This is a genomic window from Defluviicoccus vanus, from assembly GCF_014672695.1.
Classification (GTDB): domain Bacteria; phylum Pseudomonadota; class Alphaproteobacteria; order Rhodospirillales; family Defluviicoccaceae; genus Defluviicoccus; species Defluviicoccus vanus.
Window position 1 is genome coordinate 1,666,887 of record NZ_CP053923.1, and the last position, 230,686, is coordinate 1,897,572.

Below are 230,686 nucleotides of genomic sequence, written 5' to 3' on the forward strand. Positions count from 1 at the left end.
TCAGCACCATCTCCGCCATCAAGGATGCCGGAGAGGAGTTCGATCTGCCGGGCGATGCGGCTGAGCGCCTCCACTTCCGGCGACGCCAGCGGTCGTTCGCCCACCGGGCGGGCGTCGCAGAGAGCGGCGAATGCTGTTCTCATCCAGCCTCGCCAAGCCCGCCATGTCTCTGCCGGCAGCGCCGCGTGCGACGTCTTGTCGTGTTGCAGCACCGACAGGCGACCGCCGAGACGGCGCAGCGTTGCATCGACAACCATTGCTTGTTCAAGCTGCCGACGGCTCCGCTGACGCGGTTCCTGCAGGGCGCGGGAGATCGACGCTTCGAGATTGTTGATGGCGACACCGGCGCGACGCCGACTGTCCTCCACCACTGCCGATGCCGTCTCACCGAGTGCCGCACCGAAAACGGCATCGCCGAATTGACCGATGGCACCAATGGCGGCAGCCAGTTGCTGGCGTAGCCGGTTGTGCTCCCAGCTCGGCCAAAGCAGCAGGCAGCCCATTACCGCGATCAGCCCGCCGGCGACCGAAAACAGCACGCGCATCTCGACGATGTACCAGGTACTGGTGCCGGGCAGCAGCAGCTCCACCAAGACGACGAGCTGTGGCATCAGGCAGGCGATGAAGGTGCCGTAGCTCACCTGCCGGGCGGAAAAGCCGATGATACAGAGCGGGAACATCAGCGCGGCGAGAGCGAGCGGCGTCGTCACCGCATGGACGAGTAGCGCGCCGACGATGCCACCGATGACCGTCCCGCCGATCCGTTCCAGCGCCCGTTGCCACGTCGCGGCGAAGAACGGTTGCATCGTCAGCACGACGGTGATCGCCAACCAGTGGGAGAACGCTCCCTGCCAGGCGAGAACGATGGCGATCGTTGGTGCGGCAACGACAGCGGCACGCACAGCGTGCCGGAGGCTCGCCGAGTCCCAGGTCAGGTTGGCGCGCACCGGTTCGAGGACGACTTGGCGGAACGACCAGGATCGTTCTTTCGCCACCGCCGCCTCCGAGGGCAGATCGTCGCTGGCGAACAGCTTGAGAGCGATGCGGATGCGATCGGCGATCACCGATGCGACGGCGTGGAGCGCCGGATCCGCCGCCGTATCGGACAGCATGCGGTCGACCCNCCGCTCGATCGCTGCCGCGCGAGGCGCCTCGTCGGAGGCCATCGATCGGGCAAACGCCTCGATCATCGGCGCGATCCGTCGCGTCAGCCGAGAGCCGGCGGCGCGGCGGTTCCGCCCGCTGTCGTCCTCCATCAGGTCGTCGCTGAGCGCGATCAGGGCGCCGAAGAGCTGCTCGCCGGTTTCGAGGCGGAGCAGCGCCTGCGAATTGCGCGGTGACGCGCCGCCGCGGAACCGGACGAGGTCGCCGAGACTCGTTCGCGCCTGTTCGACCGCCATCCGCACGGCGCGCCGATAAGCGCGGGCGTGCGCGTCCCATTCCGGACCGCTCACCGCATCGCTACGTCCTAACGCCCGCAGATCGGCGGTCAGCGCCGCCAATTGCCGCCACACATCGGCGACCATGGCGCGTGCCGGAGTATACGGATCGAGCCGCCAGAACAGCAATGCGAGCAGGGTCGCCCAGACGCCGCCAGCCAGGAACATGCCGCCGATGACCGGTGCCTCGGCAAGGGTGAGCGGCCGGTCGAGCGAAAACACGAGGGCAACGGTCATGACGTTGCCGGCGGCCAATGCCGGCTGGCCGAGGACGCGGGCGAAGCTGGTACAGAAGACGACCAGCGAGGCGCCGGCGATGATGATCCAGGTCGGACCAACCCCACGCAGCAGGCCGAATGTACTCCAGAGCGCGGCGCCGAGTACGGTAAAGGCAAGAAGACCGGCGATCCGTGGCCGGAGCGGGCCTCCGGCATCACTGAAACAGGTCAGATTGGCGGCGAGTGCCATATAGAGGAGCGGCGGCCAGCCGACGGCCTCCTCGATCAGGATGACAAGCGCGCAGGCGAGCGCGGCGCGGATGCCGTCGATGACGCTGATCGCCCGCAGGTCGAGACCGAGTGGCAGTTGCGACAGATCAGCACCAGGATTGCGCGCCGTTGGGCGAAGCGAAGCCGCAGACAGGGCTCCGCCGGCGATCGTGCCCGTCAGCGCCCGCAGCCGGGTCGGAAGCCGCATGTGTGTGCCCGCACAGAAAGAACTCGCAATACGCTGCCGCTGGCGCAGCCGCGCCATAGCCTAGCCGACCACCGGGCAGCGTCCGCGCGGCGGCATCAGGCGCCGCAGTCTAGCGTGAGTTTGCCGGGCGAGGAACCAGCCAGCGGAAGGTGTCGCGGCGCGCGCGCCATGGCAAGGTCGCAACCGGCCAGGAGCCGGCAGGAAACCGGCGCGTGATTACGCTTGCCGAGCGTTCACACCGGTCTTTACGGTGGTTGCCTGCGTCTGTTGAGGGCGCCCAAACGCACGCACGGATACCCCCCCCAGCGCCGTCGTTATGCAAGGTACCGAACACCAATGAAGGTTGCGATTGCAATCGCGTTACGATTGCAGCAAGAAGGACGGCAATCGAAGTTAGCCGACCAACCCACACCGAAATGCGTGCAACGGGGCTCCCCATGGCAGCAAGGACGCGGTATTCTTCGCTTCGCCTGCGCGCAATCGCCGGATTAGCTCAGCTGGTAGAGCGGCTGATTTGTAATCAGTAGGTCGGGGGTTCGAGTCCCTCATCCGGCACCAATCATTTCAGTACGTTACAAGAGATCGCACGGTCAGCCCCAAAAGTCGGGTAAGCGTGGGGCAAGCTCTAGGCTGTGAGCTTCATAACCAGGAGTTGATGACAGCGGCGATGGTGACGGCGGCGAGGAGGTTGGTGGCGAGTTTGTCGTAGCGGGTGGCGATGCGTCGCCATTCCTTGAGGCGGAAGATGGTTCGCTCGATCATGTTTCGCAGTTCGTAGAGCCGGCGATCGAAGGGGTGGAGACGTTTTCTGGTTGGATTATTGGGGATAACCGGCCGGGTACCGCGGGCGAGTAGCGACCGCCGCAGGTGTGCCCGCGGCTTCGGCAAGCGCCCGGAAAAGCCGTTCCCACACCCCTTTGCGCGCCCAGCGGACGAACCGGTTGTATAGCGTCTTGTCGGGTCCATAGACCGCCGGTGCGTCCCGCCAGCGGCAGCCGGACTGCAGCACATGGATGATCCCGCTGATCACCCGTCGGTCATCGACCCGCGGCACGCCGCACGTATCGTTGGGCAGCAGCGGCGCAAGCCGCACCCATTGCCCGTCGCCCAGCCAAAACACTTGCATCATCCCCAGCCCCCCGTTTGGGAGCTTGGAGCAGATTCGCATGCCTTTGCGAATCCCATTTATGGGTCCGCGGCCTAGTACTACAGTTGCATTTTATCCTCTAATATGGTTCCGTTGCCTGCGGCTGTGGGAGGGCGACGGATGGGTGTGGCGGAATGGGCGGGCACGCTTGTTGATTGGAAGGCGGAGCTCGAGGGGTTGAGGCGGGTGATCGCGCCGGCGCTGGGGCGGGCGGAGACGCGCCGTTCGGCCGGGATGTTCATCGACGGGCTGTTCTCGGCGGCATCGCGCAAGACCGGCTGGATGCTGGCCGAACAGGCGGGCCTCGAGGCACCCTATCGCCTCCAGTCACTGCTCGGACGCAGTTCATGGTCGGCAGACCAGCTTCGCGATCTGGTGCGCGGGTACGTGACGAACGCGCTGGGTGATCCGGGCGGCGTGCTCGTTGTCGATGAGACCGGTTTCCTGAAGAAGGGCCGGCACTCGGTGGGTGTCGGCCGTCAGTACTCGGGCACCGCCGGCCGGATCGAGAACTGCCAGGTCGGCGTTTTCGTCGCCTACGCCAGCCGCTGGGGCCACGCGCTCATCGACCGGCAGCTGTACCTGCCGAAAGACTGGGCGGACGATGCGACGCGCCGCCGGACGGCCGCCGTGCCGGACGACGTCGAATTCAAGACCAAGCCGGCGATGGCGCGGGAGATGATCGAGCGGACGCTCGACGCCGGCCCGCCTTGCGCCTGGGTTCTCGCCGATGCGCTCTACGGCTCGGACAGTCAACTCCGGCACCTGCTCGAGGGCCGCGGCCAGCCTTATGTCCTTGCCGTATCGCTCCAACCACACCCTTCGCTTCCTCGAGGACGGGACCCTCGTNNCCAGACCGACCCTGCCACCATGCTGGACACGCTGGCGGACGATGCGTGGTCGTCGCTGACCGCCGGCGAGGGGGCGAAGGGTCCAAGGCTCTACGACTGGGCAAGGCTGCCGCTCGGATGGTCGACGGATGACGGTTTCGAGCGCTGGCTGCTCATCCGCCGCAGCCGGCGTGATGCGCAAGCACTCGCCTATTACCTTGCCTATGCCCGGCAAGGCACGTCCCTGCCCGAGCTTGCCGCTGCCGCAGGCCTCCGCTGGACGATCGAGGAGTGCTTCCTGCGGGCGAAGGACGACCTCGGCCTCGATCACTGCGAGGCGCGCTCCTGGCACGGATGGCATCGCCACATGAGCCTGGTCCTCGCTGCCGCCGCCTTCCTCGCCAAATTGTCGGCCGACCAGCGCCGGATCGCCTTCGATAAACGGGACAAAACGAGTCCGGCCGCCGCGGCCGCATGACCGTCCCGCTCGCCACGCCGGAAATCCGCCACATGCTCGAAAGGATCCTGTTCCGGGCGAAAACCCATCCCGCCTTCGTCTGGGCCTGCTCACGATGGCGCCGCAGCCACCAAACGACAGCCGCCAGCAGTCACCGCAAGAAACGACTAGAAACGCAACTGTAGTACTAGAGCGAACCGGACGGGCGGGTCAGATCCACCACCATCCCTTCGGAGGCGACGAAGGTGCCGGCCCATTCCCGCTTTGCTTCCCGGGCGATGGCATCCATCCTGTCGTCTTCGTGATCCGGTTCGTGGTGAAAAATCGCCAGACGCTTGACGTTCGCCTGCCGACAAAGGCGCACCCCCTCCTGCCAGGTGGAATGCCCCCAACCGACCCGCCTGGGAAATTCATCATCGGTGTAGGAACTGTCGTAGATGACGAGGTCGGCGCCCTCGATCAGCCCCAGGATGCTCTGGTCCGGCTGCCCGGGTACGTGCTCCGTATCCGTGACATAGCAGGCCGACGCACCGCCATATTCGATCCGGTAGCCTGTCGCGCCGTTCGGATGATTCAGGGGTGCGGTGCGGACGCGCACCTGGCCATTGAGCGAAAACGAATCACCGGCAGTGAAATCTTCGCACTCGACGATCGCCCGCATCGCCTGTAGTGGCACCGGAAACACCGGCTCATGCATCTGCTGCGACAGCACCTGCTCGACACCGCCCTGGTCCTTCAGGTGGCCGGCGAAGATATGCATCCGCCGGTTCGGGTCATAGGCGGGACGAAAGAAGGGAAAACCGTTGATATGATCCCAGTGGGTGTGGGTGAGCAGGAGCGTAATGGTGCGGACGTCTTCCTGCAGAAACTCCTTGCCCAGCGGGCGAATGCCGGTTCCGGCATCGAGGATGAACCGGTTATCTCCGGCACAGACCTCCACGCAGCTGGTATTGCCACCGTACTTCATGTGTTTGGGGGACGGGCAGGCGATGCTTCCCCTGACGCCCCAGAACCTGATGGTGAACATGGGCCCTACCTATCTCTTCCGTGGGCAGCATGTGCCGGTACCGTCCCCCTTTTCCCCCGCTGACTCACCGTCCGCCGAGGAGCTATCACTTCTAACCGCCTGCCGAAGTATTTCCGCTCACATTCGGATCGAGAATAAACGAAGAGCCAACCGAGAGGCCAAGCACGGTGTCGGCTCGGCCCTGATTGACCGCAAACTCCAGCAGACCGTTGGCGTTTTCGTAGCAGAAGACTTGCCCCTTCTGAACAGCCGAAAAGGTTCGCGCAAAGAATATTCTTTGCCCTCCTGCAATAATAGACGTATGACGAGGAATTGACGCAGCTCGACAACCAGTGATTGCGTTGCCAAAGTGGTCCACGTAGACTATCTCGGTCAAATCATCGGGCCAGTCCGCAAAACGTCCCAGACCTTCGAACTCACGTTCTCCCGGCACAGACAGTCCCTGCGCCAGCCGTGCCGCAACCGGGGCAAAGACGTCCCGGCCATGGAAGGTCGCCGACACCCGATCCGGCCGATAGGCAATCCGCGTCCAAATTGGCCGACTCGACGCCCGGCGCACCACATGCTCGAAGATCCCGTTGTCCGGGCCGACGAACCAACGTCCATCGACGACACCCGCGACCGGAGCGCGATCGCCGCCGACGCCCGGATCGACCACGCAGAGAAATACCGTGCCCGCAGGGAAGCCGGCTGCATAGGCAACAAGCAGATAGGCTGCCCGCTTCGCATCAAACGGCGGCAGATCGGCAAACAGATCGATGACGGCCTCTCCCGGGGCGTCGCGATGGAGGACGGCCCGCACCTGCCCGGTGTAAGGACCGGCAAGGCCATAATCGGTAAAGAGAACGATCATCTGCCGCCTAGTGAAGGAAAGCGATACCCACGAAAATGGCCCTATGCTTGCATATAGTTTACCGTTCATCTGGTGTTAAGCCTTGACGGCTTAGCATCGTCAGAACCGGTGGCGAAGGTCGTGCACCATCGCCACCTTGGCAAAGGAACGCGTTGGAGGCCTACTTAATCGGGAGATTAGCAGTATGTCTGTCCGAGTGCGCTTACTGGGGTATCACCTGACCACCGCCGAGATCACCTATCACCTGCCCGACTATCCCGACTTGCTGCAAAACTTCATTTGGCAGGACCTGGACATGATCCCGCACCTCCCGGCGCTTCGGAAGTTCCTCGCCTACTGGCAAAAAAATCTCGATGGCCGACTGCATTCGGTCAAGGTCGCCGCGTCGTCATTGATCAAGCCGGCGGAATTTCGCTTCGCCAAAGGCGAGTTCTTGTTGCAATAGCCGGCACCGCCCGCCATCGCACACTGTCATGCCATGGCGTCGCGCCGGTCCCTGTTGCCACCTAAACAAACCGGGCGGGACCACGTGGGTCCCGCCCGGAGCAACTTCAGATCGGCGGCGTCGCGGTTACGCCGCGTCGTAAGACTGCATCAAGCGAGGGCGGGCACCGGTGTTCCCGACGCGGCAGCAAGGCCAATAATGGTCTTCTTCAACCGATCGAGGGCACGCGCCTCCAACTGACGCACGCGCTCCCGACTGATCCCGTAAACGACCCCCAACTGTTCCAGCGTCATCGGATCCTCGCGCAACTGTCGCTGCGTCAGGATGTCACGCTCGCGTTCGGGCAAGGTCGCCAGCGCCTGATCCAACAGGCCACGGCGGAAATCACCCTCCTCGCTCGCCGCCACCTGCGCCTCGGGGCTCGGCGACTCGTCCACGAGGGTGTCCATGAACTCCGCCCCCTCGGCATCCTCACGGCTGCGCGGCGCATTCAGCGACACGTCGGGCGAGGAAAGACGTCGGTCCATGTCGATCACGTCCTGCGTCGCGACGTCAAGGCTACGGGCGACGGTCTCGGCGTTCTCCCCTTCCAGGCTGCCGAAGGCATCAAGGCTCAGCTTGCGCTTGATCCGGCCGAGGCTGAAGAACAGCTTCTTCTGCGCCGCCAGCGTACCCATTTTCACCATCGACCACGACCGCAGGATGTATTCGGTGATCGAGGCGCGAATCCACCACATCGCGTAGGTCGCCAAGCGGAACCCGCGCTGCGGCTCGAACTTCTTGACCGCCTTCATCAGCCCGATGTTGCCCTCGGCGATGAGGTCGGCAACCGGCAGGCCGTAGCCGCGATAGCCAGAGGCGATCTTCGCCACGAGGCGCAAATGACTCGTTACCAAGCGATGGGCAGCTTCCACGTCGCCGTGTTCCTGCCAGCGCACAGCAAGCATGTATTCCTCTTCCGGCTTAAGGACCGGAAATTGCCAGATCTCCCGATAGTAACGGGTCAAGCTGCGTTCGTTCTGCAGATTAGGCAGCGTCAAACTCGCCATTGGTTATCTCCTTATTGCATGCGAGCGCATACAGCGGTGCGGCCGAAGTACGGCACCGCAAACTCATCCAAAACGTGGGGAACTGCCGTCAGACACTCTCATACAGAGAGGGCCGCCCCTTGTGTCGTGGCGGGATACGCGCTACGCATCGGCATCATCCTCCATTTGAAGCAATATGCCGTTTTAACCTCCGCTTCCTTCGGCACTGGCCCACTTCGGCACCAAGCCGCGAAGCACCAAGTTCCGTAGATTAGCAGTTTTCCACATAATTTCAAGTCACAGACAGTTGATGTCGCATTTGGCGCCAATTCGCCCGGCTGAGGATGAAACATCCAAGCGCCGCAAAGGTTGCTAAGATCTTGCGAACAGCCTAGCTTCGCGGACGCGAGCATCTCTCCCAACGTCGGCCTGTCGAACATGCGTCCGATCTTTCAGCTTTTTGCCCTCGTCATGATTCTGCTTGTGCCCAGCGGCGCTGCGTTCGCTGCCGCGCCTAAGGACAGCATCGAAAGCCTCCACGCCGTCCTGCTGCAGGCGATGAAGGCCGGGCCTTCCGCCACTGTCGAAGCCCGCTACGCACTGCTGAAGCCGAAGCTGGACGCGATTTACGACTTTCGCCGGATGATTGAGGTGGCGGCGGGGTCCACCTGGGCAAACACCGACGCTGCGACGCAGAGCAAGCTCGCCGACGCCTTTGCCCGGTTTAGCGTCATGACCTATGCCAGCCGTTTCAGCAGCTATGCCGGCGAGGAGTTCCGTATCACCGGCGAACGCCCCGGCCCGCGCGACACGGTGCTCGTCGATACGGAAATCGACCGCGGCGCCAACGCGCAACTCGCTCCCGGGGAAAACCGCACGGTGGCGATTTCCTACGTCATGGCTAAAACCGATGACGGCTGGCGGATCATCGACGTGATTCTTGATCAATCGATCAGCGAACTGGCGCTTCGACGCTCTGAATACAGCCGTACCCTGCGCAGTGGTGGCGCCGATGAGCTGATCGAGGTGCTCAACAAGAAATCGGACGAGCTCGCCGCGGCGAAATAAATAAAGCGCCAAGCCAGCAAGCCTACGCCGCGCCCGCGCAGCGTAGGCGACATAGCCATTGGGTTACTTCGGCTCCAGAATCTGCCGACCGCGATACATTCCCGTCACCAGATCGATATGGTGGGGGCGTCGCAGTTCGCCGGAGGTCTTATCCTCGACGTACGTCGGCGCTTTGAGGGCGAGGTGCGAACGGCGCATACCCTTCTTGGCGCGGGACGTTTTTTTTTGGGTACAGCCATGGGTCTCGTTCCTTCGGCGCTGTTCAGTCGTAGAATGATGTCGATTGGAATACACTGCGCCCGGCCAACCGCCCGTAGCGTCAGCGGGCCATGTTTATACGCATCCAGAAGCGATCGGAAAAGCAAAAACCGCTGCCGGCGCCCTTGCTGTCGCCGCGTGGCGTGAGATATCAGCGTTCATGGATTGCCTACGATTGGAACGAGGAATGACAAGCGCAGACGAAAATCTGGAGTCCGGTGACCGGCGCTTTGCGTCGCGCGTCAGCGTCGAGCAGGTGGAAGAGGGCTCGGACCTGGCCCCCGGTTCGATGCCAACGGCCTGATCCCGGTGGTGACCAGCGATGCCGAGTCGGGCGAGGTGCTGATGCTCGGGTATATGAACGCTGAAGCCATGGCGAAGACGATCGAGACCGGCGAAGCCCATTACTGGAGCCGCAGCCGGCGCTGCCTGTGGCACAAGGGCGCCACCAGTGGCCTGATCCAGAAGGTGGTGGAGATGCGCATCGACGACGATCAGGACGCCGTCTGGCTGCGTGTCGCGGTTGAAGGTGGCGCCAGCTGTCACGTGGGCTATCGGTCGTGCTTCTACCGCCTGGTACCAGTTGGGGATGCCGCAGGCGGCGCACTCGCCTTTGTGGAAACAAGCAAGCAATTCGACCCGAAGCAGGTGTATGGCGACGCCCCCAATCCGACGCAACTATAACGCGCATTCGCCACGACTGTCCTGGGATGCCTTGCCATCGCGTCAATGCGCTTTTTCTGCAACACGGTCGCAACAATTACAGGAAGCATAATATTTTCAATGAGTAATAGAGCTTTTCAAAGCCAAGAAGGCTCCCTATCCTCTCGCAGTGTTTTAGTAACTGATCCGCTGAAGGAGGTCCGTTGACCCGTACCGCGACCGACAACGCGATTCGTGTGCTTCTGGCGAAGCCTCGCGGCTTTTGTGCCGGCGTCGAACGGGCGATCGAGATCGTCGAGCGAGCCATCTCACTCTACGGACCGCCGGTCTATGTTCGCCATGAGATCGTGCACAACAAGCACGTGGTGGAATCGCTGCGCGCCAAGGGTGCCATCTTTGTCGAGGAACTCGACGAAGTTCCGCTGGGCGCGGTGACAATTTTCAGCGCGCACGGTGTCTCCACCGCGGTGGAGGAGGAAGCCAAGCGTCGTCACCTGCCGGTCATCGACGCCACCTGTCCGCTGGTGACCAAGGTGCACAAGGAAGGGCGCAACCACAGCCGCAAGGGACGCGAGGTCATTCTCATCGGCCACGCCGGCCACCCGGAGGTGGAGGGCACCCAGGGTCGCATTCCTGGCGGTGTCCATCTGGTCTCAGCACCGGACGAAGTGGCAAATCTGAACGTGCGTGATCCGGCCCAACTGGCGTACGTGACGCAAACAACGCTCAGTGTTGACGATACCCGCGATATCATCGAATCCTTGAAGCAGCGCTTTCCGACCATTAGCGGCCCCGACGTCAAGGATATCTGTTACGCGACGCAAAATCGGCAACAGGCGGTACGCGAACTGGCGGCACAGGTGGAAGTGCTGCTCGTCGTGGGCGCGCAGAACAGCTCCAATTCAAATCGCCTGCGCGAAATCGGCGCGGAGATCGGTGTCCCCAGCTACCTGATAGATGACGCACGCGGCCTTGTGCCGGCCTGGCTTGACGATGTGCACACCGTCGGGGTAACCGCAGGCGCTTCGGCTCCGGAGGAACTGGTTCAGGATTTGATTGCTCGCCTCGGTGAGTTTGGACGGGTCACTGTCGAGGAACTCGCCGGCGCTGAGGAACACATGCAGTTCAAGTTGCCGCGGGCCTTAAACGCCCCCGCGACGGCCTGACGAAACGANAAGAGGGATATACCGTTGGCTGTCCCGATAATACAGCAGGTTCGTGTTGGCTCCTACATTATCAGCAAGACCATCAAGGGCGTTGAAAAGTATCCGCTTGTTCTAATGCTGGAGCCGCTGTTTCGCTGTAACTTGGCATGTCCAGGATGTGGTAAGATCGACTATGAGGATTCTATCCTCAACAAGCGGATGAGTGTCGACGAGTGCCTGCAGGCGGTTGATGAGTGCGGGGCGCCGATCGTTTCCATTCCCGGTGGCGAGCCGCTGCTGCACAAGGAAATGGACAAGATCGTCGCCGGGATCGTCGCCCGCAAAAAGTTCGTCTATCTATGCACCAATGGTTTGCTGCTGGAAAAGAAGATTCATCTCTTTACCCCCAGCAAGTATCTGACCTTCTCGGTTCACCTCGATGGACTCGAGGAACACCACGACAAGGCCGTCAATCAGCCGGGAACCTTCCGCCGCGCCGTTGCCGCCATCCACAAGGCGCGCGACCTGGGCTTTCGCGTGAACGTCAATTGCACCTTGTTCAACACCATGAAGGCAGAAGACGCGGCCGCCTTCTTTGATTATTGCATGACCGACCTGAAGGTGGAGGGCATCACCGTTTCGCCCGGTTATGCCTATGAGCGTGCGCCGGACAAGACACACTTCCTCAACCGCACGCGGACCAAGCAGCTGTTCCGCGACATCTTCAAGCAGCGCGCCCAGAGCCCGGGCAGGACCAAATGGCGTTTCAGCCAGTCCACCCTGTTCATGGATTTTCTCGCCGGCAACCAGACGTACAAGTGCACCCCCTGGGGCAACCCGACGCGCAACATCTTTGGTTGGCAGAAACCCTGCTACCTGCTCGGTGAAGGCTACGCCACGTCGTTTCGTGAGCTGATGGATACGACCGAATGGGACCGCTACGGCACCGGCAACTATGAAAAGTGCGCCGACTGCATGGTCCATTGCGGTTACGAGCCGACAGCGGTCACCGATACCATCCGCCACCCTTTCAAGGCGCTGATGGCGGCGTTGCGCGGTCCACGCACCGACGGTCCGATGGCGCCGGACATCGCCCTCGACACCCAGCGGCCGGCCGAGTATGTGTTTGAAGGCTTGGTAAAGCAGCTATCCGTCAAAGTGGAAGAGCGGACCCGCAACGAGCGCAGCGCCGCGTAAGGATCGCATCGCCGCGCGCGAATCCCGTCCCAGCCGAAGCAGCAAGCCCAGGTCATGCGGGTGGCGAAGCAGCCCCCGCAAGACGGCTGCGATCGGCGTGCGGCCGTCAGCGGTGACCAGCTCGCTGATCCACGCCGGGAGCGACCGCTCGGCCGGATCGACGATTGCCCGCACCACGAGGAACGGGAGGCCGCGCATGGCGGCCACCCGTGCCACTTCGCCACTTTCCATATCAACGGCGACAGCGCCCGAGGCGTGATGGCAGAAGCGCTTCACCTGCGCCCCCAACAGCGGCTCGTGCGCGGCAGCAAGTAAACCGGACACGTAGCCGACCGTACCGTCAAGGCGGGATCGCAGGCGGTCAGCCCACGCCGCGTCGGCGGTGATCGTTTGCCCATCCGGCGTGCGGACGGCCTCGCCAACCACAAGAACACCCGGTGCCAGCGACGGATCGAGGCCGCCCGCGGTGCCAAAGCTCACCAGGCCGGTACATCCCGCATCGACCAGTTCCGCCGCCATCGCCGCCGCCGCTTCCGGGCGGGCGCCGCTGCAGCGGACCAGCTGCTGGTCGGGATGGCGGGGCAGACAGGCAGCCTCCGAGCGCAGCCCGACGATGACGCCAACAGAGACGCGCCGCCGCCCGCTTACCATCCGCGGTAGGGGATCTTCGAGGTCCAGAGATCGCACGACTGAAGATCGTGGTGGTCTAGGAGCATGCGCGTCGCGTAGGTGCGTTCTCGTGCATCGGGAGACGGTCCAATAATAACCTCAGCGATCGGGAGCCGATCGTCGGGCGCTGCAAGGGGAATTCGCTGGAATGGAATCACGACGCCACGAGAAATGCGAAACTCTATCGGATGATTGTCCACGTTGGGCGGACTACGGACAATGCGCCACTCAGCCTCTTCGCGAAATCCCTGATGTTTGAGAAGTGGGAACAGCGTAAGAAAAGCCGCGATAAGGCTTGACAACTCGGGGTCATTTTGTTCCCGGAGTTGGTCGAGGGACACATTAGGGTCTAGCATTCCGGGGTGGTCTCGAAGAATTGACTCGATGGCGTCCTGCTGATTTGCACAGTCATATTCACATTTACCGAGGAGCAAGTCATCTCCGATTGAAGGAATATCGGAGGCCCGGATTCCGATCGCGTAGCCGCCCGTCGATGGTGTGTAGGCACGCCATTGGCTGAGCAAGTCACCGTGTACCGAGAAACAGGCGACATACGAAGTCATCTCTGCGCAGCGCTCGCTGAGGAGCAAGGCCGGCAATTCTTCAGAGATGTCGGAATCGGGTGAAGCATCTTGCGCCAGGGAAAGAACCGAACGGGTCAAGTCGGCCGCAAAGAGTGGCTCGCTAGTATCGTTAACGTGGAACATCGATGTTGCCCAGATCTGCCGTGAATGGAGTATGCCGAGAAGCCCGTCTGGTGCACAATAGTGGTATATTATATCCGGCACATTGCTGGTTAGTCTTCCGAAGACCTCACTCGTATGCGTGAACATAGGAACTTCTTGACCGATCTTCACGGCGTCTCGGTTTGTACAAAGGGCAGCCGCCGGCATGATTGGCTACTTACATCGTTGGAGCGCAGCTTCGCCCCAACCCACGACCTGACCGTTTTTGATGACTACTGGAGTCGTCAGCGACTTACGTACCGGCGTAAATGGCTGGTTTTTCCGAGTCAAGTAGTACAATGCCTCGCACTGGACGCCGTCATTACCCATTGCTGTCTCGACAGTCCATGGGTTATTGACGATTCCATCGCGCGTTGTTGCGGTTTCGCTTCCCATCACGGAAAGAACATCGCTCTTGGTCATCCCAACCGAAAGCTGCATCAACTTGGATTGGTTTGAAGCTGCCATTTCCGCAAGACTAGTTTGACCTTGCTGATTGGAGTGGGCACAAGCCGAAATAAATAGAACAGCAGCCACGATAACGACTGCTCTCATGGAGCTTCCCCGTGACAGTTTAGCGGAATTACCGCCATCCACTTATAATCCTCACTTATAATGCCACCCATAAGCTAAGCAAAGAGCGCTTCCAAGTCGCCCGCGCTCTCGCTCAGATGCCAACGCTCGGCCGCTTGCTGTTGCTTCGCTTGAGATTGCGATAGCGTGCGAGCGCCCACAGCGGAAAATAGGCGCTGTAGCCATAATAGCGGAGATAGAAGACGCGAGGGAAACCCACCGCGTTGTAATGCTTTTCCTGCCATTGACCGCCGTCGCGGGGTGCCGTGATCAGGTAGTTCACACCGCGCCCTACGGCTGGACTTTCCACCTCGCCCGCAGCCATCAGCGCCAGCAAGGCCCACGCGGTCTGTGATGGGGTGCTCGCCATTGCATTCAAGCCNNGCCGCTCCGCCCAGTAGGACGCACAGTCCTCACCCCAACCGCCGTCGGCGCGCTGCCGGCTTTTCAGCCACGTCACCGCTTTGCGGATATAAGGGGAGTTCATGTCTTCGCCGACGGCATTGAGCGCACAGAGTACCGACCATGTGCCGTAGATGTAGTTGGTGCCCCAGCGGCCGAACCAGGAACCGTCCGCCTCCTGCTCGCCGCGCAGGAAGTCAAGCGCTCGGGCCACGGCCGGATGGTCCGTGCCATGACCGAGCTGCGCCAGCATCCCCAGACAGCGGGCGGTGACGTCGGACGTCGGCGGATCGAGCAGCGCCCCGTGATCGGCAAAGGGGATGTGATTGAGGGCGTAATGCTCGTTCTCAGCGTCAAACGCTCCCCAGCCGCCGTTACTGCTCTGCATGCCGATGACCCACTCGGCACCACGGGCCACCGCCTCGGCGTTCGCGTCCGGGTCGCTGCGATGCAGCGCCATGACCACAACCGCCGTATCGTCCACATCCGGATAGTGCGCGTTGTGATACTGGAAGGCCCAACCGCCCGGCCGCACGTTGGGCCGGTTGACCGTCCAGTCGCCCTTGACGTCAAGCACCTGATGCGCACAAAGCCAGCCGGCGCCATCTTTCACCGCCGGCGCCTGCGGACCACCGACCCCCTGCCCTCGCGTCTCCATGATCGCATGCATCGCCAGGGAGGTATCCCACACCGGCGAGACGCACGGCTGCAGATACGCCTCGTTCTCGCGGTTGACCACCAGCTTATTGATCGCCCTGCGCACCGCCTGCCGCTCCGGGTGATCGATGGGATAATCGAGCACATTCATTGCCATGATCGTATTCGCCATCGCCGGATAGATGGCGCCTAGGCCGTCCTCACCGTTGAGCCGCTCGCGGATGAACTCCATCGCCCGCTCGATCGCCGCCTTTTCCAGGGCCGGCGCGTAGAGCGGCTTGGCCAGGCGCCCCAGATGATCGGCGGCGAGAAACATGGCNNCGAGCCAGTGGCCGGTGGGATTGGAGAGGTATTTGCGCTGCTTTTCCGGTGGCACGACGAAAAGCTCGCGCACGTCGGCACCACGGGGATTGCGCGCGAGCGGTTTCAGCGCCGCGACAACGAACATCGGCACCATCGTGGCGCGGGACCAATAGGACACCTTGTCGAGGTGGAAGGGTGCCCAACTCGGCAGCAATACCGCTTCGGGGCGGATCAGCGGGACGGCACGCCACGGCACCTGGCCGAACAGGGCAAGCCAATAGCGGGTAAAGACATTCGCGCGTGCCGCACCACCCATGTTGAGGATGAGTTCGCGGGCCTTGCGCATATGCGGTGCGTCCGGATCATCACCGATAATCTTCAAGGCGTAGTAGGCCTTGACCGTCGCACTCAGATCAGGATCACCGTCATAAAACAACGGCCAGCCACCGTGTGCGCCCTGAATGCGCCGCAGGTAATTGCCCATCCGCTGCTCGAGCGGATCCTCGATCTCGTCAAGAAAATGGTTGAGCAGGACGAACTCGGACGCCATCGTCGCGTCCGCCTCCAGCTCAAACACCCAATGGCCGTCGTCATGCTGCTGCTGGACGAGCCACGAAGCAGCTTCGTCGATGGTCACATCGAGTTCGTCGCGAATGGGAGCTATTCGCAAAGCCAGAGCCGACATCATCGACTTTCCGCCATCCATGGCTACTCCCCCTTCACAAGTTTAAATGAGCCGGCAACACGCTTTAGCCCGGTGTCACTCGTTTGTCACACTTAGTTGATTTTGTGCACTCGTTGCGGGCGTATTGTCAAGCACGGTGGACAACCNGACAGTGCTTTTGCCGCGGCCGTGTTGCCTGAGCGCACGCTACCTTCGAGAGTCGCCGGCAGGCCGGTGTCGGTCCAATCGCCGGCCAGGAGCAGATTGGACCATGTCGTCTCACAGCCGGGACGCCGCGCGACCTCGGCCGGCGTCTGCAGAAATGTCGCGCGTTTCTCGCGGATAATGCGAAAAACCGGCCGTGGCGCGTCGCCAAGATTGAGGATGCGGACGATGTCCTGCCACATAGCCTGGGCGAGNCGAATCAGCGCTGCGATCGAGATAGGCATCGGCGGCACTGATGGTAATCGAAGCCACGTCGCCACGCAGGAACAGCCAGTGACAGATGCCGCCGACGATGCCCACCAGAGCCGGCCCGGGGAGCGCCTGCGACAGGCGAAAATGGCCGTTGACGATCGCCCGGTGCGCCTGCGGCACGATGAGATCGGGCACAAGATCGGCTGCAAACTGTGGCGGAATGGCCACAACGACCGCATCGCCGGGTTGTACGTCCTGCTCTTCACCCCCTGCCAGCAGCAAGCGTTCGACCCGCTCGGACGTCAGCTTGAGGGCGCGGACCCGTGCATGCATCCGCACCTCGCTGCCGCGGCGGCGCAGATACGCCAGCGCCGGATCGACGAAGCAGTCGCTCAAACCATCGCGGGCGATCCGCGGCCGACAGGCTGCCTCGCCGCGACCAAAGGTCTCTCGCAGCACCGGCCAAAGGAGGTGCGCCGCCCCTTCCTCCGCCGAAGCATTGAGTACCGCTTCCGTCAACGGCTGCCAGAATCGGCGAAACAGGGCGCCATTGCCGACGCATGCGGCGACCGTCGCCTCCTTGCCGGCAAACGCGAGCCTGAGACCCGCCAGATAATCGACGATGCGCGTGCCCGGAATCCGCCGCTCCGGATTCAGGATCCACCATGGCATCACGCCGGGGTCGGGACGCACGCACCAGCGTTCGTTCGTGGCCAGATCGACGAAAGGGAACTCGGCGGCATCCGGACCTGCGAGGCGCGACGTGGCGCCCAATGTTTCCAGGTAGTTATGGATTGCGTAATTGCCGCTGAGTACCAGATGGTTGCCGTTGTCGATCGTCCGGTCCAAGGTAGCGTCATGAAAGGAGCGGCAGCGACCGCCCGCATGGCCGGCGGCCTCGTAGACGATTGCCCGCAGTCCGGCTCGGGCNNCTACGTCAACCGCGGTGGCGAGGCCGGAAAGCCCGGCACCAATGACATGCACAGTTGCGGTCACAGACTCACAGGACCCCGTGCCGTAACGCCACCCACAGCTTTTCTATCGACGGCACCGCTACAGGCTCGCTCCGCCGCTCCCAGCCGCGCTGGATCAACCGCTGCAGCGTACGTCGGTAGACCTCCATCATGACCACCGCCGGGCGCACCTGCCGCCGATCGCAGGCAGTAATCAGCTCGCCCGCTTCAGCGAAGCGGCGCTGTGCCAGATTCGCCAGCCGTTCACAGACCGGAATAATCCGGGCATCGGCGATGACGCGTTGCGGATCGGCGTTTTCCGCCAAACCGGCATCCCGCAGCAGGTCGGCCGGAAGATAAAGCCGGTCGCGCTGGGCGTCTTCAGCCAAGTCGCGCAGAATGTTGGTGAGTTGCAACGCCTCGCCCTGCGCCTTGGCCAGACGATCGCCATTTGGCTGCGGCACGCCGAAAATGCGGACCGAAAGGCGACCGACGGCACAAGCGACCCGGTCGCAATAGAGCGCAAGTTCGCTCATGTCGCTGAGGCGTAACCGGTCGGCAGCGTCCATCTCCATGCCGTCGATGATGGCGATAAAGTCGACCTTTTCGAGGCGGAAGGTGGACAGCAACGGTAGGAGCTGCCGGGTGATCGGCCGCTGAGGCCGGCCGGCAAAGAGCCTGTCCACCTCGTCGCGCCAGTCGGCGAGGCCCAGCCGCTTGGCGGTTAGGGTGTCACCATCGTCGGCAATGTCATCGACTTCACGGCAGAAGGCATAAACAGCGAACATCGCCCGTCGCTTTTGCGCCGGCAGCAGCCGCATCGCCCAAAAAAGGAGGTTCCGGACCGACGAACGATTCGCTCCACCGCCTCAGCATCGTGGTCTGCCGACATGGGCCCGGCGTCAAGACGCAAACCCTCGGAGGAAACAAGGCGATCCTGCATCCACTTACACTCGCAGGCCCGCAGCCACTGCGCCGCGGATACAGCACCAAGCGAACGCCGGCTTGCTCAACTGCACCCGTTCGGCCAAGGGGTCTTCGCGCCGCAACCGGGCGGTAAGCCGGCGGGCTATGGCCAGAATGGCCGCCGATTCCATCGCCAAGCGACGGCTGCGCAGCGCCGACGGCAACGCCGCAGCCACCGTCAGGAGCCGCTCGGTACCGGCGAGGCATTGCTCGAGCACCCGTCTGAGCGCCGGCGTCGTTGCACCGAGATCAAGATCACTGACCGTTGCCCCAGCCTCGTCAAGCCACGTCAACGGCAGGTAGACGCGATCGATCTGGCGATAATCCGCCTGACAATCCTGCAGATGATTGATCACCTGCAGGGCATTGCAAAGCGCATCCGAGGCGGCATAGCCGTCGCGGGATCCCCCGTGCAGATCGAGCAGGTAGCGACCCACCGGCGCGGCCGATCGATTGCAATAGTCGATCAGTTCCTCCCAGCTGGCGTAGCGGGTCTTGACCGCGTCTTGCTTGAAAGCCGAAATCAGGTCGAGACAGTGCTGCGGCGTAATCGCCGTCAGGCGCAGGCTTTCCCGCATGGCATGCGCCTTGGCAAAGGCAGGATCGCTGTTGAGACCGCGAATGGCGGCGGCAAAACCATCAAGGCGGGCAATCTTCACCTCTGGGCTAAGCGCCGGATCATCGGCGATATCGTCAATGGCGCGCGCATAGGCATAGAATCGAGCGATATGTGGCCGCAGCGCCGCCGGCAGCAGCCAGGAGCCCACGGGAAAGTTCTCATACGCCGCATCTTTGCCGGATGGCGCCTCCACTCCGCTCGTCATCAGCGTCAGCGCCATGCTCTCTTCGTTGCCCGCCATGCCTGTGCGCCGCCGTCAGCCGGCAGAATCAGTGCGCTTGCGCATCTGATCAATGAGGCCGGAAACGGTACCGCCGTTGTTGCGGATGACCGAGGCGAAATCGGAGCGTTGGGTAACGCCCATGCTCACGCCCTCGATGATAACGTCAACGATGCGCAGCCCTTCGGGCATCTGGCGCACCCGCCAAGCAACCTGCACCGGCGCGCCGCCGGTCCGCTCGATTTGCGACTTGACGATGGCATCCCCGGTCTCTGGCTCAGTGGTAGCGTCATTCACATCCAGCCTTTGGCCAGCGTAACGACTGAACCGGTCGGCATAGGTGCCGACGATGAAGTTCTCGAATAGCGTCATAAAGTCCTGGCGTTCCTCCGGCGTCGCCGATCGCCAGTAGCGGCCGAGGACAAACTGGCCGATCGTTTCCACCGCGAAGTTGGCGCGCAAAAGTTCCCGGCATCGCTGTTCGCGCACCTCGCGCGTGATATTGGTAGGCGTCAGCGCAGCGATGGCGCGATCGGCCAGAGCAATTATGAACGTGCGGGCCTCCGTCGGATCCGTTGCCGCTTGGCCGGCAACCGGCAGCAGCAACAACACAACTAGGCTCAGTCCGAGCGCCAGACGGTGAATGATCGGCCCAACTGAGCGCAATCGCTGCATACGGATCTCCTTCTTTACGTTCAACAACTCGCAACGGAGGTGTGCACCCATGCGGCTGAAGTCACCCAATCCTGGCGGAAAAAGCAAGAAAAACGCGCAAGAGCCCGATCGCTCCGCGCGTTATCCTCGCAAGTTGTACCAAATGCGCCCGCTGCTGCGGACTGGCGCCCGCCCGTCACCCCAGCCCTAATACGCGCCGCTCACCGCGGGAAGCTTGGCGTCGGCTGTCGTCGTCTTCTCGCCTGTCCGCTTGTGCGGCGGCGACGCCTCGCTTTTTGTCTTTAGCGTGGTGGTGAGCCATCCGAGGATGCGATCGGCCACCTGCTGCCAGTTGTGTTCCAGCATCATGGCATGCGCCATGCCGGGAANGACCTCGGCCGCGGTCCGATAGGTGTCCGCGGTGGCATCCAGTCCGCCCCGGAAGATGAACGTGTCCTGTTCTGCCCCCAGCACCAGCACCGGCAGATCGAGACAGGGGGTCGATGGCGGCAGGTCGAGCCCCATCAGATCAAGGATCACCAGCGTTGATTCGGCCTGAAACCGTCGCATGTAGCGCGACACTTCCGCATCCGTCGTTGCATCGGCAAACAGCGCCCGGCGAAGACTGAGACCGTTGACGGTATCCGGACCGAACGCCTGCACCATCGCCAGATCGCGAAACAGCCCTGGATTGGTGAACGACGTGCCGAACATGCTAGGGATCATCCCGTGCGGCGGCGACGATGCCATCAACACCGCTGCCGGCAATTCACACCGGTGCATGACCTTCTGCACCACCATGCCACCCAGGGAATGACCGATAAGGACTGGTGGCGTCGGCAGTGTTGCGATCACCTCTTCCACGTCGGCGACGTAATCCCGCAGCCGGGCGAAGGTCAACCCCTCGCGCCCGGGGCTTTCGCCATGGCCGCGCAACGACAGCGCGTGCGCCTGATAGCCATTCTTGGCAAAGAATGGCAAAAAATGCTCGTCCCACACCCACGCTCCGCTGAACGCACCATGAACAAAGAGCAAAGGCGTCGGCTGCGCGCGCCCGACCGGGAGGTGGCTGATGACCTCAAGGTTCATTGAACTTTCCCGAAGCAATGATTGTGTGCGCGGACCATAGCCCATTTCGCGACCGCACAAAATGCCGCGCTGCAAAATTGCTGAACAAATCCGCGGGAGGTGTTCGCCCGCCAGTCGGCCACTCAGCCCGCCGCTGCCAACAACGCCAGAGCTTCTTCCGCCTCCGCAGGCGATAGCTTCGCCAGCGCGACACCGACCTGGACGATGACAAAATCACCCACGGCCACGTCGTCGTCCACCAGGGCAAGACTGGCCTCCTCGACGAGGCCGCCGCGGTCGATCTGCGCCCGATTATCAGGCAACAGCGCGATAATCTGCGCCGGAACCGCAAGACACATTAAAGGTTATCCCTCCTATGGAAAGGTTACCCCTAGCGGCGCCTACTTGCGGCGGCGACAGGCCGGCACGCCCTTGGCGACCGGCCTGTCATCCGGCGGCTAGACTGACGCCTCGGCCTGATGTTCGAGGATGACAACGGCAAAGGGCGGCAACTCGAGCGAGATTGAATACGGCCGGCCGTGTGCTGGTTCCGCATCAGCAACCACCCCGCCAGCGTTGCCGCTGTTGGAACCACCATAGCTTTCGGCATCGGTGTTAAGGCGCTCGACATAGTTTCCCGGTTCGGGGACGCCGATGCGGTATCCCTTCCGCACCACCGGGGTAAAGTGGCAGACGACGACGACATTCCCTTCACCTTCGGTCCCCGAACGCATGAATGCGAGCACACCTTGGTCCGCATCACTGCAATCGATCCAGGAGAACCCATCTGCCTCGCAATCGCGCTGGTACAACGCCGGCGTTGAGCGATAGAGCGCGTTGAGATCGCGCACGAGGCGCTGCATCGCCTGGTGCGGTCCGTCGCCACCCGCCAGATGCCAGTCGAGGCTGATTTCCGGGTTCCACTCCCGCTCCTGAGCAAATTCGTCGCCCATAAAGAGCAGCTTCTTGCCGGGGTGGGTGTAAAGAAAGGCATAGAACGTGCGAAGGTTGGCAAACTTCTGCCAAGTATCACCCGGCATCCGCCGCAACAAAGACCCTTGGCCAGCGGCGACGTTTTCGTGCGATGCCGTCAGGATATAGTTTTCATTAAAGGCCGTCGCCGGACCCTGCGTCAATTCGTCGAAGTAATATTTGCGGTGAACCGGATTGCGTGCCAAGTGGCGTAAAACGTCCCGCGACCAGCCTGTCTGCCACTTGAAGCCGAAGCCGAGGCCACCGAGGAAGCCCGGATGCGACACCCGCGGCCACAGCGAGTTTTCCTCGCACATCGTAAACGTCCCAGGAAACCTAGCGTACACCTCGGCGTTGAACCGGCGCAGGAAGTCGACTGCCTCGAGATACTCGTGCCCGCCGAAGCGGTTGGGCTGCCATTCGCCGCGCGCGCGGCCATAGTCGAGATAGAGCATCCGGCTAACACCGTCGATGTGCAGCGCATCGACGTGAAACTTGTCGAGCCAGTAGAGTGCGTTGCTGATCAGGTAATTGGCCACCTCGCGGCGACTGTAGTCATAGGTGAACAGCGTTGAGCCGGGAAGGTGCTGGCGAGAGTCGGCGGGTTCGTAGAGGTGGGTCCCATCGAACTCGCGCAGGCTGTGCTGATCGTCGGTAAACTGCGTCGGCACCCAGTTGAGGATGACGCCGATCCCGGCCTGATGCGCGCGGTCAATCAGCAGGCGAAGGTGATCGGGGTTGCCCCAGCGATTGGATGGTGCGAATGGCGCAAACGTCTGATAGCCCAGGCTGGCGTCGGCATCGAATTCGGCCAGCGGCAACAGCGCGCGCGATGTGGGTGAACTGCATATACTTGACATAGTTCACCAGCTCTTTGGCCAGCTCGGTATAGGTGAGCGGGCGATGCCCTTCCTCGGGTCGCCGCCGCCACGACGGAAGGTGCACCTCATAGATCGACAACGGCGTTTCGCGCGCAGGGGCGGCCGCTCGTGCCTTCATCCAGGCCTGATCGCCCCACCGATAGCCATCCAGATCGCAGATGATCGTGGCGGCCCCGGGTCGCGATTCGACGAGGAAGGCATAGGGATCACACTTGTCCGGCAGGCGGGTGCCGCTCGCGGACTTGATCTCGTACTTGTACAATTGCCCGGGCGCTATGCCGGGAAGAAAGATCTCCCAGACGCCACAGTCGTGCCTTAGCCGCATGCCGTGGCAGCGACCATCCCAGTTGTTGAACTCACCAACCACCGAGACCCGGCCGGCGTTGGGTGCCCATACGGCAAAAGCGACGCCGGTCACGCCCTGCGAGGAGCAGACGTGCGACCCCAGCGTCTCGTAGCTGGTCAGGTGATCACCGGCGGCAAGTAGCCGAATGTCGTCCTCACTCAGCACCGGCGGAAACCGATAGGGATCGTCGATCTCGATCGATGCCGCCGCGGTTTGAACCCGTAGGCGATAGGCAAACGGCTCGTCACGCGCGGCAACGCTGCCGGCAAACAGACCGTCTTCGTGCACGCGCTCCAGCGCCACCAACGGATCGCCGGTGGACGCCTCGATCAGCGTCACCGCCTTGGCTTCCGGGATGAAGCAGCGGACGACGAGGGCCTCTTCCGGGTGCAACGTGTGCATGCCGAGAAAGCCGAAGGGATCGCGGTGGCTCGCGGTGACAATCCCCTCCACGTCGCCGTAGGGCGCGAGGCGGTCGCGCGAAACCGGTGCCGGTGCAGGCTTCGGCTTCGCCGGTGCTGCCACGGGCGCGATCGGGGGCGACGCGACCGGTGTGACCGTGGGTGCCGCCGGTCGCGGGGTGGGGACCGCGACTGCCTCGCGCGGCAGCTTGGCCACGGGGGCCACCGCACCTGAAGCGACTGCGGGAGCCGGCGCAGCTGCGGCGGTCGGCAGGTCGGTTGCGACGGAAGCCGTGGGCGAGGCCGGCTTTGTCACAGAACGTCCTGCGGTCGAAGCCGGTGAAGCTGCGGCAGGGGCCGATGCGGTAGTCGTCGGAGCAGATCCCGCCTTTGATTCGCTTACTGGCGATGCCGGACCTTCCATCCGCGCCTTCGACCGCAATGCCTCGGCGTCAATGGCGGCAGCAACGGCCGGCGCATCGACCTCCGTTCGCTTCGAGGCGCTGGCATCTGATGTTGCCGGACCTGCCGAGGCCGCAAGGACTGGCGACGCGCCAGACGGCAGCGATGCCGACTTGCTGGGAGCGGCGTCTGCGGCTAGCGGCGGCGGCGTCAGCTCATTCGGTGCTTTCGGCGTCGGCAACACTGGCGATGTCGCCGCCTTGCTCGCCGCGGCGGCGGTTGCAACCACCGTCGCCTGTGATGGCTCGACAGCCTCTGCCTTTGTTAGCGGCGGGGGACAAGTGCCGCTTTGCCCAGCGAATTTGCCGTCGGTGCTGGTGCTGCCGAGGCCGCGGCAGCCTGCGGCTGCTTGCCCGAATCGGCAGGCGAAACAGGATTTGTCGGCGTTGACACAATACCGGACACCGCCTGATCCACCGCAGGTGGAGTAGCGGACACGCTGGCAGACTTAGCGGCAGGACGTCCGATCGGCGCGTCCTTCCCTGCGTTTCCCTTGGCGCTCATCAGTAACCGCCCTCCTTCTCTCGCTCGGATCATCGGTCGGCTTCGCGTGCTAATCTGGACCGGCCTTCCGGCTCTCGGCACCCCGACCACACTGCATTCGGCACCCGGATCGCCGTGACCTACCTGCTACCGTCTGCAGTGCCCCCTTTTATAACGACGGCCGGACGGCTCACAATGGTGGCATAAGTCGGCGGCAGCAGCAGAGCTGGGTGCCATACGCTATTTCGCGTTTCGGCCCTTTGCCGGGGCGCAAAACAGCGGCTATGCTAGCGCCAATCGGCGCGCACCGGTCCGCTTTCATGTGGGCCTTTAGCATCATTGTGGTCAACGATCCTCAGCCACTGGCCCTGTCGGGCTCGACTTACGGTAACGGATGTTAGGCCCAAGGCAGCGGGGAGACAGGGGAATAGCGTCGCGGTTGGCCACAAGCCACCGAAGGCAACTATCAAGAGATCCGCAAAACTACATAGTCGCGAAAACCGAGCAATGTTGGCACCGTATCTGCTGTCACCGGACAAGCCCTGATGAGCGCGTCTTCGGCATGTTGTTCGCGGGTGATGGATGGCAACAGCTCGACGCGGAAAACAATCTGACAAGATTAAGTGCAGGGAGAATGCGCAGATGAGGATTGAGAAGACATCCGCAACAAGCAGCTTGTGGGAGATGGAAAAGGCTGCGGTTGTGGACCAGATCGGCATGGACGAGGAAAGCCTCATTCGGAGCTTCTTGTTCCACCTGACCTGTACCCTCGCCAAGGATAAATACACTGCCACTGACCAGGACCGTTACCAGGCGCTGGCACTGGCAGTTCGCGACCGCCTCGTTGAAAGGTGGATCCAGACGCAGCAGGGCTACCATCACCAGAACGTCAAGCGTATCTGCTATCTTTCGCTCGAGTTCCTCATTGGCCGCGCCATGGGCAACAACGTCATCAATCTGTTGCTCGAGGACACCTGCCGTAAGGCGATGAGTCAGATTGGCCTCGACTGGGACGTGCTGCGCGACGTGGAATCAGATGCAGCGCTCGGCAACGGCGGCCTCGGACGACTCGCCGCCTGCTTCCTCGATTCGATGGCGACCCTGAAGCTGCCGGCGATCGGCTACGGCATCCGCTACGACTACGGCATCTTCAAGCAGAGCATCGACAACGGCTACCAGGTGGAAGAGCCGGACAACTGGTTGCGCTGGGGCAATCCCTGGGAAGTGGCGCATCCTGAGCTGTCGTTCGTCGTTCCTTTCGAGGGCCGCGCCGAACCGCGCCGGGTCAACGGCGTCACCCACTGGGACTGGGTCGGCACCCGCCCGATCGTCGGCATGGCCTACGATACGCCAATCGTCGGCTACGGCTGCTTTAACGTCAATAACTTGCGGCTCTGGACGGCGCGTGCCACCTCCGAGTTCCACTTCCAGGACTTCAGCCGCGGCTCGTACGTCGAAGCGGTGGAAGACAAGCTGATGGCGGAGAACCTCACCAAGGTTCTTTACCCCAGCGACGCCGTCTACGCCGGCCGCGAGCTCCGACTGCGCCAGGAATACTTCTTCGTCTCCTGCTCGGTTCAGGACATCGTCCGCCGCTTCAAGGCCGATGCCAACGACTGGTCGTCCTTCCCAGACAAGGTCTTCGTCCAGATGAACGATACGCATCCGGCGCTTGTTGTGCCGGAGTTGATGCATATCTTCGTCGATAAGGAAGACATGGACTGGGACAAAGCCTGGGAATTGACGGTCAATTCCTGTGGCTATACCAACCATACGCTTTTGCCGGAGGCGCTTGAGCGCTGGCCGGTCAGCATGTTTGAACGTCTGCTGCCGCGCCACCTGCAGATCATATATGAAATCAACAGCCGCTTCATGCGCAAGGTTGCCACCCGCTACCCTGGGGATTTCGACCGCTTGCGCCGCATGAGCCTGATCCAGGAAGACCCGGAGAAGTCGGTGCGGATGGCGAACATCGCCGTCGTCGGCAGCTGCTCCACCAATGGCGTCGCTGCGATCCACTCGCGGCTGCTGAAGGACGGCCTGATGAAGGACTTCAGCGATTTCTATCCGGAACGCTTCAATAACAAGACCAATGGTGTCACTCCCCGCCGCTGGCTACTGAAGGCCAATCCGCGCTTGGCGACCTTGATTCGCGAAACCATTGGCGATGGTTGGATTACCGACCTGGACAAGATTCGCGGCATCGAGCGGCTAGCGAAGGACAAGGCATTCCAGAAGAGCATTCAGGACGTAAAATACGCGAACAAAGTTGCGCTGACTGACTACATCAAGCGGACGCTGAACATCTCAGTACCGCCGAATTCGATGTTTCAGGTTCAGGTCAAGCGTATTCACGAATATAAGCGCCAGCTGCTCCTCGCGCTTTACATCATCGTCCTCTTCAACCGGATCAAGGCCAATCCGTCGCTCGACGTCGTCCCGCAGACGTTCATCTTCGGCGGCAAGGCGGCGCCGGGCTATCATATGGCGAAGCTGATCATCAAGCTGATCCACCAGATCGCCGGCGTCATCGACTACGACCCACAGCTGAAGGACAAGCTCAAGGTCGTCTTCATCCCTGATTATCGCGTCTCCCTGGCCGAGCGAATCATTCCGGCGGCAGACGTGAGCGTGCAGATTTCCACCGCCGGGATGGAAGCGTCGGGCACCGGCAACATGAAGTTCCAGATGAACGGAGCGCTGACCATCGGCACCCTCGACGGCGCCAATATCGAGATCAAAGAAGAAGTTGGCGACGAGAATATCTTTATCTTCGGGCTCACCGCAGACGAGGTAGAAGCACGTCGCTCCAGCTACAATCCCTACCATTACTACGAAACGGACGACGAGATTCGCGCCGCCGTTGATCTGATTCGCAACGATTTCTTCAGCCTGACCGAGCCTGGTATCTTCCGGCCGATCATCGCCAACCTGCTGGAGCACGGCGACTATTATATGCACATGGCCGACTTCCGCAGCTTCATCGACAGCCAGCTCAAGATGGAAGCGGCGTACCGCGATCAGAGCAGCTGGACGGAAATGGCGATCTACAATATCGCCCGCTCCGGCAAGTTCACGTCCGACCGCACCATCGCCGAATACAACAACGAAATCTGGCACTGCAAACCAACCGACGTCGCCCCGAAGAAGTCCTCGTAGGCGTCCGTCGACAGCAAAACCGCAGCGGTATCCCCCGCCGGCCACGGCCGGCGGGGGATACTACCGCCGGCCCCTGTGAGCGCCAGCGCCTCAGCCGGCGACCGCCTCTCTCAACGGCGGAAATCGATCTCGCTCTTGGCCGGCAATCGATTCCGTCGGCAGCATCGCAACCGTTGCCCCCACCCCGGTTGCCCTCTACAAGGACGGAGTCCCTCCTGCAAACGCTACCTCTCACTGGGCACTCCGCATCAACGCGATGGACTTTGGCCGCGGTGCGTAACCATACTGGAGGCCGCCGTCGAATTCAGGGACAGGGCCTATTGTCTCCCGTCCAGGATGCAAGGTGGTGGCGCTTGCCCTGCTCGGGTCCGGGTCGTCCCGTTTTAAGTCGAGAAGGCGCGATTAAGGACGCTGACCGATGCACATCGTAATGATTTCGGCGGAGCTGGCTCCTGTAGCGAAAGTCGGTGGACTGGCCGACGTCGTCTTCGGCCTCAGCCGTGAGCTGGAAATCCGCGGCAACGCCGTAGAGATCATCCTGCCCAAATACGACTGTATGTGGTATGATGAGATTTGGGGTCTCCACAAAATATGGGAAAACCTGTGGGTGCCCTGGTACGGCTCCGGCGTCAACTGCTCAGTCTGGTTCGGCTTTGTCCACGGGCGTAAGTGCTTCTTCATTGAACCGCACTCCCCGGACAATTTCTTTGACCGTGGTTCATTCTACGGCTTTCATGATGATCCGTTGCGCTTTGCGTTTTTCTGCAAGGCGGCAATGGAGTTCATGCACAAAGGTAACAAGCGACCGGACATCATTCACTGCCACGACTGGCAGACCGGCCTCATTCCGGTTCTCCTGTTCGAAATCTATGAACGACTGGGGATGAACCGGCAGCGCGTCGTCTACACGATCCACAACTTCAAACATCAGGGGATTACCGGCGAGGCGGTCCTCTGGGCGACTGGCCTGTGCCGTCCAGAGTATTATTTCCACCACGACCGGTTGCGCGACAACTTCAATAACACCGCGATCAACCTGATGAAGGGTGGGATCGTCTACTCGAATTATGTGAACACGGTCTCGCCGCATCATAGCTGGGAAGCCCGTTTCACCGACCAGGGTTACGGCCTTGGGCAAACACTGGCGATCCATCATTACAAGTTTGGCGGCATCCTCAACGGTGTCGACTACGACGTGTGGAATCCGGAAACTGACCGGTTTATTCCATCGCACTACAACGTCTGGAACGTTGAGAGCAAATACGGCAACAAGGACGCCCTGCGCGAGCGGCTGTGGCTGCGCAAGGAGTTCAAACCGATCGTCGCCTATGTGGGCCGGTTGGACGCACAGAAGGGCGTCCACCTGATCCAGCACGCACTCTTCTACACCCTGGAACGTGGTGGACAGTTCGTCATGCTCGGTGCCGGTGGCGACCGCGGCATCAACAACCACTTCTGGCATCTGAAGCACTATCTGAACGAAAATGCCGATTGCCACCTTGAAATCGGCTTCAACGAGCAGTTGGCGCATCTGATTTACGCTGGTGCCGATATCTGCATCGTTCCCAGTCTGTTCGAGCCCTGCGGCTTGGCACAGCTGATTGCCATGCGCTACGGCAGCGTTCCCGTCGTCCGCGCGGTGGGTGGGCTGGTTGATACCGTCTTCGACCGTGATAATTCCGACAAACTGCCGGAAGATCGCAACGGCTACGTCTTCAAGGACGCCGACTTCAAAGGCCTGGAATCAGCGCTGTCGCGCGCTTTGGGTTTGTGGTTCGGCTACCCCAAGGAGTTCCGCCGCCTGATCACCAACGCCTTGTCCTTTGACAGCTCTTGGGCGCAATCCGGACAACGCTACATCGAAGTCTACGACCACATCCGCTGCAAGTAGCGGTGACTGGGTGCGTGGGGTCACCTCTTGTGGCCCCACGCTGCCCTGCTCAGGTTGACGCCAGATTTGTTGCATCAACCGCTGTTGTTTCGTCAACCGGACTCGTCGCATCGACCGCAGCTTGCTCGCCAGGGAGCGGCTCAGTTGCCAGATCGCCGAGGAGATGCCGTGCCTCCTGCAGATGGTAGGCAACTCCATCCAGGTCCTGGTGCGCCTTGTAGACCCAGGCATCACCCCAATAGAGGTTGCAACTTGTCTCTGCCCGCAGCAGGTGCCAATGTGCCTCCGCCAGTTGCGCCTGTGCGTCGCCCGCGTGATCGGGGACGCGATCGGCGGTGCCTTTCAGGTGATGGAACTCNNACCTGAAAAGGCGATGGATGCGAGCCATCGCATCGCGCTGCGCCTGGCCGCCCTGCCACTGATGAAAATTCCAACCGTGATGTTCGTCGGTGTTCCAGGCCCCGCGACGAACGGTCACGTAGCCGTGGGCGCCGAAACGGTTGAGGTAATCATCGATAAAGGTCGGGCGCATCGCCGAATTGCCGGCACGGATCTGCTCCATCGCTTCCCGATAGAAGTAGGTCCAGAAATTTGCCAGCGGATTAACATTGCGGAACCAGCCACCATTGTCGCCGTCCGATGCGGTGGCAACCAACGGTGGGAAATCGCACCAGCGGGTCCGTTCCTGCAGTTCATTGTAGAACCAGCCATATTCCATGCCGGAGAGTTGGGCGTTGGACAGGTCACGGTCGCGGGAGATGATGACGATCTCTGAATCTTCATAGCGGCAGAGATGCGGCCGATAGCGCAACTCCTGCCACGACATGTTGTCCACCGGGTCGATGTATTCGCAATCGACCATAACGTAACGATACCCCGCCTTGACCAGGTGCGGGATCAGCTTCATGTCGAAACCCATCTCTGGCGGCCAAAAGCCAGGAAAGCGGTTGCGCCAAAAGACATGGCGGGCAAGCGCCTGCCAGCGGTAAATCTGTTCGTCCCAGTCCGCTTCGGGGATCAGCGCCAGCACCGGGTGGTAATAGCCCGTGCCAAGGATCTCGAAGATCTGGCTGTTCTGCAGCGCCCACAGCAGCGTGCCGCAATCGACACTGCCGTAGACGCGGCGCTGAAACTCGGGGTGGGACAGCGTTTCAAGCAGGCTGCCAGACATCGAAAGGTGCACGCGGGCCAAATCGGCGTAAGGCCAAAGCGTCCGCGGCATTCTATCGTAGGCGAAAAGGATCTCTTTGACTTCCCATTCGTTGGTGTGAAGCAGATCGTCCAGATTGCTGGGCGGCTGATGCAGGTTGAGCACCAGTGCATGATAGATCTCGTTCATCGATCCCCTCTCCCGGTTCGGTTCCTTTTTGCGCCTGCGCAAACGCTAGCCTCTGCGGCACGCTGGGGCAACCGTATCGAGGCCGGCGGCCTCATCGCAGGCGATACCATGTCGGTGTATAGCGGCAGGCCGCAGACACTGCCGGGTGCAGCGCCTGGATTTGGCAGCATGATTTGCCTCTGGCGATGGGCGCTGCTTTGCGCCAGGCCCCAGCGTCCGCCGCTCGCATCGTGCGGGGAGACGAGCGCCGAAACGATGGGGATCGGCCCCCTGCCGGGCCGCCCGCTGCCGGCCTATGGCGTAAACCAGATATCGGGGTTGACGAAGCTTCCTCGCCCTTTTATCAGCCTATTAAGGGACAATGCTCAGCGCGTGATATTTCTATTCCGGTCCGGCGTACGGCTGCTGGCGAACCACTTGACAAGCGGAGCGCCCAGCAAATCGCCAGAAGCGCAGCCGCTACCGGCGGGATGGTGTCCCGCGGCCATCGACAACGCAGATGAATAGTCCTCAGTCGCCCTGGCATCTGCCGGGGTTTTGGCTAAACTGAGCCTAGCAAACTGTCCTCTTTGGGGGAAACAGGGAATGACGCAGCACAACCACGACGACATCGTAAAGCGCGCGCATGCGATCTGGGAGCGCGAAGGATGCCCCGACGGCATGGCTGGTGAACATTGGGCCCGTGCTATTGCTGAACTCGAAGAAGCCGCTGCTGCCGCAGAAGCAGCAGAAGCAGCAGAGGCTAGGGCAGAAGAAGCGGCGAAAGCCAAGGCAGCAGCGGAAGCTGCCGTAGCCAAGGCAGCCGAAGAAGCGGCAAAGGCCAAGGCAGCGGCGGAAGCCGCGGCAGCCAAGGCGGCCGAAGAAGCGGCGCAGGCCAAGGCAGCAGCAGAAGCCGCCAAAGTGATAGTTGTGGAGGAGACTGCCAAGGTCAAACCCGCGGCAGCGAAGGCGAAGTCGGATACGGCAAAGCCGAAAGCGACACCAAAAACGAAGACAGACGGCGCTAGCAAACGTACGCCGGCCAGCAAGAAGAAGAAGGCATAAAAACCTCCGCCGGTCGTTGCGGCAGCACCCAAGATCCGCGAAGAGCGCCCACGGCGTCTTGGGCAGCCAGCCGTCAACGAGTCATCTCGCGGCTCCTGTCCAAAGGGGGAGGTCAACCGCGGTGTCTTCAGCGTCTAGCTGGAAACGCCGTCAATTGCAAAACGCCAAAGGGGCACTCGCCACGGGATTGGGTCAAGCCATGATAAAACAGTCAGCTGACAGTGAGCTCGAACGGATCGTTCACGGCGACCACAACGATCCCTTTTCGGTCCTCGGCATGCACACGGAGACGCTCGGCGGCAGCGACACGATCGTTGTCCGGACGTTCCAACCGCAGGCCCGACAGGTCGCCGTCGTCGACCGTGCCACCGGGAAGGTTGTCGCCAATCTGCCGTTGATCCGCGAACAGGGGTTGTTCGCCGGCCCGGTGGAAGGCAAGCGCCAGCACTTTGATTACAGCCTACGCATCCTGCCGCACGGCAACGACGATGCCTACGACATCGAAGATCCCTATCGCTTTGGGCCGGTGCTGGGCGAACTCGACATCCATCTGCTCGTCGAGGGAACGCACTTGCGCGTGTTCGAAAAGCTGGGCGCGCATCCGACCACGCTGGAAGGAGTCGCGGGTACGGCATTTGCCCTGTGGGCGCCGAATGCCCGCCGGGTCAGCGTCGTTGGCGATTTCAACGGCTGGGATGGCCGCCGCAACCCGATGCGCTGCCGCTACGAATGCGGTGTGTGGGAGATCTTCCTGCCGAACGTCGGCGCGGGTGACATCTACAAGTACGAGATCAAGGACCGCTTCGGCAACCTCATGGCGCAAAAGGCCGATCCTTTCGCCACCGAGGCCGAGCAGCCGCCGAGAACCGGCTCGGTGGTTCCTGACCCGACCGCATATACCTGGAATGACGGTGATTGGATGCGCAGCCGCGCCCATCACAACGATCGCGACGCCCCGGTCACAATCTACGAGGTGCATCTCGGCTCCTGGCGTCGGGTGCCGGAGGAAGGCGACCGCTACCTGACCTATCGCGAGATCGCTGACCAGTTGATCCCCTATGTCAAGGACTTGGGGTTCACCCACATCGAGCTGATGCCGGTGCACGAGTATCCCTTCGATGGCTCCTGGGGATACCAGCCGACCGGCCTGTTCGCCCCCACCAGCCGCTTCGGCAAGCCAAACGATTTCAAGTACTTCATCGACTGTTGCCATGAGGCCGGTATTGGCGTCCTGATCGACTGGGTCGCCGGTCACTTCCCGAGCGATCCGCACGGCCTGGACTATTTCGATGGTACCCATCTCTATGAGCATTCCGACCCGCGCAAGGGTAAGCACATGGACTGGGACACCATGATTTATAACTACGGTCGGCGTGAGGTCTCCAACTACCTGCTGTCGAACGCGCTCTACTGGATGGAGGAATTCCACATCGACGGCCTGCGCGTCGATGCCGTCGCCTCGATGCTGTACCTCGACTACAGCCGCNNAAAGGAAGGCGAGTGGATACCAAACATGTTCGGCGGTCGCGAAAACCTCGAAGCGATCGATTTCCTGAAGCGGATGAACGAACTCGTCTACGGCAACCACGAAGGCGTGATGACCGTGGCAGAGGAATCAACGGCTTGGCCGATGGTGTCCCGCCCCACCTACCTCGGCGGACTCGGCTTCGGCTACAAATGGAACATGGGCTGGATGAACGACACCTTGCGCTACATCAGCAAGGAGCCGATCCACCGCCGCTACCACCACAACTTGCTCACCTTCGGCCTACTCTACGCCTTCACCGAAAACTTCATCCTGCCGATCTCCCACGATGAAGTCGTGCATGGCAAAGGCTCGCTGTTGAACAAGATGCCGGGCGACTCTTGGCAGAAGTTCGCCAACCTGCGCTGCTACCTTTCCTTCATGTGGACGATGTCAGGTAAAAAGCTGCTGTTCATGGGCTGTGAGTTCGGCCAGGGCGAAGAGTGGCAGTACGCCAAGAGCCTCGACTGGCACCTGATGGAATACCCGTTGCAAAACGGCGTGCACAGCTTGGTGCGTGATCTGAATAACCTCTACCGCTCGCAGCCGGCGCTTTACGAGACCGATTGCTTCCCCGAAGGGTTTTCCTGGATCGATTGCCACGACTCCGATAACAGCGTGATCTCCTATATCCGCAAGGCGGCCAATGCGGACGATTTCGTGGTGGTCATCTGCAACTTTACCCCCGTCGTGCGTAAGAGCTACCGTATCGGTGTGCCGCAGGATGGTCCATACGCCGAACTGCTGAACACCGATGCCGCCTGCTATGCTGGCTCCGGCGTTGGCAATTCTGGTCGTGTTGACGCCGATATCATCGGCGCGCACGGGTTCATGTACTCTTTGGTGCTCGACCTGCCGCCGCTCGCAACGCTGGTCCTCAAACCATATCCGCGTGAGAAAGAAGAAGAGATCGCGGAAGAAGAAATCGTCGAAGAGATCGTGCCGGCAATTGAGCCGGAACTGAAGGTGCTTGCGGTGACTACAGACGATGTTACGATTGCAAAAGAAAAGACAGTGTCGATAACGACAACAGGGGTGACGGGCAACGATGGANNAGCGCAAAGCCGACTACAACCCGGTAGTCCTTCCCCTCTTGGCGCAACCTGGGACGGGCGAGGTGTAAACTTCGCCCTGTTTTCAGAGAACGCCGAGAAGGTCGAGCTATGCTTGTTCGATTCCACCGGACGGCGCGAGACCGAACGTCTCGTGCTGCCCGAGTTCACCAATCTTATCTGGCACGGATATGTCACTGGTCTGCATCCGGGACAGCTCTACGGTTATCGCGTCCATGGTCCGTACGAGCCGCGGCTTGGTCATCGCTTCAACCCGAACAAGCTGCTGATCGATCCGTATGCCACCGCGATCGAAGGTCAGGTGCTGCTGACCGATGTCCACTTCGGTTATCGCCGCGACAGCTCGCGCGGCGATATGTCCTTCGACAAGCGAGACAGCGCCCGTGCCATGCCCAAGTGCCGCGTGGTTGAACCTGCGTTCACCTGGGGACCCGAGCGCCTGCCGAATACCCCCTGGTCGCAGACCGTCATCTACGAACTGCACGTCAAAGGGTTCACCAAGCAGAACCTCCAAGTCCCCGAGATCGAACGCGGCACCTTCTCCGGTCTCGGCTCGCCGCCGGTCATCGATTACCTGGTCAAGCTGGGAATCACTGCGGTCGAGTTGCTGCCCATCCATTCAATCACCGACGAACAGCACCTTATCACCAAGCAGTTGCGCAATTACTGGGGCTACAGTTCGATCAACTATTTTGCCCCTGATCCACGGTTTCTCAGCCGTGGCCAGATCCGCGAATTCAAGATCATGGTGGCGAACCTGCATGCCGCCGGGATCGAGGTGATCTTGGATGTGGTTTACAACCACACCGCTGAGGGCAACGAGCTTGGCCCGACCCTGAGCTTTCGCGGCATCGACAATGCCTCCTACTACGTTCTCGCCAGCGACAAGCGCAAATACGCCGACTTCACCGGCTGCGGCAACTCCGTCAACATCCGCCATCCGCGCGTGTTGCAAATGGTCATCGATTCCCTGCGTTACTGGGTCGAAGAAATGCACGTCGACGGCTTTCGCTTCGATTTAACCTCGACGCTGGGACGGGAGCAGCACGGATTCGATCCCCACGCGGGCTTTTTCGATGTGGTGATCCAGGATCCGGTGCTGTCGCGGGTGAAGATGATCGCCGAGCCGTGGGACATCGGCCTCGGTGGCTACCAGCTCGGCAACTACACACCCGGCTGGGCGGAGTGGAACGATCGCTATCGGGACACGGCGCGCCGCTTCTGGCGGGGCGACGCCGGGGTGGTCGGTGAGGTGGCAGGGCGGTTGACTGGCTCGGCCGATCTGTTTCAGCGGCGTGGCCGGCGTCCGTGGGCCAGCATCAACTTCATTACCGCCCACGACGGTTTCACCCTGCACGATCTCGTCAGCTATAACCAAAAGCATAACGAGGCCAACGCCGAACACAATCGCGACGGCACCGACAACAATCTCAGCTGGAATTGCGGTGTCGAAGGCGAGACGAACGACGAAGGGATTCGCCGCCGCCGCGAACAGGACAAACGCAATCTCCTGGCGACGCTGTTGCTGTCACAGGGAACGCCGATGCTCACAGCCGGTGATGAGTTCGGCCGCTCCCAGGGAGGCAACAACAATGCCTACTGCCAGGATAACGAGGTCAGTTGGGTCAAGTGGGAGGGACTGCGCCCCGACGATGAATCCCTGCGCGAGTTTACCCGGCTGCTGCTGCAGCTCAGGCGGGACTACCGGATTTTCCGCCGCAGCAAGTTCCTGACTGGAGAAGCGGCCAACAAAGGCGAGCAAAAAGATGTAACCTGGCTCACCACCGAAGGTCGGGAATTTACCGTTGCCGATTGGACGGCCACTAATGCCCGCTTTCTCGGCGCATATCTATTTGCTCCAGCCGCCACTTCCGATAGCGGTGAGTTTGAGTCTTTTATTTTGCTGTTGAATGCCGGCGACGGCGATGTTTCTTTTAAGATACCGGCTCCGAAACTTGCGCCACACTGGCGACTGATCTTCGACACCGCGCGCTGGGACGGCAACAGCGACGGCGGCGCGACCTATAGCGCCGGCCACTCTTATTCCCTACGGGGTCGATCATCCGTGCTACTGCAAGACAAATAAACGTTTACGAAAATGGAAGGACGATCATGACGAATGCCCGTGGCCTCGACCGCTTGGCGGAACTGGCCGGTGTCGAGTCCGATTATTGGGACATCTGGGGCAATCATCATCGCGTCGACGACGCGGCAAAGGGGAATATTCTTGCCGCGCTAGGCATCGCTGCCGATTCGGCGGCGGCCATCGCCGCCAGCCTGACACAGCTCGAAGACGCCCCCTGGCAGCGTTTCCTCCCCCGTCGTTGTCGCGTACGAGAACAACCCGGTCGAGGTCTCGCTGTGCATCCCTGCCTCCCGTCTGTCCTTGCCGATCACCGGTGAGTTGATCGAGGAATCCGGCCTCCGCCACGAACTGATTGTCCAACCGGACGACGCCCCACTCACTGACCGGCGGGTCGTCGACGGTGAGGAGCGAGTCTTGCTCAGCGTCGTGCTGCCGTTGGACTTGCCGCCCGGTTACCACTCCCTGCGGTTGGCCGAAACCTTCGATGGCTCGACGCAGATCATCGTCGCCCCGCAGCAGGCCTATCTACCGCCAGTGCTGGCGGAGGGGGCGTGTTTGGGGCTTGGCAGCTCAGCTCTATACCCTGCGACGTCCGGGCAACTGGGGCGTCGGTGACTTCACCGACCTGCTTGCCGCGCTGGACGTCAGCGCCGCGGTGGGTGCCGACGTCCTCGGCCTCAATCCGCTGCACGCGCTGTTCCCGCAGCAACCCCACTGGGCCAGCCCCTATTCGCCGGCCAGTCGCCTGTTCCTCAATCCTATCTACATCGACGTCGAAGCCATTCCCGAGTTTGCCACCTGCATCGAAGCGCAAACGCTGGTACGCCACAATGCCGATCTACTCGATAGTTGGCGGAGCAGTCCATATGTCGACTACCCGCAGGTTACCCGATTCAAACTGAAGGTACTGTACGCCCTTTATGAATGGTTCCGCCGCCCCGGCAAGCCGGAACAGGGTAAGCCGGAGACGCGGAAGTCGGAACGCACGCTCCGCCACGAAGATTTCAATCGCTTCTGCGCCGCAGAGGGTGAACCGCTGCATCGCTTCGCCCTGTTCAATGCCCTCGCCGAAGCCTACCCTGGCCTGTCCTGGCAGCAGTGGCCGGAAGAGCTGCGCAGACCGGATTCGCCACAGGCAAAAGCGTTCGCGAACGAGCATGCGAACCGCGTCGAGTTCTACATGTACGTCCAGTGGAACGCCGGCAACCAGCTCACTGCGGCACACGAAAAGGCGCGCGCCGATGGCATGGCGATCGGCCTTTATGCCGATCTCGCCGTCGGGGGTGCCCGCGAGAGTGCCGATTGCTGGGGTAATCCAGAAGTGATGGTTCAGGGTGCCAAGATTGGCTGCCCACCCGATCCCTTCAATATGCTGGGCCAGGACTGGCAAATCCCACCTTTGCACCCGCTCACCCTGCGCGAGCGTGCGTACGCGCCCTTCATCGCCATCCTCCGCGCCAACATGCGCTATGCAGGGGCACTGCGCATTGACCACGTCATGGCGCTGCTACACCTGTTTTGGATGCCGGCCGACGGTACCCCGGCCGGTGGCGCCTACGTCAAGTATCCCTTCGAGGAAATGCTGGCGGTACTGACGCTCGAAAGTCAGCGACATCGCTGCCTTGTCGTCGGCGAGGACCTGGGCACCGTTCCCGATGGCTTCCGCGAGCGGATGACGAAAGCGAGGATCCTTTCCTATCGCGTGCTCTACTTCGAAAAGGCGGGTGACCGCTACCGGCGGCCAAGTGAGTATCCAGCCAACGCCCTGGCCTGCATCTCGACCCACGACCTGGCCACGCTGTGGGGCTACTGGGACGGCGTCGACATCGACCTCAAGGAGGAACTTGGGCAGTATCCCAACGCCACGGCGGCAGAGGAAGAGCGCACGGCCCGCATTCACGACCGTTATCTGCTGCTGAAGGCGCTGGCAGCGGAGGGCCTGCTGCCGGCGGGACGCGATCCGAACAACGTCGACGGAATGGCCATGGACGCGCCGCTAGCGGCAGCGTTGCATACCTATCTCGCCCGCTCGCCAGCGCAGATCCTGCTGGTACAGATTGACGACCTGATGCAGGAAAACGAGCAAATCAATCTGCCCGGCACTGTTGACGAACGTCCCAACTGGCGACGCAAGCTATCGAAGCAGGTCGAAGACCTGCCATCGCTGGCGACGCTTGCAGCGATGAAACCTGCGCTCGAGGCGCGACGTCAGCCACCGAAAAGTCCGTCAATACGGTAGGACGCTCAGCGCCCTATTCGCGAGGGCCCACCGGGTCGTTGGCATTTGCAGCCGGCCGACGACCCGTCTCACGTGCACAACAAAGGCCCTACGCCTGCCTACAGGTCACACCAGCAGCGAATGCCGCTGGTGTGACCTGCCGGCTCAGTAGCACGGGTTCTGGTAGTCCACCTGCTGCCAACTGCCGATACGATAGATCTCCACCGGATTGACCTCGGGATCGAGGCGGACGCCCTGTTTAGCGTTGCGCCAGAGGTGGCGGCGGGCGGTCAGCAATTCATCCACCTGGAAGGTCTGTCCCGGTAGCAGCCCCATTGCTTCGAGCGGAAACTCGATTTCGGCGACGTGCGGATCGAATGGATCGAGATTGACAACGAAGAACACCATGTTAGTGCGATCGTCGGTCATCTTGCCGTAGAAGAGAATGTTGTCATCGTCGGACGGGTAGAAGCGCAGATTCTCGAACTCATGCAATGCCGGGTTGTCTCGGCGGATGCGGTTAATCTTGGTGATGAAGTCCTTGATGTTGCCCGGCCGATCCCAGTCCCAAACCTTGTACTCGTACTTCTCCGAGTTAAAGAACTCTTCCTTGCCCGGAACAGGCGTCGCTTCACACAGTTCGTAACCGTTGTACATGCCGTACACGCTTGACAGGCTTGCGGCGAGGGCGAGGCGGATCATGTGCGCCGGCCGGCCTCCCGTCTGCAGGTAGGGTGGGTTGATGTCGGGCGTGCTCGGGAAGAAGTTGGGGCGCATGTACTCCTTGGCATGCCCCTGGGTCAGTTCGATCAGGTAATCGGTGATTTCCTGCTTGAAATTGCGCCAGGTAAAGTAGGAATACGATTGCTGGAAGCCCACCTTCGCCAGCATCTTCATCATTGGCGGCCGGGTAAACGCTTCCGCGAGGAACATGACTTCCGGGTCTACCTTTCGCACCTCGCCAATCATCCATTCCCAGAATGGGACCGGCTTGGTATGCGGATTATCGACGCGGAAGATTTTTACCCNCTGCTCCACCCAGTACAGGACCACCGACAGCAGTTCCTGCCACAGCGCTTCCTGGTGATCACCGTAGAAGTTGAGGTTGACGATGTCCTGGTACTTTTTCGGCGGATTCTCCGCGTACTTGATCGAGCCGTCCGGTCGGAACAGGAACCATTCCGGATGCTCCTTCACCCACGGGTGATCCGGCGAGCACTGAATGGCGAAGTCGAGCGCGACTTCCATCCCCTGGGCATGGCAGGCGCGGACGAAGCGACGAAAGTCGGCGAGGGTGCCGAGGTCCGGGTGAATCGCCTTATGTCCACCTTCCGCCGCGCCAATCGCGTAGGGGCTGCCCGGTTCGCCGGGAAGTGCCACCAGTGCATTGTTCTTGCCCTTACGGTGCAGCCGGCCAATCGGGTGAATGGGGACGAAGTAGATCACGTCGAAGCCCATTGCCCGGATCTCCGGCAGGCGATCTTCGCAATCCGCGAGGGTGGCGCTTTTGCCCGCCACCCGTCCCTGCGAACGGTGGAACATCTCGTACCAGGCAGCGAACCGTGCCTCCACCCGGTCGACGGTGACCATCAACTCGCGGTCGTAGCGGACCGCCAGGGAACGATCGACGGCCCGCGTCATCGCCGCGCGAAGACCGGCATCAAGCAGCAGCGTCGCGCGCACACTGTCCTGGTGGGTATCGAACGCCGAAAGCGCCTGCTGCATGCGCGCGAGGTCGGCGGCGGACGTCGCCCGCGCCTGCGCGTCGGTCACCAACGAGCGTCCCTCGATCAGTTCCAGCGCCACCGTTTGCCCGGCGCCGATCTTCTTCTCAAGCTCGAGGCACCAGGATTCGTAGGCATCCGTCCATGCCTCGACGGTATAGACATAGGTGGCATTGTCCGGCAGGGCGAAACTGCCGGTCCAGCGGTCGAGCCCCGGATTGATCAGGGACAGCGGCGTTTCCTGCCACTCCGTCGCGTCCAGCCGGCGATAGAGGACAACTGCGGCCAGCTTGTCGTGGCCGTCGCGAAAGATCGTCGCCGCGACTTCCAAGCGATCGCCGACCCCGCGCTTCACCGGATAGCGGCCACCGTCCACCTGCGGCTCCACATCCTGAACGACGATCGGTCGGCTGTGTAGTTCCGCGCGCAGACGAAGGCTGATCCGGCTGTCGCCGGGACGACACGTCCGCGCCGGCACCTGTTGTTGTGTGATCACCGTGGTCATCGATCCCTACCCCTTCCGCCGCCGGCCGCTCGATGGCGGCCGTTGCTGGTTTATGTCTCAGGCGCGGGTGAAGACGCGAACCTCACCCGGTGCCATTGTCACTTCCATGCCCCGCCGCANTCGTTTCGCTGCGGCCACCGGGGTGATCTCCCTGCCTTCGCCGATATCATTGTCAAGGCCGTCGAGCGGCGCGCTGACGGTGGCCCCGTACTCGGTGTTAAGCAGCGTCAGTACCCAGCCGGGGCCACGCATCGCCCGCCGCAGCAAGGCACAGATGCGCCCATCGCGCAGCACGAATGCACGCTGTGACCCTTCTTCATTAAGCACTGGCACCGCCGCCTTCATCTTGTTAACGTCGGCAATATAGGCGCTGATATCGAATTGCGGTGTTTCCCAAAAGCTCGGACGGGTATCAACCACGTGCAACTTGCGCCGGAATCCGTATTCGAAGCCGATCGGGATCATGACGCCGGATGAGAATATTGCCGAGAACAGATAGGCGTTGCGATAGCGCCGCTCCACATCGCGCGGCGCCGTCAGCCCTTGCTGGGCCAGATCGCTGGTGAGGCGTTCGGTGTCGTGTGACTCCGGAAAGGCGATCGACGGCGCGATACTGCGAAAGCGCTCGTACTGCTCCAGCAGCCAACCCTGGCGGAAGTCCCACCACTTGGCGCTGTTGAACAGGTAATCGAAGCCAGCCCCGCGCATGGCGTCCACCTGCTCCATCATCGCGCCGAGGTTCTCAGCAACAAACAGAACATCGGGGTTGACGCTTTGCGCGGCGTTGAGCAGCTGGCGCCAAACATCCTTCGGCACCTTGTAGGCAGCATCGCAGCGGAAACCGCCGACGCCAAGCCTAGTGTAGTGGCGAACAAGTTCGGCGAAGTAATCGATTATCGCCTGGCGCTCCGGGCGATCCTGGTAGTTTATTTCGGCCAGATCCGCCCACACCGTCTTGTTGTTTGGGTTGCCTGGATCAAGCGCGAAGGGCGAGCGCAGCGACCCGTCGGGTTCGCGTTCGAACCACTCGGGGTGCTCGGCGGCGATCAGCGAATCCTTGGCGGTGTGATTGACCACCAGATCCATCATCACCTTGATACCCTGGCGGGAGGCCGCTTCCAGATAACCGGAGATCAGCCGATCCGGCGTCTCGCTGGAATTACCGCGAAACATCGGGTTCAGCGTGTAGTAGTCCTTAACCGCGTAGAGACTGCCGGAGAAACCCGGATAGTGGATGGGGTTAAGGAAAATCCAGTTGAACCCCATCTGCGCAATGCGTTCCAGATGGGTCTTCCAGGCATCGACGGGTCCGACCAGCGGCGGGAAAANATTATATATACGGGCGCCTTCGGCCACGTCCCACTCCCTTGTTTCTTGTGTTCTTGTCGTTCGCGATACGTCTACTGTGGCGGATCCGCTGCCGCGGCGCTCCTAGGAGCGACCACCCTCGACGAGCGCGTTGTAAAGTTCGAGTGTCTGCTTGGCAATGCTCTGCCAGCTATAGTGGTTGACCACCCGCTGACGTCCAGCGTCACCCATGCGTCGCGACAGGTCTGGGGTGGCGACAAACCGATTGATCGCTTCCGCCAGCCCGGCGCTGAACCGGTCAGGGTCCATAGGATCGTGCGGCGGCTCCGCCGACAAGGTGGCATCGACAATGAAGCCGGTCTCCCCGTCCACCACCACTTCGGGAATGCCGCCGACGTTGCTGCCGACGACGGGCGTCCCACAGGCCATGGCTTCCAGGTTGATGATGCCGAAGGGTTCGTAGATGGAGGGGCAGCAGAACACGGTCGCTTGCGAGTACAGCGCAATCGCCGAGGCGCGCTCGACCATCTCCGGGATCCAGACGATGCCCGGCCTGCGGCGCCTNNTCAGCTCCGCTACAATTTGCTCCAGTTCGGCCTGCAGTTCAGGCGTGTCGGATTCGCCGGCGCAAAGAACGATCTGAAGTTGCGGGTCGATGCGCTCGATCGCGCGCAGGAGATAACCAAGCCCTTTCTGGCGAGTCATCCGGCCAACGAACAGGACATACGGCCCGCTGTAGTCGATGCCATAGCGGGAGAGAATGTCCGGGCGATGCACTGGCTTGTATTCTTCGGTGTCGATGCCGTTGGCGATCACGTGGACACGCTCCGGCGCCACATCGAACAATCGCAGAACATCGTCACGGGTGCTGGTCGAGACAGCAATGATGGCGTCGGCCATCTCGACTGCCGTTTTTTCCAACCATGCGGAGAAATCGTAGCCGCGGCCGATCTGCTCCCGCTTCCAGGGACGCAGTGGCTCAAGCGAGTGCGCGGTAATCACCAGCGGCACACCGTACATGAGCTTGGCGAGAACGCCACCGAAGTGGGTATACCACGTGTGGCAATGGACCACATCGGTGTCGATACCCTGACCGTTGAAGGCCAGACAGGTCGCCAATGCCCGCAACGGCGAGATCAGTGGCACCGGACAGCCGGCAAACTGTGAGCCTTCGATCTTGGTACCGCGTACCGTCAGCCCGCCGTTGACGAGCGACTGATCGTGGAAACTTCGCACCTCGACCGAAACCAGCTTCGCCAGTTCGCGGGACAGGTACTCCACGTGCACTCCTGCACCGCCGTAAATGTGAGGAGGATATTCGTTTGTAAGGAAAAGAATACGCATCGGCGATGCTCCAGCGCGGCGGGAGATTGCGCTGTATCTACCCTAAGACGGACGATCGTCAATCGCTTATCCGCCTATAATGCATGCGGCGGCATCGAGCCTGCCACAAACACGATCTGCTGCCTCATACGGGGAAGTCGGGGACAGCAAATCCGCTCGATGGTCGGGCAGCCGTGGCAGTTAGAAACCGCTTCTGCTGCCCCTCGAGCACCAAGCAGGTGAGCCGGTTGCCGTAGCAGGCGCCGGTATCGATGCCGATCCGATTGCTGCGGACATCGGGCTCCCGGGTCGTGGTGTGGCCGTGCACGACGACGGCGCCGAAGTGGTTATCCGACTCGAGAAATTCGTCGCGAATCCAGAGCAAGTCGCGTTCGGTCTGTTCGGCGAGCGGCTTTTCCGGATCGATACCGGCGTGAACGAAGAGGTAGTCGCCCACCTGATGCATCAGCGGCAACTGCTGGAGAAACCTGACATGCTGTTGCGGCACGGTCCGGACCAGTTCGTCGCGCATGACCGTCAGCCGCTTTGCCGCGCCGCCACCATCCGTCATCCGGACGCCGTAACTGCAAATGGTCGCGTCGCCGCCATAGCGCAGCCACTGCGGTCCGCCCGTGCCGTGCTGGAGAAACTCCAGCAGTTGTCGGTCATGGTTGCCGAGCAAGTGGACGGCGAAAAAGCCACGCAGCGGCTGCTCGATGAGCAGGTCGATCACTTCGCGGCTTTGCCAGCCGCGGTCGACGTAGTCGCCCAGATAGACGACCTGCAATGTGGTCAGCGGCGACACGTCGGCACAATCGGCGCGGATCGCCTGGTGCAACTGCCGAAGCAGATCGAAACGTCCGTGAATGTCGCCGATGGCATAAATACGCATCCCAGGCGGCACCGACGCCGTGCCAACCCCGATCTGGGGCGACCGCTGCCATAGCCGCTTCAAGAGATGGAGGGGCATAAGCCAGCGATTGGCAGGAGGCGAATCAGCAGCTTGGTCGGAACCCTCAACCGACCGCGGCGCTCCGGCGCAAGTGCGTCAATGCAGCGCCACGATCTCGGCAAGACGCCTTCGGCACACTCGGTCAAGTGTTCGTCATCCTTTTCGTCGCCTCGTGTTGTCGCCGATCCGGCTTTTTCGACGCACAGCCTCTTCGTCACCCTGGGCCAGGGTCGCCAGGAACCCAAGAGTAGGACCGTTTCGCCGGCAGACGGCGTGATACACGTCATAGTTGAAGCTATGATTCCATCATAAGCTTTCTATCGAAGTGGCGCTATCGCCGTCATCCACTGACTGCAACCGGGGCCGCAACCGGACATGAATTCCGAACACGCATTTTTCCTGCCGTGCCTCCGCCAGGCCCTGATCGCCATGCTCATCGGCAGCATCGGCTGGAGCCATGTCAGCCAGGCAGTCGAACCACCACCACTCCCGGCCGGGGGACGGCCTCGTCTCACTGCCTTGCTCGAAACGGCAAAGGCGCCCAAGGCTGTTTGCGTCAATACCGAGGAACTGGCCAATCTGCTGCTCACAGCACCGGACTACACCACCGAAATCCTCACCCTCGTCGCGCACGCCATTGCCCCGAAGGCGCCCCCGCGCCAAGCAGCCCGCAGCCGATTCGCAGCCAGCCCGGCCTCAGCATGCCACAGGCCAACGATGAATCGCAGTGCAACTGCCTTGCCGAGGCCGCCGGCACAGTGATAGCCGTCATTCCCAATCGCAGCGCGCAAATTTACCAGGCGCTTAGCGAAATCACACCGCAATGCAGTGTTGTCGTCGGTAACCGGATGCGTCAGGTGCTGCTATACGGGCAACCGGTCTTTACCATGGCCGCATCGTCCGGCAATGCGCCGCCGTCCTCAGCGCAAACAGGGCCCTTCAACTTCTGTGCGTACGGCGGCCTGTGTAGTGCACCGTTGCAGAGCGGCGACAATCACGCAGAAAGTCCCACGAGATTACGAGGTAAGGGTTGAAACCGACGGGTGTATACGATTGCTTTTCCGCATTCGGAGGGGTAGTTACTCAGGATGTAAAAGCTGTCGTGAAGACATGCCATAGCGTGTGTCGGTAGCCTGGCGGAAGGGGTGAACAATATGATCTTGCAACGGGTCGGCTTGGCTTTGACGGTATCGGTGCTGTCAATCGGAACCTTCGTTCCTGCAGGTGCGCAGGAGGAACCAAGGTCAGCGCCGTTTACGGTGCGGCCTGCACCGCGCGGACCGGAAGAGCAAAGCAGTGAGCCCTATCGCGGGGAAACGGTGGTCACTCGTAGCCGACCGGAATATGATCCGCTTGGCATTCGTCTTGGTGGCTTCTACCTTTTTCCGCAGATGAATGTGTTTCAAAGCTGGAACGATAACATTTTTGCGTCAAAGAACGACGAAAAAAGTGACTTTATTACCAACGTCGCACCGGCGATGTCCCTGCAGTCCGACTGGGGACGGCATGCATTGAACTTTTCTGCCGGATCGAATAGTGCAATGTACTCGACATATACACGGCAGGACTATACGGAATATTTTGCTAACGCCAATGGTCGCGCCGATATCAGCAACGACTCGGCTTTGTTCGCTGGCGGCGGCTACGCTCATCGCTTCCTGTTCCCAGGCACCCCCGACTTCCAAGGCGCCGCTCGCGAACCCACTCCCTACAACACCGCCAACGGCTTCCTGCAGTTCAATCAGAACTTCGGTCGTATCCGCACGGTAACGGGCGGCCAGATCGAGCGCATTGTCTATGACGACGACACACTGCAGGATGGATCGAAAGTCTCGAATGCGGACGATGATCGGACGAATTACATCGGCTCAGTGCGCGTCGGCTACGAGTTGTTTCCCAATTATGAGGTTTTCGTCCAAGGCTCCGGCAATCGCCGCGAATACGACGATCATGACAATGTCGGCACGTTGAACAGGTCATCAACGGGCTATAATGCGATCACCGGTGTCGCTCTCGATCTGGGCGGTGTTGTCTTTGGTGAAATCTATGTCGGTTACTTGCAGCAGTTCTACGACGAAAGCGCGTACACGAATACCGGCGGTGTTGACGCGGGTGGTTCGCTGACCTGGAACGTGACCACACTGACGACCATCACCGCGCGCGCATCCAGGCAGATCAGCGAAACAACCCAGGACAACGTCTCGGGTATTTTCACGACGACGACCAGCCTTGACGTAGATCACGAACTACTGCGTAATCTCATCCTTAATGCCAACTTTGCCTTTGTTTCTGATAAGTACGAGAACATCAATCGAGATGATGAATATTATATAACTGGTGTTGGCGCACGCTACTTGATAAATCGGAATTTCTCCGCCAATCTTGGTTACCGCTTTGTCCAGCGGGACTCCAATCTGTCTAACGAAGAATATACACGTAACCTGGTCAGAATTGGTCTGCAGGCGCAGCTTTAAAGGTCGCTACAAGTTCACGTCTATCTCGTCTAGAATGCTGTCAAGAGGATTGCTTGATGAACGCGCGTCGCGGCATTGATGCATACCTGCTCCCGAGTATGCTGAGCTCATTTGTAGGCGTTGCCATCCTGCTCCTGGCAACGTTTCTTTCAGTTGCCCCGGCCTTCAGTGCGGACCCAGCCTATGTCCTGGGCCCCGGCGATAAAGTTCGGATAACCGTTTTCGGTCAGGAGGACCTCTCGGGCGAGTTCGACGTTGACGCCGCCGGGATGCTGTCGTTGCCATTGATCCAGGCCGTACCAGCGCAGGGACTGACGCCGCAGCAAGTGGAGAAGGAAATCGCCACCAAGCTCGAGCCGGATTTCCTGCGTAATCCGCGAGTCAACGTCGAAGTTTTGACCTATCGGCCGTTTTACATTTACGGCGAGGTGCTCAAGCCCGGTGGCTATCCGTACGTCAATGAAATGACCGTTCACAATGCCATCGCTTTGGCGGGCGGCTTCACTTACCGGGCGCGGACCAGTTACGTCATCATCCGTCGGACGAAGGATGGCAAAGTGACCGAGGAAGAAGCCAAACTTGACGCCAAGGTCGCGCCTGGCGACGTCATTGAGGTCCGCGAGCGGTACTTCTAGGGCTTGGCTCCTCTGGACGCGTGCTTGCGGTCATGAAAGCATCCATCTCGCTCTCCCGACGTTGGGTTGTCGCCCCGGCCCTGGCTGCCGCCCTCGCTATTCTATTGACCGCGATCCCGCGCACCATTGCCGCGTTCGTCTCCGGCGGTGGTGAGCCAGTCATCCGGACTATTCAGAATCAGCAGAAAGTATCGATCGAAGACCTCAAAACCGTCATTGATGCACAAAAGCGGGGACTGTTCTGGGTTAACGATGCTGAAATGGAGGCTAAACTTGGCTTGGCGCACCTGCTGATAGCCGAGCAGTTGGGCGCTGGCGATCCATCGGCAGTCATGCATCTTGAAAATGCGCGTCATGCCCTGCGGTCCAGTCTCGGACGATCGCCAGCGAACCCTTACGCATGGACCTTGCTTGCTTATGCCGAGTTCCTCCAACTCGGCACATGGCAAGAACCCGCCATCGCCGCGTTGCGCATGGCGGTTCTGACCGGGGCGCACGAGCCCCCATCCTTTGGTCACGATTGCGGCTGGCGTTTCTCGCCTGGAATACTTTCGGCAGCGCCGACCGGGAGTTGTTTGCCGAGCAGGCGCGCTATGCCTGGGACCTGGACCCGAAACAGCTTGCAACGTTGGCCATTGGCCTCAACGCCACCAATGCCGTCCGGGCGGCCCTTGTCGGCGATACGGCGGCAACGAGCGCCTTCGAGAGGCTCGTCGAGCAGCTGAAGGCTGGATCCTGAGGCGTTGAATGTCCGCAGATCAACGCCCCCAGTGCGCCATATCAACGCCTGAACACCGTCACGCTCGCGTGATACTTCCCTGGAAAAGTGGAGGCTGTGTTATGCGGCGTGAATCTCGGCTTGCTCGGGAGTACAGGACCCGAGTGCGGCTGGAGCCGTTGATGGTTGTCGTAGGTTTTGATGTAAACGGACAGATCGCGGCGGGCGGCGTTGCGACTGACATAGTGGGTGTGGTGGACGAGTTCGGTCTTCAGGATGTGGAACCAACTCTCCATCGGCGGCCAGCTTTCCATCGGCGCGTTGTCGCTGCAGCGTTCCGGTCGCGAACTGATCCATCACTACGACCGCGGCAGCCAATACGCCGCCGGCGATTACCGCGCATTGCTGGGAGCGAATGGCATCGTGCCGTCGATGAGCCAGAAGGGCAATTGCTGCAACAATGCGCCGATGGAAAGCTGGTTCCATACCATCAAGATAGATCTGGTTCAGCACACCACCTATCCGACCGACGAGACCGCCAAGCCGAACCTGTTCGCCTACATCTGTCAACGGCGGAGCAATTCTGGGCCACTGTAGCGGAGTAAAAGCAGGCCATTTGGGCGAGAGCGGTGCAATCACGGCAAGGGGCCCGATCGGGCCCCTTGCCGTGCGTCGGCTTTGCCTCGGGGATCAGGGCTTGCTGGTTTTGCCGGTCTCGGGATCGACGGTCTCGGCGGTGGTCTGGTTTTGCTCCGCCCGATCGGCTGCGGTGGGGGGACGACGACGTCCGGCGGATTGCTTCAACCGGTAGCTGTCGCCGTTCATGGTGAGGATATGGACGTGGTGGGTCAGGCGGTCGAGCAGCGCGCCGGTGAGCCGTTCCGATCCCAGCACCGAGGTCCAGTCCTCGAACGGCAGATTGGAGGTGACGAGGGTCGAGCCGCGCTCGTAGCGCTGGAGAACACCTCGAACAGAAGTTCCGCCCCGGTCGGCGACAGCGGCAGGTAACCGAGTTCGTCGACGATGAGCAACATCACCGACTGGAGATCGCGTTGCAGCTTCAGCAAGCGGCGCTCGTCACGCGCCTCCATCAACTGGTGCACGAGGGCGGCTGCGGTGGTGAAGGCGACGGTGAACCCCTTCTGGCAGGCGGCAAGAGCGAGGGCGAGCCCGACATGGGTCTTGCCGGTGCCACTGTTGCCGAGCGCGATGACGTTCTCCCGGCGCAGGATGAACTCGCAGCGGGCCAGCTCGAGCACCAGCATCTTGTTGAGGCTGGGAATCGCGGTGAAGTCGAAGGTGTCGAGGCTTTTGACCGCCGGGAAGCGTGCTGCCTTGATCCGCCGCTCGACCATTCGGCGTTCTCGGTCGATCAGTTCGAGTTCCACCAGGCGCAGCAGATAGCGGGGATGATCGACGCCGTCGCGTGCGCATTCGCGGGCGATCTTGTCGTATTCCCGCCGCAGAACGGTCGGCAGCTTCAACTGCTTGAGGTGATGCGCCAGCAGAACCTGCGGTGTGCCGCTTGTCGTTCCCGCCGGCATCGCATCAGCGCCCGCCTTGCCGGTCATGCCGTTGTCCCGGGAACGAGAACGGCGTAGTCAGCCGCCGCCGTCATCCTGACGTCCATTTTCGGCAGATGTGGATAGGCCGTCAGGTCGAGCCGGGCCGGCCGCCGCTCGACGCGCGCCAGAGCAATCTGCTTGACCGCATCAAAGCCGATGACGCCGAGCCGGATCGCTTCGCTGACCGCGCTCGCCACCATCTCCATCGGGATCGCCTCCATCAGCCGCAGCACCTGGATGAACTCCCGCCTGCCGCGGTTGCCCATGCGCGCCTCGAGGAGATGGCGCAGGTGCTGGAACGCCTCCGGCAGATCCCAGTCTTTCAGCGCCGCCGCCTGGTCGAGGGCATTCGGCTTCGTCTCGATCAGCGCCAGATAGTGCAGCGGCTCGAATACGAAGGTGCCCGTGCCATAGCAGCGACGATGCCGGGCGATCGCCTCGCCGGCACAAAGGATCACCACCTCGTCGACGAAGCCCTTCACCACAACATCCCGGAAGCCGTATGCCGTCGGTACCGAGTAGTCGTTGCCGCGGTAGCGGACCAGGGCGGTCGATGAGACACGGGCCGCCCGCTTCTCGCTCGGCTCCAATGGCACCGCCGGCAAATCCCGGAAGGCTTCGAGGTCGGCGACGAGACGCTCGCCGATGGTTTCGCCGTGGCGACCGGCGCGTTCGCCTCGTCGCTGCCGGCAGCGCTCTTCCAGCATCGCATTGAGATCGTCGAAGCTTGCCGCCTGGGGGATCGGCGTCAGGAAGTTCGATCGAGCATACTTCACCAGCCCCTCGACCTTGCCCTTGTCGTTGCCCTTGCCGGGACGGCCGAAGCGATCCTGGAACAGGTAATGGCTCTGCAGTTCCGTAAAGGCCCGGGTGCGCTCCCGCCTGCCGTCGCCGCAGATCTTCGCCACCGCGAGCGTCGTGTTGTCGTAAAGCACCGACAACGGCACGCCGCCAAAGAAGGCGAATGCCGACACATGCCCGTCGAGGAAGGCTTCCGTCGTCTCCGCCGGATAGGCCTTCACGAAAGGAGTATCCGATTGCGGCAGGTCCATGCAGAAGAAGTGGATCTTCTGCCGGACGCCGCCGATCACGCCGATCGCCTCGCCAAAGTCGACCTGCGCATGACCGGACGGATGAGCCAGCGGCACGAAGGTCTCCCGCAATCTCCCCGAGCAACCCGGACGTAGTCCCTCACCACCGTCAGACCGCCGGCATAACCGTGCTCGTCGCGCAGTCGCTCGAAGATCCGCTTGGCCGAATGCCGCTGCTTCGAAGGCGCCGTCCTGTCGGCCTCGAGGATGGCGTCGATCACCGGCAGCAGCACCCCGAGCTTCGGCTTCTTCACCGGCTTCGTTCGCGTGTAGCCGGGCGGCAACGAGAACCGGCACATCTTCGAAACCGTCTCACGGCTCAGCCCGAACACCCGGGCCGCCTCACGCCGGCTGTTGCCCTCGATGAAAACGAAATGCCGAACGGCGGCGTAGACTTCCACGGCAAACATCCCCGGCCGCCCCCCACAAAAAAGAGACAGCCTAACCACTGGCCGGATTTTACTCCGGCGCGGCAGCACCAATCGCCGCCGCTACCTGGCCTAATTTGTCACCGCCATACACATACATCGAAGGATACTACAGTCGACAGCGGCGTCACTCCACGCTCGGCGACATCGCACCCGAACAGGCAGAGCTTCAAGCTGCAAAACCAAGCGTCCACATTTCCGGGGAAAGATCACAAAATCATTCCCACTCGATGGTCAATAGGCTTGAGTTCGCATTGTAAGTATTCGGCTTTCCGCTCAGGCTCCGAATCCATACCAACTGCGATACCACCAGGGTAAGGGCGCTGGATTCGCGGATTCTATATGGCGATCCGTCCCGCCATAAACGCGCCCGCATCATAAACGAGCGCCGGGAAAATGCAGACCAAAAGAGACGGAACTTCGAGAGCAGATGCCCCTCGCCCGCCTCGCTAGACCACGACCGATAGTAGTGAGGATTACGTTTCCGTTATAGCGACCAACCACCGGGCCGCTCAGTCGATACCGAGCTTGTTGAAAAATATCTTGTTCCGCATTTCTGCGTCGCGGAGCAGCTTCGTCCAGCTAACCACCTCCATGTAGAGGCTGATGTTGCCGAACCAGTTGAACCATCCCAGGCCATCAGGCATCGGCGTAAAGTTCTTCTCTTTTTGGAGCCAGTCTTTGACCTTTTGGGTTAGGTCGCAGACGACATAACCGTAGAATGGCGTCGTGTCGTTCACGAGAATATCACGGCCGGTTGGGGTCTTGAACTTGCCTTCCCGGATTTGATTGACATAGCGGATGATCTGTTGAATTGGGTCTTCCTTGGAGGACGGGTTGGCGAAATCGTCCCGTTGAGGCTTCTTGAACTCAAAAATCGTTATGGGATTGCTGGCTTCATTATCGCCACGATAGGCCACGCGGCGGTTATAAATGGTTATGTCCGTGCGATCTCCCGACGATTTTAGGGGTTTGTCGGACGACATATAGGACGTGAAATTCAGCCGCTCGTCCAAAATCCAGAGATTGTGCGCCTCGTAGTTCAGTTCCTCGGAATCCTTCTTGCGGGGCATGATGATGTCATGCACCTCACCTTCGGATTGGTGTTTCCCATCGGCTTTGATTTCCAGCGATTTCGAGAACAACTCAAGGACGCATTTACGCATCGAGACGTAGTGGATCAGGTCATTCTTGCTATTGTCCGAAATTTTCTGAATCAACTGCGCGATTTTTTCTCCAAGCTCATCCGGGTTCTTAGAGTTCAGCAGCGCCGTGACCTGCGTTCGCGTCGCTATCTCCTGCTCATATTTCTTCTTTTGGAGATGAAGTTCGATGTCCTGATTTGACGGCCGCATAGGCAGGGCGCTGAAATCTACCTCTGTTGCAAGGACGCGATGCCAAGGTGCGTCATTGGTCACATACTCGGCGATGCGCACCTCCTTGCGCCTCTTCCGTTCGGCGATCTCCGTGCCCACCGCCGACTGCGCGATATCGGCGGCCTTCTGCTCGATGTCGGTCTGGGATATGCCGTTCAATAGATCAGTGTCGGTCTGAAAACGAAACTCGCCTCTTTCGAGGGACACGTTGTCGTTTAGGTAGTCGCCGAACACATAGGCTTTGATGACAAAGTTGCGCCCCTTGGCCAAATCCTGATCCGGCCCTAGCTCGAAGAACTCCTCCCCAAATTCAGGAATGTATGTTTGGAGCGGATTGTCCGTCACCTCCCGCCGATGCGCAACAAGACTGACCTTGCTCTTCGCCATTCGCGGCGCGAAGAATTTGAATACGCGAACCTGAAAGGATTTTTCATCTTTGTTCGCTGATAGCGAAAACGTCCCTTCGTCCACCTTTATTTCGACGATCTGGCTGTTCTCCTTGCCTAGATAGTCATTGAGGGAGAGGGTATCGGATGGATTCTTGGCTTCCCAGATCACCACGCGCGGACAGGAGCGATCTTGGTCCACGAAATAGGGCAGCAACCGTTCCACTACGACACGGCCGATAGTTTCCAGCTTCTTGTCGGGAAATCTGACCGACTTGATACCGGAAATCTCGATGGTAGCGCCGGCCGCCTGCGCCTGAGACGGACCTTCCTTTTCATCGACGATGATGTCCTTGTCCAAGCCCATTCTGAAAGAACGGTCATGGAAGGCGTCGCCTTCGGCGAAGGTGCTGGATACCTTCACCCGGTCAAAATATTTCAGGCAGGTGAAGCGGCCAAATCCTTTGCCGCCATCCGCGATTTTCTGCTCGGTGTAGAGGGTGTCGAAAGCGTCGCGGTTGGTCTTCGTGAAGCCTATGCCGTTGTCCTTGACCCTAAAGCCGTCAACGTCCTCAAGGCGGTCGACCATGTCGGCTTGTCCGTTTCGGAGCACTTCGATTTCGACCAAGCCGTTCTGTATGCCCTTTGCGTCGATGGCCTGAATTGCATTTACGACTAGCTCGACCAGCGGTGTGTATATATTGGTGCCGGAACGGATGTTCTCGACCAGCCGCTTGACGTTGACATTGCTCATGCCAAGCCCCCGGCGACGGCGACGCGCTGTGCTTTACAAGACTGGCGCTCTTCGGATCGTAGACATATCCTGTAATCGTGCCGTCCTTGATCTTCTCCACCGCGTCGTCGACCACGAACAACGGCACAAGGAACCATTCACGCGGGATGACCGGGTTGCCGAACCTGTCCTTGATCTCGATGTCGAGCCGGGCCGGGTCGAAGATGCGGTGGATCAGGTTTTCGAGCTTGATGCGGCTAATGTTGAACAGCTTGTAGGTCGCCACGATCTCCACGTCCGCCAGCAGGAAGGTCGGGTCCAGCTTGGCATTGGCGATGCGCTTGGCGACATCGCCGCCGGTGACGCCGATCTTGTGAACGAGGTCGCGGTTGGCGGCGACAATGGCATTGTCCGACTGGCTGCGCAGAACATAGATGGCGCCGCTGGCGAGGTCGTCGGCTTCACTTTCGCTGGCGAACAGCGGCCCGGCGCTCGGTTCCGACACGCGGCGGCTCACCTCGTCCTTGTAGAGGGCGCGTTGCAGAGAGCGGAGCAACAGGTCGCTCTCGGTGCCATTGGAATAGATGACGCGAAGGCGGGCGTCGCTTTCGCCGTTGGGCGCTTTGAAGGGCTCACCGACTTCGGCGACGTAGGCGACCTGGCCGCCAAGGATGAAAAACTCCCCGGCCCTGATGTCGGTTTTCAGGAAGCCAGCGTCCTTGCGGATCGGTTGGGTGATGCGCACGCGGCTATCGAGGTCGTTCTGAACAGTCGTGAATAGGGGCTTGAAGCGGTCGAAATCCTCGCATCGTTCGCGGTTGGCGATTTCCTCGGCGGCGCGCTTTTCAGCGGTGGTGCGGACGTGGCGAAGATCGGTGATGTCCGTCGCGCCTGCCGCGCCCTCTAGCTCGGCGAGCAACTCATCGTCGTCCATTTCCTCCGCCAGAGCGGCAACCGCGTCCTCTGCAACCGCAAGTAAGCCTTGGTGATCGAGCGGTGCAAGAAGAGAACGGCACTCCTCCAGCGCGCGCAGGCGGTCGAGGCGCGTGGCGTAAAGCCGCTCGAAGATGTCACGCCCCTCTCCATGTTGCGGGAGGCGGCCATGCTGATGGGCGAAACGCTGAATTTCCTCGAAGCCCGCAATGATGTGTTCCTCGCGCGCGGAGCGTTCGCCTTTCTTTTCAGGCTGGACGAAATCCGCGAGTTCGTCGCGCAGTTCATCAAGGTCAAGGTCACTCATAGCGGCCCTCATCCTTGAAGCGTACGAAGGCGGCTGCGCCTTCGGCCAGCAGCTTTTCCCAGGCATCGGTCGAGTTGATCGAAGGCAGCCGTCCGCGCTCCTTCTTAAACTTGACCGCGCGTACGGCGTAGTCCTTCGCCTCCTCCGGCGTCAGCGTGGTGCGCTTCGCGGCAATCGCGGCCTTCACCTGTTGGAGGCGTTCCTCGTTCATCGTCTTGGCGAGGATCGAATAGGCTTCCTTGAACGGGTTAATGCGGTCGATCAGGTCGATGTCGAGTTCGCGCACGTCCATTGCAAACTTGCGCACGCCGTCGATCAGGGCCGTGTTGGCTGTGGGTTCGCCGCTCACGCGATCAAGCATGGATTGCTTGGCCTGCTGAGTGATGTTGAGCGCGGCAATAGCGTGCTGGCGCACCGCTTCCTGGTCTTCGTCGCTCAACTCGGGATACTTGTCCTTCACGATCTTACCCATGCGAACCTGTGTCAGTTCCTCGGGCACCAGTTCGTCGTCGAACAGACCGCGCTCGATAGTCGTCTTGTCCTGCACGAAAGCTGCGATCACCTCGTTCAAATCCTGCTGGCAAATTCGCGCAGCCTCGTGACTCTTGGGCTCGACAAGGCCCTTGATCTCGAACTGGAAGACACCGCGCTCCTCGTTGAAGCCAACATTGCACTTGTTTGGATCGTAGCCGCCTTCACCATAGTCGAAGCCTGGGGTCGGTCCGCTCTGCGGATTCTTCGGCTTGAACTCGAAGCGCGGGGCAAGCACCTGCTCCATGAGCAGGCTGGCGGCGATGGCCTTCAACGTGTCGTTGACGGCCTCGGTCACGGCGTCCTCGGCGGCGTCTGGTTCGGCGATCAGATTGGTGAAGCGAGCGCGGGTCTTGTTCGGCGCGTCGCGGGTCGCGCGCCCGATGATCTGCACGATCTCGGTCAAGCTGGAGCGATAGCCCACCGTCAGAGCGTGTTCGCACCAAATCCAGTCGAAGCCTTCCTTGGCCATGCCCAGCGCGACGATGATGTCCACATGATCGCGATTGTTCTTCTGCGTGGGGTCTTTCAGCGCCAGGGAAACACGGTCGCGCTTGTTCGCGTCGTCATCGACAAGATCGGCGATGCGGAGGGTCCGGCCACCCGGCGTTTTNNTGACAAGCTGGAATCCCGTGGCAGCGTCGATGCCCTGCCAGTCACCGAGCGCGCCGATGATGTGTTCGACTTCCTTGATCTTGTCCTTCGTGCTTTCACGCGAATTGACGTTCGGAATATGGATAATGGTTTTCTCGGCGGGGTCGAGGGCGGCGAGAATGTCGTCAGCATAGGAGCCGGAATAGAAGAAATAGCCGATGTCGAGATGCTTCAGATATTCGTAGCCGTTAAGCTGCTCGTAATAGGTGTAGGTGACGGACTCGAATTTTGCTTCGTCCTGTGGGGCCAGCACGGGCACGGCATCGCCCCGGAAATACGACCCCGTCATCGCCACAATATGCGTCTTCTCGCGGGCGATGAGCTGGCCGAGATGCTGGCCTAGCTTGCTGTCGGGATCGGCCGAGACGTGATGGAACTCATCCACGGCGATGAGCCGGTTGTCGAACGCCTCCACGCCGAACCTGTCCACGGCGAAACGGAAGGTGGCGTGGGTGCAAACCAGCACCTTGTCATCGCTGCCTAAGAACACCTCGACAGAATTGACCTTGCCGCCATTGTCGCCGCCCGGCGCGTTGCAGAGATTCCACCTCGGCTCGACATGCCAATCCGCCCAAAAGCCGTATCGAGTCAGTGGTTCGTCGTTGAAGCTCGCGCCGATGCTCTTCTCCGGCACGACGATAATGGCTTGCTTGAGCCCCTGGTTGGCGAGCTTGTCGAGCGCGACGAACATGAGCGCGCGGCTCTTGCCCGACGCCGGCGGCGACTTGATGAGCAGATATTCCTCGCCGCGCTTTTCATAGACGCGCTCCTGCATGGGCCGCATCCCGAGGGCGTTGGCCTTGGTCGACGAACCGTTGCGGGCATAAGAAACGGAGACGGAGGGGATGGTTGGGGGCAAGGTCATTCAATGTTACTCACTTGATATAGCCGTATCGTCTTCCACTTCCCATCAATCGAACTGCTCCTAGCCGGTGGCCAAATGCGGCTTCGAACTCTGCGGCTTCCAATGCCCATATTCGGAAGCGACCATCCTCCGGAGAGAAGACAAGTACCTTTCCGTCGCACATGTCGAAACCATGCGTCTCAGGTATTGGAAGGGAGATTTTTTCCATCTTGTTGTTGCCAAGTCTGAGATTATTGGAAACCAATTCACCAGACGGAGGCTCGAACGTCACATTCCCTATAATAGAATTTACGGGAAGGTTGTCAGGCGCGTTGAAGCCGAAGTATCTGTTCATACCGCGCGGCATATCAATCTGATTTCCCGGCTTATCGGCCCCTCTGTTTCGAGTTACATATCCCGCTTCAATCCAGAATGCTTCAACATCGGCATAGTTTGGTGCGGGCTCATCAATTCCTCCAGCTTCAATAAATTCAGATGATTTCCACCTGTTTTCATATAAATCAATGATGTCCTGTGCCGGCGTTGCAGCATTCCAGAGGGTTTCCGCAGCCTTGAACGCCGAATAAAACGTCTTTTTGAATTCTGTCTTTATGCTTGTGTGGAAACTCGCTCCGCATTCAGCAGCGTGGCGAAATCCGTTTGACGAGAAATTTCCTGAGCCAACAACCATGCCAAACCGTGTCTTGTTTTTGTTGATTAGGAAGCCCGCCTTCATGTGAAAGTCATGCCTTGGAAGGAAGCCATCCCGCTCCACCACCCAGGCCCCATCATAGATTCGCACCTCAGTATTTGGCTTTTCAATCATAAATCGGAGGGCTTGTGGCTGCGTCCGGCCACAGTCGATTCCAAATAACCACCTCGATGGAACGTCATCCCAGAAGTCACTGCCCAAAACTAAATCGAATGCGACCGCACCTGACTGCGTCGCGTAAGCGTAGAGCCCCAAAAAATCTTCCGTCTCCGCCCACTTATGTACGCGAAGAAGCTCTGACAGGGTTGTTGGCTGATCCTCGATAGATTGGATAAACGCCTGTGCCTTCATCCCCGTGCCTCCCTCCCCCGTGGCATGGCCGGTTCACTCACCGTCGTCATACGTGTNNGGTATAGATCAAACAGCTTTTCCAGCCGCTCAGTGTCGTTGCGGAAGCGGCGGCCGATATAGATGCGCTCCAGCACCTCGTCGTTGCGTTCATGCGCTTCCTGCAGGTCGGCAGGAATCTTTTCTGGGTCGTAGAGATCGGCGATGGTCGCCGGGAAATGCGCCTCACGCGTCAACAGGATGTCCTCCGCGCAGCGGGTCAGGTCGGCCTTCATCTTGTCGGTCAGCGTCGGGACAGGGAAGGTGTTCCAGCCAAGAGTATTTGAATAGCGGAAATCGGTTTTCAATTTCCCGCAGACAGTGCCTATCCAGACCAGGTGAAGGCGTGACGCCACGATCGACATGTTCCACAACGGCGCATCGTAGAGAGCGAACAACAGGTCGCTCACGATCGTCTCTCGATCAAAGAGGTGTACCGGCAGGTATGGCCTTCTTTCGGAGGAGACCTTCGCCACGGCCAATGTGTGGTTATTGGCTGTGCCTGCAATCTGGACGAAGCGGTAGGGCTTGGAAGCAAAATCCCGAGTAGATGCGGCTGCACTACCGGCACGGAACTCGCGCACGCGGCCCAACAGGGCGCGCAAATATGGGTGCGCATTCGCGAATTCGGAGTCCTTGGCTTCAATCCAGATGCACCAGCGAGGCTTTCCCTGGATCATCTGCTCAGACCCAAGATAGGGTCGGATAAACCGAGCGAGTTCAGGACATGATGTTAAAAGTTTCGCTCTCTCATCCGCCGATAGAATAAAATGTCCGCCGTCTCGCGGCATGTTTCCAAATAGCATCGGAGACAAGTTTGCGATCGGGCTCCGCGCAACGTTGATGGCCTTATTCGCTCCAGCTACAAGGTAGGCGTTAATGTTGCTGACCTGCCTCTCGATTACAGAACCGTCATCAGCGATGGAGAACAGGCGTTTGGGCGGCGATAGGTCACGCGATATTGCAACGATGGCTACAATGACACCAGCATTGTGGCTCGCGAGGTTTGCCCATTTGAATGAAGTATGGGCGAAGGAAATCTGGTGACCCGTTTCAAAAATGAGCGGCCATAAAATCGGGACCTGTTGCCCTTGGCAAATAGAGTTTGTTGACACAAATGCGGCGGACGCCTTCGATCTCAGACCGTAGTCGGCCGCCTTCATGAACCAGCCGGCCACATAGTCGAGAGACTTCCATGCTGGAGTTCGGCTATCGAAGATCGCTTTTAGGTCTTCCTTGTGATCATTCTTTTGCCATTTGCTGCCCAAATATGGTGGATTCCCGCAAATATACGTCTCACCGCCTTCGTTCTCAAAGTCGATCTGCGCCTGATCGAGAGGCGTGTGAAACAGGTCATCGGCATGATGCTTCACCCCGGTTCCCGTGGGCGGGCAGATGCTCAGCCAATCCAGCCGTAGCGCATTGCCGCAAGTGATCCAGTTCATTGCGTCGAGGGGCAGGAAATCCCGCAAGGCTTCCTTCTGGCCGCGGTAGAGCACATCGCACTGGTACTCGGCGATGACGAGGGCGAGGCGCGCGATCTCGGCCGGGAAGCTGCGCAGCTCGATCCNCCGGAAGTTGGTCAGCGGGATTTCGCTCCGCCTGTCCGGCTCGCCGCGCCGCTTGTTGATCGTGGCCTCGATCTCCCGCATCTGCTTGTAGGCGATGACGAGGAAGTTGCCGGAGCCGCAGGCCGGGTCGAAGACCCTGATCCGCGACATGCGCTTGCGCAGGTTCAGCAACATGCGGGGATTGTCCCCGGCCTCGTCGAGCCGCGCGCGCAGGTCGTCGAGGAAAAGCGGATTGAGCACCTTCAGGATGTTCGGGACGCTCGTGTAGTGCATCCCGAGCGCGCCGCGCTCCTCATCGTCCGCCACAGCCTGGATCATCGACCCGAAAATGTCCGGGTTGATCTTCCTCCAATCGAGGCCGCCGATATGGAGAAGGTAGGAGCGCGCGATCCTGCTGAAACGCGGCACCGCGGGGCTGCCGGAGAACAGCCCGCCGTTCACATAGGGAAATATGTCTGCCCAGCGCGGCAGCTTGGCGGTCGCCCGTTGAGCGATGGGCGTGTTCATGGCGCGGAACAATTCGCCGATCACCTCATGGGTGTTGGACGAGTCCCGCGCGCTCATTTGCTCGATGGTGGCAGTGAACAGGCCCTCGCCGTTGAAGATGTCGGTGTCCTCCGCGAAGAAGCAGAAGATCAGCCGGGCCATGAAATGGTTCATGTCGGGGCGGCGGTCGGCCGCGCCCCAGTCAGGGTTGTCCTTCAACAACTCCACATACAGCCGGTTCAAGCGGCCGGTCGCCCGAATGTCGAACGAGCTTTCACGGATTTGCTTGACCGTGGTGATGCCGGCCAGGGGCAGGAAGAAGCCGAAATGATTGGGGAAGTCGGCATAGGCGCAGGCGACCGTCTCGCCGGACTCCAACTCCTCGGCCTCGAAGCCGTCGCCATCGGTGGCGAGGATGAACCTCGCCTTGGCCTTCCCCGTGGCTGGGCTGGCTCGCAGCGCAGCAAGGGTCTGCGTCACCGAGCCGGGCGCGGCGACGGCGATGTGGATGTTGTTCCGCTGGAGAACGCCGCCGGGCAGGTCGGATGCGTTGGTCGATCCGGTGCGCAGCCGCCTGATCGTGGTGTCCTTGTTCCCGAAGGCTTGCAGGAAGGCAAACGGGAACTCGCTGCCGTCGAACGGCAGCTCGGCAAGCGCCGATATGGCTTCCTCGATCTCGACGGCGTTCATACGTCCCCTGCACCGGCCTTCATGCCGGTCGTCCTTTCTGTTGCTCCTCGACCTTGCGCTTGATCCAGCTTGCGATTGCCTGCCGCTCGAAGCGCCACGACCCGCCGACCTTGAAGCCGGGAATCTCACCCGCGAGGGCGAGCTTGTAGGCGGTCTTCTCATTGAGCTTGAGAAGCTCGGCCACCTCCCGGATCGTCAGTATTTCGTCGGCCATGCGCCCGCCGTGAGTCGCGCCCCGTGAAGCATATTGAGGATCAGAGAAAATTCGAGAAGATAGTGGTGGTCCACGGTCCTCGCGGCAAATTACGGCAGGAAACGAAGCCGCCATAGCATCATATTGGAAAATCCGCCCTGAAAGCGGATTTTTAAGAACGATCCGATTATAGTGTCATATTGAAAAATCCGCGCTAAGAGCGGATAGTGAGATATGATCCGAGTCGAACGATCAGCCCTATCCTCCTACGCCTCCGGTCTGCTGGCTAGGGGCCGGGGGTCTTTTCTGCGGATGAGGCGCAGAAGGAGATCGGCGTCAGCCGGGGCGCGTTCCTCGACGCCGCCGAGCGTTTGCAGCGGCGCGGCCAGCTTATCCGGCCTAGGCGCGGTTTCTACGTGGTCGTACCGCCACAACACGCTACGACGGGCGCGCCACCGCCCGAGTGGTACATCGACGCCCTAATGCGCCACGAAAACGGCCCTACTATGTGGGGCTGCTGGCCGCGGCGGCGGCCCACGGCGCTTCCCATCAGGCCGTCATGGAGTTTCAGGTCGTCACGGACAAACTCCTGCCCGACATTGAGGCCGGACGGACGCGGATCGTCTTTTCCTACCGCAAGGACATGGCGGCGGTGGCGGCGGGGATCGAGGATCGCAAGACGCAATCGGGCTATATGAAGCTGTCCTCGCCGGAACTCACGGCACTCGATCTGGTGCGCTACCCGCAATCTGGCGCGGGCCTGGACAACATCGCGACGGTGCTTTCCGAGCTTGCCGAACGGCTGCAACCGGAAAGGCTCGCCTCCCTGTCGGGCGCCTTCGAGAAAGCAGTGGTGCAACGCCTTGGGCATCTGCTCGGAAGGCTGGAGCATCCGCAGGTTGCGGAGCCGATGTTCGCGGCGCTGTCGGCGCGCGGGCCGCTGCCGTGGGTCGAACTCGATCCCAAACAGGCGCGCGATCCCGATTTGTCACCGCCGCCATCCGAACGCGATGACCGCTGGCGCGTGATCGTCCGCCGACCGCCGGAGATCGACGAATGATCCCGCAGGATTACATCACCGCTTGGAGCCGCGTCGCGCCGTGGGCAAGCCAGCGGCAAGTCGAGCAAGACCTCATCATCAGCCGCGCGCTTGTCGCCATCTTCTCCGATCCGTTCCTGCGCGGCGAACTGCGCTTCCGTGGCGGCACGGCGCTCAACAAGCTGCATTTCCCTGCCCCGCTGCGCTATTCAGAGGACATCGACCTTGTCCGGACGACCGCCGGTCCCATCAGCCCGCTATTGGACCACCTGCATGACGTTCTTGATCGGTGGCTGGGCAAGCCGCGCTTCGATCAAAGCCCCGTTGCGCCCAAACTCAAATACACGGTCGAAGCCGAAGACAGAGATTCGCCGAGCCCGATAAGGCTCAAGATCGAAATCAACACACGCGAGCGGGAAGCCTACGATCCGCCCATCGAGATTCCGTTCGGTGTCGAAAATCCGTGGTTCGCCGGCGAGGCCGCGATCCCAACCTTCTCGCGGGAGGAAATGCTGGCGACCAAGTTGCGGGCTTTGCTTCAACGCAACAAGGGGCGTGATCTGTTCGATCTCGATCACGCGCTCACTGTGTTCGAGGGGCTGAACACGGCCCGGATCGTCGAATGTTTCCGGCTCTATCTCGAAAAGGCAGAGGTGACGGTTTCCAGGGCCGAGGCGCAGCAGCGAATGTTCCAGAAACTCGCCAATCCGACCTTCTTCACCGACATGCGGCCGCTGCTTCAGACAGATCGCGCCAAGGCCCTGACCGACGAAACGCTCAAGACCACGTTTGTCCGGGTGATGAAGGAACTGATCGACCGGATACCCGGCGACGAATGGGCAAAGGCCAAGGAAATGCGGGAGCGGTTTGGAGTCTAATCATCGTCGAATGCCTGCTTCCCCCTCGCGGTCCAGAGCGCCCGCGCGTGTTCGCCCTGATCGCTTCGGAGCCTGTCGGCCGTCCAAAGCAGTGCGCCGTAGATCATTGCACGATCATCGCCAGTCAGGTCCACGATCCCGGCCTTGATGACCATGCCGCCGAGTTCGATCAGATGGCGTGTGCGCTTGCGGCGTTCGACCTGCCAGGTGCGCATGTCATGTCGCGCCCGCGCCGCCAGGTGCCGGTTGCGCATCGCCCGATTGCGTCGCAGCGCCGCCAGTGTCGCGGTCAGGCGATGGCGCAGATCGTCGTGCCCGCCCTCGAAAGAACGCGGCGCCGCGCTTCGCCCAGGCCTCCCGCTTTCCTGCATCTTTCGTTTCCGTCACCACCATCAGCGCGCCGGCCAGTTCGTCGGCGGTGAGCGCATCGGCGCCGGTGGCGATCACCAGTTCGCCGAGCTGCTGCACCTTGCGGCTCTTGAGGTCTCGCGCCTTGTCTTCGAGCGACTTCAGCTCCGCATCGAAGTCCCGCGGCTTGCGCATCATGTTCTCCAGGAACTGTTGATGGCGCGATGATAGTTGAGCGTCTGCCGGAATGCTGTAGGGTTGCCGGGACGGCTTGGAACGGCTCGGGCATTCCCGAGAAATTTGTTTCGAGGGCGCGCTTATACGTCGTTCCGACGTGCGCTTCGCCGTGCTGATGATCGGGTCGCGATGGCGATCTATCATCTTCACGTCAAGGTCATTGGCCGCAAATCCGGCTCCAGCGCGGTGGCGTCGGCCGCCTACCGCTCGGCCTCGCGCCTGCGCGACGACCGGCTTGAGCGCAGCCACGACTTCTCCGCCAAGCGCGGCATCCTCCATTCCGAGGTCATGCTGCCGGAGGATGCGCCCGAGGCGTGGCGCGACCGCGAGCGGCTGTGGAATGACGTCGAAGCCTTCGAGGTGCGGCGCGACGCGCAGCTGACCCGCGAAGTCGAGTTCGCCCTGCCGCGCGAGATGAGTGAGCGCCAGGGCATCGAACTCGCTCGCGACTTCGTGCAGGCCGAATTCGTCGACCAGGGCATGATCGCCGACCTCAATGTGCATTGGGATATCGGCACCGATGGCCTGCCGAAGCCCCATGCCCATGTCATGCTGACCATGCGCGCGGTCGACGAGAATGGCTTCGGCCAAAAGGTGCGGGAGTGGAACCGCACCGGGATGGTCGAGCGGTGGCGGGAACGCTGGGCCGAGCTGGCCAACGAGCGGCTGGCTGAGCTCGACATCGACGCGCGCATCGACCATCGTAGCCTGGAGGTGCAGGGCATCGCGCTGGAGCCGCAAAGCCAGATCGGCGCGCCGGCGCAGCGCATCGAGGATCAGGGGCTTGAAGCCGACCGTGCCGACATGCACCGCGAGATCGCGCGCGGCAATGGCGCGCGAATCATCGCCGATCCAACTCTGGCACTCGACGCCATCACGCATCAGCAATCGACCTTCACGCGCCGCGACATGGCGATGTTCGCGCATCGGCACAGCGACGGCATCGACCAGTTCAACGCTGTGATGGGCGCGATGCGCAGTGCGCCCGATCTGGTTGAACTCGGCCAGGACGGACGGGGCGAGGATCGCTTCACCACCCGTGCGATGATCGAGACCGAACAGCGCCTGCACCGCGCCGCCGAACTGATGGCGGACCGGCAACGCCATGAGGTGAATGACGCCGACAGAAAGGCGGCGCTGGCGCGTGCGGAAGCGCGCGGCCTCGTTCTTTCCGGCGAGCAGGCCGACGCGTTGGCGCATGTCACGGGCGGGCGCGGTCTTGGCGTCGTCGTCGGCTTTGCCGGAACGGGAAAGAGCGCAATGCTGGGCGTGGCGCGGGAGGCCTGGGAGGCGGCGGGCTATGAGGTCCGGGGCGCGGCGCTGTCCGGCATCGCCGCCGAGAATCTGGAAAGTGGATCGGGCATTGCCTCGCGCACCATCGCCAGCCTGGAACATGGCTGGGGACAGGGCCGCGACGCGCTCACCGCGCGCGATGTCCTGGTGATCGACGAGGCGGGCATGGTCGGCACGCGCCAGCTGGAGCACGTGCTTTGCCATGCCGCCGAGGCCGGCGCCAAGGTGGTGCTGGTCGGCGATCCGCAGCAGTTGCAATCGATCGAGACCGGCGCGGCATTCCGCTCGATCGTTGAGCGCCACGGTGGCGCGGAAATCGGCGAGGTGCGCCGCCAGCGCGAGGGCTGGCAGCGCGACGCCACCCGCGATCTGGCGACCGGTCGCACCCGCGATGCGATCCAGGCCTATGACACCCATGGCATGGTGCATGAGGCAGCGTCCCGCGAGCAGGCGCGCGAAAATCTGATCGACCGCTGGGATCGCGACCGGCAGGCGTCACCGGACTTGAGCCGCATCATCCTCACCCACACCAATGACGAGGTTCGCACCTTGAACGACGCCGCGCGCGAGCGGATGCGGGCCGCCGGCGATCTCGGCGATGACGTGCGCGTCACGGTCGAGCGCGGCGCGCGCAGCTTCGCCCGCGGCGACCGCATCATGTTCCTGCAAAACGAACGCAGTCTCGGCGTGAAGAACGGCACGCTCGGCACCATCGAGCACGTCAGCCCGCAATCCATCACCGTGCGCACCGACGACGGGCTCAGCGTCTCGTTCGACCTCAAGGATTATGACCGCCTCGACCACGGCTATGCCGCCACCATCCACAAGGCGCAAGGCATGACGGTGGACCGCACCCACGTGCTGGCGACGCCGGGCCTGGACGCCCATTCGAGCTATGTCGCGCTGTCGCGCCACCGGGCCAGTCTGGATCTGCATTACGGCCGCGACGACTTCATCAGCGAGGACCGGCTCGTCCGCACGCTGTCGCGCGACCGGGCCAAGGACATGGCGTCGGATTACGCGCGGCTTGACCCGGCGCAAGGCTATGCCGAGCGGCGCGGCATCACCGTCCGCGAGCGCGTTGCCGAGATCGTGCGTGCCATCGTGCCGGACAAGGTGCGCGGCATGTTCGACGGCCTGCGCTTGCCCGTCGATGGCGGACAGGCGTCGGAAAGGGAAAGACAAGGGGTGGAGCCCGAGCGGCGCGGCGCTTTTGCCGGATTCCGGCCCGATCGCGCCGTNGCCCGCGCGGGACACAACGACCGAAAAATGCTGGCGCGGGACCAGGCCGTGCAACGCCACGCCCGCGCTCTGACTCGCATCTGGGACATGCAGGACAAGGAACTGCCTGTCCTGCCCCACCAGAAGGTCGAACTTCAGAAGACCCGTCAGACCCTCGACGACTACGGCAAGCATGTCGCGCACGACATGGAAGCCGCCTATCGCCGCGATCCGGCCCTGGCCCGCGAGACAGCGGCCGGCGGCGCGACTGGCCGCGCCATCCAGGCCATGCATGGCGAGCGGGAAATCCGCCTCGGCCATGAGCGCCGCGCCGAAGAGTGGATCGAGACGTTCAAGGTCCTCGACCAAAAGAGCGTCCGCCAGTTCGACGCCGGAAACTACGGCGGCCACCGGGACACCCGCGCGCTCATGTCCGACATGGCCAAACAACTCGAACGCGATCCGCAGCTCGAATCCATGATCGCCATCCGCAAGCAGGAACTCGGCCTCCAGATCGAGAGCGCCCGGAAGAGCGGCGGCGGCATCGGCCGGGAACTGGCCCGCCTCTACCGCCTCGAATGGGAACTCAACCGGGGGCTCGGACTCTAGCCGTCACCCCAAACCGCAGGAGACGTGAAAATGAACGCCTGTCAACGGCGGAGCAATTCTGGGCCACTGTAGCGGAGTCAAAGCAGGCCATTTGGGCGAGAGCGGTGCAATCACGGCAAGGGGCCCGATCGGGCCCCTTGCCGTGCGTCGGCTTTGCCTCGGGGATCAGGGCTTGCTGGTTTTGCCGGTCTCGGGATCGACGGTCTCGGCGGTGGTCTGGTTTTGCTCCGCCCGATCGGCTGCGGTGGGGGGACGGCGACGNTCCGGCGGATTGCTTCAACCGGTAGCTGTCGCCGTTCATGGTGAGGATATGGACGTGGTGGGTCAGGCGGTCGAGCAGCGCGCCGGTGAGCCGTTCCGATCCCAGCACCGAGGTCCAGTCCTCGAACGGCAGATTGGAGGTGACGAGGGTCGAGCCGCGCTCGTAGCGCTGGGAGAACACCTCGAACAGAAGTTCCGCCCCGGTCGGCGACAGCGGCAGGTAACCGAGTTCGTCGACGATGAGCAACATCACCGACTGGAGATCGCGTTGCAGCTTCAGCAAGCGGCGCTCGTCACGCGCCTCCATCAACTGGTGCACGAGGGCGGCTGCGGTGGTGAAGGCGACGGTGAACCCCTTCTGGCAGGCGGCAAGAGCGAGGGCGAGCCCGACATGGGTCTTGCCGGTGCCACTGTTGCCGAGCGCGATGACGTTCTCCCGGCGCAGGATGAACTCGCAGCGGGCCAGCTCGAGCACCAGCATCTTGTTGAGGCTGGGAATCGCGGTGAAGTCGAAGGTGTCGAGGCTTTTGACCGCCGGGAAGCGTGCTGCCTTGATCCGCCGCTCGACCATTCGGCGTTCTCGGTCGATCAGTTCGAGTTCCACCAGGCGCAGCAGATAGCGGGGATGATCGACGCCGTCGCGTGCGCATTCGCGGGCGATCTTGTCGTATTCCCGCAGAACGGTCGGCAGCTTCAACTGCTTGAGGTGATGCGCCAGCAGAACCTGCGGTGTGCCGCTTGTCGTTCCCGCCGGCATCGCATCAGCGCCCGCCTTGCCGGTCATGCCGTTGTCCCGGGAACGAGAACGGCGTAGTCAGCCGCCGCCGTCATCCTGACGTCCATTTTCGGCAGATGTGGATAGGCCGTCAGGTCGAGCCGGGCCGGCCGCCGCTCGACGCGCGCCAGAGCAATCTGCTTGACCGCATCAAAGCCGATGACGCCGAGCCGGATCGCTTCGCTGACCGCGCTCGCCACCATCTCCATCGGGATCGCCTCCATCAGCCGCAGCACCTGGATGAACTCCCGCCTGCCGCGGTTGCCCATGCGCGCCTCGAGGAGATGGCGCAGGTGCTGGAACGCCTCCGGCAGATCCCAGTCTTTCAGCGCCGCCGCCTGGTCGAGGGCATTCGGCTTCGTCTCGATCAGCGCCAGATAGTGCAGCGGCTCGAATACGAAGGTGCCCGTGCCATAGCAGCGACGACGATGCCGGGCGATCGCCTCGCCGGCACAAAGGATCACCACCTCGTCGACGAAGCCCTTCACCACAACATCCCGGAAGCCGTATGCCGTCGGTACCGAGTAGTCGTTGCCGCGGTAGCGGACCAGGGCGGTCGATGAGACACGGGCCGCCCGCTTCTCGCTCGGCTCCAATGGCACCGCCGGCAAATCCCGGAAGGCTTCGAGGTCGGCGACGAGACGCTCGCCGATGGTTTCGCCGTGGCGACCGGCGCGTTCGCCTCGTCGCTGCCGGCAGCGCTCTTCCAGCATGGCATTGAGATCGTCGAAGCTTGCCGCCTGGGGGATCGGCGTCAGGAAGTTCGATCGAGCATACTTCACCAGCCCCTCGACCTTGCCCTTGTCGTTGCCCTTGCCGGGACGGCCGAAGCGATCCTGGAACAGGTAATGGCTCTGCAGTTCCGTAAAGGCCCGGGGTGCGCTCCCGCCTGCCGTCGCCGCAGATCTTCGCCACCGCGAGCGTCGTGTTGTCGTAAAGCACCGACAACGGCACGCCGCCGAAGAATGCGAATGCCGACACATGCCCGTCGAGGAAGGCTTCCGTCGTCTCCGCCGGATAGGCCTTCACGAAAGGAGTATCCGATTGCGGCAGGTCCATGCAGAAGAAGTGGATCTTCTGCCGGACGCCGCCGATCACGCCGATCGCCTCGCCAAAGTCGACCTGCGCATGACCGGACGGATGAGCCAACGGCACGAAGGTCTCCCGCAATCTCCCCGAGCAACCCGGACGTAGTCCCTCACCACCGTCAGACCGCCGGCATAACCGTGCTCGTCGCGCAGTCGCTCGAAGATCCGCTTGGCCGAATGCCGCTGCTTCGAAGGCGCCGTCCTGTCGGCCTCGAGGATGGCGTCGATCACCGGCAGCAGCACCCCGAGCTTCGGCTTCTTCACCGGCTTCGTTCGCGTGTAGCCGGGCGGCAACGAGAACCGGCACATCTTCGAAACCGTCTCACGGCTCAGCCCGAACACCCGGGCCGCCTCACGCCGGCTGTTGCCCTCGATGAAAACGAAATGCCGAACGGCGGCGTAGACTTCCACGGCAAACATCCCCGGCCGCCCCCACAAAAAAGAGACAGCCTAACCACTGGCCAGATTTTACTCCGGCGCGGCAGCACCAATCACCGCCGCTACGTGGCCTAATTTGTCACCGCCATACACAGTTCCGGAAGTACTCGGTCAGATACGTCCCCGAGGAGGAGAAAGCCAGGGCCGCTAAGCGTGGCGTGTGGCAAGGGACGTTCATCGAGCCCTGGGAATGGCGCGAAGCGAAAAGAAAATGAGCCATAATCTCTTTTTCAGGCCCGAGGCCTATCCGTGGCGCTATGCCGTCTCTCTACTCCCCTCATCCGCCGGCAGGATACCGCGATAAACAGGATGGCGTATAAGGCCCTCGGAGCCACGTCCGAAGTGTCGCACACGGGCAATGAACTCCGGCCTGACCCACGTCGGCTTTGCCCTGGTGATGTCCTTGGTGCGGTCACCGCCGGCTGATCACTAGCGATCACCCGCAGCGAGCTGGAGAAGCTGGTGCTCTACATGGGCCCGGTGCCGGCCGGCAAACATCAGGGCGCCGTTTCTGTCTTCAGCCAGCAGCAGCGCTGCCAGCCCTCCGGGTCGTTCAACACGTCCATCGGATCGCGTGCCTTACCGTAGCCTCCCGTCTTACGGATCGTCGGCAGGACTTCCTCGAAGACCCAACGCTCGAACTGCTCGGCCGCCGGAAGGTTGCTATGCACGATCAGCCGAAGCACGTCGGCCTCCGCTAGGATACGAGCTTCCTGCATCCGACCCAGGGCATCTACGATGGGGTAGCGTTTTGCGACCCCACGGCAATGCCTGTTCATCGCATCGGTGGCATTGGCATAGCCAAGCCCGCTCGGCAGCGTCGTTTGTTGCGCATCAGCCGCCGGGCGCGGTAGGGCTTTTGACAGTTTTGGCAGTTTTGGCAGTTCTGTTGTCAAGGTGTTCGCATACCTTTTGGCAGTTTTGGCAGTGCCCATCCCCTAGGATTTGAAAGATTTTCGTCTGTCGGTGCAGAACGCCGCCCAGTCCTCCATCATCTTCTGGCGCTTCTCGAACAGGTCGCCCCGCAGGTAGGCAGCCTCAACCTTGTCCTTGTTGACGTGCGCCAAGGCCAGTTCGGCGACCTCGCGGGGGTAGCCGGTGGCCTCCGCCGCCCAATCGCGAAAAGCACTGCGAAAACCATGCGTGGTCAGATCGGCGTGCCCCATGCGGCGCAACAGCATGAGCATCGCCATCGACGACAATGGCTTGCCCTTCTTACCGCCGGGAAAGACGAATTCCCCGCNCACCCCCTGTGCCGGCGCCATTTCCTCCAGCACGCCAAGTGCTGCGGCTGAAAGCGGCACCCGGTGCTCGCGGCCGGCCTTCATCCGCTCCGCCGGGACCGTCCACACCGCCGCATCGAGGTCGATTTCAGCCCAGCGAGCGCCAATCGCTTCGCCCGTGCGCGCCGCAGTCAAGATGGCAAATTCCAGGGCGCGCGCGGCAATGCCAGCTTCGTTGTGAAGGGCCGCCATGAACTTGGCCATCTCTCGCCACGGCAGCGCCGGATGATGCTCGACCCGCCGTACCTTCGCTCGCGCCGGCAACAGGTTGTCGAGATGCCCGCGCCAGCGCGCCGGGTTATCGCCCGTTCGCCAGCCACGGGCGGTGGCGTAGTCAAGGACTGCCTCCATGCGCCCACGCAGCCGGGAGGCAGTCTCCGTCTTGTCCCGCCACAACGGTTCGATCACCTGCATCACATGCCCGACGTCCACCGCGGAAACGGCAAGGCCGCCGATCACCGGGAAAGCGTAAGTCTTGAGGGTATTGTTCCACTGCTGGCGGTGCTTGGCGTTGCGCCAGGACGCTTCGTGCGCCGCGATGTAGCGTTCGGCCGTCTCGCGAAAGGTAAGTGCGTTCGCCGCCGCCTTCGCTTCCTGCCCAGCTCGCCGGTGGTCGATCGGGTCGATCCCCTGGCGGACCAGCTTGCGCGCCTCTCTGGCGGCCTCACGGGCTGCCGCGAGCGAGACGGCCTCGACCGTACCGAGCCCCATCTGCCGCGCCTTGCCATCCAGCATGTAGCGATAGAGCCAGGAACGATGGTCGACATCGCGCACCTGCAGCCACAGCCCGTTGCCGTCGCCATATCGTCCCGGTGCGGTGAGCGCCCGCACCTTGACCGCCGTCAGTTTCCCCGCCGCCATCAGCCCACAAGTCCCAGCCACCAAACCCGCCCACAATATCATCGCGGCTGTAGCCGGGCAAGCGTGAACGCCGCTGAACAGTGACGCCTATAACTATCTGGTAATAGCGGTTACTTAAGGATGCTAGCGGACGGTGATGAACATTAGTGTGGCGGACACCCCCTCCGCCAACTGCGTCGCGCACAACAGTCTCCGGCGCCGTGCGGGCTGAAAAAACGCCAGTATCCGCGCACCTTTGGCCGAAAAGCTGTTGACCTCGCAGGCGCCGGGAAGCGACCGAAATCGGTCTCTCTCCGCCCCCTTTCTCCAAAGCTCCTGACTTCGCCCAAACAGTACGGATTTTTAACGCGTTGATTTAACGCGCTTATTTGGCGCGCAAAATCCGTACTTTTGGAAGTGCGTTCGGATGGGCGAGACGTGCCGGATTCGAACCGCGGCAGCCACACCGGGGGCATTCGCCAAAGCCGCCGGAGTGGATTTCGCCATTGACAGGAATGTGCGATATAGCAAATATATCAAACATGACAAATGCACAAACCACCGCCGCAACGCTGCGCGCCATCCGCGCCAACCTCAACCTGACGCAAGAGCAGCTCGCCGAGCGGCTCGGCGTGTCGTTCGCCACCGTCAACCGCTGGGAAGGCGGCGCGAACATGCCGCAGAAGGCGGCGCGCGACACCATCGCCGCCCTCGCCGCCGAGGCGGGCATCGACAGGGACGAGCCCAGCGCGGATTCGGGCGAAGCGGCGGCGCAAGTGACGCGGCGCCGGACCGGAGCGCGGTCAGCCATGCCCTCCACGAAGTCCATGGAGCAGATGCTGTGGGATGCCGCCTGCTCCATCCGCGGCGAGAAGGACGCGGCGAAGTTCAAGGACTACCTGCTGCCGCTGCTGTTCCTGAAGCGCCTGTCGGACGTGTTCGACGACGAGATCGACCGCCTTGCCGAAGAGTACGGCGACCGCGGGACGGCGCTGGAGATCGCCGAGGAAGATCACGCGCTGCTGCGCTTCTACCTGCCGCCCGAGGCGCGTTGGGCGGTGATCAGCGGGCGCGCGCCGTATGACTGGCCAAACGATGAGCAGGGCCGCAGCACCCGCCCCAAGGACATCGGCGAGCACCTGACCAAGGCGGTCCGCGCCGTCGTGCGGCAGAACCCGTCGCTGTCGGGCGTCATCGACGTGGTCGACTTTGCGGCCGAGCGCAACGGCGAACGCGACATCAACCCGGCGAAGCTGCGCGAGGTGGTCGAAACCTTCTCCGATCCGCGCTACCGCCTCGGCCTCGCCGACGTGCAGCCGGATTTCCTCGGCCGCGCCTACGAGTACCTGCTCCGGAAGTTCGCCGAAGGCTCGGGGCAGAGCGCCGGTGAGTTTTTCACGCCCACCGAGGTCGGCTTGCTGATGGCGCACATCATGCGTCCGAAGCCCGGCGAGGACTGCCACGATTATGCCTGCGGTTCGGCGGGCCTGCTGGTGAAGCTCCAACTCGTCGCACGCGAGCTCGACCCGACCAGCAAGGTGCCGCTCAAGCTGTACGGCCAGGAACTGACCGCCGAGAGTTATGCCGTCGCGCAGATGAACGCGATCATCCACGACATGACAGTCGAGATGGCGCGCGGCGACACGATGATCAATCCAAAGTTCAAGACCGCCGACAGTAAGATCCGCACCTACGACATTGTCGTCGCCAACCCGATGTGGAACCAGCCGTTCAACCCGGATGTGTTCGCCGATGACCCGTTCGACCGCTTCCGCACCCAGGGCGGCGCCACCACCGGCAAGGGCGATTGGGCGTGGCTGCAGCACACCATGGCCTGCCTGAACGACCGGGGCCGGGCGGCGGTGGTGCTCGACACCGGTGCGGTGACGCGCGGCTCGGGATCGAAGAACGAGGACAAGGAACGGAACATCCGCAAGTGGTTCGTCGACCGCGACCTGATCGACGGCGTGATCCTGCTGCCCGACAACCTGTTCTACAACACCACCGCCGCAGGCGTGATCGTCGTGCTGTCCAGGCGCAAGCCGGCGGCGCGCAAGGACAGGATCGTGCTGCTGAACGCTTCGCGCCGGGTGCAGAAGGGGCGGCCGAAGAACTTCATCCCCGAGCAGGACATCCGCCCGCTCGCCGCGGCCTGGCTTAAGGGCGAGCCGGTCGAGGGTGAGATCGCCGTGATCACCAAAGCGCAGGCCGAGGAAGCCGACTACAACCTCAGCCCGAGCCGGTGGGTGGGGCAGTCCAGTTCTGCCGAGGTGGGTTCGGTGAGCGCGCTTGTCCGCGAACTTACGGAACTGGACGGCGAGGCACATCGTCTGTCGGCCACGATATCCAAACTGTTGGCTGGGGTGGTCGATGGGCCTGCTTGAAGCAGATCTTGGTGAGGGCCGACATTGGTCCCGCGTCGGCGACTGCTACGACGTGACGAAGAAGCCGCGTGGCCTTGACCGCTCGACGTTTGCGGCGATCCCGTTCGCGGCGATGGAAGACATTCCACAGGGTGGCGCCTATCTGCCCGACTTCACGATGAAGGCGCCGGAAGCCATCGCCAGCGGCACATACTTCGAGCTCGGCGATATCCTGGTCGGCAAGATCACGCCGTCCTTCGAGAACGGAAAGCAGGCTCTGGTGCAGGTGCTGTCCGCCCCGTTCGGTTACGCGACGACCGAGGTGATCCCGCTTCACCCCCGCTCCGATCAGCACGACCCACGGCTCTTGTTCTTCTATTTGCTCCACCCGGACATCCGACACTACGTCGCCGAANNCAGGNNGATGGAAGGATCGACCGGGCGGAAACGGGTGCCGGAGAACGTGCTCCTCGATCTGCCGATCCCGGCACTGGAGCCCGACGACCAGACCACAATCGCGGATGCTCTTGAAGTCGTCCAGCAGGCATCCGCCACCGAGGAGAGTTGCGAACGGTGCGCCCAAGACCTCAAGCGGGCGGCGATGCGGGCGCTGTTTACGCGCGGGCTGAGGGGCGAGGCGCAGAAGGAAACCGAAATCGGCCCGCTGCCGGAGAGTTGGGATGTGGTTCCGCTTGGCTCGTTGGGACGCGTCGGCAACGGATCGACACCGAAGAAAAGCGTTCACGAATACTGGGACGGCGGCGACTTCCCATGGCTGACAAGCGCGAAAGTCTATGACCGGGATATCGTGGCGGCGGATCAATTCGTCACCTCGAATGCACTGCGGGAGTGTCACTTGCCGCAAATCGAGCCCGGCGCAATCCTGATTGCGATTACAGGCCAAGGGAAGACACTCGGGCACTGCGCCGTCCTGCGGATGCGAGCCACCGTCAATCAACACATCGCCTACGTCGCTACGGACCTTGAGCGGGCCGAACCATCGTTTGTCCGGGGATATCTCGAAACGCAGTATGACTATTTTCGTCAGGTCGGAGCGGGCGGCGGAAGCACCAAGGGCGCGCTGACTTGCGCTTTCTTGCGAAGCGTTCCGATCCCGTTTCCACCCACCCTCGACGAGCAGCGGGAAATCGTCGCGGTCCTCGACGCCATCGACCGGAAGATCGACCTGCACCGCCGCAAGCGCGCCGTGCTCGACGACCTGTTCAAGGCGCTGCTGCACAAGCTGATGACCGGCGAAATCCGCATCGCCGATCTCGACCTGTCGGCGCTGGCGCCGAAATCATCGGCGGCGGTGGCGGCATGATGGAACCCTGTCTTTCCACCTCGCGGTTCATCGCCTTCTTCGATGAATGCGGCGACCATTCGCTCGTCAAGATCAACCCGGAATTCCCTGTTTTTGTCCTTTGCGCGGTGATCGTCGAGCGCGAGACCTACGCGCGCGCCATAGTCCCAGAAATCGCGGCATTCAAACTGCGCTATTTCGCGCACGAGGGCATCAACCTACACAGCCGCGACATCCGCAAGGCCGAAGGGCCGTTCTCGATCCTGCAGAATGCTGGTGTGCGCGAGCGGTTCCTCGCCGAGTTGACCGGCTTGATGCAATCGCTTCCCTACACCCTGTTCGTCACCGCGATCCGGAAGGATGCTCATCTGAAACGTTATGGCGAGGAAGCCAAGAACCCCTACGACATCGCCCTCGAATACAGCTTCGAGCGCGTGCTCCATTTCATGGAAGCGAACGGCCAGACGGATCTTCCGGTCATCGCGGAAGCCAGGGGCAAGAACGAGGACAACGAATTGCGCGCCAGCTTCCACAGTCTGATGACGCAGGGAACCTACTACAATCAGGCGCAACGGTTCCGGAACCTGCTATGCCCCCTGACGTTCCGGCGCAAGCAGGACAATATCGCCGGTATTCAGTTGGCGGATTTGTGCGCCCACCCGGTCGCGCGCCATGTTCTGAAGCCGCAGCAGCCCAATCGCGCTTTCGACGCCTTGCAGAATCACTTCTACAAGGCAGGAAACGTGCATGGCCTGAAGGTGTTTCCGAAATGAAAACGGGCGCTCCTGGTTACACCAAGCAACGCCCGTCGATCGAGCATTCCCGATCCCGTAAAAATAATGGCATGGGAACGGCGGTTTTGCAAGTCCGCTTGAATGTAACGAAGCGCTCCTCCGTTACACACAAATGCGTTTGCTGTTCATCCATGACACGCAAAGCCCGCCCGGAGGCGCCGATCCATGTCTGAAATCCGGATCAGCGAGGCGGGCACCGTCCAGTTCCCGATGGTTAACCATGCGGCGGGCATCGGCTGGACGCCGATCGCGCCCGAGGTTGCCAAGCAGAAGCGCGGCGGCGACGCCGGCATGGTGCTCCGCGACGAACTCGAGGCTGCGCTGGCCAAGTTCAATCCGTGGATGTCGGCCGACGCCATCCGTCAGGTCATCGAGAAACTGGAAGCGATCCCGCCGACCATCGAGGGCAACCGCGAGATGCTCGCCTGGCTGCGCGGCGAGCGGCAATGGTACGACGAGGCCGAGAAGCGCCATCGCCATGTGCAGCTCATCGACTTCGAGGCGGCGGCCGAGAACGTCTTTCACGTCAGCTGGGAGTGGAAGCTGAAGCCGCCCGCGCGCAAGGGCAACCGGGCCGATGTGATGTTTGTGATCAACGGCGTGCCCGTCTGCATCGTCGAGCACAAGAACCCGAAGGACGGCGGCGCCATCGACCGCGGCGTGACGCAACTCAAGCGCTACGAGAAGGAGACGCCCGAACTGATCGGCGCGCCGCAGCTGTTCAACGTCACGCATCTGCTCGACTACTGGTACGGCGTGACCTGGAACGCCAACCGCCGTTACATGGCGCGCTGGAAGCAGCAGCCCGAGGAGACCTACCGGTTCGCCGTGCAGGCNTTTTTCGAGCCGACCGACTTCCTGCGCACGCTCCAGCACTGGATCCTGTTCTACGTCGAGGATGGCGAGACGCGGAAATCCGTGCTGCGCCAGCACCAGCGCATCGCCATCGACAAGATCGTCGAGCGCTGCGAGGACGCCGCGAAGAAGCGTGGCCTCGTCTGGCACACGCAGGGCTCGGGCAAGACCTTCACCCTGCTGACCGCCGCCCGGCTGATCCTTGAGGAGAAGGCGCGGTTCAACAACGCCACCGTCATCCTGGTGGTCGACCGCACCGAGCTTGAAGGCCAGCTCAAGGGCTGGGTGGAAAAGCTGCTCGGCGAGATGCAGAGCCAGGACATCCCGGTCTGGCGCGCGGAGTCCAAGGCGCGGGTTCAGGACCTGCTGCAGACCGACAAGCGCGGCCTGATCATCTCGATGATCCACAAGTTCGAGGGGATCGATAAGGACGCGAACACGCGCGAGAACATCTTCGTGTTCATCGACGANACCCACCGTTCGGTCGCCAGGGACCTCGGCACCTACATGATGGCGGCGGTGCCGAAGGCGACGATCATCGGCTTCACCGGCACGCCGATCGCCAGAACGGCGCAGGGCGAGGGCACCTTCAAGATCTTCGGCACGGACGATGCCCAGGGCTATCTCGACAAGTACTCGATCCGCGAGTCGATCGAGGACGAGACCACACTGCCGATCCGTCACACCATGGCGCCGAGCGAGATGACGGTGCCCGCCGAGCGGCTGGACAAGGAATTCTTCGAGCTTGCCGCCGCCGAGGGCGTCACCGACATCGACGAACTCAACAAGGTCCTCGACCGCGCCGTGGGTCTGCGCACTTTCCTGACCGCCGACGACCGGATCGAGAAGGTGGCGGCCTTCGTCGCCAAGCACTTCACGGAGACGGTGCTGCCGCTCGGCTACAAGGCGTTCCTCGTCGGCGTGAACCGCGAGGCCTGCGCCAAATACAAGCGGGCGCTGGACAAGCTGCTGCCGCCGCAATGGTCGGAGGCGGTCTACACCGAGAACGCGGCGGACATCGTCGACCGGCCGCTGGTCGCCGAGGTGCAGCTTTCNCCCGAGCGCGAGTCTGACGTTCGCATCCTTTTCAAGAAGGCGAGCGAGGATCCGAAGATCCTGATCGTCACGGACAAGCTGCTCACCGGGTACGACGCGCCGCTGCTCTACTGCATGTACCTCGACAAGCCGATGCGGGACCATGTGCTGCTGCAGGCCATCGCCCGGGTGAACCGGCCCTACGTCGATGCGAATGCCATGCAGAAACGCGTGGGCCTCGTCGTCGATTTCGTCGGCGTTCTACGCGAGCTGAAGAAGGCGCTGCAGTTTGACAGCTCCGACGTGAGCGGTGTCATCGAGGACCTCGACCTGCTGCTGAAGGACTTCCTCGGCAAGATCGAGAGGGCGAAGTCCGATTACCTGGAAACGGGCGATGAGGGCAGCGCCGACGAGCGTCTCGAAAAACTGGTCTACGGCCGCTTTCTCGATCCTGAACCGCGAAAGTTATTCTTCGAGGCCTACAAGGAGATCGAGGCGCTTTGGGAAATCCTGTCGCCCTCGCCGGAGCTTCGCGATCACATCGCAACCTTCAAGCGGCTGGCGCAGCTCTATGCGGCCGTGCGGAACGCCTATGCGGATCGCGTCGGCTACGTGGCCGACCTCGCCTACAAGACGCAATGGTTGGTACAGGAAAGCGCGACCCAGGACGGGCTCGGCGGGCTGACGAAGTCGGTCACCTTCGACGTGAAGACGCTCGAGGGGCTGCGCGGCGAACCCGGCACTGACGAGGGCAAGGTCTTCAATCTCGTCAAGGGCTTGCAGAAGGAGGCGGAGGACGATTCGGACGCAGCCCCGGTGCTGCAGACCCTGAAAGACCGCGCCGAGCGCATCCTCAAGGACCTCGAAAACCGCAGGACGACCGGTCTCGCCGCGATGGATCTTCTCGCGGCACTGGCCGAAGAGAAGGAAGAGGCGATCCAGGCGGCGAAAGACAGCGGCCTCTCGTCCCGCGCCTTCGGCGTCTACTGGACGCTGAAGGATGAGGCGGCGCTGCGCAACGCCGGGATTTCCGCGATGGAGCTGGCGCGGGAGAGCGAAACGCAACTTGCTCGCTATCCCAATGCTCGGGTGAACATCGACGAGCAACGCCGGCTGCGGGCGGCGCTCTATCGCCCGCTGCTCGCGCTCGACAGGGAAGAGCGTGGCCGTGTCGTCGACGTCATTCTCGCCATTCTCCTCGGCGGCGATTCCGATGCGGATGCGTGACGATCGGCAGGGAGAACTTCGACGACGAGTGCACAATTGGTCCGAGCGGTTGAAGATCGCGCCGCGGATTCTGCGCGTGCAACGCATGACCCAGAAATGGGGATCATGCTCGACCACCGGGATCGTGACGCTCGCCGACGACCTGATCGAGCAGGATCCGGGCTTTCAGGACTTCGTCATCGCCCATGAACTGCTGCATCTGAAAGTCCCCAACCACGGGAAGATGTTCAAGGCGCTCATGAGCCTTCATGTGCCCGATTGGCGAAAGCACGATGTTTCCAGGCGTAGCCTCGCGTATTCCGATGTTCCTAGACGGTTTGAATAGGCAAAGCGATGATGCGCAGATTGGGAGAACGATGATGGCGAAAGGTCAAAAGAGGAGTAACCACGAGGCGAAGAAACCCGCGGCATGCAAGAAAAAGATCCTTGCGTCGGACGGCAGCGTGCCGAGCGCACTTGCCAAACCGAAGCCCGGCGGGGCGACCGCGGGAAGCAAGAAGTAGCCAGGAGCGCTCCTGCTGACAGGGGTCTGGCTCAGCTTCTCCGCTCCGCCGACGACCCCGAAACCGCCTTGGCCTGCTCCCCCACGCCACGGGAAACGGCGTCATCAGCGCCGCCAGCGTCATGGCGGGCGGCTGCCGGCCGTCAAGAATCGCTTCGACGATGTCGGGCGCGAGCAGCGTGAGCCGCAGCACCCGGCTGACGTAGGAGGCGTTGATCTTTTCGGCGGCGGCGATTTCCTCGACCGTGCCGTAGGCGCCCGTTTCCATCAGCCTCCGCCACCGAAACGCGCGGGCCAGCGCCTTGACCATGGCGTTGTCGACCCGCCGGCGCGGTGGCGCCCAGGGCGGAGCGCCGTCCGGCGAAATGACAAGCTTGCGGCCACCGCGCTTCGTGAACGTCATCGGCACGCTCACGGCCAGTGTGCGCCCGTCGGCACTGAGGCGTGCGTTCGTCATCAGGCCGCCCTCCGCTCAGGTTTCCCAGCGCGCAGATCGGCGACGAGCGTTTGCAGGCCATCGACGCGCAGCTGCAGGTCCAGCCGGTCCGGGTGAACGTCGACGCGCTCGACAAGGAGCTGAAGAATGCGGGCCTGCTCGGTTGGGAACAGTTCGTCCCATACCGGATCGAGACTCAGCAGCGCCTCGCGCACTTCGGATTCCGACAGCGCCTCGATCTCCGGCCGCGCCGACCGCCATGTGCCGACGACGAGTTCCGGCGCCCGCAGCAGGCCGCGCAGTTGGTCGACCACGGCGGCTTCCAATTCGGCGGCGGGCGCTCGACGCACCACGCCCGGCGGCGTGTCGGCTTTGAGCAAACCGGCAGCGACATAGTAGCGGTAGAGCCGGCCGCCCTTCCGTGCATGCGTCGGCGTCATGGCGCGGCCATCGGCGCCAAACAGGATCCCTTTCAGTAAAGCCGGCGCCTGCGCTCGGGTATTCGCGGCGCGGATGCGGGGGCTCTGCTGGATGATGGCGTGGACCTTGCTCCAGAGATCGCGGCCGATGATCGCCGTGTGCTCGCCAGGATGGGCGACTCCCTTGTGCACGGCGTCGCCGACGTAGACCCGGTTGTTGAGCAGCTTGTAGAGGAAGCCCTTGTCGATCGGCTTGCCGCGCTTGGTGGTCATACCGTCGGCCGCCAGCTCCCTGACCAGCACGGTGGCCGAGCCAACCTTCAAGAACCGCTCGAAGACCATCTGCACAACCGTGGCCTCGGCTTCGTTGACGACCAGTTTGCGGTCCTTGACGTCATAGCCGAGCGGTGGGTGGCCACCCATCCACATGCCGCGCGCCCGCGAGGCGGCGAACTTGTCGCGTATCCTCTCGCCGATCACCTCGCGCTCGAACTGCGCGAACGAGAGCAGAATGTTCAGCGTTAGCCGGCCCATCGACGTCGTGGTGTTGAAGGACTGCGTGACGCTGACGAATGTGACGCCGCGACGGTCGAACACCTCGACCAGCTTGGCGAAATCCATCAGCGACCGGCTCAGGCGATCGATCTTGTAGACCACGACAACGTCGACCCGGCCGTCCTTGTGTATGGCGGTGACAAATTAGGCCACGTAGCGGCGGTGATTGGTGCTGCCGCGCCGGAGTAAAATCCGGCCAGTGGTTAGGCTGTCTCTTTTTTTGTGGGGGCGGCCGGGGATGTTTGCCGTGGAAGTCTACGCCGCCGTTCGGCATTTCGTTTTCATCGAGGGCAACAGCCGGCGTGAGGCGGCCCGGGTGTTCGGGCTGAGCCGTGAGACGGTTTCGAAGATGTGCCGGTTCTCGTTGCCGCCCGGCTACACGCGAACGAAGCCGGTGAAGAAGCCGAAGCTCGGGGTGCTGCTGCCGGTGATCGACGCCATCCTCGAGGCCGACAGGACGGCGCCTTCGAAGCAGCGGCATTCGGCCAAGCGGATCTGCGAGCGACTGCGCGACGAGCACGGTTATGCCGGCGGTCTGACGGTGGTGAGGGACTACGTCCGGGTTGCTCGGGGAGATTGCGGGAGACCTTCGTGCCGCTGGCTCATCCGTCCGGTCATGCGCAGGTCGACTTTGGCGAGGCGATCGGCGTGATCGGCGGCGTCCGGCAGAAGATCCACTTCTTCTGCATGGACCTGCCGCAATCGGATACTCCTTTCGTGAAGGCCTATCCGGCGGAGACGACGGAAGCCTTCCTCGACGGGCATGTGTCGGCATTCGCCTTCTTCGGCGGCGTGCCGTTGTCGGTGCTTTACGACAACACGACGCTCGCGGTGGCGAAGATCTGCGGCGACGGCAGGCGGGAGCGCACCCGGGCCTTTACGGAACTGCAGAGCCATTACCTGTTCCAGGATCGCTTCGGCCGTCCCGGCAAGGGCAACGACAAGGGCAAGGTCGAGGGGCTGGTGAAGTATGCTCGATCGAACTTCCTGACGCCGATCCCCCAGGCGGCAAGCTTCGACGATCTCAATGCCATGCTGGAAGAGCGCTGCCGGCAGCGACGAGGCGAACGCGCCGGTCGCCACGGCGAAACCATCGGCGAGCGTCTCGTCGCCGACCTCGAAGCCTTCCGGGATTTGCCGGCGGTGCCATTGGAGCCGAGCGAGAAGCGGGCGGCCCGTGTCTCATCGACCGCCCTGGTCCGCTACCGCGGCAACGACTACTCGGTACCGACGGCATACGGCTTCCGGGATGTTGTGGTGAAGGGCTTCGTCGACGAGGTGGTGATCCTTTGTGCCGGCGAGGCGATCGCCCGGCATCGTCGCTGCTATGGCACGGGCACCTTCGTATTCGAGCCGCTGCACTATCTGGCGCTGATCGAGACGAAGCCGAATGCCCTCGACCAGGCGGCGGCGCTGAAAGACTGGGATCTGCCGGAGGCGTTCCAGCACCTGCGCCATCTCCTCGAGGCGCGCATGGGCAACCGCGGCAGGCGGGAGTTCATCCAGGTGCTGCGGCTGATGGAGGCGATCCCGATGGAGATGGTGGCGAGCGCGGTCAGCGAAGCGATCCGGCTCGGCGTCATCGGCTTTGATGCGGTCAAGCAGATTGCTCTGGCGCGCGTCGAGCGGCGGCCGGCCCGGCTCGACCTGACGGCCTATCCACATCTGCCGAAAATGGACGTCAGGATGACGGCGGCGGCTGACTACGCCGTTCTCGTTCCCGGGACAACGGCATGACCGGCAAGGCGGGCGCTGATGCGATGCCGGCGGGAACGACAAGCGGCACACCGCAGGTTCTGCTGGCGCATCACCTCAAGCAGTTGAAGCTGCCGACCGTTCTGCGGGAATACGACAAGATCGCCCGCGAATGCGCACGCGACGGCGTCGATCATCCCCGCTATCTGCTGCGCCTGGTGGAACTCGAACTGATCGACCGAGAACGCCGAATGGTCGAGCGGCGGATCAAGGCAGCACGCTTCCCGGCGGTCAAAAGCCTCGACACCTTCGACTTCACCGCGATTCCCAGCCTCAACAAGATGCTGGTGCTCGAGCTGGCCCGCTGCGAGTTCATCCTGCGCCGGGAGAACGTCATCGCGCTCGGCAACAGTGGCACCGGCAAGACCCATGTCGGGCTCGCCCTCGCTCTTGCCGCCTGCCAGAAGGGGTTCACCGTCGCCTTCACCACCGCGGCCGCCCTCGTGCACCAGTTGATGGAGGCGCGTGACGAGCGCCGCTTGCTGAAGCTGCAACGCGATCTCCAGTCGGTGATGTTGCTCATCGTCGACGAACTCGGTTACCTGCCGCTGTCGCCGACCGGGGCGGAACTTCTGTTCGAGGTGTTCTCCCAGCGCTACGAGCGCGGCTCGACCCTCGTCACCTCCAATCTGCCGTTCGAGGACTGGACCTCGGTGCTGGGATCGGAACGGCTCACCGGCGCGCTGCTCGACCGCCTGACCCACCACGTCCATATCCTCACCATGAACGGCGACAGCTACCGGTTGAAGCAATCCGCCGGACGTCGTCGTCCCCCCACCGCANNGCCGATCGGGCGGAGCAAAACCAGACCACCGCCGAGACCGTCGATCCCGAGACCGGCGAAACCAGCAAGCCCTGATCCCCGAGGCAAAGCCGACGCACGGCAAGGGGCCCGATCGGGCCCCTTGCCGTGATTGCACCGCTCTCGCCCAAATGGCCTGCTTTTACTCCGCTACAGTGGCCCAGAATTGCTCCGCCGTTGACACGCAGAAAAGACGCACTCGCGGCTGCAGCCAATGCAGTCAAATCGGCAGCCGCAGAGATCGACGGCATCCGTGCCGAAATTACCGCGCTCAAGGCACAGCGGGCGGAAGTCGAAGCCGCACCGCTCCCCGATCACGAGGTGAGCGCCGGGATCGATAGCCTGTTGGACACATTGGCGAGGAGTGCGCCGTATCATGGTCCAGATGCCGTCATGGACGCGGTCGCCAAGGGTGGCACGCCAATGATCGAGCTGCACGGCGCAACGACGCTCGGCACGGTCACAGCGCTGCTGGTGCCACTGCTGAGGACGCACCTACGCGACGCGCTGATGGCGCATCTGCGGCAGTACTACGAGGCGCACCCGCCAGGGCTGCCAGCCGCCGAACGGCAGCAACGGATCGCTGAGATCGACCAGCAACTCCTGGAAATGGAAACGCAGGAAGTCGAGCTGGTGCGGTTTGCCGCCAATGCGGGCATCGCCATCGAGTATCGGCCTGACACCTCGCCCGCGGCCATCCTCGGGGTGTAGCGGGCATCGGCCGCCAAGGGGTGTCGCTTAGAGCGACCCCCTTCTCGCGCTGTACCTAACCCATTGATTTCGGCGCCCGTCGCAGTAATGCAGCCCAAATCGACCTTGGTTTTCTGCCCAGACCATGGGCAACCTGCCTAATAATACACATATTGCGTGTGTTTTTCGTCCTGGACCTAGGAAACTTGCGGGCGGTTCCAGCGCACCCCTTTTCCTACCCCGGAAAGGTACCTAAACCGGGGGAAAGCCCACCCAAACCACGAAGGAGCCGATGATGCAGGATCATCCTGACGACGACGACCGCGACCAACGTCCGCAATATGGTCAGCCGCGCAAGCGTCCGCTACGGGTTGGCGATCGCGAGACCCTGGAGCGGATGCTGGAGCAAGACGAGTACTCGCCGGAGCCTCTAATCGACTGAGCCGCCGGCGTGACCGTCATCCCACTGTCGCGCCTGGCGACGCGCGCCCGGTGCAGCTCCTGATCAAAGTCAGCCACCTCAACGCGTACATGGACGAGGTGGCGAGGAATCTTGCCTGCCCACGCATGGGGTGCCGCCATGTCGGGGCGCGGATTACGTTGATCAGAGCCAATGACACAAGCGGCTTCGTCGGCGGGATGCCGTGATCAACCAGCCGTTAACCCCGCCGCCCTAATACTGGCGGCATGAGTGGTGACATATGGTACGATCGCAAACGCTTTACTTCGCTCGAAGAGGCCCTGGCGTTCATCCGCATGCTGATTGACCCTGACACGCCGGACGAGCCTGACGGGCCGCCGCCGGCGCAGCCACCATCGCTGCGCGTCATCATCGGTGGCAGGTGCAAGTGACCGTTACGAACGGCGCGCAGCTTGGGGCGCCTTATGCCTCAGAGCGGAAAATGTCTTCGCCACGATCCACCCGCAACCGATACAAAGTTGTGGGCTGAATTGTGGGCCGACTTCTTGGCCCTTAAGAAAAATTCCCTTATTACAATCAGTTACGGCATAGCGATGGCGGAGGGGGTGGGATTCGAACCCACGGTACCCGGTAAAGGGTACAACGGTTTTCGAGACCGCCCCGATCGACCGCTCCGGCACCCCTCCTGCTTCGCTCTCAGATCGTGCGTACGCTTCGTCCCACCTGATAGCAAGACATGGCGGCACGCCAGCGATGAAGGGCGGCACGCTAACCGAAACGACCGCGTACCGCAATAACGTCACTGCGATCCCCGGCATCAGCCAGCCGCCACCTTCCAGCAAGCAAGTTCCAGCGGGCAGTGTGTTGACAGCCGCGGCCGCGGTCGGTAAATCTCATCGCGACGTCGCGCCCCCTGGCGCGCGGATAGGAGATATTTCGGATCAGCCATGTTCGCAGTCATTCGCACCGGCGGTAAACAACATCGGGTTGCCGCGAACGATCGCATCGTCATCGAGCGTCTGACCGCCGATGCGGGCGATGCCGTGGAATTCGACGATATCATTATGCTCGCGCCCGACGGCGAAGCGCCGCTCGTCGGCGACGCCGTTCCGGACGCGGCACGCGTCTTCGGCAAGGTGGTGGAACAGACCCGCGGTCCGAAGCTCCTTATCTTCAAGAAGAAGCGTCGTAAAAACCACCGGCGGATGCGCGGCCATCGCCAGGATTTGACGGTGGTCAAAATCAGCGGCGTCAGCCTTGATGGCAGCGTGCCGGTAGCGGCCGCAGCGGAGGCACCCATGGCCGCCGTAGCGACGCCGGCGGTAGAAGAGCAGCGCATTGCCGAACTAGTGGAGTAAACGTCAATGGCACACAAGAAAGCCGGCGGCAGTTCACGCAACGGCCGCGACAGTGCCGGGCAACGCCTTGGGGTGAAAAAGTTCGGTGGCCAGTTCGTCATCCCGGGCAACATCATCATTCGCCAGCGTGGCACCCGCTATCATCCGGGCGCCAATGTGGGCATCGGTCGTGACCATACCCTGTTCGCGCTGAGCGAGGGACGCGTCGCCTTCCGCCGTGCTTACAAGAGCCGGGTCTTCGTTTCGATCGAGCCGATCGGCTAACATAGCCGACGCATCGCCGGGGCGAGCGGGCTGCCGCCGAACCGGCGGCGGCTGAGGAGAGTCTTGCGGTGCGCTTCGTCGACGAAACCAAAGTGCTCGTGCGCAGCGGTGACGGGGGCAATGGCTGCCTGTCCTTCCGGCGCGAAAAATTTATCGAGTTCGGCGGCCCCAACGGTGGCAACGGCGGCGATGGCGGTGATGTGGTGGTGGAGGCCATTGACGGCCTGAACACCCTGATCGACTACCGCTACAAGCGGCATTTCCGCGCCGGCAACGGTCACAACGGCATGGGGCAGGGGTGCACCGGTGGCCGCGGTGCCGATGTGGTGCTGAAGGTGCCGGCGGGTACCCAGGTGTTCAGCGAGGACGCCAGCATCCGCTACGCCGATTTGCTCACCCCGGGTGACCGGGCGGTGATCGCCCACGGCGGTCGCGGCGGTCGCGGTAACGCCTGCTTCAAGTCTTCGACCAATCAGGCGCCACGCCGCGCCGATCCCGGCCAACCGGGCGAGGAATTCGTCATTATCCTGCGCCTCAAGCTACTGGCCGACGCCGGGTTGATTGGCTTGCCAAACGCTGGCAAGTCGACGTTTCTCGCCACCGTCTCCCGGGCGCGGCCGAAAATCGCCGACTATCCCTTCACCACGCTCTATCCGCAATTGGGCGTGGTCGGCGTCGACCGCGACGAGTTCGTCCTCGCCGACATCCCTGGCCTGATCGAAGGCGCGCACCGCGGCGCCGGACTCGGAATCCGCTTTCTCGGCCACGTGGAGCGTTGCCGGGTACTGGTGCATCTGGTGGATGGCACGCAGGAGGACGTGGTCGCGGCCTATCGGACGGTTCGCGGCGAACTCGATGCCTACGCCGCCGGTCTGTCGGCAAAACAGGAACTGGTGGCGCTAACCAAGATCGATGCGTTGACCCCGGATTTGGTGGCCAGGCGGCGCGCGGACTTGGCGGCGGCCGTCGGGCGACCGGTGGCGGCCATTTCGGCGGTCAATGCCGCCGGCATGCGCCATCTTCTCGGTCGCATTCGTGACTGCGTGCGCGACACTGCCCCTGGCAATACCGCAGCAACCGACGCCGACCCGGTCAGCACCGACAACGCATGAGCCCCTTCCGCCAAAGCACCGAATTGGGGTTGAGCCGCCGACTGGTGATCAAGATCGGCTCGGCGATGCTGGTGGACGAGGAGACTGGCGCTATCCGCCGCTCCTGGCTGCAATCGCTCGTCGATGATCTGGCGGTTCTGCGCAGCGACGGTTGCGAGGTAATCATCGTCTCCTCCGGTGCCATTGCCGTTGGCCGCCGCCAACTGCATTTCACCAACGGCGCCCTGCATCTTGATGAGAAGCAGGCCGCCGCCGCCGCTGGCATGATCCTCCTCGCCCACGCCTATCAGGAGGTGCTGGCCGATCACCAGATCACCGTCGCCCAGGTGCTACTCACCCTCGACGATAGCGAAGACCGCCGGCGCTATATCAACGCCCGCAGCACCCTCGCCACCTTGTTGCGGGTCGGTGCGGTGCCGTTGATCAATGAGAACGACACCGTCGCCACCGACGAGATTCGCTTCGGCGACAACGATCGCCTTGCCGCGCGCGTCGCGGCGATGATCAGCGCCGATACTCTGGTCCTGCTCTCCGACATCGACGGTCTCTACACTGCCGACCCGCACCGCGATCCTGAAGCGCGACTGCTGCCCGAAGTGCGTGAGATCACTGCCGAAATCGACGCGATGGCGGATACCAGCCGCTCGGCGGTCGGCACCGGCGGCATGGTCACCAAGCTGGCGGCAGCGAAGATCGCCATCGCTGCCGGTTGCCGAATGGTGATCGCCGCCGGTGACCACCCTCACCCGCTGGCGCGAATCCGCGGTGGCGCTGCCTGCACTTGGTTCCTCCCCGAGCGGTCGCCACAGGCGGCACGCAAGCGCTGGATCGGTGGCACTCTCAACCCCGCGGGTTCGTTGGTCATCGATGCCGGCGCCGTATCGGCACTGATGCAGGGCAAAAGCCTGCTGCCGGCGGGCGTCATCGCGATTGAAGGTGATTTCGGCAAGGGCGCGGCGGTGCTTATCCGGGCCGGAACTGGCGAGATTCTCGGCCGTGGCCTCTGCGCCTATTCGGCCGCGGACGCCAGACGAATCATCGGCCACAAAACTCGTGAAATAGAAGCATGCCTCGGTTACCGTGGTCGGGATGAGTTGATACACCGTGACGATCTCGCGCTGGACGTAAAGAAACGAAAATGACTGCGATCACCGCCGACATCGCCGCCGCCTCTCACGCCCCGGAGAGCGACGGCCTGCGCCAGTTGATGCATCACATCGCTACCTCGGCCCGTGCGGCGGCAACGATTCTCGCAACAGTCACCGGCTCCGCCAAGGATCAGGCGCTGCGGCAGGCGGCCACTGTTCTGCGTGCCCGCAACCGCGATATTCTCTCCGCCAATCGTCGCGATCTTGATGCAGCGCATCGCAAGCAGCTGAGTCCGGCGCTGGTGGACCGACTCGAGCTGAACGAAGGGCGAATTGAGGCAATGGCGCGCGGTCTGGAAGAGATCGCCGACCTGCCTGATCCGGTTGGACAGGTCATTGCCAGTTGGGAGCGACCGAACGGTCTGCAGATCGAACGCGTTAGCACGCCCATCGGCGTCATCGGCGTCATCTACGAATCTCGTCCAAACGTCACCGCCGATGCCGCCGGTCTGTGTTTGAAGGCCGGCAATGCCGCCATCCTGCGATGTGGCTCGGAAAGCTTCGCCACATCCTCCATTATTATGGAATGCATTGCCGCTGCTCTGGTGGCGGCGGGGCTGCCAGAAACCAGCATCCAACTGGTCCCAACCACCGAACGCGGTGCCGTCGGCGAGATGCTGCAGATGCATGGCATCATTGATGTGATCATTCCTCGCGGTGGCCGATCGCTCATTCAGCGGGTGACTGCCGAAAGCCGGGTGCCGCTGTTCGAACACCTCGAAGGCATCTGTCACACCTACATCCACGCCAAAGCCAATCCGGAGGTGGCGCGGCAGGTGACCTTGAACGCCAAGATGCGCCGACCCGGCATCTGCGGCGCGACGGAGACGCTGCTCATCGATCGCAGCGTTGCACCGGGCCTCTTGCCCGACATCCTGGGCGATTTGCTGGCGGCCGGTTGCGAAGTGCGCGGCGATGCGATCACCCGTGTGCTGGACAGTCGCGTCCAGCCCGCCACTGAACAGGATTGGGATACGGAGTATCTCGACAAGATTATCGCGGTGAAGGTGGTGGATGGCGTCGACGCCGCCATCGATCATATCCGCCGTCATTCCTCGCACCATACTGAGGCAATCATCACCGAGGATGCGCAAGCGGCAGCGAAGTTCGTCGACAGCATCGACAGCGCTATCCTGATGATCAACGCGTCGACGCAATTCGCTGACGGTGGTGAGTTTGGGATGGGTGCCGAAATCGGCATCGCCACCGGTAAGCTGCACGCTCGCGGCCCGGTCGGCGTGGAGCAACTCACCAGCTTCAAGTACATCGTCCGCGGTACCGGACAATGCCGGCCTTAGCTGTTGTGCCCGCTTCGCCACCGCCGACCTGTCGCAGCGCGAACGTCGGCGTCCTTCCGCCCTTCTTATCGTCGCTCAATCAATCCGGATAGCCGACCGTGTCAACCCGGCGCATCGGTCTCCTCGGCGGGTCATTCAACCCCGCCCACGAGGGCCATCGATATATTTCGCTGTTGGCACTGAAGCGGCTTTGCCTGCACGAGGTCTGGTGGATGGTCTCGCCGCAGAACCCGCTGAAGCCGCGCGATGACATGGCGCCGTTTGCCGATCGGATTGCGGCAGCGCGGCGCTCCGCCGGCCATCCGCGCATTCGCGTCACCGCCATCGAAAAGGCATTAGGCACCGTCTACACCGCGGACACCCTGCGCGCCCTATTGCCGCGCTTTCCCGACTGTCGCTTCGTCTGGCTGATGGGAGCCGACAATCTCGGGCAGATTTGGGAGTGGAAGGACTGGCAGCGGATCTTCACTCTTGTTCCCATTGCGATTTTCGCGCGACCGTCGTACTCTTATGATGTACTATCGGGGAAAGCGGCAATGCGATTTGCCGCAGATCGCGTTTGGGAGTCACGGGCTCGCAACCTTGTCCACATGGACCCTCCTGCCTGGATGTTCTTTCATACCAGGCCACATCAAGGATCGGCGACTCGCATCCGCGCTTATCGTGCGGCAGCCAACAAACAATTCCTCGCAATTCCCGCGGACGAACCAGCCAACATCTAGGAGACTGGAGCCATCTACGCGCATACTCTGACGCAAACGAATGCGGATCCTCTGCTTTCGTTGGTAATGGCGTCGCTCGATGACGACAAAGCGGAGGACGTTGTCGTTATCGATCTCGTGGGCAAGACAACAATCGCTGACCACATGATCATCGCATCCGGTTCCTCGAAGCGGCACCTGGGTGCGATGGCCGATCATCTTCTCGAAAAGGCCAAGGCCAACGGCTATCGGCCGCTTGGCGTCGAGCGGAACAACCAAAGCGATTGGGTGCTGATTGATGCCGGCGATGTTGTGGTGCATCTGTTCCGGCCGGAGATGCGGGAGTTCTATTCTCTCGAGCGCCTCTGGGGCATGCCAGCCTTCGAAGGCGACCGGTTCAAGCTTCAGGAGAACACAAGCTCCGCCGCCTGATACCACCACGCCACGCACCGTCCGGGGCGGATCAGCCTTGGAACCGTTTGCTTGAGCACGTTGCGGGCACCAACGTTGGCGTTAACGTATGCAACTGGCGCCGGCCGATCAGTCGCATCCGTGCGGCTGATCGGTGCCGGCAAAACGGGCGAGGACGGCGACGTCGGCGATGCTAACGGCTGTCCCCTGTCGTTCGACGCCGACCCGACGTAAAGCCAGCATGGCGCGTGACAGCGTCTCTGGGCGCATGCCAAGTCGCTGCGCGATCAGCGTTTTCGGCAATGGCAAGACCAATACTGCGGCACCGCTCGAGGCCGGACACAGGCCGACGAGAAACGTCCCCAGGCGCTGCGGCGCCGACTTCATCTGCAACTGTTCGATCTGACCCACTAGGTAGCGCAGCCGTAGCGACAGTGAGCCCAGCATCCGGAGTGCAATGGCGCCGTCTGCGGTGATCGCCTGTTCAAACGCCCGTAACGCCAGCGACAGAACGCGCGATGGCGTCACCGCATCCGCACAGACAGGATAGAGCGCGTTGGCGAAGGTGGCGGCATCGGCGAAGGTTTCGCCTGGCGCGACGACGCCAACGATCGCCTCGCTGCCATCGACCCCCAGTCGATAAAGCTTCACCCAGCCTTCGAGCAGCACGAAAAATCGCTCCGCCGGCTCATCCTGAACGAACATCGCGGCCCCCGCCGCCAAGTCATGCACCTTGGCGCCAGCTAAAAGCTGAACGAGCGCGTCGTCACCGAGCCCCTGCAATAACGGTGTCGCCTTGAGCACCGCCGTCTCCTGCGGCGTCAGGGCAATCGTGACAAATGTTGCCTCGTTCAAGATCTTGGCTCCTTCTCCCGCCGCGTGTCTGGCCGACTTATGGCGTCTCATTGTCCGCGCTTGACCGCGGTCAAGGACCGCCGCCCCGGATGTTCGTAGTCTCCGGCTCCGACAGCGGCACGGCGTGGTCGCCGCAACCTTCCAAGCCCAACAATCGGCAGCACCTGCAATTCGACCAGACATCAAAGGAAGACCATCACGTGTTCTGCTATCAGTGTGAACAGACGTTCCGCGGCACCGGCTGCACCACCCTCGGCGTGTGCGGCAAGACCGACGAAACAGCGACCTTGCAGGATCTGTTGCTGCACGCCGCCAAAGGCATCGCCATGTATGCCCATCGCGCCCGTGGTCTTGACCGGCGCGACGGCGACGTTGATGCGTTCATCCTCGACGCACTGTTTACCACCGTCACCAACGTCAACTTTGACCCGGAGCGCCTGATCGGCCTGCTGCACCAGGCCACGGAGATGCGCGATCGTGTGCGGGCGCTTTATGTGCAGGCCTGCGTGGATGCGAATCAGACACCGGAGCAGTTCGACGGCGCCGCGGCCTGGGTCCCCGCCGCAGACCGAAACGACTTGCTGGCGCAGGGACGCGCCGTCGGCATCGAGGCACGGACCGCTGCGCTGGGCGCCGACATCGCCGGGCTGCAGGAACTCCTTACCTACGGGCTTAAAGGCGCGGCAGCCTACGCCGCCCACGCACGCGTCCTTGGTCGCGAAAACGAGACCGTTTACGCGTTCCTGCACGAAGCACTCGCTGCCCTGACCAACCCTACCGCCGATGCCACCACGCTCCTTGGCCTTAACCTGAAATGCGGCGAAGTCGGGCTGACGGTCCTGGAACTGCTGGATGCAGCCAACACGGGTGCCTATGGCACGCCGACGCCGACGCCGGTGCTGATGGGCCACCGTCCGGGCAAGGCGATCCTCGTCTCCGGCCATGATCTGAAGGACCTGGAGATTTTGCTCCAACAGACCGCCGGCACCGGCATCAACGTCTATACGCACGGCGAAATGCTGCCGGCACACGGCTATCCCGAACTCCACAAGTATCCGCATCTGGCAGGCCACTTTGGCGGCGCCTGGATGCGGCAGAAGAGCGAGTTCGCCGCATTCCCGGGGGCGATCCTGATGACGACCAACTGTCTGCAGCAACCGCAGCCTGCCTATCGCCATCGCCTGTTCACCTCGGGCGTGGTCGCTTGGCCAGAAATTCCGCACATCACCAATCACGACTTCCAACCGGTCATTGATGCTGCGCTGGCTGCCCCTGGCTTTACCGAAGCTTCCGCCGAAACGCGGCATCTGGTGGGCTTCGGGCATGGCACCGTCCTCTCCATCGCCGACAAGGTGATCGGCGCAGTGAAGGACGGGGACATCAAGCGGTTTGTCCTGATCGGTGGCTGCGACGGGGCCGAGATGGGTCGCAACTACTACACCGAGCTGGCGGAGGCAATGCCGAAGGACTGGGTCATCCTCACGCTTGGTTGCGGCAAGTTTCGCGTCGTCGGCCTGGAACTGGGTGAGATAGCTGGACTGCCGCGTTTGCTTGATATGGGCCAGTGTAACGACGCTTTTTCGGCGATCCGTGTCGCTACGGCGCTGGCCGCCGCCTTCGACTGCGGTGTCAACGACCTGCCGCTTGATCTCGTTATCTCCTGGTACGAGCAGAAAGCAGTCCTCGTCCTCCTCACCCTGCTGCATCTCGGCGTCCGCAACATCCGCCTCGGCCCCAAACTCCCGGCGTTCGTCACGCCGCCGGTGCTGAAAATTCTGGTCGACACCTTCGCGATCAAGCCGATCGGGTCCGTCGCCGACGATCTGGCGGCAATGCGCACGGCAGCATAGCAACCGCGGACAAACCCCAAGGCCGGGCGATGCCGGCCAGCAGTATGCCCGGCATCCTCTGCCCGCCGCCGACCTGCCCCTCTCGGTCTAAGTGGAGACGCGACGAAGACCGTCGGCTACGGTGACGATATCGAAACTGGCGGCGCAGGCGGCCTCAATCAGCCGCTGCAGTACCGACGGCGTGCAGCCCCAGGGCGACGGCGTTGCCGCCACGTCGTGGGTGTAAAGAAAGAGCCAGCCGCGGCCGGCCGCTGCGCGCTTCAGCCAGTTGAGGGCACGCCGCTCGCCATCGGCTCCCTCAATGCCAACCGCGGGCACCTGATTCAGGTCGCCGCCGTCATGGAGGATGCCGTGGTGGAGGGCGCGCAACAAGCCGAAGCGATCGCCGAGCACCTGCTTTGCCGCCGAAGAAACATCGCCGAAGGGATAGGCAAAGCTGACTGGTGGCGGCAGACCCCAGGCATTCAACTGCCTGGCGTTACGCTCCACGTCGTCGCCAATCGTTGCTGCCGCGGCTTGGCCGCAGTCCAGGTGGGAAAAGGTATGGCAGGCAATCTCATGGCCGTGGTCCGCAAGTGCAGCGATTTCGCCCCGAGAGGCGTAGCGGCCCATCGGCCCCTCNNTCCGGTCAGCAAGAGCGGCGGCAACAAAGTACGTTCCGCGCAGTCCATGCGCCGCTAGCAGCTCGGCACCGACGCGACTGGCCGAGGCGGTAGGATCGTCAAAGGAGAAGGACAGCATCGGCCGGTCGAGCCGCATCCGCACCGGCCGGCGCGCCACCGCTCGCACCAAGCGTCGGCGTAACTTGCCCTTCAACGATCGATCAGGACTGTAGGCTTCTACTCTACCATTCATCAGCTTGCCTGTCGCTGTTCACGGACGAGGGCACATCCGCACCTGAGTTGCTTCAATCCTCGTCATCACCGTCGCTCTCGGCCGACGCGCCACCACGTTGCAGGAACCCAATGAGCGTCTTGCTGCCCAGTTCGTCCTTCGCATCAAGGCTGGCCACCTTATGCAGGATCGGCAGTGCCGTCTCCACGTCGCCCAGCCGGGCGCGGCAGAACCCGAGCGCAAACAGCGATTTCAGATAAACCCGCTGCGGGCGGGCCGGATCGCTGAAATCAGCGCTGCTGCGATCAACCAGACGCCAGTCCTCGGCAACACCAAGCGCCCTGGCGGCAATTGCCAAACATGCTTCGGCGTGCGGCATCGCTTCGTGTAACCGATTGGCATAAAAATAGAATGCATACGACGCGATCCGTAGTGCCAGATTGTCCGGCGCTTTTTGCACCGCCGCCTGCAGGGCAGGCTCGGCCGCTTCGGGGCGGCTGTAAGGAGCGTCGGCGCTATCGAGGATCGCCAGAACATCCGCCGGCATGTCGGCCTTGAACGCGTCAATATCAAAGGTCATGGCAACGTCTCGTCTTCCGCAGGATTGAAACCGGACCGGCTGGTGCCGGCACTGTAGGTACCGATCCTGTTCGCAATAATCATTCCGCAGACTGCCTCGCAGCAGATTTTGACGGATTCATAGTCTTGCCCGTTACGCTAGCCGCAGGAGCGGAACAAGCACCAACCGCCCTAGACGCTAGAAGAAACATTTTTCCACACGCTTGGCTGTGCAGACTACACGCGAGCCCTTCGCAGAAAGGGATGTTTGCTCGCCATGGTCGCGGATCACAGAAAGCGGACATGCGCGATCGCGTGCTACGCCAGGAATGGAGGAAACGACTATGCGCTCGTTGATCGTAACGACGATCGCCGTGATTTTGGCTTTGGTCCAAGTCCTTTTCACCTCGACGGCAAACGCCGAGGAAATCGTTGTCAAGTTCAGTCACGTGGTGGCGGAAGACACGCCCAAGGGTCAGACCGCCATCCGCTTCAAGGAGATCGTCGAGCAGCGCCTCGCCGGGCAGGTCAAGGTGGAGATTTACCCAAACGCCAAACTGATGGATGACGAAGCGGTTATCGACGGCCTGCAGCGCAACGTGATCCAGATTGCCGCACCATCGCTGTCACTACTGGAGCCCTATAGCAAGTCGTTCAAGATCTTCGATCTACCGTTCCTGTTCACCAGTGCGGAGGCGATCGATCGTTTTCAGCAAGGGTCCACCGGGCAGCAACTGCTGGGGGCCTTGCGCGGCGCCGACATCGACGGCCTCTGCTTTCTGCACAACGGCATGAAACAGATTTCCGCCAATGTTCCGCTGCGCCTGCCGGCGGACGCCAAGGGCAAGAAGTTTCGCATCCAGCCTTCGAGCGTTATCGAAGCGCAATTCAACGCCATCGGCGCCATCCCCGTTCGTGCACCGTTCACCAAGGTGTTCCACCTACTGCAGACCGGAGCGCTCGATGGCCAGGAAAATACGTGGTCCAATGTGTATTCGCAGCGTATTTACGAAGTTCAGCCGTATATTACGGAAACCAATCACGCCAGCCTTGAGTATATGCTGATTGTTTCCCACACTTTCTGGACCATGCTGCCGGACGACGTGCGGACCAACCTCACCGCCGCGGCCAAGGAGGCGTGCGCCTATGGCAATTCCATTGCCCGGGACCTGAATGCCACCGACCGGAAGAAAATCGAAGCGTCCCACTATACGCAGATCATCGCGCTCACGCCGCAGCAACGGCAACAGTGGATGACGGCGCTGAAACCGATCTGGACGACCTTCGAACCGACGATCGGCAAGAACATCCTCGACGCCGCGATCGCCGCCAACAGCGGCAGCTGAGCCAGGCACCAGGGGCAAGCACAACGCCGCACCATTATTCACCCGGCACGGTCGTGTGCTTAGCCCTTGCGCTCCCAGGCGCCCGTTTCGCTCTGTTGCCAGTAGGTGAGGACGTGCCCGGCCGCCTTCCAGACCTTCCATCGCTCCCGTGCCGCCGCTACAGCGGCAGGATCGTTGCCGTCGAAGAGGTCGAAGCCGCGTTCGAACTGCGCCAGTTGATCGCTACTGGCGCCGTCGGTCAGGAAAAGGAAGGCAGCCCCGTTGGCATTCTCGTCGCTGTCGGTGAGCCAGATGGGCTGGTCCGCCGGGTTGCCATCCTCCGCTGTCCCGTGCGGCAACCAGCCGCCAGGATCGTAGGTCCACAGGGTTGTCGCCAGGGCTTCGGCGCGTTCAGCCGAGCCAGTGCGCACCAACGCCCGCCTGCCGGCGGCCAGCGTTTTCTCCAGAAGCTTTGGCAACACCTTCTCCAGCGGCGAGCGCTGCAGGTGGTAGAACGCAACGTCAGTCAATGGTGCTGCCCCAACACGCTGGCGCCTGCCCGGACGGATTACTTCGCTTCGAAATTATCGGCAACGAACCGGTCAAGAAGGCGTACACCGAAGGCCGAGGCACCTTTCGGCACCACGCCGTGATCGCACTTCGCCCAGGCCACGCCGGCGATATCGAGGTGTGCCCACGGCGTCTTGCCTACGAAGCGCTGCAGGAACTGCGCCGCGGTGATACTGCCGCCGCCCCGGCTGCCGACGTTCTTCATGTCGGCGATGTCAGACTTGATCAACTTATCGTACTCGTCGCCGAGCGGCAGCCGCCACAGCGGCTCACCTACAGCGAGGCTGGCGGCGGTGAGTTGCGCCGCCAGTTGATCATCGTTGCTGAACAGCCCCGCCTTCTCATGCCCGAGGGCGATGATGATGGCGCCAGTCAGTGTTGCCAGGTCGATCATCAGCCGGGGACGGAACCGTTCGTTGGTGTAGTGGAGGGCATCGCAGAGGACGAGGCGGCCTTCCGCGTCAGTGTTGATGACCTCCACCGTCTGCCCGGACATGGTCGTCACCACGTCACCCGGCCGCTGCGCGGTGCTGGACGGCATATTCTCCACCAGTCCCACCACACCGACCGCGTTGACCTTCGCCTTGCGGGCAGCCAGCGCGCGCATCAGGCCGACGACGGTGGCGCCGCCGGCCATGTCCCACTTCATGTCTTCCATGCTAGCCGCCGGCTTGATGGAGATGCCGCCGGAATCGAAGGTCACCCCCTTGCCGACGAAGGCAAGCGGCCCTTCCGGATCATAGGCCGCGTCATTGCCTTTGCTGTCGTCCTTGTCCTTCTTCTTCTCGTCCTTTCTGTCCTCGGGCTTGCCCAGCCCCANCCACTGGAGGACCACCAGCTGCGACTCGCGATCGCTCCCCTGCCCCACCGCGAGCAGGGTGTTCATCCCCAGCTTCTTCATCTCCTTCTCGCCGAGGACGTTCACGTCCAGGCCGAGCTTCTCCAACTTCCGTGCTTCGGCGGCAAAGGATTCTGGATAGACGACGTTGGCCGGCTCGGAGACCAGATCGCGGGTGAAGTAAATCGCATCCGCAACGAGATCCTTGGTGGCAAAGGCTTTCTTCGCCTGCGCTGCCCCCTCGCAACCGAAGGTAAGCGAGGTCAGCGAAGGTCCGTCCTCTTCCTTCTCCTTGGTGAAGTACTTGCTGAAGCGATAGGAGCGGAGCCGGGCGCCAAAGCCCATCTCCGCCGCCATGACCGCGGGCTCCAGCACAGTGCCATCTAACTGGTCGACGGCAACATAGGCTTCGGCCAGACCGCTCAAGGCGAGCGCGGCATAAACGGTGGCGCCCAAGCCTTGCAGCTTAAGGGCATCCAGATCGGCGGCAGCCCCCAGCCCGAGCAGTAGAACGCGATCGCAGCTGATACCGGCCGGCGCCAGGATCGAGAGGTGCTGGTCCTTCTTGCCCTTGAAGCGACTGGCCTCCATCGCTCGCACCAGCGCGCCGCCAAGCTTGTCGTCGAGGGCCCGCGCGCTCGCCGACAACTGGCGGTCATCGAGGACGCCCACGACGATCACACCGGTCTCCGGCAGTTCCGGCGCTGTGAACCCTAACTTCATCGCCTGTCCTTTCGTAACGGCTTGATAACAAGTAGCACACTGAGCGCCGAATATGGTCGGGGACGCGCAGGAAAGCAAATGCCGCTTTGATCTGGTATTGTTCTACGCTCGGACCGTCCGGGTGGGACGATCTCGTCAGCAAACCGGAGTTCCCGCGCGGGCAGCCGAGTGAGAACCCCGTCTACCTTCCGAGTGCAGCCTAAACCAGGGCGCGATCCAACCGCTCGTCGTTGTCGGCAGTTGCCGCAGCATTTGTGGGGCAGAGCGCCTCCTTTACCGCATCGTCAACGTGCTCAAGGAAGCGGAACTGCAGCCGATCGCGCACACTGGCAGGGACGTCGTCCACATCCCGACGGTTTCGCGCCGGCAACAGCACGGTGGTCACGCCCGCCGCTGCTGCCGCCACCACCTTTTCCTTGATGCCGCCCACCGGTAAGACCAAGCCACGCAGGCTAATTTCGCCGGTCATCGCCACCTCGCTGCGCACCGGCCGATCGGTCAGCAATGAGGCCAGCGCAATAAACATGGCAACGCCGGCGCTCGGGCCGTCCTTGGGAATGGCGCCGGCGGGCACGTGCACGTGGATATCGCTCTTCTCGAACAGCGCCGACGCGAAGCCGAGAGATGTCGCCTTGGTCTTGACCAGACTGAGCGCCGCCTGCGCGCTTTCCTTCATCACCTCTCCCAGCTGGCCGGTGAGGATCAGACGCCCGGCACCCGGGATCCGGGTCGCTTCGATGAACAGAATATCGCCGCCGGCAGGCGTCCAGGCCAACCCGGTCGCCACGCCGGCAACGCTCGTCCGCAGCGCCACTTCGCTCTCGAACCGGCGTGCTCCGAGCAAATGCGGCAGATCCGCACCGTCGATCACCACCACGCCCGTCTCGCCCTCGGCGATCCGCACTGCCACCCGGCGAAAGACACCGCCGATCTGCCGCTCAAGATTGCGGCACCCGGCCTCACGGGTGTAATCGCGGATGATGGTGCGCAGCGCCTCGTCAGTGATCTGGCACATGGCCGCCGTCAGCCCGTTCGCCGTCAGTTGCCGGCGCACGAGATAACGCTTGGCGATCTCCAGTTTCTCATCCTCGGTGTAGCCCGGCAGTTCGATCACCTCCATCCGGTCGCGCAACGGAGCCGGAATGGCGTCGAGCACGTTGGCGGTGCCGATGAACATGATCCGGCTCAGATCGAAGGGCACGGCCAGGTAGTTGTCTCGGAAGGTGGAATTCTGTTCCGGGTCAAGAACCTCGAGCAGTGCCGACGATGGATCGCCCTGATAACTGGCGCTCAACTTGTCCATTTCATCGAGCATGAAGACGCCGTCGTTGGCTCCCGCCTTGCGGATCTGCTGGATGANTGACCCCGGCAGGGCGCCAATGTAGGTGCGCCGGTGGCCGCGGACTTCGGCCTCGTCGTGAACGCCGCCCAGACTGGCGCGGACGAACGTGCGCCCGGTGGCGCGGGCAATGCTTTGCCCAAGCGACGTCTTGCCGACGCCTGGCGGGCCGACGAAGCAGAGGATCGGGCTTCGCCCCTCAGGACTCAGCTTTTGGACCGCCAGAAACTCGAGGATGCGCCGCTTAACCTTTTCCAGGCCGTAATGATCCTCATCAAGGATGCGTCGCGCTTCGGCAATATCGATCGGTAACCGGGTTCCCGCGGACCAGGGCAATTCGATCAGCCAGTCGAGATAGGTCCTTACCATCGAGTATTCGCCGGACGCGTCGGGCATCCGCTCAAGTCGCTTCAGCTCTTTCTTCGCCTGCTTTTCCACCTCTTCGGGCATGTTCGCCGCGGCGATCGCCTTGGCCAGCTCGGCAATTTCGTTGGCGTGTTCGTCGTTCCCCTCGCCCAGCTGTTCCTGGATCGTTCGCAATTGCTCGCGCAGCATGAATTCGCGCTGCCGCTGGTCGATGGACTCCTTGGCCTTTTCGCCGATTTCCCGCGACAGCCGCAGCACTTCCACCCGGTGGCCCACCAGTTCAAGCACCCGGTCCAGACGTGACTTGAGATCGAAGGTCTCCAGCAGCTGCTGTCGATCGGCGGTGTCAAGATCCATAAAGCTCGCCACCATATCGGCCAGCATGGAGGGCGAGGGTACGTTCTGGACCGCCGCGATCAGTTCACCCGGCACCTGGGGCAACAGGTGCAGCGCCTCCTCGGCCAACTGCCGTAAGGTGTGGGCGCGCGCTTCGATTTCGGTGTCGTTGTCCTCGGCCTCCGCAATCTGCTCCACCCGGGCAGTCAGGTAGTCTTTGCTCTCGATGAATTCGAGGACGCGGAACCGCTGCACACCCTGGCACACCACGTGGTGCGACCCATCGGGAGCGGTGACGTAGCGCAAGATGTTGGCAACAGTGCCGATGCGGTAGAGGTCTTCCGGTCCCGGCTCCTCCACCGCCGGATCACGCTGCAGCAGCATGCCGATCGGCTTTTCCGTACGCGCCGCCTCCTGCGCCGCAGCGATCGAGGCACCACGGCCGATCACCACTGGCAACACGAGCCCCGGAAAGAGCACCATGTTACGAACAGGAACGATGATCAGCGCGTCTTGAGAAGGAGTGTTCATGCGACTGGCCAAGGTTGTAAGGTAGAGACGGGGAGATCAGGGGTCGGGGCAAGATGTTCCGGGAGCAGCGCCGTGTGGCAAGTGAAGCAACCCGCAGCGCCACCTATCTTCGGCAAGCCCCCTCGACCGAGATCAGGGATGCTTGCTGAAGACGAGAAGCAGGCAGCCATTGCGCGCCTCGCGCCGCTCCAGCTCCAGGCGACCCGATTGCAGGCGGATACGCCGTTCGAAGCGGCCATGGGGAATTTCCAGCCGGTGAATGGCGAAGCTGTCCGCGAAGGAAGGCAACTGCCGACTCCCAGCAACACGCAGCGTATTGCCGTCTACCGATACTTCAATCAGCTGCGGCTCCACCCCCGGCAAGGCGACGAAAATGCCGATCTCCCGCTCGGTTTCGAAGATATCGATCGGCGGTTCCCAGGTCGGTCCCTGACGCGCTGCCTGACCTGGACGGAAGAACTGGCGTTGCAGCCGTTCCGCCCGATCAAGCATTTCACAGGCTTCCGCCCACATCCATTGCGATGCATCTCGTGGCGCCATGACTCTTAAGTCCTGTTGCGTGCCCTTAGCGAAGATGAAACCGCGGCCACTCGACCGTCGTTCAACAGATGGGGCGATGAGGGTTCGCGGTGCAACTGCCTTGCGTGATGTGTGGCAGCGCGACTCCAGCCATGCTAGCCCTTACCCATGCGGCCACCACCCGGGTGGTCCGCGGTTGAGGAGGCGGAGGGACCAATGAGCGGAATTATGCAGTCGGTCAGCGAAACCGAAGCACGTGAGCGGGTGGAGCGTTTGCGCACGCAGGCGACGTCAGCTACGGCGAGCGCGGAGCTTGCCGAAGCCCTCCTCAACTGGAGCTATGCCCTGCATGGGGACGGACGCACCGCGGAAGCCGTCGAGGCAGCGGAAGAAGCGCTGAAGACGCTTTCGCCGATCTTCCTTGCCAATCCCGCAGCCTACCGCGATGCAATGAACGCGATCGTCGCCCAGTATCTCGGCATTAGCCAGCACAGCGGGCGCAAGGCCGATCTGTCGTTGATTGAGCCGCTCGCCGTCCCGCTCGGCCGCGTCGAGCACCTCGACGACGACGAGTAGGCAAGAGCGGCGCCGTCCTGTAGCCACCTGCTCTCAGCGCCTTACTCAAGATCGCATAGGTTGTTAGGCTGTTGCCAAGCGTCGTGAAAGTAGTTTGACGCTGGCGATCATGATCCAGCATTCGGCACTGGCGATGGAGGCCTCGATGTCCTTGGCGAGGCGGCGGTTGAGCCAGGCGAAGGTGCATTCAAGGATCCAGCAACATAGCAGCAGCTGGAAGCCGTCGGTCTATTCCGCCGATATGTCAGGCAAACGATTGCAGTTCAGGGCATCCCGTGATTCTGCCCTGCGGGTAACCTGATAGAATCACAACCAGCTGAAATCACCCAACCCTGTTCAGCCGGGCTATGACAGTTTAATGCGTCGAGGGGTTGCGCGTCACGTAGCAGCCGTTTTCTACCCCCATGAACATTTCGTCCAGTTGCGGGTGCGTAAGCGGATCACCGCTGTTATCCGGAATCAGATTTTGTTCGGATACGTAGGCAATGTATGTCGTCTCAGCGTTCTCTGCCAACAGATGGTAAAAGGGCTGATCCTTGCGCGGCCGAACGTTTTCCGGAATGGACTGCCACCATTCCTCGGTATTGGCAAACTCCGGGTCGACGTCAAAATGACGACGCCGCGAAAAGGGTAAATGCGGTGGCGAACGACTTGCCCGATTCGAAACTTTGCGTGCCGCATATCCATAGGACCGTTGCTCTACTTGTTCTTGAGTTGCGGGTTCGCAAACGGCGTTTCAAGGGACTGTTATTGTCGTGCCGATCACGGCCACGAGCCGGCCATGCCGCCGGCGCGATGCAGGCTCCCTCCAAACGGCCTGCTACATTGGGCGCAATGAGGCTTTGCCCGCGATAGATCAACCCCAAATATAATAGGCCAAAGGCAATACACCAATACCCATAGGCCGACTGCGAATGGAGCAAGCGTGATGCGGAAAGTCCGGATCGAGATGATCTACGACCCGTCCTGTCCGTGGTGCTATATCGGCAAGCGACAGCTCGACCATGCCGTCGCGTCGCGACCACAGCTTTGCGTCGAGATCAGCCGCTGGCCGTTCATTCTCAATCCCGATGTTCCTCGGACCGGTGTCGATCGCCGCAATTATCTTTGCCGTAAATACGGCAGTGAGGCGCGGCTGCGGCGAATGCATGAGGCTATTCATGACGTCGGTCGCGCCATCGGGCTGAATTTTGCCTTTGATGCGATCCACTGGACGCCGAACACCATGCTTGCTCACCGCTTTCTTCTCTTAGCCGAAAAGCATGGCCGCGGCGATCCGGCGATGGAAGCCGTGTTTGCCGCCTATTTCCAGCAGGGCCGCGACATTGGTGACCCGTTGGTGCTGAACAGCATCGGCCGTGATCTGGGACTTGACCCCCACTCCGTACGCAACTTCCTCAATTCACAAGCCGACCGCGAACGCGTCATCGCGGCCAATCAGCGGGCGCAACGGCTTGGCATCAACGGCGTGCCCACCTTCGTCTTTGACGGCAAGCTGATCATCTGCGGCGCTCAGGAGCCATATCCACTCGCGCGCATGCTCGATGCTGCCGCCCAGATCACTGCCGTTTTCGATCTGCTGCCGGGTCAGCCCATGCCGCTCAGGGTCTCGCCGCCGCCGGAGGGCAGCTTCATTTAAGAGCGAACGCTGCTGCGCCTACTGTTGATCAGAACAACGGCTTTACCCCGAACAACCCATTGTCGCCTACCGTGAGCGAGTAGGTGGGGCCGCTGCCGCCGTCTGAGGCCGTCTGGCGGTAGATATCGAAGGGTGACAGCGACCGCGGCGGATTAAGCGGCACGCCGGTGGGATCCCATGCCAGCAACAAGCGCGGAAAGGTCAGGGCGGCAAACGCCGCTGAATCCCATTTGAACGCGTTGAAGTGAAACGTGCCGTCGATACACGCGCCAACGATCCAGAAGAAATCTTCGCCACGCAGCAGCAGCCCCTTCGGCGCGGGCCGGAAGACCCCACTTTCTGCCAGCGCCTTATCGAGCGACACCAAGTCGGCTCCAGTCAAGGGAACGCTATCCACCGTTCCCTGCCATGGCGCTGTCACGTCATCAAAAAGGTCGACGCCTGCAAGCGGATCGTGACCTCATTCAGTTGCACCGGNACCGCGGACTCGCACCCGCATATCGGCCCGGTCCGCACCCGCCCCACTCGGGGTGATATCGTAGGTGCGCACCTGCTGCACGTAGACGCCGTTGTAAACCATACGGTACGTCGCCGGGCTACCAGGCACGCAGGCTCGGCGCAAATCGTCGCCATTGAGATAGCTGTACCAAGTAAATCGCCGCTGCAGCGGGTTGTCCTGCGATGGTCCATGGTAGGTACAAGCCTGCTGGGCGAAGACCGCCAACGACAGCAGCAGCACCTGCGCCAAACGTCCTTCACGCCTGCTTGCAGCGATCGGCCCGCTGCATCTCGGCGCGCCGCGCCACACGTATGGAGGGTGGCATAGCGAACGGAGAGACGAGAAGATGGCCATGCATTGCCTCTTTTGGTGGAACATAACAGACGATTAACTCTTTTTATGGTTGTATGTCGCTGACCGGCGGGCGCGGACGATCAGGCCAAAGCCGGAGGAAAGCGCAGTTTGGCACTCATAGAGAGAATCGGTATGTTGACCGCAAGCGGAAGTGGTGATCGGGGTCACAGTCGGCCTGAACCTCACGCAGTAGGATTTGTGACAGTTCGCGACTTATTTGTGGGCGAAATGGACACAGATACCGCTGATATCGTCGCCGAGTTCTATGATGCCAGTGTAGATGGATCATCATGGCATCCGGCGCTTAAACGGCTGACGCAAGTTTTCAACGCTGACGCCTGCGCGATTATTCGCCGTGACTTCGGCTCGACTGAAGCGCAGATCGTGCATGCATTTGGACTCGATACGCCGGGACAGAGCGCCTATACGAAGCGTTTCGCGCATGAGGACGTCTGGACCGGCGATGAGAACCGCTTCGCTGTCGGCGCCACGTTCATCGGCACCGACGTCACGCCCGAAAGCGCGCTGATTACCAGCAACCTGCATCGTGAGTGGCTCGCCCCACGCGGCTTGCTGCATGCCATGTTCATTGTGCTGCAACGGCAAGGCCGCGTGGTGCTTTACCTGATGCTCCTGCGCAAGGCAGTCAAGGCAGCTTTTTCCAGCAAAGAAGAGACCTACGTGCGCCAACTTGGCCCGCGCCTTGCTGCGGCGTACAGGATTGGCAGCGAGCTCGCGCGCGAACGGGCGGAGCGGCTTCTGGCCTTTGAGGCCCTTGATGCCATGCCGAACGGCATCGTAATCGTCGATCGCAGCGGCAACATCGTGCACGCCAATCGGTTCGCCCATGCCGTAATTGCTGGCGGCGAGGGTATCGTGATCTCCGAGGGGGCGTTACGCTTGAGNCGGCCGGGACACCGGATCCGGCTGCGGGACCTGATCGCCCACGTGGAAGGCGGGCGCGGCACCAGCAGCCTCGTCGAGCCGATCACCTATTCCCTGCCACGCTATCATCAGCAACGGCCGCTCACCTGCCTGCTGGTCTGCACCGGCATGCGCGGCGAACGCCAGTTACCGGCGGAAGGCGCCGCCGCGATCCTGTTCATTGGTGACCCCGAACGCCCCGTAGCCTTCGACGCTACCCGCATCTCCCGCCTCTACGGCCTGAGCCGCGCCGAGGCGCGCGTGGCAGCACTCCTCGCGCGTGGCTTTCGCCTGGAAGAGGCAGCCGANCCCTTGGGAATTGCCTACGAAACCGTGCGCAAACACTTAAAGCAAATTTTCATCAAGACCAGTGTTTCACGGCAGGCCGAACTCATCCGGATGCTGGTTACCGGCCCGGCCGGTCTTGCCCTCGGCGGCACACCTGCTTCTGGCGGCGAAACTCGGTAAGCACTCGCCGCGCCCTTCTGCTTCTCTACTGGTCTCCGGGGCGAGCGATCTGGCGCAGCAGCCGCGATCGCCGTCAACGTCGGTATTACTGCTCCCAGAGCAGATCACCACCCACCGGGAGATCACTCGCTGCCGGTTGCCGCTGCTCGCGGTTAAATCTGAGACACAACCGCATATGCCGCGTTGGTTGCGTTAGATCCCTGTGACTACTAATCTCCGCCAGGGGTGGGGAACGCATGGCGGGACGCAGACTATGGACAAGGCATTTGGTCGCACCGCCAGCTCGGGCGGTAGTGGCAGGCGGGACGCCAAACGAGCGGACGCCGGTTGCAGCCAGCAGTGTCCCTGGGTCGCCACAATCCTCACCCTGACGAAGCAGCAACGCCAGCACGGTGGAGACGTGGCATGGACCTGAGCGGACCATCACCCCCGCCACGCCCCCGCATCCCAAAACTACGCCGCCGCCGCCAGTCGGGCCACTGGCTGAAGCCAAGGCAGATGCCGCCTTCGCGCCTACCCTGCCGCCGCCAGAGGCACCGCCGCCTAGCGTGCTTGAGCCTAGCGTATCGCCATCAGCAGGCGCCTCCGTACAAGCACCTGCGGCCAAGATGGCCTCCGAAGGTTACATCCGCGCCGCCACTGCTGACGACCTGGATGCGTTGCTGCAGATCGAATGCAGCGCCTTCGCCACTGATCGGATCTCGCGCCGTGCCTTCCGCTACCTGCTGTCACGCGCCAATGCAGCAACGCTGGTGGCGAAGGATGTGGATGGCCGCATGCTCGGCTACGCCATGGTGCTGTTCAATCGCGGCACCTCGCTCGCCCGCCTCTATTCGATTGCCGTTGATCCGGCGGCGCATGGGCACGGCGTAGGTGGCCGCCTCCTCGTCGCTGCCGAGACGGAAGCGCGACAGCGCGGCGCCGTGGCGATGCGACTGGAGGTGCGCGCCGACGCCCTTGCGGTCAAAGCCTTTTATCGATCACGGGGTTTCCGCGCCTTCGGCCGCCAATCCCACTACTATGAAGACGACGCGACGGCAGTGCGGATGGAAAAGGCGTTGCGAGCACGCCGCGATCCCAGCCTAGCGCGGGTGCCCTACCATCCGCAGTCGCTCGATTTCACCTGCGGCCCGGCGGCGTTGCTGATGGCGATGCGCAGCCACGATCCCTCCATCCCCGCCGATACTCGATCCGAATTGCGCTTGTGGCGTGAGTCGACGACGATTTTCATGACCTCCGGGCTGGGTGGCTGCAGTCCGGAAGGCCTCGCCCTTGCCGCCCACCGCCGCGGCTTCAGTATCGAGCTCATTCTCAGCGACCACGGCACCATGTTCATCGAATCCGTCCGCAGTCCGATCAAGCGTGAGGTGATCCGCCTCGTCGAACAAGAGTTTCGCGAGGAGTTGACGAAATGCGGCATCGCCATTGAATTCCTCCCGCTCAGTGTCGATCTTCTTCGCGCTAGGTTCGAGGCTGGCGGCATCCCGGTGGTGCTGATCAGCTCGTACCGCATCGCGAGGGAAAAACAGCCGCACTGGGTCGTGATCACCGGCTTTGACGATGAACACGTATACCTTCACGATCCCGACGTGGCCGAGCGCCTCGACAAGACCGCATTCGATTGCATGCAGATTCCNGTGAGACAGACTGATTTCATCAGAATGGCCCGCTACGGCAAAGCGCAACATCAGGCGGCACTGATCGTCGCTAAGGCTACTGCCCCGCGGCCGCAATCCCCCCCGCTGCTGCCANNCTCCCAATGCGATGGATCAGGCTCCTCGCTGATGGCCCGCCACATTATCGTTGTTGATCGCCGCGGCGACTTTCCCTTTCCGGCGCCAGATCGCATTGTCGTTGCTGCCAAGGACTTCGTCGCCGAGGCCGCACGCGAACTGCCAGCATCCGCCCGGGTGATCAATCTCTGTCGCGACTACAGTTATCTCAGTCTTGGCTACTATTCATCCCTCCTTGCCGAGGCGCGCGGACAGAAGGTGATCCCGTCGGTGGAGGTCATGCTCAACCTGCACTGGAAGCGGTTGCTGCGGATCGCCCTGCCGGAGGTGAACGAACTCCTGCGCCGCACCTTTCAGGTGCCGCCAACTGAACAGCCTCCCTTTCGCAGCATGATCTTCTTCGGCGTGCCGGACGACCCGCGCCTGAGCGAGGCGGCGGGACGAATTTTCCAGCTGTTTCGCTGCCCACTGCTCAGTATCGAGCTGAAGTATCGCGGCAGCTGGCACGTTGCCTCCATCGAGCCAGCGTCCATCACCGATGTTCGCCCGGAGCAGCAAGCGGTGTTTACCGAGGCACTCGATCGCTACACACCGCGTCGCNNTTGGCGGGCTGAACGCAACAACCCACCAAGCCGATACTCGATCGCGGTGCTGCACGATCCGCGCGAGCAACTGCCGCCCTCCAATGCCAAGTCGCTGGAACGCTTCGCGCGCGTCGGTGCCCAGATGGGGCTTGAGGTCGAACTGATTACTCGCGCCGACTACAGCCGACTGCTCGAGTTCGATGCGCTGCTCATCCGCGAGACGACGGCGCTCGATCACCATACCTATCGGTTCGCCAAGAAGGCGGAGGCAGAGGGGATGGCGGTGATCGACGATCCTCGCTCGATCCTGCGTTGCACCAACAAGATCTACCTCGCCGAACTGATGCAGGCCAACCAGGTGCCAACCCCGCGCACCTTGATCCTCGGTAAGGGGCGCATCAGCCGGGTCGAACGCGAATTGGGCTTTCCGGCGGTGCTGAAAGTTCCCGATGGTTCGTTTTCGCGCGGCGTATTCAAGATCAGCGATCGAGCGGCGCTGCAGGCGGCGGCGGATGCAATGTTCAAGGACACCGACCTGATCATCGCCCAGGAGTATATGTCCACCGCCTTTGATTGGCGGGTTGGCGTCCTCGATCGCAAGCCCCTGTTTGTCTGTCAATACTTCATGGCGCGCAATCATTGGCAGATCGTCAAGCATGGCAATGGTGGCGAGCCGATCGAAGGTGCTGCACGCACCATCGCCATTGAGGCTGCTCCNCCCGCGGTGATCGACATTGCGACACGAGCAGCGGGACTGATCGGTGACGGTCTCTACGGCGTCGACCTAAAGGAGACGGCCAACGGTGTGTTCGTCATCGAAATTAACGACAACCCGAGCATCGACGCGGGCGTCGAAGACGCTGTGCTGAAGGACGGGCTCTATCGCGCCATTCTCGCCAGTCTGGTGCAGCGGGTGGAAAAGCGGATGAAGCCGTGGCGGAAGGGAGCAGCAGACCATGCTGCGGCGGCCCGAGCGCCCATCCACGCTGCGACGTTGACCGAGACGCCATCGCGTGAGCTTACTGCCGAGTAAACAACGCATTGCTGAGCGACGCCCGTCCGCGGCGGCAATCATATCCGTAGCTGCGAGACTATTGGGAAACGCCTCGTCTGGGCGGATTTGGCGGTAAAGCACGCACCCCTGGGTATCGCTTGCCTGTGGATAGCTTAAGGCAAACAACCGTTGCGCTTGTGTCGCACACGTGGTGTTAATCGAGTGGAGGTTGCCATGGCCACGCGCTACGGCCCCAACACGAACAGGCGACCTCGGTGCGCAGTGCCCCTTTTGGGTTATTTTTTCCTGGTGTGTGCATAACTTAGTCACCCAGAGCAGGAATCTACACGGGACAGGAGCAGAGTTGTCCGACGATGGAACGCCCTCTCTACCTCAGATGAGCCGAGCCTTCGCAACGCGATAGCCTGTGGATATCATTGTGGAGAAAACGCAGACCGACGATGTCGCAGCCAGCTAGGCTGTGCCCGATCGTCGCCACGCCCCCTGGTTCAAGTCCGCTGTTCGCCAGCGATGGTGTCGGGCCATCTCTTAAGCCGCGCCAGAATCCGCCGACTTCCCGCCGCCAACGACTGGTCTTCCGCTCGCCGCTTTCGCGACCCGTCGGCCGCATCGACTCCCTGCCCCCTTCAACCGCCAACCATATTAGCCAAGGACGATACTGCTCAGCGCGCCGGATGATCGCCCGCTGATCGGCATCATCGCATGCAGATGGCTTCGCCGCCATACAACAGGGCGCCATCTCTCCCCCACCACTCGCCTCGCCGCGTACGCGAGTCTTGAGGTGACGACGACGCAATATCATACGACAAGATAAAGCACAGAGCCCGCAGGCAACGGTGGTCGAGGAGGGTCAGCATCCTGCCGGGTCAGCTCAAGGAAAGCGAACCACGCGTACCCGCTCCAGCGTCACCAACTTATGGACGAGCCAGGGCGACATCTCTGTCAGGAAGGACTCGATCCGAGCTTCCTCGTCGATAATCTCCACCACGACCGGCAAGTCTTCAGACAGGCGCAGGATCTTCGCCGTGTGCAGGCGGCTCGCATGGCCGTAACCAAGCGGGCCGCGGAGCACTGTCGCCCCGGCAATGCCCAGTTCACGCGCTCGCAGCACCAGCGCTTCGAACAGCGGCCTGCCATCGGCGCGATCGTCTTCGCCGAGAAAAATCCGTAGCAGCGTCTGTTCGACGACCGTATGCATCGGTGATGCCTCCCCTACTGGTTGATCCACTCTCCGAGNACCGTGGCCGACCCAGCAGGCAATCAGACAGCAACTCACCGATGCCAGCACATTCAACGCCGCCGGCAGCCACTCGCCTTCCTGCACCAGGCTCAGCGTTTGCAGGCTGAAGGAGGAGAAGGTGGTGAAGCCACCGAACACCCCGACCATCACGTGCATGCGCAAGGTCGCGGCCGGCCAGAGGAAGCGCCCGTCCGGGCCGGTAGCAGCGGCGACAAAGCCGATCAGCAACGAGCCGACGATGTTGACGACGAGAGTGCCCCAAGGGAAGGTTTCACCAAACGCACGCGCCACCAATCCGGAGCACCAATAGCGCATGACGCTGCCGATGGCGCCGCCAGCGGCAACCACAAGAGGGTTGAGCAGTCCCGTTCGATCCATGGCTACCTTGTCGCACGCCTGCAACCGCGAGGGCAATCGAACGTAGCCACGTCGACGGTTTTTGCTGCTTGCGCAGGCGCCAGCTCAGTCGCTATGAGCCTCCGCGGGCGCACCAGACCTCTGCCGGAAGAGAGGACGCAATTCATGCGGATCGAACGACTGTCGCTAGCCGAAGGAGCCGCTGCTGCACGCGGTGTCGCCGTGATCATCGATGTTTTTCGTGCCTTCACCTGCGAGCCGTTGATGTTCCACCTGGGCGCGCGCCGAGTCTACCTCGAAGCCGAGCCCGCGGCCTGCCTCGGCTACCAGGGCAAGGCCATCCTGGTCGGCGAACGCGACGAATTGCCGATCCCCGGCTTCGACTACACTAACTCGCCGTCGCAGTTGGTTGCCGCCGGATCAGCTCGCTTTGCCGGACGCGACGTCATCCACCGGACCACATCGGGGGTGACCGGTGCGCTGGCCGCACTGCCACGGTCCGACGCCGTTTTCCTCGGCGGCTTCGTCACCGCAACCGCCACTGCCGCCGCCGTTCGCGCCCTGGCGCCGGCGCGGGTAAGCCTGGTCGCCATGGGCATCCGCTCGCAGGCACCTGCCCCCGAAGATGAACGCTGCGCCGATTACCTGCACAGCCTGCTCACCGGCGCTGACTACGACCACGTAGCCGCAATGGCAGAGATCCTTGCCCACGAGACGGCGCAGAAATTTCTTCGCGGCGACAAGCCTTACCTGCCTGCCGCCGATCCCGCCTACTGTCTGCAACGGAATCTGTTCAACTTTGCGCTGCGTGCCGTCGTGCAGGATGGTCGCATCGCCGCGCTTCCCGTGCCGCTCGGCGCCTGAGCTACGCTACCAAGCGGCGAAGTATCCGGAATGGGATATGACGCTGCCGATGCAGCCGGCTAGTCTTGCGCACGCTTGAATACCGGCGTTTCGCTCTGCCCACGTCGACCGGGCTGTGTGGCAAGACTCCGCTGTCTTTCGCCGTTGCCATCGCAGGTCCACCCCGCGCTTTGCAACCCCCACCCACTTGAATGAGCAATGAGAGAGTGCCTCCATGGAGATCGTCGCCATCGTTTCCGATCCCTCCGGTACCCCGGCACAGCGTTTCGCCGGCCGACCTCTCACCCAGCACGCCGTGCTCGCGGCACGGGCCACTCGGCAAGTAACCAGGACCATCGTGGTCACCGCAGATGCGGTGCTGGCACGGCTTGCGGAGGAGGCGGACGCGGAGGTGGTGGCACCGCCGGAGGCTAACGATCCGGTCGGCGTGCTGGCGCATGTTTTGGAAGATCGCCTGCAGCACGGCGGGGANGTGCCGACGATCGCCGTGCTTCTCGATCCGCGCTATCCGTTCTGTGATAGCAACGTGATCGACGGTGCCATCGACCTCCTGCGGTGCTGCGGCGCCGACACCTTGTTCTGCGTCACCCCGGTGGCGACGCCGCTTTGGGTCGAGGACAGCCACGGCGGCGCGCAACGGCTGGCGGGGGCTGCCGAGCCCAGCCGATTGAGCGAAAGCGAGGCACTGGTCATCGTCCGCGTCGGCATCTTCAATCAGTCACAAGAGTTGCCGGCGGGGCGGACCGCTCTTTACCGGATACCGGCGCTGGCAGCTCTGCGCCTCGACACCGACACCGACTGGCAGGCAGCGGAGGCACTGCACCGTGCCCGGACCAAGGCCCAGGCGAAGGCGAGCCTGCGCGCTGTTGGCATGCTTGTGCTCGATTTCGACGGCGTGATGACCGATAATCGCGTCCTCGTCTTCGAGGACGGTCGCGAAGCCGTCCTCTGCAATCGTTCGGACGGCCTTGGCCTGGAGCGACTACGCGCCACCGGTGTGCCGCTGGCAGTGATCTCGAAGGAAGTCAATCCGGTGGTGGCGGCACGTTGCCGCAAATTGAAGATTCCCTGCGAACAGGGTGTCAACGACAAGCTCGCAGTGCTGCAGCGGTTGGCCGCGGAATCGAATGTGGCCCTCTCCAACATCGCCTTCGTCGGCAACGACATCAACGATTTGAGTTGCCTGATGGCGGTGGGTGTCGCCGTCGCACCCTGCGATGCCTACCCTGAAGTGCTCCGCATCGCCAATGTGGTGACCACCGCGCCGGGTGGTTTCGGTGCTGTGCGCGAGGTCTGCGATCTGATCATGGCGGCGCAAAACGAGCTTGCCGGCGAAACAATCGCCTGATCGTGGCAGGAAGTGGCGGCGGAGCAGCGAAGCCTCGCCGCCACTGGATCAACCCCGCGGCTCGATTCGTCTAGGTGCGCGCCCCGGGCAGGAACGGATCCGGCTGCAGGCCGACGAGTGGGTCGACGGCCGGCGCGGTATCGGTGACCACGTCGTGAACATGCACGTCCTCCGCCTGGTGCTTGGCGAGAATTCCGATCGCCCGGCGCTCATGCTCCGCGTCCTTGGTCCGCACCCACAGCAAGAGCCCGCCCTTGTTCAACTGCGCTTCGATGCTGGCGGCCCGATCTCGGCCGATCGCTTTGGCCAGCCACCGACCGAGCAGCATTCCGCCACCGCCCATCGCCGCGGCGCCACCAATCAACAGCGCCAGTGAGCCACCGGAGGCGACGATCGTGCCAATGGCGGCGACGGCACCCAGATAACCGAGGCCGGTGACCGTGAACGCCTTGGCTTCGGTCACCGAATCGCGCCCGAGGAAGGCCACCCGCGGTACGGTGGCGTCGTCTTCCAACTCGGCAACCTTCTCGTAAATATGGCCGAGCTTTTCCTCGACCGTTTTTTCTCCAGCAAGCAGGCTGATCTCGGAACGGTCAAAGCCATTCCCCATCAGTTCATCCACGGCCGCCTGCAGTGATTTCCATTCGTGGAAAACACCGACCGCCTCGCGCACACTCGCAAGGCCCCCCGCCGCTGCTTTTGTCATGATTCCCCTTCCTCCAACTGTGCCCGTGCGTTCAATTGAGCCCCGGGGGCTCGGGTGCGCTTAACCGGGACCAACTCCCAGGCGAACCAGATAGCGTCCGAATGCCCGGTCCGCCGAGGCGATATGATCGTTGATCCATTCGGACAGTCTGTCCATCCGATCAAGTGTAAGCTTGACCCGGCCGGCCAGCCAGTCGGCACGTAGCGCTTCCAACTGATCAAGCGTCCGATCGTGCTCGCGCACATGCGCGTCGGATTGTGCGTATTGGTAGAGCCGCATCAATGCGGCCTCGGAGGCAAAGTGCAACTTGGTGAAGTCGACGAAGCGATTCAGCAGATCTTCCAAACCGGGTTGGGCGGCGTCTTCGGCGATCGCCCGTCGAACCGCGGCAAGCAAACTGACCTGAAGGTGATGCTCGTTATCGACCGAGCGAACACCGCTGATCAAGGCATCACTCAAGAGTGCATTCGTCATTTGTCCCCATTCCAGTCGAGCGTTATCGACGTTCCTATCCAACAAGGGCGCCGGCAATGGCGCAATTCGAAGACCCTGCTCTTGTTAGTCGACCAACAGTCCGATCCATGCAGGCGCACACACGAGCGCGCCCCTCAGCGGGCATGTCCTATCGCAAAGGTGTCAGAAAACCGGCAAGCCAGCAACCTCCGCCTGCGTCGGCCACAGCGTCATGCGTGTTTTCAGCGCAAATTGCGAACGACAGCACGAGGTCTTGCGGCAAGCGTGGCAACCAGTTACGACTTGGCTTTTTGGAACATAGTGGGAACAATATGGATGAAACATCATTCCCCATGAGCCACTGTCCGCCGCCGCCCCCAGGGGACCGCTGGGTGCCACAACCATCATCCGAGGTATCTTTCGCCTGTTCACCCAGCTCGATTACCGGGCATTGGTGGAGATGCCGCTGGCCAATGGCCGGCGTGCTGACGTGGTGGCCGTCGACCGTCGCGGCGGCATCGTCCTGGTGGAAGTCAAGTCGTCACTCGCCGACTATCGCGCCGACAGCAAATGGACCACCTACCTGGACTATACGGATCGGTTCTATTTTGCCGTGGCTGCCGACTTTCCCGTCGCCGTACTGCCTGCGGACACGGGCCTTATCATTGCCGATGCCTACGAAGCCGCCATCCTTCGCCCGGCTCCGGAACGCCAGATCGCCGCGCCACGGCGCAAGGCAATGCTGCTGGCGTTTGCGCGTCTTGCCGCCGGCCGATTGAGCGGGTTGGTCGATCCACCCTAGCCATAGCTCAACAGTCGATTGCCTTCGCGCCGCAGCCAGCAACGCGCCGAGGCGACGTCCTTCGCCAATTGCTCCACCGTCGCCCAGAACACACCATCGTGACCGCGGCAGGCCAAGTGCGCAACTTCGTGCGCCGCCACATAATCGATAACCGCCGGTGGCGCCATGATCAAACGCCAGTTGTAGCTAAGATCGCCCAGCGCCGAACACGAGCCCCAACGCGATCGCATCTCGCGCACCCGCACGCTGCGGACCGGTCGGCCGAGTTGGCTGGCCTTCACCGCCGAGCGCTGGTTGAGATCGGCCAGCGCCCTCGCCCGCAACCAGCGAGTCAACAGGCCGGCGAGACGATCGGCGGGACCACCCACCTCGATGGTATCGCCGACGTGTACGACGCCGGGTTTGCGATCGGCGTGATGGTGGATGCGCAGAGCCTCGCCGAGGACGGGAACGCTCGCCCCGTCGACAAAGGGCTGACGCGGCGGCATGGTTTGCAGCCGGCGCTCGATCCACGCCCGTTCACGTTCGACCATCGCCAGCCCTTCGGCGACCGGGATACCCGCCGGCAAGGTGAGCATCAGGCCGTCGCCCCTGCCGGCAATGCGCAAGATCATGCGGCGCGCACGCGCGTTACGCCGGATGCTGAGCGGCAGGGCAACGCCGGCGACATCGAGCATCAAACTGCCGTCCTCAGACTGCGAGGCGGCGCGGCCGGATGCCATCACGAATAGGCCGTGAACTCGAAGGAAACACGGGCCAGGGCCTCGCTCAGCGCCTTTGCCGCCGGTTCACGCAGCGGCAACAACGGCGGCCGCAGCGCCCGCCATTGCGGATCGCGGAGCGCGTGGGCGACAATTTCCTTCAGCGCGGGTGCCATCGGATAAGTAGCAATCAGCTTGCGCATCTCCGTGAGCTTCGCCTGCGCCGCCACCGCGGCGGCGTGGTTTCCCTGCCGCCATGCGTCGATCACCGCCAAGGCCATGGGGGCGATGACGTTGCAGCAGGCGGTGATGCATCCGGCGCCGCCGGCCTCCAGCAACGGCAGCAGCAACTCGTCGGAACCGGAGAACACCGAGAGACCGGGGAAGCGCCGCGCAATCGCTACCATACCGGCCAAGTCGCCGGAGGAATCCTTCAGCCCGGTGATCGTCTCCCCATAGCGACCGCAGAGGCGTTCGATCAATCCGGCGCTGAGCGGAACGCCCGACATCTGGGGGAAGTGGTAAAGGCAGATGCGGAGTCGGCCATCGCCCACCCGCTCGATCACCTCCGCATAGCTGGCGAAAAGTCCATCGTCGCTCACCGCCTTGTAATAGAACGGCGGCAACATGAGCACTGCCGCCGCGCCCAGGTCGACCGCCCGGCGCGTCAGCCGCACCGTATCGGTGAGCGCACAACAGCCGGTCCCCAGCAGCAGCTTGCGGGGCGGCAGCTTGGCGGCGTGCAACTGGTCGAGAAGCCCCAGCCGTTCCTCCAGCGAAAAGGAGTTGGCTTCCCCAGTCGTCCCCAGCACCGCAAGACCGTTGCATTCCTGCGCCAGCAGCGCCTGGCAATGGCGAACGAGGCGTTCCCCGTCCGGCGCCATATTGGCATCGAGCGGTGTCAGCACCGCCGGGAAAATGCCCTCCAGGCAGCGGCCCGCCGGCGTCGGCGTGGGAGCACCGTTCATGCCGGCCACTCGACGATGTGGTGTTCAAGCGGCCCCGCCTCATGTTCGGAGACAACGCGCCCACGGACGGAGAAACCCAGCCGGTGAACCATTTCCCGATCCCCGGAGACGAGATGATGCCAGTGGGGGAGCGGCTGCCCCTCGGCACGCAGGCGATAAGCGCAGGTGGATGGCAACCAGGTCACCTCGTTGATCAGGGCAACGGTCAGCTGCTGACAGTTGGGCACCCAACGATGACGTTGAGTGTAGCGGCGGCAGCGGCAGCTCTTTAGGTCGAGCAGCCCACAGGCGACGTTGGTAAAGCTGATCTCGCCGGTGCAGCCGTCTTCCAGCTTCTCCAGACAACACTTCCCACAGCCGTCGCACAGCGATTCCCACTGCGCCGCGGTTAGTTCGGCGAGAGGGGTGTCCTCCCAAAAGGGCCGCTTGGGATCAGGGGAAGAGGTCATGGCGGCGAGCGCGCTGCTGAAATGCGAGAGGGTGAGCAAAAGTCAATAACCGTAGTCCATACATCCTAAGTCGCACCGTCGGCGCTGTCGATCAGATGTACAAAGGATCCGAACACGCTTCCCTCCATCGCCCCCATGGCGCCGACGGATCCTCCCGCCGCATCCTGGCAATGAAACAGCGGGCAGGCGGTCTCCTCGCGAACGACCGTGGCATAGTGGAACTCATGACCGCGGAAACGGCTGCCGGCCACCCCGAGTGGGCAGTTTGCAGCCAGTGCCGCCTGCCGGTAACCGAGGTGTAGCCGACGTCCGGCGAAGGAGGTTTCCAGCGGCAACAGCCCAGCCATCGGGTGGCGCACCCCGTCCGCATCGATCAGCCCATGGCCGAGCACCATATAGCCGCCGCACTCGCCGAAGACCGCCGCACCGCGCGCCGCTGCCTGGCGCAAACCGGCGAGAAAACGGGCGTTGCCGGCGAGCAGGGCAGCGTGCAGTTCGGGATAGCCGCCGGGTAGGTATACCGCATCGCAATCGGCGGCGGGCGCCGCATCGGCGAGGGGAGAAAAGGGAAGGATCTCGGCACCGGCGGCATGCCAGCCGCGCTCCACGTGGGGATACCGGAAGGCAAAGGCAGGGTCGTCGGCGACGGCAATGCGCTGGCCAAGCGGTGGTACGGGCGGCGTAGCGGGCAAGGCGCTCGCGATCGACAGCGGTGGCTGCGGCTGCGGCTGCCGCGCCAGCCGCAACAGCGTATCCACGTCCACGTGGCAGGCTATCCACGCCGCAGCAGCGTCGAGAAAGGCATCGAGCGCCGGATGCTCGGCGGCCTGCACTAGGCCCAAATGCCGTTCCGGCAAGGCCAGCTCGGCAGCCCGCGGCAGGCACCCCAAAATCGGCAGGCCGGGCACCGCCACCGCGCAGGCCTGTCGCAACACCTGACAATGACGCTCGCTGCCGGCCCGGTTGAAGACGACCCCGGCGACAGCAACGTCAGGCCGATGGGTGACGAAACCGCGCACCACCGCCGCGGCGCTCGCCGCCTGCGCCCGAACATCGACGATGAGAATCACCGGCCAGCCGGTAGCCGCCGCCAGATCGGCGGTAGAACCGCTGTCGACGGTGGCACCGTCGAACAGGCCCATCACCCCCTCGCACACCACCCACGTCGCGTCCGCCGCCAGCATCGCCGTCAGTGCGGCCAGCGTCTGCCGGCGCATCGCCCAGGGATCAAGATTGACGCAGGGCCGGCCGCTCGCCGCGGCGTGGAAGGCGGGATCGATGTAGTCGGGTCCCACCTTGGCCGAGGCGACGGCAACACCGCGTCGCGCCAAATGTCGCAGCAGACCCAGGGTGAAGACGGTCTTACCGCTGCCGGAGGCGGGTGCGGCGATAATCACGCCCGGCGCCACAGGCGTCATCCTCCCACCACCACTACGCCGCGCCGGCCCAGCTCGCGCTCACTTGATCGCCTGATCGAGCATTGCCGCCATTTCTTCGGGTTTCATCGTGTGATTGATGAAGCGCAGGAAATGACCATCGGGTGCTATCAGATAGGAAAAGGACGAGTGGTCGACCAAGTAGTATTCGTCTCCTTTCACCGACGGGGATTTGCCGTAGTAGACACGATATTCCTTTGCCACGGCAGCGATCTGCTCGTTGGTTCCGGTCAGGCCTACCAGCTGCGGGCCAAAGGCCGCCACATAGGGTTTCAGCGTTGCCGGCGTATCGCGCTCGGGATCCACACTGATCAGAATCGGCTGCACCTTGTCGGCCTTGGCGCCAAGCAGCTTCAGCGCGTCGGCGTTGCGTGACAAGGATGTGGGGCAGATGTCAGGGCAGTAGGTGTAGCCGAAATAGATCAGCATGTACTTGCCGCGAAAATCGGCATCGGTGACGGTGCGGCCATCCTGATCCACCAGGGTGAATGGGCCTCCAATGTCGGCGCCGGCATTCTCCTGCAACGAGCCCGCCAGCGGCTGGCCGAAGTAACGGTGGGCAACAAGAAACCCGGCGCCCAGGAGGACGACGATGAGGGCAAGGACGACAAAGGCGCCGCGGAATGGCCGCTTAGCCGTGGAGGCTCGGTTCGGTTGGGTCATGTTCGGTTCGGCTCACGGTAGTTGACGTCAGGCAATGATCTGCCAAGCGAGATACGACAAGGCGGCGGCGTTCAACAGCATCAGCGCCGGCGCGACGCGTAGCGCCATCCCCCGCCACTGGCTGCCGACCACGTGTCCGGCCAAGCCGACGGCGAGGAGTGCCGGAAAGGTACCGGCGGTGAAGGCCAGCATGGCCGCGGCACCAGCAAGGGTACCGCCGCTCGCCGCCGCCGCGGTGAGCGCACCATAAAGGAGGCCACAGGGGATGAACCCCAGTACCACGCCCAGGAGATAGCCACGCCAGCCGACCGGCCGGGCGAACAGAGGGCGGACCATCGGCTCCACCCGCCGCGCCCACCAGCCGCCGCCGGCACTCGACCAGCGCCGCGGCAGGCGGCGCAGGGAATAGGCGAGGAAAAACAAAGCGGCGACAAGAAGCAGCACCGCCGACAGCCAGCGCACCTGCGCCAGCGCGGCGAAGCCACCGGCAAAGGTCGCCGCCAGGGTGCCAAGGAAGGTGTAAGTTGTGGCACGGCCCAGGTGATAGGGGAGAAGGGCGGCGCCACGCAGCCGGCTGAACTCGCTGAGCTGCGACGCCGGCACTGCCTCCAGGCGCGCTACCGTCTGGCTGAGGACAAAGGGACCGCACATGCCGACGCAGTGAGTGGTGCTGCCCACCAGCCCGGCGAGGAAGAGGCTGCCGAGCAGGCCCGCATGGGTGGTGACGGTGACACGGCAATGCGCCACGCCAGCGGCAAGCAGGCTGCTCAGAAGCTGGGGATCGTCCACTGACATCTCCCGCGGTGACCGCGCCGGCGCACCTGCAGCAGGCTGTCCGGTCGAAGGCGGTCTTCTATGCTCTCAAATACGGGCGGGTGCCAGTCCGCCGCGCCCGCGACTGGAGCTACAGTTGGTCCGATTGACTCGTTTGTCAAACGTGCTTGGTCTTTCGGCTTGGAACCCACCCGCATAAGGGCGCTAAGCTGCGACCATGGCCGACGACGAAAAAGCCAAGACCCTGCGTAGCGGCTGGACCACCGGCACCTGCGCCACCGCCGCCGCCGCCGCCGCTTGGCAGGCGTGGCTGACCGGTGCGTTTCCCGATCCGATCACCGTCGCGCTGCCGCGCGGCGGCAATGCGACGCTGTCACTCAGCCACATGGCTCTGACGGACGCTACGGCCGAGGCAGGGGTGATCAAGGACGCCGGCGACGATCCCGACGTGACCCACGGCGCCGAGATCCGCGCCCTCGTCGCTCCTGCACCACCGGGCAGCGGTATCCACTTTCGCGGCGGCGAGGGGATCGGCACCGTCACCTTGCCGGGATTGCCGCTGCCGCCGGGCGAGCCGGCAATCAATCCCGGCCCACGGGCGATGATCACCCGTGCTCTGACCGAGATCGCGCTGCAGGCCGGCGTCGCCGCCGACGTAGAGGTCACCCTCAGTATTCCCGGTGGCGCGGCACTGGCGGCAAAGACGCTCAATGGCCGACTGGGGATTCGTGGTGGCCTGTCCGTCCTCGGCACCACCGGCATCGTCGTCCCCTTCTCCTGCGCCGCCTGGATTCATGCCATCCACCGCGGCATCGATGTGGCCCGTGCCGCCGGCATCCTCCATCTGGCGGCCGCCACCGGCAGCGTCTCCGAAGCCGCGGTGCAGCGTCTTTACGGTTTCGAGGAACTGGCGCTGATCGACATGGGCGACTTTATCGGCGGCACGCTGAAGTATCTTCGCACCCACCCGGTGCCGCGGCTGACACTCGCCGGCGGTTTTGCCAAGCTTGCCAAACTGGCGCAGGGACAGCTGTTTGTGCACTCGTCGAAATCACAACTGGATCCGGCGGCACTGGCGCGGATGCTGGCAGATCTGGGCGCACCGGCCGACGCGGTCGAAGCCGCAGCCTGTGCNCGCCGGGGGGCGCAGGTCCTGACGATCGCCCAGGCGCAGGGATTGCCGCTGGCCGACGCCGTTGCCAGCGCCGCCGCCCAAGTCGCGGCAAAGGTGCTTGCCGGCAGCGGCGTCGCGGTAGAGGTGATCATCTTCGATCGGCAAGGCTCCCTGATCGGCCGCGCCGGGATTAGGGGTGGGGAGGATGGTTCGTTCGATGGTNNTAGCCGGGTGCTTATTCTCGGCGGGACGACAGAGGCGGCGGCACTCGCCAGTCAGCTTGTCGCCCGCTTCGCCGACCGGCTGGAGGTGACCACCTCACTCGCCGGACGACTGCCGGCCAACGCGTCGGCCCCGCCCAGCGCCGGACGGCTGCGCGTCGGCGGCTTCGGCGGCGCCGCCGGTCTCGCCAACTGGCTTGCCGACGAAGGCATCGATCTGCTCGTGGATGCAACGCATCCCTTTGCGGCGACGATCTCGGCGCACGCAGCAGCAGCGGGCACGGCTCGCGGCATTCCGTGGATTCGGCTTGTTCGCCCACCTTGGCCGCGCTGCAGTGGCGACCGCTGGCTCGAGGTCGCGGATTTGGAGGCAGCCGCGACGCTGTTGCCATCACTGGCGCGCCGCGTCTTCCTCGCCACCGGCCCCGGACGCGTCGAGGCCTTCGCAACACTCCCCGACGTCTGGTTTCTCGTCCGCGCCTTTGCGCGGCCGCCGGCACCATTGCCGCTCGCCTATTACACTCTTGTCGTCGCCCAGCCGCCCTTTACGGTCGAGAGCGAGACAGCGTTGCTGCTTCGCCATGCCATCGGTGCGGTGGTGGCCAAGCAAAGCGGTGGCCCGACAGCCGCCAAACTGGCCGCGCGGCGCNNGGATCTCTCCCTGCCGGTGGTGATGATAACCCGCCCTTCACTGCCGCCGGCAATCGAGATGGAGACAGTGGAGGCCGCGGTGGCGTGGATTGATGCGACCCTGAACGGCTGACCGTCAGCCGCAGTGATCGCAAATCAACCATTCGCCGGCCATTTGCCGTTGGCCACTTGACAGAGCGCTGACAGGGCAGAGAGAAAGCGGCGTCCGTAACCATAAGCCTCGATCGTCTGTCCCCGATCGTTCGCGAGGGCACTCAACGCCATGTCGACCGCGACGCCCATCACCCGCGTTTCCATCACGATGATCGTCAACGACCAGCCAGTGACGGCAGAGGTCGATCCACGGACACTGCTGGTCGATTTCCTGCGTGAAACACTGCAGCTGACTGGCACCCACGTGGGCTGCGATACGTCGCAGTGCGGTGCCTGCGTCGTCCACGTGGACGGCCTGAGCGTAAAGTCGTGCTCGATGCTGGCGGTGCAGGCCGACGGCAGTCGCATCGTTACCATCGAAGGACTGGCGCAGGCGGAGGACCTGCACCCGGTGCAACAGGCCTTCTACACCCAGCACGCGCTGCAATGCGGTTACTGCACACCCGGCATGGTGATGAGCGCGGTCGACCTGATTGCGCACAATCCCCAGCCCACCGACCGCGAGATCCGAGCGTGGCTGAAGGGGAACCTCTGCCGCTGCACCGGTTACCACAACATCGTCTCCGCCATCGCCGCGGCGGCACGTGCGGCGCACGCGCCAGCATCGGCCAACCCCTAGGCAAGCGAGTCGGCCGGCGCATGTACCCTTTCGATTATGTCCGTGCCAGCAGCGTCGAGGATGCGGTCAGCGCCGCGCAGACGACGGCGGGCAGCCGCTTTCTCGCCGGCGGCATGACCGTGCTGCCGATGCTCAAACAACGACTGGCCAATCCGACGCAACTGATTGACCTCGGCCACCTCGCCGGCCTGCGCTTCATCCGCGCCGACATCGACGGTATTCACATCGGCGCGATGACGACGCATGCAGCTGTTGCCGGCTCAGGTCTTGTCCGCGAGGCGATTCCGGCGCTCGCCCGCCTCGTCGACGGCATCGGCGATCCGCAGGTGCGCCATCGCGGCACGCTGGGCGGCGCGCTTGCCACCAACGATTCCGCCGGCGACTACGTAGCGGCAGCGCTGGCACTGGCGGCGACCATCGTCACCGACCGGCGAAGAATCGCCGCCGACGATTTCTTTCGCGGCATGGGAGAGACGGCGCTGGCAGCGGATGAACTGATCACCGAAGTGGTCTTTCCCATTCCGCGGCGGGCCGGCTATGCCAAGTTCGAGCAGCTCGCCTCCCGGTACGCCCTGGTGGCGGTGATGGCGGCAGAGACCACGGTCGCCGGACCACGGGTGGCGGTTATCGGCGCCGCGTCTTGCGCCTTCCGGCTGCCGGCTCTCGAGACGGCATTGAGCCGCCGCTGGCATGCCGCGGCGGCGGATAGTCTGGCCATCGATCCGGATGGACTCACCAGCGACCTGTGCGGCTCCGCTGCGTATCGTGCTGATCTGGTGGGCGTGCTGGCGCGACGCGCCATCGCCGACGCCGGCTGATCAGCGCTCGACACTGCCTTCGGCGGCCAAACACTCGGCCCGGGCCATGGCCTCGGCGTCATCAACATCGATCAGCACCGCCACATCGTCGCACTCCACCTCGACGACCCGTTCATTCTGGTCGCGCAGCAGCGCCCGACCGCCCTGATCGCCTTCGATCGCCGCCAGACGGGCCAACAACCGTGCCGGCCAGAGCACCGGATTTCCCCGCTCGCCCCTGCAGGTAGGCACGCAGATGGCCTCGCCATCGTGGACGTCGAAGGCGGCGATCAACCGGTCCACCAGTGTGGCGCTGATCAGCGGCATGTCGCCCAGAAGTAGCACCGCGCCGCGCAGTCCCTCCGGCAAGGCGGCGAGACCGACACGCAACGATGAGCTCAAGCCCAACGCGTGGTCGGGATTGGCGACGATCCGCACCGGCACGCTGGCGAGCGCCGCCGCCAAGGTCTGGCGCTGATGGCCGCTGACAACGACCACGGGCGAGGCTCGCGATTGCAGCGCCGCCTCCACCGCCGCCAGCACCAGCGGGCGGCCGCGGAAGGGCGCCAGGAGTTTGCCGTCGCCGCCGAAGCGATGACCGCCCCCCGCCGCCAGCACCACTGCGGCGATGCGGGGTCTGTTCTCGCCACCGCCGTCGTGTGCCGCGTCCGCCGTCGACTCCGCCGTCCTCGTGTCCGCCGTGGCCCGTGCCCGCGGCAACGGCCGGCTGGCAATCTCGGTCAGCAAGCCGCCAACGCCCATCGCCATGATGTCGGCAGCGCCCACCTCAAGGCCGGCGAGGGCTCGCTGCAGCACCCAGTCGAAACCGTTCAGTTTCGGCGAGCGGGCGCAGCCGGGCAAGCCAATGACCCGGGTCCCGCCGATTTGCGCCAGGAGGAGGAGATTGCCCGGATCCACCGGCATACCGAGGTGGACGACCTCTCCCCCAGNGGCGGTCACCGCCGCCGGAATGATGTCGTGGCGATCGGCGATGGCCGATGCTCCCAGCACCAGGATCGGATCGCAGCCAGCCAAGCGCTGTTCGGCGAGGGCGGTGGCGACGGCAGTTTCGGCGTGGGCGACAACTGTGCTGGCGGTGAGCGTGCTGCCGAGGGCGTCCAGACGGGCAGTGGTGGTCGCAACGGTGGCCGCGAGCACGCTCGCCTTGGTGTCGGCCTGGCGCGTCTGGATCAGGCCGGCGCGGTGGGGGCGAAAGGGTGCAAGAGTGAGCGGCGCCGTCTCCCTCGCGATGGCGATGCAGCGCACCACCGCTGCCTGCGTTGCGGCAAAGGGGATGATCTTCACCGTCGCCAGCATCTGCGCTGCAGTCACGGCGGCAAATCGCGGCAGGGTAGCGACGGTAATCGCCGCATCGACGCGATTGATGCGATCGATCGCCGCCCCGTCGATCACGGCGACGCCGGGACGGGCGGCGGACAGGTTGCAGCGGCCGGTGTGGGCAGCGCTCAGGACAACACCGTCGCCAGCCAACGCCGCGGCAACGGCGGCCGCCGCCGCATCCTCCGCCATGTCGTCGGCGGCGAGCTGGGCGACCACCACCTCGGCAATCCCGACCGCCTGCAGCAGCAGCAAGTCGTCGGCGGTGAGCACCCTGCCCTTGTTCAGCCGTCCTCCCGGCACCGGTAAACTATGGGCGAGGATACACCCAGTAGCATCCGTTACCGCCACCGGGCCGAACTTCACTCGCTTCGCTCCCTGGCCGCCTGCCGGCGCACCTGGGTGATCTCGGCAAGGATGGCGATGGCGATTTCCGCCGGCGTCGCCGCCCCTATGGCGAGACCCACCGGGCCGTGAATGCGCGCCAGGTCTTCCTCGGCAAAGCCCTGAGCGGCGAGTCGGGCAAGGCGGGCGGCGTGAGTTTTACGGCTGCCAAGGGCGCCGATGTAGAAGGCAGGCGAGACGAGCGCCACCTGCAGCGCCGCATCATCCAGTTTCGGATCGTGGGTCAAGGTAACGACGGCTGAGCGCCGGTCGAGGCCCAGGGCCGCCAGCGCTTCGTCGGGCCAGGCGTCTATCACCGTCGCCGTGGCAAACCCCTCCTGCGCGGCGAAGGTGCGCCGCGGGTCGATGAGGACGGCGCGGTACTCGGCCATCGCCGCCAGCCGCAACAGAGGTTTGGCGATATGCACCGCACCGACGACGAGCAGCCGCGGCTGCGGGGTGAAGACGTGCAGGAACAGTCGCCGACCATCGGCCTCGACGATGCCGCTGGCGTCCCGATCGATCGCCCGCCGCGCCGCCTCCAGCATTGCCGGCGACTGCGACAGATCGCCCGAGGGTTCGCTGTCGCCCTCGTCCAGCAGCGTCTGAGCGCCGCTCTGCAGATCGGTGCAGAGGAGCATGCAGCGGCCGGCAGCGCGGCCGGCCAGCACGCGGGCGAGCGTTGCCGCTTTCATTCNCACCCGCTCGACCAGCACCTGGATGCGGCCGCCGCAGGCGAGGCCCACCTCCCAGGCAAGGCTGTTGGCGACGCCAAACTCCAGCAGCTTCGCCACGCCGGAAGCGATGACGGCGCGCGCTTCCTCGATCACCGCCGCTTCCACACAGCCGCCGGAGACCGAGCCAACGAAGTGGCCGCGATCATCCACCGCCAGTTGGCTGCCGGCCGGCCGCGGCGACGCCCNCCAGGTGGCCACTACAGTGGCGATGGCAACACCCCGGCCCTGCCGGTGCCAGGCATCCGCCGTCGCCAGCGCGTCGTCCGCGGCATCGTCTGCGCCGCATCGCTCCGCTTCGCCCATGTCGCCCTCAATCAATCGCTTCCGTCCAAGGTATGATGTCTGCCTCTAGCTGATCATGCCAACCCCCATCAGCCAACACCACGCTTGGCAAGAACCTCAGCATATGACTAGGCGCACTACTGAAGACCATAAGCAGTCATCATGAAGTCGGAGGCACGAAATCTTGCCAAGATATCGTACGCTATGTTAAGTGCAGTTCGTGCGTGAGCGTAAATGTGAAAATGATATTTATGACAAATGAGCCGAGCTATGCCCGCGATGCTTTCTTCCGAGCAGACCTTCCGCGGCTTGTCGCCGCCAAAATTTTTCATCAAGCGCCAACTGAGAGCTCTCCGGATTTTCGAAGTACTATGCGTTCGTTGCGATTTTTCCATACGTTGACGAATGGTCTTTCTAGCAGCCTGTCGGACTTAACGCGAGGCGGAGCTGTGGGTTATAGAATCCGGGCATGGATTCACGCCCCCGGCCCGGACCTCTTCGGCATGAGCAACTTCCGCCCGATCGACCGCGACAGCGGATTTCTGATGCCGCCGTCGGTGGACGAGTGGCTTCCGCAGCGGCACTTGGCGCGGTTCGTGGTGGAGGTGATCGCGGGGCTGGATCTGCGGCCGATGACCGGCAGCTACCGTGGCTCTGGGGAAGCGTCCTACCACCCCAGCCTTCTGCTGGGCATTCTGATCTACGGCTACGCCACCGGGGTGTTCTCCAGCCGCAAGCTGGAGCGGGCGACCTATGACAGCGTGGCGTTCCGCTTCATCGCGGCGAACGATCATCCGGACCATGACACCATCGCCGCGTTCCGCCGACGCTTTCTGCCGCAGATCGAGAAGCTGTTCGTCCAGGTGCTGGTGCTCGCGCGCGAGATGGGCGTGCTGAAGCTGGGAACGGTCGGGCTCGACGGGACCAAGGTCCACGCCAATGCCAGCCGGCACAGCGCGCTGTCCTATGACCATGCGGGCAAGCTGGAGGCCCAACTGCAGGCCGAAGTGGCCGATCTCATGGCCAAGGCAGAAGCGGCGGACCAGGTGGACATCGCTGACGGCATGTCGATCCCCGACGAACTGGCGCGACGTGAGGAACGGTTGTCCAGGCTCGCCGAGGCCCGGGCGAAGATCGAGGCCCGCGCGAAGGAACGCTTCGAACGGGAGCAGGCAGACCATCAGGCGAAACTCGCAGCACGGGACGCCAAGGCAGCGGCCACCGGCAAGAAGCCCACGGGCCGTGAGCCGAAGCCGCCGGTGGCGACGCCGCTGCCCACGGATCAGATCAATCTGACCGACGAGGAAAGCCGCATCATGGCGGTGGCGGGCGGCGGTTTTGAGCAGTGCTACAATGCGCAGGCGGCGGTGGCGGCGGGCAGTCTGCTGGTGGTGGTCGCCGACGTGGTGCAGGCGCCCAACGACAAGCAGCAGCTTACACCCATGCTGGACAAGATCGGCACTCTGCCGGACGTGCTCGGCAGGCCGGACATGCTGTTGGCGGACAATGGCTACTTCAGCGAGGCGAATGTGCAGGCCTGTGTGGCCGGCGGGATCGAACCGCTGATCGCACTTGGTCGCGAGGCGCATCATCTCAGCCTGCAAGAGCGCTTCGCTGCGGCGCCACCGGCGCCCGAAGACCCCACCCCGGTTCAGGCGATGGCGTATCGGCTGCGCACGCCGCAGGGCCGCGCGCTCTACGCCCTGCGCAAGCAGACGCCCGAGCCAGTGTTTGGCATCATCAAGTCCGTGCTGGGGTTCCGGCAGTTCCTGCTGCGCGGGCTCAATGCCGCCCGTGGCGAGTGGAGGCTTGTAACCATGGCATGGAACCTGAAGCGGATGTTCGCCCTCAGCCGCGCCGTCTAGCCTGCGCGGCCAGTTCCGCAGGCGCGCCAGCGCGACCGCACCGCCCAAAATGGCGCTGACAGAGGCGCCGACGCACCGATCCCTACGCAGGTCCGGCGACGCCCGAGACGCAAGTCCGACAGGCTGCTAGCCTCATCAATCCCCTCATTTAAGCTATGTTCGTCAGTTGGGCGGTGATTGGTTTGTTTTTTAGCATTTCGAGGAACCTTTCGATCAACGGCCGGAGGCGGGGTTCGGGCATGGCCGGGATGAGGTCGTAGAGCATGCAGCCCTGGCGGAACAGGGAATGGGTTCGGCGTTTGGCGGTGTTGACCTTGAGGTGGCGGTCCATGCCGAGCGCTTCGCCGGCCTCGCCGAGCAGGGTGAGGAACAGCACGGCGAAGGCGTTGAGCAGGAGCAGGCGGTCGCGGCGCTGCGGATCGCCGATGCGCACGGCGCCGAGCCCCATGCCGAAGCGCAGATCCTTGGTGTCGCGGAAGCTGGGCTCGATGGTCCAGCGTCTGGCGTAGAGGTTGACGATTTCGCGGGCCGATGCGTCTGCCTTGCTCGTCGCCAAACACCAGGGCTCCTTCATCGCCTTGGCGTGGACACAGACGACGGCGCCGACCGGTTGCGCGGCGGCAGTGACCGAGGCGCCGCGCAGATGGCGCGCCCGGCCGCCCTTGCCGACCCACTCGGCCGCCGCCCGGCTTTCTCCGTCGGCGGCGTCGACGCGGATGTCGCCGCGGAACCGGATGACATAGGCGAAGCCCAATTTCGTCAGATAATCGAACAGTTTGCGGTCGCCGAAGCCGCGGTCGGCGAGGATCGTCGCCGTCGTCCCCGCCGGCAACACCCCGGCAAGGCGGCCGAGACACGCATCCTCGATGGCGTTGCGCTGGCCCGCCAGTTCCGCCTTCAGCATCGTCAGCCACAACAGCGGCGTCGCCCGGCCGTGCCCGGTCACCAGATTGAGCGCCAGCGTCGCCTGCCCGTCGGCGTCGAAATCGGTCCAGTCCATGGCGACGACGATTTCCTTGCGGCCGCCAACCGCCTCCGGAACCCATTGCCCGAACATCTCCCAGACGGAGACGCCGGCGTTGCTCAGCAGCCTGCCGACCTGTTTGACCGCATGCTTGGTCAGCAATCCCCGCGCCTGCGCCAACGCATGGCCGATCATCGAAACCGCCAGCGACGCACCGGTCATCACCCCCAGCGTGCCGTTGGCCAGCGACGCGATCCGTTTGGCGTGAACATGCCCCGCGAAAACCCCATCAAGAAACCGACGAACGTCGGTCAAACGAAACTCAGGACGCGCTACCCCGTTCACTTCCCCACCCCAACCCTCGAAACCTTACTCTCACCCTGCATAACCGACCGCCGCCGCCAAGCTCATCCGTAGCAACCCATTGATCCGTATCAAAACTCAAAATGAGGGGATTCCTGAGCTTTCTAGCCATCTTTCTGAGATTATTGAAAATGGTATAGAAAGTAATGCCGCGACAATACCGATAACAATCCCATATTCCACATAGTTTTCTTTTGCGGAAGTAAATTTTACCGCCGGCACCAAAAGAACGTTTAGGAATATAACATTCCATAAATAAAGGCTGTAGCTGATGCGGCCCAAAAACACAGACATTTTCGAAGAAAAAATTCTTGATAGCGGGCTCGTACTTTTTCCAGGCAAATGAGACACCAATAGCATTATACAAAACGCCTGAATCAATGTTGCAATGTTGGATTGCATCGAAAGCAATGGGCGAAGAATAGCGGCACCAATAACTATCGGCACCCACATCCAGCCGCTCATGACGTAGTTAACAACACGTGATTTTGAGAAATCATAGGCAATAAATCCACAAACGAAATAGATCAACCAGCGTGGAAGATAATAAGTTCCAAAAGACCACTGGGGAAAATATATTATCATAATCGAGTAGGCAGCAGCCAGCACCAACCCGAAAACGCCTAAATACCTTTTTAACATGAAGCATATGATTATGAATGGAATTGCTAGAATTTCAGCTTTCAATGTCCACGTTGCTCCGTGGACAGAGGTGTCGTACAGCGTCATATTTATTATGGTATTTCGCAATGAAGCGGCTGGATATATGGTTGGAAATATGATACGCAACGTTTCGTAGCAAATATACATTGCGGCTAGGCAGACAATTAGTGCGGGATATAATCTGGATATTCTCTTTATCGGAAATTTGGCGAGAAGCATGCCAAGGCGGCTAATATGTCCTTCCCTGTCCAAAGCGCCCATGAGAACCGCGCCACTCATGACAAAAAATATCATGACTGCCGTTTCTCCGCTAAATATAGCTACCAATGTTCGCCCCAACATATCATACCTTGAAAAGCTCCAGATCGTATTGCCTAGATAATTAGCGGCATGATCCTTGATAGGATATAATAATGCATGATATATGATGACTGCGCATGCCGCATATCCCCTCAATCCGTCGATGGCCGTTGATCTTTCACTAGGGCTTGATTTAGCGTTTACGAGAACGGTCTCTTTTTGTTTACCGTACATGCCGTCATCCCACAAAGAGAGTCGCTTGAATAATTGAATAGCAATTAGGCCAACGTCATTTTTGCGGGCGCGTCTCTATCTAATCCCCAATGCGCCGTGCGTCAGACAGTAAGTATCGTAGTGTAGATGTCGTAAGGTAGTGACGGATAGGAACGCCCTTAGGAACGTGGCTTGTCAGTAGCTTCATCTTGTGCACGTCGGTACCACAAACGGCCACCATGATGGTAACGAATATTCTGCGGAAGTCATGTGGGGTGATCTTGTTGCCCGCTGCTTCGCTCACCTTGAGCGTATCGTCGCGGGGGTTTTTGATGTGGTTTGCCTTGCCGCAGTTGCTAAAATTGAACTTGCTAGCCTTGACACGCTGGTGAGCCTAGAGCACGCGTAGCCTTATCGACCATCAGGGGCGCCGCCGTGGTGAAGCCATTCTCGGCGCCGGATTCGACAATAGGCGGAACAACGGCACGCGGTCGCGCAAAAGTGTACGCATCGTGCGCGCCAAGTCGTGCGTCGCGGCCCGATGCGTGCGCACAACCTCCGTGGCAAGAGGGAGACCGGCGTTGCCCATACCGGCACTGGAGGCTGAGTTAGGATGGCTGGGACTGCGGCTGTGCGGCGGCCTTTATCCTGACTCGGACGACACCCACGCTGCCGGGGCGGGTACGTTGTTGCTGGTCGGCAATGCCGGGGACGGGATGTGGGCGGCTTTTAACCGTGATTGTCAGCCCGCCACTCGCGTTGGGATCGCCGATCCCCTCGACGGCTGGATCCGCCGCACCGTTGGCGCCATCGCACGTTCGGCCGAGGCACGGGCGATCTTTCCCGCCGACGGTCCGCCGTTTGCGCCCTTCCAGCGCTGGGCGATGCGGGCCGAGCCGGTCTATCCATCGCCACTCGGTGTCCTCATCCATCCCACCTTTGGCCTCTGGCATGCCTACCGCGCCGCTCTAGCCTTCCCCGACGTGCTAACGTTGCCGCCGCTCCCGCCCATCCCCCACCCTTGCACCAGCTGTCAGGAGAAGCCGTGCCTTGCCGCCTGCCCGGTGGTGGCGCTAAGTCCGGATGGCTACGACGTGCCACACTGCGCCGCCCACGTCCGTGCTGCCGCCGGACGGCCATGCCGCGCGTTCGGCTGCGCGGCGCGGCGCGCCTGTCCCGTCGGCAAATCCTATCGCTATCCTCCCGATCAGGCGGCGTTCCACATGCAGGGCTTTCTCGCCCGACTGCCGGTAACGGACGGCACGAAGTGAACGACGGCTGCACGTGAAGTGTAGCGCCATGAACAGTGTCGTGATGGGCTCGGGGTTGCAACCACCTGACGGGCATGCAAGGTGAACGCTAGACCCTCGCCGCGCTCCTTGGCCCACCCTTTATCCTCTCGGCATCCTGAACATGGACCTGCAGCACGTTGCCCTCCTCGTCGGCGCCGGCATCCTTGGCGGCGGCATCAATGCCATCGCCGGCGGTGCTACCTTCTTCACNTTCACCTTTCCGGCGCTGATGGCCACCGGGCTCGGCGCCGTCGCTGCCAATGCCTCCAACACTGTAGCATTGGGGCCCTCAAGCTTCGCCGCCTTCCTGGCGATGCGTCGCCACCTCGCCGCCGCCCGTCATCTCCTGGTCTCGTTCCTGTTCCTGGGCGTGGTCGGCGGCGCGTTGGGCGCCTGGCTGGTGCTGTGGCTCGGCGATGCACGTTTCCGCGCCTGCGTGCCCTGGCTGCTGCTGGTCGCAACGGTGATGTTCGCGCTCGGCCCGAGGCTGGTGCGGATGATGAGGCGAGTCAATCTGCACCATGAGCGCCCCGCCGTCCGCGCCGCGTGCCTCGTCCTGCAAGCGGCGATCGGCGTCTACGGTGGTTTCTTCGGCGCCGGTATGGGGATGGTGACGCTGGCCGGGCTGAATCTGCTTGGCCTCGACGACATCCGGGTGATGAACGCGCTGAAAAACCTGTTCACCTCGCTCTGCAATGGCGTCGCCATCGTCGTCTTCGTCATCGCCGGCGTGGTGAGCTGGCCGCACGCGCTGTTGATGATGGCANNGGCGGTCTCGTCGGCGGCTACCTGGGTGGGCACGTGGGCAACCGCCTCCCCGCCGCCGTGGCACGAACGNATCGTCACCACCGTCGGCACCGTCCTGACCATCGCCTACTTCCTCAAAAGCTGAAGCCGCTGGCGGCCAGCAGGCGCGCCAAGGCGGGCAGGCAATGAACGTGTTCAGGCGTAAACGGCGACGGGGAAAATGGCGAGCAGGTCGGCTAGGCGGAGGCTGAGCGTGCTGCCGTCGGTGGCGTCGTCGCCCGGGGGAAGCGCCGGGGGAAGTGGTTGGCGGGTAAAGATGTTCTGCAACCGCAGGGCGGCCTGGCCCGCCGGCAGCACCACGGTGGTGTCCTGCCAGGGGGTGGCACCAAGCGGCCAGATCTCGGGTGGCTCAATCCACGCGGCGACCAGCCGCGGCACCACCACCAGCACCAGGTCTTCGCCCTGCGAACGCATAAAGGCACAGACCCTGTCGGCGGCGGGACCGACCACATCGAGCGGCTTGTAGCCGCCGGCAACAAACAGCGCCGGCTGTGTCTGGCGCAGCCTCATCAGGCACCAAGTGACAAACATTTTCACCCGGCCGCTCGGCCAATCGTTCAGCAGCTGCGTCAGCCAAGCGGCATCAATGCTGCGGTTCCATTCCGCCTGCAGTTCGGCGAGCGTCGCCTGGCGCAGGGCGTAGTCCACCGGGCCGCGGTTGTCCGGATCCACCAGACTCAGGTCCCACATCTCGCAGCCCTGATAGATGTCGGGTACGCCGGGTGCGGTCAGCTTGACCACGACCTGCGCCAGGCTGTTGATGACCCCCACCGGGGCGACGCGGTCGACAAAGGCAGCAAAGGCCTCGACGAAGGGGTTGCGACCACCGACGTCAAGTGTGCGCTGGACGAAACCGATCAGCGCCTGCTCGTAGACCGCATCCTGGTTGGTCCAACTGGAATGCAGCTTGGCCTCGCGCACCGCCTTCAACATGAAATCGACCATGCGCTGGCGTAAAACGTCCATGGTCGCGGCGTCGGGCTCGGGCATACCGATGAAAGCTGTGGGCCAGGCACCGAGCAGCGACTGATAAAACAGATACTCGTCGTTCTCGGAGGGTGCGTACCCACCGTTGAACTCGGACTTGTGTCGGCGGTTCTGCGTCGACCAGCGCTGCACCCCGTCCGCCCACTCGGCGGTCAACTCCGAGAGGGCATTGATGCGCGCCCGCACATCCTCGCCGCGCTTGGTGTCGTGGGTGGCGGTGGCGAGCATGGTCAGCGGCCAGCGCTTCGCCACGTCCTGCTGCGTGCGATGGAAGCTGGCGAGCGACGTTCCGAAGCGGGTTGGCGATCCGCCCACCTCGTTCAAGGAAACGAGGCGGTTGTAGCGGTAGAAGGCCGTGTCTTCGACGCCCTTCGCCATCACTGCGCCGGTGTACTGCTGGAATTTCAGTGCCAGACGTCGCACCTCGCGCCGGTTCAGCGTTGGCGTACTGCCGCGGCCAATGTCGGTGGTCAGCAGACTGTGGAGGAAGTCGAAGACGCTGAGGTCGGAGCGGTCGCTGCGGCGGCGCCCGTGGCTGACCGCCCAGTCAAGATCGCGGCGATCCTCGTTGCGGGGACCGTTCCAGTCGATGTAGGTGCGGTAAACTGGGAAGGAGGCGACGATTTCCCGCAATGCCTGGCGCAGCCCCACCAGGGTGAAGTCGCGGGTGAACCAGTTGCTTTCGGTGAGGTGGTTGATTTCGTTGGCGAGGACGCGCAGTTCGCTCGCCAGTTCCTGTTCCATCGCCAGCTTGCGGCCGCGGTAGGTCATCTCGTCAAAGGTCCGGGTCTGGCCGACGAAGGACAGGTAGCACGCATCGAGTGCCGCCTCGGCAGCCGGATTGACGAACAGCGCGTTGACTGCGTTGAGGAAATCGTAGCCGGTGGTGCCGGCAATCGGCCAATCGGCAGGCAGCGACTCGTGCGAAGCCAGGATCTTTTCGACGACGACGTAGAGTTGGTCGGCGTCTCCATTGCCGGCACCGTTGCTGTTCTCTGCCGGGCGTCCCTGCCGATAACGCTCCTGCAACCGCTGCAGATACTGGCGAGGATCGAACAGGCCATCCACGTGATCGATGCGCAGTCCGTGCACCTTTCCCTCGTCGATCCAGCGAAAGACGAGGCGGTGGATGGTTTCGAACACTTGTGGCAGTTCGACGCGCACACCAGCAAGATCGTTGATCTGAAAGAAGCGGCGGTAATTGATCTCCTCGGCGGCGACCCGCCAGTACGCCAGCCGATAGTGTTGCAGCTCCAGCAACTGGTGGAGGCGGCGGAAGGAGGCGGCGTTGCCCGGCGTGCCGTTGATTTCGTCGATCACCGCGTCGATCTCGGCGCGCAACGCCGGGTCACTTTGCAGCAGGGCGGCAAGATCGGTGCACATCCGCTCGGCAAGAGCAAACCGTGTGCCCCCGCGCCGGGCGGGTTCGCGCCGGGCGCCGCAGTTCGTCGAAACCGGCCGCAAGCAGCGCCAACTGGCCGTCGTGCGCTGGATCGAGTGCACCGGTCTGCCGCAGCCGGTCGATCGCCGGGCGCAGGATCCGTCCATAGGTCGGCGGCGCCAGCGGCAGGCGGTTTTCGTAGTACCAGACGCTGAAGCCGCCTTCGCCCGCATCAAGGGCGAGCTTAAGTTCGCCATTGTTGAGAATCGTCCCGTAAGAGTCGCCAAGCAGTGGCACCAGCAGCTTGCCATGCAGCTCTGGCTTGGCCGGACGCCAGTCGATGTCGAAGAACTCAGCAACCGGGAGTCCTCACCCCAGGTGAGGACATCGAGAAACCAACGATTGTCGGCACCGAAGATGCCCACATGGTTGGGGACGAAATCGAGGATCTGCCCCATCCCGTGCGCGGCCAGGGTGGCGCAGAGGGTGGCGAAGCTCTCCGCGGTGCCGATCTCGGGATTGATCTCGTTGTGATCGGTAATATCGTAACCGTGAGTGCTTTCGGGGCGAGCTTTGAGATAGGGCGAGGCGTAGAGATGACTGACGCCGAGTTCGGCCAGATAGGGCACGATCGCCGTCGCATCATCGAAGGTGAAGCCCTTATGGAACTGCAGTCGATAGGTGGCGAGCGGGGTTGCCGGAGACGGTAACTGCATCAATAATCCTCTTAGGTTGTTTCGCACAAACTCCAGGCAACCGACCACGCAGGCAGGTCCGACGCGCTCGCTACCGATGGCGCCGTCGCGAAGAGCAGACGGCCGCTTAAGCTTTGCGGCGGCATCGCTTTCGCCTTCGCGCCAAGGTTGGCGCACAGCAGCAGCCGGGAGCCATCGCCCAGTTGCCAGTCGGCAAGCAGTGCCGGCCCGTCGCGCCAAATCATCCGGCCAGCGCCAGGGCGCAAGCCCGGCAGTCGCGGCACAATCTCGGCGCGGCGGAGCGCCAGCAGCCGTCGGTAGTGCTCCAGCATCACCACGTGCTGCTCTGGCGCATCACGGGTTCGCCAGTCGAGCTTCGAGGCCTCAAAGGTGCTCGCTGCCGTCGGATCGGGGATCCGGGCACGGGCTTCCGGATGCTGGAACGCGGCGAACTGGGCGAACTCCCGCCGTCGCCCCTCGCGCACCGCGTCGCGTAGATCGTCGCCGAAATCGCAGAAGAACAGGAATGGCTCGGGTGCGGCCCACTCCTCGCCCATGAACAGCAGCGGCGGCGACGGCGAGAGGAGCAGCACAGCAACGGCAGCGCGCAGCGCCGCCGCCGATGTCAGCTGGGCGATCCGCTCACCGAAGGCGCGGTTGCCGATCTGGTCGTGGTTCTGCAGGAAATTGACGAAGGCGGTAAGCGGTCGATCGAGGCTGGNGCGTCCCCGCCTGGCCCCATCGCGAAACGGCGACGGGTCGTCCTGGTATGCGAAGCCTTCGGTGAGGCAGCGCGCTAGGTGCTTGCCAGGATCATCGGCATAATCGGCGTAGTAACCTTCGCTTTCGCCGGCCAGCAACTCGTGGCAGGCGTGATGACTGTCGTCATTCCACTGTGCGGTATAGTAGGCCGGCTGCCGCGCTACCGTGGGGCACAGCCATCGCGCCTCGTTGGCATCGTTCTCGAGGATCAGGTGAACATAGCGATCCGCCGGCATCGCCGCGTCAACCCGCTGTGCGATCTCGCGCAGGATGTGCGGCGTCGAGCGGTCGTCGATCGCGTGCACCGCATCCAGTCGCAAGCCGTCGAACTGGTACTCCTGCAGCCAATAAACCGCATTGGCGATGAAGAATTCCCGCACCCAGCGACTGTCGGGACCATCGAAGTTGATTGCCGCCCNCCACGCGGTATGGCGTTCGGCGTTGAAGAACGATCGGGCGTAGACGTAGAGGTAATTCCCTTCCGGACCGAAGTGGTTGTAGACTACGTCAAGGAACACCATCAGATCGCGGTCATGCGCGGCGTCGATGAGGGCCTTCAGATCATCGGGGCAGCCGTATTGTGCATCCGCTGCGAACAGCAGCGCCCCGTCGTAACCCCAGTTGCGGGCGCCGGGAAAATCGGCAACCGGCATCAGTTCTATGGCGGTAACACCAAGGTCGACCAGGGCATCCAGTTTGTCGATGACGCCGCGAAAGGTACCAGCGGGCGAAAAGGTGCCGACATGGAGTTCGTAGATCACCGCCTCTTCCCACGGCCGCCCGCGCCAGGCGTGGTTGCGCCAAGCGTAGTGGCGCGGATCGATCACCTCGCTCGGCCCATGAACATCAAAGGGCTGGTACCGCGATGCCGGATCTGGCACCCCCAGCTGGTCGTCGATGACGAACTGGTAGCGGGCGCCGGCCATCGCATCCGCCACCGTCATTTCGAACCAGCCATCGTCGTTCTGTGGCATAGGCAAGCGCCTGTGGGCGCCCGCGCCGAGGAGGACAAGACTGACGGTGCGTGCCGTCGGCGCCCAGAGGCGAAAGCGCGTCCCCTCGGCTCCCACCTCGGCCCCGAAGGGCANTGGCGTAGGCGAAACTGTGGTTGCACGCACTCATAGGGCGAGACCGTCTGCCGCTTCCGCTGCCGCACGCACAAAGACGACGGTGGATCGCGGCGCAACCGGATAGGCGGTGCCATCTTCGTACAGTTGTTCGCTGTCGCTGCCGTTGTCGAGATCGGCATCAAACAGTAGCGACCAGCCGACTCCCGCGGTGATCGAAGGCAGCACCCACTCCACCGCATCGTGATGGGCATTAAGGATGACGAAAAAGCTGTCGTCCGGCTGCGGCTCGCCCCGCGCCGTCAGGTGGTATTCGCCGGCTTCGCCGCGGACCAGAAAGCTGACCCAGTGCATGTCACCACTGCCCCAATCCTCGTCCTCGAAGGCTTGGCCGTCAGCGCGAATCCAGCTGATATCGGTAATTTCCGTGCCCTTGATCGCGCGGGAAAAGAAAAAGCGATGGCGACGAAAAACGATGTGGTCCTGACGGAGCTTGATCAACCGGCGAACGAAATTACCGAAGGCCTTGTCCTCATCGCTGATCGCCTGCCAGTCAATCCAGCTTATTTCGTTGTCGTGGCAATATGCGTTGTTGTTGCCGCCCTGAGAGCGACCAAACTCGTCACCGGCGACAAACATCGGCACACCCTGTGACAGCAACAGCGTTGCCATCAGATTGCGCCGCTGCTTCAGCCGTAGACGCAACACTTCGGGATTATTCGTTTGGCCTTCTTCGCCGCAATTCCAGCTGTTGTTGTTATCCGTGCCGTCCAGATTGTTTTCCTCATTGGCGTCGTTATGTTTGCCGTTGTAGCTGACCAGGTCGGCCAGGGTGAACCCGTCGTGCGAGCAGATGAAGTTGATCGACGCCTGCGGCCGCCGGCCATGGCTATTGAAAATATCGCTGGAGCCGGTGATGCGGGTGGCCAGATCGGCTACCTGATCGCCGTCCGCTTTCCAGAAGCGGCGCACGGTGTCGCGATAGCGGTCGTTCCATTCGCCCCAGCCGGCGGGAAAGCCGCCCAGCCGATAGCCGCCAAGTCCCACGTCCCACGGCTCGGCGATCAGCTTGACCCGCGATAGCACCGGGTCCTGGCGCATGGCGTCAAGAAAGCCGCAGTGGCTGTCGAAGCCGGAGCCTTCGCGGGCGAGCGTCGTCGCCAGATCGAAGCGAAAGCCGTCCACGTGCATCTCTTCGACCCAGTAGCGCAGCGAATCCATCACCAGCTGCAGAACGCGTGGGTGTCGCAGGTCGAAGGCGTTGCCGCAGCCGGTGAAATCCAGGTAGTAGCGCGGGTTGTCGGGCAGCAGGTGGTAATACGACGCGTTGTCGATGCCCCGAAATGAAAGCGTTGGCCCCATCTCGCTGCCTTCGGCGGTGTGGTTATAGACCACATCGAGAATAACCTCGATTCCGGCGGTGTGCAGCACCTGGAGCAGAGTCTTGAATTCGCCGAGGTGACCGCTGGCAAGGAAAAGCGGATGTGGCGCGAAAAATGCTAGCGTGTTGTAGCCNNCCCAATAGTTGCACAGCCCGCGCTCGATCAGGTGGCGATCATTGAGGAAGGACTGGATCGGCAGTAGTTCGACCGCGGTGACGCCAAGACTGCGCAGATAGTCCACCGAGGTGGAGGTGGACAGTCCGGCAAAGGTTCCGCGCAAATTCTCGTCGATGGCCGGGTGGCGCATGGTGAAGCCGCGCACATGCAACTCGTAGATGATGCTGCTGTGCAAATCGGTGCGCGGCGCCCGGTCCTCGCCCCAGGTGAATGCCGTGTCGACCACTCGACACTTGGGCATGAAAGGCGCGCTGTCCCGCGTATCGAAACTGAGATCATCCCCACCGATGGTGTAGCCGAAATGGGCATCGTCCCACGCCACATCGCCGACGAGGGCCCGCGCATACGGGTCGATCAGCAACTTGTTGGGATTGAACCGATGCCCCTGCTCTGGGGCGTAGGGTCCGTGCACGCGATAGCCGTACCGCTGCCCCGGGCGGACATCCGGCAGATAGCAATGCCAAACCTCGTCGGTGTATTCAGGCATGCTGATTCGGGCCTGCTCCACGTCGCCGCCCTCATCGAACAAGCAGAGCTCCACTCGCTCGGCATTCTCCGAAAACAGGGCGAAATTGACCCCCATCCCGTCCCAGGTGGCGCCGAGTGGATAAGGCGCTCCTGGCCAGATGCGCACGCCCTCAGATGTCATCCGACATTCTCCTCAATGCTTGGCAACGACCGCCACTGAGAAAAACAACGCCCGAAACCGGTCTACGATCCGTCGCCTTCGTCGTTGCCGCGGCGATAGCGTCATGCAGTACGCCAGAATGAGTTCCTATGTGGTTTAATTCACCCTGGATATCCGCGAGAGTAGACTGCCATCGCCACAACTCAGCCGCGTCGCCTTAAGTCCCAGGGCGCAGTCTAGGAGGCCAATGTGCCCGCTGTTTGGCAATGGCGCAACATTTTTACCGTGCGTCGATGCAACAATTCCCGGCAATACAACATCTGCATTCCTATCTCCAAGACAGGAACGTGGCCGCGCAATGGGCGTTTGTCGTCCGTATCCGAACGCGCGATCATTCGGAGGGAACATGTTGCGTGGATGTGCGCCCATCGCCAGCTTGACCGCCTCAGTCGCTTCCATTCAGCGGCTGCGCCGAAGCCGGCGGCTGTGTATTGCGGCGTAAATAGGGAATCTTGGTCGAAACGATACTTGGACAAGGATCACGCGTGATCATGGAAGCAAAATTCCCAGCGGAACGGTCATGGTATCAGGACGCCATTATTTATGAGCTTCACGTTAAGGCGTTCTGTGACACGAACAATGATGGGATCGGTGATTTTCGCGGCTTAGAGGAAAAGCTGGATTACCTGACCCATCTTGGCGTAACTGCCGTCTGGTTGCTTCCATTTTACCCATCACCGTTGCGCGACGATGGCTACGACATCGCCGATTACTGCAATGTCCATCCGTCCTATGGCACCCTGCGCGACTTCCGGCGGTTTCTCGACGCCGCGCACCGTCGAGGCTTGCGCGTGATTACCGAACTCGTGATCAACCACACATCAGATGCGCATCCCTGGTTCCAACGCGCTCGAAAGGCCAAAGCGGGATCGGTCTGGCGGAATTACTATGTCTGGAGTGAGACAAAGCAGAAATATGAGAGGACGCGAATCATTTTCTGCGACACTGAAACCTCGAACTGGACCTGGGATACCCAGGCAGAATCTTACTATTGGCATCGGTTTTTTTCCCATCAGCCCGATCTGAATTTCGACAACCCGAAGGTTTTCGAAGAAATTACCCGCATCATGCGCTTTTGGCTGGATATGGGGGTCGATGGGTTGCGTCTGGATGCCATTCCCTATCTTTGCGAGCGCGACGGTACCGACAACGAAAACCTGCCGGAGACGCATCAGGTCATCAAGCGGCTGCGGGCATGGCTCGATCAGCATTATCCGGACCGGATGTTTCTCGCGGAAGCAAATCAGTGGCCGGAGGACGTGCGTCCTTATTTCGGCGACGGCGACGAATGCCACGTGGCTTTCCATTTTCCGCTGATGCCACGGATCTACATGGCACTGGCACGAGAGGACAGATACCCTGTCACCGACATCCTGCGACAGACGCCGGAGATCCCGGAGACCTGCCAGTGGGCGGTGTTCCTGCGTAACCACGACGAACTGACACTGGAAATGGTCAGTGCGCGGGAACGGGATTATCTTTGGCAGTTTTATGCTGCCGATCCGCACGCCAGGATCAACCTCGGTATTCGCCGCCGGCTAGCGCCGCTGCTGGGCGGTGACCGCCGCAAGATCGAGTTGCTGACCAGCCTGTTGCTGACGTTGACCGGCACCCCGGTGCTCTACTACGGCGACGAAATCGGCATGGGCGACAATATCTACCTGGGCGATCGCAACGGCGTGCGGACGCCGATGCAGTGGTCGTCCGATCGTAACGGCGGCTTTTCCAAGGCCGATCCGCAGCAGCTGTATCTGCCGCCGATCATGGATCCTGTTTACGGCTACAATACCGTCAATGTGGAAATGCAGCTGCGGCAGCCGTCCTCATTGCTCAACTGGACACGGCGGGCGCTGGCAGCACGCAAACAGCATTGCGCCCTCGCTCGGGGTGAAACGCGACTGCTCTATCCGGGAAACCGCAAGATCCTTGCCTACCTGCGGCTCTGTCCGGACGAGGTGGTGCTTTGCGTCGCCAACCTCGCGCCATCGCCGCAATCGTCGGAACTGGATCTTGGCGAATTCAAGGGACGGGTGCCGGTGGAAATTCTCGGTCGCAGCGCCTTTCCGCCCATAGGCGACCTGCCCTATTTCATCACCCTTGCCGGCTACGGCTTCTACAGCTTCGTTCTCGCCGAGGCGACGGAGGCGCCTGCGTGGCATGAGCCGTATCTCGCCCCGCTGCCGGAATTCCAGACGCTGGTATTGNNTCCGCCGGGCCGCTGCCGTTTGTTTCCGGGCGCAATTGCGAGTTGTTGACCGGACGCATCNCTACCGGAGTTCATCGCCCTGCAGCGATGGTTTGCCGATAAGGGGGAGACCCTACCGGTGGTCGGGATTGCCGATCACGTCGATTTCACCGCCGAGACCGATGGCTGTGTGCTGATGTTCCTGAACGTTGCGCGCGAAGAAACATCAGCACAGCGCTACGCCCTGCCGCTGGCCCTCGCCTGGGAGAGTGCCAGCGACGACCCGCTCGCCCGCCTGCAGGCGCAGGTCGTTGCCCGCGTTCGCCGCGGCTCTCACCTTGGTGTGCTCTATGACGCCACAGCATCAGACGAACTGCCGCGACTGCTGATCGATGCCATCCGCGGCGGTGCCGAGCTGCCAACCCGCGGCGGTGCGCGTCTGGTTTGCCGTTCCACCGGCGCGCTTACCGCCTATAGCGACGTGAACACCAGCAATTGCCGACGACTGGGCGTAGAGCAGAGCAATACGTCAATGCTGATTGACGATCAGATGATAATTAAACTCTATCGTCGTCTGCAGAGCGGCATTCATCCCGAAGTAGAGATCGGGCACTTTCTCACCAGTGTTGCCGGCTATACTAGTGCCCCCGCNCTGTTGGGTTCGGTCGAATTGCTCGACGACGATGGCAGTGTCACCGCGATTGCCGTGCTGCAGGAGTTTGTCCGCAACCAGGGCGATGGCTGGGAAATGACGCTGGATCATCTCGAGCGAGTGCTGAATCAACTGGATCTGACGTTGCTCTCCGCAGAGGACTATGACGACGAAGCGGCACATGAGAGCTATTGGGCCTCGGTGGCGACGCTTGCTCGCCGCGTCGGAGAGTTGCACCTCGCCTTTGCATTGACAGTGGATGATCCGGCCTTCGCCCCGGAGCCCACATCCGAGGACGACATCGCCACCTGGAATCGGCAGATCGCTGAACTCGCAACAAAAGCGCATCGTATTCTTGAGAGTGCTGTACACGCTGACGCCCTCGGCGAGGAGGCGCGCTCGCTTGGTACGCAGCTCCTTGCCTCATGGCCCGCGATCGAGGCTTTGGCCACGATTCCAGCAACCACATTGACTGGGATTATGAAGACACGGATCCACGGCGACCTACACCTGGGCCAGGTTGTCGTCGCCGGCACCAACTTCTTCATTCTCGACTTCGAGGGTGAGCCCTTGCGCACACTGGAGGCGCGACGGCAGAANAGTTTCCCCCTGCGTGATGTCGCCGGCTTGCTGCGTTCCTTCGACTACGCTGGCAGCGCTGCCCTCATTCGTCGAGGCAGCATCGCCAACGCCGAGAAAGGGGTGGCAAGTGAACGCGACGCCATCACCAAGTGGCGACGCGAAACATCGGCGCGCTTCATGTCGACTTATCGCGAGACCGTCGCTGACTGCGCCGCGTTGCCGCAGGCGGAGGAGGCCTTTGTTGCCGCGCTCGATGCCTTCGTGATCGAGAAGGCGCTCTATGAGATCTGCTACGAAGCAGCGAACCGTCCCGACTGGTTGTCGATTCCGCTCGCGGGCGTGCACCGGTTACTTGAGACGGTTCGCACCCCGCCCTCCGTCGCTGCCGGCGGATAGGCGTCATCAGCAGTCAAGGAGGCCAATCCTGAGCAAACACTGACGCCTTGTCTTCCGGCGTGCATACCTTGGCGACGGTCAGGCGCCGGTGACCGATGCGCGCTTTCGCTGCCGTATGCGCTCAGCGTATCGCCGCACGGTGCGAACTCAGCGACAGGTGAGCGCCGCTGGGTTCGGTCTTCGCGGACGGAACTGGCTCGGCAATTTTAATGCGAATGCGGTGGCAAAGGTGGCGGCAAATCGGTGGCGCCGTCGCCGGCGCTGCCATCAGCCGCTATTGCAGGTCCGGCAACAGCCAGACAAGGGCGCGTGGCACTCCGGCCAGCAAGGCAAAAACCAGGACAGCGAAGCCGGCGGTAGCGTGGTGCTGGGTGAATACCCCCAGGTCACCGAGGAAAATCGGTAAGGCATTTAGCATGATGCGACCTCAATGGTCTGTCTCAACGCAGTCACTACTCACAGATAGGCAGCGCTGCTCGCAGTTGCAACATGCGGGGCGCGAATGCATTGCACTTGCGTCATAAACGGGGCGCAGTTGCTGCAACGCGTGACCACCACGCCACATCGTGTCAATCATATCGTTGCGGTCAGGCGGGAGCGTCGCTATATAGCGCGGTTCGAGCAGGAGCGGACTTATGAAAAAGATATTCATCCCGACTACCACACGATTACCGTCGAGCTGACGGACGGCAGCACCTTTGCCACCCGGTCCACCTGGGGCAAGGAAGGTGACGTACTCAAGCTGGGCATCGATCCGAAGACGCACCCCGCCTGGACGGGGGTGCATCGCTTGATGGACAGCGGTGGCCAGTTGGCCAAGTTCAACAAAAAGTTCAGCGCATTCGGCCTCAAGAGCTAGCCCGGCGAACCGTCGCTGCCATGGCGCCGGCGGCGGTTTCTTCTTTCTGATGGTCCATCTCCTCGCCCGCCCTAGCATGGCTGCGTCCTGATCGGCGCATGTCGCTGCACCTCGATCGGTGCGACGAGTAGCGGACAGCGGTACCAGTCCGCAGTCTCCCCCGTTCTGGCTGCGACCAGCGCCGGCGAAGCGTGATGGTGTTTGAGGGTGGCCGACTGACATCGGGCCCAGGCGGTTGATCTTTGGCAACCGCGCGGACCAATGCGACGGCAGCAAGGCAACCGCCGCGGCCCCCGCCAAACGCCCCTCAGCAGCCAAAGTCGCCGCCGGTGGCGATCAAACTACGCACCCAGCATCCGCCGCAGGCTAACTCGAATCATGCGGGATCGGATCGTCCCCTGCCCATCCGGTTCGCTCGCTGGCGGAGGCATCTACGGCCGTGCCTGTTAGCGCATGGCGGGAGCGTCCCCACACGGCCAGGGTGTGGGCCAGCTCTGGGAAGTCCATACGGACATTCAGACAAAAAAGCCGCCCCAAAAGAGGGGCGGCGTGAGTTGGATAGGGAGGAGGTCAAAGTGAAACCGGCGCTTCGTTCCCTCAGGTCCGATACCGGTTACACATGGACGCTCGCGGGACATCTTCTGTATACCTTTTCTCCATGCACGCATCAAGAGATTTCTTCAAAAATTTCGATACTCAAGGCTGCTTTTTCCTTAGGGAAATAGTAACTTTTGGTTGTGCATCATGGAAACGATGCCCGTCTTTACTGCCGGCACTTATTTGCGGAACAGTGCTTCCGCGCTAGCACGGGCTACATCCTTTGCTGCGAGCATATTGCGAGCGCGGACCATCTCCTTCTCAAGGGTAATCAGATACTCACGCAACGCCTCTTGCGACAAAACTTCGAGATTGATAGGTTGTAATCTGACTTTGCTGGTCTCGTTTTCTTCTTCCTGCATCGTTCCCAACCTTCCGCGGTGGCTGCTTCCAACGTTAATACTGACATACGTTGCCAAAACCGCCACCTTGTTTGCTCCAGAGCGATATCTGCTCGCTGGCCTTTCGCTAAGTTGGATCGTCTGCGCTTTCACTGGCGCCAAGGACGCATTATATCTCACCCCTAAGACCTGTGCCGGTGTCGCAGAACGCTGTGCATCCAAACCAACAATCGACAAAGGGCAGTCTTACCGACTATGTCTATTCCGCTGATGCCAAAAGCGACGGCCGTATGGCTCGTCGAAAATACATCGCTCTCGTTCGACCAAATTGCCGAGTTCTGTGCGATGCACAGCCTCGAGGTGCAGGCGATTGCGGATGGCGAGGTTGCAGCCGGCATGCAGGGCCGAGATCCGATTGCCGCGGGGGAACTGACGCAGGCCGAGATCGATCGCTGCGGTCGCGATCCGTCGTTGCGCCTGCGCGCNGGCGGAGAAACGTATTCCCATCCCTCAGGCCCGCGCCAGGGGGCGCGCTACACGCCCGTCGCCAAGCGTCAGGATCGGCCCGATGCCATCGCCTGGCTGCTGAAGAATTACCCGGAACTCTCGGACGGTCAGGTGTGCAAGCTGATCGGCACCACCAAGCCGACGATCGACAAGGTGCGCGACCGGACCCACTGGAACGCCGCCAACATCAAGCCACGCAATCCGGTCTCGCTCGGTCTGTGCAGCGAGACGGAACTGGAGAAGGAAGTGGATCTCGCCCGCGCCCGCAGCGGCAGCGTCCGTGGCCCGGCGGAATCGACTGTGTCTTGAGCGGAGACGGCAGTTCGCTGCTGCCGTCGCCCCGATGCCAAACTACAGGTGGCGTCGATCGACTTCTTTGCAGGAGTAGCCGAGTTCGGCCAATCCTTCCTCCAGGTAATCCCCAAGCAGTGGAATACTGAGTAACGCCTCGACCCGCCGACTATCCTTGTCTTCGCGCGCATCAGCCAGCGCCTGCGGCCACTCATCTTCATCGTAGTCGCCCGTGCCAAGCCAGACCAACGCCAGCACGTCGGTAAGTTCGTCCTCATTCAGGCCTTCGATCAGACCGCGGATCTCCTCCACCGTCGGATCGTCGGGGTAATCGAACAGCACCTCACGATCGGCGTCGTCGATGGGATTGTCGCCAGGGTCGGATACCTCCGGCTCCATTTTCGCGTCGAACTCGCGCGCCTTGATGATCAAAAAGCAGATCTTCTCCAGCGAGATCGTCAGCATCGCCCTTCGCCTCCGTCGTGGCACGGTCACCTGCGACCGGCAACAAAAAAGGGCGCGGGGGATCTGCCCCCGCGCCCGCATTCACTCAAGGCAATCGACGCGCGGAGCTAGGCCGCACCCGACTCCGCCGTTTCCTTTCGCGCCGCAGCGTAGCCGATGGTCTCGAGCGCCGATTTGATCTCGTCGAGGATCACCGGATCGTCGATGGTTGCCGGCATCTTCCACGGTTCGTTGTCGGCAATCTTCTGGATGGTACCACGCAGGATCTTGCCCGAGCGGGTCTTCGGCAGGCGATCGACGACGGTCGCCGTCTTGAAGGCGGCCACCGGACCGATCTGGTCGCGCACCATCTTGACCACTTCCTTGACGATCTCTTCGTGCGGACGGGTGACGCCCGCCTTCAGCACCATGAAGCCGACCGGCAGTTGCCCCTTGAAGTTGTCGGCGACACCGACGACGGCGCATTCGGCCACATCCTGATGCCGCGCCAGCACCTCTTCCATCGCGCCGGTGGACAAGCGGTGGCCGGCGACGTTGATGACGTCATCGGTGCGCGCCATGATGTAGACGTAGCCGTCTTCATCCATGAACCCGGCATCGGCGGTGTTGTAGTACCCCGGGAAGTCGGTCACGTACGACTTGAGGAACCGTTCGTCATTGTTCCACAGCGTCGGCAGCGTACCCGGAGGCAGCGGCAGCTGGACGCAGATCGAGCCCTGCTGGCCGCGCGGTAGTTCCTTGCAGTTCTCGTCCAGCACCTGGACGTTCCAGCCGCACACCGGCTTGGTCGGCGAGCCCGGCTTCACCGGCAGGTACTCGATACCCATGCAGTTGGCGGCAATTGCCCAGCCGGTTTCCGTCTGCCACCAGTGATCGATGACCGGCCGGCCGTCGAGCGACTTCTGTGCCCACTCGAGCGTATCCGGGTCGGTGCGTTCGCCGGCAAGGAAGAGGATTTCGAACTTGCTGAGATCGTACTTCTTGATCAGTTCGGCGTTGGGGTCCTCACGCTTGATCGCCCGGAAGGCCGTTGGTGCGGTGAACAGCGACTTCACCTTGTGCTGCTCGATCATCCGCCAGAACGCGCCGGCGTCTGGGGTGCCGACCGGCTTGCCTTCGTAAACAACCGTTGTCGCACCGTAAATCAGCTGCCCGTAGATGATGTAGGAGTGACCGACAACCCAACCCACGTCGGAGGCGGCCCAGAAGACCTCGCCCTGGTTGATGTTGTAGATGTTCTTCATCGTCCAGTTCAACGCGACGAGGTGGCCACCGTTATCACGGACGACGCCTTTCGGCTGACCGGTGGTCCCGGAGGTATAGAGAATATAGAGTGGGTCGGTCGCCAACACCGGAACGCACTCGACCGGGCTCGCCTTCTCCAGTTCCTCATAGAAATTGAGCTGACCCGGCTTCAACGCCCACTCATGTTGCGGCCGTTGCAGGACGACCACCTTGTCCGGCTTGTGATCAGCCAGTTCGATGGCGGCTTCGATCAGTGGTTGATAAGGGATGACACGCGCCACCTCGATGCCGCAGGACGCAGAGACGATGACCTTCGGCGTGGCGTCGTCGATGCGTACAGACAATTCGTTGGCGGCAAACCCTCCGAAGACGACCGAATGCACCGCACCGATGCGGGCACAGGCGTGGGTGGCGATGAGCGCCTCGGGAACCATCGGCATGTAAACGATGACCCGATCGCCCTTGCCGACGCCCATCTTCCGCAACGCACCGGCAAACTTCGCCACCAGATCACGAAATTCGCGGTAGCTGTAGTAACGAACGGTGTTGGTTACCGGACTGTCGTAGATGACAGCGGTCTGATCGCCACGCCCGGCCTCCACATGCCGGTCGAGGGTATTATAGCACGTATTGGTTTCGCCTCCGGTGAACCACCGGTAAAATGGCTTTTTCGAGTCGTCGAGAACCTTATCCCACCGCTTGTACCAGTGGATCTGCTCTGCAGCTTCGCCCCAGAATCCGTTCGGGTCTGTGATCGACCTTTCGAACACCTTTTGATATTTTCCGGTCATGGTCCTCCCCTATGTTTGGGCTGTTCGTGTTGACCCGACGCGACACCAGTTCGCCGCAACTCAGTCGGATTTGCGGCGAGTGTCCTCGAAAAGACCGCACTTTGCAAAGCCCGATTATCGGCAACACCGGGGAATTTGACTTTCAGCGACAGCGCGATTCGCGCTTCAGGCGCAGACCTGCGGAGAGGAATAAGAGTCGATTTCGGCGGGAAAGAGCGTGCATTAAGGAGCGACTCGGTGCGCCGACGGCGCAGGTGACGACGTTTGCCGCCGTCGGTGCCCCGATGCCTTGCTTAGCCAGAAAACGCCTGCGCAGCAGACCGCGCACCCGCTTCAGCCAAGGCTGGAGCGCTAATCTTGCCGCGAGAACGGCGATTTCGTCTTTGATCTGTAGTTTCTGTTTCTTGAGCCTGACGATTTCGATGTCATCGGGATGTGGGCGGTTGTTTTCTTCCTCAATCGCACGCTCAAGCGCGTGGTGCTTGGCCTTCAGCGCGTCGATCCGTTCCTGCAGGCTCATGGGGATAACCCTCCCTCGTTTAACCACAGTGTCATGATAATCCCCTCTCTAGAATTTTCAAATCGCCCAAATTTCCAAATCGCCCACTGGACTTAACGCCCAGATGACCCCATGAGCGCCTCCGAATGGTCTGGCGCACCGCCACCCGATCTTCCGGTCTATTCCGCCGGCCTGCGCCACGGGCCAGTAAAGAGATGGCCGCAGCGACAGCTTCCGGACTTGCCATCGCGGCGATTGCAGTGCACCTGAGAGGATAGAATGTTGTCCCCGCCTAACGGTGATCGGTGCCCATGCCATCCTTGAACGCAACGTCACCCGCCTTCGCCCTGCTCCCCGCCCGAGCCATCGTCGCCCTTAGCGGCGAGGATCGCGCCACCTTCATTCAGGGGCTGATTTCCAATGACGTGCTTCGGGTCGGCGACAAGGCGGCGATCTACGCCGCGCTGCTGACGCCTCAGGGCAAATATCTGCACGATTTTTTCATCGCCGAGACCGACGGCCGCCTGTTGATCGACTGCGAGCGGGAGCGGGCCGCCGACCTCCGCCGTCGCCTCAGCCTTTATAAATTGCGCTCGCGGGTGACGATCGCCGAGGCGAGCGATCTGGCCGTCGCCGCCCTGTGGGGCAACGGCGCAGCCGCAGCACTCGGACTCACGGACGCACCTGGCCAGGCGCGTCCCTTTGCCAGCGGCGTTGCCTTCGTCGATCCACGCCTGCCAATGCTGGGCCTTCGGGCAATCCTGCCGGCAGCGGACTGCGTCGCTGCCCTGGAAGCGGCAGGCTTTGCTGCTGCTGANACCCTTGCCTACGAGCGGCTGCGNCTCACCCTGGGCCTGCCGGATGGCAGCCGTGACATGACGTTGGAGAAGTCTCTGCCGCTCGAGTGCGGCTTCGACGATCTCAACGGCATCGACTGGAAGAAGGGCTGTTACATGGGCCAGGAGCTGACCGCGCGTATGCGCTACCGTGGCCTAGTCAAGAAGCGGATGCTGCCGGTCCGCGTCGAAGGCCCCTTACCGCCGCCGGGAACCCCCATTTTCGCCGGTGAGCGCGAAGCCGGTGAAATCCGCTCCGGCTGTGATCAACTGGCGATCGCCCTGCTGCGCCTCGAATTCCTCCAGCCGACCGCGGACACGCCGCTCACCGCCGGTGGCGCGCGGATTACGCCCGTTGTTCCCCCTGGGTCCAGTTGCCGGCGGCCACCGGCAACTGATTGCCGGCGCCCGGTCAGCGGTGATAATCCCAGTGAGATTACCTCTGGGAATGACCTCGGGGAATCGCTGCAGAGGGATCGCCTCAGGCGCTGGCGGCGTTCCGTGCGGCAACCACCTCGCGCTTAAGCCGCCGCAGCTCGACGCTGAGGTCGGCATCCCGTTCCCCCAGCAGATAAGCATCGAGACCACCGCGATGGTCGATGGTCCTGAGCCCGTGCATCGACAGCCTGAGCCGCACCGGCTTGCCGAGCGCCTCACTCATCAACGAAGCCACCTGCAGGTTCGGCAGAAACCGACGCCGCGTCTTATTGTTGGCATGGCTGACGTTGTTGCCGGTCAGCACGCCCTTGTCCATGATCTGGCAACGTCTTGCCATGGTTGCGTTACTCCATAAACAACGGTGGCGGGACCGCGAGGCCCCGCCAGGAAGCCGTTGACATACGTCGCATCGCTGCCCAGGTCAAGCCGCAGCCGACACCTCGCGCGGCGGTGCCGAAATCTCACGCCGCGGCACCAGCCTTGCGCAAGCGCGCCGCGTTGAGGCGGAACCACTGCAAACCCAGGAGTGCCGGACCGTTGACGATCCGCCCGGCGTCCATCCAGGCGTACAACTCGTCCGGGTTGACGAGGATCACCCGGATATCCTCGTGCTCGTGGTCGAGACCGTGCACACCACCGGCAGCAGGNNGGGCGTCAACCATAGCAAAGAAGATGCTGACCGTTTCGGTGCTGCCACCGGGGCTGGCGAAAATGCGGCAGACCGGCTCCAACTGGCCGACGGTGCAACCCGCTTCCTCCATCGCCTCACGCCGCGCCACCTCTTCCGGCGCTTCGTCAGGTCCGGTGATGCCGGCAACGATCTCGATCAGCCACGGGCTGTCGACGGAGTCTACCTGGCCGGTGCGAACGGCCGCATAGACGCCGGGGCGAAACTGCTCGATCAGCACGAGGACGTCGCGTTCCGGGTCGTAGAGGACGATGGCGACCGCCTGGCCGCGCTCGAAGATCTCCCGCATCATGATCTCCGACCAGCCGCCCTCGAACAGGCGGTGGCGGATCTGGTAGCTATCGATTCGGAAATAGCCCTGGAAACGGGTTTCACAGCTGGCGACGTCAACGTCGCCAAACGACAAAGCCGGCTCCGCCATGATGCTCCTACCTCGGATTGCGTTTGAGAAGGTCGCGGATCTCGGTCAGCAAGACCTCCTCGCGCGACGGCGGCGGCGGTTCGGCGGCGATCTGCTCGCCCGCCATTTCACGCAGGCGATTGATCCACTTGATCAGGATGAACACCGCAAAGGCGACGATGACGAAGTGAATGATGGTGTTGATGAAAACACCGTAGCCGATCACCGGCGCGCCGGCTTCCTTGGCCGCCGCCAGCGATGCATACGCCTCACCGGAGAGGTTGATGTAAAGGTCGCTAAAATCGACCTTGCCGAGAAGCCAGCCGATCGGTGGCATCACCACATCGTCCACCAGCGAGCCGACAATCCTGCCGAACGCCGCGCCGATAATGATACCAACCGCCATGTCCACAACATTGCCGCGCACGGCGAATTCGCGAAACTCCCGCAGCAACTTCGACATTCCTATTACTCCCTGCGATCTCGTCGTTACTTCCCCGATTCCGACGTCATTGGTGCACTTCGGATAGTCGTTCGCGCGCCAGTGGTCAAGCGCAGGCGCTTCTTCTCGCCACCGCCTTGCGGCATGGCCAAAGGCCTTGGCTTGAAGGGGTGGAACACGCTACCTTCCGCGCCTCATTCGGCCGCCGTTCTATCTTTAACGCGGGAGCGGACCATGCGACGGCTTTTCCAGCTCATCGCCATCGCCACCCTGCTTATGCTATCGCTCAGCGGTGTCGCTGGCGCGGCGCAGCAGGTGCTGCACGTCTACAACTGGTCGGACTATATCGACAAGTCCATCCTCGAGGACTTCGAGAAGGAGACCGGGATCAAGGTCGTCTACGACGTCTACGATTCCAACGATATTCTCGAGACCAAGTTGCTGGCTGGCAAGACCGGCTATGACATCGTTTTCCCCAGCGGCAATTTCCTCGCCCGGCAGATCAAAGCGGGAATCTTCCGTCCGCTCGACAAGGATAAACTTCCGAACTGGAAGAACCTTGATCCCGAGCTGATGCAGCGGCTGACGGTCTACGATCCCGATAACAAATATGGCGTTCCCTATCTATGGGGAACCACCGGTATCGCCTACAACGCTGACATGATCAAGTCGCGGATGGCGGACGCACCCACCAACTCCTGGAAGCTCATTTACGATCCGGAGATCATCAAGCGCTTTGCCGACTGCGGCATTTACATGCTTGATGCCGGCGACGAAATGATCCCGGCGACGCTCAAGTTTCTTGGGCTTGATCCGGATTCGAAGGACCCGGCGGTTCTCGAGAAAGCCACGCCACCGCTGATGGCAGTCCGCCCCTACATCCGCAAGTTCCATTCGTCGGAGAACATCAACGCCATTGCCAATGGCGACATTTGCCTGGCGGTGATGTGGTCGGGTGACGCCAAACAGGCAGGGATGCGCGCCGACGAAGCGAAGAAAGGCGTCAAGGTCCGCTATGCGATCCCGGCGGAAGGGGCGCAGATGTGGTTCGACATGATGGCGATGCCGAAGGATGCCCCCAATCCCGAAGCGGCGATGAAATTCATCAACTATCTGATGGAGCCGAAGGTCATCGCCAAGGCCACCAACTATGTGGGCTATCCAAACGCCAACGCCGCATCGAAGCCCTTCGTCAATCCTGAATTGCTCAACGATCCCAACGTCTACCCTCCACCCGAAGTGATGCAGCGGCTGTTCCTGGTCACCCCCTATGAGCAGAAGGTGCAGCGCGTGGTGACCCGCATCTGGCAATCGGTAAAGTCGNNGCCAAGTAAATACCGTCGGATAACCAAGCGGATTGGCAGCATGGCAACGGGACTGGAACCGGCACGCGTGAACGGCTCAGCTGGCGACGCTCGGGCGGCCGAAGTCCGTCTGCAGCCGGCTCCCTGGCGGGACCCCACCGCGCAGCCGTTCATCAAGATCCGCGATGTGGTGAAGAAGTTCGACAACTTTGTTGCCGTCGATGATGTGTGGTTGGACATCTACAAGGGTGAGTTCTTTGCCCTGCTCGGGCCGTCCGGCTGCGGCAAGACCACCTTGCTGCGGATGCTGGCCGGATTTGAGACCCCCACCTCGGGCACCATCGAGATCGACGGCGTCGACATGTCCGAGGTGCCGCCCTACCGCCGCCCCGTCAATATGATGTTCCAGTCCTATGCGCTGTTTCCGCATATGTCGGTGGAGCAGAACGTAGGCTTCGGCCTACGCCAGGAGGCGGTGCCGCGCAGCGAAATCGCCCATCGGGTGGCCGAGATGCTCGAACTGGTGCAGATGAGCGAGTTGGCACGGCGCAAGCCGCATCAGCTCTCGGGCGGCCAAAAGCAGCGGGTCGCCCTGGCCCGGGCGCTGATCAAACGGCCAAAGGTGCTGCTGCTCGATGAACCTCTCGGCGCCCTCGACCGCAAACTGCGCGAAGAGACCCAGTTCGAATTGGTCAACATTCAGGAATCGCTGGGCCTGACCTTCGTCATCGTCACCCATGACCAAGACGAGGCAATGACCGTCTCCACCCGAATGGCAATCATGGACCGCGGCCGCGCGGTACAGATCGGCACGCCGGGCGAGGTCTACGAATACCCCAACTCGCTCTACGTGGCGCAGTTTCTGGGCGACGTAAACGTCTTCGAATGCCGGGTCATTGATGCGGGAAAAGACCACACGACCGTCGATTCGCCGGAAGCCGGCTGTCAGATCTTCGCCGATCGTGGCCTTGATGCCCTGGGCGGCCAGGAGGTCTACGCCGTAATTCGTCCGGAGAAGATCGAGATCAGTAAGACGCTGCCGGTGGAAACTCGCCATAATTGTATCTCCGGCATCGTCTACGACATCGGCTATCTTGGCAACATGTCGGTTTACTACGTCCGCTTGGTAACCGGCGCCAAAGTCAAGGTCACCGCCGCCAACCGCTCCCGCCTGGTGGAGCGGCCGATCACCTGGGAAGACCAAGTGTGGTTGTCGTGGCCGCCAGCCGCCAGCGTCATTCTGATCGCGTGAGGCAGCTGTGACCCCCACTCCCACCGATCAGGGCCGACCGCCACCGGCAGCGTCCATCTCGCCCGGGCCGCAGACCAGCTACCTGGAAATTCTCGATCAGACCATGCCGCCGTTATCGCTGTGGGGTGGCCTCGCCCGGGCCACGGCCTGGCTGGAACGACACGGGCGCAAGCTGGTGATCCTCGGCCCCTTCCTGTGGCTGCTGATCTTCTTCCTGGTACCGTTCCTCATCGTCCTCAAGCTCAGTTTCTCCGAACCGCAGCTGGCGCAGCCACCGTACACGCCGCTGCTGACGATGGCGGAGGACGCAGGCAACCAGTATCTGGACATCCGGCTGAACCTATCCAACTACCTGTCGCTGGCCGAAGACGACATGTTCGTCCGGGCTTTTCTCAACTCGCTGCATATCGCCGGCATCTCAACGCTGTTGACGCTGCTTATCGCCCTGCCGATGGCCTACGGGATGGCGAAGGCGCCAACGGGATGGCGGCTGCCGCTGCTGATGCTGGTGATTCTGCCCTTCTGGACCTCCTTCCTCATTCGCGTCTACGCCTGGATCGGTATCCTCAAGAACGAAGGGCTGCTGAACGCGTTGCTGCTCGCACTCGGCGTGATCAGCGAACCGCTGGTGATCATGAACACCAATATCGCGGTGTATATCGGCATCGTTTACTCTTACCTGCCCTTCATGGTCCTGCCGATCTATGCCAGCTTCGAGAAGATGGATGCGAGTCTGGTGGAGGCGGCGATCGATCTCGGCTGCACCCCGGTCAAGGCTTTCTGGGTCATTACCGCGCCGATCGCCCGGCCGGGAATCATCGCCGGCTGTCTTCTTGTCTTCATTCCCGCCGTCGGCGAATTCGTCATCCCCGACCTGCTTGGCGGCTCGGACACGCTGATGATCGGCCGCACCCTGTGGGTCGAATTTTTCAACAACCGTGACTGGCCNGCTGGCGAGCGCGGTTGCCATCGTGCTGCTCGTCGTCCTTGTCCTGCCGATGATGCTGTTCCAAAGGCAGCAGGCGAAGGCAGCCCAAACCGGCGGCACATCGTCGTGAGGCCCGGCTTCACTCCGGTCACCATTCTGGCGCTCACCTTCGGGTTTGCGTTTCTCTATCTGCCGATCCTGCTGCTGATCCTCTTCTCCTTCAACGCATCAAGACTGGTGACCGTGTGGGGTGGTTTCTCGCTCAAATGGTACAGCGAGCTGCTGGCCAACACGCAGCTGCTTGATTCCGTCTGGGTCACGCTGCGGGTGGGGATGACATCGGCGACGCTGGCGCTGGTGTTTGGCACCCTGGCGGGGATCACCCTTGTGCGCTTCACCCGCTTCCGCGGCCGGGTGCTGTTCTCCGGCATGGTCTTCGCCCCTCTGGTGATGCCGGAGGTGATCACCGGTCTATCGCTGCTGCTGCTGTTCGTCTCGCTCGACTGGGACCGTGGGATGTGGACGGTCATCATCGCCCACACCACCTTCGCCACCGCCTATGTCTCGGTGGTCGTCCAGTCGCGCCTGCTGACCTTCGACGTGATGCTCGAGGAGGCGGCAATGGACCTGGGTGCTACGCCGCTGAAGACCTTTTTCGTCATTACCCTGCCGGTGATCGCCCCGGCGCTGGTCTCCGGCTGGCTGCTGGCGTTTACCCTGTCCCTCGACGACCTGGTGATCGCCAGCTTCACCACCGGGCCCGGAGCGACGACGCTGCCGATGCGTATCTACAGTCAGGTCCGCCTCGGCGTGACGCCGGAAATCAACGCCATCTCCACGGTGCTGATCGGCCTGGTTACCCTGGGTGTAATTACCGCCTCGGTGTTGCAGAAGCGACAGCTGGCACGCGGCCCAGCCGCCTGAACGCCGGCCAACTACCCCCGGCCAGGCTTGGCCACCACCATCGCCGCACCTACAGCCGCGCCTTCGATACTGGCACGATCCGCGCCTGCTGACCGTTCAGCTGCGGTTGGTTCCAATCGCCGGCGACAACATTCACTCCAGCTTTGGATGGCTTGAAGCGAACAAAGCGGCGATTCCCAGCATACCGCGACCTGTTGGCAACATCGCGAGCGCGATCTAGCCCGATGTGGCCACGTATAGCGTACTCTACCGCTTCCCACGCACTTGCAAGCGAATATTAACTGGGGAAAATTGCCGGAGGCAATAAAGCTAACTTGTAAAAATCTGCAACATACTTACGACGGATGTAAAAACTACGACAAATTACTGCGAAGTACCTTTGCGCGCGGTGGCCGGCCATATTTTCGCCATTATCATAAGAGAATCCTTAATTAAATATGGCGAATGAGGCGATACACAATCAAAAATTGCGCATCGCAACATCTGTGTACATATTTGTGAGTTTTTGTGAGAAGGTGTAATGACTATGTTATCAATGATCTCTATTTTGATTGATAAGATGCGTAAATTTTATAACAACATAAAATATTTTACTTTTATTATTTTACTTTGCTTTGCCGAAATCGCGTTTATTACTGTTCCTGTGTACGCAGATCCGCTATCCGGTCTCGATACACGGCCATCTAATTCAACATGTCTTGCCGGTTCTCCGCCACCTACAACAGCAGTTTTTCAAGATGTGTTTACACAGATTTGGACATACAAGCCGTTTGACTTGCGTCAGTCGCCAGTAGACCAAAACAGATGGTATTTTATTACCCGTGCTGGGCAGCTCTATACGTTTGTTGCGCCCAACGGAACGCCAAAGCTTCTGCTCGACATCAGCGATAAAATTGGTGTGTTGTCGGGCAGTAATGCCTACGCCACCGGCGGCTCCGAGCAGTGGGGACTCGTCGGCTTTGCATTTGATCCAGATTTCGCCTCGAACGGGTATGTGTTTCTGCTTTACAACGGAAGGCAGGCCAATGAAGCAGCGGCGACCTCATATGTCGCTCGTTATACTTCATCAGGCGATGGCACGACCTTCGATCGCCAGAGCGAGAAATTGATCATCTCCCAGTTGCAAAACATCTCGGTCAATCACCATTTCGGCCAAGTCGAATTCGCGCCTGACGGCTTCCTCTATATCGGCTCCGGCGACGGCAGCAGTGGTCCGACCACTAGCCCGGCACAGAATTGCGCTGACCTGCATGGAAAAATTCTTCGCCTCAACGTCAACACCACCGCCGCCTACACCATCCCCGGCGGCAATCCCTTCGTTGGCAACGCCACGTGCCGGGGAGAAATCTACGCCCTTGGCTTGCGCAATCCGTGGCGCTTCTCCTTCGATACCCCCACCAAGACACTCTGGGTCGGTGACGTAGGTGGCGCCATCTCCGAAGAGGTTGACATCATCGTCAAGGGTGGCAATTACGGCTGGCCAGCGGTAGAAGGTTTCAATTGCCGTGTCACTGGCCAATGCAATACGGCTTCGTATAACGCGCCCGTTTACGAAGTTCTGCATCAGTCACAGCCCGCTGCCGTTATCGGTGGTTATGTGTATCGTGGGACGGCCATCCCGACGTTGACCGGCAATTACTTATTCTCGGTGTTTCAGCGTCAGATCATCATCAATCTCAAGAAAAACGCGCAAACGCAAACGTGGGATGGCAATAACCTGATCAGCGGCGCTCCGACCTTCACCAGCCATTTTGTCGACCGCGATGGCGAGTTTTATGGCATCGTTGGCCATCTTGTCGTCCCGAAGATACTCAAGCTTGTGCCGGATTCGGGGAATGTTGCATCCGTCGCGGCACCTGCGCTGCTCTCGGCCACCGGTTGCGTCGATCCGGCCAATCCGCGGCAGGTCATCGCTGCCGCCATCCCCTATACGGTGGCGACACCCCTGTGGTCGGATGGTGCGGCAAAGCAACGCTGGGTTGCGCTACCCGACAACGGGAAAATTACTATTGGTGCTGACGGCGACTTCCAGTTCCCAGTGGATAGCGTCCTGATCAAGGAATTCTCCTTCAACGGCAAACCACACGAAACGCGTCTACTCAAACACCACACCGATGGCAGCTGGGCAGGATACAGTTATGCATGGCGGGCCGATTTATCCGATGCCGATCTCGTGCCAACCGAAGGCAAGACAGCGAGCGTCAAAACCGACTCCGGCAGCTACATTGACTGGGGCTTTCCATCACAAGCGCAATGCCTTGTCTGCCACACGGAAGCGGCCAATTTTGCTCTCGGCCCCGAAATTCTACAGCTGAACCACATCTCCCCCACCGCCTATACGCAAACTGGCCGCTTCGGCAACGAGCTGTCGAGCTGGGCGGCAATCGGCATGTTCGATGCNCCCCTGCCGGCCGCGGTTGCGGACCTGCCAACCTTGGCCGATCTTAGCAACTCCTCTGTTTCCAACACGCTGCGCGCGCGAAGCTATTTGCATGCTAATTGTTCCGGCTGCCATCGCCCCAACGGCCCAACGCGGGCCAGTCTCGACTTCCGCTACACAACGACCACAAGTGGGATGAATGCCTGCAACGTCGCGCCTTCCGCTGGCGATCTGGGTGTTACCGGTGCGATGCCGCTTACCGTCAAGAAGCCGCAAAAGTCATTGGTGTATCTACGTATGAACCGGCGTGACACGAACCAGATGCCGCCGCTTGGCACAAAGCTGATCGATCCCAGCGGCACGAAGCTTATCTACGGCTGGATCAACCGGGACGACGTTTGCACCGACTTTGCCGACAGCGACGCCGACGGTGTGCCGGACAACGTCGACAATTGCTCCACCTTTGCCAATGCGGATCAACAGGACAGCGACGGTAACAAGATCGGCAACCGGTGCGACGGCGACTTCTCCGGCGATGGAGTTGTCAACGACGTCGATCGCGGCAAACTGGTGCTGCAGCATATGGGGACCAAATTCGGCGATCCGCGAAACGGGCCTGCGCCAACGTGGGGTCCACGCTTTGATCTCAATGGCGATGGCTTTATCAACGCCGCTGATCTAGCCATATTCGATCAAGACCTAAATAACCGACCCTTGGGGGCATCGGCGTTGCGTTAGTAGCCGCTGAAAACCTCGGGCCTCGTTCGCCATGCGGCGACGCGGTGCTTGGAACCCTTACGCTCCCTGCACCGCGTCGCCAATGTTAACGCCTCAGTGCTGGCCAGCGATCTTGCCTTCCTTGAACAGGTTGTCCTGCAGTTCGTGGGCAAATAGCGGATTGTTGCGACGGATCCATTCGAGAACCATCGCCGCATGCTCCATTTCCTCGTGCATGTTATGCAGAAGAATTTCCTTCAGCTCCGGATCATCGCAGTCATCGGCGCGCTGGCGATACCAGTCGATCGCTTCCAGCTCCTCGATCAGTGAGGTAATCGCCTGGTGCATGGCGATGGTTTCTTTGCTCAGCCGCTCACGTGGTGCGTGAAGACCTTCACTCGACATGCTGCCCTCCGTAGGTTTTGCAATCGTTGCAGGGTTGGCTTCTGCTCAGGCCGCGGCGGCTACGACCGGCTCGCGTGAAAGCGTGCTTCGAAGGCATCCCACAGGCCAGTTTCCAGCGCGACGTCGTCGAAGCGACCGATTTCCTGGATGCCGGGGGGCGAGGTGACGTTGATCTCGGTCAGGTAGTCGCCGATGATATCGATGCCGACGAAGACGAGCCCGCGCCGCGACAGCTCCGGACCGATCGCCTCGCAGATCTCCTGATCGCGGGCGGTCAGTGTTTCCGGCATCGCCGTCGCCCCCACGTGCAGGTTGGAGCGCGCTTCGCCCGGCTGCGGGACCCGGCGGATCGCTCCCGCCGCTTTGCCGTCGATCAGCACCACCCGCTTGTCACCCTGGCGCACCTCCGGCAGATAGCGTTGGATCACCAGAGGCTCGCGGTAGAGCTGGGTGAACATCTCCAGCAGCGCGTTGAAGTTGTCGTTGTCGGGGGTGACGTGGAAGACGTTGGCGCCGCCGTTGCCATAGAGCGGCTTCATGACGATGTCGCCATGCTCCTCGCGAAAGGCGCGAATCTGCGCCCGGTCGGCGGTGATCAGCGTCGGCGGCATCAGATCGGGAAACCGGGTGACAAACAGCTTTTCCGGCGCGTTGCGCACCTCGAAGGGATCGTTGACCACGTAGGTCTGCGGATGCACGTGTTCGAGCAGGTGGGTCGCCGTGATGTAGGCCATGTCAAAGGGCGGATCCTGGCGCATCAGCACCATGTCCACGTCCGCCAGATCGATCATCTCCGCTTCGCCCAGCCGGTAATGATCGCCCAGAACCCGCTGCACGGTAAGAGCGCGCGCCTCGGCGTAGAGTCCGCTCTGCGAGAAGGCCAAATTCGCTGGCAGGTAATGATAGAGGGCATGGCCACGCCGCTGTGCCTCCAGCGCCAAGGCAAACGTCGAGTCGGTATCGATGTTGATGCTTTCGATCGGGTCCATCTGGATGGCTACGGTGAGCCCCATGGCGTTCGCGTCCTCGCGGTTAACGGCAACGGTGCTATTTGAGGCGGGCGTGGACGGCGACGCAAGGCCGTTCCGCAGCAACCGCCGTCAAAGCGCTCAGTCGTCGGCGCGAAAGGCAGCGCGCAGATGTTTCGGCCAACGGCGGCGCCCGACCAGGAGCAAATCGAAGCGAACATCCAGCGCGGCGAATGCGGGCCGTCGGGCAAGAAACAATTCGGCGGCACGGACGATGCGCCGCCGCTGTGTCGGTGACAGCACCTCGTCGGCGTCGACCGAGCGCGCCTTTACCTCGATAAAGGCGATGACGTTGCCGCGGACCGTGATCAGGTCGATTTCGCCCACCGGCGTGCGCAGGTCGCGGGCGATGATCCGGTACCCCTTCAACCGCAGATAAATCGCCGCCAACGCCTCGGCGGCACGGCCGTAGCGCTCGGCGTCCTGGCGCTTTGCCGCAGGGAGAACGTCACGCCTGCTCACGCCCGCCGCCCGGCGATGGTCAGCGTCCGGGCGTAAATCCGCTGCCGCGGCAGGCCGGTTGCCGTCGCCACCGTCGCCGCTGCCTGGCTCGGTGCCTGTTCATCAAGCGCTGCGAGGATGAGATCGTCCACTTCCGCTTCGCTCAGCGGTTCCAGCTCGGCCAGCGGCGGCCCAACGACGATGGTAACCTCCCCTTTCGGCGGTTCCGCCGCCTGCTGCTGCGCTGCCAGATCCGCCAGGGTGCCGCGGGTGACCTCTTCGAACAATTTGGTCAACTCGCGCGCGATCACCGCCGGTCGCGGACCAAGCACCTCGGCCAAATCAGCCAGCGCCACCGCAAGACGATGCGGCGCTTCAAAAAAGACAAGGGTCGCGGGAATGCTCTTCAAACGTTCGAGGATACGGCGTCTGGCCACCGATCGCATCGGCAGAAAGCCTTCGAACAGAAAGCGATGGGTGGGCAAGCCGGAGACGGCCAGCGCCGTCAGCACCGCCGAAGCACCGGGAATCGGCACCACGCGCACCCCGGCGGCGATCGCCTGGGTCACCAGCCGATACCCCGGATCGGAGACGAGCGGCGTACCCGCATCAGAGACGAGGGCGATCCGCTCGCCGAAAGCGATTCGCTCGATCAGACGCGGCGCCATCCTCGTTTCGTTGTGCTCGTGATAGGGAACGAGCGACCGAGTGATGCCATGAATCGCCAGTAGCTTGGCGGTCACGCGGGTATCCTCGCAGGCAATCGCATCCACCTCGGCAAGAGTAGCGAGCGCCCGGAGTGTCAGATCGGCGGCGTTGCCGATCGGGGTGGCGACGAGATAGAGGCCGCCTGGCAAGGGCGGCTTTGCCGCAACGTCCGTTGGCTCTGCCACCGGTTTACTCGCGTCATCCGACCGACTAAGGTCGGCGGCCAATGTCGGATCCGCGCTTGGCGAAACGCTGACAGCCTGTTGACGAGACTGCGATGCCCGCACGGCTTTTCTCTCGCTTTCGTTCCGCCCTCGCTTGGTCATCGTTAGCCCTCGCTGTGCTCGCGGTGTGCGGCTGCGATCATTTGCAGTCGAAGGAGGCAGTGCAAGCCCCTTCACCGCCGCCGGTGGTCGTCCGCCAGCCGCCGGCACCGGTTTCGGAGACACCGGAGGTGGTCGAGCGGGTGCCCATCCTCGTCCCACCGCCCGCCGAGGCGAGGCCGGCCGAGCGGCTTGACCTGCCTGCCCTGCAGCCGGGCGACGTGCGGGTGGCACTGCTGCTGCCATTGAGCGGCACACTTGGCGACATCGGCAAGGGAATGCTGAACGCGGCGCAGATGGCGCTGTTCGACGTCGCCGACGACCACCTGCAACTGGTCCCCTACGACACCGCTGGCACGCCGGACGGCGCGCAGGCAGCGGCGAAGCGAGCGGTGGCAAGCGAGGTGTCGCTCATCCTCGGGCCGTTGCTGGCCACATCGACGCGGGCGGTGCGGCCGGTGGCCAAGGCGGCAAACGTGCCGGTGGTCTCCTTCTCCAGCGACCGCAAGGTGGGCGGTGACGGCGTCTACGTCATCGGCTTCACCCCGGAGACGGAAGTCGAGCGGGTGATGACCTACGCCGCCGACAACGGCGCCAACCGCTTCGTGCTGCTGGGTCCGAAGGATACCTATGGCGATACAGTCGCCGCCGCGGTCAGGAAAACGGCCAAAGACCGCAATCTGGTCCTGGTGCGGGTCGAGCTTTACGATCCGAAGACGACGAATTTTGCCCTAATCATCGATCGCATTCGGCCGATGCAGCCGACAGGACCGCAACCATTGCCGGCGCCGCCGGTGGCCGGAGCCCAGCCCACCGGCCAGCCGGATGCAGCCGCTCCACCGCCGCTACCCTTTGATGCCTTGCTCATCGCCGATGGCGGCGAACGGTTGCGGCAACTGGCAAACCAGTTGGCGGCGAAGGGGCTCGGGCCGGATCACGTACGCGTGCTCGGCACCGGCGCCTGGGACGAGCCAGCACTGGCCAAGGAGGCCTCGCTGGCCGGCGCCTGGATCGCTGCCCCTGAACCCAGCTTTCGCATCGAGTTCGCCGACCGCTATCAGCAGTTCTTTGGCAAGCAGCCGCCGCGCCTCGCCACCCTCGGCTACGACTCCACCGCGCTGGCTGCCGTTCTCGTCCGCAACCGGGGANNCGCGAGGGGGACGACGGATGCTTGGCTGACCAACCCCGACGGCTTTTTCGGTCGCGACGGCCTGTTCCGGTTGATGCCGGAGGGTTATGCCGACCGCCGCCTCGCCATCCTGCAGATCGGCGGTGATCAGGCTGGCGTCATCAGCGAGGCGCCTCGACGCTTCGTCGGATTCTAGCAGCCTGTCGGACTTGCGTCTCGGGCGTCGCCGGACCTGCGTAGGGATCGGTGCGTCGGCGCCTCTGTCAGCGCCATTTTGGGCGGTGCGGTCGCGCTGGCGCGCCTGCGGAACTGGCCGCGCAGGCTAGACGGCGCGGCTGAGGGCGAACATCCGCTTCAGGTTCCATGCCATGGTTACAAGCCTCCACTCGCCACGGGCGGCATTGAGCCCGCGCAGCAGGAACTGCCGGAACCCCAGCACGGACTTGATGATGCCAAACACTGGCTCGGGCGTCTGCTTGCGCAGGGCGTAGAGCGCGCGGCCCTGCGGCGTGCGCAGCCGATACGCCATCGCCTGAACCGGGGTGGGGTCTTCGGGCGCCGGTGGCGCCGCAGCGAAGCGCTCTTGCAGGCTGAGATGATGCGCCTCGCGACCAAGTGCGATCAGCGGTTCGATCCCGCCGGCCACACAGGCCTGCACATTCGCCTCGCTGAAGTAGCCATTGTCCGCCAACAGCATGTCCGGCCTGCCGAGCACGTCCGGCAGAGTGCCGATCTTGTCCAGCATGGGTGTAAGCTGCTGCTTGTCGTTGGGCGCCTGCACCACGTCGGCGACCACCACCAGCAGACTGCCCGCCGCCACCGCCGCCTGCGCATTGTAGCACTGCTCAAAACCGCCGCCCGCCACCGCCATGATGCGGCTTTCCTCGTCGGTCAGATTGATCTGATCCGTGGGCAGCGGCGTCGCCACCGGCGGCTTCGGCTCACGGCCCGTGGGCTTCTTGCCGGTGGCCGCTGCCTTGGCGTCCCGTGCTGCGAGTTTCGCCTGATGGTCTGCCTGCTCCCGTTCGAAGCGTTCCTTCGCGCGGGCCTCGATCTTCGCCCGGGCCTCGGCGAGCCTGGACAACCGTTCCTCACGTCGCGCCAGTTCGTCGGGGATCGACATGCCGTCAGCGATGTCCACCTGGTCCGCCGCTTCTGCCTTGGCCATGAGATCGGCCACTTCGGCCTGCAGTTGGGCCTCCAGCTTGCCCGCATGGTCATAGGACAGCGCGCTGTGCCGGCTGGCATTGGCGTGGACCTTGGTCCCGTCGAGCCCGACCGTTCCCAGCTTCAGCACGCCCATCTCGCGCGCGAGCACCAGCACCTGGACGAACAGCTTCTCGATCTGCGGCAGAAAGCGTCGGCGGAACGCGGCGATGGTGTCATGGTCCGGATGATCGTTCGCCGCGATGAAGCGGAACGCCACGCTGTCATAGGTCGCCCGCTCCAGCTTGCGGCTGGAGAACACCCCGGTGGCGTAGCCGTAGATCAGAATGCCCAGCAGAAGGCTGGGGTGGTAGGACGCTTCCCAGAGCCACGGTAGCTGCCGGTCATCGGCCGCAGATCCAGCCCCGCGATCACCTCCACCACGAACCGCGCCAAGTGCCGCTGCGGAAGCCACTCGTCCACCGACGGCGGCATCAGAAATCCGCTGTCGCGGTCGATCGGGCGGAAGTTGCTCATGCCGAAGAGGTCCGGGCCGGGGGCGTGAATCCATGCCCGGATTCTATAACCCACAGCTCCGCCTCGCGTTAAGTCCGACAGGCTGCTAGGCTTCGTGCTGTGCCAGCTTAGGCGAGGAGCGCCGCCATCACCGCGTTGAGACGCATCCGACCGGCGGGCGTAGCGCGCAGCACCAGTTCATCGACGATCAGAAAGCCAGCCTCGATCAGCTGCGCCAGCCGGTCGGCATCGATGCAGGCCAGGAGGTCGCGGCCGCTCCGGCGGCGAAAACGCTTGCGATCCAGTCCGGCGGTGAGCCGCAGCCCCGAAAGCAGCAGTTCCTCGGCACGCTCCCGATCAGCCAGCGGCAGCCGCTCGGCCACGCCGTCACCCCGCTCCTCCACCGCCCGCAGCCATTTCTCCGGCGCGCGCAGGGCGCGGATCGCCGCGGTGGTGCCGCCGACGGTGAGCCTTCCATGCGCCCCCGGGCCAATGCCGAGATAGTCCGTACCCTGCCAGATGACGACATTGTGCCGACAGGCGTTCCCCGGGCCGGCGTGATTGGAGATCTCGTAGGCTGGCAAGCCCGCGGCCTCCAGCATGTCCTGGGTCAGCTCGTAGAGGTCGGCGCCACGATCTTCATCCGCGGCGGCGACGCCATCGCGATAAAACTTCGTCCCCGGCTCGATCGTCAGCTGATAGACGGACAGGTGGCCGGAGGCGAAGCTTAGCGCTTCCGCCAGTTCGGCGCGCCAGGCAGCGAGCGTCTGTCCCGGCCGGGCGTAGATCAGATCGAAGGAACTGCGCGGGAAAATGCGCGCCGCGAGCGCCACCGCAGCGCGGGCGTCGGCGGCGGAGTNGGCCACACGGCCGAGGCGTGCCAGCGACGCATCATCCAGCGCCTGGACGCCGAGCGACAGCCGATTGACCCCGGCGGCGCGAAAGCCAGCGAAGCGGCCCGCTTCAGCCGACGTGGGGTTGGCTTCAAGGGTGACCTCCACATCGTCGGCAACCGGCCACAGGGCGGCGACCGCATCGAGGACAGCGGCGACGGTAACCGGACGCATCAACGATGGTGTGCCGCCGCCGAAGAAGACACTGGCGACGACGCGGCCACGGGTGGCTTCGGCGTAGGCGGCAAGCTCGCGGGCGTAGGCTGCGGCCCAGCGCTCGTGGTCGATGCTCGCCGCGACATGGCTGTTGAAGTCACAGTAAGGACATTTCGAAAGACAGAACGGCCAATGCACATAGATGGCCAGTTCGTCACCCGCCATTGCGGCTGCAATCCCCATCGGGGGCGATCCCTACTCCGCCGCGGCCGCCGCCGGCAGGCGCTTCGCGTCCTCCACGTCCGGCATGGCGAGCACCAGGACGACGGTCATCGCGGCGATCGTCGCCAGCAGCAGAAACAACGCCTGGAAGCCGGCTGAGCGCACCAGCGGCCCCAGCCCGGCGACCGCCAGCCCGCTGATGCCAAAGGCGATGGTGAACCGGAGACCGGTGATCCGCGAGCGGATGCGATCGTCGAAATAGCGAACGCTTACCGCGTCGATGAAGGNGATCTGACCGAAGATCAGCACCATCTGCGCAATCAGCAGCAGGTAGAACCACCAGCCGGTAGCTGCGGTCGTAGCCAGGAACACCAGCGGCAAGGCGATGACCACGGCAAAGTACAGCCGCTTCAACGGCAGCCGGTCGATCAGCCGACCAACCAGCGGCTGTGCGAGCGAGGCAATGGCGTAGACCACGGCAAGCAACAAGCCACTCTTCGCCGGATCGCTGGCAACCACCTCCATCCGTTCGGCGAGGAGTTGACCGTTGCCGTTGGTGGTGAAGTTGAAGATCAGCGCGCTGCAGATGGCGACGCCGTCGGTCAGCAGGCCGAACACCCGCAGTGCGTCCGCCTTTGGCAGCGGGATCGTTTGTGCCAGCCGCTTTGCCGGCGGCTGATGTTCGCGTGGCGCGACAACGGCAAACACCGTTCCGGCGGCGATGGCGAGCAACCCGGGGACAATGAACGCCATCCGCCAGCCCGACCAGGTCACCAGCATCCCAGTGACGGCGGCCGCAGCGGCGATGCCGAGATTGCCGGCAAGACCGTTGATGCCGATCCGCCAGCCCGGGTCGGGCGCGTTTTCCACCAGCATGGGAATGCCGACGGGATGGTAGATGGCGGCAAACGCCCCCATGATCGTCAGCGCTGCCGCCAGTTGCCAGGGCGCCTGCGCCAGGGCGACAGCGATTGTCGCCGCACCAATGCCGAAAAAGAAGACGAGCATCATCGCCCGACGGCCCCACAGGTCGCCAAGGCGTCCCGCCAATGCGGCACCGATGCCGAAGAGCAGGAAGGCACCGGTGGCGTAAGGCATGAGCTGCTCCCAATCCATGGCAAAGTCGGCGGCGATGGCACCGACGGCCGAGGCGAAGATCAGCAGCACGAAATGATCGATGGCGTGGCCGAGGCTGAGGAGGACGGTGGTGGCGCGGCGCCGGCAGGCTAGAAGCATGCGCTGACCAGTTTGGCGAAGGCATCGGCGCGGTGGCTGATGCGATGTTTCTCCTCTGGCGTCATTTCGCCGAAGCTCTGGGCGTAACCGTCGGGCACGAACAGGGGATCGTAACCGAAGCCGCTGCAGCCCCTTGGCGGCCAGATAAGTTCGCCGTGGACGACACCTTCAAAGCTGGCGCATTGGCCGTCCGGCCAGCAGACGACGAGGGCACAAACGAAGTGGGCGCGTCGGTTGGCAACTCCCTGCAGCCGCTCCTCCACCCGGCGCATGGCGAGGGCGAAATCCCGCTCCGGACCACCCCAGTCGGCGGAATAGACGCCCGGTTCGCCACCAAGGGCATGGACGCAGAGGCCGGAATCGTCGGCCAGCGCCGGCAGGCCGGTGGCGGCCGCGGCGGCGCGCGCCTTGATCATGGCGTTGCCGATAAACGTGGTCTCAGTCTCGTCCGGAACCGGCAACTGCAACGCGCCGACGGAGACCACCTTGGTGCCGAAGGGGCGCAGCAGGTCGCCGATCTCCGCCACCTTGCCGGCGTTGTGACTGGCGATCACCAGCGTGCCGGTGCCAAGCCGGCGCGGCGTTTGCGCGTTCATCGNCCGGAGGCTTCCCGGATGCTATGCAAGGTCGAGTACTTCGCGCTGCAGGCGGGTCAGTTCATCGACCCCTTTGCGTGCGAGGCCCAGCAGCGACAGAAACTGCGTCTCGTCGAATGGCTTGTCCTCGGCGGTAGCCTGAATCTCGACGATCTGCCCCGAGCCGGTAAAGACGAAGTTGGCATCGGCCTGGGCGGCGCTGTCCTCGGCGTAGTCCAGATCGAGCACGGCGTCACCCTGATAGAGGCCACAGGAGACCCCGGCCACCTGATCGGTCAGCGGCACCTTCTTGATAATGCCAAGCTCCACCAGCCGGCGGAAGGCAGCGTAAAGCGCCACGTAGCCACCGGTGATACTGGCGCAACGGGTGCCACCATCGGCCTGGATGACGTCGCAGTCGATCCGCACCTGGATCTCTCCCAGCGCTTTGAGGTCGGTGACCGCACGCAGGCTGCGGCCAATCAGCCGCTGAATCTCCTGGGTGCGGCCGGTCTGCCGGCCTCGGCTCGCCTCGCGGTCGGTGCGCCCGGCGGTGGCGCGGGGCAGCATGCCGTATTCGGCGGTCACCCAGCCACGGCCGCCGTCGCGCATCCAGCCGGGCACCCGCTGCTCAACGGTGGCCGTGCACAGCACGTGCGTGTCGCCAAAGCGGGCGAGGCAGGAGCCCTCGGCATATTTATTGACGCCAACCTCCAGACTGATCGGGCGGAGATGCGTGGGCGCGCGCCCTGATGGTCGCATGGCGACTTCCAACCTTTCCCTGGGAACTGCAAGCACACTAAGTCGCGGCACCCTAACGCCTACCCTGGCGGTGGTCAAAGCCCGACGCATTGACGCGGGCCCGGTGAAGCGACTACATCACACACATACACAATGCGCTGACGGTGCGCGGAAGTTATCATTGCGATCCCGTCGGCGAGGGCGAGAGCAGAGTAACGGATACTCCCACGCAACCATGCCGGAACACTGGTAACGGCCGACAATGATTGGCGAGTTGAGTGCGCGGTCGCGCGAGATATTCCGGCAGGTGGTCGATGCGTATTTGGAGACGGGAGAGCCCATCGGTTCGCGCACCCTCTCCAGGCGGCTGACGGTCAGCCTCTCGCCGGCGACGATCCGCAACGTCATGGCGGACCTTGAGGAATCGGGACTGCTGTTTTCGCCGCATGCATCCGCCGGGCGACTGCCGACGGAAGCCGGATTGCGCCTGTTTGTCGACGGCCTGCTTGGCGTCGGGGCACTTGCCGACGACGACCGCCGCAGTCTGTCGCAGCAGTGTGCCGGATCGTCCACCAGCATCGACGGGCTGTTCGAGGCGGCGACCACCGCGCTTTCCGGTCTCGCCCGCTGCGCCGGACTGGTGACCGCGCCGAAGACCGAACTGCCGCTGAAACATATCGAGGTGGTCAGCCTGAGCCCGTCCCGCGCCCTCGTCGTCATCGTCACCGAGGCGGGCGTGGTGGAGAACCGGGTGATCGAGACGCCGCCCGATCTGCCACCGTCGGCGCTGGTGGAAGCATCCAACTTCCTCTCAGCGCGGCTAGTGGGGCGGACCATTGTCGAAGCGCGGACCGAGATCCTGGCCGAACTGCAGCGGCACACCGACATGCTCGATCAACTCACCGGCCGGGTGGTGGAATCGGGCCTCGCCACCTGGGGCGGCGACGGCAAGAGCGGGCAGTTGATCGTTCGCGGACAGGCTCACCTGCTCGACGACGTGCAGGCGATCGGCGAACTGGAGCAGATCCGCGCGCTGTTCGCCCTGCTGGAAACCAAGGAGACGATGCTGCAGGTCCTCTCGATGGTGGAGGGCGGCGAAGGGGTGCAAATCTTCATCGGCGCCAGCAGCCCGCTGTTCAATGTGACCGGCTGTTCGATGATCGTCAGCCCCTATCGCGACGGCCGAGAGAAGATCATCGGCGCCATCGGGGTGATCGGTCCGACACGGATGAATTATGCCCGGATCATTCCGATGGTAGACTACACCGCGAAATTGATCGGGCGAATGATCGGTTAAGCAAGGACGAGGGAATACAATGCCACAAGGCGGTGAATTGAACGACCAGAACCGGAGCGACCTGGGCGAGGCGACCGCATCGGCTTCGACGCCATCAGCAGCGGCGTCCGCCGAGGCCGTGGATCTGGAAGCGAAGCTCGCCGAGTTGGAAGCGCAGATTGCCCAGCTGAAGGAAGATCGGCTGCGTGCGCTGGCGGAAGTGGAGAATGTCCGACGCCGGGCAGCGCGCGACCGCCAGGATGCGAGCCAGTANCCCATCAGCAACTTCGCCCGCGACACACTGGTCGTTGCCGACAATCTGCAGCGAGCCATGGCCAGTGTCGACCCGGTGGCGCGTGCCAGCGATCCCGTTCTTGAAACGCTGATGAGCGGAATCGAGATGACCGAGCGCGGGCTGCTGGCCGTGCTTGAGCGCAACGGCATCAAGCCAATCCCGGCGGAAGGCGTGCTGTTCGATCCGCACGTGCATGAGGCGATGTTCGAGATCCCGAACCTCACGGTGCCGCACGGAACGGTGCTGCAGGTGCTGGAAAACGGCTATCTGCTTCACGACCGTACCCTGCGGCCGGCGCGGGTCGGTATCTCCCGCGGCGGGCCGAAACTGCCGCCGGGAGCGGCGGTGCCCGACAGTGCCGCCGCAACGGCGGCTGCGGCCGATGTGGTCGCCGATCCGCCAGCAGCGGCGGAAGCACCGGTCAGCGAGGGCTCCGGTACTGCTACCGCAGACTCCGCCGCACCGAGTGCCGACGCCAGCGAAGCCGGTGGTCCGGCGGCAGAGAACATCTTTGACTTTACGCCGCGGGCCACGGCCACGGGCGAGCGCTATCAGCAGCCGCAGGAGGGCGAGCAGCGTTCAGGTGCGCGCGTCGACGAGACGCTGTAACCAAATGCCACGGCGCCGGCTGACCGAAAGTTTCGGCACCGGCGCTCGGTCCGGCACTTCAGGCCAGTGCGTTAGGCCGGTGCGTCAGGCGATGAGGAAATCGTGCGCCGGGTCGTGGGCGTGAAAGCGGCGCTTGGCCAGCGTCTGGTTGGTCACCGCGTAACAGTAGATGCAGCCATGCGGGCAGCTGTCATAGGCACCGATATCCCGCGATGACCAGCAGCCACAGCCGTCGCGGTGCGGCTTGCGGGCGGCGCTGAGCTGCCGGCCGGCAATGGCGGCGAGACGCTCGGCGTCGATGCAGCGGGCGACGCCGACGCCTTCGCAGGCAAACTCCGGCTGCGAACACAATGACAAGCGCATTCGGCGCTGAGCGGCGATGGCGGCAAGCTCGACCAGCAACGCCTGCTTTGTCGCCGCCAGCGGATCAGTCCAGGTGAACGTACCGGCGGTGGTGGCGGCGGCGAGATTGCGTGCGGTTTTGCGATAGATGTGCGCCCAGGAGACGACCACCTCGTCCACCGCCCCGGCAAGCGCATCGGCTAGGCGGCGGAAGGTATCTCGGTGCCAGGCGGGTGGCGTCAGCGAGGTAGAGATGATCGGATCGTAGCGCCAGACAACCGAGACCGAACCGAATTCACGCGACAGGCTGCGCAGTTGCGCCACCGCGCGATCGCTGGCGATGGTCGCCACATCGAGCGACCGCGGATAGCCGGTGACGGTAAACTGGACAATGAACGGCACCCCCATGGCGGCGACCGCCGCCAGCGCCGGGCGGAACTTTTCGCAATTGCGTGTCCAGAAGACGAACCCCTCGACGTTGGGCGGGCGAAGCGACAGGGTCGATGGTGGCCCGCCGTAGGGATTGCGCACGCGCACCGATCCCACCTGCAGTCGCGCCAGGAACCATTCGGCATAAAACGCAGGGATATCGGTGCGATAGCTGGCCGAGACGATCATAGGCATACCGCGACAGGAAAACACCGGACGCCCGTTAGGGTGTTGATCACGGGCGGGCGAACCGCCGATGCCGCGTAATCCCCACACGCCTCGTGCACAGGCACTCTGCCGCATCTGCCCGCCGCTGTCGATTCACCAGCCTGCGAGCGCCGACATTTTCCTGCCCCATTACCGCCACAGATCAATATTATTGGTTTCTTTATATACATAACTAATATCTATATACGCACCGATCGGCAGCGCACGCAGCGCTTGACACCCTAATGGGGTGGATTATAGGGTTTAGTCCTGTGTGCAATCGACCACATCAGGGGAATGTCACCGCTATGTTGGCAGCATCGACCGCACTTGTCGTTTTGGGTTTGCTCGCGTCCTGCCACATCGGCAGGGATGCGTCCGCCGTCCGGGTCAGGTCAGCCAGCTGCGCCGGCACAAACGGCGACGGCCGCAAGGGATCATCGAAAAGGCAGTGCCGTTGAATCGGCGAACGCCATTGCCAGCCCGCAAACCCGGCAACACGGTGCGGGTGCGTCTAATGAGCCGCCGCCGCGCCAAGCCTGGACGGCTTAAAGGGAACGATTCTCACGCCTGATCGTTGAAGTCGTATGCTTCGCACGCTGCTCGCACAACTTCGCAAGCAACGCCGCTGGCTACTTCGGATTAGTCGGGAGAAGCGCGATGAAATCAATTATTCTTTGGGCACTCGGCGTGCCACTGGTTGCCATCGTTCTACTGAACGTTTTTCACGTTCTTTAGCGCGATAGCCAAAGCACAATCGCTGGCATAACGATTGTTTTGCTGTCAGCGTCGGCGCTGGCCAGCCGCGTCGCGCAGCACTTCGGCTCCCCATCCAGCGGACCGTTGGTCTTGTGGTTGCGTCTGCTGATGATTGCCTTTCCGGCCGGTCCGCCGCCGACCATCGCTATCGCCGCACTTGGCAGCGATGGTCGACGGTGACGGTTCGCATCATTGCCTCGTCACCGGCGTGTTGGCTATAAGGGATGCCGACGATGCGCGGTGTCTCGGTTCGGGGGCCAGTCGGTTGCTTGCAGTTGGTTGGCTGCGGTCGGTTGATGGTACTCGGTTGATTGTCTGGCCGCGCTGATGCTGATGGCTTGCGCGGTCCCTGGGGCCGGTTTCCCGATCGCAATCCATCCCACCCGCTGCGTCGTCAGAACAGGAAACTGGCTATGGCGTGGCTCTGGGGCTGGATCGACCCAATTGCTGTGAAAGGCACCGTTCAAGATGACATACCTTCGTCGCGTGCTGCTGGCGACGCTGGCGGGTATTGCCCTCCTGGGAGCGTTCGTTGCACCCGCCGGTGCGAATGAACCGAAGACCTTTTTCACCATCGGCACCGGCAGCGTCGACGGCGTCTATTATCCGGTTGGCCAGGCGATCTGCCGTATGCTCACCCGGCTCGCCATTGACTCAGCGGCGACCAACAAACCGATGGTGCGCTGCTCGGCCCAACCCACTGGCGGCTCGATCGACAACATTAACCAGCTGGCGGCACACCGCTTCGACTTCGCTGTCGTCCAGTCGGATATCGCCGATGCCGCCTTCAGTGCGACGGCAAACGACGGCGTGATCGATATGAGCAACCTGCGCGCGGTATTTTCGCTGAATGCCGAGCCGTTCCATCTCGTCTCCGCAAAGAACAGCGGTATCCACAAGTTTGCCGATCTGCGCGGCAAGCGCGTCAACATCGGTGCGCCCGGCTCAGGGCAGCGGGAAATGATGGAAGCGCTGATGAAGCGCTACGGCATTACGGCAGCGAACTTCGCCACAGCAGCCGAGTTGCCGCCGGGAGCCCAGACTCAGGCGTTGTGCGACGGAACCATCGATGCCTACGTCTACGTGATCGGCGTCCCCGATACCGGCATCGCCCGCGCCACCGACGAATGTGGCGCTTACCTGGTTCCGGTGCAGGATCCACCTGCGCGGGCGCTGGTCAAGGATGTTCCAGGCTACGCGCTGGCGACGATCCCGAAAGGCATGTACGGCACCACGGCTACCAACATTCCGACCATCGGCGTCGTTGCCACCCTGGTGACCACGGCCGACATGGATGCGGATCTGGTTTACGCACTCACGCGTACGGTGATGGAGAATCTCAACGAGATTCGCAGCTTCCACCCTGCCCTCGCCGCGCTCAACGCCGAGACGATGAGCCAGTACGGGATCGCCATCCCGCTGCATCCCGGCGCTCTACGCTACTTCAAGGAGCGCGGCTGGGTAGCCAGCACCGCCGCCGCAAAGTAACTGTCGCCGCGCGCGATTCGACGCACCGCCAAGCCAAGGCGGTGACACCAACATTTGGCACCGTGCCTAGGCCTGGATGCGAGCCAGGATGCACGATATACGCGATCAGGATGCGACAGCGCGAGACGTAGAGTGCGATGCCGGCCGCGGTTTCGGCCCGGCAATCTCAGACCGGCAAGCGGGACGGCAGTGGCGCTCGTCAGTGCGCGTCGATGTCGTCCCATTGCGCGTGTTCTTCGCGAAACTTGTTCATCGACGCCCAGACGCGACGGAACTCGGCACTGGCAGTGCCTTCCTCCTCGACGATCTGCAACCAAGCCCGGCGCAGCTCGTCACGGATGGGCGTCGGCCAGCGATGCAGCGTGGTTCCGCCCTCCTCCAGTTCCTTGAGCGCCTGATATTGGGCAGCTTCGCCATCGGCAAGGGCATCGCGCACGTTATCACCGCAAACGGTCTCCACCTGAACGCGTTGCCCGCTGCGCAGCTGCCGCCACTTCTTGATATTAATCAACACGGCGAGAACCCCGGNCGACTGCTGCCATCCCGGCAAGTAGTAATTGCTCAGCAGGTCATGAAACCCCACCGCGCGGTCGATCGATGGCGCGGAGTATATGACACCATCCAACCTCTGCGTTTCGATCGCCTGTTTCACCGTTGCCACATCGAAGGCATGAGTCTGGGCGCCGAGACGGTGGAGTGCCTTGGCACCCAGGCCGTTGATGCCGACCTTGAGGCCCCGCAAATCGGTAACAATCTCCACCGGCTCCCGGAACCAGCCCGCCGCTGCCGCTGGCAGCACGCCGCAGACGATTGCGCGCATGCCATGCGCTTCAGCCATCGCCTGGAGAATGTCCATCCCCTCGCCGGCATAGAGCCAAGCAATCAGGGCGTTGCTACGGGGGCCAAACGGGTAACCGCCATAGAGGTTGAACGCCGGCAACGGCGTCGCTATCAGGCCGGGAGCAACGAACGCCGCGTCCACCGCCCCCGATGCAACCGCCTCGAACAGGTCGCCAATCGGCACCAATGTGCCCGGTTCGTTGAAGCTGATTTCTATCTCGCCGCGGGAGACTTCACTGATCCGCCGGTCGAAGCGGCGCCCCAGCGCACCGGCGATGGGCATCGAGCTTGGTACGGCGCTCGCCATTTTCATCTCGANCGCCTGGGCGCNGGCAGCAGCAGTTTTGGTAAATCCTTGGCGATCTCCTGTGGCGGCGACACCGATGCCGTACCGCGTTGCTGCGGTGTCAACCGGGGCGCGATCACCGTCGCACCAACGACGATGCCGAGGACCACACCGATGATCAGGCCAATTCCGCCGCTACGCATCCTTCGCGAATGTCCTATCCATGCCGTCCCTATGCGCGAGACGAACCCGATGGTGGCGAGTCGACGGGCGTTTATTGACGGGTTCGTCTATCGCAGGAGCGCCGACGCTATCCCAGGCAGCGGATGACGACAAGCACCCTCCGTGGCCGGGTGCGAAGGCAGTGGTTTTACCTGACTGCCCACGGGATCTGGACCTGTGGCCGCTTCGATGATCACAATAACCGCGAAGATCACCAGAGCCTCTGACGATGGGGCAAGCACACGAGCAGCATACGGCCGATGGCGGACATATCCAGCACCGAAACAGGCAATACGAGCGGCAGCTTCTGGGTTTTCGGCTACGGCTCGCTGATGTGGCGGCCGGGCTTTCCCTATCTGGAAGCCATCCCTGCCGTCATCCGCGGCTTCCACCGCTCATTCTGCATCTACTCGTGCTATCATCGCGGTACGCCCGAGCAACGTGGTCTAGTCCTTGGTCTCGATCGTGGNGGAAATTGTCGCGGCCTCGTCTTTCGCGTCGCCGCCGCCGAAGCCGCCAGTGCCCGCGCCTATCTCGATGAACGCGAATTGATCGGCTACGCCTATAAGCCGATGACGCTGCCGGTCGAGACGATTAATGGCCCGGTTGACGCATACGTCTACGTCGCCGACCCGGAGCACCAGCAATATGCCGGCGAAGTGGACCTGCAAAGGACGGCGGAGATTATCGTCGCCGCGCGCGGTGTCGCCGGGCTCAATCGCGACTATCTCATCAATACCGTGCGGCGGTTGGAGCAGCTTGGCTTCGTCGACAGCCGTCTGCATGCGCTGCTGGANGAGCGGGTGGAATACCTAACCGGGGCAATCGAAGCCGGTGGCGGCATCTGAACCATCGCGACCCGCCGGTAAACAGCCATGCCCCGCAATCGCCTATAGATAGAAATTTACGACAAATCACAACGCCTCTGTGGTATAGTGGTGGCGCTGAAGCACTGGACCTCTTTTAAAGACGCTGTGCGCTTGACGGGAAAGAGTTCTCCGGGCCGAGTGTAAGTGGGTCGGCACGTTTCTCGCCACGCCAAGAACGGTGGTGGGAACGGAGATTGATCCGCGGCGTTTGCGCTTATGAACGGTGCGATCGATCATCATGGCAAACCTGATCACACTTGCGCGTTTTTGCCTCCTGTTCTTGCTCATCGGCATGGCCTATCGAGCACCGGCGCCATGGCAACTGCTCGATGCGCCGCTCGTCATCTTCATCATCGCCCTCGACGGCCTGGACGGCTACGTGGCGCGACGCCGTGGTGAGACCTCGGTGTTCGGTTCGATCTTCGATATTGCCGTCGACCGCGCGGTAGAAAACGTCCTGTGGATCGTCCTCGGCGACCTGGGACTGATCCCCATGTGGGTGGCTATCGTCTTCGTTTGCCGCGGCGCCATCGTCGATACCATCCGCTACGCCGTCATGTCCGGAGACGCGACTCCCTTCGGCATCATGCACTCGCCACTCGGCAAAATGCTCGTCGCCAGCCGGGCCATGCGCGGCATCTACGGCGGCGTCAAGACGGCCACCTTCGCCTGGGTGTTGTTGCTGCAGCCGTTGCAGATGCTTGCCGCCGCCTGGTGGCAACGATGGAGCGACGTCGGCAACGCGGTGACGAGCGGGCTGATTGGCGCATCGGTGGCGCTCTGTCTGCTGCGCGGGATGCCGGTGGTCGTCGAATTCGTCCTCGATCAGCGCATCATCCGGCCGCGCGGCCCCGCCCCGCTGCGACCGGAGGTCGCAGCGCCTGACACAAATACCACCGCAGATGTGATCGCGACAACAGATTCTCAGCGCCTGCCGTAAGACGATTGGGAAGTTACCTGCCGCGGGTGCCAAGCATGCGCGCGCGGCTGTAGGCAGGATGAGAGAATGACGCAGGCACACCATCCAGCGAACAGCTTCACAGACGAACGCCTCTCCCGCGGCTGGTCGCGTCGGTCACTGCTGGCCGCGGCGCTCACCACCAGTGTCGCCCCTTTCGTGCCACGGCCGGTTGCCGGCGCCATCGCTGCCCCATCGAGCGTGATCATCCGCGGCATGAGCCTGCCCTCCTGGCAGCACGGTACCTATCACACCCGCCGCTATGCGGAGAGCCTGCTTAGTCTAGCTGATATGGGTTTCACCGCCGCTGCCATCAGTCCGAACCATACCATCGCCTCTGCCGCCGATTGCCGGTTCGTCACCAGCGCCTACAATGAAAGCTTCGATGATGTGGCGCTCGCGGTGGAACAAGCACGCAAGGCGGGTCTCGACGTCCTGCTCGAGCCGAGGCTTACCGTCTTCGATTGTAGCCGGTCCGCTGGCACCATCGATCCGGCAGACACGGAGACGTTCTTCGCCGGCTATGGTCAGCTGATCCGACGCTATGCCGGGCTGGCCACACGTTACGATGCCTCTGTGCTGGCCATTGGCTGTGAACTCAGCCGTCTCACCGGGCCTGAGCATCGCCAGACTTGGCTGCGGCTGATCGATGCTGTCCGACAGACGTTCAAGGGCTCCCTGGTCTATGCCGCCGCGAGCGACGAGGCGTTACGGGTTTCCTTCTGGGATGCCCTCGACTACATCGGCGTCCAGACGTGCGCATCATTGGGCCCGACAGAGCCGTCGAACGTGGAGACGATTCTTGCCCATTGGCTGCAATCATTACCCAGCGCTGCTGCGGCAGGCGGGCACGGTCAGACGGCGCACGCGACACCGTGGCCCCGCCTCGCCGCGCAGTATCGCAAGCCGATTCTGCTCACCGCCGCTGGCGTCCGTCGCATCGCCGCCACGCCGGGGAGCCCGGAGGGCGGCGATAATAACCGTCGTCGCCGCCGATTTCGCGATGCAGGCCAGCTTCTACGAGGCGATGATGCGACAGGCATCCGAGATCAATGATGGCTGGCTCGCCGGCATCTTTCTTGCCGGATGGCGGATCGACGCCGCGCCGAGGACCCTGACCACGGCAAGACGGCCTTCTTGAAAATGACCCCGCCAGCCGCACCGGACAGCAGCCATCCCGCTCGTTTCTGTGTCCGCTCAGGCCTCCGTCTTGACGGCGCTGGTGGTCATCGGCGCATTGGCGTCGCCTTCGCCCTCGATCCAGACCTCCGGTGGCTCGAACTCTACTGCGCCGAAAGGGGTGCAGAAGGCGACCTCCGCCGCATCACGGCCGACGCCGATGCGCACCAAGCCATTCGGCGCCGCCTTGCGGGTGGGATCGAACACATACCAGCCAATGCCCGTCGGACCGTTGAGCAGGGCTTCAAACACGGCGTGAAAATCCGGCGGATCGAGACGCCAAGCGTAGGCGCTGACGTAGCGGGCGGGAATGCCCAGCGCTCGGCAGAGGGCAATGCCGAGGTGGGCAAAGTCGCGGCACACGCCACTCCGTTGGGTCACCGTATCGAAGGCCGAGGTCAGCGCATCAGACGAGCCAAGGATGTAATCGACGTTGTCATAGATCCAGTTGCAGATGCTGTTGACCCGCTCATAGCCGGGCGGCAGCGCACCGAAGGTCCGTCTCGCAAATCGCTCCAGTTTGTCTGACTGACAGTAGCGGCTGGGATAAAGGTGGGTGAGGACTTCGAGCGGCAGCTCGGCCGCGGCAATTTCGCCGATGGCGTTCGCGTCGAGGAGCTGCGGGTTCAGATCCACCACGGCCTCGTAGCGCAGACGAAAATCGCCCGGCTCCACATTGATCCGCAGGTAGCGATTGCCGCTTTCCGGCATCGTCCAGCGCTCGATCGGCCCTGACGGCGTCAACTGGAGCTGTTCGGAGCAGATCGTCTGCGCCGGGAACTGCGCCACTTCAACGTTGAAAACAAATGGCGTCGGTGTCTCGACCCGGTAGGCGAGAGAACTGCCGAGGGAAAATCGCATCTCAAACTCCTGCTTTGACCACCGTCCGCTTTTGGCGGCAGGCATCCGCCCACGTCGGATCGGCAGCCGGAACCTCGCCTTCGCCGCCAATGCTCAACCGACGGCAGGCATGGCCTGCCCCATCGGCATGGCCTGTCTGCCGCAACTTGGCAGCTTTACGCGCGAACCGACACTCGGGTTCCTTTGGTCAGGCGCAGAAACGCGCAAGAGAGAGCAACATGGCCGTTGGCGGCCGCAACATCGTTGACAAGTTTCGTTGCGTCGACCCACCTATGTAGGATGGCTTCGACGGCTGTCGATCGCCACTGGAGGGTTCGCCAATCCTGGGGGCCCGTCAGCGAGCGTACTCGCTCTCGCTTGGAGGGGCACGCGCCCATGTCTCGGACGTCCAACTTTGGCAGCCCGTTTCTGCTCGGATTCGAAAATCTGGAACGCCTCGTCGACCACCTGACCAAGAACGCCGGCGATGGGTATCCACCCTACAACATCGAGCAGATCGGGGAGTACGGCCTGCGTATTACCTTGGCCGTCGCCGGCTTCGCCCTCGATGATCTGACGGTGCTGCTCGAAGCACAGCAGATCGTCATCCGCGGCCGCAAGCCGGAAGAGGATCGCGCCCGCGTCTTTCTCCATCGGGGTCTGGCCACCCGCCAGTTTCAGCGCACGTTCCTGATCGCCGACGGGATTGAAGTGGTGGGGGCGACGCTCGACAGCGGCCTGCTGCATATTGACCTCCGCCGCCGCCGGCCAGAACCGGAGGTGCGCAGGATCAGCATCTGCCGTGGGTCTAGTAGCGGTTCAACCGCGCCGGCACCGCAGGCGGTCGATGTGGCGATCGACGTAACGCTCGAGCCGTAGCATCGACGCTCACACCCGCCGGGGTAGCCGCAGCGGCTTGCCTGCGGACGCCCCGCAGTGCGCCGCTCAGGCAGCCCAACTGGAGGTGTTGTCGATAAGAAGCGCGTAAAGCGCCTCGGCGTTGTCCGTACCCCGCAGCTTTTCACAGGCACGCTTGTCGCGCAGCAGGCGCGAAACGCGGGCCAGCGCCTTCAGATGATCAGCGCCGGCCTCTTCGGGGGCAAGAAGCAGAAAAATCAGGTCAACCGGGCGATCGTCGATCGCCTCGAAATCGATCGGATGCTCGAGCCGGGCAAATATGCCGAACATTTGCTCCAGTTCGGCCAGCTTGCCATGCGGAATGGCGATGCCGTTGCCGACGCCGGTGGTCCCCAGGCGCTCACGTTTCATCAGCGTCGAGAAGATTTCCCGCTCCGACTGACCCGTCAGTTCCGCCGCACGTCGCGCCAGTTCCTGCAATGCCTGCTTCTTACTCGTCGCCCGCAGCCGGGCAATAACCTGCTCCGGCTTTAGCAAGTCGGCAATTTCCATACTTTTCCGCCTGCTCTTACGTCTTGGCGGCGTTGACGGGATCGATCCAGCCGATGTTCCCGTCGGGACGCCGATAGACGACATTGAGACCGCCGTGGGAGCGGTTGCGAAACATAATGGCCGGCGTGTCAGCGAGGTCCATCCGCATGACCGCTTCACCAACGCTGAGCGTTGCGATCTCGGCCGAAAGTTCGGCAATAATCGCCGGCTGTCCTTCAGCGGGAAGTTCTCCCTCCTCCGCTTCCGGAGCCATGATGAACTGCTGCGCAATCACCACGTCGTCGCTACTTCGACCCTTGTGATGATCGCTCAGCCGCCGCTTGTAGCGGCGCAACTGTTTGCCGATCCGCTCCATCGCCGCGTCAAAGGCGGCGTAGGCATCGTCGGCGCTGCAGCGACCCTGCAGGGAGACGCCGCGCAGGGGATGCACCGAAATGTCGGCCCGAAAACGATGCGCATCGCGCGAAATAGTCACCCCGGCATCAAGTGCCTTGGCGAAATACTTGGCGACAGTCTCGCCTAATTCGCGATTAATGTGCAAACGCAACGCTTCGCCGACATCAAGACCTCTGCCGTTAATCAAAATGTCCATGATAGAACTACCTTGCCGCTAACGTTCCGGTTTCTCGATCCGGGGATGGGCTGCCCGCGCAGCAATAGTGGGCAACGGCGGCTCACAAGATGGATGACACTAGGCTTCACCAGCAGCACCGTCAAGCGCAACCCGATCATAACCCATCTGCCTTCTGCCGCCGGCGCTGTACCGACGACGGAATCCCCATTGCTTCCCGATACTTGGCGACGGTGCGGCGGGCGATGGCGACTCCTTCGCGCTCCAGGACTTCGGCCAGTGCGTCGTCGGAGAGAATATTGTTCGCCGCCTCGCCATCGATCAATAACTTCAACCGATGCCGCACCGCCTCGGCGGAGTGCGCATCGCCGCCCCGTGATGCTCCTACAGCGTGGGTAAAGAAGTACTTAAGTTCGTAAATGCCGCGCGGGGTGCTGACATACTTGTTGGAGGTCACCCGACTAACCGTGCTCTCGTGCATGCCGATGGCTTCGGCGATGTCACGCAAGACCAGCGGCCGCAGCGATGTGACGCCGTGGACAAAAAATTCCTGCTGTTGCTTGATAATTTCAGTCGCCACTTTAAGGATCGTCGTTGCTCGCTGATGCAGCGATTTTACCAGCCAGTTCGCTGACTGAAGGCAATCGCTGATATACTGCCGGTCCTCGCGGTTACGCGACGTCCGGCTGATTTGGCTGTAGTAGGTATTGTTAACGAGAACACGCGGCAAAGTATCCGGATTCAATTCAACAATCCAACCTCCCGAAGGCTGCTGCCGCATGATCACGTCCGGGATCACCGGTTGGGCGTGGACGTTGTCAAAGGCAAGCGCCGGCTTGGGATTGAGACTGCGAATCTCTTGTGTCTTCGCCACCAGAATATCCTGCGAGACACCGCATACCTTGCACAGGTTCGCCCAATCACAGCGGGCGAGGAGCTCCAGATTGGCAAGAAGCAGTTGCATCGGCTTGTCGAGCGTGCCGCGATCCTGCAGCTGCAGCGTCAGGCATTCGCGCAGGCTGCGGGCAAAAACGCCGGCAGGATCAAACGCCTGCAACCGCAACAGCGTCGATTCGACGCGCACCTCCGTACATCCGAGCGTCTCGGCGACCGCGTCCAGGCTTCCCACCAGGTACCCTGCGTCGTCGAGCATGTCGATGAGGTGAAGGCCGATGATGCGATCGATCGGATCGGAGAACTCCATCGCCATCTGGCTCATCAGGTGGTCCTTCAAGGTCACCTGGGTGGCCAGCATATCCTCGAGATTGGCCTCGTGATCGTCAAAGCTGCCGCTACGCCCGGCTCCCTGGCCGGTGCCGGACGCGCTCAGGCCGGCGAGGCCGGCATCATCGGTGCCCCCGCTTCGAACGCNATCGTCGAAGACATCCACATCGAGGTCGGCCGCGGTAAAGGCCTCGCTGCTGCCATCAAGCGCCGCATCGACGGTGCGCGGTTCGGCGGANNTGCGGGCATCGCTGCCCGCATTGGCGTCCGTCGGGGCATCGTCGATGCCATAGTGGTCGGGCGCCAGTTCGTCCCGCTCCAGCAGCGGATTCTGCTCCAGTTGGGTATCGACGAACGCCTGCAGTTCCAGGCTGGAAAACTGCAGCAGCTTAATCGCCTGCTGCAGCTGCGGCGTCATCACCAGCGACTGGGTTTGGCGTAGATCGAGGCGGGGCGTCAACGCCATGGTGCGACCACTTACCAGCTAAAGCGCTCACCGAGATACACCCGGCGCACCTCCTCATTGCCGACAATCTCGGCTGGGGTCCCCTCCATCAGCACCATCCCATCGTGGATGATATACGCACGATCGATCACGTCGAGTGTTTCGCGAACGTTGTGGTCGGTAATCAGCACACCCAGGCCGCGATCCTTCAAGTGTTTGACCAGATCACGGATTTCGCCGAGGGCGATGGGATCGATGCCAGCGAACGGTTCGTCGAGGAACATGAACTGCGGATGCGCCGCAAGCGCGCNGCGGGCGATTTCCAACCGGCGACGCTCGCCGCCGGAGAGCGCCACCGCCGGACTGGCGCGCACGTGGCTGATGGCGAATTCGTTCAGCAGCGCTTCGAGCACCGCTTGACGCCGCGATTCCGTCTTCTCCGCCACCTCAAGGACCGCCCGGAGATTCTGCTCCACCGAAAGACCACGGAAGATGGACGGTTCCTGCGCCAGGTAGCCGATACCAAGACGGGCCCTTCGGTACATGGGCAGGCTGGTGATGTCGTTGCCGTTGAGCAGCACCCGGCCTTCGTCCGGCGCAACCAGGCCGGTGATCATATAGAAGCAGGTGGTTTTGCCGGCGCCGTTGGGCCCCAGCAGCCCCACCACCTCACCCGGTTGCAGATTCAGGCTGACGCTGCGAACCACCGGACGACGGCCATAGCGCTTGGAGATGTTGACGGCGTACAGTCCGGTGTCGGTAATCGGCCGCTGCTGCAGGGCAAGCGCCGCTCCGCGCCCGGGCCGTTGCGTCGCCCTCTCGCCGCTCACCACCGGCGTGTCATCCGCCATCGGCAATCAACTGCTCTTCGGCGTCGGCACGATCACGCCGCGGACGCGCGCTTTCTTGCCGGTGGCGTTGGCACAGGGAAGGAGCTTGCTAAAACCCGACGCCAGATCGAATTCCGCCCGGCAGCCGTCGAGCACGCTTTCATCGCGGAAGATCTTGACTGAGCCGGTGAACTCCGCCGTGTCACTGTCGCCAAAGTAGCTGCCGCGATCGGCGATGATGCGTTCATCCGGCGTTGTGGCATCGACGTTGCCCTCCGCATCCACCTGCTGGAACTGGCCGCGCGATCCCGCTTTACCGCCGCTGTTCTCCCGCAGGTGCGCGGTGATAACGTCCCCCTTCAGGGTCTGCTGCGGCTGCGCGGCGATGGCATTGCCGTGCGCCACCATCACCCGCGTCGTCCGGTTGTAGTCGATGCGCTCATCGGCAGTGATCACGCCGTCGCCGCTGACTACTTTCACCCGCTCACCCTTCGGCGCACGCGTCAACGTCAGTTGCGTACTCACCATATCGTAGGTGGCGGCGTCGCTGGTGGCCGTCTGCGTCGGCGTGACGATGTTCACCCGGCCAGCCGCATCCAGCCGATAGACCTCGGCACTGCCGTCCGGCTTTTGCCGATAGAAGGCGGTCAGCACGTCGGCGGTCACGGTCAGATCGCCGCGAACGGCGCGAGCATTCTCGCGTGCAACGATCATCTGCCGCGCTCGATCCCACTCGATGCCACCCGTGGAGTCGATATCGATGGGTGGGCTTGGCGCCGCGGCATCGCTACCGGAGGCGGGCGGCGACAACTCCGGTGTCAGCATGGCCGGCGCCGCCGGCTGTGCCGCGACATCGTCTGTCGCTGCAGCGGTGCGGCATCCGCGCCGGTCTGCGCCCGCAGCGCGGTCAGCGGCAACAGCGCGATGCAGGCGGCGTACGCCAGCGGGAGTAGCATGCGGCCACAGTCGTGAAGGCCGGTCATGGCAGGTGCGTCATGGCTGTTCGATCATGGTGTTGCGTTACGGCAGTCTTGGCTGAGCGGAGGTGATGCGCATCCGCGCCGGCCCGTTGACAAAGACGTTCTCGCCGCTGTTGACGATGCGAAAGCCGACCCCATCCACCTTACCGAAGGATGCATAGCCGACCACCGGCTCGGCACCGGTAACCAATCCCTCGTCCAGCTTGATCGTTGCCGTCGAGGTTTCCACCCGATACCCGTTTTCGTCGACGAAGACCACATTGCCGTAAAGATCGACCACCTTCGCATCGGGGTTGTAAACCCCACGATCGGCTGTCAGGTGCACCTTGCGCCCATCGGTCATCGTCATGTCGGAGATTGGCTTGGTCAGGATCATGCCGTCCTGGCCGGCGCCGCTGCCGGCGCTGTCCACTTGTGGCGCCGTGATGGTGAAAGGTCGCCCGAAACGGTCCGTGCCGGTGAAGTGGGCATCCATCGCTGCGTCCCGGTTGGACACGACGTTGTTGGCCGTCGTGATAGCGTTCGACACCTGAACCCGGGTCGTGCTTGGCTTCAGCTCCGGCCAAAGGGCAATGAAGAGAACCACCAGCACCACCACGCCCACAAGACCCCAGCGGGCTACGCGCCGATACGACCGCAGGCGGCGCTCGGCTGCGGCGTCGGTCGAGCGCGACCGTGTCGCCGCGGCGGCCGATGCCCCGCCAAGTGTCTCCCGATGGCTCGCTTGCTTCTCTGCCTTCACCGTCGTCGCTGGCTCCTTTCGCCCTCGGCCGCTGTCACTCCGCCCCCATTCCGCACGCTGCTGCGGCGGCGATTTTACTCCGGATCGGTTGGACGGTCAGACAACGCCGGCGCGCAAACAGTCGTGGAGGTGAACGATACCCACCGGCCGGCCGTCTTCAACGACAAACAGGGTGGTGATCGACCGGCCATTCATGAATCCGAGAGCCTCGCTCGCCAGGGCGTCGGGGCGGATCGCCTTCGGATTGGTGTTCATCACTTCGCTGGCACGCAACTGCAGCAGATTATCCTGCATGTGACGGCGCAAGTCACCGTCGGTGATGACGCCCACCAGCCGGCCGCTCGCCTCATCGACGATGCCGACACAGCCGAATCCCTTCGACGACATGGTCAGCACCACGTCGCTCATCGGTGTATCGCGGCGCGCCAGCGGCAATCCCTCGCCCTTGTGCATGATGGCGCCAACCCGCAACAGCCGGCGACCGAGCTTGCCGCCCGGGTGCAGCACGTGAAAGTCGTCGGCGGAGAAGCCCTTGTGCTCCAGCATCGCCACCGCGATCGCATCGGCCAGCGCCAGCATCACCGTCGTCGACGTGGTGGGGGCAAGCCCCATGGGACAGGCCTCGGGCGTTTCCGGCAGCAGCAGGGTGACGTCTGCAGCGGTGGCAAGGGTACTGCCGGCGCGTCCGGTGATGCCGACCAGCGGGATCTGGTAGAGTTTGGCGAAGTTGACCAGATCGGCCAGTTCCGGCGTCTNCCCTGAATTGGAGAAGGCGATCACCGCGTCGTGGTGGGTGATCATGCCGAGATCACCGTGGCTGGCTTCGGCCGGGTGTACGAAGGTCGACGGCGTTCCGGTGGAGGCAAGCGTCGCCGCCATCTTCCGCGCCACGTGACCGCTCTTGCCCATGCCAGTGACGATCACCCGGCCGGTGACGTCGGTCAGCAGCGCCAGCGCCTGAACGAAGGTATCGTTCAGCGAGCGTGACAGCGCCTCGATTCCGGCCGCCTCAAGTCGCAGCACCCGACGCGCCGATGCGAGGCCGCTCTCCGTCCGATCCACCAGCGAAAGTGCTGCAGTCGTCGTCAAGATATTGTCTCCCTAGAGCTTATATGGTCTTGCATCCGGGGCGGTCGAGGGGCTCTCGCGCTCACGCGCGACCCGGGGCCGCCTCATTCGCAAAGAACGTTCCAACAGTATTAAAGTATGTAGGGCGGAAAAGTGCTGGTCAACATGCCGCCCTTGGCGTGGCGGGTTCCGAATAGGGGTGGCTGTGCTATTTAGGCGCCTGACTGTGCTCTTTATGCGTCAATGCGCGAGAACGTCCACCTCGGCCCAGCCGCCAACATCGAGCCGCGCCCGCGTCGGCAGAAAGCTGAAGCAAGCGGCGGCGAGTTCGCTGCGGCCTTCGCGCGTCAGCATCTCATCCAGTTTCGCCCGAAGCCGGTGCAGGTAGATCACGTCGGCGGCGGCATACTTGAGCTGCTCGTTGCTCAGCGACGCTGCGCCCCAGTCAGAACTCTGCTGCTCCTTCGATAGCTCGACCCCCAGCATCTCGCGACACAGATCCTTGAGGCCGTGGCGGTCGGTGTAGGTGCGCACCAGCTTCGAGGCAATCTTGGTGCAGTAGACCGGCTGGCACACCACGCCCAGGTGGGTTTCCAGCATGGCCACATCGAAGCGGGCGAAGTGAAAGAGCTTGGTAATGGCGGGATCGGCGATCAGCGCCTGCAGGCGCGGTGCCGGGTACGGACCGCGGCCGGCGTCGCGACGGAATGCCGGCGGGAAGTGAACCAGATGGATGGTGCCGCGGCCGTCGGTGAGCTGGACGAGGCAGAGCCGGTCGCGGTGCGGATGCAGGCCGGTGGTCTCGGTGTCGATCGCCACCGCCTCGGCATCGGCGGCAATGGCGTTCTCCGGTAGATCACCTTGATGCAGGAGAATGGATGCGCCGTTGATGGTAAGGCTCACGCGCCGGTCCTTCGTGCTGCCAACGGCACGCCTGGCACCAACGAGGACGTCATCGTCATTGGTTCCGGGAGTGCCGTTATCATCGTTGGCACTGATGGTGTCGTTTTCGTGAATGGCACCGATGGTGCCCAGGAGAAGACTCGAACTTCCACGACCTTGCGGCCACAGGCACCTGAAGCCTGCGCGTCTGCCAATTCCGCCACCTGGGCATGCACGCAACACCATCGCGCATCGCGCCTGAACGTGCGCAATACCTATGCGCCGCCGCCTCGGCTGTCAACGATGATAGGCGCGCGTAGCACCAGGTAAGGGTGACACGCCAGCAAACGTTACAGTATAACATAACCCTTCCCACGCCGCTGCGGTTGGTGTAAGCCGTCTGCTCAACTCTTTCGCGTTTGGACGCGCTAGAAGCGACGCACGGGGCAGGACCATGGCGAAAACGCATGATCATCATGAGGTCGGGTGGCCGACGGGCGCGCCTCGCGGCACCGGCTGGTCACCGCTGCTGGCCGGGCTGGGAACGCGGCTGGCGCTCGCCGGAGGGCTGATCGCGCTGTTGTGGGTCGTCGTCGGCTGGAGCCTGCGCCCATGAGCCACATCGCCAGCGTCGCCGCGCCGATTCTCTCCTTCGACAATGTCACCCTCGGCTACGACCGCCACCCCGCCGTGCATCATCTGAGCGGCTGCGTCCATCGCGCCGATCTTCTTGCCGTCGTCGGCCCCAACGGCGCCGGCAAATCGACCCTGCTCAAGGGCATCGCCGGCTTTCTCCGTCCGCTGGGTGGCAGCATCCGCGGCAAGGGGCTTGGCCGCAAGCACGTCGCCTACCTGCCGCAACAGGCGGAGATCGATCGCGGCTTTCCCTTGGATGTCTTCGATTTTGTCGCCATGGGCCTGTGGCAGCGAATCGGCGCCCTGGGTGGCCTCGGCCGCAGCGGCCGGGCGCAGGTGAGCGATGCGCTGGCTGCTGTCGGCCTGAGCGGATTCGAGCGGCGAACCATCGGCACGCTGTCTGGCGGGCAGATGCAGCGGATGCTGTTCGCCCGGCTGCTGCTCCAGGACGCCCCGCTCATTCTCCTCGACGAACCTTTCACTGCCATCGACACCCGCACCGTCGCCGACCTGATTGCGCTGATCGAGCGCTGGCACGGCGAGCGGCGCACCATTCTCTGCGTTCTCCACGACATGGACCAGGTGCGGGCGCATTTTCCGCACGCGCTGCTGCTCGCCCGCACGCCCGTCGCCTGGGGTGCCACCGACGAGGTGCTGACCGAGACCAACCTGACGCGCGCGCGTCAGTTGTGCGAGGCCTGGGACGAAACGGCGCTGGTCTGCGCCCCGGCGACAACGCGTCGGCAACAACCGCGCAAAGGAGCGCACCCGGCGTGATCGTCGATATCCTCGTCGCCCCGTTCACCGATTATGCGTTCATGCGCCGGGCGCTGGCCGGCTGCCTGGCGCTTTCCCTCGGCGCTGCGCCGGTGGGGGTGTTCCTGATGCTGCGGCGGATGAGCCTGATCGGCGACGCCATGGGCCACGCCATCCTTCCCGGCGCTGCTGTCGGCTTCCTCGTCGCCGGCCTGTCGCTGCCGGCGATGACCCTGGGCGGCCTCGTCGCCGGCCTCGTCGTGGCATTGCTCGCCGGTGTCATCGCCCGTGTGACGGTGCTGCGCGAGGATGCGAGCCTGGCGGCATTCTACCTGATTTCGCTGGCATCTGGCGTGCTGATTGTCTCCGTCCATGGCAGCAACGTCGATCTGCTGCACGTGCTGTTCGGCAGCGTCCTCGCCCTTGATGACGCGGCGGTGCTGCTGATCGCCGCCATCGCCACGCTGACGCTGCTGACGCTGGCGCTGATCTACCGGCCGCTGGTGCTGGAGTGCCTCGATCCGCAGTTTCTTCGCTCGGTGAGCCGGCTGAGCACGCCGGTACACTTCGCCTTCCTGCTCCTCGTCGTCCTCAATCTCGTGGGCGGCTTCCAGGCGTTGGGAACGCTGATGGTGGTGGGCCTGATGATCCTTCCCGCGGCGGCGGCGCGCTTCTGGGCCCGGGAGGTGAGCGGCATGATCGCCATCGCCATGCTGATCGCCTTCGCCGCCAGCGTCGCCGGCCTGCTGCTCTCCTACTGGGGCAATGTCGCCTCGGGACCGGCGATCATTCTCGTTGCCGGTGGCGCTTACGTCGTCTCCATGCTGGGCGGCCCGGTGGGCAGTGTCNNATCGCCGGCCGGCTACCGCGGCCGCATCTCAGAGGTTGATCGAGGGAGAGTGATGATGAAACCCAGGCGCTTCCTGTTCACGATCTTCGCCATGGTCGCCGTTCTCGGCCTCACCGCGATACCAATGGCCAGGGCGGCGGAGCCAGCGGTCAAGGCGATCGCCAGCTTCAGCATCCTGGGCGACATGGTGCGCCAAGTGGGGGCNGAACGGGTACAGGTGATCACCCTCGTCGGACCCGACGGTGACGCGCACGTCTACCAGCCGACCCCGGCCGATGCGAAGAACGTCGCCGCCGCCACGATCGTCTTCGTCAACGGCCTCGGCTTCGAGGGCTGGATCGACCGGCTGATCAAGGCCGCCGGCTTCAAAGGGCCGGTGATCGTCGCCAGCAAGGGCGTTGCCCCGCTGACAATGGCCGCAGAGGAAGATGAAGTCGGCACCACGCATGCGAAGGGGAATGAACACGATCACAACACGATTGACCCGCACGCTTGGCAAAGCTTGGCCAATGGCGCCATCTACGTGCGCAATATCGCTGACGCCATGGTTGCCATCGATCCCGCCGGTGCCAGCCTCTATCGCGCCAACGCCGAGCGCTATCTGGCAGCGATAGCCAGCCTCGACCAGGAAGTGCGTATCACCATCGCCAGCCTGCCGGCCGACCGGCGCACCATCATCACCTCACACGACGCCTTCGGCTACTTCGCCCAGGCCTACGACATGACCTTCCTCGCCCCGGAGGGTGTCAGCACCGAGGCGGAGGCGTCGGCACGGGACGTAGCACGGCTGATCAGGCAGATCCGAACGCAGAAGATCCCGGCGGTGTTCATGGAGAACGTCACCGATCCGCGGTTGATCGAGCAGATTCGCCGCGAAACCGGTGCGACCATCGGCGCGACGCTGTATTCCGATGCTCTCTCGCCGCCCGACGGCTCCGCCGCCACCTACCTCGCCATGTTCCGCCACAACGTCGCCGCCTTGACCCAGGCACTGGCGATGTGAGCAAGGGTTGCCTTGGCTGCGAGAGTCGTTCGCATTATCCTGTACCCTGTATGGAACCTATGACAGTGGAACCTTCTGGGCAGGCGAAACGCGGATAGGCAGCAAGCGATGGACCAACGCGTCATCAAGGTGTTCATGTCCTCGCCGTCGGACGTGCCCGACGAGCGCCGGACCATTGCGCAACTGGTGGCCGAGATCAACGACATGCTCGAATATCTCGGCCCGCGCGACACGCCGCTGAAGCTGCAACTGTTACGCTACGAAACGGACACCTACCCCGATTACGGCCAGCCGCAAGCGGTGGTCAACCGGCAGATGGACGATGATTTTCACATTTTCATCGGCATCATGTGGGCAAGATGCGGAACCAGGACCGCGCACGCCGAGAGCGGCACCATCGAGGAGTTCGATCGGGCGCTGGAACGCCGCAAGCAAAGCAACCTGCCACGGCTGATGTTCTATTTCTGCGACGAGCCGATGCCGATCCCTGATCTTGAGGGGGTGGCGCAACTGGAAAAGGTGGTGAAGTTTCGCCATCGGCTGGCTTCGGAAGGCCTAACCGGCCGCTACGCCACCCATGCTGATTTTCGCGACGTGGTCCGTGGCGGCCTGTTGCGGGCCATACACGATATTATCGAAAACAAGGATAGTCTGAAGCAGGTTGGCCAGGTCGATCGAAGCGAGGCTCTGGGCGAAGCCGACCGCAAGGGGATGCTGGACCTTGCCGCGAACTACGACAAATTGCGCCGCGACAACGAGGGCGGCTCGGCGCGAACGAGCCTGATGGCGGCGCTGTTCTCGAAAATGAACGGCCGCGCCGCATCGGTACGGCCGATGCTGGCCGAATTGCAGGTGAGCCCAAGCCCCGGAGAACGTCTGGCAGCGATCGCCATTCTGCAGATGTTCCCGGCTAGTGAGCATCTCATGTGGCTGGCCGAGCGACTCGATCCGGATCTTGAACGGCCCTTTGTCGGCTTTCAGGCCGCAGTTGCCCTGCGCCACGCGGTCCAGATCCTGCCAGCGTCCCTCTGCACCCTGATGCAATCCGCCATCCACACCGCCAGCGAACTGGGGAACCGCAATCCGGACGACAAGCCCCGGCTGAAGGTGCTTGAAGCGGCACAGCACGATCTGGAGCTAAAGTGCGCAGCCGCGACCACGGCTCGTCTCCCGAACGCCACGACCGCGCCGGTTGCTGCCGATGGCAACGCCGCAGCGCCAACACCCGTCGCAGCAAACTGATGCCACCCCGATAGGGTTTTTAAGGCAGGCAGCAGCAACAGCACTCAGAGCACCCTTGGTTCCGGCAGGGGCACCACGAAGCGGCCGCCGATGGTCCGGAAACGCTCGTGGCGGGACATGATGCTGTCGGCAAAGTTCCAGGCGAAGAGCAGCAGGTAGTCCGGCCGCTGGTCGTAGAGAGCTTGGCTGTCGCAAATAGGAATGTGGAGACCGGGCGTATAGAGCCCCTGCTTCGCCGGCGTGTCGTCGATGACGAAGTCGAGAACACTGCGGTCGACGCCCAGATGGTGCAGCAGCGTCGTCGAGCAGGCGGTGGCGCCGTAACCGGCGATACGGGCACCGGTGGACTTGAGCTGATTCAGCATCGACGCCAGCGCCGTGCGCGAGCGGTCGATGCGCGCAGCAAAGCTGGCGAGGTTTTCAGCGCTGCCAAGACCGATCGCTTCCTCTTCCGCCAACAGGGCATCGACCGAGGCGTCAGTGGGATAAGGGCCGCCCAGACGCTGGGCGATGCCGCGCAGGCTGCCACGATGCGACGGCGTCCGTTCGACGGCGATCAGTTCCAGGTCATTGGCGGCGAGGAAGGGCACCAGCGGCCGCAAGGCATGATAATCGAGCAGCCGGTGGGTAATGCTGTCGTAGGCGCCCTGGCGAATGATGTCACCGAGGTACGGCACCTCGAAGGCGAAGATGCCGTCGCGAGCGAGCAACAGGCTCACCCCTTCCAGCAGTTCGCTCAGATCCTCTGCCTGGGCAAAGGCCATCTGCGCGATCACGTAGGCGGCACGGCCGCGTTCTTCCTCGATCCGTTCGGCAATAGNCGGTGAGAAAAAGCCGGCATGGGTGCGAATGCCGCGGGCCACCGCCTGACCGGCCAAGTTGGCCGCAGGTTCGCTCCCCTGCACCCGACGCCCCGCATCCTCGAAGGCCTTGAGCAGGGTGCCATCGTTACAGCCGACCTCGACCACGAGCACATCCCTGCCGCTGGGGTAACGTTCCACCAACTGGCGGGCAAAGGCGCGCAGGTGCGCCACCATGATCGGAGAGCCGCCGTGCGCATCGGTGTTGCGGGTAAACAGCCGGAAACGATCGACGATGGACAACAACTGCACATGGCCGCAACTGCGGCAGCGGCCGAGTTCCAAGGGCAGGCGGGGATCGTCGTTCGCCAGCTCATCCGGCCCGACAAAGGCATGGGCAATCGGTGTCGGCGCCAGAGTCACCGCGGCGGTAAGATCGGTGTTGCCGCACAGACTGCAGCGACGCCGATCGTGATACACCACGCCGGCCGTGGCAGGTACGGTCGCCGCCAGCGGCAAGGGTGGCTCGTCGTCGACGCTCATTGCAATCCGCCCTGGCGTTTAAACGCCCATTTGATTCGTGTGCCCTCGCCAGCGACCTCGCCGGCGACGACGATCTGGCGGATCTTCTGCGGTATGTCGGAGCGGCCGAGATAGGTGCTGTCTTCGAGGGCGATGGTGCCGCCCACCGCCATGAAGCGCCAGCCGCCGCCCGGGGTGCGCAACAGCACCGCCCGCCCCTCATCCGCCATCGTCGCCTGCACGTCCGAGTGCAGGTGAAACCGTACCTTGAACCGCTGCCCACCCTTGCCTTTACCGGTCAGGGCGTCCTCGCCGCGAAGGTCGCAGCCGGTGGCATCAAGATAAATGCGCCGCGCATGGGTGAGACCAAAGCGCGGCCGGTAGCCATCGTGCTTGGCGTCCAGCCAGACGGCGCCATCGGTTTCCTGCCGATCGGCCTCGATGCGTGGCCGCCTGGCGCGCCGCCACAGCTTGTCGGCCAGTTCAGCGGCGTTGGTCTCATCGACTGTCAGCGTCGAATGCGCAGCGGTGGAGCGAACGGCGCTGCGCCAGCGGTCATCGTCACCGACGAAGCCACCGCAGTTGACGACGATGCGGTCACGGCCGTCGCTCATCTCGAAAGCAAGCAAGCCGGCGTGACCACGGAAGTGCTGTGGCGGTGGCGGCGGCCCCACGTCGGCAATGATGAGGGTACGCCCCGCTGCCATGCGGGTGTAACGACTATCGGGCATACCAGCAGGCGGACGTTCCACGGTGTTACTCGCCACGAGAACAGTGTCGATCAGACTGCGCGACAGTTCCTTGGCGCCGTGAAACAGTGCCAGGCGACCATCGCCATGGCGAAAAGCTCGCAAGATCGGTGCCATACGCTCGATGGCGCCGGTAAGCGTCGGCGGCACTGGCTTCTCCGCCACGCTCAGCGCCGAGCGGATATCGATCAGGTCGCGCAGCACCGCAAGCTGCAGCATCGGATTGCGCGATAGGTGGCCGCCGTCGTCGACAATCTGTCGTTCGAGGTAGCGGTCGAGTTCAGTCAGCGGCCGGGCAAGTTCACCGATCCGCAGGCACAGGGCGGCGGCGATTCGGCCCACGACGGTGGCGAGCGTCCGCGGATCGGCGGGCGAACTGCCGCCACAGCGGACCAGATGCCGTACCTGCTCGCCAAGCGATTCGAGGAAGGCGCGCTTGAACCCGGGACTGACGTTGGCGAGGAGAAAGTCGCCGGCGGCCAGCCAACAGGCGACGCGACGGCCGAGCACCCACGGCTCCCAGGCGGGTGAGGTCCAGCGACGGTTGGTGGCGATCCAGCCACTCACCAACTCGCGGGCGCGCTCGCGCGCCGCCTCGCTGCCGGCGGCGCGCAGGTCGGCCAGCCAGGCGAAGTCGTGCATCGCTTCGGCCAGCGCCGCCCCAGGCGGCAGCACCGACCATGGCATGCGATTAAAGGGAAACTGGCGCCCGGCAAGGAGAAAGCCGCCGCCAATAATGGCCGTCGCCTGATCCGGATCGCCCAGCGCCGGCGAGGGGAACACGAATCCGAGATCCTCGGGCGCCGTGCCCCGCAGGGTCAGGCGATGGAGGGGCGACCGGTAATACAATCCGGCAAGCGGCACTCCCATCGAGATCCCTTTATTCTTTACGCGAACCCGGGAACGGTCTGGCGGTCGGCACGCGACAATGATACCTCGCGGTCGTCCGCTCGCGCCGGTCTGCCGGTCTTGTGTGTGCGTTTTTGCTATCAGCTTGGCTTGCGCGAGGCAAGGGTAGTGGTTACGGCAGCGCCAGGGATGGTCGCAAACGCAGCCGCGCGGCATAGAAACCATCCATGCCGCCCAGTTCGGCGAGGTGACAGGGCAGCACCCGCAGGTCGCCGTCGGCGGTGAGCAGTTCGGTCAAACCGCGGACGTCGCCGGCATCAATCGGTTCCCGTTCAATATCCGGGCAGCTGGCAAGCACGGCGTTGACCACGCCCGGCCCCTCCTCCGGTTGCAGCGAACAGACGCAGTAGACCAGCCGCCCGCCTGACTGCAGGAAGGTCAATGCATGCCGGAGCAGTCGCTCCTGGATGCTGGCAAGGCTCGCCACTTCCGCCGCCGACTTTAGCCAAGCGATGTCGGGATGGCGGCGAATCGTGCCGGTGGCCGAACAGGGAACGTCGAGCAGGATGCCCGCCACCGGCGCCTCCGGCTGCCAGGTCGCCACATCAGCGCAGACACTCTCCGCCGCCAAGCCGAGGCGACGCAAATTGTCGTTCAGCCGCGCCAGCCGCGCCGGCGAACGATCGACGGCAATCACCCGTGCCCCGGCCTGCGCCAGTTGCGCCGTCTTGCCACCCGGTGCGGCACAGAGATCGGCGATGCTCTGGCCCTGCACCGCGCCGAGGAAGGTCGCCGGAATCGCCGCCGCCGCGTCCTGCACCCACCAGGCGCCTTCGGCGAATCCCGGCAGCTCCGGGATCGGACCATGCGCCACGCTGCGAAGGGTTCCGGTCGGCAGCCGCGTCGCCCCCAGCCGCGCCAGCAGCGACGCATCCGCGTTGCACCGTGGGGTGAGGTCGAGCGGCGCCTCCTGCAGGTGTGCGGAGGCGATGGCCCGGCAATGCTCTTCGCCGTAGGCGGCGGACCAGGACTGCCACAGCCACGTCGGCGTGTTCAGGCGTGCCGCATCCTGGCCGGCAGCCAGGGCGGCCGCCTCGCCGGCAAGGCGGCGCAGCACCGCGTTGACAAAGGGGGCGTGCGCCAGATGCCCGCGATGACGGCAGAGATCGACACTGCTGTCCACCGCCGCATGTGCCGGCGTCGCGAGGAACACGAGTTGGCAGACACCGAGTCGGAGGATGTGACGGACCAGGGCGGCGCGGGCCGGCAGTGGCCGGGCCAGGGCATGGTCGATCATGGCATCGATCTGCCCCAGGCGACGCAGCGTGGTGGCACTCAGGTGGCGTGCAAAGGCACGGTCGCGCCCATCCAAGCGGGCGACACCCGGATGCCGCTCGAACGCCTCGTCGAGGGGCTGTTGGCGATCGAGGACGCTGGTGAGCAGGTCGAAGGCAATGGTGCGCGGCGTCGACGGCCTTCGCGCACCAGCACGGGCGTCGCCACCGGCGTTGCCTCCGGCGCGACCATTGGGGCGGGGCAAGACGCTCACCCGCGTCGCGTGGCGTCAGTGATGACGGAGAAACAGCGGACGCTCAGGATCAGCCCCATGGGCCGGCGGCGCCGGCGCGCGACGACATCTCGCGCAGGGCGCGAATGCGGTTCTCGGTGTTGGGATGGGTGGAAAACAGGTTGTCCATCGACCGTCCATGCAAGGGATTGATGATGAACATATGCGCCGTTGCCGGATTCTGTTCCGCCTGCGGATTGTCCACGCGCTTCGACGCGCTCTCCAGCTTCCCCAGAGCCGAGGCAAGCCACAGCGGATGGCCGCAGATTTCGGCGCCGAGACGATCGGCGGAGTACTCGCGGGTGCGCGAGATGGCGAACTGCACCAACCCGGCGGCGAGCGGCGCAACCAGCATCAGCAGAATATTGACCAGCGGGTTGCCACCGCTTTCGCCGTCACGATTGCCGAACAATGCCGAAAAACCGGCGATGTTGACCACCGCACCGATGGCGCCGGCGATGGTGGCGGTGATGGTCATGATCAGGGTGTCGCGGTTCTTGATATGGCCGAGTTCGTGCGCCAGGACCCCAGCCAGCTCCTGATGATTGAGCAGCTTAAGCAGGCCGCTGGTGGCGGCAACCGCGCCGTGCTCGGGATTGCGACCGGTGGCAAAGGCATTCGGCTGCGCCGTATCGATGACATAGACCTTCGGCATCGGCAGCTGCGCCCGGTGCGCTAGTTGTTCCACCAAGCCATAGAATTCCGGTGCCGTGCGCCCGTCCACCTCCTGAGCACCATACATGCGGAGAACGAACTTGTCGGAATTCCAGTAGGCGAACAGGTTTGTTCCGATAGCGAAGACGAGACCGAGGATCATTCCTTGCTGGCCACCGAGCAAAAAGCCGATAACCAGGAACAGCGCCGTGAGGGCGGCCAGCAACATCCCGGTTCGGAGCATTCCCATCGCTACATTATCCTCGTTGATCCCGCTCATCGGCGCTTCGCGCTCGCCAATATAGTATTAATCGCCGCCTCGAACCGGGACAAGGGAGGGCGACTTGAATTGTTGGCCAACGATGGCTTCGACAACGGACAATGGCACGAATGCGGGCCGCCTGTCACCGCCGCCGGCAGCGCTGCCAGGGGCGAAGCAAGAGTGGATTCCGTAGCAGCGTGCCGCTGCCCTGCTATGATAGAGTTGCTTGTTCGATATGCCCGACGGGTCGCTTGAGTAAGGTACCGAAGACGGGTCGTTAACAAGGAAACCCGCAGATGAACACTGAGGCCGCCAAATCGGCTCCAACCGAGACCGTAACTGCAAGTGTGGCTGAGCCGGCAGATGACTGTCAGGCTGCGCCGCCGCCACCGCCGCCCTCCGATGGCAGCGAGGGCAACGAAGAGGTTGGTGGCCCTTCAGGACCTGAGCCGACCCGTTTCGGCGACTGGGAACGCAAAGGACGCTGCATCGACTTCTAGCGCATCGGCGCATCGGGCGGCGGCCAACTTCCGCCACCGCGACCTGTCAGGACTGTGGCCATCCCATTGCAGTCCTGACAGGCCGCGGTGGCGGTGGGAGCGTGTGGGTTCGTCTAATGGTCTGGAGCGCCTGGGATGCAAACGCCTGAAACAAGACCCGCTGCACAGAAGACTTTCCTCCTCCTGACTGCACGCGGACCGGTGGTGATTGCCACTGCGCATGCGGCGGCAACAGATATCGAACTTCTCGGCAAGCTGGCGATCAAGGGCATCGACAAGTTCATTGCCTTCGCGATTCCAGGCGAGTTGGCGCAAGACCGTTACGGCGACCGCCTGAACTCGGCCGCCGCCAGCCAGCAGCCGGAGAACGATCCGCACATCGTCGACGACGACGGCGAGCGGATCTACGCCTTGCTTCCCTTCCACCAGCTCGGCAGCGCGGTGGTCCACGACAGCCGCGGCAGCGTGGCTGTCGCCGATTCGGTCGAAGCACTGGCAAATCCCCAGCCCACGCCCGTCGACTTCCGCCCCTGGCCGCCTGTCGGCGCCAAGCTCACCGGCGGCCGCCGCTTCGAGATCATGATCGCCGACCTTCTCGGTGACGACAGCGATCGCTCGCGCGTCTTTCGCCTCTCGGAAGTTCTCAAGGGCGTCCCTGGGGTGAAAGCGCAGCGAGCCAACCAGCCGCTGTTCATCGCCACCAACGGCAACCGGACGGAAGCTCAGGCAGCGGCGATCGTACCGGCCGCCACCTGCTGCGCGATTCCTATGCCGACGTGATGCTCTGGGGACAGGTGCATCCCGGGGGTACGGTGCGCCTGCGCTTCCTGTCAGCAGCGGTCACCCCCTTCGGCACCTTGCGCACCTACCGGCCGCCGGTGGACAGCCTCGAATTACCCGCCGACTTCGACGCCGATTTCGCCTCGCTCATCTGTGTCGCAGCGCTGGCTTTCGTCGATCCGGCAACCGAAGCCCAGGCCCGCGACTTGGTGGCCATGCTGACACCGGCGGTGGAGGAGTGCGAGCGGCTGCTGCCGCAACTGGCATCGCGGCTGTCGCCGGCGGCGCTGATCCGTGCCCGGACATCCATCGGTATGGCCTGGCTGGCGATCGGCCGCTCGGCGCAGACGGCGGAACTCCTCGACAAGGCCGTCGACCACTTAAAGGACGTGCTCGCCTTGGTCTCGCCGACGGAAGAGGCGGAGCTGTGGGCGGCGACGTCGAACGTCCTCGGCAACGCCCTGCGACTGCTGGGTGAATTCCGTCAGCAACCGGCGCTGATCGAGGCAGCAAAGAACGCCTACGTGATGGCGCAGACGGTGTTTACCAAGGACGCCCAGCCGCTCTACTGGGCGATGGTGGAAAATAATCGCGGCACCGCCTTGTCGTCGCTGGATCACGTCAGTGGTGACGCCCGGAACTGTGAAGCGGCGGTAGCCGCCTATCGCGCGGCGCTCGCCATCATGACCAGGGAGCGTCTGCCCGTTTCGTGGGCGATGACGCAGAATAACCTCGGCATCGCCCTGCGCGGCTGGGGCGAGCACCGGTTCAATGTCGACGTGCTGCGCGAGGCGCTGGCAACCCATCTGGCCGCGCTCGAAGAGCTGACCCGGGCGAGGCTGCCGCTGCACTGGGCGAAGACGCAGACCCATCTGGCCGCGGCCTACCGCGCTTTGGGCGACCGCAGTGGCGACGCGCAGAGCCTTGAGCATGCGATCGTCGCCTACGAACAGGCGCTGGAGGTGTTTGCCCGTGACCGTTACGCCGCCGAATGGGCACACGTGCAGAACGGGCTCGGCATGGCGCTGGCGGCACTCAGCACCCGTGTCGGCCGGGATGACGCCATCGACCAGGCGGTAACCGCCTTGCGCCGGGCGCTCGACGTCTTCAACCGCGAGCATTTCCCCCTCGAGTGGGCACAAACGAAGATCAACCTCGGCGACGCGCTGCGCATCATGGCCGAACACAGCGACGCGACGGCCCCCTCGACGAGGCGGTCGCCGCCTACCGTGCGGCACTGGAGGTGATTTCCCGTCACCGCCGGCCGATCGACTGGGCGAAAACGCAGAACAGCCTCGGGGCGACGCTCTCCAGCCTCGGCAGCCGGGAGGAAGGAACCCGCCACCTGGAGGAGGCACTCGCCGCCTACAGGGCCGTCCTCGACGTCTATACCCGCGAAGACATGCCGCTCAGCTGGGCGATGACCCAAAACAATCTCGGCCTTGCCCTGCTGACGCTTGCCAAGCGCGAGCACGGCAGCAGCCGGGTCAGGCAGGCGATCACCGCCCATCGTGCGGCGCTGCAGGTGTTCACGCGCGAACGGCTGCCGGTGGAGTGGGCAGCGACGCAACACGACCTGGGTGTGGCGCTTCGCCTCCAGGGCGAGCGGGAAATGGGGGTGCAAAGCCTGCAGGAGGCGGTTGCCGCCTTCCGCGCCGCGCTGCAGGAGCGGACACGCGACCGCCAGCCGCTGGCATGGTCGATGACCCAGCACAATCTCGGCCAGGCGCTGCAGACGTGGGGTGAACGCGAAGGCAGCGTCGAGCGTCTCAACGATGCGGCAGCCGCCTATCGCGCCGCCCTCGACCCTCACTTCCGCGAGCGCCTGCCGGTGTCCTGGGCACTCAGTGAGGTGGGTCTGGGGGCGACCCTGGCCAGTCTGGCCGACCGGCTGCGCGATCCGTCGAAGCTGCGCGAGGCTGCCGCCGCCTTTCGCACTGCGCTCGACACCTTCCAGCGCGTCGGCGCCGACCAGCAGGCCAGCATCACCCGGCGTCGGCTGCGGGCGTTGGAAAAGCAGCTCGAACCGCAGCACGTGTAAGTCGCAACGAGTTTCACCCGGCGGGTGCGCGGCAACAGCTCGGCCGCATTGCGAGCGCCACTTGGCCGCAACCGCACCTCTGCCCTGCCCGCCGCATCGTTGCCGCTTACTCCATCGGCAATTCGTCGGAAACACGCAAGATCCCAGGAACGGTCATGGCGAGGTTGATTTTTCCAGCGTCTGCTATACCGAGCATAGCGATTAAATGCGGCGTTGTAGATGGCGTAACGGGCGGCCTCCGCGGGGGCCGCCCGTTACGCCATCTACGAGCTCTTAAACATCCGTCGGATTTGGCACTTGGCTAATCCGACCGACGAGCCACAACGTGTCGCAGTGCAAATCAAACACACTACGAGCTATATTGGGGGTAGTATGAGCAAAGTCGATGAAAAACACCACCGACTGCGGAGGACCAGCCAAACCATTGGTACGAGAGATTAGAAAAGCAAACCATAAGTTCATCGACAGACTGGAAGAAAATATGTGCAGATTTGCAATCAAGGCACAAGGTGCTATTTGGAGCATGCGAGGAGATTTATGATTTTAGCAAAGAAATAGATCAATCCGCACTTGTTGATCCGCTCTCATTAGCTTCTGTAGACGTATTCGTTGATAAAGCACAATCACTTCTCACATCAAGAGCCAAACTTCTTTTTGCGATTGGAATTGTTTGCGCTCTTCCAGCGGTTGCGTTGTTATTGTACGTGTCTTATAGACTTTATCATACTCCATTATCTAGCATAACGGAAAATACGAATCCTTTAGATGGCTATATACTTACAATAATCGCTCTAAAATCAACGACTACGTCAGCATTTGCTGCGGGCGCCGTATACGTCCTAGTTTCTATGGCAAAAGCATTCTTACACGAGGCGACAGTTCTTTTCAATCGGAGGCACGCCCTCCGCTTCGGCAGGTTGTATTTATATATTAAGAAAGGTGATGTTTCTCTTGATGAAATACAGAGAGTATTTAAATGGAACGATGAGTTTGCAACAGCGTTTAAGGAAATAAAGGTTGACGGCATTGCGAAGACGATTGCGGGCCAACTTGCGGACGCGCCAAAAGCATTATTTGAGACGATGACGAGGGCTGGCAAGAAGTAGCTCGCGTAGCTCGCGTAGACCCGCCGCATGCGTTACTCGCCGCAATCCTTGTCCGACGAAGACTGTTCACCCGGCCCGAGCCAGCCTTCCGGATACAGCCCGCGCTGGACAGCGGACTTGAACGTCGAATACGGCTACGCCGCTGGTTCACGGACGTAGCCATGCTTGACCGGGTTGAAATGGACATAGTCGACATGGGCCGCGAAATCGTCATCGCTGCGGATCGCGTGTTCCCAAAAACGGCGCTGCCAGAGGCCACGCTCCGCCTTGCGTAGGCGTGCATCGCAGCGCCGCTCGCCAAGGGGCACGTTGCGGGCGAACGCCGTCTTGATGACGCGCCAGCGGGTCGCGAAGTCATCGTCATCGGGCGGGAGGGTCCAAACGCAATGGAGATGATCGGGAAGCACGACCCAGGCCTCGATCGTGAATGGTCGGCTCCGGTGCACCAGACGAACTGCGTCCCGCAGGACATCAATGTGTCGTATCAGCAAGTCGTTGCCGCGCCGTTCGAGCAGGTTGACCGTGAAGAAATAACATCCACCGGGCACGCGGTAGCGTCGGTAGTCGGGGATGGTTCTTTTCTCCAGTTCGGTTTCGATATGCCGATACATTCGGCGGGTCACGCTTCGCTTTAGACCCGCCCTACCGCGTCCGCTTAACCCTTGTCGACAGACACAATTTGGATGCTGCTGGGTCGTAGGCAACGTTACTCCTGGCGATTCGCGTGCTTCCCCTCCGCAAACTGCGGTGCCGCAAATTGCACCCCTCCCCTGCCCGCTTCGCATTTGCAATGACAGCATCGGTTTGTTAGAAGATGCGCCCTCGTGTGGACGGGCGACGCACCCCATGTACTGTCCGATTCCGCGCGCGAGCGGTGCGTCTGCCTTTGCGGCAGCAAAAACAAGCCAGGAAGAGAAGTGGGGCCCCGATGTGGATCACAATGTTGCACGCGAAGATCCATCGCGCCACCGTCACGGCTGCCGACCTGCATTATGAAGGCAGCATCACCATCGATCGCCACCTGATGGATCTTGCCGATCTGGTGCCTTACCAGCAAGTGCAGATTTATAACATCTCCACCGGCGCCCGTTTCGAAACCTACGTCATCGAAGGACCGGCGCACTCTGGCTGCATCCAGATCAACGGTGCCGCTGCGCGTCTCGCCCATGCGAGCGACCTGATCATCATCGCCGCCTACACTTACGTACCGCGCGAAGAAGCGGCACAGTGGCAGCCGAAGGTGGTGCTGGTGGACGGCAGGAACCGGCCGGTGCCGGCGGCGCGCCAGGTCGCCTGAGGCGGCTGCAGACCATCGTTCGCCGGCGCCGACCAAGCGCCGGCAAGGCGTTGACCACGCCTGGAATCAAGGCTTTGCCGTTGGGTTTGCTGCCCACGGGTGCTAGACTCCTGCGCATCGATACGAGCAGGATGGCCGTCGGAATGCGGCATTCCAGGGGAAGGACAACGATGAAAATGGGGTCAATACGAACCACCAGCGCAGGAGTCGCCGGCTGCCTCGGCGCCGCCATCCTGGCAGTGGCAATGTTCGGGACAGCGCGCGCCGAAGAAGAGGTGAGTTATGCGCTCGACGTGCAGCCCGTCCTGACCGCACGCTGCGGCGAATGCCACACCCCGCCCAAGGGGCAGGGCTACGAGGCGAGCGGCCTTGATCTATCAAGCTATCAGGGCGTGATGAAGGGCACCAAGCACGGGGCCGTCGTCGTCCCCGGCGAACCGGTGCGGAGCAATCTGCTCGTCCTCGTCGCAGGCAAGGCGGCGATCCGGATGCCGCACAACCAGCGGCCGCTGCTCCAGTATCAGATCCAAACCATCCACGACTGGATCAAGCAGGGCGCCAAGGATAACTGACGCGACCCTGCGTCTCCAATGCGTGCGCCATCAACGGGGCAGGGAGCGGATCGGTCCGACCCCCGCCTCGAATCATTGCCTTACTGCTGCGGTGGCGGCGCGGCGGGTGCCTGACCGGGAGGCGGCAGGAACAACTGATCCATCTCGGTGCGGAACTGGGCAACCAGCTTCTTGTCGGAGTCTGGAACCTTACGCGCGGCGGCGATCGCCGGATGCTCGGTTAGACGCGCAAGCAACTGCTCCTTCTGATCCGCCGGCATGGTGGTATCGGCCTCGATCTGCGCCCGCGCTTCCTGCAGCTTCTGCTGCAGCTCGGGCATATGCTCTTCCACCTGCACCGCGGTATAGGCGCGAATGATCCGCTCCATCACCCGGCAATAGACTTCGCCGTTCTTGAAACCGTTCTTCTTCACCACCTGCTCCATCTCGTTGAAGCCAGGTGCGTTCTGAACCTCCGGGGTGATCTCGCAGGGATCGCGCTGCACGCCCGGCTCGGGCGGCTTGACCGTCTTCGCGTATTCGGCCAGCTGCGGGCCAAACTTCTCATGCAGAGGGCGCAGGTCCTTGGTGGTGGCGAGGGCCGCCGACACTTCCTTTGCTGTCAGCGCATCCGTTGAGCTGGAGGCTGCCAGCGCCGGCACTGCCAGGACAACCAGGACCATCAGCAGCAGTCCCAGCCCTATCGATTTCAACCGCATTGTCTAACTCTTCCTTTCACAGGCCGCACCGGGCACGGCGGTCGCCGTAACCCTCCTGCTCCTCCCTCCGCGGTGTCCGCATGCCCCACGCCGCTGACCCCGTCGCGATGCGTGGCTGACGGCATGTCAACCTCGCCTCACGCCCCGCTATAGCAAAGCTGCCCCGATCGATCCGACCGGGGCAGCCACGCACCTTACGCTGATCGTCGGTAAAGAAGGTCTTTAGTGTTCCACGTCTGACCAGATTTGCCGTTTCAGCGCATAAAGGAAACCGGTGAGCACGATCAGAAACAACAGCACCGTTATCCCAAGCTGCTTGCGCTGCTCCATGTTCGGTTCGGCCGCCCAGGTCAGGAAGGTGGTGACGTCATGCGCCATCTGGCTCACCGTCGCCTTGGTCCCGTCCAGATAGGTGACACGATCGTCCGACAGTGGCGGCGGCATGCCGATCTGGTGGCCGGGGAAATACTCGTTGTAGAACATGCCGGAATTAAGGTTGAACCCCTCCGGCGCCGGATCGCGATAGTGGGTGAGGATGGCGTAGACGTAGTCTGCAGCGCCAACCCGCGCCTGGGTGATCAGCGACAGATCGGGTGGCAGCGCGCCGTTGTTGGCGACACGCGCGGCCTGATCGTTGGCGAAGGGAGACGGAATATGGCTCGCCGCCTTCGCCGGAGTCATAAACATCTCGCCTTCGTCGTTGGGCCCGGCCTGGACCTCAAACCGGCTCGCGATCGCCTCGACCTGCTCGGTAGAAAAGCCGAGAGCATGCAGATTGCGAAAGGCGACGAACCTTAGTCCGTGGCAGGCGTGGCAGACTTCCTCGTACACCTGCCAGCCACGCTGTGCCGATGCCCGATCGAAGGTGCCGAACATCCCGGAGAAGCTCCAATCCTGCTTCGGCGGTGTCGGCGCGGTGTTTGCGCCGACACTGGTGGCGAAAGCAATAGACAGAGCTGCGGTGAGGGCCAGAAGGCNGCCTGCTTTTTATGATCCGGCTCATTCTGCGACTCCCCGGGCGGAAACGCCGACGCCCGCTGGCGTCACTGCCGTAGAAATGCTGGTAGGCAAGGGGCGAGGCCGCTCGATGAAACTCAGGAGCGGCAGCACGACCAGGAAGAACAGGAAATAGACCGCCGTCGCCGCTTGGCCGAGATAGACGTTTATGCCCTCCGGAGGCCTGGCGCCGACGTAGCCCAGCAGAAGGCAATTGGCGAGAAACAGCCAGAAAACCCACTTGAAGATCGGCCGAAACCGGGCGCTGCGCACCGGCGATCGATCAAGCCACGGCAGCAAGGCGAGGATGAGCACGGCCGCGAACATTGCCAACACGCCCAGCAGCTTCGCCGGCACCAAACCCCAGAACAGGTCGAAGGTGATCGCCCGCAAGATGGCGTAGAACGGCAGGAAATACCATTCCGGGACGATATGCGCCGGTGTCACCAGCGGGTTGGCTTTGATGAAGTTGTCAGGCTCACCGAAGAAGTTCGGCTGGAAGAAGACAAAGAACAGATAGAAGATCAGGAACACACCCAGGCCAAACATATCCTTGGCGGTGTAGTATGGTGTGAAGGGGAGTGTATCCTGCGGTCCCTTGACATCGATGCCGAGTGGGTTGTTCGACTTGACCGTGTGCAGTGCCCAAAGATGCACGAACACGAGGCCGAACAGGATAAACGGCAGCAGATAGTGCAGGGCGAAGAACCGGTTCAACGTCGGATTATCGACCGAGAAGCCACCCCAAAGCCAAGTGACGATATCGCTGCCGACGAGCGGAAAGGCGGAGAACAGGTTGGTGATCACCGTCGCGCCCCAGAAGCTCATCTGCCCCCAAGGCAGCACGTAGCCCATGAAGCCAGTAGCCATCATCGCCAGCAGAATGAAGACGCCGATGATCCAGAGAATTTCCCGCGGTGCCTTGTACGAACCGTAGTACAGGCCGCGGAAAATATGGATGTAGACGACAATAAAGAACATTGATGCGCCGTTCATGTGCAGATAGCGCATCAGCCAGCCGTAGTTCACATCACGCATGATGCGCTCGACGCTTTCGAAGGCGAGCGAAGCATGCGGTGTATATTGCATGGCGAGAAAGATGCCGGTGGCAATCATGATCACCAGCACGATGCCGGCGAGTGAACCGAAGTTCCACCAGTAGTTCAGGTTCTTGGGCGTGGGGTAATCGACGAGATCGGCGCGTGCCATGGAGAAGATCGGCAGGCGCCGGTCGATCCACGCAACCGTCGGATTCTTCCACTCATAGGGTGAGTGCGAGGCCATGAGTTGCTCCCTCAACCGATCTTGATTGTTTTTCTTCAGTGAATGTATAGGGCGGCACCAACAGATTCGTTGGTGCGGGGCCCTTGCGGATGCGGCCGGACGTATCGTATTGCGAACCGTGACAGGGGCAGAACCAGCCGCCGAATTCACCGCGCGGCTCGCCGGTCTTCTGGCCGAGCGGAATGCAGCCAAGGTGCGTGCAAATGCCAACGACGATCAGCCATTCCGGCTTCTGCACCCTCGCGCTGTCTGGCTGCGGATCAACCAGTTCTGCCATCGTTACCGTCTCCGCCGACTTGATCTCCTCGGCCGTGCGGTGATTGATGAACACCGGCTTGCCTCGCCAGACGACCGTGAGACGCTGGCCAACGGCAACAGGCGCCAGATCGACCCCGGTTGAGGCAAGCGCCAGTGTATCTGCCGCGGGATTCATGCTGTCGATGAACGGCCACGCTGCCAGCCCGGCGCCAATCGCGGCGACGGTGCCGGTGGCGATCAACAGGAAGTCCCTTCGTGTTTCGCCCGCGTTCACGGCATGAGGTGAGGTCGTTACCGAGTCTGCCATGGTTGATCCTCGTATTTTCATTTTCGGGGTGAGGCCCGAGCTTGGACGGTTCTCCCCAATCGACAGACGATTGCGGAATATCCCGCGCCCGCTCCTTCTGCCGCATCCCCTGAGTTGGCATAGCGGCAAAGCAAGATGCCGCCACGCAGTTTGCAACGTCGATCAAAGCCGCAATGGCATAACCCGAACGGCCATGTGCGTTTCTGGGCAACAGCATATAATGCAATCATAATGCGCTGAAAAGAGCGGACTTCGGCTGTTTCCTCGCAGGTGCGGCAAAGTCCCTCCGGCGCCCTGCCCTATGCCTGACGAGTGGACCTGCCAACCATGCGGCTTGCCCTTTATCAGCCTGATATTCCGCAAAACACCGGCACCCTGCTGCGCCTTGCCGCCTGTCTCGGCGTCGGCGTGGACATTATCGAGCCGTGTGGTTTTTTGTTTAGTGACCGCCACTTCCGCCGCGCCGGGCTCGACTATCACCACTGCGCCCAGGTGATCCGGCATCCCTCATGGGAGGCGTTCCTGCGTCATCGGATCACTGGGCGTCTGGTGCTGCTGACCACCCGCGGCAGCCAGCGCTATAGCGATTTTGGCTTTCGCGACGATGACATACTGTTGTTGGGGCAAGAAACGGCGGGTGTTCCAGACGAGGTTCACAGCGCTGCGGCAGACCGCATCCGGGTGCCGATGCAGCCCGGCATGCGCTCGCTCAACGTGGCGATAGCCGCGGCAATGGTGCTTGGCGAAGCGATGCGACAGACGGGAACGTTCCCGGCCGCCCCCCAGTCAGTCCAAGTTAATTGAAGATGCCTTCCAACGTGCCCTTGGGGCGCCGCTCGATGATCGGCGTCTCGCCGGTGACCACCGGTTTGCCGAGCGCCTGATTCTCGCGAATCCGTTGCGCCTCCTCCGACGCGTTGACCACCGTCCCCTCTTCGGGCGTGTCCTTCCAGAACATCATCCGCTCGGTGAAGCTCAGCTGCGCCTCAGCAAGCACCGTCGACTCCCGGTTGACCTGCTCGCGGATATCGTTCTTCGCATTGAGGCCGCCGGTGCGGCCGAGGAGTGCCTCGGTGCCGGGTGATACCTGGGCCAAGCCGGTACTGGGCACCGGCTGCGGCGTCGCATTGCCGAGCAGCACGTCCTTAGCGTTGTTGCGGGCGGCGAGGCTGTCGGCGCCGGCCCCCGGAGCCGGCGGTCGCAGGGCGAAATCGGNGGGCATGCTTAGCGGAGCGCGCGAGTAGACGGCAAACTCGTCCGGTGGCCGCTTCACGCCGATGCCAAGCTCCTGCTTGACACTCTCACAACCGCCGAGAGCGATCGTTGTAGCGAGAACAACGAGGCGAATGCAGGTTTGTCCCTTCATTCGAGTCTTTCCTTCATGCCCGGGCCTCTTCCCGCGTCCGTCGTGCGCTAACACCGAACAGGAGTCCACAATCAACAGGCAGACACCGATGGTGATGGCAGAATCCGCCACGTTGAATGCCGGCCAATGGTAGCCGTAAGCGTGGACGTCAAGAAAATCAAAAACAGCACCGCGCATCGCCCGGTCGATAACATTGCCAATGGCACCGCCGATGATCAGTCCAAGGGCGGTGATCACCAGCCAATGCCCGGTTCGCCGCAACCAGACGACCAGATAGACGACGATCGCGACCGCAAGTAGCGGCAATGTCCAGCGCGTCCACGGCGAATCGGAATTGAAGATGCCGAAGCTGATGCCGCGATTCCAGACGTGGACCAGATTAAAGAAAGAGGTCACCTCGATGATCCGTGGCGGGACCATGACTTGCGTCAGCATCGCCCATTTGCTCACCTGATCGAGCACGATCACCAGCGCGGCGAGGCCGAGGCNCGCGCCACAAGGATCGCGCCTGCCCGCGCCTGCCCGTGGACGCCCCCATCGACGCCGCCAACGGGGCAGAGTCCGGCGATCGTGCCGTCATTCCGCCGCCCGGAGCTGGCTCTCGACCGCATCGGCACAGCGACCGCACAGCGACGGATGGCCGGGATTCGTGCCCACGTCGGACAGCACCTGCCAACAGCGCTCGCATTTCTCGCCGGCCGCCGCAGTCACCTCGACGCAGACGCCGGTCACATCGTCGAGGCGAAAGGCGCCATCGGGACCGAGGCCTTCGCGCAGGGTTGCCCCCGAGGTGATGAACAGTTCGGCCAGATCCACATCGACCGCTGCCTGGTGGTAGTCGGTGTCGGCATAGACGATGGCGTGCGCCTGCAGGCTGGAGCCGANTCGCTTCGCCGCCCGCTCCCGCTCGAGCCCGCCAGTGACCACCCGACGCAGCCGGCGCAGGATCACCCACTTACCCGCCAGCGTGTCGTCGCGCCACTCGTCGGCTATCGTCGGGAACTGCCGCAGATGCACGCTCTCCCCGTCGCCGGGATGGCGGGCGAGCCAAGCCTCCTCGGCAGTGAAACAGAGGAACGGCGCGAGCCAGGCGGTCAGGCAATCGAACAGCGCTTCGAGCACGGTACAGGCGGCGCGGCGGCGGAGGGAATCGCGCGCATCGCAGTAGAGGCTGTCCTTGCGCACGTCGAAATAAAAGGCCGAGAGATCAACGGCACAGAAGGTGTGCAACTCGGCAAAGATGGGATGAAACTGCAGATCGGCACAGGCCTGACGCAGTTCCCGATCCAATTCCGAGAGTCGGTGCAGCACCCAGCGCTCCAGCTCCGGCATCTCGGCATACGGCAACCGCTGCCGCGGATCGAAGCCGTTCAGGTTGCCGAGCAGATAGCGGAAGGTGTTGCGAAAGCGGCGATAGATGTCGGCGTTCTGCTTCAGGATCTCAGGCCCGATGCGCAGGTCCTCGGCATAGTCGGACCCCACCACCCACAGCCGCAACACGTCAGCACCGTGTTTGTCCACCACATCCTGCGGGGCGACGATGTTGCCGAGCGACTTCGACATCTTCTGCCCGTCTTCGCCCATGACGAAGCCGTGGGTGAGCACCGCATCGTAAGGGGCGCGGCCGCGCGTGCCGCAAGACTCCAGCAACGACGAATGAAACCAGCCGCGGTGCTGGTCGGAGCCTTCGAGATAGAGCGACGCTGGCCACGCCAAGTCGGGGTTGGGCTCGAGAACGAAAGCGTGGGTGCAGCCGGAGTCAAACCAGACATCGAGGATATCGAACACCTGCTCATAGGCGGCCGGGTCGTAGTCCGGGGCGAGGAAGCGGGCAGGATCGGAGGTGAACCAAGCATCGGCGCCCTCGGCGGCGACGGCGGCGGCGATGCGGTCGATCACGCGCTGGTCACGCAGCGGCTCGCCCGAGGCCTTATCGACGAAGACGGTGATCGGCACTCNCCAAGCCCGCTGGCGCGAAACGCACCAGTCCGGCCGCGTCTCCATCATGCCGCGCAACCGGTTGTAGCCGCTATCGGGGATGAAGCGGGTCTCGTCGATCGCTTCCAGCGCCTTCGCCCGCAATCCGGTGCGCTCCATGGCAATGAACCATTGCGGCGTATTGCGGAAGATCAAGGGCGCCTTCGAGCGCCAGGAATGCGGATAGCTATGCACCAGCTTGGCGGACGCCAGGAGCTTGCCGGCCGCAGTGAGCGCTTCGATCACCACCCGATTGGCGTCACCCTCCTTGCCATACTCGGTCAGCACCCGGTGGCCGGCGAACAGCGGCACTTGCGGCAGGAATGCGCCATCGGCGCCCACCGTGTCCGGAACGGGAACGTTGTGTCGGACGCCAAGCTCCCAGTCGTCGGTGCCGTGGCCGGGAGCGATGTGCACGAAGCCGCTGCCCGTCGCCAGATCGACGAAGTCAGCGGGAAGCAGCGGCACCGGAAAGGCGTAGCCACCGGCGTGCAAGGGGTGGCGGCAGATGGTTCCAGCCAGTTCATCGCCGGTCAGTTCATCCACCGTCCGATAACTGCGAAGGCGCGTTGCCGCCGCCACCGACGGCAACAGCTCGCGACCGATCACCAGCCGGTCACCCGGCTTCAGCACCGAATCCTCCTCGACGTCGTTGACCTCGATGATCGCATAGTCGAAGCCGGCGCCGTAGGCGATGGCACGGTTGCCGGGGATGGTCCACGGCGTCGTCGTCCAGATGACCACCTCGGCATCGGCGAGCGTCGCCCGCGACGGCTCTGCCACCGGAAAGCGAACGAAGATCGTCGTCGAGGTGTGGTCGTAGTATTCGAGTTCGGCCTCGGCCAGCGCCGTGCGCTCCACCACCGACCACAGCACCGGTTTCGCCCCCTTGAACAGGGCACCGTTCATCAGGAACTTGCCGAGTTCACGGACGATCGCCGCTTCGGCGGCAAAGCTCATCGTCGCGTAGGGATGGTCCCAGTCGCCGATGACGCCGAGCCGCTTGAACTCCTCACGCTGCACGTCGATCCAGCGGCCGGCAAACTCGCGGCATTCCTTACGGAACTGATCGATCGGCACCTCGTCCTTGTTGCGGCCGGCGGCGCGATACTTCTCCTCGATCTTCCACTCAATCGGCAGGCCGTGACAGTCCCAGCCGGGAACGTAATTGGCATCCTTGCCCAGCATCTGCTGCGCCCGGTTGATCACGTCCTTGAGGATCTTGTTCAGCGCGTGACCGATGTGCAGATGGCCGTTGGCGTAGGGCGGACCGTCGTGGAGAACGAACTTCGGCCGGCCGCGCGCGGCATCACGCTGACGGTGGTAGAGATCCATCGCCTGCCACCGACTGAGCAGGTCGGGCTCGCGCCGCGGCAGATCCGCCTTCATCGGGAAGTCGGTGCGCGGAAGAATTACGGTTGATTTATAATCCACGTGCCTGTCATCCACGTCCGCCTTGCATTTGGGATCGGCTGCGGCGGGCGCTCACGAGCCGCCGACGCGGAGCCGCGCCGGGGCATCCCCTGAGGCATCCAACGTCGCCAGCCGCAGCCGCGCACGCGCGCAATCCTCGGCCATTTGTGCCCGCAACGGCTCGATGCCGTCAAATTTCTTTTCCGGCCGCAGATAATCGATGAACCGGGTGGTCAGCGTCCGGCCGTAAAGGTCGCCCGCAAAATCGAAGACATGCACCTCCAGCAGCGGCTCGGCTGCCTGAAAGGTCGGGCGAATGCCGAGGTTGGCCACGGCGTCGCGCCANNGTGCATCCGCCCCCTCCTCCCAGCCAGCCTGCACCGCATAGATGCCGAAGGCCGGCCGCAGATAATCGTCCAGCTCGACGTTGGCGGTGGGGTAGCCCAGTTCCCGGCCACGCCGTTCTCCGGCAACCACTGTGCCCTCGATCTCGAAGTCACGACCGAGCAGCCGCGCCGCTGCCGCCGGGTCAGCATTGCGCAAATATTCGCGCACCCGCGTCGACGAATAGGGCTCGGCGGCGCCGTCGCGCACCTCGGGAACGCAGGTAAAGCCGAAATCAAATTCGTCGCCCATCCACAGCAGCATCTCCGGCGTGCCGCGGCGGCCATGGCCGAAGGCGAAGTCGTGGCCGCAGACTACGTGCGTCGCTCCCAGGCCGCCGACGATCACCGTCTCGACGAAGGCGCGTGCGCTGAGCTTGGCGAACTCGCGGTCGAAGGGGAGGACGGCAAAGATATCGACGCCGAGGCTTTCGATCAGCCGCGCCTTCACCGGCAAGGGCGTCAGTCGGAACGGGGCAATATCCGGTTGAAACACCTGCCGTGGGTGCGGCTCCAGGGTCAGCACCGCCCACAGCCGGCCGTTGGCGCGGGCGATCCGGCCTGCCTCGCCGATCACCTCGCGATGGCCGAGATGCACGCCGTCGAAGTTGCCGATGGCGACCACCGCGCCGCGGACATCGTTCGGCAGATTCTGGTAATGGCGAAAGATGCGCATGGCGCATAGGTGCCGGTAGCCGCCGGCCGGGTCAAGCCCCGCCGATCATCGGCGCCGACTATTATTGGGCGACGCGGAACCAGGCCTCGGCATCAAAGGGTACCTGCTCGCGCGGATTGACGCCGCGATCGGCGAGCCAGAACCGGAAGGGCGTGTCTGCCGGCAGCGCCACCTGCACATTGGCCACCCGCACCAACTGGACCCGCAGATCGAGCGGCCGCAGCGCCTCCTGCAGTTCGCGGTAGATGGGAGTGGTGTTGGCAACCTTTACCACCAGCGGATTGCCGAAGCCCGGATCGCGTTTGGCCCGCTCGCCATACCACTCCGGCGAACGGGAGGCCGCCTGCGCCAGCCGCTTGGCGAACTCAGGGAACGTCTCTGCCAGACTCGCCACCCGGAGCATCGCCCCGTCGGCACGATCGAGCCGCCCCGGCAGCGCCGCATCCAGCATGCGGGCGAGCGTTGCCACCTTCGTGTCCAGCTCCTGATGACAGGCATTCTCGTAGGTGAGGACTGCCTCGCCGGCCTGGCGAATCAGCCGCGCCGTACAGTCGGCGAAGGCGACAGAGAAGATGGTCACATCGGCCGAACTGGTGGTGGTAACCGGCGGCTCGGCCGCGTGGACGTTCGCATCGAAGACGACGCTGACGAACACAGCCATGACGAACACGGCGACGCCCAGGATGATCGGCGGTGCCCGCCGATGCAGCACACTGCTGCGCCGGCTCGCCGCCTGGTTCACGGGACTTCGCCGATCTTGAACACGTTGTAGCCCCACGCCCCCAGATCCACGTAGAGGCCAGGGTCGAGGAGCGCCGAGCCGTCCCGTTCATAAACCTCTTCGCCGAGCATGTCGGTCAGCCGCACCCGACGCCGTGCCAGGTCGGCAAAGGGCAGGCGCAGATGGCACTGGCCCTGGCTGTCCTCGTAGTTGACGACGACGAGGGCGCGTTCTCCATCATCGCTCTGCCAAGCAAAGGCGATGAAGTTGTCGCAGGTCCAGTTGCCGGCCCAGGCCGGAAACGGATCAAGGCGCAGCCAGTGGCCGCTGCGGAACAAGGGATCAGTCAGCGCCCGCAGCACCGTCAGGTAGAATGCGTGGATGGTCTCGTCGACCGGCTCATCCGGCCCACGGCAAAGCTCCATCGGGATGTGGACGCGGTAGCCCTCGAACTGCCCCTGATGAAAGAAGCGCAGGCCGATGCCGAAATAGGTGACGATGGCAGCAGCCTTGTGCGTCGGCCAGGAAAACGTCTCTGCGGCGCGCGGCGGTTCGTCGTGGTTTTCAAGAAAGCGGACCAACTTCGCCTGATAGGCCGGCTCGGCCAGCAAGTGTTCGCGTACCGGACGTGCATAACGACCACGCAACCGGTCGTAGAGCCGCTTGTCGTAGCAGAAATCGAAGCCCTGCTGCTGCAGCGTCCACTCCAGATCCCAGTACACTTCGCCGACGAAAGTGAAGTCGGGTTGCGCGGCCTTCACCGCTTCGATCGCCCGCGGCCAGAAGGGCTCCATGCTGATGCCCCAGGTGCGCAGGAATACGTCCGGCAGGATAAGCATTGCCATATCGCAGCGCACGCCATCGCACTGGCCGGCGATGGCGAGGAGTTCGGCAATGCGTTCCTCCTGCAACGCCGGATTGCCGTAGTTCAGCTGCAGCGTATCGGGCCAGCCTGGGAAGTAGGGATCGCGACCGTGGGCATAAATGCGGCTGCCGCTGTTGGTTTCGACCCGCAGGTAGTTGCCGGGGGTCCGCTGCAGGTCTTCCTCGCTGCCGCCGAAGACGAAATAGTCAGGATTGGTCTTGGCCCACAGATGGTCCGGCGCGGTGTGGTTGGGTACGAAGTCGAGCATCAGCTTCATCCCCTTCGCCGCCAGCCGCTCGCGGAAAGCGGCAAGCGCCGCCGGACCGCCCAGCTGGTCGCTGACCACATAGCCGGAGATGGCGAAGCCGGAGCCGCACACATCCTTGCTTTCGTCGAGGTCGGGCAGGACGCGCCGATACTCCTCGCGCAGATCCGGCCGGGTGCGGGCGACCGTCCGGCCTGCCTCGCCCGTCTGCCAAACGGACAGCAACCAGATCCAATCGACGCCGAGCGCCGCCAGTTGCTCCACCTCGGCATCCGGTACATTAGCCAGTGTCACCGGCTGGCCGAGTCGCTGGCTTAGCGCACGCAACCAGACGCGGGTATTGATCTGATACAGCGACGGATACTTGACAGTGGTCGACATGATCGCCCCCAGCGAAATTTGGTCGGCGCGTTGCAATTGATATTTGCTGTGTAGGGTCCGTGGACGGTGCGGTCAACCTCAAGCCCCTTGCCAACCGAAACGCGAAGGGGAACAGGGATGAAATCCAACCCGCTCACGCCCACGTGAACGCCCAGCCTCGATCTCGCTCGATCCTGCGGGGCTGGATTTAGCGAGGATCGATCCGGAAAGGAAAGCCGCCTTGACCTGCATTCTCGCCTTCGATAGCGAGTGCATAGCGCTTCCGGTGCCGGGGTTTGCGCGCGGGACGGTTCGCGATCCGGGCCAGGGCCGAGACGAGCGTCCGCGACGACAGACTGCGCCATCGTCATGAGAGCGATGGCAGGCCATCCTGTGGCCATCAAAGCACCGTCCCGCAAAAATATGAGAATGATTATTACTTGCATATTGATTTCGGGAGCCGCCCCGATTAGGATTGAATCACGCTTTTGCCTGGAGGACAGATAGTCGATGATCGTTTGTTTGTGCGCTGGAATTAGCGATCGTGACATACGCGCAGCCGCGGCGGCCGGGACGCGGCGGTGCGCCGATGTTTTTCGCGCGAAGGATCGTCAGCCGCGCTGTGGCTCCTGCATCGATCTGATCTGCGATATTCTGGGTGAAAATGACGGCCGCGACACCGCCGGATGCAGCGGCGGGTGCGGCTGACCGACATCTGAACCTTTCGACGCCGGGAGCGATGACGCTCCCCTTCAAGCGCGACCGTCAGCTATCGTGGTTGGTCATCTGGCTCTGCAGGTAGTTGGACAGCCCCACCATCTCGGCGAGTTGAAGTTCGGTTTCGAGAAAATCGATGTGCTCTTCGGCATCCTCGAGAATACGGACGGCGATTTCGCGCGAGACGTAGTCCTGCACCGATTCGAAATGGGCAACTGCCGCCAGCACGTCGGTGCGCGCAGCACTCTCCAGCCGCAGGTCCGACTGCAGACATTCGACCACGACTTCGCCGATCAAAAGCTTGCCCAGATCCTGTAGGTTGGGCAGCCCTTCGAGGAACAGGATTCGTTCGATCAGCTTGTCGGCGTGACGCATCTCACCGATCGATTCCTCGTAGACACGCTTGCCGAGGCGATCGAAGCCCCAATTCTTCAGCATGCGGGCATGTAAAAAGTACTGATTAATCGCCGTCATCTCGTTCTTCAGCATCCGATTAAGATGGGTGAGTCCCACCGGCTCGATTTTCACGCGCACTCCCTCCTGCTGGTTTCGACGCCGTCGTTTGCGGCTAGGTCGTTGCCTAAGCACACACAGGGCCATCTTTGGTTCGGCTTTGCCGCGACCGTCGCCTTTGCTGATCATGAAAAGATTGTGCACTGACCCGTTTATCGCAACGGGAAGCTGTCTGCCGCCGGGCCAATCGCGGCGCGGCCGACCCGGGGCCACCGCAGCGTCCCCGGGCCGATCCTGCCACAGCAGGGATTACTCAGCGCTCGCTCGCATCAGCGCGCTCTCATCGTCGGCGTGCCGCTTGACGTCGCCGCGACGGCGGTTCGTATACGTCATCAGCCGGCGTTCGATCGCATTGAAGGCGTCGCGAATCGCTACATAAACGTCGGTGTGCGCCGGGTCATGGCCGGACTCGCGACCCGCCACCAGCGTCCGCCCCGCAACCTGTGCGACGATTCGGATGCAGTAGACATTGCCCCGGTGATGATGACGATGCGGGGCCTGCACGGTCACGTGGCAGCCCATGATGCCTTCGCGGATCTGCGCCAGCTTATCGGCGCGTTGCCGCACCTTGGCGGTGACGAACTCCGAAGCTTCCATGTTCTGAAAGTCGATTTTAAGCGGAAACAGCATCACCGATCTCCCAACTACGCCGACCGCCGCTGCGGCGAGGGATGACGTCGGCCTGCCGGCGGCGGGGCAACTCTTAATTATATCCCCCTTTTCGCCGGTGCTGCACGCGACGTTTATCGCCAAGCGCTGATAGCCAGGACGCTGGATGTTCAGCCGGCAAACAGCCGGGCGATGCGCTCCTGCACCGCCTCAGCGGCGGCGCGCGGGTCGTCGGCGGCGCGGATCGGCCGGCCGATGACGATATGGTCGGCACCGGCGAGGAAGGCGTCCTCCACATCGACGGTACGCTTCTGGTCGTCCGCCGGGCGATTGAAGGTCGGGCGGATGCCGGGAACGACGACCACCAGTTTGTCGCCCAACTCGCGGCGGATAGTGCTCACCTCAAGTCCGGAGGAGACGATGCCGTCACAGCCCAGCGCCAGTGCCCGCCGGGCGCGGCCAAGGACCACCGCCCGCACGTCGGCCTGAAATCCCAGCGCCTGCATGTCGCCCTGGTCGAGGCTGGTGAGCACGGTGACGGCGAGGATGCCGAGCGGTCCCTTCTCGGCACAGGCAGCAGCGAGAATTGCGTCGTTGCCGTGGACGGTGGCAAGCGTCGCCCGCCGTTTCGCCAGCTGGCGGACGGCGGAGCCCACCGTCTGCGGCACGTCGAAGAACTTGAGATCGACGAAGACCTTCTTGCCCTGGTCGGCCAGCCAGTCGAGAAGCTCGAAGTAGCCACCAGCCATGAACAGTTCGAGGCCGATCTTGTAGAAGGTGACCGACGGCCCGAGCCGGCTCACCAGCGCTCGCGCCTCTTCGACGCTCGGAATGTCCAGCGCCAGGATCAGCCGGTCGACGGCGGCGATCGGCTTGCTGGAGAGCAGGGCGCGGGCATCACACATCGCTACGTCCGGGGAGGCGGGTGGGGTCACGGTTGCTCCTCCGCCGCTATACGACGCGCTTCAGCATCGGCCCCAACGGCCGGCCGGCGAAGACGTGGACGTGGAAGTGCATCACCTCCTGGTGCGCGTCCTCGCCGTTGTTGGCGAGGATGCGATAGCCGGGTTCGATCGCCCCGACGATCGCCGCCACCTCGGCCACTGCTCGGAAGAAGCCGCCGACAAACTCGAGCGACGCGTCGCGGGTCATGTCCTGCAGGGCGACGTAAGGGCCCTTGGGGATCACCAGTACATGCGTGGGTGCCGCCGGGTTGATNNGATCATGAAAGGCCAGTGCGTAATCATCCTCGTAGACCTTCTTGCACGGGATCTCGCCGCGGAGGATCTTGGCGAAAATGTTGCTGTCATCATAGCTCATGGCTCGTCTCCCCTCATCGGCCGCGTCGGTGCACGCTGGTCATTTTCCCGCTTGCTGGTTGTTCTTGTTGTTGCGGGCCGCTTTCTCCGCAATCCCCGACATGCCCTCACGCGCTGCCAGCGCCGCCCAGACATCGCGCGGCCGCACTCCCACATCCGCCCACAGCACCAGCAGATGGTACAGCACGTCGGCACTCTCAGCCGCCACATGCTCCGGCGTTTCGTCGATGGCAGCGACGATCACCTCAATCGCCTCTTCGCCCACCTTGCGGGCAATCTTGTGCCGGCCCTTATTGAGAAGCTTCGCCGTATAGGAACTGGAGGGATCGGCGCCACGGCGGCTCTCGATGGTCTTGAACAGGCGATCGAGGACGGTGGCATCAAACACATCTGTGGCCATGCCGGATCATCTTCCTTCATCAATGCGCACGGGAAGCCCCGCACGCTGCATGTGCGCCTTGGCTTCGGCGATCGAAAAGGTGCCGAAATGAAAAATCGAAGCGGCAAGCACCGCCGAAGCGTGGCCGTCGCGCACGCCTTCCACCAGATGATCGAGGGTGCCGACGCCACCCGATGCAATCACTGGCACCGTCACCGCATCGGCAATGGCGCGGGTCAGCGGCAGATCGAAACCGATCTTGGTGCCGTCGCGGTCCATGGAGGTAAGGAGGATTTCACCGGCACCGAGGGCAGTCATTCGCTTCGCCCAGGCGACGGCATCGAGACCGGTGGGGCGGCGGCCGCCGTGGGTGAAAACCTCGAATCGTGTTGGTGCCACGGCTTTCGCATCGATGGCGACGACGATGCACTGGGAGCCGAACTTCTCCGCCGCCTCGCCGACGAACTCCGGTCGGTGCACCGCGGCGGTGTTGATCGAAACCTTGTCGGCACCGGCCAGCAGCAACCGGCGGATATCTTCGAGGGTGCGGACGCCGCCGCCAACGGTCAGCGGCATAAAGCACTGCTCGGCGGTGCGACCGACCACGTCGAAGATGGTGTCACGGTTTTCGTGGCTGGCGGTGATGTCAAGGAAGCAGAGTTCATCGGCGCCGGCGCGATCGTAGATCCGCGCCTGTTCGACCGGATCGCCGGCGTCGATCAGGTTGACGAAGTTGACGCCCTTGACGACGCGGCCTTCGTTGACATCGAGACAGGGGATGATGCGGACTTTCAGCATTGCCCTTGCTTAAGCTGCGGTGCACGAAGCGGCGAGAGAAACCGTACAGCCGTCGCCAACGGCAGCGGCTTCACCCGACAGGAGGAATAAGCGCTTTTCCCGCCGCGCTTGGCAAGTGCGTTTGGCAGCAGCCGGCAGCGCGGTGGCGTCGACAGGGCATGGCGCTAACCGTGGCATCGGCCAGCCGTCAAGGGACACCTGCGGCCGACGTCAAGGCCATGTCCGCAAGGCGAAGCCGATGAAGCGAAGGTTGCGCCTTGTCCTCTGCACGGCCTGAGCGATCGTCCATCACCGGCATCAGGCTTGGTGATAGAAACGCTTACCGATAGTCCACCACAAACTCAAAACCGGTGATAAATCCCGTCCACCTGCAATAGCTGGCCCGTACTGCGATCGGCAAACACAGGCTCAATGGATACCAACCTGTAGCCTTTTTCGCCAAGAAGTGCGTCCATCTCGCAAAATTGCAGCCCACCGTCGTATAAGGGCACCAACGACATTTCGATTTGTATAGTGTCTATATGTGTTATCGCCTCCTCAGCCCCCTTGATAACCTTATGCTCAAATCCTTGCGTATCTATTTTTAAATAAATATTACTTTCTTCTCTACATATCTCTCCAAACATTGAATCAAGAGCCCGGACGTTGATCTCCTCTGTGCCGATGTAGTGCTTTTCCGGAGCAGCTTTCGCGTGGGCTGGATGCATATCGAGCAGGGAACTACTCGCNNATGAGTTGGCAGAAACATTAATCGTCATGATGGAAGATTCTTCGCCCAGCGCACACTGGATGACAGCCCAATGCGCATCGTGCGAGGCATTACGCTTCAATACAGCATATGCAGAATCTAAAGGCTCGAATGACACTATCCTGCCGCGAAAGCCAAGATCCCGCATTTGTTGCGCAAATTGCCCAGTATTCGCACCAACGTCTAAAATAAGATCTACCTTATAAGACAACAACAATTTCTGCCGTCGCGCCAGCGGGCTTGATACGGAGTCAAAGCGGGATATATCATAGCCAAGTTTCCAAATCAGCTGCCTGACTGTCTGCTTGATAGTCACCGCTGTAATTTCCCCTTTACTGCAGTCTATGTTTCGCTGAAGCACCCATGGTAGCTGTCATCGCCGGTGGACACAAAGGGTTGCGCCGGCTTCTGCCACACACACCGGCAACTCGCGGTCAAGATGTGCCTGCTTGCTGGATCTTTACTCGCGGGCTTCGTCGATCCAAATACGCCAAACACGTTTATTTCTCAATAGACAAGTGTCGCTTAAGGATAATTCGGCAAAATAGTCGCGGCGGCAACGACTGACGACGGGACGAAAGCGGTCGACGTTAGCGGCGCAGCACCGCCCCGCCGCCATGGCGGTCCCAGCCGGCTATGCACCGGTCCGGGGCTGGCGCCGTGAGCCTAGTCCGTCGTCGCCGCGCCCGTCGCTTTCGCCAGCGGATGCGCCGTATTGACCAGCTCGCGCAGCCGCGCTTCCAGGATGTGGGTGTAAATCTGCGTCGTGCCGATGTCGGCGTGACCCAGCATCTGTTGGACGCTGCGCAGGTCGGCACCGTGGGCAAGCAGGTGGCTGGCGAAGGAATGGCGCAACACGTGCGGCGAGACGCGGCGGGGATCAAGGCCAGCGCCGATCGCCACCTCCTTCAGCAGCTGGGCAAAGCGGGCGCGGGTCAGATGCCCCTGACGCGAGCGGGATGGGAACAGCCAGGGTGACGGAGCGCCGGCCCCGCCAGTGCCAGGCGGCAGGAAGCGATCGCGGGCAACGAGGTAGTCGGCAAGCGCCGCACGTGCCGGCTCGGTCAGCGGCACCAGCCGTTCCTTCCCACCTTTGCCGCGCACCGCGAGCAGGCGGCCGTCACGTGTCAGTGCCGCAAGCGGCAGCCCCACCAGTTCCGACACCCGCAGGCCGGTGGCGTAGAGGATCTCGAGGAGGGCGCGCAGGCGCTTCGCCTCCGGCTCGCCGCCGGTGTCAGGCACCGCCAGCAGCCGGCTGACGTCGTCCTCGCTCAGGTATTTGGGCAGGCCGCGTCCCTGCTTCGGCCGGTCGACCACCAAGGTGGGATCGTCGGCGCGGATCCCTTCGGCAAACAGGAAGCGGAAAAACTGCCTGAGTACCGATAGCCGCCTAGCTGTGGTCCGCGCCGACATCCCCTTGCCGGCCTCGGCGCCGAGGTAATGCCGGATCAGATCCGCATCCGCCGTTTCTGGCGCAACGCGCCGCGACCGGGCAAAAGCGTGGAAACTCGCCAAGTCATGACGATAGGATTCGATCGTGTTTCGGGCGGCAGCGCGTTCCGCTGCCAGCATCTCCAAATACGCTTCCACATACCGCGGCCACGCCCCTGCCCCCAGTGGCGCTGCGGGCAGTGGCTCAGCGCTGGAAGCGGTCATTCGGTATGACCTGTTCGAGATGCTGTGTCGGCGGCTCGAAGCCGACCATAAGGCTGACGCCGATGACGGCGATGACTAAGACGACGAGAACAATGAGTCCGAGGCGAAGAAGCGGATGCATGCGCGGGTTCATCCCTGGATAAAGCGTGTGCTGCTGGCGCGCCCCGGTAACGCCCGATGCTTTGGTTTGCCCGTCCGGTTGCGCAAGGCTCTGCCCCATGGCCCGGAATTTCTGCTAGGCTTGCGCCGGAGCGCAACCGCCTGGAGACTAGACCCTGCAATGGCAGGCTTTCAACCGACCGGAGGCAGACTGGCAACAACCAACAGCCTTCCCCGAGGCAACGCAGCGCCAAAACCGCGGCGAACCATTGTTCTTGTAGGCCTGATGGGGGCGGGCAAGACCAGTGTGGGCCGGCGTCTGGCAAAGCGGCTTGAGCTGCCTTTCGTCGATGCGGACGAGGAAATTGTCCGCACGACGGGGCTTAACGTGCCGGAAATTTTCGAGCGATTCGGTGAGCAGGCTTTTCGTGACGCGGAACGCCGTGCTATCGCACGCCTTCTGAGCGAGGACACAAAGGTGCTGGCGACGGGCGGGGGAGCCTTCCTCGACGCGGTGACACGACAGGCGATCGCCGATCGCGGGCTGTCGGTTTGGCTGCGCGCCGAACTGGATGTGCTGGTAGAGCGTACGATCGGTCGCCGCCATCGGCCGCTGCTGAACACCTGCGACCCGCGGGCGACCCTGGCGGCGCTGATGGCGGCTCGCTATCCGGTCTATGCCTTGGCCGACCTTATCGTCGATACCATCGACGGCCCGATCGAACAGACGGTCGAGCGGGTTGAAGCGGCGCTCGCCGCCCATTTTGCCGGCAAAGAAGGGAACGACGAAGAGTGAACGACGGCAGTAACGCCTACCAGCGCGTCGATGCGGTACGTGGTAGGGCTGCTGGTCTGGTTTCGNCAACCGCAGCCGCTGCGGGTGGAACTCGGCGAGCGCAGCTATGATATCCTGATCGGCGCCGGCCTGCTCGACGCGGCAGGCGAGCATCTGGCACCGTTGCTGCCGCAGCCGCGGGTGGTGATCGTCACCGACGCCAACGTCGCCCCGCTCTATCTCGCCCGCCTGGAGGCATCGCTCGCAGCCGCCGGCATCACCCGGGCGGCGGTGGTGCTGCCAGCCGGGGAAAGCAGCAAGAGCTTCACCCAGCTGGAAGCGCTATGCGAGCGCCTGCTGGCGCTCAAGGTGGAACGGCGAACGACGCTGCTGGCCTTGGGCGGCGGCGTCATTGGCGACCTTACCGGCTTTGCCGCCGGCATCCTGCTGCGCGGCCTCGACTTCATCCAGGTGCCGACGACGCTGCTGGCGCAGGTGGACAGTTCGGTGGGTGGCAAGACCGGTATCAACACCGCGCACGGCAAGAATCTGGTCGGCCTGTTCCACCAGCCACGTCTGGTGCTGATTGATGTGGACACGCTTGCGACCCTGGAGGCGCGGCAGCGGCGGGCCGGTTATGCCGAAGTGGTCAAATACGGCCTTCTCGGCGACGCTGGCTTCTTCGCCTGGCTGGAGGCGCATGGCGCCGAACTGCTCGCCGGCGACCGGGACGCAATCGTCCAGGCGGTGCAGGTCAGCTGTGCCGCCAAGGCGGCCATCGTTGCCGCCGACGAACGCGAAGGCGGCGTCCGTGCCCTGCTCAATCTCGGCCATACCTTCGCCCACGCCCTGGAAGCGGCAACCGGCTTCGGCGACGCGCTGCTGCACGGCGAGGCAGTGGGGGTTGGCATGGCGCTGGCATTCGAGCTGTCGCGGCGGCTGGGCTACTGTGCCGGCGCCGAGGTGGAACGTGTCGTCCGCCACCTCGCTGCGGTGGGGCTACCGAGCGATCTGCACTGGCTCACCGGGGCGACTCCGCAGGACCTGATAGCGCACATGCTGGGTGACAAGAAGGTGCATGACGGCCGTCTGACCTTCGTCCTGGCGCGGCGGATCGGCGAGGCCTTTCTCGATCGCCAAGTGCCGGCAGCGGTGTTGGAGGACGTGCTAGCAGATGCCTTGGCTGAATAAAATGACACCCGGGACCATAGCGCCACGAAACAAGACGACCGGGAACACGACGACCGGGAACACGGGGACCGAGTGGAGGATGGCCGCACCGCCATCGTCGACCTCGCCCGTCGCCGGCAGGAGCCGTGCAACACAATGATCTACGCCGCTATCGCTTTCCTGTTACTGTGTTCGGCCTTCTTCTCCGCCTCGGAAACTGCACTGACCGCCGCCTCACGGCCGGTGATGCACCATCTCGGTGCCAGCGGCAATCGCCGGGCACTGCTGGTGGAGTGGCTGCAGAACCGGACCGACCAGTTTCTCGGTGCGATCCTGCTCGGCAATACGCTGGTCAACATTCTCGCCTCGTCGCTGGCCACCAGCGCCCTGATCGTCGCTTTCGGCGAGGTGGGGATCGTTTACGCCACCGTCTCGCTCACCGTTCTGGTGCTGATTTTCGGCGAGATCATGCCGAAGACCTATGCCTTCCGCCGCGCCAATCATGTGGCGCTGTGGGTCGCACCAGCGATCAATCTCATCGTCCGGCTACTGCTGCCGGTCACCGCTATCATCAACCTGCTCGTCCGTTTCGCCCTGATCCCCTTCGGCATCGATCGTCGCCGTGGCAGCAGCCCCAACGCCAGCGAGGCGGAATTGCGCGGGGCGATCATGCTCCATGCCGGTGCGGCCAGCGGTGTGCTGCAGGAAGGAGCGATGCTCAACAGCATCCTCGATCTGGCGCAGGTGGAAGTGGGCGAGGTGATGACACATCGTAAGAGCGTGATCATGATCGACGCCGACGATCCACCAGAGGCGGTGCTGGCGCAGGTGCTGGAGAGTCCCTTCACCCGCTTTCCCCTCTGGCGCGACAGCCCGGAGAACGTGATCGGCGTTGTCCACGCCAAGGACCTGCTGCGGGCAGTGCATGCGCATGCCTCGCAACTAAGCGGCTTCGACATCGCCGCCCTCGCCAGCAAGCCCTGGTTCATCCCAGACACCACCACCCTCTACGCCCAGTTGCAGGCCTTCCGCCGGCGTCATGAGCACTTCGCCCACGTTGTCGACGAGTACGGCAGCCTGATGGGCATCGTCACCCTGGAAGACATCCTTGAGGAGATCGTCGGTGAAATCGCCGACGAGCACGATCCAGCAGTGCCGGGTGCGACGCGCGAGGCGGACGGCAGCATCATCGTTCCCGGAACGGCGACCATCCGCGACATCAACCGTGAGTTCGGCTGGCGGCTGCCGGACGAGGAAGCGGTGACCCTCGCCGGCCTGCTGCTGCGCGAGGCGCGGCGGATCCCGGAAGCGGGCGAGGCGTTCAGCATCGAGGGCTTCACCTTCCGCGTGCTGCGCCGGCAGCGGCACCAGATCACTGCCATCCGCATCATGCCGCCGACCGAGGCTGGCGATGCGGCGAAAGAGGGATGAGATGAGTACCGCCGAAGCGTCACCAAAGGACACGTCTCCAGAGGTGCCGCTGGAAGCGGAGCTGATCGCCCTCAGCATCGTTCCGCACCTGGTGGCCGACGGCGGCTGTCCTACCGTTGTCGCCGAGGCGCCGGTGGCAGCGGCGGCGGTGGCTCTGGTCGAGGGCGGTGCCGACGCGGTGGCAGTGGTGGATGGCGACGGCGGCTATCTGGGGCTGCTCGGCCTGCGCGAGGTTGCCCACGCCGTGGCGACGGCGACGCTGGACGCACCGGCGCGAACGGCAATGCAGCCACGACGCGACTGGCTGGCGCCCGACGACACGCCGCTGGATGCGCTCGAACTGCTACGGGCGCGCGGCGTCGAGCATCTGCCGGTGCTCGACGGCCAGCGGCTGGTGGGCATCGTCTCCCTCGGCCAGCTGGTGCGGTTGCTGCATCGCCAGTTCGAGGCGCAGGCACTGCAGCGGCATCGGCGCCTCTTCGGCGACCTGCCGCGGGACGGATGAGGCAGATGAGTGCAACGATGGATGGATCGGGGACGCCGGAAGCGGACGGGCCAACCGTAACAGCGACCACGCTCCCCAGGAGGACCCTCAGCAAGGCGGCGGCGCGCGACCTCGTCCACACCCGGCAGATCATCTGCCGCGGCTTTCGCCGTGCGGACGGCCTGTGGGACATCGAGGGGACGATGGAGGACAGCAAAGCCTACTCCTTCGCCAACCACGATCGCGATCGCGGCGGCATCGCTGCCGGCGAGCCACTGCATCGGATGCACATCCGCCTCACCCTTGATGATGACTTGATGGTCCAGGCGGCGGAGGCGGTCACCGANAGCGGCCCCTACAACATCTGCGGCGACATCACCTCGGTGTTCGCCACCCTGGTCGGGCTGCAGATCGGCCCCGGCTGGCGGCGACAGGTGCTGGCACGGATGCAGGGCGTGCACGGCTGCACCCACTTGACCGAGCTGCTGCTCGGGCCAATGACGACGACGGCGGTGCAAACCATCCTCCCCATCCGCCGGCGCGAAGCAACGGCCGACTCCGTCCGCCCCCGGTCCCCGGCACCTGCTACGGCCGCGCCAACACCCGTTAGCAGGCCGTCGCGCGATGATAGAAAGGCGGCTTCACAACCGCCAACCCGTGGGGACCCAACGTTTTCCATGCCGAGGTGGGCGAAACTGTCGTCATCTGTCGTCTTTCGTCGTCATCAGTTGCGCGGCTGCTGACGGCGAGCGCATCTTGCCTTCTCATTTTATAGAACATTTTATGAACAGAGAAAGAACATAACTAAAAACGGTGCCGCCGTCAAGATCGACCGGCCGCGGTGGCGTCGGAGAAACCCGGGCCAAGATCACCCAAGCCGCCAAATTGTCCGGAGAACAGGGACCACCTCACGGCGAGGCGCTAGCGAACCACGGCGGGGGAAAAACGCCACGGCTGACAAACACTTCAGCCAGCGCAATCAGTCGCCAACGGCAACGACCAGACCCAATTTTTCCAGCGCCGCGAGCGACCGGAGCAGGCCATCGCCGGCCTCGGGCGATAGGCTGCGGCGGCTGCGAAATGTCTCCAACGCCGCGGCAAGCGGTTCCTCCCCGCTCAAGCCACCGACAAAATCAGCCAACTCATGCGAATGCAAGAAGTACAGCTGCCGACTGTGATAGCTGTAGACCAAACCGCCGAAGCGTTCGGGACGGATCGCCACGCCTTCGGTCAGCTGATAGCATGTCGAGAGGTTCATTTCAGCATCCTGCCTGCGTCCACTTTAAGTGTGTGCCCGGTGACGTAGCGCGCCTCGTCAGAGGCAAGCCATAGCGCCGCGCTCGCCACGTCGGCGGCTTCGATCAGCTTCACCGGCAGCGCGTGGCCGGTATAGATAAAATCGATCAGGTCTTCGGTTTGCATGCTTGCCGCTTTCGCCATCCCGCTGATGATCGCGGTGTTAACCGCGGTCGGGTGCAGGGTGTTGACGGTGATGCTGTAGGGCGACAGCTCCTGCGCCAAACTCTTGGCCAAACCAACGACAGCCCATTTCGAGGCACAGTAGTGAGACATTCCCGGCTCACCGCGCAGCCCCGCCACGGAAGAGGTGATCAGGATCCGCCCACCTTGATTGCGGGCAATCATGTGCGGGACGGCATACTTGATCGCCAGCCAGGGCCCTTTGACGTTGACATCAAGCATGATGTCCCACCACTCCTCGGTGATGTCCCACGTGAGAGCCATGTCGGCGATGCCGGCGTTGCAGACGAGAATATCGATCTGGCCGAACTGCTCGATCGTCGTCTTCACGGCGGCTTCCATGTCGCGAGCGCTGCGCACGTCGGCCTTGAGGGCGAGAGCCCGACGGCCCAGTGCTTCCACTTGGCGGACAGTTTCCTCAAGGTCATCGGCGTTAGCGAGTGAGTAGCGGGGATAGGGGAGGTCGTGACAAATATCGAGAGCGGCAATGTCCGCGCCTGCGCCGCCCATGGCGATCGCGTGCGCGCGGCCCTGGCCCCGGGCTGCACCGGTAATCAGGGCCACCTTGCCGTCAAGCCTGCCCATCACCGAACCTCCCCTTGTCGCCCGCTATGGGCGCTAATAGACGCCGCACATGCCGTCGATGCTGACCTCTTCGATCAGGACCTCTTCGACCACGGCAGGTTTGCCGGTCGTGGCGGCCACCTTGGTGGGCGCGGCGGCAACCGTCGCAGCAACGGCTGGGTGATCAGTGCCAGCTGGGTGATCGGTGTCGGTGGTCGACGAGTGGACTTCATATTCGTTGCGCATGGGACTCTCCTGCTGGGGTTGATGGTTGGGGGTCGATTATCTAATCCATTGGCATCTGATCCGCCGGACGGACGGCGGCGAAACCGCATCCGGCGGCAGTGATTTGCGCATCGTTGTTCTTATCCAGGGTCCATGGCTCACTTGCTCCAGTGCAAGATTGGCAATAGCGGACCAAACGTCCGGTGCGCCAAGCAACCGCGCCAGACGCCCAGCTGGTAGGCGGCCATCTCCAGCCAGTAGAGGCCGACGAACACACCCAGGCCACAGGCCGGCTGCAAGCGAACGTGATCGATCAGCGGCGCAAACAGGAGGAGGACAGCCATTGCCGGCAACAGTGCCGGCCACAGCGCGCCCAATCCGATCAGCGGTAGAGCGTAGTAGCGAATGACGTTGGCACTGAGGCCATGCATCGAAGCCAGATGCTCTCGCAGCACCGCCGCAGCGACACGCGTTACCGGCAGCGTGATACCCAGGCGGCGGATCTGCCGCCGCTTGCTGATCACTTCGTGTCCCAGTAAAGCCGCGATCAACGGCGCCAGCACCAGCGCCATCGGCCATGCCGCGATCAGCGTCGTCAGCACCGCCAGTACGAGGAGGCTGAGCCGCGGAATTGGCAGCACCCGGTGGCTCGTTGGGTGGCGACGCTGCAGGTCGGCCTCGGACGAGCCGTAATCCGCCCGTCGGCGCAGCAACGCGGCAAGGCGCTCACGATGATAGTGGGTAATTTGTCCGGCCGGCACGTAGCAAGCGCCGGCACCGCTGCGCAACACCCGCCACGTGAAATCCACGTCCTCCCCCAGCCGCATCTTGGCGGTGAAGCCACCCACGGCGAGCAACGTGTCGCGGCGGACGATGAAGTTGCAAGTGGGCAGATAGGCGACGGCCTCGTCGGGTCCGACCGGGCTTGCCATCGCCCCCATGTCGAGCGGTGAGCGGACGGCCTCGAAGGCGCTGATCCGCCCGGTTGGCGGCGGCGCGATCACCCGGCCGCCGACGATGGCGAGCGCCGGATCTTCTAGGTACGGTACCAGCGTCCGCAGCCAGCCGGGGTCGGCGACACAGTCATTGTCGATGAACGCCAACAGTTCGCCCTCAGCCTCGGCCGCGGCAAGATTGCGCGCTGCCGACTGGCCAAGGTTGCGGTCGAGGCGGATCAGGCGGATCGGCAGACCGGCAAGCGCCGGTGCCAACGGCTGTTCCGAGGCATCGTCGACGACGATGATCTCAATCCGGTCGGCCGGATAGTCGAGCACCAGCAGCGATTGGATGCACGCCCGCGTCGCCGTGTGGCGGCCACGGGCGGCGATAATGACTGATACCTGCGGCCAGTGATTGGGCGGCGGCGGCAGGCGCAGCAGCAGCCGGCGCCCGGCCAGCCGGTCGAAAAATGCCGCAGCGTCCGGGCCCGCTATCCCGGCCGTCGTTGCCGCCTCCGCCGCGGTCGTGCTGCCGGCGGCAAGCGCCGAGAGAAGAGCGAAGGCCTCACCGTTGAGCCGCATCGCCATCAGCGGCCGGAGCGCAAACAGCAGCCNCCCGTTGTCCGGCTCC

Annotated in this window: 202 protein-coding genes, 3 tRNA genes and 15 pseudogenes (2 of these 220 only partly in view); 94 read left to right on the top strand and 126 right to left on the bottom strand. The window is 62.8% G+C overall.

The window, feature by feature from the left end:
- A protein-coding gene (locus tag HQ394_RS07550; protein WP_456151501.1) for an FUSC family protein crosses the window boundary here: on the bottom strand, positions 1–2,192 show its 5' portion. It extends 43 nt beyond the left edge of the window; 2,192 of the gene's 2,235 nt are visible here — the first part of the coding sequence; its start codon is at positions 2,190–2,192; its stop codon lies off the left edge, out of view.
- A 425-nt stretch (positions 2,193–2,617) separates the two neighbouring features.
- Here HQ394_RS07550 and HQ394_RS07555 point away from each other — a divergent pair.
- Positions 2,618–2,693 (top strand) — tRNA-Thr (locus HQ394_RS07555).
- Positions 2,694–2,774: 81 nt separating this feature from the next.
- Here the strand turns inward: HQ394_RS07555 and HQ394_RS07560 are convergent.
- Positions 2,775–3,264, bottom strand: a pseudogene (locus HQ394_RS07560) (transposase).
- A 138-nt stretch (positions 3,265–3,402) separates the two neighbouring features.
- Here HQ394_RS07560 and HQ394_RS07565 point away from each other — a divergent pair.
- On the top strand, positions 3,403–4,590 hold the full coding sequence (locus tag HQ394_RS07565) for an IS701 family transposase (RefSeq protein ID WP_223291933.1): 1,188 nt from the start codon (positions 3,403–3,405) through the stop codon (positions 4,588–4,590).
- On the top strand, positions 4,587–4,754 hold the full coding sequence (locus HQ394_RS07570; RefSeq protein WP_190260090.1) for a hypothetical protein: 168 nt from the start codon (positions 4,587–4,589) through the stop codon (positions 4,752–4,754). The genes HQ394_RS07565 and HQ394_RS07570 overlap by 4 nt, the downstream gene beginning before the upstream one ends.
- A gap of 2 nt (positions 4,755–4,756) precedes the next feature.
- Here the strand turns inward: HQ394_RS07570 and HQ394_RS07575 are convergent, their stop codons facing one another.
- Together HQ394_RS07575 and HQ394_RS07580 are read right to left on the bottom strand one after the other, a co-directional pair.
- Positions 4,757–5,596, bottom strand: a complete 840-nt coding sequence (locus HQ394_RS07575) for an MBL fold metallo-hydrolase (RefSeq protein ID WP_190262736.1) — start codon at positions 5,594–5,596, stop codon at positions 4,757–4,759.
- Positions 5,597–5,687: 91 nt separating this feature from the next.
- Positions 5,688–6,518, bottom strand: a complete 831-nt coding sequence (locus HQ394_RS07580; protein ID WP_317629015.1) for an SAM hydrolase/SAM-dependent halogenase family protein — start codon at positions 6,516–6,518, stop codon at positions 5,688–5,690.
- Positions 6,519–6,633: 115 nt separating this feature from the next.
- Here HQ394_RS07580 and HQ394_RS07585 point away from each other — a divergent pair, with 115 nt between their 5' ends.
- Complete coding sequence (locus HQ394_RS07585; protein ID WP_190262738.1) at positions 6,634–6,894, top strand: Usg family protein; 261 nt, start codon at positions 6,634–6,636, stop codon at positions 6,892–6,894.
- 149 nt (positions 6,895–7,043) lie between these two features.
- Here HQ394_RS07585 and rpoH read toward each other — a convergent pair whose 3' ends face one another.
- Positions 7,044–7,943 (bottom strand): RNA polymerase sigma factor RpoH, encoded by a 900-nt coding sequence (rpoH, locus tag HQ394_RS07590; protein ID WP_190262739.1) that lies wholly within the window; start codon positions 7,941–7,943, stop codon positions 7,044–7,046.
- A 417-nt stretch (positions 7,944–8,360) separates the two neighbouring features.
- Here rpoH and HQ394_RS07595 point away from each other — a divergent pair, with 417 nt between their 5' ends.
- Entirely contained in the window at positions 8,361–8,990 is a 630-nt protein-coding gene (locus HQ394_RS07595) for an ABC transporter substrate-binding protein (RefSeq protein WP_190262740.1), read from the top strand.
- A gap of 63 nt (positions 8,991–9,053) precedes the next feature.
- Here HQ394_RS07595 and rpmF read toward each other — a convergent pair whose 3' ends face one another.
- A complete protein-coding gene (gene rpmF / locus HQ394_RS07600) occupies positions 9,054–9,188 on the bottom strand; it encodes a 50S ribosomal protein L32 (RefSeq protein ID WP_190262741.1) in 135 nt (44 codons plus the stop codon).
- Positions 9,189–9,560: 372 nt separating this feature from the next.
- Between rpmF and hisI the strand changes: the two genes are divergently transcribed.
- The 3 genes from hisI to hpnH all read left to right on the top strand — a co-directional run bounded on the left by hisI (position 9,561) and on the right by hpnH (position 12,253).
- Complete coding sequence (hisI, locus tag HQ394_RS07605) at positions 9,561–9,932, top strand: phosphoribosyl-AMP cyclohydrolase (protein WP_263053777.1); 372 nt, start codon at positions 9,561–9,563, stop codon at positions 9,930–9,932.
- A 182-nt stretch (positions 9,933–10,114) separates the two neighbouring features.
- Positions 10,115–11,077 (top strand): 4-hydroxy-3-methylbut-2-enyl diphosphate reductase, encoded by a 963-nt coding sequence (ispH, locus tag HQ394_RS07610; RefSeq protein WP_223291934.1) that lies wholly within the window; start codon positions 10,115–10,117, stop codon positions 11,075–11,077.
- Positions 11,078–11,101: 24 nt separating this feature from the next.
- A complete protein-coding gene (gene hpnH, locus HQ394_RS07615) occupies positions 11,102–12,253 on the top strand; it encodes an adenosyl-hopene transferase HpnH (protein ID WP_190262742.1) in 1,152 nt (383 codons plus the stop codon).
- On the opposite strand, the gene HQ394_RS07620 is transcribed toward hpnH, so the two are convergent.
- From HQ394_RS07620 to glgB (HQ394_RS20715), 12 genes and pseudogenes are all read right to left on the bottom strand, one after another.
- Positions 12,203–12,940 (bottom strand): phosphorylase family protein, encoded by a 738-nt coding sequence (locus HQ394_RS07620; protein ID WP_190262743.1) that lies wholly within the window; start codon positions 12,938–12,940, stop codon positions 12,203–12,205. The two genes, hpnH and HQ394_RS07620, sit on opposite strands and share 51 nt — an antisense overlap.
- Positions 12,898–13,629 (bottom strand): DUF2971 domain-containing protein, encoded by a 732-nt coding sequence (locus HQ394_RS07625; protein ID WP_190262744.1) that lies wholly within the window; start codon positions 13,627–13,629, stop codon positions 12,898–12,900. Before HQ394_RS07625 ends, HQ394_RS07620 begins: the two co-directional genes overlap by 43 nt.
- Positions 13,630–13,821: 192 nt before the next feature.
- A complete protein-coding gene (locus HQ394_RS07630) occupies positions 13,822–14,202 on the bottom strand; it encodes a DUF3192 domain-containing protein (protein WP_190262745.1) in 381 nt (126 codons plus the stop codon).
- Positions 14,203–14,314: 112 nt separating this feature from the next.
- Positions 14,315–16,288: a squalene--hopene cyclase gene (shc, locus tag HQ394_RS07635; protein ID WP_190262746.1), complete on the bottom strand. Its 1,974-nt coding sequence runs from the start codon at positions 16,286–16,288 to the stop codon at positions 14,315–14,317.
- Between the two features lie 71 nt (positions 16,289–16,359).
- On the bottom strand, positions 16,360–16,641 hold the full coding sequence (locus HQ394_RS19725; protein WP_223292058.1) for an FAD-dependent oxidoreductase: 282 nt from the start codon (positions 16,639–16,641) through the stop codon (positions 16,360–16,362).
- Entirely contained in the window at positions 16,526–17,659 is a 1,134-nt protein-coding gene (locus HQ394_RS07640; RefSeq protein ID WP_223291935.1) for a hydroxysqualene dehydroxylase, read from the bottom strand. The genes HQ394_RS19725 and HQ394_RS07640 overlap by 116 nt, the downstream gene beginning before the upstream one ends.
- 4 nt (positions 17,660–17,663) lie before the next feature.
- Positions 17,664–18,437, bottom strand: a complete 774-nt coding sequence (gene hpnD, locus HQ394_RS07645; protein ID WP_190262747.1) for a presqualene diphosphate synthase HpnD — start codon at positions 18,435–18,437, stop codon at positions 17,664–17,666.
- A gap of 126 nt (positions 18,438–18,563) precedes the next feature.
- Complete coding sequence (hpnC, locus tag HQ394_RS07650) at positions 18,564–19,442, bottom strand: squalene synthase HpnC (protein WP_223291936.1); 879 nt, start codon at positions 19,440–19,442, stop codon at positions 18,564–18,566.
- 15 nt (positions 19,443–19,457) lie between these two features.
- Entirely contained in the window at positions 19,458–20,096 is a 639-nt protein-coding gene (locus HQ394_RS07655; RefSeq protein WP_190262748.1) for an MlaC/ttg2D family ABC transporter substrate-binding protein, read from the bottom strand.
- Between the two features lie 186 nt (positions 20,097–20,282).
- Positions 20,283–21,209: an alpha/beta hydrolase gene (locus HQ394_RS07660; RefSeq protein WP_456151502.1), complete on the bottom strand. Its 927-nt coding sequence runs from the start codon at positions 21,207–21,209 to the stop codon at positions 20,283–20,285.
- A gap of 77 nt (positions 21,210–21,286) precedes the next feature.
- Positions 21,287–21,502 (bottom strand): HypC/HybG/HupF family hydrogenase formation chaperone, encoded by a 216-nt coding sequence (locus HQ394_RS07665; RefSeq protein WP_190262750.1) that lies wholly within the window; start codon positions 21,500–21,502, stop codon positions 21,287–21,289.
- Positions 21,503–21,601: 99 nt separating this feature from the next.
- A pseudogene (gene glgB, locus HQ394_RS20715) lies at positions 21,602–23,867 on the bottom strand (1,4-alpha-glucan branching protein GlgB).
- 169 nt (positions 23,868–24,036) lie between these two features.
- Between glgB (HQ394_RS20715) and HQ394_RS07675 the strand changes: the two are divergent.
- The 3 genes from HQ394_RS07675 (at position 24,037) to HQ394_RS07685 (ending at position 29,738) form a co-directional block, all read left to right on the top strand.
- A complete protein-coding gene (locus HQ394_RS07675; RefSeq protein ID WP_223291939.1) occupies positions 24,037–24,636 on the top strand; it encodes a hypothetical protein in 600 nt (199 codons plus the stop codon).
- 694 nt (positions 24,637–25,330) lie between these two features.
- A complete protein-coding gene (locus HQ394_RS07680; RefSeq protein WP_223291940.1) occupies positions 25,331–27,847 on the top strand; it encodes a glycogen/starch/alpha-glucan phosphorylase in 2,517 nt (838 codons plus the stop codon).
- 418 nt (positions 27,848–28,265) lie between these two features.
- Positions 28,266–29,738, top strand: a complete 1,473-nt coding sequence (locus HQ394_RS07685; RefSeq protein ID WP_190262752.1) for a glycogen synthase — start codon at positions 28,266–28,268, stop codon at positions 29,736–29,738.
- A gap of 49 nt (positions 29,739–29,787) precedes the next feature.
- Here the strand turns inward: HQ394_RS07685 and HQ394_RS07690 are convergent, their stop codons facing one another.
- On the bottom strand, positions 29,788–31,077 hold the full coding sequence (locus HQ394_RS07690) for a polysaccharide deacetylase family protein (RefSeq protein ID WP_190262753.1): 1,290 nt from the start codon (positions 31,075–31,077) through the stop codon (positions 29,788–29,790).
- A gap of 585 nt (positions 31,078–31,662) precedes the next feature.
- On the opposite strand from HQ394_RS07690, the gene HQ394_RS07695 reads away from it, so the two are divergent.
- The 6 genes and pseudogenes from HQ394_RS07695 (at position 31,663) to malQ (ending at position 39,044) form a co-directional block, all read left to right on the top strand.
- Positions 31,663–32,121 carry a DUF2934 domain-containing protein gene (locus HQ394_RS07695; RefSeq protein WP_190262754.1) on the top strand — a complete coding sequence of 153 codons (459 nt, stop codon included), beginning with the start codon at positions 31,663–31,665 and terminating at the stop codon, positions 32,119–32,121.
- Between the two features lie 199 nt (positions 32,122–32,320).
- Positions 32,321–34,531, top strand: a pseudogene (gene glgB / locus HQ394_RS19740) (1,4-alpha-glucan branching protein GlgB); the annotation flags it as partial.
- A gap of 204 nt (positions 34,532–34,735) precedes the next feature.
- A pseudogene (gene glgX, locus HQ394_RS07700) lies at positions 34,736–36,805 on the top strand (glycogen debranching protein GlgX); the annotation flags it as partial.
- A gap of 26 nt (positions 36,806–36,831) precedes the next feature.
- On the top strand, positions 36,832–37,122 hold the full coding sequence (locus HQ394_RS07705; RefSeq protein ID WP_190262755.1) for a hypothetical protein: 291 nt from the start codon (positions 36,832–36,834) through the stop codon (positions 37,120–37,122).
- Complete coding sequence (locus tag HQ394_RS07710; protein ID WP_407644735.1) at positions 37,085–37,420, top strand: hypothetical protein; 336 nt, start codon at positions 37,085–37,087, stop codon at positions 37,418–37,420. The genes HQ394_RS07705 and HQ394_RS07710 overlap by 38 nt, the downstream gene beginning before the upstream one ends.
- Positions 37,368–39,044 carry a 4-alpha-glucanotransferase gene (gene malQ, locus HQ394_RS07715; protein ID WP_190262757.1) on the top strand — a complete coding sequence of 559 codons (1,677 nt, stop codon included), beginning with the start codon at positions 37,368–37,370 and terminating at the stop codon, positions 39,042–39,044. Before HQ394_RS07710 ends, malQ begins: the two co-directional genes overlap by 53 nt.
- Before the next feature lie 144 nt (positions 39,045–39,188).
- Here the strand turns inward: malQ and HQ394_RS07720 are convergent, their stop codons facing one another.
- The 4 genes from HQ394_RS07720 to HQ394_RS07735 form a co-directional block, all read right to left on the bottom strand.
- A complete protein-coding gene (locus tag HQ394_RS07720; protein ID WP_190262758.1) occupies positions 39,189–41,252 on the bottom strand; it encodes an alpha-1,4-glucan--maltose-1-phosphate maltosyltransferase in 2,064 nt (687 codons plus the stop codon).
- Between the two features lie 57 nt (positions 41,253–41,309).
- Entirely contained in the window at positions 41,310–42,608 is a 1,299-nt protein-coding gene (locus HQ394_RS07725; protein ID WP_190262759.1) for an alpha-amylase family glycosyl hydrolase, read from the bottom strand.
- A gap of 75 nt (positions 42,609–42,683) precedes the next feature.
- Positions 42,684–43,904 carry a glycogen synthase gene (gene glgA, locus HQ394_RS07730; protein WP_190262760.1) on the bottom strand — a complete coding sequence of 407 codons (1,221 nt, stop codon included), beginning with the start codon at positions 43,902–43,904 and terminating at the stop codon, positions 42,684–42,686.
- A 124-nt stretch (positions 43,905–44,028) separates the two neighbouring features.
- Positions 44,029–44,775: a metallophosphoesterase family protein gene (locus HQ394_RS07735; RefSeq protein ID WP_223291941.1), complete on the bottom strand. Its 747-nt coding sequence runs from the start codon at positions 44,773–44,775 to the stop codon at positions 44,029–44,031.
- Positions 44,776–45,210: 435 nt separating this feature from the next.
- Here HQ394_RS07735 and HQ394_RS07740 point away from each other — a divergent pair, with 435 nt between their 5' ends.
- The 3 genes from HQ394_RS07740 to HQ394_RS07750 all read left to right on the top strand — a co-directional run bounded on the left by HQ394_RS07740 (position 45,211) and on the right by HQ394_RS07750 (position 47,944).
- Positions 45,211–45,597, top strand: a complete 387-nt coding sequence (locus tag HQ394_RS07740; RefSeq protein WP_190262762.1) for a hypothetical protein — start codon at positions 45,211–45,213, stop codon at positions 45,595–45,597.
- 392 nt (positions 45,598–45,989) lie between these two features.
- Entirely contained in the window at positions 45,990–47,309 is a 1,320-nt protein-coding gene (locus HQ394_RS07745; RefSeq protein WP_223292060.1) for an outer membrane beta-barrel protein, read from the top strand.
- Between the two features lie 56 nt (positions 47,310–47,365).
- The gene (locus HQ394_RS07750; RefSeq protein ID WP_223291942.1) at positions 47,366–47,944 is read left to right on the top strand and encodes a polysaccharide biosynthesis/export family protein; all 579 of its coding nucleotides are present in this window, start codon (positions 47,366–47,368) and stop codon (positions 47,942–47,944) included.
- 101 nt (positions 47,945–48,045) lie between these two features.
- Here the strand turns inward: HQ394_RS07750 and HQ394_RS07755 are convergent, their stop codons facing one another.
- Complete coding sequence (locus HQ394_RS07755) at positions 48,046–48,300, bottom strand: hypothetical protein (RefSeq protein WP_190262764.1); 255 nt, start codon at positions 48,298–48,300, stop codon at positions 48,046–48,048.
- A gap of 164 nt (positions 48,301–48,464) precedes the next feature.
- On the opposite strand from HQ394_RS07755, the gene HQ394_RS07760 reads away from it, so the two are divergent.
- Positions 48,465–48,683 (top strand): hypothetical protein, encoded by a 219-nt coding sequence (locus HQ394_RS07760; protein WP_223291943.1) that lies wholly within the window; start codon positions 48,465–48,467, stop codon positions 48,681–48,683.
- 41 nt (positions 48,684–48,724) lie between these two features.
- Here the strand turns inward: HQ394_RS07760 and HQ394_RS07765 are convergent, their stop codons facing one another.
- Complete coding sequence (locus HQ394_RS07765; protein ID WP_190262766.1) at positions 48,725–48,976, bottom strand: IS3 family transposase; 252 nt, start codon at positions 48,974–48,976, stop codon at positions 48,725–48,727.
- Between HQ394_RS07765 and HQ394_RS07770 the strand changes: the two genes are divergently transcribed.
- On the top strand, positions 48,939–49,259 hold the full coding sequence (locus tag HQ394_RS07770; protein ID WP_223292154.1) for a hypothetical protein: 321 nt from the start codon (positions 48,939–48,941) through the stop codon (positions 49,257–49,259). The two genes, HQ394_RS07765 and HQ394_RS07770, sit on opposite strands and share 38 nt — an antisense overlap.
- Before the next feature lie 93 nt (positions 49,260–49,352).
- Here the strand turns inward: HQ394_RS07770 and istB (HQ394_RS07775) are convergent.
- The 7 genes and pseudogenes from istB (HQ394_RS07775) to HQ394_RS07810 all read right to left on the bottom strand — a co-directional run bounded on the left by istB (HQ394_RS07775) (position 49,353) and on the right by HQ394_RS07810 (position 61,570).
- Positions 49,353–50,233: pseudogene (gene istB, locus HQ394_RS07775) on the bottom strand (IS21-like element helper ATPase IstB).
- Positions 50,230–51,728: pseudogene (gene istA, locus HQ394_RS07780) on the bottom strand (IS21 family transposase). The pseudogenes istB (HQ394_RS07775) and istA (HQ394_RS07780) overlap by 4 nt, the downstream one beginning before the upstream one ends.
- Before the next feature lie 2,352 nt (positions 51,729–54,080).
- Positions 54,081–55,481 (bottom strand): GIY-YIG nuclease family protein, encoded by a 1,401-nt coding sequence (locus HQ394_RS07790; protein ID WP_456151503.1) that lies wholly within the window; start codon positions 55,479–55,481, stop codon positions 54,081–54,083.
- Positions 55,474–57,531 carry a DEAD/DEAH box helicase gene (locus HQ394_RS07795; protein ID WP_190262769.1) on the bottom strand — a complete coding sequence of 686 codons (2,058 nt, stop codon included), beginning with the start codon at positions 57,529–57,531 and terminating at the stop codon, positions 55,474–55,476. Before HQ394_RS07795 ends, HQ394_RS07790 begins: the two co-directional genes overlap by 8 nt.
- A 10-nt stretch (positions 57,532–57,541) precedes the next feature.
- Complete coding sequence (locus HQ394_RS07800) at positions 57,542–58,573, bottom strand: phospholipase D-like domain-containing protein (RefSeq protein WP_190262770.1); 1,032 nt, start codon at positions 58,571–58,573, stop codon at positions 57,542–57,544.
- Positions 58,570–61,356, bottom strand: a complete 2,787-nt coding sequence (locus HQ394_RS07805) for a class I SAM-dependent DNA methyltransferase (RefSeq protein WP_190262771.1) — start codon at positions 61,354–61,356, stop codon at positions 58,570–58,572. The genes HQ394_RS07800 and HQ394_RS07805 overlap by 4 nt, the downstream gene beginning before the upstream one ends.
- Before the next feature lie 19 nt (positions 61,357–61,375).
- Positions 61,376–61,570, bottom strand: a complete 195-nt coding sequence (locus HQ394_RS07810; protein WP_175095440.1) for a helix-turn-helix domain-containing protein — start codon at positions 61,568–61,570, stop codon at positions 61,376–61,378.
- Positions 61,571–61,854: 284 nt separating this feature from the next.
- On the opposite strand from HQ394_RS07810, the pseudogene HQ394_RS21110 reads away from it, so the two are divergent.
- The 3 genes and pseudogenes from HQ394_RS21110 to HQ394_RS07820 form a co-directional block, all read left to right on the top strand.
- Positions 61,855–61,962, top strand: a pseudogene (locus HQ394_RS21110) (hypothetical protein); the annotation flags it as partial.
- A gap of 50 nt (positions 61,963–62,012) precedes the next feature.
- Complete coding sequence (locus HQ394_RS07815; protein WP_263053778.1) at positions 62,013–62,609, top strand: type IV toxin-antitoxin system AbiEi family antitoxin; 597 nt, start codon at positions 62,013–62,015, stop codon at positions 62,607–62,609.
- Positions 62,606–63,466 (top strand): nucleotidyl transferase AbiEii/AbiGii toxin family protein, encoded by an 861-nt coding sequence (locus tag HQ394_RS07820; protein ID WP_190262772.1) that lies wholly within the window; start codon positions 62,606–62,608, stop codon positions 63,464–63,466. The genes HQ394_RS07815 and HQ394_RS07820 overlap by 4 nt, the downstream gene beginning before the upstream one ends.
- Here the strand turns inward: HQ394_RS07820 and HQ394_RS07825 are convergent.
- Positions 63,463–63,681, bottom strand: a complete 219-nt coding sequence (locus HQ394_RS07825) for a conjugal transfer protein TraD (protein WP_190262773.1) — start codon at positions 63,679–63,681, stop codon at positions 63,463–63,465. The genes HQ394_RS07820 and HQ394_RS07825 overlap by 4 nt on opposite strands.
- 1 nt (position 63,682) lies before the next feature.
- Positions 63,683–64,009: a conjugal transfer protein TraD gene (locus HQ394_RS07830; RefSeq protein WP_190263192.1), complete on the bottom strand. Its 327-nt coding sequence runs from the start codon at positions 64,007–64,009 to the stop codon at positions 63,683–63,685.
- A gap of 171 nt (positions 64,010–64,180) precedes the next feature.
- On the opposite strand from HQ394_RS07830, the gene traA reads away from it, so the two are divergent.
- A complete protein-coding gene (traA, locus tag HQ394_RS07835; protein ID WP_190262774.1) occupies positions 64,181–67,174 on the top strand; it encodes a Ti-type conjugative transfer relaxase TraA in 2,994 nt (997 codons plus the stop codon).
- On the opposite strand, the gene istB (HQ394_RS07840) is transcribed toward traA, so the two are convergent.
- The 4 genes and pseudogenes from istB (HQ394_RS07840) to HQ394_RS07855 all read right to left on the bottom strand — a co-directional run bounded on the left by istB (HQ394_RS07840) (position 67,152) and on the right by HQ394_RS07855 (position 71,922).
- Positions 67,152–68,219, bottom strand: coding sequence for an IS21-like element helper ATPase IstB (istB, locus tag HQ394_RS07840; RefSeq protein ID WP_317629017.1), 1,068 nt, complete (start codon positions 68,217–68,219; stop codon positions 67,152–67,154). The two genes, traA and istB (HQ394_RS07840), sit on opposite strands and share 23 nt — an antisense overlap.
- Positions 68,216–69,718 (bottom strand): annotated as a pseudogene (istA, locus tag HQ394_RS07845) (IS21 family transposase). Before istA (HQ394_RS07845) ends, istB (HQ394_RS07840) begins: the two are co-directional and overlap by 4 nt.
- 515 nt (positions 69,719–70,233) lie before the next feature.
- A complete protein-coding gene (locus HQ394_RS07850; RefSeq protein ID WP_223291945.1) occupies positions 70,234–70,632 on the bottom strand; it encodes a BRO-N domain-containing protein in 399 nt (132 codons plus the stop codon).
- 42 nt (positions 70,633–70,674) lie between these two features.
- Positions 70,675–71,922, bottom strand: coding sequence for a tyrosine-type recombinase/integrase (locus HQ394_RS07855; RefSeq protein WP_456151504.1), 1,248 nt, complete (start codon positions 71,920–71,922; stop codon positions 70,675–70,677).
- Between the two features lie 479 nt (positions 71,923–72,401).
- Here HQ394_RS07855 and HQ394_RS07860 point away from each other — a divergent pair, with 479 nt between their 5' ends.
- The 5 genes from HQ394_RS07860 (at position 72,402) to HQ394_RS07880 (ending at position 79,761) form a co-directional block, all read left to right on the top strand.
- Complete coding sequence (locus HQ394_RS07860; protein ID WP_190262776.1) at positions 72,402–74,243, top strand: N-6 DNA methylase; 1,842 nt, start codon at positions 72,402–72,404, stop codon at positions 74,241–74,243.
- Between the two features lie 580 nt (positions 74,244–74,823).
- Positions 74,824–75,546, top strand: coding sequence for a restriction endonuclease subunit S (locus HQ394_RS21465; RefSeq protein WP_456151560.1), 723 nt, complete (start codon positions 74,824–74,826; stop codon positions 75,544–75,546).
- Complete coding sequence (locus HQ394_RS07870) at positions 75,546–76,298, top strand: DUF3800 domain-containing protein (RefSeq protein WP_190262778.1); 753 nt, start codon at positions 75,546–75,548, stop codon at positions 76,296–76,298. Before HQ394_RS21465 ends, HQ394_RS07870 begins: the two co-directional genes overlap by 1 nt.
- A gap of 186 nt (positions 76,299–76,484) precedes the next feature.
- Positions 76,485–79,436: a type I restriction endonuclease subunit R gene (locus HQ394_RS07875; RefSeq protein ID WP_190262779.1), complete on the top strand. Its 2,952-nt coding sequence runs from the start codon at positions 76,485–76,487 to the stop codon at positions 79,434–79,436.
- A complete protein-coding gene (locus HQ394_RS07880) occupies positions 79,423–79,761 on the top strand; it encodes a M48 metallopeptidase family protein (RefSeq protein WP_190262780.1) in 339 nt (112 codons plus the stop codon). The genes HQ394_RS07875 and HQ394_RS07880 overlap by 14 nt, the downstream gene beginning before the upstream one ends.
- Here HQ394_RS07880 and HQ394_RS20725 read toward each other — a convergent pair.
- A complete protein-coding gene (locus HQ394_RS20725; protein WP_317629018.1) occupies positions 79,745–80,395 on the bottom strand; it encodes a hypothetical protein in 651 nt (216 codons plus the stop codon). The genes HQ394_RS07880 and HQ394_RS20725 overlap by 17 nt on opposite strands.
- A complete protein-coding gene (locus HQ394_RS07890; RefSeq protein ID WP_317629036.1) occupies positions 80,395–81,480 on the bottom strand; it encodes a recombinase family protein in 1,086 nt (361 codons plus the stop codon). Before HQ394_RS07890 ends, HQ394_RS20725 begins: the two co-directional genes overlap by 1 nt.
- Positions 81,481–81,586: 106 nt before the next feature.
- Here HQ394_RS07890 and istA (HQ394_RS07895) point away from each other — a divergent pair.
- The 5 genes and pseudogenes from istA (HQ394_RS07895) to HQ394_RS07915 all read left to right on the top strand — a co-directional run bounded on the left by istA (HQ394_RS07895) (position 81,587) and on the right by HQ394_RS07915 (position 85,447).
- Positions 81,587–83,085 (top strand): annotated as a pseudogene (gene istA / locus HQ394_RS07895) (IS21 family transposase).
- 23 nt (positions 83,086–83,108) lie between these two features.
- On the top strand, positions 83,109–84,017 hold the full coding sequence (gene istB, locus HQ394_RS07900; protein WP_456151561.1) for an IS21-like element helper ATPase IstB: 909 nt from the start codon (positions 83,109–83,111) through the stop codon (positions 84,015–84,017).
- A 65-nt stretch (positions 84,018–84,082) separates the two neighbouring features.
- On the top strand, positions 84,083–84,616 hold the full coding sequence (locus HQ394_RS07905) for a hypothetical protein (RefSeq protein ID WP_190262781.1): 534 nt from the start codon (positions 84,083–84,085) through the stop codon (positions 84,614–84,616).
- 274 nt (positions 84,617–84,890) lie between these two features.
- Positions 84,891–85,037 (top strand): hypothetical protein, encoded by a 147-nt coding sequence (locus HQ394_RS07910; protein WP_223291948.1) that lies wholly within the window; start codon positions 84,891–84,893, stop codon positions 85,035–85,037.
- 245 nt (positions 85,038–85,282) lie between these two features.
- Positions 85,283–85,447, top strand: a complete 165-nt coding sequence (locus HQ394_RS07915; RefSeq protein ID WP_190262783.1) for a hypothetical protein — start codon at positions 85,283–85,285, stop codon at positions 85,445–85,447.
- Between the two features lie 163 nt (positions 85,448–85,610).
- On the opposite strand, the gene HQ394_RS07920 is transcribed toward HQ394_RS07915, so the two are convergent.
- A tRNA-Ser gene (locus HQ394_RS07920) sits at positions 85,611–85,702 on the bottom strand.
- Between the two features lie 261 nt (positions 85,703–85,963).
- Between HQ394_RS07920 and rplU the strand changes: the two genes are divergently transcribed.
- The 7 genes from rplU to rsfS all read left to right on the top strand — a co-directional run bounded on the left by rplU (position 85,964) and on the right by rsfS (position 91,329).
- A complete protein-coding gene (gene rplU / locus HQ394_RS07925) occupies positions 85,964–86,374 on the top strand; it encodes a 50S ribosomal protein L21 (protein WP_190262784.1) in 411 nt (136 codons plus the stop codon).
- Positions 86,375–86,380: 6 nt separating this feature from the next.
- The gene (gene rpmA, locus HQ394_RS07930; protein WP_190262785.1) at positions 86,381–86,638 is read left to right on the top strand and encodes a 50S ribosomal protein L27; all 258 of its coding nucleotides are present in this window, start codon (positions 86,381–86,383) and stop codon (positions 86,636–86,638) included.
- A gap of 68 nt (positions 86,639–86,706) precedes the next feature.
- Positions 86,707–87,750, top strand: coding sequence for a GTPase ObgE (gene obgE, locus HQ394_RS07935; RefSeq protein ID WP_190262786.1), 1,044 nt, complete (start codon positions 86,707–86,709; stop codon positions 87,748–87,750).
- Complete coding sequence (gene proB / locus HQ394_RS07940) at positions 87,747–88,892, top strand: glutamate 5-kinase (RefSeq protein WP_190262787.1); 1,146 nt, start codon at positions 87,747–87,749, stop codon at positions 88,890–88,892. Before obgE ends, proB begins: the two co-directional genes overlap by 4 nt.
- Entirely contained in the window at positions 88,889–90,196 is a 1,308-nt protein-coding gene (locus HQ394_RS07945; RefSeq protein ID WP_407644719.1) for a glutamate-5-semialdehyde dehydrogenase, read from the top strand. Before proB ends, HQ394_RS07945 begins: the two co-directional genes overlap by 4 nt.
- A 98-nt stretch (positions 90,197–90,294) precedes the next feature.
- Entirely contained in the window at positions 90,295–90,918 is a 624-nt protein-coding gene (locus HQ394_RS07950; RefSeq protein WP_190262788.1) for a nicotinate-nucleotide adenylyltransferase, read from the top strand.
- A 66-nt stretch (positions 90,919–90,984) separates the two neighbouring features.
- Positions 90,985–91,329 carry a ribosome silencing factor gene (gene rsfS / locus HQ394_RS07955; RefSeq protein WP_190262789.1) on the top strand — a complete coding sequence of 115 codons (345 nt, stop codon included), beginning with the start codon at positions 90,985–90,987 and terminating at the stop codon, positions 91,327–91,329.
- A gap of 108 nt (positions 91,330–91,437) precedes the next feature.
- Here the strand turns inward: rsfS and HQ394_RS07960 are convergent, their stop codons facing one another.
- Positions 91,438–92,163: a Crp/Fnr family transcriptional regulator gene (locus tag HQ394_RS07960; protein WP_223291949.1), complete on the bottom strand. Its 726-nt coding sequence runs from the start codon at positions 92,161–92,163 to the stop codon at positions 91,438–91,440.
- A gap of 200 nt (positions 92,164–92,363) precedes the next feature.
- On the opposite strand from HQ394_RS07960, the gene hcp reads away from it, so the two are divergent.
- Positions 92,364–94,013, top strand: coding sequence for a hydroxylamine reductase (gene hcp, locus HQ394_RS07965; protein ID WP_190263196.1), 1,650 nt, complete (start codon positions 92,364–92,366; stop codon positions 94,011–94,013).
- Positions 94,014–94,100: 87 nt separating this feature from the next.
- Here hcp and HQ394_RS07970 read toward each other — a convergent pair whose 3' ends face one another.
- The gene (locus HQ394_RS07970) at positions 94,101–94,868 is read right to left on the bottom strand and encodes a polysaccharide deacetylase family protein (protein ID WP_190262790.1); all 768 of its coding nucleotides are present in this window, start codon (positions 94,866–94,868) and stop codon (positions 94,101–94,103) included.
- A 52-nt stretch (positions 94,869–94,920) separates the two neighbouring features.
- Positions 94,921–95,427: a hypothetical protein gene (locus HQ394_RS07975; protein ID WP_190262791.1), complete on the bottom strand. Its 507-nt coding sequence runs from the start codon at positions 95,425–95,427 to the stop codon at positions 94,921–94,923.
- A 322-nt stretch (positions 95,428–95,749) separates the two neighbouring features.
- Between HQ394_RS07975 and HQ394_RS07980 the strand changes: the two genes are divergently transcribed.
- Complete coding sequence (locus HQ394_RS07980) at positions 95,750–96,751, top strand: DctP family TRAP transporter solute-binding subunit (RefSeq protein ID WP_190263197.1); 1,002 nt, start codon at positions 95,750–95,752, stop codon at positions 96,749–96,751.
- Between the two features lie 59 nt (positions 96,752–96,810).
- Here HQ394_RS07980 and HQ394_RS07985 read toward each other — a convergent pair whose 3' ends face one another.
- The 4 genes from HQ394_RS07985 to HQ394_RS08000 form a co-directional block, all read right to left on the bottom strand.
- Positions 96,811–97,260 (bottom strand): DNA polymerase III subunit chi, encoded by a 450-nt coding sequence (locus tag HQ394_RS07985; RefSeq protein ID WP_190262792.1) that lies wholly within the window; start codon positions 97,258–97,260, stop codon positions 96,811–96,813.
- Between the two features lie 38 nt (positions 97,261–97,298).
- Positions 97,299–98,861, bottom strand: a complete 1,563-nt coding sequence (locus HQ394_RS07990; protein WP_190262793.1) for a leucyl aminopeptidase — start codon at positions 98,859–98,861, stop codon at positions 97,299–97,301.
- Positions 98,862–99,060: 199 nt separating this feature from the next.
- Complete coding sequence (lon, locus tag HQ394_RS07995) at positions 99,061–101,433, bottom strand: endopeptidase La (RefSeq protein WP_190262794.1); 2,373 nt, start codon at positions 101,431–101,433, stop codon at positions 99,061–99,063.
- A gap of 132 nt (positions 101,434–101,565) precedes the next feature.
- Positions 101,566–101,973: an Hsp20/alpha crystallin family protein gene (locus HQ394_RS08000; protein ID WP_223291950.1), complete on the bottom strand. Its 408-nt coding sequence runs from the start codon at positions 101,971–101,973 to the stop codon at positions 101,566–101,568.
- 195 nt (positions 101,974–102,168) lie between these two features.
- Here HQ394_RS08000 and HQ394_RS08005 point away from each other — a divergent pair, with 195 nt between their 5' ends.
- Positions 102,169–102,528 carry a hypothetical protein gene (locus HQ394_RS08005; protein ID WP_190262795.1) on the top strand — a complete coding sequence of 120 codons (360 nt, stop codon included), beginning with the start codon at positions 102,169–102,171 and terminating at the stop codon, positions 102,526–102,528.
- Positions 102,529–102,591: 63 nt separating this feature from the next.
- On the opposite strand, the pseudogene HQ394_RS19750 reads toward HQ394_RS08005, so the two are convergent.
- From HQ394_RS19750 to HQ394_RS21115, 3 genes and pseudogenes are all read right to left on the bottom strand, one after another.
- A pseudogene (locus HQ394_RS19750) lies at positions 102,592–102,750 on the bottom strand (IS5/IS1182 family transposase); the annotation flags it as partial.
- Positions 102,751–102,883: 133 nt separating this feature from the next.
- Complete coding sequence (gene hspQ / locus HQ394_RS20440) at positions 102,884–103,090, bottom strand: heat shock protein HspQ (protein ID WP_263053789.1); 207 nt, start codon at positions 103,088–103,090, stop codon at positions 102,884–102,886.
- Positions 103,091–103,164: 74 nt separating this feature from the next.
- Positions 103,165–103,215: pseudogene (locus HQ394_RS21115) on the bottom strand (hypothetical protein); the annotation flags it as partial.
- A gap of 241 nt (positions 103,216–103,456) precedes the next feature.
- Between HQ394_RS21115 and HQ394_RS08020 the strand changes: the two are divergent.
- Complete coding sequence (locus HQ394_RS08020; RefSeq protein ID WP_190262797.1) at positions 103,457–104,167, top strand: DsbA family oxidoreductase; 711 nt, start codon at positions 103,457–103,459, stop codon at positions 104,165–104,167.
- Between the two features lie 28 nt (positions 104,168–104,195).
- On the opposite strand, the gene HQ394_RS08025 is transcribed toward HQ394_RS08020, so the two are convergent.
- Positions 104,196–104,531: a hypothetical protein gene (locus HQ394_RS08025; RefSeq protein ID WP_223291951.1), complete on the bottom strand. Its 336-nt coding sequence runs from the start codon at positions 104,529–104,531 to the stop codon at positions 104,196–104,198.
- A 1,542-nt stretch (positions 104,532–106,073) separates the two neighbouring features.
- Here HQ394_RS08025 and HQ394_RS21470 point away from each other — a divergent pair.
- Together HQ394_RS21470 and HQ394_RS08040 are read left to right on the top strand one after the other, a co-directional pair.
- On the top strand, positions 106,074–106,412 hold the full coding sequence (locus HQ394_RS21470; RefSeq protein WP_456151562.1) for a helix-turn-helix transcriptional regulator: 339 nt from the start codon (positions 106,074–106,076) through the stop codon (positions 106,410–106,412).
- 608 nt (positions 106,413–107,020) lie between these two features.
- A complete protein-coding gene (locus HQ394_RS08040; RefSeq protein WP_190262801.1) occupies positions 107,021–109,762 on the top strand; it encodes a peptidase C39 family protein in 2,742 nt (913 codons plus the stop codon).
- Positions 109,763–110,615: 853 nt separating this feature from the next.
- Here the strand turns inward: HQ394_RS08040 and HQ394_RS08045 are convergent.
- Positions 110,616–110,942, bottom strand: coding sequence for a DUF190 domain-containing protein (locus HQ394_RS08045; protein WP_190263199.1), 327 nt, complete (start codon positions 110,940–110,942; stop codon positions 110,616–110,618).
- 42 nt (positions 110,943–110,984) lie between these two features.
- A pseudogene (gene crcB, locus HQ394_RS08050) lies at positions 110,985–111,362 on the bottom strand (fluoride efflux transporter CrcB); the annotation flags it as partial.
- 144 nt (positions 111,363–111,506) lie between these two features.
- Between crcB and HQ394_RS08055 the strand changes: the two are divergent.
- Both HQ394_RS08055 and HQ394_RS21475 read left to right on the top strand, forming a co-directional pair.
- Entirely contained in the window at positions 111,507–112,205 is a 699-nt protein-coding gene (locus HQ394_RS08055; RefSeq protein ID WP_190262802.1) for a 2-phosphosulfolactate phosphatase, read from the top strand.
- 871 nt (positions 112,206–113,076) lie between these two features.
- Positions 113,077–113,553, top strand: a complete 477-nt coding sequence (locus HQ394_RS21475) for a KdsC family phosphatase (protein WP_456151563.1) — start codon at positions 113,077–113,079, stop codon at positions 113,551–113,553.
- A 70-nt stretch (positions 113,554–113,623) separates the two neighbouring features.
- Here HQ394_RS21475 and HQ394_RS08065 read toward each other — a convergent pair whose 3' ends face one another.
- Positions 113,624–114,226: a hypothetical protein gene (locus HQ394_RS08065; protein ID WP_223291952.1), complete on the bottom strand. Its 603-nt coding sequence runs from the start codon at positions 114,224–114,226 to the stop codon at positions 113,624–113,626.
- Positions 114,227–114,319: 93 nt separating this feature from the next.
- A complete protein-coding gene (locus tag HQ394_RS08070) occupies positions 114,320–114,733 on the bottom strand; it encodes a bacteriohemerythrin (protein WP_190262805.1) in 414 nt (137 codons plus the stop codon).
- Positions 114,734–115,115: 382 nt separating this feature from the next.
- Between HQ394_RS08070 and HQ394_RS08075 the strand changes: the two genes are divergently transcribed.
- Complete coding sequence (locus HQ394_RS08075; RefSeq protein WP_263053790.1) at positions 115,116–115,514, top strand: MmcB family DNA repair protein; 399 nt, start codon at positions 115,116–115,118, stop codon at positions 115,512–115,514.
- On the opposite strand, the gene HQ394_RS08080 is transcribed toward HQ394_RS08075, so the two are convergent.
- From HQ394_RS08080 to HQ394_RS08105, 6 genes are all read right to left on the bottom strand, one after another.
- Positions 115,511–116,191: a M48 family metallopeptidase gene (locus tag HQ394_RS08080; protein WP_190262806.1), complete on the bottom strand. Its 681-nt coding sequence runs from the start codon at positions 116,189–116,191 to the stop codon at positions 115,511–115,513. The two genes, HQ394_RS08075 and HQ394_RS08080, sit on opposite strands and share 4 nt — an antisense overlap.
- Positions 116,192–116,235: 44 nt before the next feature.
- On the bottom strand, positions 116,236–117,183 hold the full coding sequence (locus HQ394_RS08085; protein WP_190262807.1) for a dihydrodipicolinate synthase family protein: 948 nt from the start codon (positions 117,181–117,183) through the stop codon (positions 116,236–116,238).
- The gene (locus HQ394_RS08090) at positions 117,180–117,632 is read right to left on the bottom strand and encodes a YcgN family cysteine cluster protein (RefSeq protein ID WP_190262808.1); all 453 of its coding nucleotides are present in this window, start codon (positions 117,630–117,632) and stop codon (positions 117,180–117,182) included. The genes HQ394_RS08085 and HQ394_RS08090 overlap by 4 nt, the downstream gene beginning before the upstream one ends.
- 65 nt (positions 117,633–117,697) lie before the next feature.
- Positions 117,698–119,050, bottom strand: coding sequence for a cobyrinate a,c-diamide synthase (locus tag HQ394_RS08095; protein ID WP_190262809.1), 1,353 nt, complete (start codon positions 119,048–119,050; stop codon positions 117,698–117,700).
- A 39-nt stretch (positions 119,051–119,089) separates the two neighbouring features.
- Positions 119,090–119,731, bottom strand: coding sequence for an SCO family protein (locus HQ394_RS08100; protein WP_190262810.1), 642 nt, complete (start codon positions 119,729–119,731; stop codon positions 119,090–119,092).
- 27 nt (positions 119,732–119,758) lie between these two features.
- Positions 119,759–120,520, bottom strand: a complete 762-nt coding sequence (locus HQ394_RS08105; protein ID WP_223291953.1) for a sulfite exporter TauE/SafE family protein — start codon at positions 120,518–120,520, stop codon at positions 119,759–119,761.
- 202 nt (positions 120,521–120,722) lie between these two features.
- On the opposite strand from HQ394_RS08105, the pseudogene HQ394_RS21480 reads away from it, so the two are divergent.
- The 4 genes and pseudogenes from HQ394_RS21480 to HQ394_RS08120 form a co-directional block, all read left to right on the top strand.
- A pseudogene (locus tag HQ394_RS21480) lies at positions 120,723–121,808 on the top strand (cobalt-precorrin-5B (C(1))-methyltransferase); the annotation flags it as partial.
- 42 nt (positions 121,809–121,850) lie between these two features.
- Positions 121,851–122,603, top strand: coding sequence for a cobalt-precorrin-6A reductase (locus HQ394_RS21485; protein ID WP_223292062.1), 753 nt, complete (start codon positions 121,851–121,853; stop codon positions 122,601–122,603).
- Between the two features lie 150 nt (positions 122,604–122,753).
- On the top strand, positions 122,754–123,263 hold the full coding sequence (locus tag HQ394_RS08115) for a (2Fe-2S)-binding protein (protein WP_317629020.1): 510 nt from the start codon (positions 122,754–122,756) through the stop codon (positions 123,261–123,263).
- Positions 123,264–123,283: 20 nt separating this feature from the next.
- Positions 123,284–124,081: an FAD binding domain-containing protein gene (locus HQ394_RS08120; RefSeq protein WP_190262813.1), complete on the top strand. Its 798-nt coding sequence runs from the start codon at positions 123,284–123,286 to the stop codon at positions 124,079–124,081.
- On the opposite strand, the gene HQ394_RS08125 is transcribed toward HQ394_RS08120, so the two are convergent.
- Both HQ394_RS08125 and HQ394_RS08130 read right to left on the bottom strand, forming a co-directional pair.
- Positions 124,082–125,590: an NTP transferase domain-containing protein gene (locus HQ394_RS08125; RefSeq protein WP_456151564.1), complete on the bottom strand. Its 1,509-nt coding sequence runs from the start codon at positions 125,588–125,590 to the stop codon at positions 124,082–124,084. It lies immediately after the preceding gene.
- Between the two features lie 170 nt (positions 125,591–125,760).
- Positions 125,761–126,822: an XdhC family protein gene (locus tag HQ394_RS08130; protein WP_190262815.1), complete on the bottom strand. Its 1,062-nt coding sequence runs from the start codon at positions 126,820–126,822 to the stop codon at positions 125,761–125,763.
- Between the two features lie 482 nt (positions 126,823–127,304).
- On the opposite strand from HQ394_RS08130, the gene HQ394_RS08135 reads away from it, so the two are divergent.
- Positions 127,305–128,666: an IS1182 family transposase gene (locus HQ394_RS08135; RefSeq protein WP_190260069.1), complete on the top strand. Its 1,362-nt coding sequence runs from the start codon at positions 127,305–127,307 to the stop codon at positions 128,664–128,666.
- 148 nt (positions 128,667–128,814) lie between these two features.
- Here HQ394_RS08135 and HQ394_RS08140 read toward each other — a convergent pair whose 3' ends face one another.
- Both HQ394_RS08140 and HQ394_RS08145 read right to left on the bottom strand, forming a co-directional pair.
- Positions 128,815–129,945, bottom strand: coding sequence for an IS4 family transposase (locus HQ394_RS08140; RefSeq protein ID WP_190262816.1), 1,131 nt, complete (start codon positions 129,943–129,945; stop codon positions 128,815–128,817).
- Between the two features lie 126 nt (positions 129,946–130,071).
- Positions 130,072–131,190, bottom strand: coding sequence for an acyltransferase family protein (locus HQ394_RS08145; RefSeq protein ID WP_190262817.1), 1,119 nt, complete (start codon positions 131,188–131,190; stop codon positions 130,072–130,074).
- A gap of 560 nt (positions 131,191–131,750) precedes the next feature.
- Here HQ394_RS08145 and HQ394_RS08150 point away from each other — a divergent pair.
- Together HQ394_RS08150 and HQ394_RS08155 are read left to right on the top strand one after the other, a co-directional pair.
- Positions 131,751–132,440, top strand: coding sequence for a hypothetical protein (locus HQ394_RS08150; RefSeq protein WP_190262818.1), 690 nt, complete (start codon positions 131,751–131,753; stop codon positions 132,438–132,440).
- A 142-nt stretch (positions 132,441–132,582) separates the two neighbouring features.
- Positions 132,583–133,353, top strand: a complete 771-nt coding sequence (locus HQ394_RS08155) for a sulfite exporter TauE/SafE family protein (protein WP_190262819.1) — start codon at positions 132,583–132,585, stop codon at positions 133,351–133,353.
- Between the two features lie 50 nt (positions 133,354–133,403).
- On the opposite strand, the gene treY is transcribed toward HQ394_RS08155, so the two are convergent.
- The 3 genes from treY to glgX (HQ394_RS08175) all read right to left on the bottom strand — a co-directional run bounded on the left by treY (position 133,404) and on the right by glgX (HQ394_RS08175) (position 140,368).
- Positions 133,404–136,352: a malto-oligosyltrehalose synthase gene (gene treY / locus HQ394_RS08160; RefSeq protein WP_223291954.1), complete on the bottom strand. Its 2,949-nt coding sequence runs from the start codon at positions 136,350–136,352 to the stop codon at positions 133,404–133,406.
- Between the two features lie 11 nt (positions 136,353–136,363).
- Positions 136,364–138,211, bottom strand: coding sequence for a malto-oligosyltrehalose trehalohydrolase (treZ, locus tag HQ394_RS08170; protein ID WP_223291955.1), 1,848 nt, complete (start codon positions 138,209–138,211; stop codon positions 136,364–136,366).
- Entirely contained in the window at positions 138,212–140,368 is a 2,157-nt protein-coding gene (glgX, locus tag HQ394_RS08175) for a glycogen debranching protein GlgX (RefSeq protein ID WP_190262821.1), read from the bottom strand.
- Between the two features lie 530 nt (positions 140,369–140,898).
- Here glgX (HQ394_RS08175) and treS point away from each other — a divergent pair.
- Positions 140,899–142,662 carry a maltose alpha-D-glucosyltransferase gene (gene treS, locus HQ394_RS20735; RefSeq protein ID WP_317629021.1) on the top strand — a complete coding sequence of 588 codons (1,764 nt, stop codon included), beginning with the start codon at positions 140,899–140,901 and terminating at the stop codon, positions 142,660–142,662.
- A 24-nt stretch (positions 142,663–142,686) separates the two neighbouring features.
- Positions 142,687–144,222 (top strand): putative maltokinase, encoded by a 1,536-nt coding sequence (locus tag HQ394_RS20740; RefSeq protein ID WP_317629037.1) that lies wholly within the window; start codon positions 142,687–142,689, stop codon positions 144,220–144,222.
- A gap of 274 nt (positions 144,223–144,496) precedes the next feature.
- Here HQ394_RS20740 and HQ394_RS08185 read toward each other — a convergent pair whose 3' ends face one another.
- Complete coding sequence (locus HQ394_RS08185) at positions 144,497–144,640, bottom strand: hypothetical protein (RefSeq protein ID WP_190262822.1); 144 nt, start codon at positions 144,638–144,640, stop codon at positions 144,497–144,499.
- Positions 144,641–144,829: 189 nt separating this feature from the next.
- Here HQ394_RS08185 and rpmE point away from each other — a divergent pair, with 189 nt between their 5' ends.
- The gene (gene rpmE, locus HQ394_RS08190) at positions 144,830–145,081 is read left to right on the top strand and encodes a 50S ribosomal protein L31 (protein WP_223292063.1); all 252 of its coding nucleotides are present in this window, start codon (positions 144,830–144,832) and stop codon (positions 145,079–145,081) included.
- 776 nt (positions 145,082–145,857) lie between these two features.
- Here rpmE and HQ394_RS08195 read toward each other — a convergent pair.
- Positions 145,858–146,040, bottom strand: coding sequence for a DUF1192 family protein (locus tag HQ394_RS08195; RefSeq protein ID WP_190262824.1), 183 nt, complete (start codon positions 146,038–146,040; stop codon positions 145,858–145,860).
- Between the two features lie 234 nt (positions 146,041–146,274).
- Here HQ394_RS08195 and HQ394_RS08200 point away from each other — a divergent pair, with 234 nt between their 5' ends.
- Entirely contained in the window at positions 146,275–146,835 is a 561-nt protein-coding gene (locus tag HQ394_RS08200; protein ID WP_190262825.1) for a DUF1013 domain-containing protein, read from the top strand.
- 42 nt (positions 146,836–146,877) lie between these two features.
- Here HQ394_RS08200 and HQ394_RS08205 read toward each other — a convergent pair whose 3' ends face one another.
- From HQ394_RS08205 to HQ394_RS20745, 3 genes are all read right to left on the bottom strand, one after another.
- Positions 146,878–147,282 (bottom strand): DUF3775 domain-containing protein, encoded by a 405-nt coding sequence (locus tag HQ394_RS08205; RefSeq protein WP_223291956.1) that lies wholly within the window; start codon positions 147,280–147,282, stop codon positions 146,878–146,880.
- Positions 147,283–147,389: 107 nt separating this feature from the next.
- Positions 147,390–149,318 carry a propionyl-CoA synthetase gene (locus HQ394_RS08210; RefSeq protein WP_190262827.1) on the bottom strand — a complete coding sequence of 643 codons (1,929 nt, stop codon included), beginning with the start codon at positions 149,316–149,318 and terminating at the stop codon, positions 147,390–147,392.
- Between the two features lie 142 nt (positions 149,319–149,460).
- Positions 149,461–149,838 carry a YdcH family protein gene (locus HQ394_RS20745; protein WP_190262828.1) on the bottom strand — a complete coding sequence of 126 codons (378 nt, stop codon included), beginning with the start codon at positions 149,836–149,838 and terminating at the stop codon, positions 149,461–149,463.
- A 290-nt stretch (positions 149,839–150,128) separates the two neighbouring features.
- On the opposite strand from HQ394_RS20745, the gene ygfZ reads away from it, so the two are divergent.
- A complete protein-coding gene (ygfZ, locus tag HQ394_RS08220) occupies positions 150,129–151,178 on the top strand; it encodes a CAF17-like 4Fe-4S cluster assembly/insertion protein YgfZ (RefSeq protein WP_190262829.1) in 1,050 nt (349 codons plus the stop codon).
- Here the strand turns inward: ygfZ and rpmB are convergent.
- The 3 genes from rpmB to mscL all read right to left on the bottom strand — a co-directional run bounded on the left by rpmB (position 151,135) and on the right by mscL (position 152,642).
- The gene (gene rpmB / locus HQ394_RS08225) at positions 151,135–151,428 is read right to left on the bottom strand and encodes a 50S ribosomal protein L28 (protein WP_190262830.1); all 294 of its coding nucleotides are present in this window, start codon (positions 151,426–151,428) and stop codon (positions 151,135–151,137) included. The genes ygfZ and rpmB overlap by 44 nt on opposite strands.
- Before the next feature lie 124 nt (positions 151,429–151,552).
- Positions 151,553–152,200, bottom strand: coding sequence for an NUDIX domain-containing protein (locus HQ394_RS08230; protein WP_190262831.1), 648 nt, complete (start codon positions 152,198–152,200; stop codon positions 151,553–151,555).
- A 7-nt stretch (positions 152,201–152,207) separates the two neighbouring features.
- Positions 152,208–152,642, bottom strand: coding sequence for a large-conductance mechanosensitive channel protein MscL (mscL, locus tag HQ394_RS08235; protein WP_223291957.1), 435 nt, complete (start codon positions 152,640–152,642; stop codon positions 152,208–152,210).
- A 255-nt stretch (positions 152,643–152,897) separates the two neighbouring features.
- Between mscL and potA the strand changes: the two genes are divergently transcribed.
- From potA to HQ394_RS08255, 4 genes and pseudogenes are all read left to right on the top strand, one after another.
- Positions 152,898–155,177, top strand: a complete 2,280-nt coding sequence (gene potA / locus HQ394_RS20750) for a polyamine ABC transporter ATP-binding protein (RefSeq protein WP_456151565.1) — start codon at positions 152,898–152,900, stop codon at positions 155,175–155,177.
- A 103-nt stretch (positions 155,178–155,280) separates the two neighbouring features.
- Positions 155,281–156,235 (top strand): annotated as a pseudogene (locus tag HQ394_RS21120) (ABC transporter permease subunit).
- Positions 156,232–157,029 carry an ABC transporter permease subunit gene (locus tag HQ394_RS21125; RefSeq protein ID WP_407644720.1) on the top strand — a complete coding sequence of 266 codons (798 nt, stop codon included), beginning with the start codon at positions 156,232–156,234 and terminating at the stop codon, positions 157,027–157,029. The pseudogene HQ394_RS21120 and the gene HQ394_RS21125 overlap by 4 nt, the downstream one beginning before the upstream one ends.
- Before the next feature lie 559 nt (positions 157,030–157,588).
- The gene (locus HQ394_RS08255; protein ID WP_456151566.1) at positions 157,589–160,147 is read left to right on the top strand and encodes a PQQ-dependent sugar dehydrogenase; all 2,559 of its coding nucleotides are present in this window, start codon (positions 157,589–157,591) and stop codon (positions 160,145–160,147) included.
- Positions 160,148–160,240: 93 nt separating this feature from the next.
- Here the strand turns inward: HQ394_RS08255 and HQ394_RS08260 are convergent, their stop codons facing one another.
- The 4 genes from HQ394_RS08260 to rsmI all read right to left on the bottom strand — a co-directional run bounded on the left by HQ394_RS08260 (position 160,241) and on the right by rsmI (position 162,893).
- On the bottom strand, positions 160,241–160,531 hold the full coding sequence (locus HQ394_RS08260) for a ferritin family protein (protein WP_190262833.1): 291 nt from the start codon (positions 160,529–160,531) through the stop codon (positions 160,241–160,243).
- 59 nt (positions 160,532–160,590) lie between these two features.
- Positions 160,591–161,544, bottom strand: a complete 954-nt coding sequence (gshB, locus tag HQ394_RS08265; RefSeq protein ID WP_190262834.1) for a glutathione synthase — start codon at positions 161,542–161,544, stop codon at positions 160,591–160,593.
- A 96-nt stretch (positions 161,545–161,640) separates the two neighbouring features.
- Positions 161,641–162,021: a YraN family protein gene (locus HQ394_RS08270; protein ID WP_190262835.1), complete on the bottom strand. Its 381-nt coding sequence runs from the start codon at positions 162,019–162,021 to the stop codon at positions 161,641–161,643.
- Positions 162,018–162,893, bottom strand: a complete 876-nt coding sequence (gene rsmI, locus HQ394_RS08275) for a 16S rRNA (cytidine(1402)-2'-O)-methyltransferase (protein WP_223291958.1) — start codon at positions 162,891–162,893, stop codon at positions 162,018–162,020. Before rsmI ends, HQ394_RS08270 begins: the two co-directional genes overlap by 4 nt.
- A 92-nt stretch (positions 162,894–162,985) precedes the next feature.
- Between rsmI and HQ394_RS08280 the strand changes: the two genes are divergently transcribed.
- Complete coding sequence (locus HQ394_RS08280) at positions 162,986–164,356, top strand: penicillin-binding protein activator (RefSeq protein WP_223291959.1); 1,371 nt, start codon at positions 162,986–162,988, stop codon at positions 164,354–164,356.
- Positions 164,357–164,482: 126 nt separating this feature from the next.
- Here the strand turns inward: HQ394_RS08280 and HQ394_RS08285 are convergent.
- From HQ394_RS08285 to rph, 5 genes and pseudogenes are all read right to left on the bottom strand, one after another.
- Positions 164,483–165,843 (bottom strand): annotated as a pseudogene (locus HQ394_RS08285) (IS1182 family transposase).
- 107 nt (positions 165,844–165,950) lie between these two features.
- Positions 165,951–167,114, bottom strand: coding sequence for a radical SAM family heme chaperone HemW (gene hemW / locus HQ394_RS08290; protein ID WP_223291960.1), 1,164 nt, complete (start codon positions 167,112–167,114; stop codon positions 165,951–165,953).
- A 12-nt stretch (positions 167,115–167,126) separates the two neighbouring features.
- Positions 167,127–168,329: an MFS transporter gene (locus HQ394_RS08295; RefSeq protein WP_190262838.1), complete on the bottom strand. Its 1,203-nt coding sequence runs from the start codon at positions 168,327–168,329 to the stop codon at positions 167,127–167,129.
- A complete protein-coding gene (gene rdgB / locus HQ394_RS08300) occupies positions 168,320–168,925 on the bottom strand; it encodes an RdgB/HAM1 family non-canonical purine NTP pyrophosphatase (protein ID WP_190262839.1) in 606 nt (201 codons plus the stop codon). The genes HQ394_RS08295 and rdgB overlap by 10 nt, the downstream gene beginning before the upstream one ends.
- A 21-nt stretch (positions 168,926–168,946) precedes the next feature.
- Positions 168,947–169,666, bottom strand: a complete 720-nt coding sequence (gene rph, locus HQ394_RS08305; RefSeq protein WP_190262840.1) for a ribonuclease PH — start codon at positions 169,664–169,666, stop codon at positions 168,947–168,949.
- Positions 169,667–169,907: 241 nt separating this feature from the next.
- Between rph and hrcA the strand changes: the two genes are divergently transcribed.
- Together hrcA and grpE are read left to right on the top strand one after the other, a co-directional pair.
- A complete protein-coding gene (gene hrcA / locus HQ394_RS08310; RefSeq protein WP_190262841.1) occupies positions 169,908–170,942 on the top strand; it encodes a heat-inducible transcriptional repressor HrcA in 1,035 nt (344 codons plus the stop codon).
- Positions 170,943–170,961: 19 nt separating this feature from the next.
- Positions 170,962–171,825, top strand: coding sequence for a nucleotide exchange factor GrpE (gene grpE, locus HQ394_RS08315; RefSeq protein ID WP_190262842.1), 864 nt, complete (start codon positions 170,962–170,964; stop codon positions 171,823–171,825).
- An 84-nt stretch (positions 171,826–171,909) separates the two neighbouring features.
- On the opposite strand, the gene HQ394_RS08320 is transcribed toward grpE, so the two are convergent.
- Positions 171,910–172,785: a DUF1848 domain-containing protein gene (locus HQ394_RS08320; protein WP_190263208.1), complete on the bottom strand. Its 876-nt coding sequence runs from the start codon at positions 172,783–172,785 to the stop codon at positions 171,910–171,912.
- Between the two features lie 1,245 nt (positions 172,786–174,030).
- Between HQ394_RS08320 and HQ394_RS08325 the strand changes: the two genes are divergently transcribed.
- Positions 174,031–175,050 (top strand): TAXI family TRAP transporter solute-binding subunit, encoded by a 1,020-nt coding sequence (locus HQ394_RS08325; protein ID WP_190262843.1) that lies wholly within the window; start codon positions 174,031–174,033, stop codon positions 175,048–175,050.
- Between the two features lie 199 nt (positions 175,051–175,249).
- Here HQ394_RS08325 and HQ394_RS08330 read toward each other — a convergent pair whose 3' ends face one another.
- Positions 175,250–176,203 carry a TRAP transporter substrate-binding protein gene (locus HQ394_RS08330; protein WP_190262844.1) on the bottom strand — a complete coding sequence of 318 codons (954 nt, stop codon included), beginning with the start codon at positions 176,201–176,203 and terminating at the stop codon, positions 175,250–175,252.
- A 455-nt stretch (positions 176,204–176,658) separates the two neighbouring features.
- Between HQ394_RS08330 and HQ394_RS08335 the strand changes: the two genes are divergently transcribed.
- From HQ394_RS08335 to HQ394_RS08345, 3 genes are all read left to right on the top strand, one after another.
- Positions 176,659–177,246: a gamma-glutamylcyclotransferase gene (locus tag HQ394_RS08335; protein ID WP_190262845.1), complete on the top strand. Its 588-nt coding sequence runs from the start codon at positions 176,659–176,661 to the stop codon at positions 177,244–177,246.
- Positions 177,247–177,505: 259 nt separating this feature from the next.
- Positions 177,506–178,207 (top strand): CDP-alcohol phosphatidyltransferase family protein, encoded by a 702-nt coding sequence (locus tag HQ394_RS08340; protein ID WP_190262846.1) that lies wholly within the window; start codon positions 177,506–177,508, stop codon positions 178,205–178,207.
- 66 nt (positions 178,208–178,273) lie between these two features.
- Positions 178,274–179,281 carry a glycoside hydrolase family 113 gene (locus HQ394_RS08345; RefSeq protein WP_190262847.1) on the top strand — a complete coding sequence of 336 codons (1,008 nt, stop codon included), beginning with the start codon at positions 178,274–178,276 and terminating at the stop codon, positions 179,279–179,281.
- Between the two features lie 141 nt (positions 179,282–179,422).
- Here HQ394_RS08345 and HQ394_RS08350 read toward each other — a convergent pair whose 3' ends face one another.
- Positions 179,423–180,265, bottom strand: a complete 843-nt coding sequence (locus HQ394_RS08350; protein WP_190262848.1) for a transglutaminase-like domain-containing protein — start codon at positions 180,263–180,265, stop codon at positions 179,423–179,425.
- A 375-nt stretch (positions 180,266–180,640) separates the two neighbouring features.
- On the opposite strand from HQ394_RS08350, the gene HQ394_RS08355 reads away from it, so the two are divergent.
- The gene (locus tag HQ394_RS08355; protein WP_190262849.1) at positions 180,641–181,123 is read left to right on the top strand and encodes an Hsp20 family protein; all 483 of its coding nucleotides are present in this window, start codon (positions 180,641–180,643) and stop codon (positions 181,121–181,123) included.
- Positions 181,124–181,189: 66 nt separating this feature from the next.
- On the opposite strand, the gene ptsN is transcribed toward HQ394_RS08355, so the two are convergent.
- From ptsN to HQ394_RS08405, 10 genes are all read right to left on the bottom strand, one after another.
- Positions 181,190–181,654, bottom strand: a complete 465-nt coding sequence (gene ptsN, locus HQ394_RS08360; RefSeq protein ID WP_190262850.1) for a PTS IIA-like nitrogen regulatory protein PtsN — start codon at positions 181,652–181,654, stop codon at positions 181,190–181,192.
- Positions 181,655–181,670: 16 nt separating this feature from the next.
- Positions 181,671–182,246 (bottom strand): ribosome hibernation-promoting factor, HPF/YfiA family, encoded by a 576-nt coding sequence (hpf, locus tag HQ394_RS08365; protein WP_190262851.1) that lies wholly within the window; start codon positions 182,244–182,246, stop codon positions 181,671–181,673.
- A gap of 136 nt (positions 182,247–182,382) precedes the next feature.
- Entirely contained in the window at positions 182,383–183,915 is a 1,533-nt protein-coding gene (rpoN, locus tag HQ394_RS08370; protein WP_190262852.1) for an RNA polymerase factor sigma-54, read from the bottom strand.
- Positions 183,916–183,926: 11 nt separating this feature from the next.
- Positions 183,927–184,745, bottom strand: coding sequence for an LPS export ABC transporter ATP-binding protein (lptB, locus tag HQ394_RS08375; RefSeq protein ID WP_190262853.1), 819 nt, complete (start codon positions 184,743–184,745; stop codon positions 183,927–183,929).
- A 6-nt stretch (positions 184,746–184,751) separates the two neighbouring features.
- Positions 184,752–185,549, bottom strand: a complete 798-nt coding sequence (locus HQ394_RS08380) for an LptA/OstA family protein (protein ID WP_190262854.1) — start codon at positions 185,547–185,549, stop codon at positions 184,752–184,754.
- Positions 185,543–185,707, bottom strand: coding sequence for a hypothetical protein (locus HQ394_RS08385; RefSeq protein WP_190262855.1), 165 nt, complete (start codon positions 185,705–185,707; stop codon positions 185,543–185,545). The genes HQ394_RS08380 and HQ394_RS08385 overlap by 7 nt, the downstream gene beginning before the upstream one ends.
- Positions 185,708–185,744: 37 nt before the next feature.
- Positions 185,745–186,446: an LPS export ABC transporter periplasmic protein LptC gene (gene lptC, locus HQ394_RS08390; RefSeq protein WP_190262856.1), complete on the bottom strand. Its 702-nt coding sequence runs from the start codon at positions 186,444–186,446 to the stop codon at positions 185,745–185,747.
- Between the two features lie 96 nt (positions 186,447–186,542).
- Positions 186,543–187,508 (bottom strand): KpsF/GutQ family sugar-phosphate isomerase, encoded by a 966-nt coding sequence (locus tag HQ394_RS08395; protein ID WP_456151567.1) that lies wholly within the window; start codon positions 187,506–187,508, stop codon positions 186,543–186,545.
- A 246-nt stretch (positions 187,509–187,754) separates the two neighbouring features.
- Positions 187,755–188,417 carry a ribonuclease D gene (locus HQ394_RS08400; RefSeq protein WP_407644721.1) on the bottom strand — a complete coding sequence of 221 codons (663 nt, stop codon included), beginning with the start codon at positions 188,415–188,417 and terminating at the stop codon, positions 187,755–187,757.
- 122 nt (positions 188,418–188,539) lie between these two features.
- A tRNA-Leu gene (locus HQ394_RS08405) sits at positions 188,540–188,626 on the bottom strand.
- Positions 188,627–188,850: 224 nt separating this feature from the next.
- Here HQ394_RS08405 and HQ394_RS08410 point away from each other — a divergent pair.
- The 4 genes from HQ394_RS08410 (at position 188,851) to HQ394_RS08425 (ending at position 192,883) form a co-directional block, all read left to right on the top strand.
- Positions 188,851–189,012 carry a hypothetical protein gene (locus tag HQ394_RS08410; protein ID WP_190262858.1) on the top strand — a complete coding sequence of 54 codons (162 nt, stop codon included), beginning with the start codon at positions 188,851–188,853 and terminating at the stop codon, positions 189,010–189,012.
- On the top strand, positions 189,009–189,809 hold the full coding sequence (locus tag HQ394_RS08415; RefSeq protein WP_190262859.1) for a metal ABC transporter ATP-binding protein: 801 nt from the start codon (positions 189,009–189,011) through the stop codon (positions 189,807–189,809). Before HQ394_RS08410 ends, HQ394_RS08415 begins: the two co-directional genes overlap by 4 nt.
- A gap of 41 nt (positions 189,810–189,850) precedes the next feature.
- Complete coding sequence (locus HQ394_RS20755) at positions 189,851–191,641, top strand: metal ABC transporter solute-binding protein, Zn/Mn family (RefSeq protein WP_190263210.1); 1,791 nt, start codon at positions 189,851–189,853, stop codon at positions 191,639–191,641.
- 108 nt (positions 191,642–191,749) lie between these two features.
- A complete protein-coding gene (locus tag HQ394_RS08425) occupies positions 191,750–192,883 on the top strand; it encodes a hypothetical protein (protein ID WP_190262860.1) in 1,134 nt (377 codons plus the stop codon).
- Between the two features lie 44 nt (positions 192,884–192,927).
- Here the strand turns inward: HQ394_RS08425 and HQ394_RS08430 are convergent, their stop codons facing one another.
- The 4 genes from HQ394_RS08430 to htpX all read right to left on the bottom strand — a co-directional run bounded on the left by HQ394_RS08430 (position 192,928) and on the right by htpX (position 198,274).
- Complete coding sequence (locus tag HQ394_RS08430; protein ID WP_190262861.1) at positions 192,928–194,226, bottom strand: methyltransferase domain-containing protein; 1,299 nt, start codon at positions 194,224–194,226, stop codon at positions 192,928–192,930.
- Positions 194,223–195,824 (bottom strand): heparinase II/III family protein, encoded by a 1,602-nt coding sequence (locus tag HQ394_RS08435; protein WP_190262862.1) that lies wholly within the window; start codon positions 195,822–195,824, stop codon positions 194,223–194,225. Before HQ394_RS08435 ends, HQ394_RS08430 begins: the two co-directional genes overlap by 4 nt.
- 151 nt (positions 195,825–195,975) lie before the next feature.
- On the bottom strand, positions 195,976–197,352 hold the full coding sequence (locus HQ394_RS08440; RefSeq protein WP_317629024.1) for an RsmB/NOP family class I SAM-dependent RNA methyltransferase: 1,377 nt from the start codon (positions 197,350–197,352) through the stop codon (positions 195,976–195,978).
- A 49-nt stretch (positions 197,353–197,401) separates the two neighbouring features.
- On the bottom strand, positions 197,402–198,274 hold the full coding sequence (gene htpX / locus HQ394_RS08445) for a zinc metalloprotease HtpX (protein ID WP_190262863.1): 873 nt from the start codon (positions 198,272–198,274) through the stop codon (positions 197,402–197,404).
- Between the two features lie 308 nt (positions 198,275–198,582).
- Between htpX and HQ394_RS08450 the strand changes: the two genes are divergently transcribed.
- The 5 genes from HQ394_RS08450 (at position 198,583) to HQ394_RS08470 (ending at position 202,713) form a co-directional block, all read left to right on the top strand.
- A complete protein-coding gene (locus HQ394_RS08450) occupies positions 198,583–198,786 on the top strand; it encodes a DUF1674 domain-containing protein (RefSeq protein WP_190262864.1) in 204 nt (67 codons plus the stop codon).
- Between the two features lie 135 nt (positions 198,787–198,921).
- The gene (locus HQ394_RS08455; protein WP_190262865.1) at positions 198,922–199,566 is read left to right on the top strand and encodes a hypothetical protein; all 645 of its coding nucleotides are present in this window, start codon (positions 198,922–198,924) and stop codon (positions 199,564–199,566) included.
- Positions 199,563–200,813, top strand: coding sequence for a tetratricopeptide repeat protein (locus HQ394_RS08460; RefSeq protein ID WP_190262866.1), 1,251 nt, complete (start codon positions 199,563–199,565; stop codon positions 200,811–200,813). Before HQ394_RS08455 ends, HQ394_RS08460 begins: the two co-directional genes overlap by 4 nt.
- Positions 200,810–201,607, top strand: a complete 798-nt coding sequence (locus HQ394_RS08465; RefSeq protein WP_190262867.1) for a tetratricopeptide repeat protein — start codon at positions 200,810–200,812, stop codon at positions 201,605–201,607. The genes HQ394_RS08460 and HQ394_RS08465 overlap by 4 nt, the downstream gene beginning before the upstream one ends.
- Positions 201,608–202,116: 509 nt before the next feature.
- Complete coding sequence (locus HQ394_RS08470; RefSeq protein WP_223291961.1) at positions 202,117–202,713, top strand: hypothetical protein; 597 nt, start codon at positions 202,117–202,119, stop codon at positions 202,711–202,713.
- Between the two features lie 134 nt (positions 202,714–202,847).
- On the opposite strand, the gene HQ394_RS08475 is transcribed toward HQ394_RS08470, so the two are convergent.
- On the bottom strand, positions 202,848–203,324 hold the full coding sequence (locus tag HQ394_RS08475) for an REP-associated tyrosine transposase (protein ID WP_190262869.1): 477 nt from the start codon (positions 203,322–203,324) through the stop codon (positions 202,848–202,850).
- A gap of 317 nt (positions 203,325–203,641) precedes the next feature.
- Between HQ394_RS08475 and panD the strand changes: the two genes are divergently transcribed.
- Both panD and HQ394_RS08485 read left to right on the top strand, forming a co-directional pair.
- The gene (panD, locus tag HQ394_RS08480; RefSeq protein WP_190262870.1) at positions 203,642–204,010 is read left to right on the top strand and encodes an aspartate 1-decarboxylase; all 369 of its coding nucleotides are present in this window, start codon (positions 203,642–203,644) and stop codon (positions 204,008–204,010) included.
- A 170-nt stretch (positions 204,011–204,180) separates the two neighbouring features.
- Entirely contained in the window at positions 204,181–204,582 is a 402-nt protein-coding gene (locus HQ394_RS08485; RefSeq protein WP_223291962.1) for a c-type cytochrome domain-containing protein, read from the top strand.
- An 80-nt stretch (positions 204,583–204,662) separates the two neighbouring features.
- On the opposite strand, the gene HQ394_RS08490 is transcribed toward HQ394_RS08485, so the two are convergent.
- From HQ394_RS08490 to petA, 4 genes are all read right to left on the bottom strand, one after another.
- A complete protein-coding gene (locus HQ394_RS08490) occupies positions 204,663–205,280 on the bottom strand; it encodes a hypothetical protein (RefSeq protein ID WP_190262871.1) in 618 nt (205 codons plus the stop codon).
- A gap of 222 nt (positions 205,281–205,502) precedes the next feature.
- Entirely contained in the window at positions 205,503–206,252 is a 750-nt protein-coding gene (locus tag HQ394_RS08495; protein ID WP_263053792.1) for a cytochrome c1, read from the bottom strand.
- Positions 206,253–206,279: 27 nt separating this feature from the next.
- Positions 206,280–207,560, bottom strand: a complete 1,281-nt coding sequence (locus HQ394_RS08500) for a cytochrome b (protein ID WP_190262873.1) — start codon at positions 207,558–207,560, stop codon at positions 206,280–206,282.
- Positions 207,538–208,281 carry a ubiquinol-cytochrome c reductase iron-sulfur subunit gene (gene petA / locus HQ394_RS08505; protein WP_407644722.1) on the bottom strand — a complete coding sequence of 248 codons (744 nt, stop codon included), beginning with the start codon at positions 208,279–208,281 and terminating at the stop codon, positions 207,538–207,540. The genes HQ394_RS08500 and petA overlap by 23 nt, the downstream gene beginning before the upstream one ends.
- Before the next feature lie 171 nt (positions 208,282–208,452).
- Here petA and HQ394_RS08510 point away from each other — a divergent pair, with 171 nt between their 5' ends.
- Entirely contained in the window at positions 208,453–208,929 is a 477-nt protein-coding gene (locus HQ394_RS08510) for a tRNA (cytidine(34)-2'-O)-methyltransferase (RefSeq protein ID WP_190263214.1), read from the top strand.
- Here the strand turns inward: HQ394_RS08510 and lspA are convergent.
- From lspA to HQ394_RS08540, 5 genes are all read right to left on the bottom strand, one after another.
- Complete coding sequence (lspA, locus tag HQ394_RS20760; RefSeq protein WP_407644723.1) at positions 208,922–209,959, bottom strand: signal peptidase II; 1,038 nt, start codon at positions 209,957–209,959, stop codon at positions 208,922–208,924. The two genes, HQ394_RS08510 and lspA, sit on opposite strands and share 8 nt — an antisense overlap.
- A gap of 108 nt (positions 209,960–210,067) precedes the next feature.
- Positions 210,068–212,857 carry an isoleucine--tRNA ligase gene (ileS, locus tag HQ394_RS08525; RefSeq protein WP_223292069.1) on the bottom strand — a complete coding sequence of 930 codons (2,790 nt, stop codon included), beginning with the start codon at positions 212,855–212,857 and terminating at the stop codon, positions 210,068–210,070.
- Positions 212,858–212,953: 96 nt separating this feature from the next.
- A complete protein-coding gene (locus HQ394_RS08530; RefSeq protein WP_190262875.1) occupies positions 212,954–213,940 on the bottom strand; it encodes a bifunctional riboflavin kinase/FAD synthetase in 987 nt (328 codons plus the stop codon).
- Between the two features lie 61 nt (positions 213,941–214,001).
- Entirely contained in the window at positions 214,002–214,682 is a 681-nt protein-coding gene (locus tag HQ394_RS08535; RefSeq protein ID WP_190262876.1) for a hypothetical protein, read from the bottom strand.
- Positions 214,679–216,172 (bottom strand): alpha-amylase family glycosyl hydrolase, encoded by a 1,494-nt coding sequence (locus HQ394_RS08540; RefSeq protein WP_190262877.1) that lies wholly within the window; start codon positions 216,170–216,172, stop codon positions 214,679–214,681. The genes HQ394_RS08535 and HQ394_RS08540 overlap by 4 nt, the downstream gene beginning before the upstream one ends.
- A gap of 489 nt (positions 216,173–216,661) precedes the next feature.
- Between HQ394_RS08540 and HQ394_RS21130 the strand changes: the two genes are divergently transcribed.
- On the top strand, positions 216,662–216,859 hold the full coding sequence (locus tag HQ394_RS21130; protein ID WP_190262878.1) for a (2Fe-2S)-binding protein: 198 nt from the start codon (positions 216,662–216,664) through the stop codon (positions 216,857–216,859).
- A 57-nt stretch (positions 216,860–216,916) separates the two neighbouring features.
- Here the strand turns inward: HQ394_RS21130 and bfr are convergent, their stop codons facing one another.
- The 9 genes from bfr to HQ394_RS08590 form a co-directional block, all read right to left on the bottom strand.
- Positions 216,917–217,396: a bacterioferritin gene (bfr, locus tag HQ394_RS08550; protein WP_223292070.1), complete on the bottom strand. Its 480-nt coding sequence runs from the start codon at positions 217,394–217,396 to the stop codon at positions 216,917–216,919.
- A gap of 234 nt (positions 217,397–217,630) precedes the next feature.
- Positions 217,631–218,011: an HPF/RaiA family ribosome-associated protein gene (locus tag HQ394_RS08555; protein WP_223292071.1), complete on the bottom strand. Its 381-nt coding sequence runs from the start codon at positions 218,009–218,011 to the stop codon at positions 217,631–217,633.
- A gap of 149 nt (positions 218,012–218,160) precedes the next feature.
- The gene (gene pyrF / locus HQ394_RS08560; protein ID WP_190263217.1) at positions 218,161–218,895 is read right to left on the bottom strand and encodes an orotidine-5'-phosphate decarboxylase; all 735 of its coding nucleotides are present in this window, start codon (positions 218,893–218,895) and stop codon (positions 218,161–218,163) included.
- A gap of 46 nt (positions 218,896–218,941) precedes the next feature.
- Complete coding sequence (locus tag HQ394_RS08565; protein WP_190262880.1) at positions 218,942–219,310, bottom strand: histidine triad nucleotide-binding protein; 369 nt, start codon at positions 219,308–219,310, stop codon at positions 218,942–218,944.
- A 39-nt stretch (positions 219,311–219,349) separates the two neighbouring features.
- Positions 219,350–219,709, bottom strand: a complete 360-nt coding sequence (locus HQ394_RS08570) for a phosphoribosyl-ATP diphosphatase (protein WP_190262881.1) — start codon at positions 219,707–219,709, stop codon at positions 219,350–219,352.
- A gap of 6 nt (positions 219,710–219,715) precedes the next feature.
- Complete coding sequence (gene hisF, locus HQ394_RS08575) at positions 219,716–220,486, bottom strand: imidazole glycerol phosphate synthase subunit HisF (protein ID WP_190262882.1); 771 nt, start codon at positions 220,484–220,486, stop codon at positions 219,716–219,718.
- A 341-nt stretch (positions 220,487–220,827) separates the two neighbouring features.
- The gene (locus HQ394_RS08580) at positions 220,828–221,595 is read right to left on the bottom strand and encodes an FkbM family methyltransferase (protein ID WP_456151505.1); all 768 of its coding nucleotides are present in this window, start codon (positions 221,593–221,595) and stop codon (positions 220,828–220,830) included.
- Between the two features lie 305 nt (positions 221,596–221,900).
- Positions 221,901–222,890 carry a site-specific tyrosine recombinase XerD gene (locus HQ394_RS08585; RefSeq protein WP_190262884.1) on the bottom strand — a complete coding sequence of 330 codons (990 nt, stop codon included), beginning with the start codon at positions 222,888–222,890 and terminating at the stop codon, positions 221,901–221,903.
- The gene (locus tag HQ394_RS08590; RefSeq protein WP_190262885.1) at positions 222,871–223,110 is read right to left on the bottom strand and encodes a hypothetical protein; all 240 of its coding nucleotides are present in this window, start codon (positions 223,108–223,110) and stop codon (positions 222,871–222,873) included. The genes HQ394_RS08585 and HQ394_RS08590 overlap by 20 nt, the downstream gene beginning before the upstream one ends.
- Positions 223,111–223,170: 60 nt before the next feature.
- On the opposite strand from HQ394_RS08590, the gene HQ394_RS08595 reads away from it, so the two are divergent.
- The 5 genes from HQ394_RS08595 (at position 223,171) to HQ394_RS08615 (ending at position 227,592) form a co-directional block, all read left to right on the top strand.
- Complete coding sequence (locus HQ394_RS08595; RefSeq protein WP_190262886.1) at positions 223,171–223,785, top strand: shikimate kinase; 615 nt, start codon at positions 223,171–223,173, stop codon at positions 223,783–223,785.
- Positions 223,786–223,815: 30 nt separating this feature from the next.
- Complete coding sequence (aroB, locus tag HQ394_RS08600) at positions 223,816–224,955, top strand: 3-dehydroquinate synthase (RefSeq protein ID WP_190262887.1); 1,140 nt, start codon at positions 223,816–223,818, stop codon at positions 224,953–224,955.
- 72 nt (positions 224,956–225,027) lie between these two features.
- Entirely contained in the window at positions 225,028–226,365 is a 1,338-nt protein-coding gene (locus tag HQ394_RS08605; protein WP_223291963.1) for an HlyC/CorC family transporter, read from the top strand.
- A gap of 1 nt (position 226,366) precedes the next feature.
- Positions 226,367–226,870 (top strand): CBS domain-containing protein, encoded by a 504-nt coding sequence (locus HQ394_RS08610; RefSeq protein WP_190262888.1) that lies wholly within the window; start codon positions 226,367–226,369, stop codon positions 226,868–226,870.
- A gap of 17 nt (positions 226,871–226,887) precedes the next feature.
- The gene (locus tag HQ394_RS08615; RefSeq protein ID WP_190263219.1) at positions 226,888–227,592 is read left to right on the top strand and encodes a DUF2889 domain-containing protein; all 705 of its coding nucleotides are present in this window, start codon (positions 226,888–226,890) and stop codon (positions 227,590–227,592) included.
- 236 nt (positions 227,593–227,828) lie between these two features.
- On the opposite strand, the gene mftB is transcribed toward HQ394_RS08615, so the two are convergent.
- From mftB to mftF, 4 genes are all read right to left on the bottom strand, one after another.
- Positions 227,829–228,107, bottom strand: a complete 279-nt coding sequence (gene mftB, locus HQ394_RS08620; RefSeq protein WP_190262889.1) for a mycofactocin biosynthesis chaperone MftB — start codon at positions 228,105–228,107, stop codon at positions 227,829–227,831.
- Positions 228,104–228,913, bottom strand: a complete 810-nt coding sequence (locus HQ394_RS08625) for a mycofactocin-coupled SDR family oxidoreductase (protein WP_190262890.1) — start codon at positions 228,911–228,913, stop codon at positions 228,104–228,106. Before HQ394_RS08625 ends, mftB begins: the two co-directional genes overlap by 4 nt.
- Positions 228,914–228,946: 33 nt before the next feature.
- A complete protein-coding gene (gene mftA / locus HQ394_RS08630; RefSeq protein ID WP_190262891.1) occupies positions 228,947–229,138 on the bottom strand; it encodes a mycofactocin precursor MftA in 192 nt (63 codons plus the stop codon).
- 137 nt (positions 229,139–229,275) lie between these two features.
- Positions 229,276–230,686: the 3' portion of a mycofactocin biosynthesis glycosyltransferase MftF gene (gene mftF / locus HQ394_RS08635; RefSeq protein WP_190262892.1), read on the bottom strand. 128 nt of this gene lie beyond the right edge of the window; the window shows 1,411 of its 1,539 coding nt (coding positions 129–1,539); the start codon falls outside the window, past its right edge; its stop codon occupies positions 229,276–229,278.

Bases quoted from the DNA above. Each gene is read 5' to 3' on its own strand.
- HQ394_RS08435 (WP_190262862.1), bottom strand. From the start codon at position 195,824: ATGGGAGTGCCGCTTGCCGGATTGTATTACCGGTCGCCCCTCCATCGC.
- HQ394_RS08385 (WP_190262855.1), bottom strand. From the start codon at position 185,707: ATGACCGGCCTTCACGACTGTGGCCGCATGCTACTCCCGCTGGCGTAC.
- HQ394_RS07740 (WP_190262762.1), top strand. From the start codon at position 45,211: ATGAATTCCGAACACGCATTTTTCCTGCCGTGCCTCCGCCAGGCCCTG.
- HQ394_RS07665 (WP_190262750.1), bottom strand. From the start codon at position 21,502: ATGTGTCTTGCGGTTCCGGCGCAGATTATCGCGCTGTTGCCTGATAAT.
- HQ394_RS07745 (WP_223292060.1), top strand. From the start codon at position 45,990: ATGATCTTGCAACGGGTCGGCTTGGCTTTGACGGTATCGGTGCTGTCA.
- HQ394_RS07880 (WP_190262780.1), top strand. From the start codon at position 79,423: ATGCGGATGCGTGACGATCGGCAGGGAGAACTTCGACGACGAGTGCAC.
- HQ394_RS07655 (WP_190262748.1), bottom strand. From the start codon at position 20,096: ATGCAGCGATTGCGCTCAGTTGGGCCGATCATTCACCGTCTGGCGCTC.
- hpf (WP_190262851.1), bottom strand. From the start codon at position 182,246: ATGGACATTTTGATTAACGGCAGAGGTCTTGATGTCGGCGAAGCGTTG.
- treY (WP_223291954.1), bottom strand. From the start codon at position 136,352: ATGCAGTTACCGTCTCCGGCAACCCCGCTCGCCACCTATCGACTGCAG.
- HQ394_RS08195 (WP_190262824.1), bottom strand. From the start codon at position 146,040: ATGCAGGAAGAAGAAAACGAGACCAGCAAAGTCAGATTACAACCTATC.
- HQ394_RS20745 (WP_190262828.1), bottom strand. From the start codon at position 149,838: ATGAGCCTGCAGGAACGGATCGACGCGCTGAAGGCCAAGCACCACGCG.
- HQ394_RS07625 (WP_190262744.1), bottom strand. From the start codon at position 13,629: ATGTTCCACGTTAACGATACTAGCGAGCCACTCTTTGCGGCCGACTTG.
- HQ394_RS08115 (WP_317629020.1), top strand. From the start codon at position 122,754: ATGTCGACCGCGACGCCCATCACCCGCGTTTCCATCACGATGATCGTC.
- HQ394_RS21475 (WP_456151563.1), top strand. From the start codon at position 113,077: ATGCTTGTGCTCGATTTCGACGGCGTGATGACCGATAATCGCGTCCTC.
- HQ394_RS08345 (WP_190262847.1), top strand. From the start codon at position 178,274: ATGACGCAGGCACACCATCCAGCGAACAGCTTCACAGACGAACGCCTC.
- HQ394_RS08555 (WP_223292071.1), bottom strand. From the start codon at position 218,011: ATGCTGTTTCCGCTTAAAATCGACTTTCAGAACATGGAAGCTTCGGAG.
- proB (WP_190262787.1), top strand. From the start codon at position 87,747: ATGAGCCCCTTCCGCCAAAGCACCGAATTGGGGTTGAGCCGCCGACTG.
- rph (WP_190262840.1), bottom strand. From the start codon at position 169,666: ATGCGACCATCAGGGCGCGCGCCCACGCATCTCCGCCCGATCAGTCTG.
- HQ394_RS08000 (WP_223291950.1), bottom strand. From the start codon at position 101,973: ATGGCGCCACGAGATGCATCGCAATGGATGTGGGCGGAAGCCTGTGAA.
- mftA (WP_190262891.1), bottom strand. From the start codon at position 229,138: ATGCGCAACGAATATGAAGTCCACTCGTCGACCACCGACACCGATCAC.
- rplU (WP_190262784.1), top strand. From the start codon at position 85,964: ATGTTCGCAGTCATTCGCACCGGCGGTAAACAACATCGGGTTGCCGCG.
- HQ394_RS08145 (WP_190262817.1), bottom strand. From the start codon at position 131,190: ATGTACGGTAAACAAAAAGAGACCGTTCTCGTAAACGCTAAATCAAGC.
- HQ394_RS08425 (WP_190262860.1), top strand. From the start codon at position 191,750: ATGGACCAACGCGTCATCAAGGTGTTCATGTCCTCGCCGTCGGACGTG.
- HQ394_RS07770 (WP_223292154.1), top strand. From the start codon at position 48,939: ATGTGGAACCAACTCTCCATCGGCGGCCAGCTTTCCATCGGCGCGTTG.
- hpnD (WP_190262747.1), bottom strand. From the start codon at position 18,437: ATGCGGCTGCTGCCGGCGCAAAAGCGACGGGCGATGTTCGCTGTTTAT.
- HQ394_RS08510 (WP_190263214.1), top strand. From the start codon at position 208,453: ATGCGGCTTGCCCTTTATCAGCCTGATATTCCGCAAAACACCGGCACC.
- HQ394_RS08135 (WP_190260069.1), top strand. From the start codon at position 127,305: ATGAGCAACTTCCGCCCGATCGACCGCGACAGCGGATTTCTGATGCCG.
- HQ394_RS07975 (WP_190262791.1), bottom strand. From the start codon at position 95,427: ATGACCTTTGATATTGACGCGTTCAAGGCCGACATGCCGGCGGATGTT.
- HQ394_RS08005 (WP_190262795.1), top strand. From the start codon at position 102,169: ATGAGCGGAATTATGCAGTCGGTCAGCGAAACCGAAGCACGTGAGCGG.
- HQ394_RS08625 (WP_190262890.1), bottom strand. From the start codon at position 228,913: ATGGGCAGGCTTGACGGCAAGGTGGCCCTGATTACCGGTGCAGCCCGG.
- HQ394_RS08325 (WP_190262843.1), top strand. From the start codon at position 174,031: ATGACATACCTTCGTCGCGTGCTGCTGGCGACGCTGGCGGGTATTGCC.
- HQ394_RS20725 (WP_317629018.1), bottom strand. From the start codon at position 80,395: ATGACGAACGCACGCCTCAGTGCCGACGGGCGCACACTGGCCGTGAGC.
- HQ394_RS08355 (WP_190262849.1), top strand. From the start codon at position 180,641: ATGTCTCGGACGTCCAACTTTGGCAGCCCGTTTCTGCTCGGATTCGAA.
- hisF (WP_190262882.1), bottom strand. From the start codon at position 220,486: ATGCTGAAAGTCCGCATCATCCCCTGTCTCGATGTCAACGAAGGCCGC.
- HQ394_RS08120 (WP_190262813.1), top strand. From the start codon at position 123,284: ATGTACCCTTTCGATTATGTCCGTGCCAGCAGCGTCGAGGATGCGGTC.
- rpoH (WP_190262739.1), bottom strand. From the start codon at position 7,943: ATGGCGAGTTTGACGCTGCCTAATCTGCAGAACGAACGCAGCTTGACC.
- HQ394_RS08570 (WP_190262881.1), bottom strand. From the start codon at position 219,709: ATGGCCACAGATGTGTTTGATGCCACCGTCCTCGATCGCCTGTTCAAG.
- HQ394_RS08070 (WP_190262805.1), bottom strand. From the start codon at position 114,733: ATGACGAATGCACTCTTGAGTGATGCCTTGATCAGCGGTGTTCGCTCG.
- rpmF (WP_190262741.1), bottom strand. From the start codon at position 9,188: ATGCGCCGTTCGCACCTCGCCCTCAAAGCGCCGACGTACGTCGAGGAT.
- HQ394_RS08260 (WP_190262833.1), bottom strand. From the start codon at position 160,531: ATGTCGAGTGAAGGTCTTCACGCACCACGTGAGCGGCTGAGCAAAGAA.
- mscL (WP_223291957.1), bottom strand. From the start codon at position 152,642: ATGTCGAAGTTGCTGCGGGAGTTTCGCGAATTCGCCGTGCGCGGCAAT.
- ptsN (WP_190262850.1), bottom strand. From the start codon at position 181,654: ATGGAAATTGCCGACTTGCTAAAGCCGGAGCAGGTTATTGCCCGGCTG.
- htpX (WP_190262863.1), bottom strand. From the start codon at position 198,274: ATGGGAATGCTCCGAACCGGGATGTTGCTGGCCGCCCTCACGGCGCTG.
- HQ394_RS08100 (WP_190262810.1), bottom strand. From the start codon at position 119,731: ATGACCCAACCGAACCGAGCCTCCACGGCTAAGCGGCCATTCCGCGGC.
- HQ394_RS07705 (WP_190262755.1), top strand. From the start codon at position 36,832: ATGACGAATGCCCGTGGCCTCGACCGCTTGGCGGAACTGGCCGGTGTC.
- HQ394_RS08485 (WP_223291962.1), top strand. From the start codon at position 204,181: ATGAAAATGGGGTCAATACGAACCACCAGCGCAGGAGTCGCCGGCTGC.
- HQ394_RS07790 (WP_456151503.1), bottom strand. From the start codon at position 55,481: ATGAGTGACCTTGACCTTGATGAACTGCGCGACGAACTCGCGGATTTC.
- HQ394_RS07685 (WP_190262752.1), top strand. From the start codon at position 28,266: ATGCACATCGTAATGATTTCGGCGGAGCTGGCTCCTGTAGCGAAAGTC.
- HQ394_RS08090 (WP_190262808.1), bottom strand. From the start codon at position 117,632: ATGACCTCTTCCCCTGATCCCAAGCGGCCCTTTTGGGAGGACACCCCT.
- HQ394_RS07595 (WP_190262740.1), top strand. From the start codon at position 8,361: ATGCGTCCGATCTTTCAGCTTTTTGCCCTCGTCATGATTCTGCTTGTG.
- HQ394_RS08610 (WP_190262888.1), top strand. From the start codon at position 226,367: ATGAGTACCGCCGAAGCGTCACCAAAGGACACGTCTCCAGAGGTGCCG.
- HQ394_RS07695 (WP_190262754.1), top strand. From the start codon at position 31,663: ATGACGCAGCACAACCACGACGACATCGTAAAGCGCGCGCATGCGATC.
- HQ394_RS08490 (WP_190262871.1), bottom strand. From the start codon at position 205,280: ATGCGGTTGAAATCGATAGGGCTGGGACTGCTGCTGATGGTCCTGGTT.
- rpmA (WP_190262785.1), top strand. From the start codon at position 86,381: ATGGCACACAAGAAAGCCGGCGGCAGTTCACGCAACGGCCGCGACAGT.
- HQ394_RS07980 (WP_190263197.1), top strand. From the start codon at position 95,750: ATGCGCTCGTTGATCGTAACGACGATCGCCGTGATTTTGGCTTTGGTC.
- HQ394_RS08500 (WP_190262873.1), bottom strand. From the start codon at position 207,560: ATGGCCTCGCACTCACCCTATGAGTGGAAGAATCCGACGGTTGCGTGG.
- HQ394_RS07680 (WP_223291940.1), top strand. From the start codon at position 25,331: ATGAGGATTGAGAAGACATCCGCAACAAGCAGCTTGTGGGAGATGGAA.
- HQ394_RS07765 (WP_190262766.1), bottom strand. From the start codon at position 48,976: ATGGAAAGCTGGCCGCCGATGGAGAGTTGGTTCCACATCCTGAAGACC.
- HQ394_RS08340 (WP_190262846.1), top strand. From the start codon at position 177,506: ATGGCAAACCTGATCACACTTGCGCGTTTTTGCCTCCTGTTCTTGCTC.
- gshB (WP_190262834.1), bottom strand. From the start codon at position 161,544: ATGGGGCTCACCGTAGCCATCCAGATGGACCCGATCGAAAGCATCAAC.
- HQ394_RS08595 (WP_190262886.1), top strand. From the start codon at position 223,171: ATGGCAGGCTTTCAACCGACCGGAGGCAGACTGGCAACAACCAACAGC.
- HQ394_RS07910 (WP_223291948.1), top strand. From the start codon at position 84,891: ATGCAGGATCATCCTGACGACGACGACCGCGACCAACGTCCGCAATAT.
- hpnC (WP_223291936.1), bottom strand. From the start codon at position 19,442: ATGGCGGGCAACGAAGAGAGCATGGCGCTGACGCTGATGACGAGCGGA.
- HQ394_RS08320 (WP_190263208.1), bottom strand. From the start codon at position 172,785: ATGATCGTCTCGGCCAGCTATCGCACCGATATCCCTGCGTTTTATGCC.
- HQ394_RS08450 (WP_190262864.1), top strand. From the start codon at position 198,583: ATGAACACTGAGGCCGCCAAATCGGCTCCAACCGAGACCGTAACTGCA.
- mftB (WP_190262889.1), bottom strand. From the start codon at position 228,107: ATGAACCTCTCGACATGCTATCAGCTGACCGAAGGCGTGGCGATCCGT.
- HQ394_RS07800 (WP_190262770.1), bottom strand. From the start codon at position 58,573: ATGAAGGCACAGGCGTTTATCCAATCTATCGAGGATCAGCCAACAACC.
- HQ394_RS08085 (WP_190262807.1), bottom strand. From the start codon at position 117,183: ATGAACGGTGCTCCCACGCCGACGCCGGCGGGCCGCTGCCTGGAGGGC.
- HQ394_RS08055 (WP_190262802.1), top strand. From the start codon at position 111,507: ATGCGGATCGAACGACTGTCGCTAGCCGAAGGAGCCGCTGCTGCACGC.
- rdgB (WP_190262839.1), bottom strand. From the start codon at position 168,925: ATGAACGCGCAAACGCCGCGCCGGCTTGGCACCGGCACGCTGGTGATC.
- HQ394_RS08590 (WP_190262885.1), bottom strand. From the start codon at position 223,110: ATGGGGCAGAGCCTTGCGCAACCGGACGGGCAAACCAAAGCATCGGGC.
- HQ394_RS08410 (WP_190262858.1), top strand. From the start codon at position 188,851: ATGGCGAAAACGCATGATCATCATGAGGTCGGGTGGCCGACGGGCGCG.
- HQ394_RS21130 (WP_190262878.1), top strand. From the start codon at position 216,662: ATGATCGTTTGTTTGTGCGCTGGAATTAGCGATCGTGACATACGCGCA.
- HQ394_RS08380 (WP_190262854.1), bottom strand. From the start codon at position 185,549: ATGCTGACACCGGAGTTGTCGCCGCCCGCCTCCGGTAGCGATGCCGCG.
- HQ394_RS07825 (WP_190262773.1), bottom strand. From the start codon at position 63,681: ATGCGCACCTGGCAGGTCGAACGCCGCAAGCGCACACGCCATCTGATC.
- HQ394_RS08415 (WP_190262859.1), top strand. From the start codon at position 189,009: ATGAGCCACATCGCCAGCGTCGCCGCGCCGATTCTCTCCTTCGACAAT.
- HQ394_RS07810 (WP_175095440.1), bottom strand. From the start codon at position 61,570: ATGGCCGACGAAATACTGACGATCCGGGAGGTGGCCGAGCTTCTCAAG.
- HQ394_RS08350 (WP_190262848.1), bottom strand. From the start codon at position 180,265: ATGCGATTTTCCCTCGGCAGTTCTCTCGCCTACCGGGTCGAGACACCG.
- HQ394_RS07570 (WP_190260090.1), top strand. From the start codon at position 4,587: ATGACCGTCCCGCTCGCCACGCCGGAAATCCGCCACATGCTCGAAAGG.
- HQ394_RS07870 (WP_190262778.1), top strand. From the start codon at position 75,546: ATGGAACCCTGTCTTTCCACCTCGCGGTTCATCGCCTTCTTCGATGAA.
- HQ394_RS08185 (WP_190262822.1), bottom strand. From the start codon at position 144,640: ATGCTAAATGCCTTACCGATTTTCCTCGGTGACCTGGGGGTATTCACC.
- panD (WP_190262870.1), top strand. From the start codon at position 203,642: ATGTGGATCACAATGTTGCACGCGAAGATCCATCGCGCCACCGTCACG.
- HQ394_RS07915 (WP_190262783.1), top strand. From the start codon at position 85,283: ATGAGTGGTGACATATGGTACGATCGCAAACGCTTTACTTCGCTCGAA.
- HQ394_RS08540 (WP_190262877.1), bottom strand. From the start codon at position 216,172: ATGTCGACCACTGTCAAGTATCCGTCGCTGTATCAGATCAATACCCGC.
- HQ394_RS07575 (WP_190262736.1), bottom strand. From the start codon at position 5,596: ATGTTCACCATCAGGTTCTGGGGCGTCAGGGGAAGCATCGCCTGCCCG.
- HQ394_RS08210 (WP_190262827.1), bottom strand. From the start codon at position 149,318: ATGACCGGAAAATATCAAAAGGTGTTCGAAAGGTCGATCACAGACCCG.
- HQ394_RS08045 (WP_190263199.1), bottom strand. From the start codon at position 110,942: ATGCATACGGTCGTCGAACAGACGCTGCTACGGATTTTTCTCGGCGAA.
- HQ394_RS08205 (WP_223291956.1), bottom strand. From the start codon at position 147,282: ATGCTGACGATCTCGCTGGAGAAGATCTGCTTTTTGATCATCAAGGCG.
- HQ394_RS08080 (WP_190262806.1), bottom strand. From the start codon at position 116,191: ATGCTCGATGTCGCCGGCGTTGCCCTGCCGCTCAGCATCCGGCGTAAC.
- HQ394_RS07735 (WP_223291941.1), bottom strand. From the start codon at position 44,775: ATGCGTATTTATGCCATCGGCGACATTCACGGACGTTTCGATCTGCTT.
- HQ394_RS08585 (WP_190262884.1), bottom strand. From the start codon at position 222,890: ATGACCGCTTCCAGCGCTGAGCCACTGCCCGCAGCGCCACTGGGGGCA.
- HQ394_RS08475 (WP_190262869.1), bottom strand. From the start codon at position 203,324: ATGTATCGGCATATCGAAACCGAACTGGAGAAAAGAACCATCCCCGAC.
- HQ394_RS07585 (WP_190262738.1), top strand. From the start codon at position 6,634: ATGTCTGTCCGAGTGCGCTTACTGGGGTATCACCTGACCACCGCCGAG.
- HQ394_RS07755 (WP_190262764.1), bottom strand. From the start codon at position 48,300: ATGACGCGCATTTTCAAGATGCATGACTGCCGATGGATCGCCAGCGCC.
- HQ394_RS07820 (WP_190262772.1), top strand. From the start codon at position 62,606: ATGATCCCGCAGGATTACATCACCGCTTGGAGCCGCGTCGCGCCGTGG.
- pyrF (WP_190263217.1), bottom strand. From the start codon at position 218,895: ATGTGTGATGCCCGCGCCCTGCTCTCCAGCAAGCCGATCGCCGCCGTC.
- HQ394_RS21465 (WP_456151560.1), top strand. From the start codon at position 74,824: ATGCGGGCGCTGTTTACGCGCGGGCTGAGGGGCGAGGCGCAGAAGGAA.
- rsfS (WP_190262789.1), top strand. From the start codon at position 90,985: ATGGCGTCGCTCGATGACGACAAAGCGGAGGACGTTGTCGTTATCGAT.
- HQ394_RS08455 (WP_190262865.1), top strand. From the start codon at position 198,922: ATGCAAACGCCTGAAACAAGACCCGCTGCACAGAAGACTTTCCTCCTC.
- HQ394_RS07945 (WP_407644719.1), top strand. From the start codon at position 88,889: ATGACTGCGATCACCGCCGACATCGCCGCCGCCTCTCACGCCCCGGAG.
- HQ394_RS08095 (WP_190262809.1), bottom strand. From the start codon at position 119,050: ATGACGCCTGTGGCGCCGGGCGTGATTATCGCCGCACCCGCCTCCGGC.
- HQ394_RS07580 (WP_317629015.1), bottom strand. From the start codon at position 6,518: ATGAACGGTAAACTATATGCAAGCATAGGGCCATTTTCGTGGGTATCG.
- HQ394_RS07860 (WP_190262776.1), top strand. From the start codon at position 72,402: ATGACAAATGCACAAACCACCGCCGCAACGCTGCGCGCCATCCGCGCC.
- HQ394_RS08020 (WP_190262797.1), top strand. From the start codon at position 103,457: ATGCGGAAAGTCCGGATCGAGATGATCTACGACCCGTCCTGTCCGTGG.
- HQ394_RS07630 (WP_190262745.1), bottom strand. From the start codon at position 14,202: ATGAGAGCAGTCGTTATCGTGGCTGCTGTTCTATTTATTTCGGCTTGT.
- HQ394_RS07830 (WP_190263192.1), bottom strand. From the start codon at position 64,009: ATGCGCAAGCCGCGGGACTTCGATGCGGAGCTGAAGTCGCTCGAAGAC.
- HQ394_RS07750 (WP_223291942.1), top strand. From the start codon at position 47,366: ATGAACGCGCGTCGCGGCATTGATGCATACCTGCTCCCGAGTATGCTG.
- hrcA (WP_190262841.1), top strand. From the start codon at position 169,908: ATGATTGGCGAGTTGAGTGCGCGGTCGCGCGAGATATTCCGGCAGGTG.
- rpmB (WP_190262830.1), bottom strand. From the start codon at position 151,428: ATGGCAAGACGTTGCCAGATCATGGACAAGGGCGTGCTGACCGGCAAC.